Annotated in this window: 219 protein-coding genes, 2 tRNA genes and 1 pseudogene (2 of these 222 running past the window's edge); 90 read left to right on the forward strand and 132 right to left on the reverse strand. The window is 35.1% G+C overall.

Translation table 11 applies throughout. From position 1 onward, the window contains the following. A protein-coding gene (locus K7G76_RS06265; protein ID WP_223033310.1) for a pepsin/retropepsin-like aspartic protease family protein crosses the window boundary here: on the reverse strand, window positions 1–826 show its 5' portion. Its footprint begins 140 nt before the window's first position; 826 of the gene's 966 nt are visible here — the first part of the coding sequence; it begins with the start codon at window positions 824–826; its stop codon lies off the left edge, out of view. 148 nt (window positions 827–974) lie between these two features. Here K7G76_RS06265 and K7G76_RS06270 point away from each other — a divergent pair, with 148 nt between their 5' ends. Then, entirely contained in the window at window positions 975–1,595 is a 621-nt protein-coding gene (locus K7G76_RS06270) for an L-threonylcarbamoyladenylate synthase (RefSeq protein WP_223033311.1), read from the forward strand. A gap of 5 nt (window positions 1,596–1,600) precedes the next feature. On the opposite strand, the gene K7G76_RS06275 is transcribed toward K7G76_RS06270, so the two are convergent. The 4 genes from K7G76_RS06275 to K7G76_RS06290 all read right to left on the reverse strand — a co-directional run bounded on the left by K7G76_RS06275 (window position 1,601) and on the right by K7G76_RS06290 (window position 4,408). Then, complete coding sequence (locus K7G76_RS06275) at window positions 1,601–1,756, reverse strand: hypothetical protein (protein ID WP_223033312.1); 156 nt, start codon at window positions 1,754–1,756, stop codon at window positions 1,601–1,603. A gap of 263 nt (window positions 1,757–2,019) precedes the next feature. After that, entirely contained in the window at window positions 2,020–2,880 is an 861-nt protein-coding gene (locus tag K7G76_RS06280) for an OmpA/MotB family protein (RefSeq protein ID WP_223033313.1), read from the reverse strand. A 104-nt stretch (window positions 2,881–2,984) separates the two neighbouring features. Continuing rightward, window positions 2,985–3,965, reverse strand: coding sequence for a glycosyltransferase family 2 protein (locus K7G76_RS06285; protein ID WP_223033314.1), 981 nt, complete (start codon window positions 3,963–3,965; stop codon window positions 2,985–2,987). Beyond that, window positions 3,962–4,408: a type I restriction enzyme HsdR N-terminal domain-containing protein gene (locus K7G76_RS06290; RefSeq protein ID WP_369412184.1), complete on the reverse strand. Its 447-nt coding sequence runs from the start codon at window positions 4,406–4,408 to the stop codon at window positions 3,962–3,964. The genes K7G76_RS06285 and K7G76_RS06290 overlap by 4 nt, the downstream gene beginning before the upstream one ends. Before the next feature lie 96 nt (window positions 4,409–4,504). Between K7G76_RS06290 and holA the strand changes: the two genes are divergently transcribed. Next, entirely contained in the window at window positions 4,505–5,509 is a 1,005-nt protein-coding gene (gene holA / locus K7G76_RS06295; RefSeq protein ID WP_223033315.1) for a DNA polymerase III subunit delta, read from the forward strand. A gap of 2 nt (window positions 5,510–5,511) precedes the next feature. Here holA and K7G76_RS06300 read toward each other — a convergent pair whose 3' ends face one another. The 9 genes from K7G76_RS06300 to uvrA all read right to left on the reverse strand — a co-directional run bounded on the left by K7G76_RS06300 (window position 5,512) and on the right by uvrA (window position 18,535). After that, complete coding sequence (locus K7G76_RS06300; protein WP_223033316.1) at window positions 5,512–5,841, reverse strand: hypothetical protein; 330 nt, start codon at window positions 5,839–5,841, stop codon at window positions 5,512–5,514. Window positions 5,842–5,851: 10 nt separating this feature from the next. Further along, on the reverse strand, window positions 5,852–6,331 hold the full coding sequence (locus tag K7G76_RS06305; protein ID WP_223033317.1) for a hypothetical protein: 480 nt from the start codon (window positions 6,329–6,331) through the stop codon (window positions 5,852–5,854). Then, window positions 6,332–6,595, reverse strand: coding sequence for a DUF202 domain-containing protein (locus K7G76_RS06310; protein WP_223033318.1), 264 nt, complete (start codon window positions 6,593–6,595; stop codon window positions 6,332–6,334). A gap of 1 nt (window position 6,596) precedes the next feature. Further along, window positions 6,597–8,198: an AprA-related methyltransferase gene (locus K7G76_RS06315; RefSeq protein ID WP_223033319.1), complete on the reverse strand. Its 1,602-nt coding sequence runs from the start codon at window positions 8,196–8,198 to the stop codon at window positions 6,597–6,599. A gap of 80 nt (window positions 8,199–8,278) precedes the next feature. After that, entirely contained in the window at window positions 8,279–10,690 is a 2,412-nt protein-coding gene (locus tag K7G76_RS06320) for an alpha-ketoacid dehydrogenase subunit alpha/beta (RefSeq protein ID WP_223033320.1), read from the reverse strand. 167 nt (window positions 10,691–10,857) lie between these two features. Continuing rightward, window positions 10,858–13,695, reverse strand: coding sequence for a gluzincin family metallopeptidase (locus K7G76_RS06325; protein ID WP_223033321.1), 2,838 nt, complete (start codon window positions 13,693–13,695; stop codon window positions 10,858–10,860). Continuing rightward, complete coding sequence (locus K7G76_RS06330; protein WP_223033322.1) at window positions 13,692–14,963, reverse strand: endonuclease/exonuclease/phosphatase family protein; 1,272 nt, start codon at window positions 14,961–14,963, stop codon at window positions 13,692–13,694. The genes K7G76_RS06325 and K7G76_RS06330 overlap by 4 nt, the downstream gene beginning before the upstream one ends. Window positions 14,964–14,985: 22 nt before the next feature. Then, window positions 14,986–15,675, reverse strand: coding sequence for an LOG family protein (locus tag K7G76_RS06335; RefSeq protein WP_223033323.1), 690 nt, complete (start codon window positions 15,673–15,675; stop codon window positions 14,986–14,988). Window positions 15,676–15,703: 28 nt separating this feature from the next. Further along, window positions 15,704–18,535, reverse strand: a complete 2,832-nt coding sequence (uvrA, locus tag K7G76_RS06340) for an excinuclease ABC subunit UvrA (RefSeq protein ID WP_223033324.1) — start codon at window positions 18,533–18,535, stop codon at window positions 15,704–15,706. Between the two features lie 200 nt (window positions 18,536–18,735). Here uvrA and K7G76_RS06345 point away from each other — a divergent pair, with 200 nt between their 5' ends. Further along, window positions 18,736–19,287 carry a pyridoxamine 5'-phosphate oxidase family protein gene (locus tag K7G76_RS06345; RefSeq protein ID WP_223033325.1) on the forward strand — a complete coding sequence of 184 codons (552 nt, stop codon included), beginning with the start codon at window positions 18,736–18,738 and terminating at the stop codon, window positions 19,285–19,287. Window positions 19,288–19,295: 8 nt separating this feature from the next. Then, complete coding sequence (locus tag K7G76_RS06350) at window positions 19,296–19,823, forward strand: hypothetical protein (protein WP_223033326.1); 528 nt, start codon at window positions 19,296–19,298, stop codon at window positions 19,821–19,823. Between the two features lies 1 nt (window position 19,824). Here K7G76_RS06350 and K7G76_RS06355 read toward each other — a convergent pair whose 3' ends face one another. The 5 genes from K7G76_RS06355 to K7G76_RS06375 are packed head-to-tail and all read right to left on the reverse strand — an operon-like array spanning window position 19,825 to window position 24,417. Further along, window positions 19,825–20,541 (reverse strand): hypothetical protein, encoded by a 717-nt coding sequence (locus tag K7G76_RS06355; RefSeq protein ID WP_223033327.1) that lies wholly within the window; start codon window positions 20,539–20,541, stop codon window positions 19,825–19,827. A gap of 1 nt (window position 20,542) precedes the next feature. Next, on the reverse strand, window positions 20,543–21,439 hold the full coding sequence (locus K7G76_RS06360; protein WP_223033328.1) for an ATP-grasp domain-containing protein: 897 nt from the start codon (window positions 21,437–21,439) through the stop codon (window positions 20,543–20,545). Then, window positions 21,436–22,104, reverse strand: a complete 669-nt coding sequence (locus tag K7G76_RS06365) for a DNA alkylation repair protein (RefSeq protein ID WP_223033329.1) — start codon at window positions 22,102–22,104, stop codon at window positions 21,436–21,438. The genes K7G76_RS06360 and K7G76_RS06365 overlap by 4 nt, the downstream gene beginning before the upstream one ends. Window position 22,105: 1 nt before the next feature. Next, on the reverse strand, window positions 22,106–23,812 hold the full coding sequence (ggt, locus tag K7G76_RS06370) for a gamma-glutamyltransferase (RefSeq protein WP_223033330.1): 1,707 nt from the start codon (window positions 23,810–23,812) through the stop codon (window positions 22,106–22,108). Then, window positions 23,809–24,417 carry an acyl carrier protein phosphodiesterase gene (locus tag K7G76_RS06375; protein WP_223033331.1) on the reverse strand — a complete coding sequence of 203 codons (609 nt, stop codon included), beginning with the start codon at window positions 24,415–24,417 and terminating at the stop codon, window positions 23,809–23,811. The genes ggt and K7G76_RS06375 overlap by 4 nt, the downstream gene beginning before the upstream one ends. Before the next feature lie 73 nt (window positions 24,418–24,490). On the opposite strand from K7G76_RS06375, the gene glmM reads away from it, so the two are divergent. After that, the gene (gene glmM / locus K7G76_RS06380; protein WP_223033332.1) at window positions 24,491–25,879 is read left to right on the forward strand and encodes a phosphoglucosamine mutase; all 1,389 of its coding nucleotides are present in this window, start codon (window positions 24,491–24,493) and stop codon (window positions 25,877–25,879) included. 26 nt (window positions 25,880–25,905) lie between these two features. Continuing rightward, window positions 25,906–27,411 carry an aminotransferase class V-fold PLP-dependent enzyme gene (locus tag K7G76_RS06385; protein ID WP_223033333.1) on the forward strand — a complete coding sequence of 502 codons (1,506 nt, stop codon included), beginning with the start codon at window positions 25,906–25,908 and terminating at the stop codon, window positions 27,409–27,411. Here K7G76_RS06385 and K7G76_RS06390 read toward each other — a convergent pair. Next, the gene (locus K7G76_RS06390; RefSeq protein ID WP_223033334.1) at window positions 27,408–28,289 is read right to left on the reverse strand and encodes a lysophospholipid acyltransferase family protein; all 882 of its coding nucleotides are present in this window, start codon (window positions 28,287–28,289) and stop codon (window positions 27,408–27,410) included. The genes K7G76_RS06385 and K7G76_RS06390 overlap by 4 nt on opposite strands. A 62-nt stretch (window positions 28,290–28,351) precedes the next feature. Here K7G76_RS06390 and K7G76_RS06395 point away from each other — a divergent pair, with 62 nt between their 5' ends. After that, window positions 28,352–29,002 carry a rhomboid family intramembrane serine protease gene (locus K7G76_RS06395; RefSeq protein WP_223033335.1) on the forward strand — a complete coding sequence of 217 codons (651 nt, stop codon included), beginning with the start codon at window positions 28,352–28,354 and terminating at the stop codon, window positions 29,000–29,002. 52 nt (window positions 29,003–29,054) lie between these two features. Here K7G76_RS06395 and K7G76_RS06400 read toward each other — a convergent pair whose 3' ends face one another. Further along, a complete protein-coding gene (locus K7G76_RS06400; RefSeq protein ID WP_223033336.1) occupies window positions 29,055–30,176 on the reverse strand; it encodes a TlpA disulfide reductase family protein in 1,122 nt (373 codons plus the stop codon). A 109-nt stretch (window positions 30,177–30,285) separates the two neighbouring features. On the opposite strand from K7G76_RS06400, the gene mnmE reads away from it, so the two are divergent. From mnmE to K7G76_RS06540, 27 genes and pseudogenes are all read left to right on the forward strand, one after another. Continuing rightward, complete coding sequence (mnmE, locus tag K7G76_RS06405; RefSeq protein WP_223033337.1) at window positions 30,286–31,698, forward strand: tRNA uridine-5-carboxymethylaminomethyl(34) synthesis GTPase MnmE; 1,413 nt, start codon at window positions 30,286–30,288, stop codon at window positions 31,696–31,698. A gap of 163 nt (window positions 31,699–31,861) precedes the next feature. Further along, the gene (locus tag K7G76_RS06410; RefSeq protein WP_255572931.1) at window positions 31,862–32,281 is read left to right on the forward strand and encodes a helix-turn-helix domain-containing protein; all 420 of its coding nucleotides are present in this window, start codon (window positions 31,862–31,864) and stop codon (window positions 32,279–32,281) included. 6 nt (window positions 32,282–32,287) lie between these two features. After that, the gene (locus tag K7G76_RS06415; RefSeq protein ID WP_223033338.1) at window positions 32,288–33,382 is read left to right on the forward strand and encodes a site-specific integrase; all 1,095 of its coding nucleotides are present in this window, start codon (window positions 32,288–32,290) and stop codon (window positions 33,380–33,382) included. After that, window positions 33,382–34,332: pseudogene (locus tag K7G76_RS15480) on the forward strand (DUF6617 family protein). Before K7G76_RS06415 ends, K7G76_RS15480 begins: the two are co-directional and overlap by 1 nt. A 156-nt stretch (window positions 34,333–34,488) precedes the next feature. After that, entirely contained in the window at window positions 34,489–34,788 is a 300-nt protein-coding gene (locus K7G76_RS06430; protein WP_223033341.1) for a helix-turn-helix domain-containing protein, read from the forward strand. After that, window positions 34,785–35,081: a helix-turn-helix domain-containing protein gene (locus K7G76_RS06435; RefSeq protein ID WP_223033342.1), complete on the forward strand. Its 297-nt coding sequence runs from the start codon at window positions 34,785–34,787 to the stop codon at window positions 35,079–35,081. The genes K7G76_RS06430 and K7G76_RS06435 overlap by 4 nt, the downstream gene beginning before the upstream one ends. Next, window positions 35,068–35,976, forward strand: coding sequence for a BT4734/BF3469 family protein (locus K7G76_RS06440; RefSeq protein WP_223033343.1), 909 nt, complete (start codon window positions 35,068–35,070; stop codon window positions 35,974–35,976). The genes K7G76_RS06435 and K7G76_RS06440 overlap by 14 nt, the downstream gene beginning before the upstream one ends. Continuing rightward, a complete protein-coding gene (locus K7G76_RS06445; RefSeq protein ID WP_223033344.1) occupies window positions 35,973–37,727 on the forward strand; it encodes a DUF3987 domain-containing protein in 1,755 nt (584 codons plus the stop codon). Before K7G76_RS06440 ends, K7G76_RS06445 begins: the two co-directional genes overlap by 4 nt. Before the next feature lie 151 nt (window positions 37,728–37,878). Beyond that, a complete protein-coding gene (locus tag K7G76_RS06450) occupies window positions 37,879–38,184 on the forward strand; it encodes a helix-turn-helix domain-containing protein (RefSeq protein ID WP_223033345.1) in 306 nt (101 codons plus the stop codon). Further along, window positions 38,184–38,750: a toll/interleukin-1 receptor domain-containing protein gene (locus K7G76_RS06455; RefSeq protein ID WP_223033346.1), complete on the forward strand. Its 567-nt coding sequence runs from the start codon at window positions 38,184–38,186 to the stop codon at window positions 38,748–38,750. The genes K7G76_RS06450 and K7G76_RS06455 overlap by 1 nt, the downstream gene beginning before the upstream one ends. A gap of 1 nt (window position 38,751) precedes the next feature. Then, window positions 38,752–39,330, forward strand: a complete 579-nt coding sequence (locus K7G76_RS06460) for a toll/interleukin-1 receptor domain-containing protein (protein WP_223033347.1) — start codon at window positions 38,752–38,754, stop codon at window positions 39,328–39,330. Window positions 39,331–39,333: 3 nt separating this feature from the next. Next, on the forward strand, window positions 39,334–39,756 hold the full coding sequence (locus tag K7G76_RS06465; RefSeq protein ID WP_223033348.1) for a hypothetical protein: 423 nt from the start codon (window positions 39,334–39,336) through the stop codon (window positions 39,754–39,756). Further along, window positions 39,734–40,801 (forward strand): hypothetical protein, encoded by a 1,068-nt coding sequence (locus K7G76_RS06470; protein WP_223033349.1) that lies wholly within the window; start codon window positions 39,734–39,736, stop codon window positions 40,799–40,801. The genes K7G76_RS06465 and K7G76_RS06470 overlap by 23 nt, the downstream gene beginning before the upstream one ends. A gap of 39 nt (window positions 40,802–40,840) precedes the next feature. Beyond that, window positions 40,841–42,952, forward strand: a complete 2,112-nt coding sequence (locus tag K7G76_RS06475) for a Piwi domain-containing protein (RefSeq protein WP_223033350.1) — start codon at window positions 40,841–40,843, stop codon at window positions 42,950–42,952. Window positions 42,953–43,001: 49 nt separating this feature from the next. Next, window positions 43,002–43,319, forward strand: coding sequence for a DUF6660 family protein (locus K7G76_RS06480; protein ID WP_132704060.1), 318 nt, complete (start codon window positions 43,002–43,004; stop codon window positions 43,317–43,319). A 49-nt stretch (window positions 43,320–43,368) separates the two neighbouring features. Beyond that, window positions 43,369–45,555: a TonB-dependent receptor gene (locus K7G76_RS06485; protein WP_223033351.1), complete on the forward strand. Its 2,187-nt coding sequence runs from the start codon at window positions 43,369–43,371 to the stop codon at window positions 45,553–45,555. Window positions 45,556–45,557: 2 nt separating this feature from the next. After that, entirely contained in the window at window positions 45,558–45,971 is a 414-nt protein-coding gene (locus K7G76_RS06490) for a Fur family transcriptional regulator (RefSeq protein ID WP_133355505.1), read from the forward strand. 56 nt (window positions 45,972–46,027) lie between these two features. Further along, a complete protein-coding gene (locus tag K7G76_RS06495) occupies window positions 46,028–46,390 on the forward strand; it encodes a DUF3703 domain-containing protein (RefSeq protein WP_120201175.1) in 363 nt (120 codons plus the stop codon). After that, complete coding sequence (gene merTP, locus K7G76_RS06500) at window positions 46,387–46,974, forward strand: mercuric transport protein MerTP (RefSeq protein WP_133355506.1); 588 nt, start codon at window positions 46,387–46,389, stop codon at window positions 46,972–46,974. The genes K7G76_RS06495 and merTP overlap by 4 nt, the downstream gene beginning before the upstream one ends. Window positions 46,975–46,979: 5 nt before the next feature. Then, entirely contained in the window at window positions 46,980–47,186 is a 207-nt protein-coding gene (locus K7G76_RS06505; RefSeq protein ID WP_223033352.1) for a GDCCVxC domain-containing (seleno)protein, read from the forward strand. Between the two features lie 11 nt (window positions 47,187–47,197). Beyond that, window positions 47,198–49,150, forward strand: coding sequence for a heavy metal translocating P-type ATPase (locus K7G76_RS06510; protein ID WP_062618773.1), 1,953 nt, complete (start codon window positions 47,198–47,200; stop codon window positions 49,148–49,150). Between the two features lie 60 nt (window positions 49,151–49,210). Beyond that, complete coding sequence (locus K7G76_RS06515; protein WP_241974209.1) at window positions 49,211–49,624, forward strand: HYC_CC_PP family protein; 414 nt, start codon at window positions 49,211–49,213, stop codon at window positions 49,622–49,624. A gap of 109 nt (window positions 49,625–49,733) precedes the next feature. Then, window positions 49,734–53,435 carry an efflux RND transporter permease subunit gene (locus tag K7G76_RS06520; protein ID WP_134200228.1) on the forward strand — a complete coding sequence of 1,234 codons (3,702 nt, stop codon included), beginning with the start codon at window positions 49,734–49,736 and terminating at the stop codon, window positions 53,433–53,435. Then, window positions 53,432–54,667 carry a TolC family protein gene (locus K7G76_RS06525; RefSeq protein ID WP_223033353.1) on the forward strand — a complete coding sequence of 412 codons (1,236 nt, stop codon included), beginning with the start codon at window positions 53,432–53,434 and terminating at the stop codon, window positions 54,665–54,667. Before K7G76_RS06520 ends, K7G76_RS06525 begins: the two co-directional genes overlap by 4 nt. Window positions 54,668–54,669: 2 nt before the next feature. After that, on the forward strand, window positions 54,670–57,174 hold the full coding sequence (locus K7G76_RS06530) for a heavy metal translocating P-type ATPase (protein WP_223033354.1): 2,505 nt from the start codon (window positions 54,670–54,672) through the stop codon (window positions 57,172–57,174). A gap of 4 nt (window positions 57,175–57,178) precedes the next feature. Continuing rightward, window positions 57,179–58,948, forward strand: coding sequence for an efflux RND transporter periplasmic adaptor subunit (locus tag K7G76_RS06535; RefSeq protein ID WP_223033355.1), 1,770 nt, complete (start codon window positions 57,179–57,181; stop codon window positions 58,946–58,948). Window positions 58,949–59,025: 77 nt separating this feature from the next. Beyond that, window positions 59,026–59,469 carry a heavy-metal-associated domain-containing protein gene (locus K7G76_RS06540; RefSeq protein ID WP_223033356.1) on the forward strand — a complete coding sequence of 148 codons (444 nt, stop codon included), beginning with the start codon at window positions 59,026–59,028 and terminating at the stop codon, window positions 59,467–59,469. Window positions 59,470–60,409: 940 nt separating this feature from the next. On the opposite strand, the gene K7G76_RS06545 is transcribed toward K7G76_RS06540, so the two are convergent. Then, window positions 60,410–60,736, reverse strand: a complete 327-nt coding sequence (locus K7G76_RS06545; protein ID WP_134200220.1) for a YegP family protein — start codon at window positions 60,734–60,736, stop codon at window positions 60,410–60,412. Between the two features lie 424 nt (window positions 60,737–61,160). On the opposite strand from K7G76_RS06545, the gene K7G76_RS06550 reads away from it, so the two are divergent. The 8 genes from K7G76_RS06550 to K7G76_RS06585 all read left to right on the forward strand — a co-directional run bounded on the left by K7G76_RS06550 (window position 61,161) and on the right by K7G76_RS06585 (window position 72,460). Then, window positions 61,161–61,802, forward strand: coding sequence for a DUF6266 family protein (locus tag K7G76_RS06550; RefSeq protein ID WP_103052474.1), 642 nt, complete (start codon window positions 61,161–61,163; stop codon window positions 61,800–61,802). Between the two features lie 408 nt (window positions 61,803–62,210). Further along, on the forward strand, window positions 62,211–62,960 hold the full coding sequence (locus K7G76_RS06555) for a hypothetical protein (protein ID WP_223033357.1): 750 nt from the start codon (window positions 62,211–62,213) through the stop codon (window positions 62,958–62,960). Between the two features lie 295 nt (window positions 62,961–63,255). Next, on the forward strand, window positions 63,256–64,380 hold the full coding sequence (locus tag K7G76_RS06560; RefSeq protein WP_223033358.1) for a helix-turn-helix domain-containing protein: 1,125 nt from the start codon (window positions 63,256–63,258) through the stop codon (window positions 64,378–64,380). A 151-nt stretch (window positions 64,381–64,531) separates the two neighbouring features. Continuing rightward, entirely contained in the window at window positions 64,532–65,356 is an 825-nt protein-coding gene (locus tag K7G76_RS06565; RefSeq protein ID WP_223033359.1) for a CPBP family intramembrane glutamic endopeptidase, read from the forward strand. Between the two features lie 2 nt (window positions 65,357–65,358). After that, a complete protein-coding gene (locus K7G76_RS06570; RefSeq protein ID WP_223033360.1) occupies window positions 65,359–67,710 on the forward strand; it encodes a TonB-dependent receptor in 2,352 nt (783 codons plus the stop codon). 105 nt (window positions 67,711–67,815) lie between these two features. Further along, the gene (locus K7G76_RS06575) at window positions 67,816–68,607 is read left to right on the forward strand and encodes a head GIN domain-containing protein (RefSeq protein ID WP_223033361.1); all 792 of its coding nucleotides are present in this window, start codon (window positions 67,816–67,818) and stop codon (window positions 68,605–68,607) included. A 142-nt stretch (window positions 68,608–68,749) separates the two neighbouring features. Then, entirely contained in the window at window positions 68,750–69,913 is a 1,164-nt protein-coding gene (locus K7G76_RS06580; protein ID WP_223033362.1) for a helix-turn-helix domain-containing protein, read from the forward strand. 126 nt (window positions 69,914–70,039) lie between these two features. Next, complete coding sequence (locus tag K7G76_RS06585) at window positions 70,040–72,460, forward strand: TonB-dependent receptor domain-containing protein (protein WP_223033363.1); 2,421 nt, start codon at window positions 70,040–70,042, stop codon at window positions 72,458–72,460. Between the two features lie 298 nt (window positions 72,461–72,758). Here K7G76_RS06585 and K7G76_RS06590 read toward each other — a convergent pair whose 3' ends face one another. The 3 genes from K7G76_RS06590 to K7G76_RS06600 all read right to left on the reverse strand — a co-directional run bounded on the left by K7G76_RS06590 (window position 72,759) and on the right by K7G76_RS06600 (window position 78,860). Continuing rightward, on the reverse strand, window positions 72,759–76,184 hold the full coding sequence (locus tag K7G76_RS06590; protein ID WP_223033364.1) for a 4Fe-4S binding protein: 3,426 nt from the start codon (window positions 76,182–76,184) through the stop codon (window positions 72,759–72,761). An 85-nt stretch (window positions 76,185–76,269) separates the two neighbouring features. Next, window positions 76,270–76,824 carry an OsmC family protein gene (locus K7G76_RS06595; protein WP_223033365.1) on the reverse strand — a complete coding sequence of 185 codons (555 nt, stop codon included), beginning with the start codon at window positions 76,822–76,824 and terminating at the stop codon, window positions 76,270–76,272. Window positions 76,825–77,009: 185 nt separating this feature from the next. Beyond that, complete coding sequence (locus K7G76_RS06600; RefSeq protein WP_223033366.1) at window positions 77,010–78,860, reverse strand: sigma 54-interacting transcriptional regulator; 1,851 nt, start codon at window positions 78,858–78,860, stop codon at window positions 77,010–77,012. Window positions 78,861–78,983: 123 nt separating this feature from the next. Between K7G76_RS06600 and K7G76_RS06605 the strand changes: the two genes are divergently transcribed. The 7 genes from K7G76_RS06605 to K7G76_RS06635 all read left to right on the forward strand — a co-directional run bounded on the left by K7G76_RS06605 (window position 78,984) and on the right by K7G76_RS06635 (window position 87,802). Further along, window positions 78,984–81,014, forward strand: a complete 2,031-nt coding sequence (locus K7G76_RS06605) for an adenylate/guanylate cyclase domain-containing protein (protein ID WP_223033367.1) — start codon at window positions 78,984–78,986, stop codon at window positions 81,012–81,014. A gap of 73 nt (window positions 81,015–81,087) precedes the next feature. Continuing rightward, window positions 81,088–81,426, forward strand: coding sequence for a DUF4870 domain-containing protein (locus K7G76_RS06610; protein ID WP_223033368.1), 339 nt, complete (start codon window positions 81,088–81,090; stop codon window positions 81,424–81,426). Window positions 81,427–81,560: 134 nt separating this feature from the next. Further along, window positions 81,561–82,871 (forward strand): TolC family protein, encoded by a 1,311-nt coding sequence (locus tag K7G76_RS06615; protein ID WP_223033369.1) that lies wholly within the window; start codon window positions 81,561–81,563, stop codon window positions 82,869–82,871. Window positions 82,872–82,883: 12 nt separating this feature from the next. Further along, entirely contained in the window at window positions 82,884–83,957 is a 1,074-nt protein-coding gene (locus tag K7G76_RS06620) for an efflux RND transporter periplasmic adaptor subunit (RefSeq protein ID WP_223033370.1), read from the forward strand. Window positions 83,958–83,986: 29 nt separating this feature from the next. Next, the gene (locus K7G76_RS06625; protein WP_223033371.1) at window positions 83,987–87,181 is read left to right on the forward strand and encodes an efflux RND transporter permease subunit; all 3,195 of its coding nucleotides are present in this window, start codon (window positions 83,987–83,989) and stop codon (window positions 87,179–87,181) included. 93 nt (window positions 87,182–87,274) lie between these two features. Continuing rightward, window positions 87,275–87,580, forward strand: coding sequence for a hypothetical protein (locus K7G76_RS06630; RefSeq protein ID WP_223033372.1), 306 nt, complete (start codon window positions 87,275–87,277; stop codon window positions 87,578–87,580). A gap of 12 nt (window positions 87,581–87,592) precedes the next feature. Next, on the forward strand, window positions 87,593–87,802 hold the full coding sequence (locus K7G76_RS06635) for a YgaP family membrane protein (protein WP_223033373.1): 210 nt from the start codon (window positions 87,593–87,595) through the stop codon (window positions 87,800–87,802). A gap of 108 nt (window positions 87,803–87,910) precedes the next feature. Here the strand turns inward: K7G76_RS06635 and dnaN are convergent, their stop codons facing one another. The 4 genes from dnaN to K7G76_RS06655 all read right to left on the reverse strand — a co-directional run bounded on the left by dnaN (window position 87,911) and on the right by K7G76_RS06655 (window position 92,749). Next, window positions 87,911–89,029, reverse strand: a complete 1,119-nt coding sequence (gene dnaN / locus K7G76_RS06640) for a DNA polymerase III subunit beta (RefSeq protein ID WP_223033374.1) — start codon at window positions 89,027–89,029, stop codon at window positions 87,911–87,913. A 130-nt stretch (window positions 89,030–89,159) separates the two neighbouring features. Then, a complete protein-coding gene (gldG, locus tag K7G76_RS06645) occupies window positions 89,160–91,541 on the reverse strand; it encodes a gliding motility-associated ABC transporter substrate-binding protein GldG (RefSeq protein ID WP_223033375.1) in 2,382 nt (793 codons plus the stop codon). Between the two features lie 71 nt (window positions 91,542–91,612). Then, on the reverse strand, window positions 91,613–91,909 hold the full coding sequence (locus K7G76_RS06650) for a putative quinol monooxygenase (protein WP_223033376.1): 297 nt from the start codon (window positions 91,907–91,909) through the stop codon (window positions 91,613–91,615). Between the two features lie 3 nt (window positions 91,910–91,912). Then, on the reverse strand, window positions 91,913–92,749 hold the full coding sequence (locus tag K7G76_RS06655; RefSeq protein WP_223033377.1) for an SAM hydrolase/SAM-dependent halogenase family protein: 837 nt from the start codon (window positions 92,747–92,749) through the stop codon (window positions 91,913–91,915). Window positions 92,750–92,860: 111 nt separating this feature from the next. Here K7G76_RS06655 and K7G76_RS06660 point away from each other — a divergent pair, with 111 nt between their 5' ends. Together K7G76_RS06660 and K7G76_RS06665 are read left to right on the forward strand one after the other, a co-directional pair. Beyond that, window positions 92,861–93,814 (forward strand): PhoH family protein, encoded by a 954-nt coding sequence (locus K7G76_RS06660; protein WP_223033378.1) that lies wholly within the window; start codon window positions 92,861–92,863, stop codon window positions 93,812–93,814. 41 nt (window positions 93,815–93,855) lie between these two features. Next, window positions 93,856–94,806 carry a phosphoribosylaminoimidazolesuccinocarboxamide synthase gene (locus K7G76_RS06665; RefSeq protein ID WP_223033379.1) on the forward strand — a complete coding sequence of 317 codons (951 nt, stop codon included), beginning with the start codon at window positions 93,856–93,858 and terminating at the stop codon, window positions 94,804–94,806. A 2-nt stretch (window positions 94,807–94,808) separates the two neighbouring features. On the opposite strand, the gene K7G76_RS06670 is transcribed toward K7G76_RS06665, so the two are convergent. Together K7G76_RS06670 and K7G76_RS06675 are read right to left on the reverse strand one after the other, a co-directional pair. Next, window positions 94,809–95,174, reverse strand: coding sequence for a TfoX/Sxy family protein (locus K7G76_RS06670; RefSeq protein WP_223033380.1), 366 nt, complete (start codon window positions 95,172–95,174; stop codon window positions 94,809–94,811). Window positions 95,175–95,192: 18 nt separating this feature from the next. Continuing rightward, the gene (locus tag K7G76_RS06675; RefSeq protein ID WP_223033381.1) at window positions 95,193–95,564 is read right to left on the reverse strand and encodes a DUF2200 domain-containing protein; all 372 of its coding nucleotides are present in this window, start codon (window positions 95,562–95,564) and stop codon (window positions 95,193–95,195) included. Between the two features lie 139 nt (window positions 95,565–95,703). Between K7G76_RS06675 and K7G76_RS06680 the strand changes: the two genes are divergently transcribed. From K7G76_RS06680 to acs, 11 genes are all read left to right on the forward strand, one after another. Then, complete coding sequence (locus K7G76_RS06680; protein WP_223033382.1) at window positions 95,704–97,074, forward strand: alanine/glycine:cation symporter family protein; 1,371 nt, start codon at window positions 95,704–95,706, stop codon at window positions 97,072–97,074. 57 nt (window positions 97,075–97,131) lie between these two features. Continuing rightward, window positions 97,132–97,551 carry an IS1/IS1595 family N-terminal zinc-binding domain-containing protein gene (locus tag K7G76_RS06685; RefSeq protein WP_223033383.1) on the forward strand — a complete coding sequence of 140 codons (420 nt, stop codon included), beginning with the start codon at window positions 97,132–97,134 and terminating at the stop codon, window positions 97,549–97,551. Window positions 97,552–97,658: 107 nt separating this feature from the next. Next, window positions 97,659–98,876 carry a hypothetical protein gene (locus K7G76_RS06690; protein ID WP_223033384.1) on the forward strand — a complete coding sequence of 406 codons (1,218 nt, stop codon included), beginning with the start codon at window positions 97,659–97,661 and terminating at the stop codon, window positions 98,874–98,876. Window positions 98,877–98,888: 12 nt separating this feature from the next. Next, window positions 98,889–99,149: a DUF4212 domain-containing protein gene (locus K7G76_RS06695; RefSeq protein ID WP_223033385.1), complete on the forward strand. Its 261-nt coding sequence runs from the start codon at window positions 98,889–98,891 to the stop codon at window positions 99,147–99,149. Between the two features lie 25 nt (window positions 99,150–99,174). After that, on the forward strand, window positions 99,175–100,950 hold the full coding sequence (locus K7G76_RS06700; RefSeq protein WP_223033386.1) for a sodium:solute symporter family protein: 1,776 nt from the start codon (window positions 99,175–99,177) through the stop codon (window positions 100,948–100,950). A 105-nt stretch (window positions 100,951–101,055) separates the two neighbouring features. After that, complete coding sequence (locus K7G76_RS06705; RefSeq protein ID WP_223033387.1) at window positions 101,056–101,250, forward strand: hypothetical protein; 195 nt, start codon at window positions 101,056–101,058, stop codon at window positions 101,248–101,250. Next, on the forward strand, window positions 101,243–103,930 hold the full coding sequence (locus K7G76_RS06710) for an ATP-binding protein (protein WP_223033388.1): 2,688 nt from the start codon (window positions 101,243–101,245) through the stop codon (window positions 103,928–103,930). The genes K7G76_RS06705 and K7G76_RS06710 overlap by 8 nt, the downstream gene beginning before the upstream one ends. A gap of 18 nt (window positions 103,931–103,948) precedes the next feature. After that, window positions 103,949–104,311, forward strand: coding sequence for a response regulator transcription factor (locus K7G76_RS06715; RefSeq protein WP_223033389.1), 363 nt, complete (start codon window positions 103,949–103,951; stop codon window positions 104,309–104,311). A gap of 85 nt (window positions 104,312–104,396) precedes the next feature. Next, window positions 104,397–104,621, forward strand: a complete 225-nt coding sequence (locus tag K7G76_RS06720; protein ID WP_223033390.1) for a hypothetical protein — start codon at window positions 104,397–104,399, stop codon at window positions 104,619–104,621. Continuing rightward, window positions 104,618–106,516 (forward strand): acetate--CoA ligase, encoded by a 1,899-nt coding sequence (locus K7G76_RS06725; protein ID WP_223033391.1) that lies wholly within the window; start codon window positions 104,618–104,620, stop codon window positions 106,514–106,516. Before K7G76_RS06720 ends, K7G76_RS06725 begins: the two co-directional genes overlap by 4 nt. A gap of 5 nt (window positions 106,517–106,521) precedes the next feature. Continuing rightward, the gene (gene acs, locus K7G76_RS06730) at window positions 106,522–108,429 is read left to right on the forward strand and encodes an acetate--CoA ligase (RefSeq protein WP_223033392.1); all 1,908 of its coding nucleotides are present in this window, start codon (window positions 106,522–106,524) and stop codon (window positions 108,427–108,429) included. A 46-nt stretch (window positions 108,430–108,475) separates the two neighbouring features. On the opposite strand, the gene K7G76_RS06735 is transcribed toward acs, so the two are convergent. Next, window positions 108,476–109,144 carry a 3'-5' exonuclease gene (locus K7G76_RS06735; RefSeq protein WP_223033393.1) on the reverse strand — a complete coding sequence of 223 codons (669 nt, stop codon included), beginning with the start codon at window positions 109,142–109,144 and terminating at the stop codon, window positions 108,476–108,478. A 1-nt stretch (window position 109,145) separates the two neighbouring features. Then, complete coding sequence (locus K7G76_RS06740) at window positions 109,146–111,041, reverse strand: DUF294 nucleotidyltransferase-like domain-containing protein (RefSeq protein ID WP_223033394.1); 1,896 nt, start codon at window positions 111,039–111,041, stop codon at window positions 109,146–109,148. A 141-nt stretch (window positions 111,042–111,182) separates the two neighbouring features. Between K7G76_RS06740 and K7G76_RS06745 the strand changes: the two genes are divergently transcribed. Next, window positions 111,183–112,901 (forward strand): serine hydrolase, encoded by a 1,719-nt coding sequence (locus tag K7G76_RS06745; protein WP_223033395.1) that lies wholly within the window; start codon window positions 111,183–111,185, stop codon window positions 112,899–112,901. A gap of 42 nt (window positions 112,902–112,943) precedes the next feature. On the opposite strand, the gene K7G76_RS06750 is transcribed toward K7G76_RS06745, so the two are convergent. The 13 genes from K7G76_RS06750 to dcm form a co-directional block, all read right to left on the reverse strand. Then, entirely contained in the window at window positions 112,944–113,591 is a 648-nt protein-coding gene (locus K7G76_RS06750) for a DUF1801 domain-containing protein (protein ID WP_223033396.1), read from the reverse strand. Between the two features lie 2 nt (window positions 113,592–113,593). Further along, window positions 113,594–114,124 (reverse strand): nuclear transport factor 2 family protein, encoded by a 531-nt coding sequence (locus K7G76_RS06755; RefSeq protein ID WP_223033397.1) that lies wholly within the window; start codon window positions 114,122–114,124, stop codon window positions 113,594–113,596. Window positions 114,125–114,184: 60 nt separating this feature from the next. Then, window positions 114,185–114,712, reverse strand: coding sequence for a hypothetical protein (locus tag K7G76_RS06760; RefSeq protein WP_223033398.1), 528 nt, complete (start codon window positions 114,710–114,712; stop codon window positions 114,185–114,187). Window positions 114,713–114,721: 9 nt separating this feature from the next. Beyond that, entirely contained in the window at window positions 114,722–115,531 is an 810-nt protein-coding gene (locus K7G76_RS06765) for an META domain-containing protein (protein ID WP_223033399.1), read from the reverse strand. Between the two features lie 49 nt (window positions 115,532–115,580). Next, window positions 115,581–116,036, reverse strand: coding sequence for a hypothetical protein (locus tag K7G76_RS06770; RefSeq protein ID WP_223033400.1), 456 nt, complete (start codon window positions 116,034–116,036; stop codon window positions 115,581–115,583). A 134-nt stretch (window positions 116,037–116,170) separates the two neighbouring features. Further along, complete coding sequence (locus K7G76_RS06775) at window positions 116,171–117,004, reverse strand: alpha/beta hydrolase (protein WP_223033401.1); 834 nt, start codon at window positions 117,002–117,004, stop codon at window positions 116,171–116,173. 53 nt (window positions 117,005–117,057) lie between these two features. After that, window positions 117,058–117,222, reverse strand: a complete 165-nt coding sequence (locus tag K7G76_RS06780; RefSeq protein ID WP_223033402.1) for a hypothetical protein — start codon at window positions 117,220–117,222, stop codon at window positions 117,058–117,060. A 23-nt stretch (window positions 117,223–117,245) separates the two neighbouring features. Next, window positions 117,246–117,968, reverse strand: a complete 723-nt coding sequence (locus tag K7G76_RS06785) for a DUF6090 family protein (protein WP_223033403.1) — start codon at window positions 117,966–117,968, stop codon at window positions 117,246–117,248. A gap of 77 nt (window positions 117,969–118,045) precedes the next feature. After that, window positions 118,046–119,086: a hypothetical protein gene (locus K7G76_RS06790; RefSeq protein WP_223033404.1), complete on the reverse strand. Its 1,041-nt coding sequence runs from the start codon at window positions 119,084–119,086 to the stop codon at window positions 118,046–118,048. Window positions 119,087–119,215: 129 nt separating this feature from the next. Further along, window positions 119,216–119,440, reverse strand: coding sequence for a hypothetical protein (locus K7G76_RS06795; RefSeq protein ID WP_223033405.1), 225 nt, complete (start codon window positions 119,438–119,440; stop codon window positions 119,216–119,218). Between the two features lie 556 nt (window positions 119,441–119,996). Beyond that, window positions 119,997–120,602 (reverse strand): DUF6630 family protein, encoded by a 606-nt coding sequence (locus K7G76_RS06800; RefSeq protein ID WP_223033406.1) that lies wholly within the window; start codon window positions 120,600–120,602, stop codon window positions 119,997–119,999. Window positions 120,603–120,874: 272 nt separating this feature from the next. Then, window positions 120,875–122,182: an MvaI/BcnI family restriction endonuclease gene (locus K7G76_RS06805; protein WP_223033407.1), complete on the reverse strand. Its 1,308-nt coding sequence runs from the start codon at window positions 122,180–122,182 to the stop codon at window positions 120,875–120,877. Next, window positions 122,145–123,380, reverse strand: a complete 1,236-nt coding sequence (gene dcm / locus K7G76_RS06810; RefSeq protein WP_223033408.1) for a DNA (cytosine-5-)-methyltransferase — start codon at window positions 123,378–123,380, stop codon at window positions 122,145–122,147. Before dcm ends, K7G76_RS06805 begins: the two co-directional genes overlap by 38 nt. A gap of 735 nt (window positions 123,381–124,115) precedes the next feature. Here dcm and K7G76_RS06815 point away from each other — a divergent pair. From K7G76_RS06815 to K7G76_RS06825, 3 genes are read left to right on the forward strand one after another with little or no spacing between them, the layout of a single operon-like run. After that, window positions 124,116–124,877, forward strand: coding sequence for an NYN domain-containing protein (locus K7G76_RS06815; RefSeq protein ID WP_223033409.1), 762 nt, complete (start codon window positions 124,116–124,118; stop codon window positions 124,875–124,877). A gap of 1 nt (window position 124,878) precedes the next feature. After that, window positions 124,879–125,322: a DinB family protein gene (locus tag K7G76_RS06820; protein WP_223033410.1), complete on the forward strand. Its 444-nt coding sequence runs from the start codon at window positions 124,879–124,881 to the stop codon at window positions 125,320–125,322. A gap of 9 nt (window positions 125,323–125,331) precedes the next feature. Further along, on the forward strand, window positions 125,332–126,759 hold the full coding sequence (locus tag K7G76_RS06825; protein WP_223033411.1) for a formylglycine-generating enzyme family protein: 1,428 nt from the start codon (window positions 125,332–125,334) through the stop codon (window positions 126,757–126,759). A gap of 210 nt (window positions 126,760–126,969) precedes the next feature. On the opposite strand, the gene K7G76_RS06830 is transcribed toward K7G76_RS06825, so the two are convergent. Next, on the reverse strand, window positions 126,970–127,269 hold the full coding sequence (locus K7G76_RS06830) for a GIY-YIG nuclease family protein (RefSeq protein ID WP_223033412.1): 300 nt from the start codon (window positions 127,267–127,269) through the stop codon (window positions 126,970–126,972). Window positions 127,270–127,510: 241 nt separating this feature from the next. Between K7G76_RS06830 and K7G76_RS06835 the strand changes: the two genes are divergently transcribed. Both K7G76_RS06835 and K7G76_RS06840 read left to right on the forward strand, forming a co-directional pair. Beyond that, window positions 127,511–128,689, forward strand: a complete 1,179-nt coding sequence (locus K7G76_RS06835; RefSeq protein WP_223033413.1) for a C45 family autoproteolytic acyltransferase/hydolase — start codon at window positions 127,511–127,513, stop codon at window positions 128,687–128,689. Between the two features lie 78 nt (window positions 128,690–128,767). Next, window positions 128,768–129,397: a MarC family protein gene (locus K7G76_RS06840; protein ID WP_223033414.1), complete on the forward strand. Its 630-nt coding sequence runs from the start codon at window positions 128,768–128,770 to the stop codon at window positions 129,395–129,397. A gap of 52 nt (window positions 129,398–129,449) precedes the next feature. Here the strand turns inward: K7G76_RS06840 and K7G76_RS06845 are convergent, their stop codons facing one another. The 7 genes from K7G76_RS06845 to K7G76_RS06875 all read right to left on the reverse strand — a co-directional run bounded on the left by K7G76_RS06845 (window position 129,450) and on the right by K7G76_RS06875 (window position 136,067). Further along, complete coding sequence (locus K7G76_RS06845; RefSeq protein WP_223033415.1) at window positions 129,450–130,013, reverse strand: DUF1579 domain-containing protein; 564 nt, start codon at window positions 130,011–130,013, stop codon at window positions 129,450–129,452. 39 nt (window positions 130,014–130,052) lie between these two features. Further along, complete coding sequence (locus tag K7G76_RS06850) at window positions 130,053–131,594, reverse strand: acyl-CoA carboxylase subunit beta (RefSeq protein ID WP_223033416.1); 1,542 nt, start codon at window positions 131,592–131,594, stop codon at window positions 130,053–130,055. Between the two features lie 41 nt (window positions 131,595–131,635). Further along, on the reverse strand, window positions 131,636–133,078 hold the full coding sequence (accC, locus tag K7G76_RS06855; protein ID WP_223033417.1) for an acetyl-CoA carboxylase biotin carboxylase subunit: 1,443 nt from the start codon (window positions 133,076–133,078) through the stop codon (window positions 131,636–131,638). Window position 133,079: 1 nt separating this feature from the next. Beyond that, window positions 133,080–133,559, reverse strand: a complete 480-nt coding sequence (locus tag K7G76_RS06860) for an acetyl-CoA carboxylase biotin carboxyl carrier protein subunit (RefSeq protein WP_223033418.1) — start codon at window positions 133,557–133,559, stop codon at window positions 133,080–133,082. A gap of 128 nt (window positions 133,560–133,687) precedes the next feature. Beyond that, a complete protein-coding gene (locus K7G76_RS06865; RefSeq protein ID WP_223033419.1) occupies window positions 133,688–134,365 on the reverse strand; it encodes a PrsW family intramembrane metalloprotease in 678 nt (225 codons plus the stop codon). Between the two features lie 25 nt (window positions 134,366–134,390). Beyond that, the gene (locus K7G76_RS06870; protein WP_223033420.1) at window positions 134,391–134,942 is read right to left on the reverse strand and encodes an NUDIX hydrolase; all 552 of its coding nucleotides are present in this window, start codon (window positions 134,940–134,942) and stop codon (window positions 134,391–134,393) included. A gap of 36 nt (window positions 134,943–134,978) precedes the next feature. Next, complete coding sequence (locus tag K7G76_RS06875) at window positions 134,979–136,067, reverse strand: M42 family metallopeptidase (protein WP_223033421.1); 1,089 nt, start codon at window positions 136,065–136,067, stop codon at window positions 134,979–134,981. A 113-nt stretch (window positions 136,068–136,180) separates the two neighbouring features. On the opposite strand from K7G76_RS06875, the gene K7G76_RS06880 reads away from it, so the two are divergent. The 3 genes from K7G76_RS06880 to K7G76_RS06890 all read left to right on the forward strand — a co-directional run bounded on the left by K7G76_RS06880 (window position 136,181) and on the right by K7G76_RS06890 (window position 139,905). Then, on the forward strand, window positions 136,181–136,858 hold the full coding sequence (locus K7G76_RS06880) for a DUF4294 domain-containing protein (RefSeq protein WP_223033422.1): 678 nt from the start codon (window positions 136,181–136,183) through the stop codon (window positions 136,856–136,858). Further along, the gene (gene trhA / locus K7G76_RS06885) at window positions 136,858–137,484 is read left to right on the forward strand and encodes a PAQR family membrane homeostasis protein TrhA (RefSeq protein ID WP_223033423.1); all 627 of its coding nucleotides are present in this window, start codon (window positions 136,858–136,860) and stop codon (window positions 137,482–137,484) included. Before K7G76_RS06880 ends, trhA begins: the two co-directional genes overlap by 1 nt. A 72-nt stretch (window positions 137,485–137,556) precedes the next feature. Next, window positions 137,557–139,905, forward strand: a complete 2,349-nt coding sequence (locus tag K7G76_RS06890; protein WP_255572932.1) for a patatin-like phospholipase family protein — start codon at window positions 137,557–137,559, stop codon at window positions 139,903–139,905. 166 nt (window positions 139,906–140,071) lie between these two features. Here K7G76_RS06890 and K7G76_RS06895 read toward each other — a convergent pair whose 3' ends face one another. The 5 genes from K7G76_RS06895 to K7G76_RS06915 form a co-directional block, all read right to left on the reverse strand. Further along, window positions 140,072–140,371 (reverse strand): hypothetical protein, encoded by a 300-nt coding sequence (locus K7G76_RS06895; RefSeq protein WP_223033424.1) that lies wholly within the window; start codon window positions 140,369–140,371, stop codon window positions 140,072–140,074. A gap of 286 nt (window positions 140,372–140,657) precedes the next feature. Continuing rightward, window positions 140,658–141,533: a sterol desaturase family protein gene (locus K7G76_RS06900; RefSeq protein ID WP_223033425.1), complete on the reverse strand. Its 876-nt coding sequence runs from the start codon at window positions 141,531–141,533 to the stop codon at window positions 140,658–140,660. Window positions 141,534–141,538: 5 nt separating this feature from the next. After that, window positions 141,539–142,462: a sulfurtransferase gene (locus K7G76_RS06905; RefSeq protein ID WP_223033426.1), complete on the reverse strand. Its 924-nt coding sequence runs from the start codon at window positions 142,460–142,462 to the stop codon at window positions 141,539–141,541. After that, entirely contained in the window at window positions 142,446–142,919 is a 474-nt protein-coding gene (locus K7G76_RS06910; protein ID WP_223033427.1) for a monoheme cytochrome C, read from the reverse strand. Before K7G76_RS06910 ends, K7G76_RS06905 begins: the two co-directional genes overlap by 17 nt. Further along, window positions 142,920–144,140 (reverse strand): sulfite oxidase, encoded by a 1,221-nt coding sequence (locus K7G76_RS06915; RefSeq protein ID WP_223033428.1) that lies wholly within the window; start codon window positions 144,138–144,140, stop codon window positions 142,920–142,922. A gap of 133 nt (window positions 144,141–144,273) precedes the next feature. Here K7G76_RS06915 and K7G76_RS06920 point away from each other — a divergent pair, with 133 nt between their 5' ends. Both K7G76_RS06920 and ccsA (K7G76_RS06925) read left to right on the forward strand, forming a co-directional pair. Next, the gene (locus K7G76_RS06920; RefSeq protein ID WP_223033429.1) at window positions 144,274–144,960 is read left to right on the forward strand and encodes a hypothetical protein; all 687 of its coding nucleotides are present in this window, start codon (window positions 144,274–144,276) and stop codon (window positions 144,958–144,960) included. Window positions 144,961–145,141: 181 nt separating this feature from the next. Next, window positions 145,142–148,228, forward strand: a complete 3,087-nt coding sequence (gene ccsA, locus K7G76_RS06925; RefSeq protein ID WP_223033430.1) for a cytochrome c biogenesis protein — start codon at window positions 145,142–145,144, stop codon at window positions 148,226–148,228. Between the two features lies 1 nt (window position 148,229). Here the strand turns inward: ccsA (K7G76_RS06925) and K7G76_RS06930 are convergent, their stop codons facing one another. From K7G76_RS06930 to K7G76_RS06960, 7 genes are all read right to left on the reverse strand, one after another. Next, a complete protein-coding gene (locus tag K7G76_RS06930) occupies window positions 148,230–149,054 on the reverse strand; it encodes a hypothetical protein (protein ID WP_223033431.1) in 825 nt (274 codons plus the stop codon). Beyond that, entirely contained in the window at window positions 149,055–150,650 is a 1,596-nt protein-coding gene (locus K7G76_RS06935; RefSeq protein ID WP_223033432.1) for a hypothetical protein, read from the reverse strand. Window positions 150,651–150,658: 8 nt separating this feature from the next. After that, window positions 150,659–151,888, reverse strand: coding sequence for a hypothetical protein (locus tag K7G76_RS06940; protein WP_223033433.1), 1,230 nt, complete (start codon window positions 151,886–151,888; stop codon window positions 150,659–150,661). Further along, complete coding sequence (locus K7G76_RS06945) at window positions 151,867–153,705, reverse strand: cytochrome c3 family protein (protein WP_223033434.1); 1,839 nt, start codon at window positions 153,703–153,705, stop codon at window positions 151,867–151,869. Before K7G76_RS06945 ends, K7G76_RS06940 begins: the two co-directional genes overlap by 22 nt. A 6-nt stretch (window positions 153,706–153,711) precedes the next feature. Next, window positions 153,712–155,049, reverse strand: coding sequence for an NAD(P)-binding domain-containing protein (locus tag K7G76_RS06950; protein WP_223033435.1), 1,338 nt, complete (start codon window positions 155,047–155,049; stop codon window positions 153,712–153,714). After that, complete coding sequence (locus tag K7G76_RS06955; protein WP_255572933.1) at window positions 155,049–155,861, reverse strand: hypothetical protein; 813 nt, start codon at window positions 155,859–155,861, stop codon at window positions 155,049–155,051. Before K7G76_RS06955 ends, K7G76_RS06950 begins: the two co-directional genes overlap by 1 nt. A gap of 696 nt (window positions 155,862–156,557) precedes the next feature. After that, window positions 156,558–156,631: transfer RNA gene (locus tag K7G76_RS06960), tRNA-Met, on the reverse strand. A 173-nt stretch (window positions 156,632–156,804) separates the two neighbouring features. Here K7G76_RS06960 and K7G76_RS06965 point away from each other — a divergent pair. Together K7G76_RS06965 and K7G76_RS06970 are read left to right on the forward strand one after the other, a co-directional pair. Beyond that, complete coding sequence (locus tag K7G76_RS06965) at window positions 156,805–157,191, forward strand: START-like domain-containing protein (protein ID WP_223033436.1); 387 nt, start codon at window positions 156,805–156,807, stop codon at window positions 157,189–157,191. Between the two features lie 55 nt (window positions 157,192–157,246). Continuing rightward, the gene (locus tag K7G76_RS06970) at window positions 157,247–158,092 is read left to right on the forward strand and encodes an aminotransferase class IV (RefSeq protein ID WP_223033437.1); all 846 of its coding nucleotides are present in this window, start codon (window positions 157,247–157,249) and stop codon (window positions 158,090–158,092) included. Here K7G76_RS06970 and K7G76_RS06975 read toward each other — a convergent pair. From K7G76_RS06975 to K7G76_RS07000, 6 genes are all read right to left on the reverse strand, one after another. Then, a complete protein-coding gene (locus K7G76_RS06975; protein ID WP_223033438.1) occupies window positions 158,085–158,645 on the reverse strand; it encodes a YqgE/AlgH family protein in 561 nt (186 codons plus the stop codon). The genes K7G76_RS06970 and K7G76_RS06975 overlap by 8 nt on opposite strands. A gap of 121 nt (window positions 158,646–158,766) precedes the next feature. Further along, window positions 158,767–159,039: an HU family DNA-binding protein gene (locus K7G76_RS06980; RefSeq protein WP_223033439.1), complete on the reverse strand. Its 273-nt coding sequence runs from the start codon at window positions 159,037–159,039 to the stop codon at window positions 158,767–158,769. Window positions 159,040–159,064: 25 nt separating this feature from the next. Further along, window positions 159,065–159,337, reverse strand: coding sequence for an HU family DNA-binding protein (locus tag K7G76_RS06985; RefSeq protein WP_223033440.1), 273 nt, complete (start codon window positions 159,335–159,337; stop codon window positions 159,065–159,067). Window positions 159,338–159,529: 192 nt separating this feature from the next. Then, a complete protein-coding gene (gene fmt / locus K7G76_RS06990) occupies window positions 159,530–160,480 on the reverse strand; it encodes a methionyl-tRNA formyltransferase (RefSeq protein ID WP_223033441.1) in 951 nt (316 codons plus the stop codon). Window positions 160,481–160,488: 8 nt separating this feature from the next. After that, window positions 160,489–162,393 carry a RecQ family ATP-dependent DNA helicase gene (locus K7G76_RS06995; RefSeq protein WP_223033442.1) on the reverse strand — a complete coding sequence of 635 codons (1,905 nt, stop codon included), beginning with the start codon at window positions 162,391–162,393 and terminating at the stop codon, window positions 160,489–160,491. Then, complete coding sequence (locus K7G76_RS07000; protein WP_223033443.1) at window positions 162,393–162,935, reverse strand: AAA family ATPase; 543 nt, start codon at window positions 162,933–162,935, stop codon at window positions 162,393–162,395. The genes K7G76_RS06995 and K7G76_RS07000 overlap by 1 nt, the downstream gene beginning before the upstream one ends. A 91-nt stretch (window positions 162,936–163,026) precedes the next feature. On the opposite strand from K7G76_RS07000, the gene K7G76_RS07005 reads away from it, so the two are divergent. From K7G76_RS07005 to murA, 3 genes are all read left to right on the forward strand, one after another. Then, window positions 163,027–163,320 (forward strand): DUF493 family protein, encoded by a 294-nt coding sequence (locus K7G76_RS07005; RefSeq protein ID WP_223033444.1) that lies wholly within the window; start codon window positions 163,027–163,029, stop codon window positions 163,318–163,320. 67 nt (window positions 163,321–163,387) lie between these two features. Next, window positions 163,388–164,032: a DUF4290 domain-containing protein gene (locus K7G76_RS07010; protein WP_223033445.1), complete on the forward strand. Its 645-nt coding sequence runs from the start codon at window positions 163,388–163,390 to the stop codon at window positions 164,030–164,032. A 6-nt stretch (window positions 164,033–164,038) separates the two neighbouring features. Then, a complete protein-coding gene (gene murA / locus K7G76_RS07015; protein ID WP_223033446.1) occupies window positions 164,039–165,352 on the forward strand; it encodes a UDP-N-acetylglucosamine 1-carboxyvinyltransferase in 1,314 nt (437 codons plus the stop codon). Between the two features lie 71 nt (window positions 165,353–165,423). Here the strand turns inward: murA and K7G76_RS07020 are convergent, their stop codons facing one another. The 17 genes from K7G76_RS07020 to K7G76_RS07100 form a co-directional block, all read right to left on the reverse strand. Next, window positions 165,424–167,160 (reverse strand): FG-GAP-like repeat-containing protein, encoded by a 1,737-nt coding sequence (locus K7G76_RS07020; RefSeq protein WP_223033447.1) that lies wholly within the window; start codon window positions 167,158–167,160, stop codon window positions 165,424–165,426. 80 nt (window positions 167,161–167,240) lie between these two features. Continuing rightward, window positions 167,241–168,545 (reverse strand): cryptochrome/photolyase family protein, encoded by a 1,305-nt coding sequence (locus tag K7G76_RS07025; RefSeq protein ID WP_223033448.1) that lies wholly within the window; start codon window positions 168,543–168,545, stop codon window positions 167,241–167,243. Window positions 168,546–168,547: 2 nt separating this feature from the next. After that, a complete protein-coding gene (locus tag K7G76_RS07030; RefSeq protein ID WP_223033449.1) occupies window positions 168,548–169,009 on the reverse strand; it encodes an SRPBCC family protein in 462 nt (153 codons plus the stop codon). Next, window positions 169,009–169,473 carry a TspO/MBR family protein gene (locus K7G76_RS07035; RefSeq protein ID WP_223033450.1) on the reverse strand — a complete coding sequence of 155 codons (465 nt, stop codon included), beginning with the start codon at window positions 169,471–169,473 and terminating at the stop codon, window positions 169,009–169,011. Before K7G76_RS07035 ends, K7G76_RS07030 begins: the two co-directional genes overlap by 1 nt. Then, a complete protein-coding gene (locus K7G76_RS07040; protein ID WP_223033451.1) occupies window positions 169,470–169,646 on the reverse strand; it encodes a Lacal_2735 family protein in 177 nt (58 codons plus the stop codon). The genes K7G76_RS07035 and K7G76_RS07040 overlap by 4 nt, the downstream gene beginning before the upstream one ends. Before the next feature lie 3 nt (window positions 169,647–169,649). After that, window positions 169,650–170,168 carry a glutathione peroxidase gene (locus K7G76_RS07045; protein ID WP_223033621.1) on the reverse strand — a complete coding sequence of 173 codons (519 nt, stop codon included), beginning with the start codon at window positions 170,166–170,168 and terminating at the stop codon, window positions 169,650–169,652. Window positions 170,169–170,198: 30 nt separating this feature from the next. After that, complete coding sequence (locus tag K7G76_RS07050) at window positions 170,199–170,882, reverse strand: SDR family NAD(P)-dependent oxidoreductase (protein ID WP_223033452.1); 684 nt, start codon at window positions 170,880–170,882, stop codon at window positions 170,199–170,201. An 8-nt stretch (window positions 170,883–170,890) separates the two neighbouring features. Then, entirely contained in the window at window positions 170,891–171,115 is a 225-nt protein-coding gene (locus tag K7G76_RS07055) for a hypothetical protein (protein WP_223033453.1), read from the reverse strand. A gap of 3 nt (window positions 171,116–171,118) precedes the next feature. Beyond that, window positions 171,119–171,817, reverse strand: coding sequence for a GTP cyclohydrolase I FolE (gene folE / locus K7G76_RS07060; protein ID WP_223033454.1), 699 nt, complete (start codon window positions 171,815–171,817; stop codon window positions 171,119–171,121). Window positions 171,818–171,863: 46 nt separating this feature from the next. Beyond that, a complete protein-coding gene (locus tag K7G76_RS07065) occupies window positions 171,864–172,139 on the reverse strand; it encodes a TIGR03643 family protein (protein ID WP_223033455.1) in 276 nt (91 codons plus the stop codon). Then, a complete protein-coding gene (locus K7G76_RS07070; RefSeq protein ID WP_223033456.1) occupies window positions 172,136–172,564 on the reverse strand; it encodes a hypothetical protein in 429 nt (142 codons plus the stop codon). Before K7G76_RS07070 ends, K7G76_RS07065 begins: the two co-directional genes overlap by 4 nt. Before the next feature lie 101 nt (window positions 172,565–172,665). Then, complete coding sequence (locus K7G76_RS07075; protein WP_223033457.1) at window positions 172,666–174,198, reverse strand: cryptochrome/photolyase family protein; 1,533 nt, start codon at window positions 174,196–174,198, stop codon at window positions 172,666–172,668. Next, window positions 174,195–175,502, reverse strand: coding sequence for a DASH family cryptochrome (locus K7G76_RS07080; RefSeq protein WP_223033458.1), 1,308 nt, complete (start codon window positions 175,500–175,502; stop codon window positions 174,195–174,197). Before K7G76_RS07080 ends, K7G76_RS07075 begins: the two co-directional genes overlap by 4 nt. Continuing rightward, window positions 175,472–175,612, reverse strand: coding sequence for a DUF2256 domain-containing protein (locus tag K7G76_RS07085; RefSeq protein WP_223033459.1), 141 nt, complete (start codon window positions 175,610–175,612; stop codon window positions 175,472–175,474). Before K7G76_RS07085 ends, K7G76_RS07080 begins: the two co-directional genes overlap by 31 nt. After that, on the reverse strand, window positions 175,612–177,033 hold the full coding sequence (locus tag K7G76_RS07090) for an SDR family oxidoreductase (RefSeq protein WP_223033460.1): 1,422 nt from the start codon (window positions 177,031–177,033) through the stop codon (window positions 175,612–175,614). The genes K7G76_RS07085 and K7G76_RS07090 overlap by 1 nt, the downstream gene beginning before the upstream one ends. A 12-nt stretch (window positions 177,034–177,045) precedes the next feature. Beyond that, window positions 177,046–178,362 (reverse strand): ABC1 kinase family protein, encoded by a 1,317-nt coding sequence (locus tag K7G76_RS07095; protein WP_223033461.1) that lies wholly within the window; start codon window positions 178,360–178,362, stop codon window positions 177,046–177,048. 2 nt (window positions 178,363–178,364) lie between these two features. Next, the gene (locus K7G76_RS07100) at window positions 178,365–179,024 is read right to left on the reverse strand and encodes a TetR family transcriptional regulator C-terminal domain-containing protein (protein WP_223033462.1); all 660 of its coding nucleotides are present in this window, start codon (window positions 179,022–179,024) and stop codon (window positions 178,365–178,367) included. A gap of 125 nt (window positions 179,025–179,149) precedes the next feature. On the opposite strand from K7G76_RS07100, the gene K7G76_RS07105 reads away from it, so the two are divergent. Both K7G76_RS07105 and K7G76_RS07110 read left to right on the forward strand, forming a co-directional pair. Continuing rightward, window positions 179,150–179,578 (forward strand): hypothetical protein, encoded by a 429-nt coding sequence (locus K7G76_RS07105; RefSeq protein ID WP_223033463.1) that lies wholly within the window; start codon window positions 179,150–179,152, stop codon window positions 179,576–179,578. Between the two features lie 88 nt (window positions 179,579–179,666). Then, window positions 179,667–180,515, forward strand: coding sequence for a DUF2911 domain-containing protein (locus K7G76_RS07110; protein WP_223033464.1), 849 nt, complete (start codon window positions 179,667–179,669; stop codon window positions 180,513–180,515). 48 nt (window positions 180,516–180,563) lie between these two features. On the opposite strand, the gene K7G76_RS07115 is transcribed toward K7G76_RS07110, so the two are convergent. The 11 genes from K7G76_RS07115 to K7G76_RS07165 all read right to left on the reverse strand — a co-directional run bounded on the left by K7G76_RS07115 (window position 180,564) and on the right by K7G76_RS07165 (window position 190,626). Further along, window positions 180,564–180,764: a helix-turn-helix transcriptional regulator gene (locus K7G76_RS07115; protein ID WP_223033465.1), complete on the reverse strand. Its 201-nt coding sequence runs from the start codon at window positions 180,762–180,764 to the stop codon at window positions 180,564–180,566. Further along, window positions 180,754–181,221 carry a hypothetical protein gene (locus K7G76_RS07120; protein ID WP_223033466.1) on the reverse strand — a complete coding sequence of 156 codons (468 nt, stop codon included), beginning with the start codon at window positions 181,219–181,221 and terminating at the stop codon, window positions 180,754–180,756. Before K7G76_RS07120 ends, K7G76_RS07115 begins: the two co-directional genes overlap by 11 nt. A gap of 136 nt (window positions 181,222–181,357) precedes the next feature. Continuing rightward, entirely contained in the window at window positions 181,358–183,049 is a 1,692-nt protein-coding gene (locus K7G76_RS07125) for a sodium:solute symporter (protein ID WP_223033467.1), read from the reverse strand. 108 nt (window positions 183,050–183,157) lie between these two features. Further along, window positions 183,158–185,692, reverse strand: coding sequence for a PIG-L family deacetylase (locus K7G76_RS07130; protein WP_223033468.1), 2,535 nt, complete (start codon window positions 185,690–185,692; stop codon window positions 183,158–183,160). Window positions 185,693–185,777: 85 nt separating this feature from the next. Then, the gene (gene corA / locus K7G76_RS07135; protein WP_223033469.1) at window positions 185,778–186,845 is read right to left on the reverse strand and encodes a magnesium/cobalt transporter CorA; all 1,068 of its coding nucleotides are present in this window, start codon (window positions 186,843–186,845) and stop codon (window positions 185,778–185,780) included. Window positions 186,846–186,872: 27 nt separating this feature from the next. Further along, a complete protein-coding gene (locus tag K7G76_RS07140) occupies window positions 186,873–187,403 on the reverse strand; it encodes a mechanosensitive ion channel domain-containing protein (protein WP_223033470.1) in 531 nt (176 codons plus the stop codon). Between the two features lie 72 nt (window positions 187,404–187,475). Continuing rightward, window positions 187,476–188,063, reverse strand: coding sequence for a Maf-like protein (locus K7G76_RS07145; RefSeq protein WP_223033471.1), 588 nt, complete (start codon window positions 188,061–188,063; stop codon window positions 187,476–187,478). Between the two features lie 40 nt (window positions 188,064–188,103). Next, window positions 188,104–189,021, reverse strand: coding sequence for a geranylgeranylglycerol-phosphate geranylgeranyltransferase (locus tag K7G76_RS07150; RefSeq protein WP_223033472.1), 918 nt, complete (start codon window positions 189,019–189,021; stop codon window positions 188,104–188,106). A gap of 3 nt (window positions 189,022–189,024) precedes the next feature. After that, complete coding sequence (locus K7G76_RS07155) at window positions 189,025–189,333, reverse strand: hypothetical protein (RefSeq protein WP_223033473.1); 309 nt, start codon at window positions 189,331–189,333, stop codon at window positions 189,025–189,027. Between the two features lie 14 nt (window positions 189,334–189,347). Beyond that, complete coding sequence (locus K7G76_RS07160; RefSeq protein WP_223033474.1) at window positions 189,348–189,878, reverse strand: KdsC family phosphatase; 531 nt, start codon at window positions 189,876–189,878, stop codon at window positions 189,348–189,350. Beyond that, entirely contained in the window at window positions 189,868–190,626 is a 759-nt protein-coding gene (locus tag K7G76_RS07165; protein ID WP_223033475.1) for a Rossmann-like and DUF2520 domain-containing protein, read from the reverse strand. The genes K7G76_RS07160 and K7G76_RS07165 overlap by 11 nt, the downstream gene beginning before the upstream one ends. Window positions 190,627–190,687: 61 nt before the next feature. On the opposite strand from K7G76_RS07165, the gene K7G76_RS07170 reads away from it, so the two are divergent. Both K7G76_RS07170 and ccsA (K7G76_RS07175) read left to right on the forward strand, forming a co-directional pair. Then, entirely contained in the window at window positions 190,688–191,101 is a 414-nt protein-coding gene (locus K7G76_RS07170) for a group III truncated hemoglobin (RefSeq protein WP_223033476.1), read from the forward strand. Between the two features lie 59 nt (window positions 191,102–191,160). Continuing rightward, on the forward strand, window positions 191,161–194,352 hold the full coding sequence (ccsA, locus tag K7G76_RS07175; RefSeq protein ID WP_223033477.1) for a cytochrome c biogenesis protein CcsA: 3,192 nt from the start codon (window positions 191,161–191,163) through the stop codon (window positions 194,350–194,352). 10 nt (window positions 194,353–194,362) lie between these two features. Here ccsA (K7G76_RS07175) and K7G76_RS07180 read toward each other — a convergent pair whose 3' ends face one another. After that, on the reverse strand, window positions 194,363–194,734 hold the full coding sequence (locus tag K7G76_RS07180; protein WP_223033478.1) for a hypothetical protein: 372 nt from the start codon (window positions 194,732–194,734) through the stop codon (window positions 194,363–194,365). A gap of 232 nt (window positions 194,735–194,966) precedes the next feature. Here K7G76_RS07180 and K7G76_RS07185 point away from each other — a divergent pair, with 232 nt between their 5' ends. The 4 genes from K7G76_RS07185 (at window position 194,967) to K7G76_RS07200 (ending at window position 198,454) form a co-directional block, all read left to right on the forward strand. Continuing rightward, window positions 194,967–196,373 (forward strand): MATE family efflux transporter, encoded by a 1,407-nt coding sequence (locus K7G76_RS07185; RefSeq protein WP_223033479.1) that lies wholly within the window; start codon window positions 194,967–194,969, stop codon window positions 196,371–196,373. A gap of 36 nt (window positions 196,374–196,409) precedes the next feature. Continuing rightward, window positions 196,410–197,582, forward strand: coding sequence for a trans-sulfuration enzyme family protein (locus tag K7G76_RS07190; RefSeq protein WP_223033480.1), 1,173 nt, complete (start codon window positions 196,410–196,412; stop codon window positions 197,580–197,582). A 12-nt stretch (window positions 197,583–197,594) separates the two neighbouring features. Further along, on the forward strand, window positions 197,595–198,317 hold the full coding sequence (bshB1, locus tag K7G76_RS07195) for a bacillithiol biosynthesis deacetylase BshB1 (protein ID WP_223033481.1): 723 nt from the start codon (window positions 197,595–197,597) through the stop codon (window positions 198,315–198,317). A gap of 61 nt (window positions 198,318–198,378) precedes the next feature. After that, window positions 198,379–198,454: transfer RNA gene (locus K7G76_RS07200), tRNA-His, on the forward strand. A 40-nt stretch (window positions 198,455–198,494) separates the two neighbouring features. On the opposite strand, the gene K7G76_RS07205 is transcribed toward K7G76_RS07200, so the two are convergent. From K7G76_RS07205 to K7G76_RS07225, 5 genes are all read right to left on the reverse strand, one after another. Next, window positions 198,495–199,196 (reverse strand): class I SAM-dependent methyltransferase, encoded by a 702-nt coding sequence (locus tag K7G76_RS07205; RefSeq protein ID WP_223033482.1) that lies wholly within the window; start codon window positions 199,194–199,196, stop codon window positions 198,495–198,497. 88 nt (window positions 199,197–199,284) lie between these two features. Next, complete coding sequence (locus tag K7G76_RS07210) at window positions 199,285–200,853, reverse strand: M28 family peptidase (protein ID WP_223033483.1); 1,569 nt, start codon at window positions 200,851–200,853, stop codon at window positions 199,285–199,287. 144 nt (window positions 200,854–200,997) lie between these two features. After that, entirely contained in the window at window positions 200,998–202,035 is a 1,038-nt protein-coding gene (locus K7G76_RS07215) for a M28 family peptidase (RefSeq protein ID WP_223033484.1), read from the reverse strand. Window positions 202,036–202,131: 96 nt separating this feature from the next. After that, the gene (locus K7G76_RS07220; protein WP_223033485.1) at window positions 202,132–202,473 is read right to left on the reverse strand and encodes an FUSC family protein; all 342 of its coding nucleotides are present in this window, start codon (window positions 202,471–202,473) and stop codon (window positions 202,132–202,134) included. Window positions 202,474–202,477: 4 nt separating this feature from the next. Next, window positions 202,478–203,254: a DUF3108 domain-containing protein gene (locus tag K7G76_RS07225; RefSeq protein ID WP_223033486.1), complete on the reverse strand. Its 777-nt coding sequence runs from the start codon at window positions 203,252–203,254 to the stop codon at window positions 202,478–202,480. A gap of 159 nt (window positions 203,255–203,413) precedes the next feature. Between K7G76_RS07225 and K7G76_RS07230 the strand changes: the two genes are divergently transcribed. Both K7G76_RS07230 and K7G76_RS07235 read left to right on the forward strand, forming a co-directional pair. Further along, window positions 203,414–204,247, forward strand: coding sequence for a universal stress protein (locus K7G76_RS07230; protein ID WP_223033487.1), 834 nt, complete (start codon window positions 203,414–203,416; stop codon window positions 204,245–204,247). Between the two features lie 67 nt (window positions 204,248–204,314). After that, the gene (locus K7G76_RS07235; RefSeq protein WP_223033488.1) at window positions 204,315–204,857 is read left to right on the forward strand and encodes a hypothetical protein; all 543 of its coding nucleotides are present in this window, start codon (window positions 204,315–204,317) and stop codon (window positions 204,855–204,857) included. Between the two features lie 134 nt (window positions 204,858–204,991). Here K7G76_RS07235 and K7G76_RS07240 read toward each other — a convergent pair whose 3' ends face one another. The 15 genes from K7G76_RS07240 to K7G76_RS07310 all read right to left on the reverse strand — a co-directional run bounded on the left by K7G76_RS07240 (window position 204,992) and on the right by K7G76_RS07310 (window position 217,304). Beyond that, window positions 204,992–205,417 (reverse strand): DoxX family protein, encoded by a 426-nt coding sequence (locus K7G76_RS07240; protein WP_223033489.1) that lies wholly within the window; start codon window positions 205,415–205,417, stop codon window positions 204,992–204,994. A gap of 204 nt (window positions 205,418–205,621) precedes the next feature. Beyond that, window positions 205,622–206,485, reverse strand: a complete 864-nt coding sequence (locus K7G76_RS07245; RefSeq protein ID WP_223033490.1) for a hypothetical protein — start codon at window positions 206,483–206,485, stop codon at window positions 205,622–205,624. A gap of 145 nt (window positions 206,486–206,630) precedes the next feature. Further along, window positions 206,631–207,488, reverse strand: a complete 858-nt coding sequence (locus K7G76_RS07250; RefSeq protein ID WP_223033491.1) for a TolB family protein — start codon at window positions 207,486–207,488, stop codon at window positions 206,631–206,633. Between the two features lie 138 nt (window positions 207,489–207,626). Beyond that, complete coding sequence (locus K7G76_RS07255) at window positions 207,627–208,370, reverse strand: DUF6090 family protein (RefSeq protein WP_223033492.1); 744 nt, start codon at window positions 208,368–208,370, stop codon at window positions 207,627–207,629. Window positions 208,371–208,530: 160 nt separating this feature from the next. Then, a complete protein-coding gene (locus tag K7G76_RS07260; RefSeq protein WP_223033493.1) occupies window positions 208,531–209,370 on the reverse strand; it encodes an NmrA family NAD(P)-binding protein in 840 nt (279 codons plus the stop codon). A 37-nt stretch (window positions 209,371–209,407) separates the two neighbouring features. Then, on the reverse strand, window positions 209,408–209,902 hold the full coding sequence (locus K7G76_RS07265; protein ID WP_223033494.1) for an anthrone oxygenase family protein: 495 nt from the start codon (window positions 209,900–209,902) through the stop codon (window positions 209,408–209,410). Between the two features lie 5 nt (window positions 209,903–209,907). Further along, a complete protein-coding gene (locus tag K7G76_RS07270) occupies window positions 209,908–210,465 on the reverse strand; it encodes an NADPH-dependent FMN reductase (protein ID WP_223033495.1) in 558 nt (185 codons plus the stop codon). After that, window positions 210,462–210,854: a DUF5367 family protein gene (locus K7G76_RS07275; protein ID WP_223033496.1), complete on the reverse strand. Its 393-nt coding sequence runs from the start codon at window positions 210,852–210,854 to the stop codon at window positions 210,462–210,464. Before K7G76_RS07275 ends, K7G76_RS07270 begins: the two co-directional genes overlap by 4 nt. A 91-nt stretch (window positions 210,855–210,945) precedes the next feature. After that, a complete protein-coding gene (locus K7G76_RS07280; RefSeq protein ID WP_223033497.1) occupies window positions 210,946–211,797 on the reverse strand; it encodes a helix-turn-helix domain-containing protein in 852 nt (283 codons plus the stop codon). A gap of 100 nt (window positions 211,798–211,897) precedes the next feature. Further along, a complete protein-coding gene (locus K7G76_RS07285) occupies window positions 211,898–212,431 on the reverse strand; it encodes a hypothetical protein (RefSeq protein WP_223033498.1) in 534 nt (177 codons plus the stop codon). Between the two features lie 233 nt (window positions 212,432–212,664). After that, window positions 212,665–214,065, reverse strand: coding sequence for a S41 family peptidase (locus tag K7G76_RS07290; RefSeq protein WP_223033499.1), 1,401 nt, complete (start codon window positions 214,063–214,065; stop codon window positions 212,665–212,667). 170 nt (window positions 214,066–214,235) lie between these two features. Then, a complete protein-coding gene (locus K7G76_RS07295) occupies window positions 214,236–215,048 on the reverse strand; it encodes a hypothetical protein (protein ID WP_223033500.1) in 813 nt (270 codons plus the stop codon). A 413-nt stretch (window positions 215,049–215,461) separates the two neighbouring features. Beyond that, window positions 215,462–215,890 carry a DUF4268 domain-containing protein gene (locus K7G76_RS07300; protein ID WP_223033501.1) on the reverse strand — a complete coding sequence of 143 codons (429 nt, stop codon included), beginning with the start codon at window positions 215,888–215,890 and terminating at the stop codon, window positions 215,462–215,464. An 8-nt stretch (window positions 215,891–215,898) separates the two neighbouring features. After that, window positions 215,899–216,570, reverse strand: a complete 672-nt coding sequence (locus tag K7G76_RS07305; protein WP_223033502.1) for a ZIP family metal transporter — start codon at window positions 216,568–216,570, stop codon at window positions 215,899–215,901. A gap of 2 nt (window positions 216,571–216,572) precedes the next feature. Further along, window positions 216,573–217,304: a class I SAM-dependent methyltransferase gene (locus K7G76_RS07310; protein ID WP_223033503.1), complete on the reverse strand. Its 732-nt coding sequence runs from the start codon at window positions 217,302–217,304 to the stop codon at window positions 216,573–216,575. 94 nt (window positions 217,305–217,398) lie between these two features. On the opposite strand from K7G76_RS07310, the gene K7G76_RS07315 reads away from it, so the two are divergent. After that, window positions 217,399–218,556, forward strand: coding sequence for a THUMP domain-containing class I SAM-dependent RNA methyltransferase (locus tag K7G76_RS07315; RefSeq protein WP_223033622.1), 1,158 nt, complete (start codon window positions 217,399–217,401; stop codon window positions 218,554–218,556). A gap of 39 nt (window positions 218,557–218,595) precedes the next feature. Here K7G76_RS07315 and K7G76_RS07320 read toward each other — a convergent pair whose 3' ends face one another. The 11 genes from K7G76_RS07320 to rlmD form a co-directional block, all read right to left on the reverse strand. Continuing rightward, on the reverse strand, window positions 218,596–221,229 hold the full coding sequence (locus K7G76_RS07320; protein WP_223033504.1) for an STAND family AAA ATPase: 2,634 nt from the start codon (window positions 221,227–221,229) through the stop codon (window positions 218,596–218,598). A 276-nt stretch (window positions 221,230–221,505) separates the two neighbouring features. Further along, window positions 221,506–222,717 (reverse strand): hypothetical protein, encoded by a 1,212-nt coding sequence (locus K7G76_RS07325; RefSeq protein ID WP_223033505.1) that lies wholly within the window; start codon window positions 222,715–222,717, stop codon window positions 221,506–221,508. Window positions 222,718–222,787: 70 nt separating this feature from the next. Beyond that, on the reverse strand, window positions 222,788–223,498 hold the full coding sequence (locus K7G76_RS07330; RefSeq protein WP_223033506.1) for an SIMPL domain-containing protein: 711 nt from the start codon (window positions 223,496–223,498) through the stop codon (window positions 222,788–222,790). Window positions 223,499–223,876: 378 nt separating this feature from the next. Then, window positions 223,877–224,998: a serine hydrolase domain-containing protein gene (locus K7G76_RS07335; protein ID WP_223033507.1), complete on the reverse strand. Its 1,122-nt coding sequence runs from the start codon at window positions 224,996–224,998 to the stop codon at window positions 223,877–223,879. Window positions 224,999–225,051: 53 nt separating this feature from the next. Further along, complete coding sequence (locus K7G76_RS07340; protein WP_223033508.1) at window positions 225,052–225,630, reverse strand: Crp/Fnr family transcriptional regulator; 579 nt, start codon at window positions 225,628–225,630, stop codon at window positions 225,052–225,054. Between the two features lie 500 nt (window positions 225,631–226,130). Further along, complete coding sequence (locus K7G76_RS07345) at window positions 226,131–226,730, reverse strand: MarR family winged helix-turn-helix transcriptional regulator (protein WP_223033509.1); 600 nt, start codon at window positions 226,728–226,730, stop codon at window positions 226,131–226,133. 84 nt (window positions 226,731–226,814) lie between these two features. Continuing rightward, window positions 226,815–227,048 carry a thioredoxin domain-containing protein gene (locus tag K7G76_RS07350; RefSeq protein WP_223033510.1) on the reverse strand — a complete coding sequence of 78 codons (234 nt, stop codon included), beginning with the start codon at window positions 227,046–227,048 and terminating at the stop codon, window positions 226,815–226,817. 132 nt (window positions 227,049–227,180) lie between these two features. Beyond that, a complete protein-coding gene (locus tag K7G76_RS07355; RefSeq protein WP_223033511.1) occupies window positions 227,181–227,705 on the reverse strand; it encodes a DinB family protein in 525 nt (174 codons plus the stop codon). After that, window positions 227,706–228,437, reverse strand: a complete 732-nt coding sequence (locus tag K7G76_RS07360) for a DUF6048 family protein (protein ID WP_255572936.1) — start codon at window positions 228,435–228,437, stop codon at window positions 227,706–227,708. It lies immediately after the preceding gene. Further along, window positions 228,409–228,942, reverse strand: a complete 534-nt coding sequence (locus K7G76_RS07365) for a DUF6452 family protein (protein WP_223033513.1) — start codon at window positions 228,940–228,942, stop codon at window positions 228,409–228,411. Before K7G76_RS07365 ends, K7G76_RS07360 begins: the two co-directional genes overlap by 29 nt. Window positions 228,943–228,945: 3 nt before the next feature. Next, window positions 228,946–230,358: a 23S rRNA (uracil(1939)-C(5))-methyltransferase RlmD gene (rlmD, locus tag K7G76_RS07370; RefSeq protein WP_223033514.1), complete on the reverse strand. Its 1,413-nt coding sequence runs from the start codon at window positions 230,356–230,358 to the stop codon at window positions 228,946–228,948. A gap of 135 nt (window positions 230,359–230,493) precedes the next feature. Between rlmD and K7G76_RS07375 the strand changes: the two genes are divergently transcribed. Next, a protein-coding gene (locus K7G76_RS07375) for an RNA polymerase sigma factor (RefSeq protein ID WP_223033515.1) crosses the window boundary here: on the forward strand, window positions 230,494–230,686 show its 5' portion. The gene runs 5 nt beyond the window's last position; only the first 193 of its 198 coding nucleotides appear in the window; the start codon lies at window positions 230,494–230,496; its stop codon lies off the right edge, out of view.

The raw sequence follows: 230,686 nt of genomic DNA on the forward strand, positions 1-230,686 counted from the left end.
TAGTTAGAACGGTGTCCATCGGTCCAAAATAGATGGTTTCACTCAATCTTAAACGATGCAGTTTCCCTGCAATAACTTCTGTTTTCTTATTACTAGCATCCATTAAGATTAAGCGTTTTTTAGGAATAAAATATTTAAGTATGTCTTTGTTTAGGTTTTTGCTTATTTGATTGAATTCAGCTGCCGTATCAAGCCCAAACTTTACTTTTTTATTGTTGATGTCTCCATAAAGAATTATCGTATGATTCTTTAAAGCGAAATTTAGACTATCAAAAATTTTTTCCAAATAGACGTTTTTATCAAGCTTGTTTCCTAATCGGTCAACCTTGGATAGCGTAATTTGATTTAGATGCAAGTCAATAAACACTTCGTAATCTTTTAAAATAGAATAACCAATAATGCCTAAAAGCTTTATTTTCTTGCTTTTTTCAATATGGGAGAGGTTTATAACATCGGATTTTAAGGCTTCTAATTTAAAATTTTCCAGCATAAAATCTTTAATATGCTTTTCATAAGGGTTGTCAATTGCTTGCATTACACCAAATGATTGATTGCTTTTTTCTTGATGCTTATAAAGATTTTTGAAATGTACTTTGTTAAGGATCATAGCTTCAGAACCTGTATCTATAATGAAATTTCCTTTTTGGTTATGAACTTGAGCTTCAACTACAATAAGGTGGTCTACCAATTTAAATGGAATTCGTGTTGTGTATTCGTTGACCTTTTCAGATTTTGGAAAAATAATAGTGCCCTTTTCAATAACGTCAGTGGCATTCAAGAGACTTGAATAGCATGCAATTATTAAAAATAATAGTGTTCTTGGCATATTATTATGACTGAAAAAATATAAAAATGTTACAGGATTTAAAAGATAGGTTATAAATTTAAGTTTAATTTTTCAATTGTTTTGATTACGTTCAACAATTCAATGAAAAATATTTAATTTGTAAAACATCATTTAATCTAAACCATAAATGGCGGAATTTATTAGAATTTACGAAGAAAACCCAAACCCAAAGGAAATTAAACGCGTTGTTGATGTTTTAAAAAGAGGAGGACTAATAATCTATCCTACCGATACCGTATATGGTTTGGGTTGCGACATTACCAATACTAAAGCATTGGAAAAAATTGCGAGGATTAAAGGTGTGAAACTAGAGAAATCTAATTTTTCTTTTGTTTGTCATGATTTAAGTAATTTAAGCGATTATGTAAAACAGATAGATACGTCTACTTTTAAGATTCTAAAACGCGCCTTGCCAGGACCATATACCTTTATCCTTCCAGGAGCAAAAACGTTGCCATCGGTTTTTAAGAAGAAAAAAACTGTTGGTATTCGTGTGCCAAACAATCAGATTGCTTTAGAGATAGTTAAAGCGTTGGGTAATCCTATAATATCGTCTTCCATTCGTGATGAAGATGATGTTATTGAATATACAACAGACCCTGAACTTATTCTCGAAAAATGGGATAACCTTGTAGATTTGGTAATTGATGGTGGTTATGGAGATAACGTAGCATCTACTATTATTGATCTATCAGAGGATACTCCAACCATCGTTCGAGAAGGAAAAGGAAGCCTTGAAATATTTTAATAAGCTTAAGCCGACTTATTGAAGTTTCTATTTTTTTGATGTGTTTGGTCTAAAATAATAGAATCTGCTTTAAAATAGCTTTCAGATTTAATGATGTTTAGCATCCAATCAAAATGATTTTTTGAGCGTCTTTCAAAATGGTAAGGTAAAACTTGTATCATAGTCTTAATGTTTTAAAGTAGGGAACTATTTTTAGTTACAAGATTGATAAAATGTAAATTTGGTATATTCAAATTAACATTTAAAAATATATAAACCATTGATTTTCTATGAATTGCAAATTATAATTGATAAACTAACAATTTTTACGTTTTTACCATAGATAAACGTCAAATATGTTGGGTGAATGGAATCGAGGCGTAAAAGAGAATAAAAAAAGCCTAACAACTAATTGCTAGGCTTTTGCGATATTACCCGATTAAAACTAGTTAGAACCAGCTTCAAGGTTTTTCATTTCTTTTTCAATCATATCGTAGAATTCGTCAATTTTTGGTAAAATAACAATTCTTGTACGTCTGTTTGCAGCTCTACCTTCAGCAGTATCATTTGTGTCAATTGGCACATATTGAGAGCGACCAGCAGCGATAAGCTTGCTAGAGTTAACACCTAAATCTTCAAGTACGCGAACAACAGATGTAGCACGTTTAACACTTAAATCCCAGTTATCCAACAATGGCGGTTTATTGTAAGGCACAGGATCTGTATGTGCTTCAACCATACATTCAAAATCAGGCTTGCTTTTTACAACTTTAGCAACTTTGCCTAAAACTTCTTTTGCACGTTCGTTTACAACATAGCTACCGCTCTTAAATAATAATTTGTCAGCAATAGAAATGAATACTACGCCTTTTTCAACATTTACTTCAATATCTGGGTCGTTAATACCAACTTCTTTTTTCAAGCTAGTTACCAATGCTAACATTACGCTGTCTTTTTTGTTAACAGCATCTTGTAAACGAGATATCTTTAAATCTTTTTCTTTCATGCTTTCCAATGTTTTTTCGACATTTGAAGCACCTTTAGAGGTTAGCATGGTAAGATCTTTATTACTTTGTATCAAGTTTTCATTAGAATTTTTTAAGTCAGCAACACGCTCTTCTAAAGATTTAACACGTGCGTCAGCTGATGCTTTATCGGCCAAACAAGAATTTAATTTTACTGTTGCAGAATTTAGTAAATCTTGAGTTTCTTTTTGTTTTGCTTCTAATGCAGCGTATTCTTTTTTAGATACACATGATCCTAGAAGAAACATTGCAGATATACCAAATAAGATTATTTTTTTCATTTTGTAAATGTTTTTAGATGTTATTAATTAACATACCAAAATTATGCAAAAGAATAATGCATAAATGAAATGTTAACAAAAATTTTAACACTATTTATAAACAATTAAAAAGTCTTGGAATTTTTAACGTAATAACGCCACACAATTGACTGTGTTTTGAAGTAATTGCCCTTTTGTAATAGCTGCTTTCTGGAATTTAATAATCTTGAAAGATTGGTGTAGAAACTCATATGGGCTTTTATAATGGCGAGAATGTGACCGAATTTTAATTCAAATAAAAATTTTATACCAGCAATACCGTCTAGAAGCAGGCGAGCAAGGATTAGGATAGGTAGGTTTCCTTTTGCGTTTTTTACTAATGTGAAAAGGCTGTTTCTAAAATTTAAAAAGGTTTTTTTTGGATTGGTGTTTTTTAGTGTGGCACCACCTAAATGATATATAGTAGAGTTTCCAATGTATTTTGTAATATAACCTTTGTTAAAAGCCCTCCAGCATAAATCTATTTCTTCCATATGGGCAAAAAACGATTCATCAAATCCATTTAGGTCATTAAAAACCTTCGTTCTTATAAAAAAACAAGCGCCAGAAGCCCAGAAAATTTCAACATTATCATTGTATTGACCAGAATCTTTTTCAATAGTATTGAATATGCGCCCTCTGCAATATGGGTATCCGTATTGGTCAATAAACCCACCAGCAGCTCCTGCGTACTCAAATAAAGATTTGTTTTTGTAATCTAATATTTTGGGTTGTATAATGGCGGTTTCAGGATTGCTTTCAAATTCTTGAAATATGGGTTGTAACCAATTTTTCGTAACTTCAACATCACTATTTAATAAACAAAAGATATCTGCCTTAACATGTTTAAGGGCATCATTGTAGCCTTTAGCGTAGCCACCGTTTTCCGAGTTTTGAATGATTGATACAGTAGGATAATGATTTTTAATATATTCAACAGAATCATCTGTTGAAGCGTTATCAGCAACATAGATATCAGCTTCATGAGAATGTAACACCACAGATGGTATAAACTTCTCTAGAAGTGTTTTTCCATTCCAATTTAATATAACTACAGCAATTTTCATAATGTGTAAGTTGGAATGTCTTTAAGAAAATTATAGCGCGATTGATTAAAATCCATTTGGCAATAATAATGATTTAATCCATTGGTAACCATTAAATAGTCTGCTTTTAACTGCAAATTATAACGTGCTATTTGGTCAAAAGTACTTTGGTCAATAGTAATTGATGGACTTTTACATTCAACCAATAAGTGAATAGTACCATTGGTATTATACACAACAACATCGTATCGTTTTTTTAAGTTGTTAATTACCAATTCCTTCTCAACATTAATTAAGGATTTTGGGAAATTTTTATGCGAAATTAAATAATGTACACAATTTTGCCGTACCCATTCCTCTGGTTGTAAAACCACAAATTTTTTCCGAATGATATCGAATATAGATACTTTATTTTCGCTATTTTTGAATCGAAACGAAAACTTTGGAAAATTGAGTTTTTGCATGAAACTATTCAGGATTTTTTCAAAGTTAATCTACAATAATCAATTACCAAAGGTTATTTTTTATAATAGCATATTTGAATTAAAGCCATAGCAATTTTGGACGATGTAAAACAGATAGTAAGCGACATAAAATCTGGCAAAATAAAGCCTATTTATTTTTTAATGGGTGAAGAACCTTATTACATTGATAAGATTTCAGATTTTATTGAGGATACCGTTTTAAGCGAAGAGGAAAGAGGGTTTAATCAAATGGTTTTATATGGTCGTGATGTTACCGTAGAAGATATTGTTGGTCACGCCAAGCGTTTTCCAATGATGGCAGAATATCAAGTTGTTATTGTTAAAGAAGCACAAGATTTGTCGCGTAGCATTGAGAAACTGGTTACTTATGCCAAACAACCGCAGACCTCTACAATTTTGGTCTTTAATTATAAGTATAAAACGATCGACAAGCGTAAGGGTTTATACAAAGAATTAAAGAAAACAGGTGTTGTTTTTGAAAGTAAGAAATTATATGATAATCAGGTTCCAGATTGGATTAGACGTGTGTTAGCTGGTCAGAATTATACCATTACCCCTAAAGCTGCTTTAATTTTAGTTGAGTTTTTAGGAACAGATTTAAGTAAAATAACCAATGAACTTAATAAGCTTAAAATAATTTTACCTGAAGGCACACAAATCACACCTGAACATATAGAAAAGAATATTGGAATCAGTAAGGATTACAATAATTTTGAGTTACGAAAAGCGTTAGGAGAACGAAATGCGGTTAAAGCTCATAAGATTATTAATTACTTTTCTGACAATCCCAAAGACAATAATATTATTGTAACCGTTTCGCTGCTATTTAATTTCTATTCTCAACTGTTAAGACTGCATGGTTTGAATGATAAATCGCCACGAAGTGTGGCTTCGGCATTGCGCATTAATCCATATTTTGTAAATGAATATCTTACAGCAGCTAGAAACTATCCCATGAAACGCGTTAGTCAAATAGTTGCAACTCTTCGAGATTTTGATGTAAAAAGTAAAGGTGTTGGTGCAAATGCATTACCGCAACGTGATCTTTTGAAAGAATTAATTGTCAGAATATTAAACTAGTTTTATTTTGGTTTTAATGTCATGACGTAGTTATAGCTTTCTGTAAATAATTCAGTCATTAAAACAGTATTGGTTAATAAACTATCTGGAATTAACACATAATCTTTCATTACAGCACCATAAGATTTGTATTCGGTTGTATTGTGTTTCGCTTTAAAGGCTTCTTGTGATGGTTTTGAAAGCCTAACTCCAATTTCACCAGCTTTATTCAATAAAGCAAACATGTAGCCGTTTGCCGAACAATAAATCATAGACTTGCCCTTGCGTTCAAACTCTGGACAAGTTTCTACAATCGAGTCAAATAGTTGTAATTTATCGTTCCAGTTGGACATTATAGTAATTTTATAAGGTTTTAAGTTCTTCTAAATGTTGATTATAGTCATATTGTAAATCTTCATGAAGCGTTGCAACAGTTTTTTGGATTGTAATAATTTGCCTGTTGTAAATATTGCTTAATGTTACATTTTGTTTTATTGAAGGAGAAAATGATTTTAATCTTTCGCAAAAATGGAGTAGTAGCTCCACTTCGGTTTCTTTTTTAAGTGAATATCTCGCATACTTTTTAATTGTTCTTAAAATCTTTCGGACACTTTTTTTGATATAAAAATAGCTTGCTCTATTAATGTTTTTAAATTGCTCATCAATTTCAGTTTTGATATTGTTTATGTAATCTTCTTCATTGTGTGATTCAAATAGCAGATAGGTAAGGAGTTCTTTGTTTTCTTTTTTAAATCGAGACAATCGCAAGCACAATTGCATCAACTCATCGTGCGAACGATGTTGCAATTCTTTTTTTATGGTGGTTACAGATTCTGCTTTCATTTAGTATTTGTAGTGTTTTCTAATGGTTCTTTTTACTCGAAAGAGTCTGTAAATACCAATGAAAAGTAAAATAGGAGAAATACAAATCAATATAACACCAAAAAATTTTAAGTCACTAAAAAACTCAATTTTTAGTAAGGTAACTCCAGTTCCCAAAATCACGATAAAGGTTCTGAAATACGCTAAAAAAGTACGTTCGTTGGCTAGTTTGGTTCTTTCTATAGCTAACCAATCTCTGGTAATTAATTTGTTTTCTTCATCCATATTACCCTTTCAAAAGATTAATGCTTACTGTTGCTAATTCGTTTTTTGGAAAAGTAGTATAATAGTTTTCATCTGGAGTTAAACCAGCTTCTTTGGCAATTTTGTTAAACACATTGGTTTCTAAAATATATTGATCGCTATAACCATGTGTAGCATCATAAGCTGTTGCCGCTGTTTTTCCTATATTTTGGGCTGTAATTTTAGGGTTTAAGGTGTGCAGTTCAATAATTAACAAACCAAATTGCTCAACATATGGTTTCCATTTATTTAAATGCTCCAACAGTGAATCTTCAACAGCATTGTTGGAAAGGCGTTTACCATTGGAAGCAAAAGCGCCCGATGATGTGCTAATTCTGTTAGATGGTGTTTTTGGAGCTTCCCAAACACGGTTGTGGTCTAAAAATGTGCGTACATTTAGGAGGTCGCGTAATTCAATGTTATAATCTTCTTTTAAATCCTTCGAGAGTAGATCTGGCCTACCAATATCACCCCAAATAACCTTTGCCCAAATATCGGCTTTGATTAAATTGGCTCGAGTGACTTTTAATGCAGCTTGGTTAAAATCGGCCCCAACCAATAACAATGGATGTTCTTCTAGCATTTTGCCACGAATGGTTTGATGTTCAATAACATCAAAAATATGTTGAATAAACGCACCGTTACCACAACCCATATCCAATATACCTTTGGGTTGCTCATCTATAGGTTTGTTGAAGAGTTTTTTGATAACCTCGTCAATCACTTTGAAGTATGTGGCATGAGCACCACCGCTTCCCCAAACGTTCATTTCACGATCAACATGTTTTTCTGTCTCCGAGGGATCAGTGGTCTTTAGTATTAATGGATTGCCAAAAATAAGTTCATCCAATTTTAAAAAAGTTGGTAAATACGAAACAGTAACACCATAAGCTGAAGCTCTTTTGGCAAAAAACAAACCTTTATCGGTAAATTGGTAGGTGTTTTTCTTTTTTGTAAACCACCCCAAGTATGCAAAGAAGTCTAGTATTCTTTTAAAACTCTCAGGATCTTTATGGTATTCTTCGGCTGTAAAAGAAGCTTCCATGAAATATTTATGAAATAAACCATTTACACCTAACAAAACAATTATAGGTCCTACAATGCAGCCCTCAATATGTTTTAGTATTTGATACTCAACCGAATTTTCTTCAACATGTTCTAAATCAAACTGATTTTGATATTTTTTAAATATACGTTCCAGTACTATAAAGGCATCTGGACCAATACGTTCTTCGGGGAATTTTACAGCATAGTTAAGCAACATTACGCCATCTTCATATAATGATGCTAGTTTAAATGCAATTTGACTTTGGTTGGTTGTTTCATAAGAAACCGTACTGGTTTCATTGTTTAAGTGCTGTTCCAGCCAACCCTGTGAGCATAATATCCTTAATGCAACGTTGAGGTAACCTTCGTTTGCTTGAAACTTTGATGTGAGTTCATCCAGAGATGATTTTTTATTTTCTAATAAGTGCTTTAGAACATCTTTCTTATGCAAAGTGAATACTGTAGTAGCGGTTGCAATACCGTCCAAATGCCTAAAAATTATACCTCGAAGTTGCTCTTTATCTGTTTTGGTTAGCATGAACTAAACGTTAGAATATAAATATAAAAAAACCTTTCAACATAAAGATGAAAGGTTTTAAGTATCTATGAAACTTTAAGTTATCTTAACTTTGGAAAGTCCCCTGGGCTAGCTTCGTGCATGACATTGTAAACGGTTTCAAAAACATCTTCAACTGATGGTTTTGAAAAGTAATCCCCATCGGTTCCATATGCAGGACGATGTTGTTGAGCTGTGAGAGTTTGAGGTTTGCTATCCAAATACTCATAGGCATTTTGAGTGTTTAAAATTTCATTTAATATAAATGCCGAGGCACCACCAGGTACGTCTTCATCAATAACCATCAAACGGTTGGTTTTGGCTACACTTTTTACAGTATCATGGTTCAAGTCAAAAGGTAGTAAAGATTGAATGTCTATAATTTCGGCATCAATGCCAACTTCCTGTAATTCTTTAGCTGCTTGTTCTATAACGCGTAGTGTAGAACCGTAAGATACTAATGTAATGTCCTGACCTTCACGAATGGTTTCAACTACACCAAGTGGTGTTTTAAATTCGCCAAGGTTGGTTGGCATTTTTTCTTTTAAACGATAGCCATTCAAGCACTCGACAATCAAGCCAGGTTCATCACTTTCTAATAGTGTGTTGTAAAACCCAGCTGCTTTGGTCATGTTTCTAGGAACTAGCACGTGAATTCCACGGACTAAATTAATAATGCCTCCCATTTGCGAGCCAGAATGCCATATACCTTCCAATCTGTGTCCACGAGTTCTTATAATTAATGGGGCTTTTTGGCGTCCTTTGGTCCTGTATTGCAAGGTTGCCAAATCATCACTCATTATTTGGAGCGCATAGAGAATATAATCTAAATACTGAATTTCTGCAATTGGCCTAAGGCCTCTCATGGCCATTCCTATACCTTGACCAAGAATAGTGGCCTCACGTATACCAACATCCGACACACGTAATTCACCATATTTTTCCTGCATACCTTCCAAACCTTGGTTTACGTCACCAATATGACCGGCATCTTCACCAAAGACTAATGTTTCAGGGTATTTGCTGAAAATGGCATCAAAATTATCACGTATTACCAATCTGGCATCTACTTCTTCAGCATTGTCATTGTAGGTTGGTTTTACTTCTGAAACATTTAAAGCTGAATTTTCAGACTCTGAATATAAATGTGAACTGTATTTAGGTTGAATGGCAGAAATGTAATTGTTAATCCAATTAACCAAATTAGTTTTAGCATCAGATGATTCGCTAACTACATACCTTAAAGCCTTTCGAGCAGTAGATAGTATCTCTTTTCTAATAGGTTCTTTTAATTCAGCTAAATCATTATTAAGCTTTTCTATGAACACCTTGTTTGAGCTTGAATTGGCTACCTCTTTTAATAGAGCAACCAATTCGTTTTGTTCATCTTTTAAGGGCTTTGTAAAGGCAGTCCAAGCCGCTTTTTTACCATCGCGAACTTGTTTTTTAATGTCTTTTTCTATGTCTTTTAACTCTTCATCTGTAGCAATGCTATTGGCAATCATCCAATCGCGTAATTGGGTATTACAGTCGTATTCTGCTTCCCAAGCTAAACGATTTTCATCTTTATAGCGTTCATGCGAACCAGAAGTAGAGTGTCCTTGTGGTTGCGTTAATTCTTGAACATGTATTAAAACAGGAACATGTTCTTCGCGAGCAATTTGAGAAGCTTTTTGATAGGTTTCTATAAGTGAAGCATAATCCCAACCTTTCACGCGAAGTATTTCAAAACCATTGTTGTTTTCGTCGCGTTGAAAACCTTTTAATATTTCAGAAATATTTTCTTTTGTAGTTTGGTGCCTGGCATGGACGGAAATACCATACTCGTCATCCCACACGCTCATAACCATAGGTACTTGTAAAACACCAGCCGCATTTATGGTTTCAAAAAACAAACCTTCGCTAGTACTAGCATTTCCAATAGTTCCCCAAGCTACTTCATTTCCGTTTACAGAAAAATTTGTAGTATCAATACCCTTAACATTTCTGTATATTTTTGAAGCTTGAGCTAACCCTAGTAATCTTGGCATTTGACCAGCAGTGGGTGAAATATCAGCACTAGAATTTTTTTGTTTTGTTAAATTTTTCCAGTTACCGTGTTCATCCAAACTATGAGTTGCAAAATGACCACCCATTTGTCTTCCGGCAGACATAGGTTCTTCCTTTAAATCGGTATTGGCATACAATCCTGCAAAAAACTGCTCGATATTTAATTCGCCTATAGCCATCATAAAGGTTTGATCACGATAATAACCCGAACGGAAATCTCCGTTTTCAAAAGCTTTGGCTAGAGCCAATTGAGGGACTTCCTTACCGTCACCAAAAATACCAAACTTGGCTTTACCTGTAAGAACTTCTCGTCTTCCTAGAAGACTACACTCACGTGATGTGACAGCAATTTTGTAATCGTTTAAAACTTCTGTTTTAAAGTCTTCAAAAGACAAGTCTTTTTTTGTTTCAGGATTTGTTTGCATAAGGTGTAAGGTATTTTTGCAAAGGTAGCTAATATTGGCAAGATTTGCAATGTCAATTTATGTTATAAAATTGATAATATTTTCGAAAAACATTGTTTTTATTGCGATATTTTCAATAAAAATAAAATTCTGGCATTTTCATTAGGAATAATGTATTGGATTTGGGTTTAATACCAGCGTCTTGAAAATAAACCTAATAGTGTTTTAAAGTCTAGGGTTACAATAAACCGAATTCTTTCAGCATAATTGGATTCGGCTATTTCCCAACCTAAATTTGAGTAAACGGGAAAGTAAAGTTCAAAGTAATCTTCAACTAGACTAACTCGTATGCCTGAATCGTAAACAAATTCAGCATTTGTTCCCTTGTTTTTAACAAAGCCAAGATCGCCATAGGCAAAAATATACTTCCAAATGGTAACACTTCCATTAGCTGTTGTTATCCATTGATTGGCAAATGCAGGGTTTAATTGCGATTTAAACCCTCCTTCAGCAATTATTAATTGCTGGCTGAATAATCCTGAACTTTCAGAACGTCCGTAGTAGTTATAATCAAACAGATAATCGGTTGGTCTATCTAGTGCAAAGCTAAAATAGTCAGAATCGGTGCTGGTTTTATTGTTTAAAAATATTCCCGCAAAAAAGCGAATGTTATATTGTCTGTTGCGTTCGGTTAATTTACGGTATTCATAGTTTAAGGCTAGCTTGCTAAATTTATCTGATATTTGAAAATCAGCGAACCACGACGAGTAGTTGATTAAATCTCTATCTACATGGCTATAGCGCGCATTAAAAACGCCATAATTAGGTTCTTCGGTTTCGTTAATATTGGTAGGATTGGGGTTCTCATCTCTATTTATACCCACATAACGTACCGTTAAATAGTCTCTTTTATTAGAGCGTAAATTACTCTTATCCCTAAATTGGAAAACAACACCAGGTGTCAGTTTCAGAACAAAGAGGTCTTCAGCGTAACTAGAGTAACTAAAACCACCACCGTATCGTACTAAAAACATATTGGAATCACTTCTAATGTACTGGTTATATACTATAGAGGCAGATCCAGTTAAAGATTGTGATCGCAATCCGTATTGTGGAGAAATTTGATAATTAAGGGCTTTTTTAAGAACTGTTTTGTTATAGGCTTTAACACCTAGTACAAATCCATCATAAATGTTATTGAATTCAACTAAAGGCATTAAGAATACTTGATTGTATTTTTGATCCTCAATATCTTTAAATAGTCTGAATTGTACAGGCCTGTTAAATAGTGCTTTGGTTAATGTTTTAGTGTTGTTGCGTAAGTTGAATTCCGGAATAGCTTGATCGTGGTTTAAAACCAATTTTGTTAAACCATCGTCATAAATTTTAATTGTGGTTGTATCTATTACATTATCGACCCATAATTTTGATTTTACTAAATCGCCGGTCATCGCAAACAGCGAAATAGGGACTACTGCATTAGTGTTATTTTTTATGGTTACTTCAACAGAATCGCCAATTCGTTCAGCTTTACTTATAGTATAATCTATAATTTTGTTGGTCTTTAAATAATCGTTAAAAAACCAATCCAGGTTTTTTTTAGAATTGGATTCTAACAATGCTTTAAAGTCTTCTGTATGGGTTTCCTTTAATTTTTGAGTTGCTAAATACTCTTTAATCGTGCTTTCAACAACTTGATTTTGTAAGTAAGAATTTAAATAGTTAAGCCCTACACCAGCTTTATACTTATTGGCAATATTTTCATTGAACTTTAATAATGAATCCTTTTGCAAAAGTAAGGGCTGATCTAAATTTCCTCTGGCCATGTGCATATACAAAAAAGGATATTGTGCATTGAATTTCAATTGGGCTGCATGAAATGATTTAAGCCCCCAAATTTTGGAAAGGGTTCCAGCGAGTTTCATGTTAGGGTAGTATTCGTCTACATATTTCATTAGGTAATATGTTTGAATACCATCAAAAATCCATTGGTCTTCTCTTGGATTGATGAGTAAAATATTTTCTAAATAGTTGTGTAAAGCTGTTTTTAATATTTTTAATTCATACTGAAAATCATCAGGAAACGGTCTAATAAAATCGGGTAGTAAATTTAATCCGTAAATAGGACTCTTTTTATAATCAACATTTGTAATCAATAATTTTTCATGTGGATATGACCCCAGATTATGTGACAGAAAAGCAGCTATATTATCTGTTATAAGTGCTTTGTTTAAAGGATTGAGTTCTTCGTCGTCAACATTGGATACAACGGAAAAAAAATCTGTTTTAACATACCTGAAAACAGGTTGTTTACTTAAAACCAATTTTGAATTTATTCGATTTTCACCTCTAAAAACAAAAACTTTAGAGCTATCAATTTGGTTAAAATCAAATTCGTTTAGTTCAGATTCCACATAAAAATAATCAGGGCATTTAACCTCAAGACGAATATCAGATTTAGGGACAAATGAATCATCTAAATCTTTATTGCTACTGTACTGCCATTTCCCATTATAAATTGCTGGAGTTATATACCAATACCGCAAATTGTAATTACCATCAGTAGCAATACCATATCTGGTAAACTTATCATTAGGGATTTGAACAATATAATTTAAGTTAAGGGTATATGAACTATTTGGCAGCAAAGGTTCAGATAAATTCACCTTAACAACGTCAATCTGGTCTTTTAATCTATCAAACTCAACATCCTTATTGTTTTGTTTTAATTCTGTAATTACGGTATAACCACGGTCTTCATTTTTTGCAAAATGGAACTCGGTTTTAAATTCTTCGGCAAATCGTTTTGCCAAAGGTGTACTTTTAGTTGAATAGCTATTGCTCCAATCGTTTAGATAAACCGTGTATAGTGTATCGTTAGTTGTATTGTAATAGGTTATCTCTTGCGAAATTTTAATTTGATTGTTATGAACATTAAAATCGGCCTTAATATCCATAGCATTTTGACTTATTACCCAAAAAGGGCATAAGATTAAAAAGAGTTTTATGGCAGATTTTAAATTCAATTAACTTTTACAAATTTTATGGGGTTACTAATGGATTTGCTAGCACTTAGGTAATAAATACCATTTGACAATCTTTCACAAGGAATGTTTATTAAATTTGAGTTAAAAAGCTTAATGGTTTTTACTTTTTGACCAATGGTATTGTAGATTGACAATTCTTCTATATTAATGATATTATTATCAATTCTTACAATAAGGTTATCGTTAATAATATTGGAGCCAACAATTTCAATTCCGCTAGAATAAACAAACTCATTAACGTTAAGTAAAGCTTGGTCAGTTTGAATTTGAATGGTTACTGGTAAATGGTCGCTAAAGTTGTGTAATGCATCGCGAATGCTAAACGAGAAATCGGAACCGCTACACTCAATATCGTTTATAGCTTGATTAAAACAATTACTGTTACCGTTATTGCCATATACTTTATAAGATCCATTAACATAATTTAGATTGTCATCCGTCATAAGGTTGTTTGATGTCATTATAAAATCAAACCGATCGTCAAAACCACCAGTTGTGCCACCCATTCCTGTTTGTGTGCGAGTTGACTGTGTAAAAACATCGACATAATTTGAATTATTATGCCAACTGCCTATACGGTTTTCAGGATCGTTAAACGGAATGTTGTTCTGTGAATTTATGAACTCTTGAAAAGCGCCTTCAGAATTGGTGTAAACATTAAAATCCCCAGCAAGTATCATATGAATGGCCGAAGGGAGTGTATTTAGGTAAGCAGTTAAATCTTGTGCCATTTGCAATCTTAAGGCTTGATTTTCCGTACCGCTAGATGCTTTTAAATGACAAACAATAGTATGTAACACTACTGGATTCGTGTCTTGGTTTACCGAGTTGAGTTTTAATTCATAATGATTAAAATCTCTAAATATAGTTGTAACAATGGTTTGATTTTCCAATATGAATTTTGAAGCGTCGTAAAACACAAGATTTTGCAAATCGTTTTGATTGCCTATTTCATCGTCAGAAGTGTTTGGTTGAAAAACAGCCATTTCAAAATTAGGATTTACACGATCTTGAATAAGTTGTAAAATAGTGTTTGCTCCTTCTTCATTATTAAGCTCGCAAACCATAAAAATATCTGGTTTGTAATCTGATAAAATAGTCTCTAAATCGTTCAGGCGATTGGGAACAGCGTCTTCAAGGGGGAAATTAAGCAAATTATAAAACATAACATTAAAGGTCTCTTGCGAAAAACCAATAGTTATATTTAGGATATAAACTATCCAGATAATGTGCAATTTCTTTTTCATACTATATGTGTCGAACTTTAATTTAAAAGTTCGGGCTTAATCTGTATTCCTTGTAGAAGTTATCCAGAATAGAAATAACTTCATCTGGAGTATCAACTAAATGGATAAGATCTAAATCTTTAGCACTTATATTTTCAAATTTATTTAGCAAAGTGTTTTTTACCCAATCTAATAGTCCAGACCAAAAATCGGTTCCAACTAAAATAATAGGGAATGTTTCGATTTTATTGGTTTGAATAAGTGTCATGGCTTCAAACAGTTCATCTAAAGTACCAAATCCACCTGGCATGACTACAAACCCTTGCGAATATTTAACAAACATAACCTTTCTAACAAAGAAATAATCGAAATCCAAACTCTTGTCGGAGTCAATATACGGGTTGTCGTGTTGCTCAAAGGGCAATTCTATGTTTAATCCTACCGAAGTTCCTCCAGCAATATGGGCTCCCTTGTTACCAGCTTCCATAATACCAGGTCCACCACCAGTTATAACACCATAACCATGGTCTACTATTTTACAAGCGATGTCTTCTGCTAATTTGTAATATTTATGATCTGGTTTGGTACGTGCCGATCCAAATATGGAAACACAAGGACCAATTCGACTTAATTTTTCATATCCATTTACAAACTCACCCATAATCTTAAATATGGCCCATGAGTCATTTGTTTTTATTTCATTCCAACGTTTATGATGTTGTTCTTTTCTCATTTAAAATGCTTTAAAATTCGTCAACTAGCTAAATTAGTTCTTTTTTTAAGAATTGTGCTGTATAGCTTTTTTTATTTTTTATAATCTCTTCTGGAGAACCTTTAGCAATAACTTCTCCACCATTTTTTCCACCTTCGTAACCAATGTCTATAATATAGTCAACTGTTTTTATAACATCTAAATTATGTTCTATTATTAATACCGTATTGCCTTTGTCTACTAATTTATTTAATACTATCATTAAAACACGAATATCTTCAAAATGTAATCCCGTTGTGGGTTCATCAAGAATATAAAACGTGTTTCCTGTATCGCGCTTGCTTAATTCGGTTGCTAGTTTAATACGTTGGGCTTCACCACCTGAAAGTGTTGTGCTTTGTTGCCCAAGGGTGATGTATCCTAAACCTACATCTTTTATGGTTTTTAGTTTTTTATAAATTTTAGGAATGTGCTCAAAGAAATCGACGGCCTCATTAATAGTCATTTCTAAAACATCACTAATGGATTTTCCTTTATAACGAATTTCTAACGTTTCACGATTAAAACGTTTACCTTGGCACGTTTCACATTCTACATATACATCTGGCAGGAAATTCATTTCAATAACACGTAAACCACCACCTTGACAAGTTTCGCAGCGACCACCCTTTACATTAAAGCTAAATCGTCCAGGTTTATAACCCCTAATCATGGCTTCGGGTATTTTGGCAAATAAGCTACGAATTTCACTAAACACTCCAGTATACGTTGCAGGATTACTACGTGGTGTTCTGCCTATTGGAGACTGGTTAATATCTATTACTTTATCAATGTGTTCTAAACCCTTAATACTTTTATAAGGCATGGGCTTTTTCACACCATTAAAGTAGTGGGCGTTCATAATAGGGTAGAGTGTTTCGTTAATCAAGGTAGATTTACCACTTCCTGAAACTCCAGTTATACCAATCATTTTTCCTAAAGGAATATCGATGGAAACATTTTTTAAGTTGTTGCCTGTGCAGCCTTTTAGAGATAATGTTTTGCCATTCCCTTTTCGACGCTCTCTAGGAACTTCAATTTCTTTATTTCCGTTAAGATAATCTGCTGTTAGTGTATCATGGGTTTTAAGCTCTTTAGGAGGCCCTAAACTTATTATTTCACCACCATGGTTTCCAGCTTTTGGACCAATGTCAATAACATAATCAGCATGCTCAATCATATCCTTGTCATGTTCAACAACAATTACCGAATTACCAATATCACGAAGTGATACTAACGATTTTATGAGTTTTTCATTGTCCCGTTGGTGCAAGCCAATACTGGGTTCATCTAAAATATACAGAACACCAACAAGTTGGGACCCTATTTGAGTAGCCAAGCGGATACGCTGTGCTTCACCACCAGACAAAGATTTGGAACTTCGGTTTAATGATAGGTAATCTAATCCAACATCAAGTAGAAATTGTAATCGGGTACGAATTTCTTTGGTGATTTCTTCAGAAATCTTTTTTTGCATATCAGTTAAATGCTCATCCAAATTCTGAAACCATTGCGCTAAATCAACAATATCCTTTTGCGCAAGCTCGGCAATATTCAGATTATTAACTTTAAAATATAACGATTCTTTACGCAGTCTAGAGCCATTGCATTCGGAGCATTTTACTTTGTCCATATAATCTTTTGCCCATCGTTTTAATGAGCTTGACTCGGCAGATTTGTATTGGTTTTCAATAAAATTGGCTACGCCTTCAAAATCTATTTTATAATCTCGGGTAACACCAAGTGTTTTGCTTTCAACAGAAAACTTCTCGTTGCCACCATACAAAATAACTTGTTTGGCTTCTTCAGGAATGTCTTTATAGGCATCGTTTAATGAAAAACCATAACGTTGCGCAATGGTCTCAAACTGTTTAAAAATCCAACTATTTTTTTGAGGACCATGGGGAGCCAGTGCCCCAGCATTTATTGATAGTTTGGAATTAGGTATGATTTTAGATTCATTTATTTCATATAACGTTCCAATACCATTGCATTTAGGACACGCACCTTTTGGAGAATTGAATGAAAAATTATTGGGTTCAGGATTCGGATAGGATATTCCTGTTGAAGGACACATTAAATTTCTACTGAAGTAGCGAACATCTTGAGTGTCTTGATCTATAACCATTAGTACATCATCACCATGGTACATGGCCGTGTTTATGGTTTCCATCAAGCGTTTGTCGTTATCGGCTGAATCATCAATTTTTAGACGGTCAATTACAATTTCAATATCATGTGTTTTGTACCTATCCAGCTTCATGCCCTTTGTCAAATCACGAATTTCACCATCTGTTCTAACCTTAACAAAACCTTGTTTAGCAATTTGTTCAAACAACTCACGATAATGTCCTTTTCTTGAACGTACTACAGGAGCCAATATATTTATGCGCTTACCAGTAAACGATTCTTTTATAAGATCCTTGATTTGCTCATCGTTGTAACTCACCATTTTTTCGCCAGTGTTGTAACTGTATGCATCACTAGCCCTTGCAAACAATAAGCGCAGGAAATCATAAATCTCGGTTATGGTTCCAACAGTTGAACGTGGAGATTTACTGGTGGTTTTTTGTTCAATGGCAATAACAGGAGAAAGACCATCAATTTTATCAACATCTGGACGCTCTAAACCACCCAAAAACTGTCTGGCATACGCCGAAAAAGTTTCTATATATCGGCGTTGGCCTTCTGCATAAATGGTATCGAAAGCAAGTGACGATTTTCCACTACCTGATAAACCCGTAATTACAACTAGTTTTTCTCTGGGAATGGAAACATCAATATTTTTGAGATTATGAACGCGTGCGCCTTTAACCTCTATAAACTCTTCAAAATCACTCATTTTTCAATACAACCTGTTAATTTGGCAAAGTTGCAAAGGTATTCAATTTGCTTGTAAAAATGAAGTCCGTTATGATTGGCTTAAGAATTTCTTTAACAAAAGAACTATGCGGATAAATAGTTACTTTTATTAACCAAATAGACTTTTAAATTGAATTAAAAGTTTTAGTTTTAGACATCCATTTTTTTGAAAACTTATATATGGGAAAACAGTATAGTGAAATACCTGATAAGCAAATTGAATTTATAAAGCATCAAAAATTATTTTTTGTAGGTACTGCTGCCAATGATGGTCGTGTAAACATTTCTCCTAAAGGGATGGATACGTTTCGCGTAATAAACTCCAAAAAAATTGTGTGGTTAAATTTAACAGGAAGTGGTAACGAAACAGCAGCACATTTACTTAAAAGCAATAGAATGACCATTATGTTTTGTGCTTTTGAGGGTAAACCCAATATTTTAAGGCTGTATGGGCAAGCTAGAATATACCATAATATTGATGCCGAGTATAGTCAATATATAAACCTATTTCCAAATATTGCTGGCTCGCGACAAATAATAGAATTAGATGTTGATTTGGTTCAAACATCCTGTGGTTATGCTGTGCCTTATATGGATTTTAAAGAGGAACGCAATCAGTTAAAAGTTTCCATGGAGAAGAAAGGTGAAGATAGAATTAAAACGTATTGGGAAGAAAAAAACGCACAAAGTATTGATGGTTTTAAAACTGAAATTGAAAAGAATTTAAAATAAAAACAAATATGAAAATATTAGGAATTAGCTCACGAATAAATCATCCTGAATACGGTAAAGGTGTTGTAACCAATGTAACTTCCAAGCATTATTGGGTGACTTTTATAGACAACGGACTGGAAACCATTGATATTGATTCGGAATTTGAAGTCATTGAGGCTGCAGAAGATGATGTTGATACCGTAAGTTTTTTTGATGTGGAGAGTAGTCTTGTCGAGATATTAAAAAAATACAGCGATGTATCTGAAGTTGTACATATAGCAGATAAGTGGAAAGGTGGTAAATTGATTTTAGAGCCTGGTGATACCGCTTTGCAAAGTAAAGAAGTGCCCATTGATAATTTCTTTCATAAAATTACTATGGTGCGTGATAGACTGCGCGTTATGGAACAGAAAATTAATTCCAGTAAAAATTTAGACGAACAAGAGAAAATAGACTTGCAACAATACATTACCAGATGTTATGGTAGTCTAACAACGTTTAATGTGTTGTTTAAATTAAAAGATCAACAGTTTAAGGGGCAGAGTTCAAAATAGACTATTTTGTTCCTTGAATATCGTCAAGTTTAATGCCTAAAAATAGCAATTCATGGAATGTAGGTAATTGCGCACCACTTTCTGTAGTTGTCCAATCGTTCCATGAAGCTTCTAAACCGCCAATAGGTAATATGTCAACCCACATTTTAAATTTTGTGGGTCTATTGTCTTTGTCTAAAAACCATAAATACGAATCGCCTGGCGTTGTGCCTCCAGATGTGTAAGTTACCAATAAGGCTTCTTCGCCAGTTTCGGTTTTTACTAGGCTTCTTTGGGTTCCTGGATCAAAAACCTTGTAAGGAGCTACAAGCCAAAAGGAGTCGTTGTTGAAGTAATTAGTGGCTTCGTCTATTAGTTCTTCTGCTTGTTCGCCTTCTACCTTAAAATTATGCACATAAGCTTTAGATTTAGAAGGATTATCTAAATTTAAATCTACTTTATATTCCTTCCAATATACAACACAAGTGTTTTTGTCTTTTTGCCATTTAAAATGATGACGATTTTTAAAAGTCCACTCTATATAGTTCGTGTTTTTATAGGCTTCGTAATCAAGGGCTTCCAACATATTGTCGGCCAATAATTCCGCCTTTTGATTGGATTCTCCAATGGGTAAATCTTCATTGTATTTAAAATAAACAAATCCAAAAAACAGCAAACTGGGCAAAGTGAAAAATATCACTAATCCTGCGGTTATTTTAAGAGCCTTCTTGAGTTTCATTTTATTGGATTTCTGACTTTAAACTTAGGGCTAAAACATCAGCCGCTTTTGGGTGGTTTCTGAACCATAATTCTGGTTCAATCAGTTCTAATTCTGAAAGTGCGATTTGCCCATCATTATCTGTAAATATATCAACTCTGGCATAAATGGGCAACTCCTTACAGGCTTTTACAGCATTTTCTGCAAATACGATTTCTTCTTTCGAAGGTATATGGCTGTGAACGGTTCCGCCAAAATCATCCTGAACCCTAAAATCGCCAATTTTTGCCTTTTTTAAAACAGCATGTGTAAACTGTCCGTTAAAAACCATTAAAGATAACTCACCTTCCGATACAATATTGTGCTGAAAGGGTTGTAGCATCATAGATTCTTGAACAATTAAATCTGAAAACACCGATTCATAATCCGATAAATTATTCAAGCTTAATTTATATGTGTGTCTTGCTGCACCAGAAATACAAGGTTTTAAAACGGTCTCTTCCCAATTGAGCTGCTTGTGTAATTGAGCCAAAGTTATTTGTGATCCAGTTTCAATAAAATGGGTTTTGGCAATGCGCACACCAGCTTTTTCTAAATCCAATAAATAATGCTTGTCCAAATTCCAACGAATGATGTTTTCAGAATTAAATAAGGTGGTCACTTTTGATACTTGAGTTAGCCATTTTGAAAATTCATTGAATCTATCAAAGTAGTCCCATGTTGTTCTAAATAGAACAGATTTGGTTTTGGTCCAATCAAAATCTGGGTCATCCCATGCTAGCCGCAATGTTTTTAAACCTTGTTTGCTTAAGGCTTCTTGTACCAAGAAATCTTCGTGAAACACATTGTGCTTATAGGTGTCGGTTTTAGAATCTTCTAGGTACCTTTTGTCGGTGAGTATTACTATATCGTATGTCATATTAATCGTCGTATGGCCTCGCGTTTACTTAAAGGCTTTAAAGTGTTTGTGTTTACAAAATCAAGCACAGCTTTTGGGTTTGTTTTGCCATATTCCCTTAGCGCCCAACCAATGGCTTTTTGTATGAAAAACTCATCAGATTCTTTATGAATTAAACTCTGTTTAAACAATAAAGCTTCATTGGTTTTTTCTTTATAGCCTAATTGAAAAATGATACTACTTCGTTGCAACCATAAGTTTTTTGAGTCAGAAAATTTTTGAATGATAGTTGGTGTTTCTTCTTTATAGAGCAGCAAATATTTTCCCAATATTTGTTTGGCAATAAAATCGACAGAATCCCACCATGACTGGGTAGTGATTAGTTTTTCAATAAGTACGATATCCTCTTTTTTATAGGATTTTCGGAGTTGCCTTTCAAATAACTCAATGGCTACCATATGCATTTCGCGTTCAGGTAAATCATATAAATCAAAAGTGAGGGTTCTAACGGTATCTCGAATTTCAAGCTTGTGGTTTTCAATTATGGGTTTGGATAGTGAACGTCGTAAAGGTGTTTTTATACCGTAAAACGGAAATTTATTAAGCATGTAAGCAGACATTTGTTCTGCAAGAACATGATTAGTTTGAGATTTAAATGTATGTTTTAATTCAGTTACAAAACTCATTTTAAAACCCTATTGCTGTATCATCTCCACGCCAGTCGGCACCACCTTCTAGTTTACCGTCATCAGTAACTAATATACCATCAACAATGCCAATAACTGGTGAGCGCTTTTCGTTAATTGTGTATCCTTTTGCTTCTAATTGGCGAATTAGCTTTTTACTAAATTTATTAGGTTCCATGCGAATATAGTCTGGTAGCCATTGATGATGAAATCTTGGTGCGCTAACGGCTTCTTGCATGGTCATATCAAACTCTTCAACATTTAAAATAGTTTGTAAAACAGATGTAATTATAGTTGAGCCTCCGGGAGTTCCAAGGGTCATTAAAAGTTTGCCATCCTTTTCAACAATTGTCGGTGTCATAGAACTTAACATACGCTTTTCTGGTGCAATGCTGTTGGCCTCTGCACCAGTTAAACCAAACATATTGGGTACGCCAGGTTTGCTACTAAAATCGTCCATTTCATTATTTAGAAAAAAGCCTAGTTCTGAACAAAATAACTGGGAGCCAAAGGTGTTGTTTAATGTTGTAGTTACTGATACCGCATTTCCAAATTGATCTACAATAGAGTAGTGGGTAGTTTCCTCGCTTTCAACAAATTCAATATTTCCATGAAACACCTCGCTAGATGGTGTGGCTTTTTCAAACGAAAAATTGCGCATTCGGTTAAAAAGGTAGGTGTCACTCATTAAGGTATCTGTGGGAATCTGAACAAAATCAGGGTCACCTAAAAAATAATTTCTATCGGCATAAGCACGTCTTTCAGCTTCTGAAAGGAGTTGAATAGATTTTATGGAATTATGACCAAATTCTTTGAGATTATAGGGTTCAATCATTTTCATAATTTGCGCTAAACATATTCCTCCACTAGATGGTGGAGACATAGAAATTATATTAATATTTTTATATTTAAATGAAATGGGCTCACGCCATATGGCTTCATATTTAGCTAAATCTTCTAAAGTCATAATACCGCCTCTTTCAGATAAATAATCAACCAATATTTTGGCCGTTTCGCCTTTGTAAAATTCATCTTTACCATTTAAGACTATACGTTGCAGTGTTTTTGCTAGTTGTATGTTTTTTATAGTGTCGCCAGCTTTTTTGTTTTTTGAATATAAAACTTCTTTACCATTAACAGCTCTGAATATGCTATCGTAATCATTAAATCTATTTGCTTGTTTTTTCGTGACCACATAGCCATTTTTTGCAAGTTCTATAACAGGTTGCAAAATTTCGCTTACTGATAATTTACCAAACTTCTGTTGCGCTTCAAAAACTCCAGCGACAGTTCCAGGAACACCAACGGCTAGCTCGCCAAGAATACTTTTCAATGGAATAACATTCTCTAAAGAATCCAAATACATATTTTTTGAAGCTGCTAATGGTGCTTTTTCACGATAATCCAAAGCGCCAACATCACCATTACTCATACGATACACCATAAAACCACCACCGCCTAGATTTCCAGCAGATGGGTAACATACGGCTAAAGCCATTTCTGTAGCCATCATGGCATCAAAAGCGTTGCCTCCTTTTTGTAAAATGGCAGAACCAATTCTGGAAGCTTCAACACGTGCGGAAACAACCATGGCTTTTTCAGTAATGAGGCCAACGGTATTTGTTTTGAGATTGACATTTTTTTCTGAATTGTTTTTACAGTTTAAGAATACAAATACAATACAGAATAGAATCAGTAGTTTTTTCATGGTTCGTTGTTTATTCTTTTAGTAAGCTCAATGAGTTTGGTGTTTGAAAATTGAATTAATTCATCAAAAAACAGTGTAAATTCATTTTCAAATTCCTCATAATAGGTGTTTAATTCAGCAGTAGCCTTGTTCATTTTTGATTTGTTTTTGGTTCGCCTGTTCATACCATCAAGAACACGCTGTATACCATCTATATTAGCATAGTTTAATAGCCAATTGTCTGCAATCATAAACGGCATCATCTTTTTTGTACGTTCGGGTAATATTTCAAAGTTTTTCTCTAGCGACGCATAAAAATCTTCGACATACAAATTCAAGGGTGTCTCGGAATATAGATGCCAATTCTTTGCCAGAAAATGATCGTATAGAATATCCACAATTACACCACTATAATGACTATAATTTTTGTGTAATCGTTTTGTGCTTTGCCTTACAATACGATGGGCATCGGTGAAACTGTCTATTTCACGATGTAATAGAATGCCTATCTGGATGTTATTGGAAAAATTTTTATACTTCTTTCCTCTTATGCCATCAGCAATAAAATTACCAATGGTTATCATTTCATTGTTTCCGGAGAGATAAATATGTGCCAGGAAATTCATTTTCCGAATTTACAAATTCGTAATATAGAAAACACACAGAAAACCTATATTTGTTGAAATTTTAGAAAATAATATGACTTTAATAAAATCTATATCAGGAATACGAGGTACCATTGGTGGGACTGTTGGTGAAAATTTAACACCTATAGATGCCGTTAAATTTGCTTCAGCTTATGGGGTTTGGTTAAAACAACAGCGAAATAAAGACTCACATAAAGTTGTTGTGGGACGTGATGCCCGAATTTCTGGTGAAATGATACAAAACCTAGTTATGAACACTCTGGTAGGTTTAGGCATACATGTGGTAGATTTGGGTTTGTCGACCACACCAACTGTTGAGGTGGCTGTACCAATGGAACATGCTGACGGCGGCATTATTTTAACAGCAAGTCATAACCCTAAACAGTGGAATGCCCTTAAATTATTGAATGAAAAAGGAGAATTTTTAAATGGTGCCGAAGGCGCAAAAATTTTAGAGATAGCTGAATCTGATGATATGATATTTTCGGATGTTGATAGCCTTGGGAAAATCACTAAAAACCAAGCCTATATTGATATGCATATTGATGAGGTTTTAAACTTACCGCTAGTAAACAAAAAAGCTATTGAAGATGCCAAATTTAAAGTAGTTGTTGACGGCGTAAACTCAACTGGAGGTATTGCTATTCCTTTGCTATTGGAACGATTGGGTGTTCATCCTGTTAAATTGTATTGTGAACCTAATGGTCATTTTCCGCATAATCCTGAACCTTTAAAAGAACATTTAACCGACTTATCAGAGGCTGTTGTAAAAGAACATGCCGATTTTGGAATTGTGGTGGATCCTGATGTGGACCGCTTGGCATTTATGGATGAAAAAGGTGAGATGTTTGGTGAAGAATACACCTTGGTGGCCTGTGCCGATTATGTGCTTTCTGAAACACCTGGGAATACTGTTAGCAATATGAGTTCTACCCGAGCATTACGTGATATAACCGAAAGGCATGGAGGGACATATGAGGCTAGTGCTGTTGGAGAAGTTAATGTGGTTGAGCTTATGAAAAAGAACAATGCGGTTATTGGTGGTGAAGGTAATGGCGGTATTATCTATCCTGAATTACATTATGGGCGTGATGCTTTGGTTGGTGTTGCCCTATTTTTAAGTCTTTTAGCGGATAAAAAAATGGCGGTTAGTGATTTGCGTGCTTCTTTTCCAAACTATTTTATGAGTAAGAAGAAAATTCAACTTATTCCTGGATTGGATGTAGATGGTATTTTAAAAGCTATGGAAACCAAATATGCTCATGAAAACCTAACAACCATTGATGGTGTGAAAATAGATTTTTCTGATAGTTGGGTACACCTGCGTAAAAGTAACACTGAACCTATTATCCGAATTTATACTGAAGCACCTTCGCAAGTTGAAGCTGATACATTAGCTGATAAAATTATATCAGAGATAAAAGCTGTCGCTAATATTTAGTACTTTTGTTGCATAATTTAATAGCCATGATTACTTCAATGTCCGATTTAAAAAAACCTACTGATTTGGAATCGTATTTCAATACGTTTAGAAATAACATTATTGGAATAGGCCAAGAATTTGAATCTCCATTCGGGAATAAAAAAATTCTTTATACTGATTGGACAGCATCAGGTCGTTTATATAGACCAATTGAAGAAAAGATGTGTAATGAATTTGGACCTTATGTAGCCAATACCCATACTGAAACAACAGTTTCCGGTACGGCTATGACTAAAGCTTACCATGAAGCTAAACACATCATCAAGAACCACGTAAATAGTAGTGAGGACGATGTGCTCATTGTATCTGGGAATGGTATGACAGGTGTTGTCAATAAATTTCAACGTATTCTCGGCTTAAAAATTCCGGAGAATTTAAGCAAACACACACAGGTACCAGAAGAAATTTGTCCTGTTGTATTTGTGTCACACATGGAGCATCATTCCAATCAAACCACTTGGTTGGAAACCATTGCCAAGGTTGTGGTTATTCCACCAGGTGAAGATGGTTTGTTTAGTTTGGAAAATTTAGAAAAGTTATTGGTAGAACACCAAGATTGTACTATTAAGATAGCTTCAATTATCCACGGCTCAAATGTTACCGGTATTCAAAATCCAGTTCACCAAGTCGCAGAACTTATGCATAAACATGGTGGTGTTTGTTTTGTTGATTATGCGTGTTCGGCTCCTTATGTTCATATTGATATGCACCCTGAAAATGAGAATCAAGCACTCGATGCTATTTTCTTTTCACCACATAAGTTTTTAGGTGGTCCAGGATCGTCTGGTGTATTAATTTTTAATAAGAAGTTATACAAGAACATGATTCCTGATTGCCCAGGTGGCGGAACGGTGAGTTGGACAAATCCATGGGGAGAACATAAGTATATTGATAATATTGAAGACCGTGAAGATGGTGGTACTCCTGGGTTTTTACAAACAATCCGAACGGCTTTGGCTATCAAGTTAAAAGAGCAAATGGGCGTTGATAAAATGCTTGAACGCGAACATCAGATAATTGATTATATTTTTAAAGCTTTAAAACCTATTGAGAATATTAATATTCTTGCAGGGCAACATCAAGATAGGTTAGGTGTTATTTCTTTTTATATTGACGACTTGCATTACAATTTAGGTGTAAAATTATTGAATGACCGATTTGGTATTCAAACACGAGGTGGTTGTAGTTGTGCTGGTACTTATGGGCATTATCTATTGCACGTAGATTATGAAACTTCTCATGAATTAACACAAGAGATTTCGCTAGGCGAATTAACACGAAAGCCAGGTTGGATACGTATGTCTATTCATCCTACAACGACTGATGCCGAAGTAAAGTTGGTTTGCGATAGTATTATTGAACTCGCCAAGCATCACAAAGAATGGGCTTTAGATTATGACTATGATAGAAGTTCAAATGAATTCAACCATAAAGCATTACAAGGTAAATCTGAAGCAGATACAATAATAGAAGATTGGTTTAAGCTTTAAGCGGGCTTTTTATTACGGTGTTTCCAGCGTTTATGCGTCCATAAATAATACTCTGGAGCTTTTCTTATTTGCTGTTCTAGTTCACGCGTAAATTTATCGGTTATTTCAAAATCGGCATAATCATTAGCATTTTCGGCTAGAGTTATAAATTCAGCTTCATAATGCCCTCGCTTTACTTTATCAATCTTTAAATAGGTGACTGTAAGGTTTAAATCTTTGGCTATTCTTTCTGCACCAGTAAAGCACGGGACTTCAATATCCATGAATGTTGTCCAATAGTACTTTTTGAAAGATTTTGGTGATTGGTCACTTAAAAACGCAATTACAGATTTAATATTTTGTTTTTCATATTCTGTTATTTTAGCTACAGCTTTTTTGGTATCTATAAGTTCGGTGTTATATCGTGAGCGTAGTTTTCGAGCTAGATTATCAAAGTATTTGTTAGCTATAGTTTTGTAAATACCAATGCCTTTCATGGTAATATGGTTTTCCACCACAAAGGACCATTCGTAACTGGCATAATGGCCATACATGACTACTATGCTTTTATTAAGGGCTTCCAGTTTTTGTAGGCTTTCAGGATTTTTTATAATAAATCGCTTGTTTAATTGTTTACGGGAAATGGATAATGTTTTTATCATCTCCAAAAACATATCACACATGTGGTGATAAAACTTTTTTGAAATGGTTTTGATTTCATCTTCTGACTTTTCAGGAAAAACCAACATTAAATTTTCCTTTACTGTTTTTCTGCGATAGCCAATAATATAAAATACCAAGAGGTAAACCATATCAGAAAAGAGGTACAAGAGTCTAAATGGAAGTATTGAGATTAACCATAGAAATGGATAAATTATAATGTAAGCAAGAAATTGCATGAATTAATTTTAGATTTGCAGAGACAAATATATATTATATTCTATTTATACGTTTACTATTTATGGGCAATTTAAGTTTGATAACCATCATTATTATAGCAGCAAATGTTATGATATCCTTTAAGGGATTTAACGATTATAGCTTCTTTGAAAAGTATAAGTTTAATGTTGGTGCTGTTAGACGAGGAGAGCAAATTCGTTTGTTTAGTGCTGGGTTTTTACATGTTGACAATGCCCACTTGTTTTTTAATATGTTTACCCTATACTTTTTTGCTGATGTTGTTATTGCATACTTGGGAAGCTTTAAGTTTTTGGTTATTTATATAGGAAGTTTGTTGCTAGGGAATTTATTGTCTCTTGTTTTTCATAAAAATGAATACTATTACAGTGCTGTAGGTGCTAGTGGTGCAGTTACAGGAATAATTTATTCTGCGATTTTATTGCGGCCGGATATGAGCTTGTATATGTTTTTTATTCCGATACCCATTCCAGCTTATGTTTTTGGTATAGGCTATTTGTTATATTCTATTTATGGTATGAAAAGGCAAATTGGTAATATTGGTCATGATGCCCATTTTGGAGGAGCCATTGGCGGTTATGTCATCACTTTAATACTGGCCTCCTGGTTGTTCAAGGAACATTTACTTATGATAGGTTTGTTGTCATTGCCAATTATTTTATTATTTGTATTGAAGAAACTGGGGAAATTGTAACAAAAAAAGCCTTTCAATAGTGAAAGGCTTTTTTTGTTTGTTGTTATTATACTTAATCTAGTAATTCAGATATTTTTTGTTCCAAAGCAGGACCTCTTAAATTTTTGGCTACTATTTTACCGTTTTCATCAAGAATAAATGTAGCGGGTATAGAGTTTATATTATACAATTTAGCGATTGGGTCGTTAAAATATTGTAGGCTAGACACATGATGCCAATTTAGGCTATCAGTTTCTATGGCTTTCATCCAGGCTTCTTTAGGGTTGTTTTGTCTTTTATTGCCGTCTAAAGAAATCCCTATAATTTCTAGACCTTTTTCATGATACTTATTGTAAACCTTAACTACATTAGGATTTTCTTTTCTGCATGGCCCACACCACGACGCCCAAAAATCTACAATAGTAACTTTACCTTTTATGTTGTTTAAAGCAATGGTTTCACCTTCAGGTGTTGTTCCAGAAAATTCAGGAGCCGTACTACCTATTTCAGTGGCCATCGTAACATCAACAATACGTTTTATTTCCTTACCAGCACGTGTGTCTTTTATATTTTGGGTAAACCCGCTGTAAATTTCTTCGGCTTCATTTGCTGTTACAACTTTAGCATTTAAAAAATCTTCCAACATTATGGCACTTATTGCAGCATCATTGTATTTTTTTATGTTTTCAATACTGTTTTGGTTATTAACTTTTACTAGGCTATCATATTTTCTTCTAATTTGTTGCATGGTTTGCATATCGTTATTGGCTTGTGCTTCTCTAAATTGCTGGCCTAGTTTAGCATTTTGATCTCGTAATGGCTTTGCAAAATCTTGATAGATTTTAAAAATGTCATTTTCTTTACTTCCAGTAACAATAGAATGTGCAATGGTGTCTTTATTGAATTCAATATTCATGGTTTCATTCTCAACAATCAAAGGAAACGAACCTTTATAATTGTCTATAAAAATATAATACAAGTCAGGCGATTCCACAGAGCCTTTGAGTTCTAATTTTCCATTGGTTATTATTGTGGAGTCGATAGTTACAGTTTTTACTCTGTCAAGTTTTACTAGCTTAATTTTTCTACCACTGTAAAAAGAATCTATTTTCCCTTTTATAAGAAAACTGTCGTTTTCTTTTACGCAAGACATTGTAAGGAGTACTAAAGCTGCAACTAAAATTTGTTTAATCATGTTTTTTGTTTTAGAAGTGCAAATATAACAGATAAAACAGATACTTGCTGTTAAGAATTACCTAATATCGGTTTAACCTAAAGTGCGTTCTATTTACTATTTTTGTGATATGATTCAAAACGATACTATTATTGCATTGGCTACTCCGTCTGGTGCTGGTGCTATTGCTGTTTTACGATTATCTGGTAAAGATGCTATCAGTAGGGTTTCGGACTGTTTTAAGTCAGTTACCGATGGTAAACAATTACGTGACCAGAAGACCCATACCATACACTTGGGGCATATAGAGGATGCGAATCGGGTAATTGATGAGGTTTTGGTATCAGTGTTTAAGAATCCCAATTCGTATACTGGTGAGAATGTCGTAGAAATTAGCTGCCACGGTTCACCATATATTCAGCAAGAGATTATTCAACTGTTCCTGCGTAAAGGTTGCAGAATGGCAGATGCTGGTGAGTTTACCTTACGAGCCTTTTTAAATGGAAAATTGGATTTAAGTCAAGCTGAAGCAGTTGCTGATCTCATTGCCAGTGATAATGAAGCTTCCCATCAAATAGCCATGCAACAGATGCGTGGTGGTTTTTCTTCTGAAATAGCCAAACTTCGCGAGGAACTCTTAAATTTTGCCTCCTTGATTGAATTGGAATTGGATTTTGCTGAAGAGGATGTGGAGTTTGCTGATAGAACACAATTTAAAACCTTAATTGACCGGATTACGTTTGTATTGAAGCGTTTAATAGACTCGTTTGCGGTTGGTAATGTGATAAAAAATGGTATTCCAGTGGCTATTGTTGGTGAGCCTAATGTAGGGAAATCAACACTTTTGAATGCGCTGCTGAATGAAGAGCGCGCCATTGTTTCGGAAATAGCAGGAACTACACGTGATACCATAGAGGATGAGATTTCCATAGGCGGTATAGGTTTTCGGTTTATAGATACTGCTGGCATTCGGGAAACCCAGGATGTTGTAGAAAGCATTGGTATTAAAAAGACTTTTGAGAAAATAGAGCAATCGCAAGTCACCATTTATTTGTTTGATGCCCCTTCAGTCCTTCGGACAGCTTCCCCAAAAGGGAAGCAATTTGAAGCTTTAAAAAATGAAATCTGGCAAATAAAAAATAAATATCCGCAAAAACCTTTACTCATAATAGCTAATAAGATAGATAAACTGGATGACGCGCAATTAGCATCCTTACAAGCGGCCATTCCAGAGGTAAAACCATTATCGGCTAAAACAGGGTTTGGTGTGGAGCAATTAACCAATGCGCTATTGAATTTGATTAATACGGGTGCGCTTCGTAATAATGAAACTATTGTTACCAATACCAGACACTATGATGCTTTGCTTAAAGCTTTTGAAGAGATACAAAAAGTGAAGCATGGTTTGGATTCTGGACTATCAAGTGACTTAATGGCTATAGATGTCCGTGAGGCCTTGTATTACTTTGGGCTTATAACAGGCGAAGTTACCAATGACGATCTTTTGGGTAATATTTTTGCCAACTTTTGTATCGGGAAGTAACTTACTTTCTTTTATTTGCTAATGTATTGATTTTATTGATTTTACGAGTTTTTTATCTTCTCTTTTTGTTGCTTTTTTGCTCTTTTTTAACTAAATTTGTTGTATATCTGTTGCCTTAAATACGGATTTGTTGCCCAAATCTGTTGGCTAAAAGATTGGCGAAATGATGCACCATATTGCCCCACGTTGCACCATAACGCTACATAAAGCACCATTTATGAGCAGTAATTTATACATCCCAAAAACCTGTAAACATTGCGGTAATGCTTTTACAGCACGTACAACAGTAACTAAATACTGTGGTGATACTTGTGCTAAAAAAGCCTATAAGGCACGTAAGCGTAAAGAAAAAGTACAAGCTACTCTTACAAAGGATATGCAGCAGCAAAAAGAAGCTGTTCAAGTTCCAAACCTCAACACGGTAAATAATAAAGATTTTTTAAGCGTTACTGAAGCCTCACAATTAATTGGTGTTAGTAGATGGACCATTCAAAGAATGATTCAACAAGGACGTTTAAAAGCAGTCCCTTTTGGAAGAAAACGTATTGTAGCCAGATGGCAAATAGAAAACCTCTTTAATTAGCATCCTATGAAAGTAACATTAAGACAACGCAAAAAGAATGATAAAATAAGTCTGTATTTAGATTACTATCATAAAGGAAAACGCAAAACCGAGTATTTGCGCTTATACCTTACACCTAATCCTAAAACTAAAACCGAAAGAGAGGTAAACAAGAAAACCAAGCAATTAGCAGAAACCATTTGTGCACAACGCCAAATAGAAATACAAAATGGTATTTATGGCTTTCAGGATATAGAGAAATTAAAAGGAAGCTTTATTACTTATGTTACGGCTTTAGCTGAAAAGAAAAACACCAGCTCTGGCAACTACGGGAATTGGAACAGTATGCTAAAACATTTGAAAACCTTTTGTCCTACAGATGTAAGCTTTCAAGATTTGGATAAATCATTTGTTGAGCGTTTCAAAGAGTATTTAGATAAGGATGCTATGGCAAGAGCAGGTAAAAAATTGTCTCAAAATTCTAAATATTCGTACTATGGTAAATTTTGTGCAGCTTTAAAGCAAGCGGTTAAGGATGGTATTTTAAAAGTCAATCCTGCTAATGGTGTAGATTATTTCAAACAAGGAGAACCTCAACGAGAATTTTTAACGCTTGATGAATTACAAAAAGCAGTTAACACAGAATGTGAATTACCATTATTAAAAAATGCTTTTATATTTTCAGCCCTTACCGGATTGCGTTGGTCAGATATTGAAAAATTGGTATGGTCAGAAATCCAACACTCTAAAGAAATGGGTTATTACATACGTTTCAGACAAAAGAAAACCAAAGGTGCTGAAACATTACCAATTTCAGAACAGGCAAGAGAATTATTAGGTGAAGCAGGAAAACCCGAAGCAAAAGTTTTTGAAGGTTTACATTATAGTGCCTGGTCAAACCTTAAATTACAACAATGGATGATGAAAGCAGGTATTATAAAAGATATAACATTTCATTGTGCGCGTCATACGTATGCTACTTTACAGTTAACTTTGGGTACAGATATTTACACAGTATCAAAATTATTAGGACATAAAGAATTGAGAACAACACAGATTTATGCAAAGGTAATTGATGATAAAAAGAAAGAAGCTGCTAACCGTATTCAATTAGATTTATAATGAAAGGAAATGTATTTGCAAGTTTGGTATCGATTACCAACGGTTTACATAGAGACAATAGATCAGAAAGAGAGTTTAATGTTCTGAACTCTGAATTAAAGGAAACACCAAAAGCTTATAATACGGTTTTTAAAGTAAACTTTAAAAGACCTCTAAACAGTAAAAAAGAATATTACTTATAGCTGATTTCAAATGATACTGAAACCGAATTAGCAACATTAAAATCCCAATTCCCAAAAGATGCTACGGAACCCGAAAACAAGTATAACTATACCGTACAATTTAATAAGTTCAATAAGTATTTAAAGGATATTGCCACCTACATTAAAAAGCAGTCTATAAGTAACAATTTAGGCAATGACACCGATTATATCATCAATTACTTAAAAGTATCTGCAATTCGCTTATACATTGAACTACAAGAGCAATACGGACAATTTTCAGAATCTGCATTATTCTCAATTCAAGAAATAGCAGAAAAGTACTTTAACGATATTGATTTTGATACTTCAGTATTTCTAAAATTAGAAACTGATAAAAAAGAGGTGGTTAAAAAGCTATCTAAAACAACGAGTAAGCCTAAAACCTCATTTGGTTATAAAAATAGAGATACTTCAAAATTACTTCCAGTTATAAAGCAATTACATTTTAGGATTGAACTATTAGACAATAGAACTACCCCTGAACAATTGGAAAAACTGTTATTAGCAGAAAACTTCAATAATATAGATTACAAGATTTACCTGCAATGTGAAACAACACAATTTAGCTATGTAGTTAAAGAATTGAAATCTTATTTCCATAATTTGAAACCAACAACTATAGAGCGTTCAGGAAAATTTATAACTAAAACTGGAGCAGCTTTAAGAGCAGGAAATTTATACAAAAACAAGATTGATAGCCCGAAAGAAAAGGAAGAAATCGATAAAACAATCCAACAACTGCAATAAAAAACAGTAAGATTAGTAAGAAATCTTACTGTTGTCTTACCCTCATTTTACACTCTTACTAAAATCCGATAGCCAATTTTAAACCTTTGTCCTGTTCTTGAAAACCAAGAATGACATTTGGCCAGATGTCCATTTCTATTTTAAAATTAATTAGTTATGGACGAAATATTAGAACGTCTTAAAATTATCGAAGCACACGTTTTAGACAGAAACATTATTGTTAAAAACGTATTGAGCTTTAACGAAGCCTGTAAATTTTTGGAATTGTCACAATCCCATTTATACAAGCTTACGAGTACCGGAACCATTCCACATTACAAACCGAATGGTAAGAAGATTTATTTCAACAGAGCAGAATTAGAACAATGGTTATTGAGTAACCGTGTTGATTCACAAGATGAAATCGAACAACGAGCTGCCGATTACTTAATTAAGAAAGGAGCGGTGAAGTTATGACTGAAATAATCGATTTACTCTTGGCGCTCTCACAAGAAATAAAGGACTTAAAAGCACGTATCGAGTTGTTACGACATTCGAGAGCAGAAGTGTTGAAAGATTCGTGGATAGACAATCAAGACGTATTGCAGACCTTACACATAAGTAAGCGAACCTTACAGACCTTTAGAGATAACGGTACACTGCCTTATAGCAAAGTAAAGGGTAAGTTTTATTATAAGGTGTCCGATGTAGAGCAGTTGCTTCAAGATAACTACTACAACCATAATTTCAAAAGAGATGGAAGTAAGTAGAGAGGCAATTTTAGACAAAACACATTACGGCTTAAAAATTTATGCCTACGTGTTAAGACAGTATTATCCTGAAACAACAGTCCTTTCTGTAAAAGGAAGGGACTGCGGGATAACCCGAAACCCTTTTAATGGTGGTAAAGAAACCTTACGGATTCATATTGATGGTGTAATAGCAACACATCGAGACACAGAGCTAAAGACCTTTAGCGGTGATGTGTTCGATTTTGCGCAATACCATTTTAGAATAACCGATGAAGAAGAATTGTTGCTCAAGATTAACCAAGAGTTGCATCTCAATTTAGAAGTAAAGGAAAAAGATGAATTAGATTGGTTGAATGGTCCAGACGATACCTGGTATGCTTACTGTAGCTTTTTCAAATCCCCAGTCCGCAATGTGTTTCCTTCGGAAACCTTGCGATTACATCAAGTATTTGCATTAATCACAAGTGATAAATACAAAAAGATTACTGAAGATTTAAGGGTAATAACCGATGTAAAAGAAGCACGTAAATTCAAAGCTAATCGCTTTGATTACGTCACTTTTTCAGGAGCATTTGAAAAGCGTAATGATAGCAATTTGTTACAGCATTCCAATCTATTAACTATTGATTTTGACCATTTAGAAAACTTACAAGAGTTAAAAGCACAATTACTAAACGATGAATATTTTGAAACCGAAATGCTATTTACATCACCATCTGGTGATGGCCTAAAATGGATTATCAGAATAGATGTTTCAGAAGTAACACATTCAGAGTATTTCACGGCAGTAGCCAATTATATTAAGCATACCTATAACATTGAGGTTGACCAGTCAGGTAAAGACGTTTCCAGAGCGTGTTTTTTACCATACGACCCAACAGCCTTTTTACATAAAAGACACCAAGCATTATGACTAAAATATTTAATCCAAAAGAATGGTTGGAAGTTCCAGAAGAACAACCGCAACCAATAAGCAACAACGCAACAACTAATGTTGTTGCTGTTGCTGATAACGACATTGGAACCTATATTTCTACAATTGAGCAATCAGGTATAGACATCACGGGAAATTATACCAATTGGAGAGATTTAGGCTTTGCTTTAGCTGAAGAATATGGAGAAACAGGAAGAGACTATTTCCACCGTATAAGCAAAAACTATGTAGGTTATGATTCAAAAGAATGTGATGAGCAATTCAATAATTGTCTAAATGCTAAAGGGCACGGTATTACCATTGCTACTTTTTACCATTATGCGCATCAGGCAGGTATAAAACCAATGAAGCAACAACACAACAACGAGGTTGCAACAAATGTTGCAACTGTTGTTGATGTTCCAGAACAAGCAATGCCAACAATACCGGATAAGGTATTTAATACCTTACCGCAGTTTTTACAACAAGTTGTAAATCCTGCAAGTAGTAAAGAGGAAAAGGACATTTTGTTGTTAGGAGCTTTAACCGCCTTTAGTGCCTGTTTTCCTAAACTTTTTGGTATCTACGACCAACGTAAAGTGTTTGCCAATTTATATCTTTTTGTAACTGCACCTGCATCTGCAGGTAAAGGCAGACTCAACCAAATTAAAAATTTGGTAGATCGTGTTCATAAATTAAAACGTGAGCAAGCCAAAGTATTAAAGCAACAATTTAATACAGAAATGGCAACCTATAATATGAACAAGGGTAAAGATGAAAACTTGGAGAAACCCGGTAAACCACCTGAAAGAATGTTGTTTATACCTGCCAACAATAGTGTTACTGGTGTCTATCAATTAATTTCTGATAATGAAGGCAAGGGACTAATCTTTGAAACCGAAGGCGATACATTAGCACAAGCATTTAAAAGCGATTACGGTAATTATAGCGATGGTTTTCGGAAAGCGTTTCATCACGAAACCATTAGCTATTATCGCAGAACCGACAGAGAATATGTAGATATTGAAAAACCGTGTTTATCTACAGTGTTGTCAGGAACACCCAAGCAAGTAGCTACCTTAATCCCGAATGCCGAAAATGGTTTGTTCAGTCGTTTTATGTTCTACTATATGAATATAAAACCCACTTGGAAAAACGTATTTTCAAGCAATAACAATGTGGGTTTAGATGATTACTATTCGCAATTAGGAAACGAGTTTTTAGGCTTATATAAAACATTAAAGAATAATCCAGAAATTGAAGTAAGGCTATCAATACCTCAACAACAGCAATTCAATACATTTTTTGAATCCTTACAAACCAAATACATCAACTTACAGCCAGAAGAATACATTGCAACAATAAGACGTTTAGGTTTAATTGCGTTTCGTGTTATTATGCTATTCACAGCATTTCGTATTATGGAGGATGGTGATGTGAATCAAGTAAAAGAATGTGAGGATGTCGATTTCCAAAATGCGCTAACTATTATTTCTATTTTAGTAAAGCATAGTAGTAAAGTGTTTAATGATTTACCTATTGAGCAAAAAACGGTAAAACGCCTGAATCGTAAAGAACGCTTTTTAGAGAGTTTACCAAAACAGTTTGATAGACAAGATTATTTAGATTTAGCAACCAAACAAAACATTCCACATAAAACAGCAGAAGGTTACATTACAAAGTTTGTTGATGCAGGGTTAATACATAGAGAAGCTCATAATAACTATTCAAATCCTGCAAAATCATTATAAGGAAATTGAGGAAATAAAGGAATTAACGTATGTGTTCCCTTAAATCCTTAACTTCTTCACTTTCTGTTAATAACTGTTTATATCTTTTTGGTTTCCTTTAGCTTCCTTTTCTTAAATTAGACAAAATCTGACAAGTCTAATAAATGCTATTATGGAGTTTGGCGAATACATACGCTCATTGCGCGAAAAGCGCAATTTGCTATTAAGGGAAATGGCTGCAAATATCAATATGGATGTGGCTTATTTAAGCAAGATTGAACGAGGAAACCGTATGGCAAGACGAGAGCAGGTAATAGCATTTGCAAAAGAATTAAAAGAAGATGAGAACAAATTAATTAAGCTTTGGATGTCCGAACAGATTGTACAAATGATAAAAAACGAAAAGGACAGTACGGAAATCCTCAAAATAGCTGAAGAAAAAATTAGTAAGATTGGAAAAGGAAAAGAAATCGAATAATGGCAGATTTTATTACTAAAGATCAGTTGAAATCTACTGTTGGTAAAGATGTCTATGGTTTAAAAGGAAGTATGGCTGTTCTTTTGGCTATGTCATCTAAACTTGGAAAAAAAAGAATTGACTTTGATTCAAGTGTATTCATTAGTCACAGTCATAAAAATTCAGATTTAGTAGAATATTTGGTGGCTATTTTAACAAAACTGAAAATAACAGTATACGTTGATTGGATGGATGATGAGTTAACATATCCGCCAGCAGGTAAAACAGCTATGAAAATTAAAAATATGATTTATGCTAATAAGAAGTTTATTCTTTTAGCCACAAATGAGGGTATTGAGTCAAAGTGGTGTAATTGGGAATTGGGTATAGGAGATGTTCACAAATACCTTGAACATATTGCTTTATTGCCTGTTGCTGATAACACTGGTGAATGGATTGGAAATGAGTATTTACAAATATACCCACATATAGAAAAAAAGTATAAATCTTTAGAATGGGATGATGAGTATAATGTTATATATCCCAATGGAAGGAAAGTAAATCTAATAGAGTGGCTAAAAAAGTAATATGAGTTTAATTACTAAAGATTTATTAAGTAGAGTTACAAGTTATCGGAAAGTGAATTTAAGTAAAGGTTTGGGTGCGCCTCAAATCTTAAACGAATCATTTAGTGTTGATAAGGAGTATGATATATTTTTATCACACAGTTATTTAGATAAAGAGGAAATAGCAAGTTTAAAAATTTATTTGGAAGATTTTGGTTTTACTGTTTACATAGATTGGATTGAAGATAATCAGCTTAATCGTAATTCTGTTACTAAAGAAACAGCTGAAAGAATAAGGTATAGAATGCAAAACTGTAAGTCGTTAGTATACGCTTTTTCAAGAAATAGCAGTTTGTCAAAATGGATGCCTTGGGAATTGGGGTATTTTGACGGCATCAAAGGTAGAGTTGCTGTATTGCCTATTTCAGATTATGAATCTGATAGTTTCAATGGAACAGAATATTTGGGTATTTATCCTTACATAACGCAAAATAAAATTGCTAATACTGATAACCTAAAACTGTGGGTTAGAGAAAGTGTAAATAAGTATATAATTATGGATAGTTGGATAAAAGGATATAACCCTTCAGAAAGAAATTAAAATATGAAAGAAATAAGAGTTAAACATTTAGAATTGATTCATAATGTAATTGATAGATTATCTCACAAATCATTTTTGGTTAAAAGTTGGAGTATTACAGCTATAACCGCTTTAATGGCGTTTGGTATTGATAAAGAAGATTATAAAATATTCATTATTGGGTTTCCTGTGGCACTTCTATTTTGGTATTTAGATACTCACTATTTATGGCTTGAAAAAATCTTTAGAGAATTATACAACGCTGTAATTAAAAAAGAAGCTAAATCAATGTCAATGGATATTTCTAATTATAAAAGTAAAATAAATCCTTGGAAAATAGCTTTTAGGCCAACAATATGGCCGATTTATTTATCAGAAATAATTTTACTGATTTTATGTGTAATTTATTTTAAAGCTAAATGTAATGGAATCATTGTCTCGATATAAAAGAATAATCAAGTGGGTGTTTTGGCTAACATTAGCATTAATTGTGTTCCTTACGTTTCAGGCGATATACGAAACTGAAGATTGGAAGTTTTTCGATGTTGATTTTAATACAAGAGATCATATAATTTCTGCTTATGGTTCTCTAATCGGAGGAATATTAGCTTTCCTATCCATTCTTTTTGTTCTTTATCAAGTTTATGAACAAAGAGAACAAATAATTATTGAAAGGGAAGAAGCCGCAAATGATAAGCTTCAAGATTTAAAAGACCGTCTTTTGTTGTTAACCAATTACTTACAAACATTAGAAAAAGATATAGTTAGACACGGAGAAAGAATGGATACATTTTTTAAGGCTGAAAAGGAAAATCCATCTACAATGAATACTATGTATTTTAATACAAATAAAAATTTTGAAAGAGTTATTGAAATGGATATCCTTTCGAACTTTAAGGCGTTTCAAGCATTTTTTAAAGAGGATGAAGAAGATTGGCAAAAGCAATTTGTTAACCTATACGAAATATCAGATTTTTATAATGAGGCATTTAAAGATTTAAAGAAAAAATACGCTTTACACATTGAAGATAAAGTAACAAAACAAAAGCAAATAGCAGCTGATATGATGGAACTATTAAACGCAAATGCAAGATTGGTAGATGATTATAGGATAAAGTTTGGTGTAGCTGACTATTTAACAAAACCTTGGTCAAATTTAATTAATGATTACAACCCAGCCCATTATGAGTATTTGCAAGAGGTTCAAGATGCTGGCGATGTACCTGATTTTAGGCATATATCTGATAACCTGTTATTACCATTTATAGCAGAAGCAATGGATATTAGAAGAGATGAAGGATATGATGATTTAGGTAGTCGTAATATTATAGAGTTAGCTTCTACAATTAGAAAGAAAATATGGGATGTTGAGGTTTACAGCATTCAATATGCGGGTGATATTGAGAAGCAATTCAACAATTATTTCAGTCCAGAAAATGAAAATATAAATGAACTTAAAACTATTAAATCTAAAATTGATGCTAAACTTTAATTAATCACTATATGTAAATACAAAAACACCTCATTATCTATGCAAGAACACTTAAAAACCAACATACTCAATTTTAAATGGCCAAGTAGTACACCTGTCATATATTTATCGTTAGAAGATATAGAAGGTAGCCACCCAATCCATAAATCAAAGTTTTCAAAGCAGATAAAAGAGGCGTTTCCAGATACAGATTTATCAAGTTTAGAGCATATTTTCACCACATTTACTCAAGAAATACCCAATGCCCCAAGTATCAAAATAAATTTAATAAAGGATAAAGAACTACGCATTTACAAGCAATTCCTTAAACACCAATTAAAAACTTATTTTTTAGAAAAGGGTTACATCGTGGTCAAAAACTTTGTACGTGATGTACAAGTATGGATGCCTTCAAAAAAAGGGAATACAGCAGACTATAATTTATACTATAAATTCTCATTCAAAATACAGTTTGCAACACTCACTGACTTACCAGAACTTGTAGTATCGTATGATGGTACGTCAAAAGTCCTCACAAAATCAGTTAAGGATATTGAGGAAACAGAGTATATTAAGCGTTGTGTGTATGGTCAAAAAACCTTCAATTACCAAATGAACCTCGACACAGAGGATAAGGAAGAATTTTACAACAGTATAGAATTTGCTCAAGCCTTTCCAATATTCAATTTACAATTGGCAAGAGCCTTAAACATCCCTATTGAAGAACCAGACAGAACAAAGAACAGATACCAAAAGTATGTAGCACTCATCACTACATTTGCTAAAAACTATTTGTTTACAGAAGAATTTAAAACCTTGTTTCCTTTTAAACAAGATGCCTTTATAGATGTTCCTGGCAATCGCATCAATCACATTAACCCCAACTTGGGTTTATTAGAGTTTGGTAAAGACCAATATGGTAACAAAAGAACCCATTTAGTGCCTAAAAAGGCAATGAACATTCTAAACCCTTACAGACGTCCAAGCAATCAAAATATCAAGATATTTTTTATTTGCCATACCTCACATAAAGATTCGGTGCTGTCTTTCTATCAAAATTTAAAAGAAGGTGTAAATACTGAAAAGAACTATTACAAAGGATTGGAGGCTTATGTAAATATAAAGGCTACAGCATCAAAAGACCACTTTATTGAATTTACCAACGAAAACGACCCAATTCCAGAAATAGTTGAACAGCTTGAAAGTTTAACTTTTGACCACGAAAACGTAAAGTATGCAGCCTTTTACATCAGTCCTTTTGATAAGTTTACACCAGATCCTGACGATAGGGAAATTTACATCCGAATTAAAGAACTGTTTTTAAATGAAGGCATTGTAACCCAAGTGGTCGATTACGAAAAAATGATTGTAAACATCCAAGACCAATACAATTTTCAGTTTTCATTGCAAAATATGGCATTAGCTATCCACGCTAAATTAGGAGGCGCACCTTGGAAACTGGCAGTAACCGATAAAAAAGAATTGGTAATTGGTGTAGGAGCATTTACCAATCAAGGGGAAAATAGAAGGTATATAGCAAGTGCATTTAGTTTTCAAAACAATGGTTTGTTCAGAAATTTTGAATATTTCAACCAAAACGAAACAGAACTATTAGCAGGTAGCATATTAAAGGCCATTAGAGATTTCACATCAGTAGCTCAAGCAGATAAAGTAGTGATTCATTTTTATAAAGAAATGAGCTATGAAGAACTGCAACCAATTATTGATGGGATGAACAAACTAAAATTAGGAGTGCCTTTATATATTCTGAACATTAATAAAACCGAAGCAGAAGACATCATTGCCTACGACTTAAATTGGGATAACAAACTAATGCCGGTTAGTGGTACATACATTCGTATTGCCGAAAATCAGTTTTTATTGTTTAACAATGCACGTTATCCAAGCGACCGTTTTTATTCAGATACCGATGGTTATCCATTCCCAATTAAAATAAAAATAAGCAGTCCAGATGAAGATGCTTTTGAAGATGTAGAGGTGATTGAAGAATTGTTAACCCAAGTATATCAGTTCAGCAGGTTGTATTGGAAATCTTTACGCCAACAAAATGTACCAATTACAATAAAATATCCCGAAATGGTAGCCCAAATAGCACCTCGTTTCGAAAACGGTGTTCCAGAGGATGCAAAAGACACACTATGGTTTTTGTAATTTCTTTTTTGCACAACCATTGCATCACTAAATTTTTATCTTTGTAACTGTGAAGTTTATAACAATCATATTATCCTTAATAATACTATTGCTTTCGGCAAAACCTTGTTCTGATGGTCAAAACATAGAAGACCAACATCAAGACGCAATAAGTGTTAATCACAACCATCAAGAAGATAGTGACGATACTTGTTCTGTAACTTGTATTTGCAATTGTTGTGGTATGTCTATTACTTACGAACCAATCAAGACATTTAATTTAAAACTCAATATTGAAATTTCATCGGAGTTAATTTCTACATATCAACCTATCTATAGGTTCAATTTCCTTTCCAACATTTGGCAACCGCCACAAGTAATAAGCTAAAGTAACACGATTTCAAATCAATTATTTAGTTAATTACAAATATAATTCAATGAATAAATACATATTGAGCATAAAGCTCATATTAATACTTTGCTTATCATTACAGGCACAAACATCAGACATACAAATTAAAGTCATCACAGAGGCAGAAAATGAGCCGTTAATGGGTGCTACCGTTTACTTTGAAGCATTAGAAAAAGGTGCGGTTACCAATTTTGATGGGATTGCAGAATTTACAGAAATACCAGATGGCGAACATCAAATAGTAATTTCCTTTTTAGGTTTTGAAACATTAGAAACCACAATTCAAATTCCAAGTAATATAGAATTAGTGTTTAAGCTAAAAGAAGGTGGTAACGAATTGGATGCTGTTGTACTTCAATCTACAAGAAGTACAAGAACTGTACGAAAAATACCAACTCGTATCGAGTTTATAGGTGCAGAGGAATTAGGAGAAAAAGCAATAATGAACCCTACTAATATTTCTATGGTGCTTCGTGAAAGTACAGGAATACAAATGCAACAAACATCATTAAGTAGTGGGAGCACCAACATTCGTATTCAAGGATTAGATGGTAGATACACACAACTTTTAAGAGATGGGTTTCCATTATATGGTGGTTTCTCAAGTGGATTAAGTATTCTACAAATACCACCTTTAGACTTACAACAATTTGAAATTATAAAAGGAAGTTCATCAACCCTTTATGGTGGTGGTGCTATTGCAGGATTGGTAAATATGGTATCTAAAACACCAGACTTTGAACCTGCTTTAGATATAATGCTTACACAAACACAAGCATTAGGAAGTACTGCCAATGTATTTTATAGTAAAAGAAATGAAAAATTCGGTGTATCACTTTATGGTTCTGGTCATTATCAAAAAGCATACGACCCAGAAGATGATGGCTTTAGCAACCTACCAAAAACAACATCAATTTCTTTTAATCCTAAACTGTTTTATTATCCATCAGATAAAACAACACTTTGGTTTGGATTAAACGGAACGTATGATGATAGAATTGGTGGAGATATTACCAAAATTGAAAGTGGTGCGGATGGTATTCATCAATATACAGAAGAAAACAACTCAAAACGATTAAGCAGTCAATTGGTATATCAAACACAATTAGATTCTATAAGTTCATTAGAATTTAAAAATAGTATCTCTTTTTTCGATAGGAATTTAACAGTTCCTGATTTTAATTTTGATGGCAAACAAACAAATACGTTTACTGAAATCACATATAATACAGCATCAGAAAAAACGGATTGGATAGTTGGAGCTAATCTATATACCTCAAATTTTGATGAAAATGATAACGCACCATTACAAAGAGACCAAAAAGATGTGACCTTTGGAGCATTTGCAAATAATATTTATGACTTATCAGATAATTGGATATTGGAAACTGGATTAAGAGCAGATTATAATACGGATTTCGGTTTCTTTCCACTTCCAAGAATTTCATTACTCTATAAAAATAATAGTGGATTTTCAAGTAGAATTGGTGGAGGTTTAGGGTATAAGATTCCAGATATTTTTACAGAAGAAGCAGAGTATATTAACTTTGAAAATGTGCTTGCAATAGATAAATCTACAGTAGATGCAGAACGTTCTTATGGTGTTAATTTTGATTTGAATTATCAAACTCGTCTATCTGATGAGATTGGTTTTTCGATAAATCAATTATTCTATGTTACCGCTATTAATGATGGATTGCTTTTAAATTCAACAGATAACGGATTATTTCAGTTTGAAAATGCACCAGATGAAATCTTTAGTAAAGGAGCAGAAACCAATATAAAATTTACATACAAAGACTTTAGATGGTTTTTAAACTATGCACTTATTGATACCAAACTAAATTATTTACCTGGTAATCCACAGAAGCCATTAACCGCAAAGCATAATGCAGGTAGTGTTTTAATGTACGAATCTGAAAAATGGCGTATTGGTTATGAAACTTATTATACAGGAAAACAGTTTTTATCTAATGGTACTGAAACTACTGACTTTGTAACTATGGGTTTATTGGTGATGCGTAACTTTAAATTGGGAAGTGTATTTGTAAATTTCGAAAACTTTACAGATAGAAGACAAAGCAGGTTTTCACCTTTGGTTTTACCACCGCACGAAAATCCTGTTTTCCCAGAAATATATGCGCCTACAGATGGTTTTATATTTAGTGTAGGACTTATTATTAAACCATTTGGTAACGAAGACGACGATTAATTATGGAAACAATAGAACAAGTATTAGAATCAAAAAACATACGAGTTACTGCAATGCGTATGTTAATTTATAAGTTCCTAGTTGAGAAGGAGGTTGCAGTAACATTGAGTGATATTGAAAACGCATTTGAAAAAGCAGATAGAACAACACTTTACAGGACTATTAAAACCTTTGAAGAGAAAGTCATTGTTCATCAAATAGACGATGGTACAGGAATTACGAAATATGCGTTATGCGAAGAGGGATGTAATTGTGATATAAAAAACGATTTGCATTTACATTTCCATTGTAATAATTGCAATGAAACCATTTGCCTAACAGAACATAAAATACCACAAATTAAAGTACCTGATGGCTTTGTTTCGGAAAATGTAAACTTGGTTGTAAAAGGTATATGTGATAAGTGTAGTGGATAACAAATGCACTTCCATTGCACTTACTATTAAATTACTTTTATCCAAAATTAGTGGATATGAAGTTTAATACTAAAATACCTAAACATATCAAACAGGCTTATATCGAAGAATTAAAACAATACAGTTTCTGTTTAGAAAATAAGCGGTTTGGTAATGCTTGGTTTCATTTAGAACGCAGTCATATAATAGGACAGTCTTATCCTATAGAACATACCTATTCACATTGGCTAATGCTAAAGTTTGGATTTAGACAAAAAGATACTAAAGAAGTATTCGGTCAAATTATTAGATTGCTTGTTGGTGGTTGGAAATCATTTATAAATCACGTTCCTCTTGGTAATACAGGTGGCGCAAACGTACCACCATTAAAACGTATGCCTATTCCAAATGACATTGAAAAAGTATTAGATATAGAATGAAAAATAAATTAGCGGTTACAAGTATCCTAACAGCAATCACAGCTTCATTGTGTTGCATCACACCAGTTTTGGCATTAATTGCAGGAACAAGTGGTGTAGCTTCAACTTTTTCTTGGATAGAACCCTTTAGACCTTACTTAATAGGGCTAACTATATTAGTTCTTCTCTTTGCTTGGTATCAAAAATTAAAACCAGAAAAAGAAATCGACTGTGAATGTGAAACGGATAAAAAACCAAAATTTATTCAGTCAAAAACCTTTTTAGGAGTTGTAACAGTATTCGCAATAGTGATGTTGGCATTTCCATACTACTCAAGTATGTTTTATCCAAATTCAGAGAAACAAATTGTTGTCGTTGATAAATCAAATATCAAAACAACAGAGTATAAAATAAGTGGAATGACTTGTCCCAGTTGTGAAGCTCACGTAAACCACGAAGTAAATAAACTTAACGGAATTGTGAACTCAAAAACATCATACAAGAATGGTAACGCAATCATTGAGTATGACCAAACTAAAACTAATGAATTAGAAATTGAGAAAGCAATTAATTCTACAGGTTATAAAGTAACTGATAAAAATTAAAATTGATGCAAACTATATTAAAATCTGAAATCACTTGCCCAACCTGTGGTCATAAAAAGGAAGAAGATATGCCAACAAATGCCTGTCAATTCTTTTATGAATGTGAGCATTGTAAAACAATTCTCAAACCAAGAGAAGGTGATTGCTGCGTGTATTGTTCTTATGGTACAGTTCCTTGTCCACCAATTCAACAAAACAAAAGTTGTTGCTAAAACAAAACTAAATGAAAAAAAAGAAAGTCAATTTAAGAGATTTAAAACCAAATTCAGAAGAACAACATTCTCACGATGATGGTCACGACCACGGAGATGGAAGTGCATTCAAGACATACATTCCTGCTATTATAAGTTTTGTTATGTTAATGGTAGGTATCGCTGTAGATTATTTTGATGCGATTCCTCAATTTGAAGGATTGATTCGAGTAGTTTGGTACACTTTAGCATATATTCCAGTTGGATTTCCTGTAATTAAAGAAGGATGGAAAAGTCTTATAAAAGGCGATGTTTTTACCGAGTTCTTTTTAATGTCTATTGCCACCATTGGTGCGTTTATCATTGGCGAATATCCCGAAGGTGTTGCAGTAATGCTATTTTATGCAGTAGGAGAATTATTTCAAAACGCAGCAGTTAATAGAGCAAAAGGAAATATTAAAGCCTTATTAGATGTTCGACCAAAAGAAGCTAATGTATTTCGTGATGGTGATTATATAAGTGTGTCGCCAGAAGCTGTAAATATTGGCGAGAAAATACAAATTCGAGTAGGTGAAAAAATTCCATTGGATGGTATTTTATTATCCGAAAAAGCATCTCTAAACACCGCAGCATTAACAGGCGAAAGCAAACCAGATTCTATTCAGAAAGATGCAAAGGTTTACGCAGGTAGTATCAATTTAGAAAGTGTTGTTGAAGTTGAGGTAACCAACACCTTTGAAGATAGTTCTATTGCGAGAATATTAGACTTGGTTCAAAATGCTACAGCTCGTAAGTCTAAAACAGAATTATTCATCAGACAGTTTGCTCGTATCTACACACCAATTGTAGTGTTTTTAGCTATTGGTGTAACTTTTATACCATACTTTTTTGTAGATGATTATGTGTTTAGAGATTGGTTATACAGAGCATTAATTTTCCTGGTAATATCTTGTCCTTGTGCGTTAGTGATTTCAATTCCATTAGGATATTTCGGTGGATTGGGAGCAGCTTCAAAAAATGGAATATTATTTAAAGGTGCTTCATTTTTAGATGCAATGACCAAGATAAATACTTTGGTAATGGACAAAACAGGAACGGTAACCAAAGGAGTTTTCAAAATCAAAAGCATTAAGACCTTTGATTGGGATGAAGAAGAATTTATGAACTATCTAATGGCAATGGAAGAGCAATCTACACATCCTATTGCTAAAGCTATTATGGAATACCAGAAAGGAACCAACAATTTTGAAGCAAATAAGGTTTCTGAAGTTGCAGGAAAAGGGTTAAAAGGTATGGTAAAAGGTAAAGAAGTTTTGGTTGGAAATAAGGCTTTAATGGTATCCAATAATATAGAAGTGCCTAATGAAACTGAATCTATCGTGGAATCTATTGTCTTGGTAGCTATTGATAATGTTTTTGCAGGTTATGTGGTAATTGCGGACGAATTAAAGGAGGATGCTAAAGAAACCATATCAAGTTTACATAGGGTAGGGATTAAAAAAATAATGATGCTTTCAGGAGATAAAGATTCCATAACTCAACAAGTGGCAAAGGATTTAAAAATAGAAAATGCCAAGGGAGGTTTATTGCCAGAGGATAAATTAAATGAAGTTGAAGCATTAAAGAAAAATCCACAAAATAAAGTAGCCTTCATTGGTGATGGTATTAATGATGCACCTGTTTTAGCAGCAAGTGATGTAGGTATAGCAATGGGCGGATTAGGTAGCGATGTAGCCATAGAAACAGCCGATGTTATCATTCAAACCGACCAACCTTCAAAAGTAGTGAGAGCTATTAAAATAGGCAGTTCCACTCGAAAAATTGTATGGCAGAATATCATTTTGGCTTTTGGTATTAAAGTAATTGTACTGATTTTGGGAGCAGGAGGTTTGGCAACAATGTGGGAAGCTGTATTTGCAGACGTAGGCGTGGCTTTATTAGCAATTCTAAATGCGGTAAGGTTACAGAAAATGAAATGGAGTTGAGCATTAAACTTCTGTTAATTAAATAAGTATTTGTTAAAATTTCGTAACTTTGCAATTACAATGAAAAAAGTATTGCATAAAATAATGGCTTTCGCAATGGCTTTTGTAGTGTTATTCTCTACAATGTCATTTACTGTGAATATGCATTATTGCGGAGATACGTTAGTAGAAACTGCTATTTTTCATAAAGCCAAAGGGTGCGGAATGGAAATGGAAAAGCCTTCAACCGAAGGATGTTCTATTACCAAGAAAAATTGTTGTGATGATAAACAATTAGCAATTGAAGGTCAAGACGAATTACAATTGCAAGTTGACAAAATCACATTTGAACAACAAGTATTTTTAGCTTCATTTGTTTACACTTACATTAACCTTTTTGAAGGTTTAGAAAATAACGTTTCTACTTACGAAGAATATAAACCGCCACTCGTCATAAGGCAACTCTACAAGATTGACGAAACATACTTAATTTGATTTTTAAACAATAGACTTTTTTATCCTATGACTGCAATGTCGTAAGGATAATTTGCTGTATTCGGTGTTTTTCTTACACCAATGTCTAACTGTTTAATAATCAAAGCCAATGCTCAATAAAAGCATCAAATTTTTAATAGAAAATAAACTCGTTGCAGTTCTGCTACTCGTCCTTTTTGTAGGATGGGGAACGGTTAATGCACCTTTCAATAGGGATACTGGTTTCTTACCAAGTAATCCAGTTGCTGTAGATGCCATACCAGATATAGGCGAAAACCAACAAATCGTTTTTACCAAATGGGATGGTCGCTCACCACAAGATATAGAAGACCAAATTACCTATCCATTAACCACATCATTATTGGGTATTCCTGGAGTAAAAACCATTCGTAGCTCGTCTATGTTTGGCTTTTCCAGTATCTACATCATTTTTGAAGAAGATATAGAGTTTTACTGGAGTCGAAGTCGCATTCTCGAAAAACTAAATTCCTTACCAAGTGGTTTATTACCTGATGGTGTTAATCCTGCTTTGGGACCAGATGCTACAGGATTAGGTCAAATATTTTGGTACACACTCGAAGGTCGTGATGAAAATGGAAATGTAACGGGTGGTTGGGATTTGCACGAATTACGTAGTATTCAAGATTACTATGTAAAATATGCATTGTCATCTGCAAGTGGTGTATCTGAAGTTGCATCTATTGGTGGTTACGTGCAAGAATATCAAGTTGATGTAAACCCAGAGTTAATGCGTCAATATAATATTGGCTTGCACCATATTGTAAAAGCAGTTAAAGAAAGTAACCGAGATATTGGAGCACAGACTTTAGAAATCAATCAAGCCGAATATCTGGTACGTGGTTTGGGTTATGTGAAATCCATAGCAGACATCGAAAATGCAGTTGTAACTTCAGAAGATTACACAGCTATCAAAATTAAAGATGTGGCAAAAGTGTCTTTAGGTCCTGCAACAAGACGTGGAATTTTAGACAAAGAAGGTGCAGAAGTGGTTGGTGGTGTTGTAGTAGCACGTTATGGCGCTAACCCAATGGAAGTGATTAATAATGTAAAAGCCAAAATAAACGAATTAAGCGCAGGACTACCTACAAAAACGTTGGCAGATGGTAGAACATCACAAGTAACTATAGTACCATTTTACGACCGTACAGAATTGATTCAAGAAACATTGGGTACACTCAATGAAGCCTTAACTTTAGAAATACTCATTACCATTTTGGTCATTATCATAATGGTATTTAATCTTCGTGCTTCCGTATTGATTTCAGGGCTATTACCTGTTGCGGTGTTAATGGTATTTATAGCAATGAAGCTCTTTGGTGTCGATGCCAATATTGTAGCACTATCAGGCATTGCTATTGCTATTGGTACAATGGTAGATGTTGGTGTCATACTTTCAGAAAACATCGTAAGGCATTTAGACGAAAACGAAAACAAATTACCAATAAACACAGTCGTTTACAACGCAACAGCAGAAGTATCTGGTGCAATCGTAACCGCAGTAATGACAACCATTATCAGTTTTATTCCTGTATTTACAATGATTGGTGCAGAAGGAAAACTATTTAGACCATTAGCATTTACTAAAACCTTTGCTTTAACAGCGTCCATAATTGTAGCCTTATTTCTAATACCACCGTTTGCGGCCTTTTTATTCCGAAAAAAGAGCATTCAAAAACATTTTAAATATGCTTTAAACGGTGTTTTAATAGTATTAGGAATAGCAGCAATAATTTATGGATATTGGTTAGGTGTCATACTCATCGCTTTTGGTGTCACAGCTTTATTAAATCTTCAAAACAAGATTTCAGATAAACAAGCAAACTTTGCCAACATCATCATTTCTGCTTCGGCAATTGTATTCTTATTAGCAGAATATTGGCGACCGTTAGGAGTAAACGAAAGCATCTTCTTAAACCTCATTTTTGTAGCTATTATTTGTTTTGGCTTGTTAGGTGTATTTGGATTATTCATTAAATACTACACACGTATTTTAAGATGGTGTTTAGACAATAAATTATTATTTCTTTCCATACCTACAGCAATTGTCATAGCAGGCTTTTTCATAATGAAAAACACAGGTAAAGAGTTTATGCCATCCTTAAACGAAGGTTCTTTTCTATTAATGCCAACTTCAATGCCACACTCTGGAGTAGAAGAAAATAAGCGCGTTTTACAGCAATTGGATATGGCAGTAGCCAGTATTCCAGAGATTGAAACCGTTGTGGGTAAAGCAGGAAGAACAGAATCAGCTTTAGATCCTGCACCATTATCAATGTATGAAAACATCATTCAATACAAACCTGAATATATGCTGAATGATAAAGGAGGGCGTCAACGCTATAAGGTCAACAATGATGGTGAGTATGTATTAAAAAACGGAATGTCATTGCGAGCGGAACAACGTGAAGCGTGGCAATCTCTAAATGTAAAAGAACAATTAATCCCAGACGATGATGGCGAGTTTTACCGAAACTGGCGACCAGAAATACAATCACCAGACGATATTTGGAACGAAATTGTAAAAGTCACCAAATTACCAGGCGTCACATCAGCACCAAAACTACAACCTATTGAAACCCGATTGGTAATGCTACAAACAGGAATGCGTGCACCAATGGGAATCAAAATAAAAGGGCAAGATTTAAAAGAAATTGAAGCTTTTGGAATGCAGTTAGAAACCATTTTAAAAGAAGCTGAAGGTGTAAAGGATGAAGCCGTTTTTGCAGACCGTATTGTGGGTAAACCGTATTTGCTAATTGATATTGATAGAGAAAAAATTGCACGTTATGGTGTAAGTATTGAAGAGGTGCAAAACGTATTAAAAGTAGCTGTTGGTGGTATGTCCTTAACCCAAACCGTGGAAGGTCGTGAGCGTTATGGCGTTCGTGTGCGCTACCCAAGAGAATTAAGAGCCAACCCAACCGATTTACAGCAAATTTACGTGCCTGTTGAAAAAGGTAGTCCTGTACCTTTAAGCGAATTGGCAACCATTCGTTACGAGCAAGGGCCACAAGTCATTAAAAGTGAAGACACCTTTTTAGTAGGCTATGTGTTGTTTGATAAAATGGATGGCTATGCAGAAGTAAATGTAGTAGAAAATGCACAAGCCATGATACAAAGTAAGATTGATGCAGGCGAATTAATAGTTCCAAAAGGCATTAACTATCAATTTACAGGAACTTACGAAAACCAATTACGTGCCGAAAAAACCTTATCGGTAGTTGTACCATTAGCATTGGCTATCATCTTCTTAATTCTGTATTTCCAATTCCGTTCGGTGGGTACATCCTTAATGGTTTTTACAGGGATTGCAGTAGCTTTTGCAGGTGGCTTTTTAATGATATGGTTATACGGACAATCGTGGTTTTTAAACTTCAGTGTCTTTGGTGAAAACCTACGTGATTTATTCCAAATGCACACCATTAATTTAAGTGTAGCTGTTTGGGTAGGCTTCATTGCTCTATTTGGTATAGCAACCGATGACGGAGTAGTAATGGCAACCTACTTAACACAAACATTCGATAGAAATTCACCAGAAACAAAAAAAGAAATTAGGGCATCTATTGTAGAAGCAGGTGAAAAACGTATTAGACCGTGTTTAATGACTACAGCAACAACCATTTTAGCACTCTTGCCCGTACTCACATCAACAGGGCGAGGTAGTGATATTATGATTCCTATGGCAATACCAAGTTTTGGCGGAATGTTAATCGCTTTAATCACCTTATTTGTTGTGCCAGTTTTATATAGCTTGAAAGCCGAAGTTCAACTTAAAAGAGCATCAAAATGAAATATAAATCAATACACATAAAAATCGTCTTGGCTCTTGGCTCTTGTTTCTTGAGTCTTTTTGTAAACGCTCAACAATTAGAAACATTAATTGATGAAGCGTTGGAAAACAATCCCGAAATTCAAAAATTCGAGTTACAATACAAAAGAGTTTCAGAAAAAGTAAACGAAGTCAATACCATTCCAAACACCGAATTTGGCGTCGGTTACTTTGTTAGTGAACCAGAAACACGCACAGGCGCTCAAAGGTTTAAAGTATCAGCAAAACAAATGTTACCTTGGTTTGGTACAATTACCTCTCGTGAAGATTATATAACCGCATTAGCAGATGCGAAATATGAAGACATCGTTATTACCAAACGTAAACTAATGGCTTCAGTATCGCAATCCTATTACAAACTGTATGCAAACCAAGCAAAACAGCAAATATTGAGTGATAATATTAAATTGTTGGAAACCTATGAAACTATGGCATTGACTTCTGTTGAGGTAGGTAAAGCGTCAGCAGTAGATGTATTGCGTTTGCAAATGCGACAAAACGATTTACAGCAATTAAAAGATGTGTTGCAACAACAGTTTTTAGCAGAACAAACTAATTTTAATAACCTTTTGAATAGGAAAAATGATGTTGTAGTTACTGTGGTAGATAGCTTAACAATTCCGATAGAAGATTTTGAAATCAATACTGAAAATTTATCAATACATCCTGAATTAGTAAAGTTTGATAAACTCTACCAGTCTGTAGAAAAGTCAGAATTACTAAATCAAAAAGAAAGCAGTCCAATGATTGGTTTTGGATTAGATTATATAAATGTTTCCGAAAGACCAGATATGAATTTCTCGGATAACGGGAAAGATATTGTAATGCCAATGGTATCGGTGTCAATTCCAATATTCAATAAAAAGTACAAATCTATTTCCAAACAAAACGAACTGGAACAGCAAGAAATCAATTATCAAAAACAAGAGCGTTTAAACAATTTAAAAACGGTATTAGATAAAGCTATTAACGACCGAATTTCAGCAAGAATAAGCAATAATACAGCAACAAAAAACCTAAAACAAGCTAAAGATGCAGAGCAAATCCTTATCAAAAGCTATGAAACTGGAACCATTGATTTTAACGATGTTTTGGATATTCAGGAATTACAATTAAAGTTTCAAATCAATCAAATAGAATCGGTTAAAAATTTCTATGTGCAAAGTTCAATTATTAATTATCTAACCAATTAACAATGAAACACACGTATCACATACACGGAATGACTTGCAACGGTTGTCGCAGTCACGTAGAGGAAACACTTTCAAAAGTACAAGGTGTTTCAAAGGCATCGGTTAATTTAGAAAAAGCTGAAGCTACTATAGAAATGGAACAGCATATTCCTTTAGAAACATTTCAAAAGGTATTAAAAGATGATGGCGGTAGATATAGCATCCATAATCAAGGGGAACATCATCATCATCATTCAAAACAGAAAACAGAGAAAACCCAAAAAGGCAAAGGTACAGGTACTTTTTACTGCCCAATGCATTGCGAAGGTGATAAAACCTACGATAAACCAGGCGATTGCCCTGTGTGCGGAATGGATTTGGTTGAAGAACAAAATTTATCAACCACAAATGCAGAACAATGGACGTGTCCAATGCACCCCGAAATTGTAAAAGATGAAGCAGGTTCCTGTCCTATTTGCGGTATGGATTTAGTACCAATGAAACCAGACCTTTCAGCCGAAGAAAAGACCTATAAAAAACTATTGAAAAAGTTTTGGATAGCAACAGCATTTACTTTGCCTATTTTCTTAATAGCTATGAGTGAAATGCTACATAACAATCCGTTATACGATATGATGGAACAGAAATATTGGAATTGGATTCAATTTGTTTTATCCATTCCAGTGGTATTTTATGCCACGTGGATGTTCTTTGAACGTGCCTACAAAAGCATCAAAACGTGGAATCTCAATATGTTTACACTTATCGGTATAGGTGCAGGTGTGGCGTGGTTATTTAGTGTGGTTGGTATGGTTTTTCCTGATGTGTTTCCCAATGAGTTTAAAACCGAATCGGGTGCAGTTCACGTGTATTTTGAGGCGGCAACGGTTATTTTAACATTAGTGCTTTTAGGTCAATTATTGGAAGCTCGTGCTCACAGTAAAACCAATTCCGCAGTAAAAGAATTATTAAAGTTAGCACCTAATAAAGCCATTAAAATGGTAGATGGTGAAGAAGTTGAAGTCAGTATAGATAAGATAGAATTAAATGATATTCTAAAAGTAAAACCAGGCGATAAAATCCCTGTTGATGGTGTGATAACAGAAGGCGAAACAACTATTGACGAATCAATGATTACAGGTGAACCTATTCCAGTTAATAAGGTTAAAGATGATAATGTCAGCAGTGGAACAATAAATGGCAACCAATCCTTTTTGATGAAAGCTGAAAAAGTCGGTAGCGACACACTATTATCTCAAATTATCCACATGGTAAACGATGCGAGCCGAAGTCGTGCACCAATTCAAAATCTTGCCGATAAAGTATCGGGTTACTTCGTACCTGTAGTAGTCATTATTTCTGTTATCACTTTTATTGTTTGGGCTATTTGGGGTCCAGAACCAGTCTATGTATATGCGTTTGTTAATGCCATCGCAGTATTAATTATTGCGTGTCCTTGTGCTTTAGGTTTGGCAACACCAATGTCAGTTATGGTTGGTGTGGGTAAAGGTGCTCAAAATGGTGTATTGATTAAAAATGCAGAAGCATTAGAAAAAATGAATAAGGTAAATACCCTTATTGTAGATAAAACAGGTACGATTACCGAAGGCAAACCAACAGTTGAAAAAGTAGGTGCTTTTGGAAATGGTTTTAGTGAAAATGAGGTGTTAAATTTTATAGTTTCCTTAAATACTAATAGCGAACACCCATTAGCAGAAGCAACCGTTAAATACGGTAAAGAACATAATGCCGAAATTCTAAAATCAACCAATTTTAGTGCAGTTACAGGAAAAGGTGTTGAAGCTGAAATTGATAGTAAAAAAATAGCTTTAGGTAATCCAAAAATGATGGAATATGCCAAAGCAGATATTACTTCTAAAATGAAAGACGAAGCTAAATCTTACCAAAAACAAGGTAAGACAGTTTCTTATTTATCATTAGATGAAACCGTTGTAGGATATGTTGTTATAGGAGATAAAATAAAAGATACCAGTGCAAAAGCTATACAAGAATTGCAAAGCAAAGGGGTTGATGTAATAATGCTTACAGGCGATAATCACGATACTGCACAAGCAGTAGCATCAGAATTAAATCTAGCAGATTTTAAAGCGAGTATGTTACCCGAAGACAAATTAAAAGAAGTTGAGAAACTTCAAAATGAAGGTAAAGTGGTTGCTATGGCAGGTGATGGCATTAATGATGCACCTGCATTGGCAAAAAGTGATGTAGGTATTGCAATGGGAACAGGAACAGATGTCGCTATTGAAAGTGCTATGATTACATTGGTAAAAGGCGATTTACACGGCATTGTAAAAGCCCGTCATTTAAGTAGTGGAGTAATGAAGAATATCAAACAAAATCTATTCTTCGCATTAGTTTATAATGCGTTGGGTGTACCTATTGCAGCAGGTGTGTTATTTCCATTCTTTGGAATATTATTATCACCTATGATTGCAGCTTTGGCAATGAGTTTTAGCTCTGTTTCAGTAATAGTGAACGCATTAAGATTAAGAAATATTAAAATATAACACTATGAAAAAATATATAATTTACTTTGGAATATTGGTAGTTGGGTTGTTGTTAGGATGGTTGCTTTTCGGTGGTTCATCACAAGAAGAAGCAGACCATAATCACAATGAAGTTGCACAAACTAATCAAATGTGGACTTGCTCTATGCATCCACAAATTATGCAACCAGAACCAGGCGATTGTCCTATTTGTGGAATGGACTTAATTCCTGCTGAAGCTGGTGCAGATGGATTAACAGCAGACCAGTTTAAATTAACCACTAATGCTATGGCTTTGGCAGACATTCAAACTACCGTTGTAGGTAATGGTTCAGCAGAAAATGGAATCATCAAACTATCAGGAAAAATTGCCGAAAACGAAGAAGCAAATGCAGTACAAGTCAGTTATTTTTCTGGTAGAATTGAACGATTGAATATCAGTTTTACAGGTGAAGAAGTACGTAAAGGTCAATTGTTGGCAACAATCTATTCACCAGAATTATATGCGGCTCAACAAGAATTGATTACAGCAACTTCTTTAAAAGCATCGCAACCTGCTCTATACAAAGCGGTACGTAATAAATTAAAGCTTTGGAAATTGTCTGAAACTCAAATCAACCAAATTGAATCATCTGGCAAAGTCATTGAAAATTTCCCCGTGTATGCTACGGTTTCTGGTACTGTTACCGAAAAATTGGTAGAACAAGGCGATTACATCAAACAAGGGCAACCGTTGCTTAAAATTGCAAATCTAAATACGGTTTGGGCAAATTTTGATGTGTATGAAAATCAGATTGAACAATTCAAAAAAGGGCAAGAAGTTAAAATAATCACCAATGCCTATCCTAATAAACAATTTAAAGGAAAAGTAGATTTTATAGATCCAATTTTAAATACCAAAACTCGTACTGTAGATTTACGTGTGGTTTTAAATAATAAAGAAGCCATTTTTAAACCAGGAATGTTTGTAACCGCAGCAATTGAAAGCTCTAAAACCAATGCAAATGAAGTAATAATGATACCATCTTCGGCAGTACTTTGGACAGGCGAACGCTCTGTAGTCTATCTCAAAGCAAATCCAAACGAACCTGTTTTTGAATTGAAAGAAGTGGCTTTAGGTAATAAAATCGGTGATAATTATGAGGTATTAGAGGGATTATTTACAGGAAATGAAATTGTTACCAACGGAACGTTTACGGTGGATGCTGCTGCACAACTACAGGGCAAAAAGTCAATGATGAACAAGCAAGGTGGTAAAACAATGACAGGTCACGAAGGTCATTTAGGTATGGATAATAATACATCAAAAAATGAAAGTGACCATACTAATATGAATGAACGCTTAAAAGTATCAGAGAAATTTCAAGAGCAATTAAAAGAGGTATACAATGATTACATCAATTTAAAAGATGCATTAGTAAAAGAAGACTCAAAAGGTAGTTCACAAAATGCATCATCTTTACTATCAAATTTGAGTAGGGTAGATATGAAATTGCTTAAAGATGAAGCGCACAATCATTGGATGCCATTAGTAGATGAAATAAAATCTTCTGCAACTTCAATTTCTGAAACGTCCGATATAAAATCACAAAGAGACCATTTTAAACATTTATCATCACATTTAATAAAAGCGGTTCAAATATTTGGTGTAAATGAAAAGGTATATGTAGAATTTTGCCCTATGGCAGATAACAATAACGGAGCCTATTGGTTAAGTAAAGAAGAACAAATCTTGAATCCATATTTTGGTGATGCAATGCTTAAATGTGGTGAGGTTAAACAAACAATAGAATAAATAAACACAGATAATAATTAAATTTTTAAACAATGAAATCGAAGATTCACGAAAACAAATTAAAAAAAATGGAAATTATGAGTAAAAAAGTAATTTTAAGTGTAGCTGTAATAGTAGCTATGGGATTAACAAGTTGTAAAAACGAAACTAAAAAAGTTGAAGAAACTACAACAACGGAAGTATCAAAAGAAATCGCAATGACAGATTTATCTTTTGGCGTAAGAGGTAATTGTGGGATGTGTAAAACTACCATTGAAAAAGCAGCCAATAGTGTAGAAGGTGTGGCAAGTGCCAATTGGGATGTTGATAAAAAGAAAATTGATGTTTCTTTTGATGATACCAAAACAGATGTAATGGCAATTCATAATGCAATCGCAGCTTCAGGGTATGATACTGAAAAAGTAGCAGGAAATGAAGAAGCCTATAAAAATTTACCTGGTTGTTGCCAATACGATCACGAAATGATGATGAATCAATCTGGTGAAATGAAAAGTGATGTCCATTCAAATCACGATCATTAAGCAAATAATTTAAGAGTCTTTTTCGGAAGGCTCTTTTTTTACATTTTAATTTTAAAAGGGCAGGTAATAAGGTGTTCGTCAGTTGTTCCATTTTGTTTCATAAAGCATAATCACAAATGCGTTGCATTGGTGCTTACCATACATAGCACTACTGCGGTGGCACATCCTCGTTAGCACTATGCATTTGCTTTATTTCACACACTACACAACTTCCTCACCCGCAGCTACTCTTGCACCCCAAACCCCAATAAGGTGTGTGCTCGTGGCACACAAAACATAAATTGGGGTACAACCGCTGCTTAATAATTTGGCTCGCCTGCTGTTCGCTGCGGGCTAATCAGGGTGTCACAGTTTTTGAAGGCAGCCATTTTGCATATACAATAACCGCTTCAAGAAATTTGAAGTATGCGCATACTTTTAAAACCGCTTTAATAGCTGATTAAATAGATTTTAAAACCCAAAAGCGGATTATTCTATATTGCAAACGCACAGCAAGAGTAACGCATTCAGTCAGCTATTTCAGCCACGACACAACCCATTTTTAAATTGGCAATTGCTCGTTAGTAAATTTTATAATCCTCAATTTCCTTAATCTACTTAAATCCTTATAATTAAATAGCGTTAAGCACTCACAATTGCTAAAATTTAAAAAAGGTAGCCACCCTTCAATAGCTTCATTCAATTGTTACACTTGCTTTCCCACGCTACACCCACGCTAAAGCCACCGGCATCAAAAACCTGCGCCACCCTTGCGTTTTCAACGTAGGTGTGGTAGCCCTATCGGGCTATTTTCCCACACCACCCTTGCTCAACTCGCTGGCGGCTCGCTATTATGGCTATCGCCATACGCTACGCGATTACCTGCTAAAGAAACATTGTCGAAAAAAGAAAACCCTCGAAAAGAGGGCTTTACTATTATGGTGTTGATTTTAGTTTAAACTTAAACTTCCACAACAGAAGCATTTGGAGCATTAGTTTTAACAGAAGCTATACCATTTTCCATTCCAGAGGAAGACTCATACATTTCACTGGTCCCAATCACTTGTCCATTACTGGCTTTTAAATTGAAATAATGTTTACCATTACTTGATATTTTTCTATCGAATTTACTATCATCTTGCGAATTTTTCCGAACAGATTCAATACCATTCATACAACCAGCTTTTGCTGAATAACCTTCACTTGCTAAAATAGTTTGACCATTGTTAGCTTTTAACCTAAAACGATACTCATTTCGAGCATCTTGGTATACTTCAAATTTTGCCATAATACTTTTATTTTTAATTACCCATAAATATACGGAAAAGGAAAAAAAAGGTTGCAAAGATAGATGGCTTCTTTCACCCCACGCTCTTCATACTATAAAGTTCAAGCCCTACGGGTTTTGAAAAAAATCTTGCCCCTTTGGTCAGGCGCAAATTTCAAAACCCTTTCCATCAGCAATATTTTTTCCAAAAAACTTGACAGTATGTCAACGCCATCAAAGAAACGGCTTTCTTTTTTCTCTTTTTCTTTGTAAAAAAAATATTCATTTTTTTATTTCTGATGCAAAAGGAAGCAATCTAAAGCAACAAAATCCATATCCAACGAATAGCATAAAAGTTGCCATATATTTCAACGGAAGGTACAACTTCGTGTCAAGTCCGTACCAAGTCCGAAGAAAAGTAAGTTTCATTTAAATTATTTATGTTATGGGTAAAATTGCTCAAGGAATTTTAGGAGGGCTTTCCGGTAAGGTTGGAAACATTATCGGTGGAAGCTGGAAAGGAATTGACTACATCAGAATTAAACCTTCAAGTGTAGCCAATCCAAGAACTGTAGGTCAGGTAAACCAAAGAAACAAGTTTACTGTGACTTTAGAATTTATTCAAGCTGTTAAACCATTTATTCAAAAAGGGTATAAGTTTTTAGCAGTGAAGAAAACAGCATTTAATGCTGCGATGTCTTATGTGTTAAATAATGCCATCACAGGAGTCGAACCAGACTTTGAGGTGGATTATGCAACCGCATTAGTAAGTAGGGGAGGTTTATCAGCTGCCTTGAACCCTTCTACAGATCTTGCAACAGCTGGAGAGGTAACTTTTAACTGGGATGATAACTCTGCTGAAGGTAACGCCAATGCTACCGATAAAGCAATGTTATTGGTTTACAATCCATCAAAGAAAGAATCTATTTCTTTAACAGATGGAGCAGACAGAACAGTAGGAACTCAAATTGTTGCAATACCAACAACCTACGCAGGAGATACTGTAGAGCTATTTATGGCATTTATAACTGCCGATGGTAGCCAAGTATCAAACAGTACTTATTTAGGCTCTGGGATAGCCAATTAATAGCTTGGTGCTTTTATTTGAAAACCGCTCAAATCGAGCGGTTTTTTTATGCTATATTCGTAAATGAATTTATTAATGATTGCTCTTGTTTTACTCTTTTTATGAGTTTTTTGTATCCTATTTGTTGCCCAAACACGAGAAACCCTTTAATTTAAAGAAAAGTTAAATATTGTATCGGGAAGTAATGATTTGTATTTGTGATAGTATCATACGATACTATCAAATATGAAACCGCCTTATCCCTTATCTTATTAGTTTTTCATTAATTAGATTTGTATTAGACATTTATCTCTTACGCTATAACCACACCATAAGCATGATATAATTACGCTATAACCACGCTATAACCCTTATTTTAAATTTTTGTATATTGCTATACATGAGGTGTTTAACTTAAATACAGGAGTTATGGCAAAACAGAAAGGTATTTTACCATTTGTAGGTACATTGGGCGGCTTAAATTTTTACTATTTGCACGGCAAACCTGTTGTTAGACAAGCTGGTGGAGGTTTTAACGCGAAAGACATCAAGAATAAGCCTAGTATGCGTCGTGTACGAGAAAACAGTAGTGAGTTTGGGCATTGTTCTGCTGTTAATAAAGCTTTTAGAATGGCGTTGCGACCTTTTTACAAAGGCTATAAGTTTACACATTTTCATAGTAGGTTGATGAGTTTGTTCACACAGTTGAAGGATTTGGATACCGTAAGTAAGCGTGGTGAACGCCGGGTTGGGCAGGGTGTTGCCCATAGCAACGGACTTACACTGTTTAAACAGTTTCATTATACATCTGAATGTGATGTGAAGCGTGTTCTGCCTTTTACTTATGCTGTTGATGCTACTACTTTTGAATTGACTATTTCTGAATTTCATATTAAGCAAGTTGGTTTTATAAAGGGTGCTACACATATTGAATTAACCTATGGTGTTTTGGATATGGATTTTAATACGCTGGATTTTGATTTGCATCTTGCAGATACTCTAGTGTTGGATAAGCATTTTGCTGGAAGTATTGTGTCTTTAATACCCAATAGCATGCCTATTTCTTCTGGGACTTTACTTGCAGTGCTGGGTGTACGGTTTTATCAAGAGGTTGATGGCGAATTGTATGTTTTGAATGCGGAGAATGGAGTAGGGATTATGGTTTTGAAGTGTTTTTAGAAAACTTTTTTGATAGATTTGCTCCATAATTAATGAGTAAGTGATAAAAAGTAGAAATTTAAAAACAATCCAAAAAAACAGGGTTAGAATTTAGGGTAAAATTATTGTTCTAGAAATGGTTGCCCAATTAGTACCACGATTCCAAAACGATATTAAAGATGAATCAAAGAGTAAGTTGTGGTTTTTGTGATCGTAATTGTGATTGGTAACAATTTAATAAGAAAACAGTCTTTAGTATAAAATAGGCTAATATTAATATGTTTAACTTTAAACAAAATAGATAAATTGCTTTTTGATGGAATTTGTACTAAACATCGGCATTGTATTAGCCTTTTTTTTAGGAATCCTTTTATTTTCTAAAAAAGATAAGGTGCTTCCGGATAACCTTATGGCTATTTGGTTATTTTTTATTGGCATTCATCTAACAGGCTATTTCTTATTCCATAAAGGGTATTGGGAAACGTATCCGCATCTTATTGGTGTTACAGCGCCATTACCATTTTTATATGGGCCTTTTTTGTATTTATATGTGCTATACTCAATTAAAAATGAATCACATTTAAAAAAAGTTGATTATCTACATTTTTTACCAGCCTTAATATCTTATTTACTAATGTTTCATTTCTTTTTCTTCTACTCGACAGAGGAAAAAATTCAAGTTTATAAAGGAATAATTGATGACTATAATGGTACATTAGCATCCATTATGTTGGTAGGGTTTATAGTTTCAGGAATAACCTATACTATTTTAGCTTACAGAAAACTTGTAAAAAGAGAAATAGTAGTAAAAGAGAATTTTTCAGAAATAAATCAAATTAATTTAAAATGGTTGCAAAATGCCATTATTGGAATGGGTTCATTCTTTGTCGTTGCAACTATTGTTTCTGTTTTTAGAGAGATTATTGGGTTTCAATTTCCTTTTAATGCAGATATTTTATTTTATTCCATTATAGTTGCTTTTGTAGTTTATATTGGCTATTCAGGCATTAAGCAAAAGGGGCTGTTCGCAAACCAACCCATACAAGAAGAAGAACTTGTAAAAACCGAAAGTGAATACAAAAACTCTAGCTTAAAGAGCGATGATGCCACCAAAATCCACAATGAATTATTGGTTTTAATGAAAGAAGATAAACCTTATTTAAACCCTAAATTAACAATTAGCGAATTAGCACAAGATTTATCAACTTCCACTAATCATTTATCTCAAGTGATAAACCAATACGAAAAAGTCAATTTTTATGATTTTATAAATAAGTATCGTGTTGAAGAGTTTATAGAAAATGCCCAAAACAATCCTGAATTTAGCCTTTTAGCAAATGCTTTTGATTCAGGTTTTAATTCAAAATCCACTTTTAATACAGCTTTTAAGAAAATAAAATCTGTTACACCTTCACAATATTTATCTGGCTTAAAAAGCTAGATGTATAGTGCATAATTTCTAATTTAATTAAGCTATAAGACGTCCTGTCTTATAAGTTCGTACAACTAAAAAGTTCAGACTTTCACGTTAAGGCGATGCGCCTTTGTTTTTGATAAATATTTGCATCAGAATAATTTTAAAAACAGAGGTTATGAACTTCAAAATATACAATCAGGCAACTTTATTTTATGTACTATCAACAGCAATTCCTTGGCTGTTGTGGTTTACAGCAGGTTATATAAGTCATATAGAATCTAATAGTAATTTATGGCAACTATCTGCTAGTATTATAGCTTTTATAGGTTTATTGGCACCTGTTGGCATTGCATTGCTTCTTGCAAAAGGCAATCAAGAATTGCTTTCTGATTTTAAGCAAAGAATCTTCAATTTCAAAAGAATCAAACCCACTTACATTGTGATTACGTTTCTGCTTATGCCTTTAAGCATTTTATTAGCTCAAGGTGTTTCACTTTTGTTTGGTTACAGTATTGAGCAATTTCAATTGGCCAAATCATTTTCATTTACATCAGGCGTATTTCCTGTTTGGTTTATGTTGGTTATTGCACCGCTTTTAGAAGAATTGGCGTGGCATTCTTACGGAACAGATTGTTTACGAGCTAGATTCAATCTTTTTAAAACGTCCTTATTGTTTGCATTGTTTTGGGGTATTTGGCATTTTCCTTTAGCCAGTATAAAAGATTATTACCATAGCAATTTGGTAGAAGATGGATGGTTGTATTCGTTAAACTTTCTAGTAAGCTTGTTTCCTTTCGTAATTATTATGAATTGGATTTACTACAAGGCAAATCGCAACATCATTCTACCTATAATATTTCATATAGCAGCAGGCTATTTCAATGAGGTTTTCGCTACCCATCCAATGAGCAAAGTGTTTCAGACTTGTTTACTGTCTGCTTTCGCAATCTATATAATCTATAACGACAAGAGTTTTTTCTTTAATCATAAAACCATTTAATCATGAAAAAAATAATAATAATAACACTAATCGGTATCATAGGTTTTTGTGGGCTTTCGTTTTCACAAAGTATTACACAAACCGTTAAAGGAACAGTTCTAGAAAAAGGAACAGGAACACCAGCAGTTGGAGCAAACGTTGTATTGCTGAATTCACAACCATTAATAGGTGCAATGGTAGATTTTGATGGCAATTTTATTTTGGAGAACGTACCAGTTGGCAGACAAAGTTTTCAAGTATCAATGCTTGGATATGAAACAATGCTCATCAGTAATATTTTGGTGAGTTCAGGAAAGCAAACGGTGCTAAACATAGAACTTCAAGAGGAAGCTACACAGTTAAATGAAATAGTATTAGCACCTAGAAGACAAAAAGAAAAGCCTATTAATGGGTTAGCATCAGTAAGTAGTCGTCAATTTTCAGTTGAAGAAAATCAACGTTTTGCAGGAGGTATTGATGACCCTGCGCGTTTAGTGTCGTCGTTTGCAGGTGTTGTAAGTCCTTCCACAAAAAGTAATGGTATTTCTATTAGAGGGAATGCACCTTCTGGTTTATTATGGCGTATTGAAGGTGTTGAAATACCTAGTCCTAATCATTTTGCTGATTTAGATATTGCAGGTGCTGGAGCCTTAACAGCATTAAGCAACAATGTTTTGGGTAATAGCGATTTTTATACAGGAGCTTTCCCTGCCGAATATGGTAATGCTATTTCTGGAGTTTTTGATATTAATTTGCGGTCTGGCAATTCAACCGAAAGGGAGTATTCCATTCAGGCAGGAATATTAGGCCTTGATTTTGCATCAGAAGGTCCTTTCAGTAAAAACAACGATGCAACTTACTTATTTAACTATCGCTATTCTACATTGGCTTTAATAGGTTCTTTTCTTCCTGATGATGCTGGAATTCTTAAGTATCAGGATTTGTCTTATAAAATCAAGTTACCAACAGAAAAATCTGGAACATTTTCTTTATGGGGATTGGGTGCTTATGATAGTATTGATGCCGAAGCTGTTCCTATTGAAGAAAGAGTCTCTGAAGATGATGGTTGGGAATCAAAATTATCTCAATACCTGTTTGCTTCTGGGCTTAATCATAAAATTAGAGTTAATGATGTATCAAATCTTAATTCAACGCTATCGGTTTCTGGAAATGGCATGTCGTTTAAAGAACAATATATTGATGATAGTAACACACTAAACTATTTACCATCCACTACAAAAAAGAATGGTTATAAAGTAACATTACAATCCCATATTAATTCTTATTTCAGCGAAAAACATTACAACCGAACAGGGTTTTACGTAAACTATTTAGGTTACGATTTAAATGTAAACAGTGCTTCAGATGAGCAAAATACAACGCCTGTAAATATTGTAAATGAAAAGGGGAATTCTATGTTGTATCAATTATTTAGTCAATCAAGATTTCAATTGTCTAATAAGTTTCAGTTGAATGCTGGTTTTCATATGCAGTATTTCAATTTGAATAAAGATGTGTCAATAGAACCACGTATTTCTCTAAAATATGAGATTAATGAAAGGCAAAACCTTGCTTTAGCTTATGGATTGCATAGTCGAATAGAATCGCTTCCAATTTATTTTGTGAATGACAATGGCAACCAACCTAATAAAGATTTGAAATTCATGAAATCAAATCATTTCGTTTTGTCTTATAATACGATGCTTACTGACAACTTGAAATTAAGCATAGAACCATATTATCAGTATTTAACCAATGTTCCTGTAGAAGAAGATGGGTTTAAATCGACACTCAACATTCAGAACAATTTATACTTTGAAGAGACATTAGTTAGTACTGGTACGGGTAGAAATTTTGGTATTGACCTGTCTTTAGAGCAATACTTAAATAAAGGATTTTACTATTTACTTTCTGCTTCTGTTTTTGATTCAAAATATACAGGAAATGATGGTGTTGAAAGAAATACCAGGTTAAACAAAAACTATGGTTTTAATGCGCTTGTAGGGAAAGAATGGCAAGTAGGTAAATCAAAAAACAATCTATTGAGTGCCAATATCAGACTCAATTATTTAGGTGGTAATCGATTGGTAGCTATTGATGAGCAAGAATCTATAGCAATGCAAGAAGTGGTATATGGTGAAACAAATGGCAACCTTTCATTTTCAGAAAAACTTCCAGATACCCCAATTACATCATTTACGGTTTCTTTCAGGAAAAATAAACCGAAACATGCTTCGGTATGGTCTTTACAAGTTATCAATTCATCACAAACAGAAGAATTTGATAGTCATATTTTCAATTTAAATACCAATAGAGTTGAAAAAGAATTTAGTACTACTGTAGTTCCAAGCTTGTCTTATAAAATTGAGTTTTAGGTTGGGGCAGTTAATAGTTCAATAAAAAGAGTACGACTTTACAAAGTCGGTCGATTTTAAATGATTTCTAATAGACATTTGTATAATAAATTAAAATTTTAAAAAATGAAAACAAGAGAAGTTAAAACAATAAGTATGAATAATAAAAATCAATCAAAGAACGAATGGAACCCTTTAAACTTTCAATGGATGCCATTGGTTAAATTAAATCAAGAGTTAAACTTAAAAACAAAAACAATGAAAAGTTTATTAATGTTACCAATACTAATATTATTGGTATGTACTACATCGTGTTCAAACGATGATGACACACTTTTTGGTTCAGGAAATTTAACAACAGAAACAAGAGCTGTTGATACCTTTACAAAAATAGATAGTGAAGGCGTTTTTGAAGTAACAGTTAGCCAAGGCACAACGCAATCTGTAGAAATCACCGCTGACGACAACATTATTGGTCAGGTAAGAACAAGTACAAGCAACAATGAATTAAGGTTACGTTTAAATGAAAATTATGATTACAGAAATATTACGGTTCGTGTGAATATTACTGTAAATAATTTAAACGGGTTAACAAATTCTGGAGTTGGAGATATGTATATTCATAATATTGATAATAATGGTGCTTTTTCAATAGATAATGAAGGTACTGGAAATATTGAAATTGATGGAGTATCAACAGGTTTAACTATTAGAAATCAAGGATCTGGCGATATTTCTGGTTTTGATTTTCTAGTAAATGATTGCACTATAGATATTGAAGGTTCTGGGGACGTAAAAATTAACTGTTCAGATAATTTAGATGTTGATATTGAAGGAAGTGGTAACGTGTATTTTAAAGGAACACCAACCATAAATACAAATATTACTGGATCTGGAAGTGTAATTAATGCTAATTAATAATAAAAGAGAGTTTTCAACTTTTTGATTAAAAGCCTGATTCATTTCAGGCTTTTTTGTATTTCTGTTTTGTCTTTAATAAAAAAATCTAATCATTTAAATCCCTACTTTTGTGAATAAGACATAATATTTTATTCTGTTCATGAAAGATTTAACATTTGATAATTTAATCAGTGTAATTATTGTTTTTATTTCTTGGATATTAATTTTGTTTTTACTTACAATAAAAACAAAAAAGAGATTAAGCAACTTCCTTCTCATTGCTTTTTTGTTGGTTAATGCGCAAGATTCAAGTGGATTGTTTGCTTCATTTTTTGTATACCCCAAATACCCTGGTTTGGGTATGTTAATAAACAATACCGTTTTTTTTAAGTTACCACTACTTTATTTGTATTTACTCTCTGTAATATACTCTGATTTTAAGCTTAAACCGAAACATTTACTACATCTATGGGGGTTTGTGATTAACTTCATCATTCTGTGGCCTGATTATTTTTCGGTAGATTCAGAAGGCAAGCGGAACTTTTTACAAGCCAATGCTGAAGGGCACGAATTACTTGCCATAAAGCTATCTTATATATTGGTGCACATACAAATAGCATTATACGGTGTTTTATGCTTTTTACTCATTAGAAAATATAAAAGACTGCTTCTTGAAAATTTTTCAAACGCAAGTCTTTTCAATTACAAGTGGCTATTTCAATTGGTTGGTTTACTGATGTTAGATGCTTTAATAGCTACCTTTAAAAATATTTTTATGTTCATGCATATTCAAGAAGCTTATGATTATACCTATTTTGTTACCTCTATGCTAACCTTGGGGTTAATTTCTTGGATGGTCTTAAAAGCGCTCCACAATCCTGAATTGTTTAGAGGTGTAAAATCGGATTTACAGCTCATCAAAAATATCGCTTCAGAGCAGGTTATTAGTGCTTCTGAAAATAAAGCTGTAGAAGAGACGAAAGAGATCATACGATTAAAAACTTACATGAAGACTAATGAGCCTTTTCTCAACCCATCTTTAAGTGTGGAAGAGTTAGCTTCCCAAATTAATGTGCCTACTAAAGAGCTTTCTATTCTTATAAATCATGATCTAAACCAACATTTTTTTGATTTTGTGAATTCTTATAGAATAGAAAAAGCCAAAGAGCTATTAATAAGTCCAGAAAAAAAAGACTTCACTATTTTGGAAATATTGTATGAAGTTGGCTTTAATTCTAAATCTTCGTTTAACACAGCATTTAAAAAGTATACGGGTAAAACACCAACAGAGTATCGCAAAACACGCTTAAAATCAGGCGCTTAAAAAAAGCCGAACGTGTGACCTTATAAAGTCGAACGAATTTGTTTTTAAAAAAGCGTTCGACTTTTCATAGTCGGTCGATTTTCAATGATTTCTAAAAGACATTTGTCTCATAAAATCATAGAAATCATGAAAGCTACAATCAAAATTCTTTTAGCCGTCTGTATTTATTTAACAACAATACAAGGCTATTCTACAGAAACAAAATGGACAATATCTGGGTCTGTTGTTGAACAACAAACCAACTATGCAATACCTTATGCAACGGTTGCATTGTATTCCAAAAATGATGAATCATTAATAACTGGTGTTATTTCTGATGACAATGGAATTTTTACAATTGATAGAATAAGTCAAGGAAGTTATTTTTTAAAGATAAGTTTTATGGGCTATAAAGACTATGTTATAGATCCATTAGAGTTAAATACTTCCGAAACAACTATTAATTTAGGAGTTATAGCACTTGAGCAAAACTACGAAGCACTTGAAGAAGTAGTTGTAAAATCTAAAACAAAAGCCATAAGAAATAGAATTGACAAACAAGTGTTAAGTGTATCTTCAAATTTAACAGCTACAGGCGGTACTGCTGTTGATGCATTAAAACTTTCGCCATCTATTCAAATAGATTCTGATAACAATGTAAAATTAAGAGGAAGCACAAAATTTATTGTTCTTATTAATGGTAAACCAACCACATTAAGCGCACAAGATGTATTAAAACAAACACCTGCAAATAGTATAAAAGATATTGAGGTAATAACCAACCCATCTGTTAAATACAATGCCGAAGGTGGTGCAGGTATTATCAATATTATTCTAAAAAAAGGATATGCTAGTGGCTTTAATGGAATGGTAAACGCATCCGTAGGAACAAAAGATAAATACTCTGGAGATGTAACTGTTAATTTAAACAAAGAAAAAGTGAGTTATTCATTTGCGGCCGACTGGAGAGACTACACCAAAACTGCAAATAATAATTATTACAGAACATTATATAATGAAGACAACACGCATTATGCATCAATGCTACAGGATAGAAGTATTAATGACTCTAACCTTGGATTTAGATTTGGAGTAGATTATAACCCGAATGAAACAAATAATTTTTCTTATTCCTTTCATACAGGTTATAATGAAACTAGCGGCTCTATTCTTAATACAAATTCAGGATATACTATACCAGAAAGTACAGAGGAGCATAAATACAATCCTTTCAGAATAAAGTTAAAACCAACATTCTTTACCAATAATTTAGGGTATAATAAAACACTCAATGAAACGGGTGATAATCTTTCGTTTAACCTTTACTATTCGTATATAGATTATGATCTTAACAATGAACAAGAATCTTATATTACTGATGAAAATCAAAATATAGTAGATACTGAACCTTATAGATTAACCATATCGAATAAGAATAACAGTAACGATGTAAGATTTGATACAGATTACACAAAAGTGTTTTCTGAAAAAACAAGTCTTGAGACAGGAGTTTCTTACCACTTATACAACCGTTTTTTAAACGTTGCATATTCTGAATTTGATTACGATATAAATGATTGGGTAGATAATCCTGATTATACAAATAAGTACAATTTTGATGAAACCGTTTATGCTGCTTATGCCAATTTAAATACTACTTTTTTTAATGATATAGTGGCTTCCATTGGGTTAAGATTAGAATATACAGATAGACTCTTGAAGCGTAAAAGCTCCAATGAGCAGTACAAATATCATAAAGCTAATTTCTTCCCAGGATTGTCACTATCAAAAGATATAAATGAAAATAGCAACTTAAAACTGGCATTAACCAATAGAATAAATAGACCTGATGAGTACATGATGAATCCATTTCCTGAATTTATAGATGACTATTTCTATTCAGAAGGAAATCCATACTTAACCCCTGAAATAGTTCGAAATCTTGAATTAGGTTACAGCTATAGCAAGGAAAAAACATCTATTTCATCTAATTTATATTACAGAATTACGAAAGATAAAATAGACCAAAAACTTACACTAGAAGACGATGACAAGATTCATACCATGTTCCATAACGATGCAGGTGATAAAACTATTGGTCTTGAGACTATGTACAGTTTTAATGTAAAAGACTGGTGGAGTATTAATGCAAATGTTAACCTGTTTTATTATGATGTATGGGCAAACATTGAAGGTGTTAAAAATCAAAACGACGACTTTTCTTGGACAAGTCAATTAGTCAATTCATTTAACATTAACGAAACGACTTCCATTCAACTTATAGGTTATTATGCAAGTAAAACAGCACGATCCCAAGGCGAGTTGAGTAATTACTATTTTTTAGATATTGCTGCAAAAAAACAATTCCTTAATGGAAGACTATCAGTAAATCTTCAATTAAAAGACGTGTTACAATCTTTAAACTATGAACTTAAAACCAATACAAGTAATATGAATTTGCTAGGAGATTTTAATAATGAATCACCAATTGCATTGTTAAACATTAGCTATAAGTTAAGTAACTATAAAAAGAAAACTAAAGATGTTCAAACAGAGTTTGATATGTAATATTGAAGATATTTCCAATAGATAAAGCCTGAAATTTTTCAGGCTTTTCCTTTTTAAATCTTTTTTAATATTTGAAGCAGGTAATAAGTTGTTCGTCAGCTGTTCCATTTTGTTCCATAAAGCATAATCACAAATGCGATGCATTGGAGTTTTTTGTTATAAAAAGCTTAATCCGAGCGTTTTTTGTGTTATATTTTTCATGAACAATTTTAGTTTAATCTATGTGTTTTTTGTGCCTTATTTGTTGGTTAATAACGTAATATATTAAGTAGTTAATATTGCATTGGTGTAGTGTTTTTCAGCTATTAAAACACGTATTTTTCGTAGGTTTTGGTATATCTAAAGTGGCATACTTTTGAAAACGTGCATTGACGGATTTTTGAAGTTGTTGAACATGTTGTTTGTTGTCTGCTATTTTAGTAAACCTACTTTCCAGTTTTAAATAATCTTCAATAGGTAGTGTTGGAAATTGAGAATCCAATTGTAAGGTGTTTAAGTCTTGCTCTTTTCGTCTTGGGTCATTTCTATATAATAACCATTGTCCTGATGCTACAGCAGCTTTATGATATTTGCTTGGGCTTTTCATGTCGATACCATGATTGCTACTATGACAATAGGCTATTATTATGGATGGTCCGTTAAAGCTTTCGGCTTCATTAAATGCTTTTAAGGTTTGCTCCTGATTGGCACCTATGGCCACGGACGCGACATATACGTTTTCGTAATTCATGGCTAGCCAGCCTAAATCCTTTTTTTGTTTGTGTTTGCACCCAAAAGCAAATTTGGCTTGTGCTCCTAGTGGCGTGGCTTTCGAGGCTTGGCCTCCTGTATTATCATACACCTCGTTGTCCAGAATTAGGATGTTGACGTTTTCGCCTGAAGCCATAACATGGTCTAATCCACCAAAACCAATATCGTAAGCCCAACCATCGCCACCTACAATCCATACGCTCTTTTTGACTAGGTTATCGGCTATGTTCAACAGTTTTTTTGTGTTAGGTGAATTAATTTCGTGTAGCTTTTCTTTTAGAATTTCTACACGTTCACGTTGTTCAATAATTTCCTTTTCATTGTTTTGAGTTGCTTTTAATATATCATAAGCCAGATCGAAATCCAAAACGGGCAATAAGGATTCCAATAGTATTTTGGCTTGTTTTTCTAATTGGTTAATAGACATTCTGTAGCCTAAACCGAATTCGGCATTATCTTCAAAGAGTGAGTTTGACCAAGCAGGTCCTTGACCCTTACTATTAGTTGACCATGGCGTAGTGGGTAAGGCGCCACCAAATATGGAGCTGGAACCTGTAGCGTTGGCAATAAGCATACGGTCACCAAATAATTGGGACATCACTTTTAGGTAGGCCATTTCACCACAACCTTTATCGCCATTAGCATACTTAAATAAGGGTTCTTGTAGTTGTTGCTGGCTTACTTTTTCTACGTTGATTTTGGATCTGTCAAATTCTGGAATGGTTTTAAAATGCTTCCAATTTGCTAATTCCTCTTGATGTGTTTTTGTTTTGCTTAGTGCGTTAGATGGACAAATATCCATGCAGTTGTTACAACCATTACATTGTTCTGGATTTACTTGAACGGTGTAATTTAATACATCAAAATCATGGGATGTGGTCTGCTTAAACATATTGGGTTTCCCTTCCAGATATTTATCATCATACACTTTAATACGTAAAGCCGATAATGGGCAAGCCATGCTACAAGCACCGCATTGTGTGCAAGTGTCAGGATTCCATGAAATGGTTTCGGTATTATTGATTGTTGAATTGGATAGCGCTGTGTTTGTTGGATAAGTACCATCAATTGGGAGTAGGCTTACCGGAACATCGTTACCTTTATTAAGTAATAACTGACCTAAAAGTGTTTGATTAAAATTTGAGTCGAAATCTGCTATAACATCGTTTGCATTGTAATCTATTGTTTTATCGACTTGATAGATGAATTCCTTATATTTAGAAAACTCGTTTTTAAACGCATAATCTAACTTTAATGCTAGAAAGCAAGCGTGTATTGCAGAAATATCATTGTTTTGCTGTTTGCTGGAGGCTTTTATTTCTGTGGTATTTACCGTTAAAAGGCTAATATTTTTTTCAATAATTTGATACTGCTGGTTAGCGGAAAGCTTTTGCCATAGTGCTTTTGTTGAAAGCTGCGTATTGACCAAAATGGTTCCACTTGTTTTGGCTTTAGTCATAATGGTATCGTTCTGAATTAATTGTAAATCTGAACAACTTATGAAGTCAGCTTGCGTTATAAGATATGGTAAGTTTATAGGGTTATTATCAATTCTTAAATGGGCTTCGCAACAGGTATCTGATTTTTTATAACTTCTAGTAATGTAGTTCTGAACAAAAACATCTTTTTGATAGCCTAAAAGCTTGGTTATGGTATTAAAACTGTTGATGTCCACTTTTGTTTTTTCCTGATAAAAAATAGCTTCGTAGTTATCATTATCTAGTTTAAAAGATTTTGGATAATTCAGACTTAAATGCGTTACATCGTCATGAATCCCAATGGTGAAATTATTTTTGGGTTGATCTTGTTTTAAATTTTGAAAAATAGTTGTGACCATAGATGGCGTGAATTCTTTTGAGGATAGTCCATAACGTCCTCCAACTACTTTTGGCATTACAGTAATTTCATTATTTTGGAAAGCTTGATTTACGGCTTGTACGATATCTAAATACAGTGGTTCTCCTGTTGAGCCTGGCTCTTTGGTTCTATCAAGTACAGCGATTGATTTTACAGTGCTAGGTAAGGCTTTTAAGAGGTGTTTTGCGCTAAATGGTCTAAATAAGCGTACTTTTATCAGACCTAATTTTTTGCCATTTTTGTTTAATTGATTGATTGTTGTTTGTATGGTATTGCATGACGAAGCCATAGCAACGATTATTTGCTCGGCTTTGGGATGACCTGCATAGTCAAAAAGCTTGTATTGTCTGCCGGTTAAAGTGGCGAATGCGTCCATTTTTTCTTGAACTATTTCAGGACACGCATTATAATGCGTATTGACTCCTTCTCGGCTTTGAAAGAACACATCTGGACCTTGCGATGTGCCTCTAATGACGGGGTTATTAGGATTTAAGGCTCTGTTTCTATGCTCTTTTATGTGTTTGCTGTCCATCATGTTTTGGATAACACTGTCTGGGATTACTGCTATTTTATTCATTTCATGTGACGTTCTGAAACCATCAAAAAAATGCACAAAAGGTATTCTGGATTCCAATGTTGCCGCTTGAGCTATCAATGCAAAATCTTGAGCTTCCTGAACCGAAGAACTACCTAATAGAGCATAACCTGATTGGCGCACGGCCATAATATCGCTATGATCGCCAAAAACAGAAAGGGCATGGGTTGCGATGCTTCTTGTGGCTACATGAATAACATTTGGTGTTAATTCACCAGCTATTTTATACATATTGGGAAGCATTAACAATAAGCCTTGTGAGGCTGTAAAAGTAGTTGCCAACGAGCCTGTTTGTATTGCACCGTGCATGGCTCCAGCAACTCCGGCTTCGCTTTGCATTTGAAATGCTGAAGGTGTATTGTTAAATATGTTTGTCTTGTTTTCTGCACACCATTGTTCTACCATTTCACTCATCTCTGATGCTGGTGTGATAGGGTATATAGGGAATATATCGTTTGTTTTAAAGGCTATTTGAGCTACTGCTAGATTGGCATTTAATATGGTGTGGGATGCAGTTTTCATTTTTTAGTGGATGGGAGGGTGATTTAATTTTGAAACAAAAAATGGCTGATCACGTTTTATGATTCAGCCATTTTTTAGGGATTTACTACTCCTTTACAATTTCAATTGAAACTGGAGTTGGGTTGGTAATCATGTCGAAAACTGGAGAGAATTTTGCTAAATTTTCCAATTGTTCAGCTGAAGCGTCAGACTTAACTTTTAATTTAAAAGTAATACCGTTGAATCCTGTGCGTACTTCTGGATCTAATCCTAAAAATCCGTGTAAGTCAGCATTACCTTCTAAAGAAGAAGAAGCGCTTTCGATGTCAATTCCGTTTGCAGCCGCATGGTAAACCATGGCACCAGTTAAACAAGATCCTAAAGCATGTAATACTACTTCTGGAGGTGTTGCTGCCTCATCTTGGCCTAAAAGGACTTGTGGGTGACTGCATTCCATAGTGAAGGTTTCTTCACGTGATGAGTCTTCTGCACCTGCACCATAAAAACTTTTGATACTTGATACACAATGTCCGCCATCGATCCAGTTATTTTTAGCTCTAAATTGAAATTTTGCTAATTCTGGTTGTTCTTGAATGTGACTAATTGTTTCTACTAATTGGTCTACGTTTACTCCGTTTTTAACATTTGCTGTTGTAATCATTTTTTTAAAATTTAAATTGTTAAACATTTTGTTGTTAATATATATGCAGTTGCTGTGCCAAGCTTCGTAAATATCAGTAAATCAAATAGTTAAACAATAATTAACGATGTTTTTATGTAACGATATTTCGTTAATTAATGAAATGTCGTTAGTTTATTTCCGAGATATCGTGAATTTCAGGAGGTTTAGATAGGTCTTTCTATACCTAAAGCTTTTATTCTTGAAGCGAGAGTAGTAGGTGGTAGTTTTAAAAGCTTGGCAGCACCATTTTCACCAGATATTTTCCATTTGGTACGTTTTAGTGCACGTTCAATATTGGCTTTTTCAATTTCTATAAGCTCTGGCGCTGTATAGATTGTGTTGGGTGTTTGTATGCTGGTGGCTTCTTGTTCTGTTTGTTCTAGTGGAATAATGGATTGCCAAGAAACGGTATTGTTTTGCGAAATAATTATGGCACGTTCTATTAAATTTTGGAGTTCACGAACATTTCCTGGCCAATTGTAGTTTATAAAGGCAGTTTTATCGTCTTCTGACGGAAGATTTATAGGTCTGTTCAATTCACGCGAAAATTCTGTAATCATGTGTTCAGCTATCAAACAAATATCATTACCTCGATTACGAAGCGGTGGAACTGTAATGGGAAACACATTTAATCTATAGAATAAATCTTCCCTAAATTTTGTATCCTTAACATGTTGCATTAAATCGCGATGTGTAGCCGCAATGATACGTACATCAACTTTAATGGTTTCGGAGCTGCCTACTGGATCAAATTCACCTTCTTGAATAACCCGTAACAGTTTGGGTTGCAGTTCCAAAGGTAATTCGCCAATTTCATCTAAAAAAATGGTTCCTTTATCAGCTAGAAGAAAGCGGCCTTTTCTAGTTGTGGTTGCTCCCGTAAATGCCCCTTTTTCATGACCAAAGAGTTCGCTTTCAATTAAATTGGTTGGAATAGCACCGCAATTAATGCGTATTAAAGGTTTGTCCTTTCTATCACTTAATTGATGTATGGCTCGGGCTACAAGTTCTTTTCCTGTACCTGTTTCGCCATTAATGAGAACGGTAGCATTGGTAGAGGCAACTTTATTGATTAGCTGTAGTACCTTTTTCATACTTTTATCTTCAGCGATAATTCCATGATCGCTAGTAAGCTCTTTTATTTCTTCTTTAAGGTACTCGGTTTGCGAGGTTAAAAATTCGATTTTATCTTCAGCTTGAAGCCTATCTTGTATATTTCTTAATATTAAGGTGTAGAAAGCGGTTGTGCTATCTCCCCATTTGCTTATGGTTCCTTCGTTTAAGGTTTCTGTTTCGTTGGAGCCTATTACCTTAATAACATCAGGTAAGTAATTACTGCTTAAGGGTTGGTCAGTATTCAAATTGTTTTTTATAAGATTTTGAATACTATTGGCGCTGCTTTCATCTAAAAAGAATAATAGATTGCGTTGAATAACGTCTTCGTTTTCAAACAATACATTGGCTGAAGGATTGGTTAGCAGGATTCTAAATTTTTCATCAAACATGATAATGGCATCCATGGCACCATCAATCAGCCCACTTAACTTGGAGTTGGCTATTTCCAAAGCTTTTTTTGATGAGGCTAGATTTTCCTGTATGATATCAATATTGCGATGTCTTTTAATAAGTACAGATAAAATACCTTGTGAAAACCCAATATCATTAGAGATAAGTTGAAAAAAATGCTCTCTATAAATTTTTAAAACATGGGTTTCTTCTAAAGTAGTTATTGAAGCCGAGCGTTTGTTACTGTCAATTAAGGCATATTCACCAAAACACTCGCCTGCAATCATGTGACCAAATACGTGATTTTTTTCATGTACTTTAACACTGCCTGATAAAATAATGTACATGTATTCACCTACATTACCTTTTTCAAATACTAATTTATTTTTTCTAAATGTCTCTTGTTCCAGTACTGTGGTTAAATGTTTAAGGGAACTTTTGTTGACTTCAGAAAAGAAAGGAATGTTTGATAAAAACTCAATTAGATTTTCAGTAGCTAGTTTAGGCATGTTCTAAAAATTGTACTATAAATATATTAATATTTATCGTAGTTATCCTATCAACTTTTAAATTGAGAATTAAGTTTAAGAATATTTACTTAAATTTAATCTGTTAATTAATTCTTCATATAGATGTCACAACAAAGGTTGCTTGCTGCTATCATGTTTACGGATATTGAGGGTTATACCTCGTTAATGCAGCGTGATGAGGCCGAAACAATATTAATTAGAAATAGGCATCGCGAAGCTTTTAAAGCGATTACAGAAAAGCACAATGGTAATATTATACAGTATTTTGGAGATGGTACATTGAGCACATTTAAAAGTACTGTTGAAGCTGTAGATTGCGCCATTGAATTACAGATGGAATTTTTAAAAGAGCCTAAAATTCCCGTAAGAATTGGTATTCATGTTGGTGATATTGTCTATTCTAAAGATGATATTATTGGAGATGCCGTAAATGTGGCATCTCGAATTGAAGCCTGTGCGTTACCTGGTAGCATATTGATTTCTGATAGGGTTCATGACCAAATACGGAACCATAGTCATATTCAATCTAAATTTCTTGATGCTTTTGAATTAAAGAATGTTAATGATACCATGCCCATATTTGCGATATCAAATAAGGGTTTGGTTATTCCCAAAAAAGAAATAATAAAAGAGAAGTTAAAAAGTTCTGTTCCGCAAAAAAAGAAATATTTAGGCTTAAAAGCTTTAGTGGCTGTATTACTCTTATTGGCTCTTGTATTTACTTTTTACAAGTTGGATGTTTTTAAGGGCACAGGTTCGGTTATTGATAAGTCTATTGCTGTACTGCCGTTTGATAACTTGAGTGATGATCATGATGCCGAAATTTTTCGAGATGGGATGACAGAGGATATACTCACCAATTTATCTAAAATAAAGGATTTGCATGTTATATCCAGAAACTCCGTTATGGGCTATAAAGACACAGATAAAAGTCTAGATAAAATAGCTAAAGAGTTAAATGTTTCTTATGTTTTGGTGGGTAGTATTTTAAAATATGATAATGATGTGCGAATTAATACCCAGTTGATTGAAGTTAGTACGGATAAAATTATAAGTGGTAATAAGTACGATGTTGTTTTAACCGATATTTTTAAAGTACAATCTGAAGTCTCGCAAAAAATTGTTGAAGCATTGGATATGAGTATTTCTTTTGAAGAACAAAAAGAATTATCCACAATCCCGATACGTGATATTGAAGCCTATAAGCTCTTTTTAACGGGAAGAAAGGAAGCCGATAAACGAAATAGTGAAAGTTTGGCGAGAAGTATTGAGTTATATAAAAAAGCCATAGAGATTGATTCCAGTTATGCTGAAGCCTATGCAGAAATTGCTAATTCTATCTATTTAGAAACCTATTATTCTTCTCGCGATCCAGAAGAAGCATCGCAATTGGCTAATGCCTATTTGGATAAAGCGGAACAAATAAACAATAAGGTATCGCGAATATATTCAGTAAAGGGATTGATTTATAATATTGAAGGTAAAAAAGAGGAGGCCCAAGCGGCATTTGAAAAAGCTATTGCTTTATCTCCTAACGATTTAACAGCAAGACACCAATACTCCACATTTTTTTATTACAATCAAGAATACGAAAAACAATTGGAACAAGCCGAAATCGCTTATAGGTTAGACCCTTTGTCATTTGCAACTGCTAACGGCTATTTTACCGCTTTAATGGCGAATTATAAGTATGATGAGGCTGAACAACTTATGAAGAAAGTTCAAAAAGAAGATTCAGGAAATAACGAATTTGTTATTAATAGAAATTTTTTCAGACTTTATGCGGATCAGGATAAATATCAAGAGGCCATAGTTCCTTTAACTAAAATGGTTAATAAACAAAATGTATTTAACCGATTTTTAGGCTATTACTATACGAAAGTTGGAGACACGGTAAGTGCCTATAGAATTATTGACTCCATTAGGAAAAATGCACACCCCAACGAAAAAAACCACCAATTGGCGATGGTATATTCAAGTTTAAAGATGACAGATAGCGTTTTGTATTATTTGGATACTGTTCGTCACAAGCAAACTAGAACTTTAAAACGAGAACGTAATGACTTTTTTAATTATTTAAAAGACGATCCGCGTTTTATTCAGATTCTTAAGAATCATGGTATTCAAGAATAAATATCATTTTACTTGTAACGTTTTAATCTAATCTACGTCACATAGGTACATCAATCAATAAATCAAAGCCATCATGAGAGAAGACAATCAACTTTTAGTTATAACGCATTTATGCCAGTTACTTACCTGTTTTACGGGGTTTGGTGGACTAATAGTGCCGTTACTTATTTGGGTTACGCAAAAAGATAAAGTATATAAAATGGATGAGCATGGAAAGAATATTCTTAACTTTCAATTAAGTATTATTATCTATTCTATTCTATGTGTTCCGGCCATATTGCTATTAGGTTTAGGATTCATAGGACTTATTGTAATAGGACTAATAGCCTTTATATTTCCAATCGTAAATGCCATAAAAACTAGTAATGGAGAAATACCAAAATATCCCTTGTCTATTAATTTTGTTAGTTAGTTAAAAGTATTCAAGGCTAGAGAAGCGCTCACCATTTGGTGAGCGCTTTTTATTTTACACTAATATGGGTCGGTAACCTTTGTTACTGACAATGCCTGAAAACACGACTACTTTTGCTTCATAAAAATTACATTATGAAGTATAAAACTTATGTATGGCTATTGGTTTTTTTTAATTGGAGTAGTTTATTGATCGCTCAAAGTATTACGCCTATTACAAAAGCTGAAGTTCTAAATGCTGTTTTAGAAGATAATTATACTATTAAAATAACTCAAGAGAGCTATAATGAAGCTAAAGCAGATTATAAACAAACGCAGGCTGTTTTTTTTCCTAATATAGCTGTTTCACATACAGGGTTGTCAACAACCAATCCTTTAATGGCTTTTGGTTCAAAATTAAACCAAGGTATTATTACCGTTGATGATTTTAATCCTCAAACATTAAATAATCCAGATCAGACTCAAAACTTTGCTACCAAGTTTGAAATTCAACAGCCCTTAATTAATGTTGATGGATTTTACCAACGTAAGGCGGCAAAAGATAAAATGCAAGCCATGAGCTTGCAGGTTGAAAGAACAAATGATTATCTAAAACTTGAAGCCGAAAAAGCCTACATGCAGCTACAATTGGCGTATAAGGCTATTGCCGTGTTGCAACAGTCTTTAGATGCGGCTTTAGCCAATAAAAAAATGGCAGAAGACAAGTTTGATCAGGGGTATTTGCAGCGTGCCGATGTGTTGGCTGTCGAAGTTCGAGTAACCGAAGTTAAGAATCAACTGCAACAGGCCAAAACACAGTTGGAAAATGTGTCCAACTATTTGTCTTATATCATGAATACAGAATCTGATGTTGTATTTAGACCAACAGATAGTTTGCAAATTGATTCCAACGTATCATTTGGTAAACTGGAGTTATCAAAAGACCGATCTGACATTAAGGCTATGGAGTTTGTCACAGATGCTTACGAGACCATGTACAAGGCTGATAAGATGAATTTTTTACCACGCTTAAATGCATTTGGGAGCTATGAACTCTATGATGATAAAATATTTCAAGGAAATGCCAATGGATATATAATTGGTGCTCAATTAAGCTGGACAGTATTGGATGGGACAAAACGTTTTGGTAAAGTAAAAAAGAGCAAGGCCATTTTAGAAAAATCTAAGTGGGAGTTTGAACAGTACAAGTCTGAAAGTCAATTGGAACTGAATAAGGCCAAGCGTATGTTGGTAGACGCTGAACAAAAATTGCAGTTGTCTGAACTGGCTTTAGAGCAATCTAAAGAAGCCTTGAGAATACGTACCGACCGTTTTCAAGAAGGTCTTGAGAAAACGACCGATTTATTACTGACTGAAACCCAATACGCCCAAAAGCAATTAATCTACTATCAAACCATTTTCGAATATAATTATGCACAAGCCTATGTGCGATTTTTAACTCAATAACAGAACATGAACATGAAAAAAATAACATCAATATTTTTAACGGCTACAGTGCTTTTTGCCAGCTGCGGAAATGATAAAGAGGAATCAATATCGAGTTCTAATGCTCCAATTCAAGTAGCCGTAAGTTCTATAAGTGATAATAGCAACAGTCCATTTTTGAGCGTAAGCGGTAAAATTCAAGCCGTAAATAGTGCCGATTTAAGTACACGCCATATGGGATATATTGAACGTGTAAAAGTGAAAGTAGGCGATGCTGTAAAAAAAGGAGAGTTATTGCTTATGGTCAATAATACCGATCTTGAAGCAAAACGTGCTCAAGTTAATGCAGTAATTGCACAAGCCAATGTAGCATATAAAAATGCAGAAAAGGATTATAACCGATTTAAAAGTTTGTTTGCAAAGAATAGTGCCACCCAAAAGGAATTTGATGATGTTACGACGCAATATAATATGGCAGCGGCACAATTGGAAGCCGCTAAACAGCAGCAAAATGAAATTAATGCCCAGTTTGCTTATGTTAATATAGCTGCTCCTTTTAATGGTGTTGTTACTCAAGTAAATGTAAAATCAGGTGACATGGCGAATCCAGGTATGCCTTTGGTATCTGTTGAAGGGCCAAATGATTTTGAGGTTATTGCTATGGTTCCAGAATCTAATATAACACAAGTACAACAAGGAACAGAAGTGCAGGTTTTGGTGAAATCCTTAAACAAAACATTACAAGGAAAAGTAAGTGAAGTAAGTACATCAGCTAAACATTCTGGCGGTCAGTATTTAGTGAAAATTGCGTTACAGGAACCTGTAATGGATGTGCGTTCAGGAATGTTTGCTACTGTGCAATTTCCTATTGATAGAAAATCAACTACTGAATTGGTTCTTATACCTAAATCGGCTTTAGTAACCAATGGTCAGCTTTCAGGTGTTTATACCGTTAGTCAAACTAATACAGCTCTGTTGCGTTGGTTGCGCTTGGGGCGTGATTATGGCGAGCTGATAGAGGTCCTTTCAGGTTTAAATGCTAGCGAACAATACATCATATCAGCTGAAGGTAAACTTTATAATGGTGTAAAAGTTACCGCAGAATAACAGTCGAAATTATTTCAAATTAAAAGATTATGAAAGAAGGATTAGCTGGTAAAATTGCCAAAAACTTTATAGGTTCGAAACTTACTATTCTCCTCATGATTGTATTCATGGTAATAGGTGTTTATAGTTCGTTTTTAATTCCACGTGAAGAAGAGCCACAGATTGATGTGCCTATGGCCGATATTTTTGTTGGTTATCCAGGTGCTAGCCCAAAAGAAGTTGAATCTCGGGTTATCCAACCGTTAGAAAAGATAATATCGAATATTAAAGGTGTTGAATATGTGTATTCAACATCTATGAAAGAACAGGGCATGGTGATTGTTCAGTTTTATGTTGGGGAAGATATTGAGCGCTCCTATGTGAAACTCTACAACGAAATTAATAAGCATATGGATCAAATGCCACAAGGGGTAACAATGCCTTTGGTAAAAACACGAGCTATTGATGATGTGCCTATGCTAGGTTTAACCTTATGGAGTGAAAGTTATGATAGCTATCAATTGGGGCAAATAGCAGAAGAGCTCTCAACCGAAATTGAAAAAGTAAATGATGTTGCCATTACACAACAAATAGGAGGCCATAGCCGCCAAGTTCGTGTGGTTTTAGATAAAGATAAGCTTGCGGCTAGCGGACTGGATTTTTTGAGTGTAGCTCAAATGATTCAGGCCAATAACATACAATTGGGAGCTGGTAGCTTTGACAAGAATGACGAAGAATTTTTGGTTTCATCAGGAAACTTTTTAAAGACAGTTTCAGACGTTGAAAATCTTGTGGTAGGTGTTTTGCAGAACCAACCTATTTATCTTAAACAACTTGCAAAAGTTATAGATGGTCCAGAAGTACCAGTTGATTATGTGAGTTTAGGTTTTGGTAAGGCTAGTAAAAAGTCACAAAAATTTCCATCAGAGTATCCTGCTGTAACTATTTCAGTAGCTAAACGCAAAGGAGCCGATGCCATGAAAATAGCAGATGTAATCATCAATAAGGTTGACCATTTAGAGAAAACTTTAATACCCGATGATGTGCATGTAGAAGTTACCAGAAATTATGGCGAAACGGCTTCTCATAAAGTATCGGAGTTGTTGTTGCACCTTATTGGTTCCATTATAGCTGTAACATTGGTGGTTATGCTAGCTATGGGATGGCGTGGCGGATTGGTTGTGTTTTTATCAGTACCAATAACCTTTGCGCTAACATTGTTAAGCTACTACATGTTGGATTATACCTTAAACCGAATCACTCTATTTGCCTTAGTTTTTGTTACGGGTATTGTGGTTGATGATTCTATTATTATTGCTGAAAATATGCATAGGCATTTTAAAATGAAGCGCCTACCATTTAAACAAGCAGCCTTATATGCCATTAACGAAGTTGGAAACCCAACTATTTTGGCCACTTTTACGGTAATTGCTTCGGTTTTACCAATGGCTTTTGTATCTGGTTTAATGGGCCCATATATGGCACCCATGCCAATAGGGGCCTCGATAGCTATGATTTTATCATTATTCGTAGCCCTAACTATAACACCATATCTCGGGTTTATTTTTTTGAGAGAAAAAGATAAAAAGACCAAAAAGGATAAGCCGGAAAAAGCTTTAGAAGAAACTCTTATCTATAAGGTATATAACAAGTTGGAACGTCCTTTAATTGAAAGCAAAGCAAAGCGATGGTTGTTTTTGGGACTGACATTTCTATTGCTAATAGCTTCTATGGGACTATTTTTCACCAACTCTGTAGCGGTAAAAATGCTACCATTTGATAATAAGAATGAATTTCAAGTGGTTATCGATATGCCAGAAGGGACAACATTGGAACGTACAGCCCTAGTGACACAAGAGATCTCACAATATTTGTCGTTTAGGCCAGAAGTTGTAAGCTATCAAAATTATATCGGTACTTCGGCGCCTATAACCTTTAACGGATTGGTAAGACATTACGATTTGCGTGGCGGAAGCAATATGGCAGATATACAGGTGAACCTTATTGATAAAAGTAAACGTAGTGCACAGAGTCATGATATTGCTAAGTTATTGCGCCCAGATATACAGAAAATAGCCGAAACGTTTAATGCTAACGTAAAATTGGTTGAGGTGCCACCAGGACCGCCAGTGCTTTCAACTATTGTAGCAGAGGTTTATGGGCCAGATTATAATAAACAAATTGAAGTAGCCAATAATATTCAAAATATTCTAAAACAAACGGATGATGTAGTAGATGTGGATTGGATGGTTGAATCTGATCAAATTGAATATGAATTCATTATTGATAAAGAAAAAGCCATGCTTTATGGTGTTACACCACAACAGATCTCTTATACGTTAAATAGAACGCTTTCCAATAAAGCTATTTCCCATTTATATGATGAGCATGCGGCGAATCAAGTAGGTATTGTTATGGCTCTTGATGAAAAGGAAAAATCCACGGTTCAAGATATAGCGCAATTGCAATTACAATCGCAACAAGGTCACATGGTTTCCATAAGTGATTTGGTAGCGATAGAACCTATTACAAGAGCAAAAAGTATTTACAGAAAAAACCAGAAGCGTGTTGTGTATGTTTTAGCAGACATGGCAGGAGAACTGGAAAGTCCCGCTTACGCCATTTTGGGTATGGAAGACAAGTTGAAAACTATTGATTTGCCTGAAGGTTATGAGATGAATGAATTGTATATGAACCAACCGGAGTTTGAAGATGACTATACCGTGAAATGGGATGGTGAATGGCAAATTACGCTTGAAGTCTTTCGAGATTTAGGAATCGCCTTTTTAGGAGCTATAATTTTGATTTATATTTTAATCGTAGGTTGGTTCCAAAACTTTAAGGCACCAGTGGTTATGATGGTCGCTATTCCATTGTCCCTAATAGGTATCGTATTAGGACATTGGTTAATGGGAGCCTTCTTTACGGCAACCTCATTTATTGGTATGATTGCCTTGGCAGGTATCATGGTGCGGAATTCGGTATTGTTAATTGATTTTATCAACCTGCGTTTAAATGAAGGTATACCGTTAAAACAAGCGGCTATTGAGGCTGGAGCTGTAAGAACAACGCCAATATTGCTGACTGCAGGAACTGTGGTTATTGGAGCCTTTGTTATCCTGTTTGACCCTATTTTTCAAGGCTTAGCCATTTCATTAATGGGAGGCACTATTGTAAGTACGGTATTAACTCTTTTGGTTGTGCCATTAGTGTATTATATGATTGAACGCAAAAAACATAACTAATTATGAAATGTTTATTTGCAACTATTTTCAAACTACTAAAAATTACAATTGGGGCATTCTATTTGACCTATGAAAACAAATAAATATTAACAGATGAAACTAGTAATTGTAACAACAGTTGAAGCATTTCACAATGATGTGATAAAACTGTTTAAAAAATCAGGCATAGAGAATTTTAGCGAGTCTGAAATTGACGGCTACAAAAGTGCGCCTACGCTACTGACAACCAACAGTTGGTTTGCCCATGAAAAAGGGGGCAACGAATCGAGTCTGTTCTTTTCGTTTACCACTGATGACAAGATTGACAATCTTTTCAAATTAATAGAAGGTTATAATAACAATTTAGAAACTAACAACCCAATAAGAGCTGTTGTATTACCTATAGAGCGAAACATTTAAATATTTTATATTATGATAAATAGATATATTAGAGCTATTGCAGGCACATTTGTGATTATTAGCGTACTGCTTGGTATGTATGTAAACCAGAACTGGTTGTGGTTTACCATTTTTGTGGGCGCTAACTTGTTGCAATCGGCTTTTACAAAATGGTGCTTAATGGAAACCTTTTTGGTGAAATTGGGTGTTAAACGCGAAGAAAATAATTGTGAGGCATCATAACAATATTTTCTCTTTTAATAGTTAATAGCGTGGCATAGTATGCCAAAACTCTTGATGCAAAAAACGCCCACAATTTGTGGGCGTTTAAAGTTATAGTTAAATGCTTTTTTAGTTGTTAAGCATCACGGGCATCACCAACATGGTTACCTGTTCGCCTTCATCCAGTCCATCAACAGGGGTTAAAATACCTGCGCGGTTTGGCAAACTCATTTCCAATTGCACATCATCAGAGGTTAGGTTGTTTAACATTTCGGTTAAAAAACGAGAGTTAAAACCTATTTGCATGTCGTCACCTTGATAATCACAGGTTAATCGCTCTTCGGCTTTGTTGCTATAATCAATATCTTCTGCTGAAATATTCAATTCTGCTCCAGCTATTTTTAAGCGAATCTGATGGGTGGTTTTATTCGAGAATATGCTTACACGACGCACCGAGTTTAAAAACTGTGTTCTACTGATGGTAAGCTTATTTGGATTTTCCTTTGGAATTACAGCTTCATAATTCGGGTATTTACCATCTATTAATCTGCAAATCAACTCAACATTTTCAAAAGTGAATTTAGCATTCGAATCGTTGTATTCTATGGTAACATTTTCATCGCTTGCAGCTAATATGCCTTTTAAAAGATTTAAAGGTTTTTTAGGCATAATAAATTCTGTTACTTCATTAGCGCTAACATCCTCACGAGCATACTTTACCAATTTATGAGCATCGGTAGCTACAAAGGTTAAGCCTTCTGTTGAAAACTGAAAGAATACACCACTCATTACCGGACGTAAATCGTCGTTTCCAGCTGCGAAAATAGTTTTGTTAATAGCCGTCGCTAAAATGTCGCCATTTAAAACAGTTGAACTTGCATTTTCTAAACTTACAGCTTTAGGAAACTCATTACCATCAGCATAAGCTAGGGCATATTTTCCGTGATTTGAACTAATTTCAACAGTATTGTTATCTTCAACAACAAAGGTTAAAGGTTGCTCTGGAAATGTTTTTAAGGTATCAAGCAACAAACGCGCAGGAACAGCAACACTACCACTGTTATCACTTTCTACATCTAATTTAGCAGACATAGTGGTTTCTAAATCACTGGCAGAGATAGTTAACTCGGTATTATTTAATTCAAAAAGGAAATTATCTAAAATAGGTAGTGTGTTTGAATTATTGATTACACCACCCAGAACTTGCAATTGTTTTAGTAAATAGGTACTCGATACTATAAATTTCATCTATTTAAAATACTTTATTTGTTCAAATGAATACTACTACAAATATATCTTAAAGCTATTAATATTGGAAACAAACTTATTAACAAATAAAAGGGAAAAACAAGCCCTCAACAGACTTTAAATCGCGGTTTTATTTTGCATATTTTTTTCGGCGTACAAAATTGAAGATAAGCCCAAATGTCACTAAAACCGCTATAGGGACTAAAATATTTAGCATGCGCCATTTTGTTTTTTCTTTACTTGTTTTCTGAACATCCAAAAAGGCTATGGCAACTTCTTTAGTGCGAATGTTTATAAGTCCGTTTTCGTCGAGCAGATAATTTACTGCGTTGACTAAAAATTCTTTATTACCATAAGTTTGACCAGTCCATCTATCAAAACCTAATTCTTGAGGCCCGTTTTTACCAAGATCATTTTTTATGACATCACCATCAGCTATTACCAACAGTTTTGTTGGAGCACTTGTGGTTTTGTCATCACTATAGTTTATAGGCTTAATTCTGTTATTATAAACAGATGTAAAATTGCCTTCCAATAATACCGCCAAATTTTGATTGCCATTGGTGTATAAATCGGGCTGTGGTTCTTTAGTTGTCATATCCAAACTTATTTCCCGAGGTGTACCATCTAATTTACTCAAAATAGAACTTTCCAAGAGTACAGTCTTTGCAATATTGTTTTCTAATGTATCAATCTGATTGGCAAAATCAAACCGAATTAAATTAAGGTTATTTACTACAGGATGATTTACTGTGGCATTTACCAAAGGTGAATAAAACCAAGGTAATTGCTGAAACTGTGATTGGCTACCTTCGCCAGTGGCCAATGTGATTTTTGCCGAATACAAATCGTTTACTAAAACCGGATTAACGCGCACACCATACTTAAAAAAGAAATCGGTTAAATTTAAATCTCTTCGTGTTGCTATGGCTGTACCCGTTTCGTTATATAAGCTGTCTTTTTCCATGGCGACAGCATCCATTAACCAAAGGCTTTTTCCTCCAGACATAGTGTATTGGTCGAGTACGTATTTTTCTTCTTCGGTAAATGGTTTGGTTGGCTTTGCAGAGATTATTAAATCGTATTCCTGTATACCCTTCAAAGTTTTTAGAGGGCTATTGGAGACGCTATCTAATGTAAAAGGTGCAATAAAATAATAGTCTTTAATGCTTTTTACAAAGTCGAAAATATAAGCATCCTGTAATTGACCATTGCCTTTTAAAATGGCTATTTTTTTACGTTTAGGGTTGATTAACTTGCTAAAGCCATCAGCAAACGTGTATTCCAAATGCTGAATGGAATTGGTAGCTAGTTCTTGAATAGCGGCACCAATTTTATTTTTTACTAAAGGAATTTTAACTGTTACACCATTGTAACTGGCCAATGCCCAAGGGAAAATGACTTCTTGACTAGACTTTCCAGATTCTTGAACCGTAACTTGCATAGGCGTTAAACCACGATTCATTAATTGTTGGATATTTTGGTCGCGAGAAGTTTCGTCTTCTAATGGATTAATAAATTGAAAGTTAATCTGATTGTTTTTAGCAGCAAATTCCTCTAATATTTGCTTGGTTTCCGTTTGTAAACGCCTGAATTCTGATGGCAAATTATCTGATTGTAAAAAAACATCAACAATTAAAGGAGACTCTGCTGATTGTACTATATCTATGGCTGCATCACTTAAAGTATAGCGTTTATCTGAAGTTAAATCAAAACGCTTGTAAATCGATTTTGTAAAGGTTAATGTCCCAAACGCCAAAACCAAAACAATAGACGGAAGGTAGGTTTTTTTATTGAATGTCTTTTGACTTATACTAATTTGAGATAGTATTAAAAATAGTAGGGTTATGCTTAAAAAATAAGCGACATCACGCGTAGCTATGACGCCACGACTCATACTCTTGTAATGGGCGTTCATACCCAGTTGTTCAATGAAGTTGCTCGACAAAAAATCGGCTAGACCTTCAAAACCTATATAGAATAAAAGGCTTATAAATACACTGGCAATAAAAGCAACTATTTGATTATCGGTTAGGCTAGAACAAAATAGCCCAATTGACGTAAAAGCAGCAGCCAAAAATAATAGCCCTAAATACGAACCAAAGGTGCTGGCTAAATCTAGATTGCCAACAGGATTCCCTAATTGATAGACCGTGTAGACGTAAAGAAGCGTAGGTATTAAAGCTAAAAGGATTAATGCTAAAGCACCAAAATATTTGCCCAATACAATTTTAAAAAGACTAATGGGCTTGGTAAGCAGCAATTCTAATGTGCCCTGTTTTTTTTCATCTGCAAAACTGCGCATGGTTATGGCAGAAATTAAAAAGATGAATATCCACGGTGCCAACAGAAAAAAGCTGTTCAAATCAGCAAATCCATTATCTAAAATATTAAACTCCCCATGAAACAGCCATAAAAAGAGGCCGTTAACCGTTAAGAATAAGGCAATGACCAAATACCCAATAATGGAAGTGAAAAACGTATTTATTTCTTTTCTTAAAATGGCAAACATCTACAGTTCGGTTATTATAGTTTTAAGTTTTTTAATACTCTTGAAAACACAAAGCTATTCATTATTTTAAATTATTGAAGCGAAGCAACTTTGTCAACACTCCAAGCTTCAGGTTTAGCATTAAATAAAGGTTTGGTTTTGGACCAAACCAATTTAAACAATTCAGAATGCCTATATTGCTCTAAATCAGCTTCAGAATTCCAATAACTATACGTGAAAAATACATTGGTATTGTGTTTGTCTCTGTACAATTCCAAAAATTGGCAGCCTTTAAAACCGCGTATAGCTTCTTTGTTCGCATGAAAATTATTTAAAAAACTATCAATATGCTTATCTTCAAAACTCATTTTTACTATACGTACTAACATGCCTTATTGTTTTGTAAAGTTAACCGTTATAGTATCCATTAATTTTAAACCCATTAAAGTTGAAGCACTACCTACGGTTTGCGGATTACTTTTGTAAACGGCTATTTCTATATAATCGGCAGAATTATAAACCACCAAACCACGACCTTCATCATGTCTTTTATCTGCGGGAATTTTAAAATCTACAATATCGCTATATTTGGTGTAGATGGTTTTAAATTTATTGTTGCGTGCCGATATAACATAGTCGCGCCCTTTTTGGATGGTTTCAAAAAATGACCGCTTAATATTGGTTATAACATTTCCATAATTGTCAATATAAATAATACTCCCAATAATTTGTGTTTGGTCTTCGTTTACAAACGGAATTAAGTTTTTAATAGGCTTAATTTTATCTATAATTTTACCAACAACCTCAAGTGTTCCACCGCGAGCTATATGACAGGCTACTTTTACAAAGACATCTAAAACTGGAAAGCTGGTTTGAATTTTATCGTGAATATTAATTTCAACAATCTTTTCAGGCGCAATTTCAGAACAAATCATGCTCATAATTCCATTATTGGCACATATAAAATAATGACCATCTAACAATACCGCTATGTGCTTATTTTCCTCATTAATTTCAGAATCAATACCAATAATATGAATGGTCCCTTTTGGAAAACTGCTATAGGCATTTAAAATGATGTAAGCCGCCTCGGGAATACTAAATGGCGAAACAGAATGTGAGATATCAACAATTCTGACATCGGGTAACTCATTGTAAATGGCTCCCTTTGTCGCACCAGCAAAGTAATCTTTCTCTCCAAAGTCGGTTGTCAAAGTTATTATCGCCATATAAGAATTGTTGATATTTTTTTAACCTAACACACCGTAAAAATGTGTAGTTTTGTTTAGACACAAATCTAATAAAAGTAAATAGATAATTTTAATTAAATCACCTAGCTTTTGAACGAAATCATTATCGAACTTGAAGAGGTATCTCCAAAAGATTTTTTTGGAGCACAGAACTCAAATATTACACTTCTTAAAAAATATTTTCCAAAACTTAAAATTGTTGCTAGAGGGACAAAAATAAAGGCCTATGGCGATGAAGATATGTTGGAAGAATTTGACCGCAGATTTAACATGTTAATGGAGCATTATATTAAATATAATAAGCTTGATGAGAATGTTATTGAACGCGTGTTAACCAGTCAAAGTAAGGACGATTATGCAACTAGTGAGTCGAGCGGTGAGGTTATTGTTCATGGTGTTAGCGGAAGGATTATTAAAGCACAAACAGCCAATCAAAGAAAACTGGTTGAAAGTATGCGAAAAAATGATATGGTTTTCGCTATAGGTCCAGCAGGTACAGGTAAAACCTATACAGGAGTGGCTCTAGCTGTACAAGCTTTAAAAAACAAAGAGGTGAAGCGCATTATTTTAACACGTCCTGCGGTTGAAGCGGGTGAGAATCTTGGGTTTCTACCAGGTGATTTAAAAGAAAAGCTAGATCCTTACATGCAGCCTTTGTATGATGCGCTGCGTGATATGATTGCACCAGAAAAACTAGCACATTATATTGAGAATGGTACCATACAAATTGCACCATTGGCTTTTATGCGTGGTCGTACATTGGATAATGCGTTTGTGATTTTAGATGAGGGTCAGAATACAACCCATGCTCAAATGAAAATGTTCTTGACCAGGATGGGGAAGAATGCCAAATTTTTATTGACAGGCGATCCAGGACAGATCGATTTGCCTAGGCGTACTATATCTGGTTTAAAAGAAGCGTTGCTGATTTTAAAAAATGTTGAAGGCGTAGGTATTATCTTTTTAGATGATAAAGATGTTATTCGCCATAAATTAGTTAAGAAGGTTATAGAAGCTTATAAAAGTATTGAAAATAGAGAGTAAATGTCATTACCGCACAAATGGTAATCCATCAAAGCAACATCATGAGTAATACCATAATAGATACCAATTTTAGTTTTCCGGGCCAGAAAAGTGTTTATAAAGGAAAGGTTAGGGAAGTTTATAATATTAACGACGAGCAATTAGTTATGATAGCTACCGATAGGTTGAGTGCTTTTGATGTCGTTATGCCCAAGGGTATTCCGTTTAAGGGACAAATACTAAATCAAATAGCAACCAAAATGATGGAAGCAACTGAAGATTTAGTGCCTAATTGGCTAACAGCTACTCCAGACCCCAATGTTGCCGTAGGTCATTTATGCGAGCCATTTAAAGTTGAAATGGTTATTCGCGGTTATATGTCAGGGCATGCAGCACGCGAATATAAGGCAGGAAAACGTATGCTTTGTGGTGTTGCCATGCCAGAAGGCATGAAAGAGAATGATAAATTTCCGCAGCCTATTATTACTCCTGCTACAAAAGCAGAAATGGGCGATCATGATGAAGATATTTCGCGTGAAGATATTTTAAAACGCGGTATTGTATCTGAAGCCGATTACGAAATTCTAGAAGATTATACCAGAAAACTTTTTCAGCGTGGTACTGAAATTGCAGCATCACGTGGTTTAATTTTAGTGGATACTAAATATGAATTTGGAAAAACCAAAGACGGTAAAATTGTTTTAATTGATGAAATCCACACGCCAGATTCCTCGCGCTATTTTTATGCTGATGGATATCAAGACCGGCAGGATAGAGGAGAGGCACAAAAACAATTATCCAAAGAATTTGTTAGACAATGGTTGATTTCAAAAGGCTTTCAAGGATTGGAAGGTCAAAAAGTTCCTGAAATGTCTGACGACTATATTACATCTGTGAGTGAACGATACATTGAACTATACGAAAATATAACGGGTGAAACCTTTGTGAAAGCTAACGTGTCAAATATACAAGATCGTATAGCTGATAATGTAAACAGATATCTAAATTCTTAAAGCTATTTCTTTTTTCGCTTACTAGCTTTTGCGAGTGGGTTGAAAGCTAAACACAAATCCAAATAGTAGGATAGATCTTTATCGGTATCAAAGCCATCAGGTGTTACAAAAATATAGCCACGCATAGGTCTTCCAGTAAAATCCATAGGAAGGCAGTGTTTTTTATTTAATTCTAGCTCATAAGTATGTTCTCCTATTCTAGCCATCAATAAATTGTCACCATATTTTTTGTCTAGATGAATACCGCATAGCATTTTGTCATCTACTTTAAAGCACAATCCACCCATCATTTTTAATTCGGTAAATGGTTGATGTTTGACTTTTAGTTGTTGTCTAATTCTATCGGCGAGAAATTTGTCGTATGCCATGATAAACTATGTTTGTTTTCAAGCGGTTCTCTTAATTTTCTCCATTTTACGGCCTTTGGCCAATTCATCAATCAGTTTTTCCATTTGCCTACACTGTTTGTACAATTCAAATTCATCCTCTATTTCTTCAATTCTGTAACCACAAACAACGCCTTTAATCATATGGGCATTAGGATGCATGTTTGCTTTTTCAAAAAATGTTCTAAAAGTAGCTTTTTCGTCAATAAAGGCTTGTATTTTGGTTTCATCAAAACCAGTTAGCCATTCAATAACCTCGTTGAGTTCATCTTTTGTCCTACCGTTTTTTTCCAATCTATTTAGGTAAAGTGGATAAATAGATCCAAAAATCATGTTTGCAACTTTTTCATTTTTTTCAGTCGTAACCTTCATTATAATTAGTATTGTATTAATATATTTATGTGAATTTAATGAAAGAAAATTGAAAAGAAAAAATAGATTTGGTTTTTAATGGTATAAGAAATTACTCTATTGTACTTAAAAGTGTTTGCACTTCACTATTTTTATAACCATGCAACAACTTGATCAATTACTATCGGATTTTTCATCTTTGGCTTGGGGTTTGCCCTTACTTATATTGCTTATTGGTGGTGGGCTCTATTTGTTAATTCTCTCACGTTTTTTACCTTTTAGATACTTTGGTCATGCCATACAGGTTTTACGAGGTAAATTTGATGACCCAAATGACCCAGGTCAGATTTCCCATTTTCAAGCCTTATCAACCGCATTATCGGCAACGGTAGGTATGGGGAATATTGCAGGTGTGGCTGTTGCTATATCCATTGGTGGTCCAGGCGCTGTGTTTTGGATGTGGGTTAGTGCTATAATAGGTATGTCAACCAAGTTTTTTACGTCTACATTGGCTATTATGTATCGAGGAAAAGATAGTGCTGGAAATATTCAAGGTGGTCCCATGTACTTTATTGTAGAAGGTTTAGGAAAAGCATGGAAACCTTTGGCTATTTTTTTTAGTGTTTGTGGATTGATAGGTGCTTTACCGGTTTTTAATGTTAACCAACTTACTCAAGCCATTAATGATATCTTGTTGCAACCCAATGGTATTGAAACGGGATTGTATTCTAACCTAATTATAGGAGTTGTTTTGGTTATAATTACTTCAGTGGTAATATTAGGCGGTTTAAATAGAATAAGTAAAACAGCAGCACGTTTGGTGCCTAGTATGGTGTTATTGTATTTTGTTTTGGTCATGATTATTTTATTTACACACATCGAAGAAATACCTAAATATTTTTCCTTAATAATTGAAGATGCGTTTGATGGTAGTCTGTTTAAAGCTGATTGTTTTCTAGGAGGATCTTTGGGCGGATTAATTTTATTGGGAATTAGGCGCGGAGCATTTTCTAATGAAGCAGGAATAGGAACGGCACCAATGGCCCATGGAGCGGCAAAAACTGATGAGCCTATTCGTGAGGGTTTAGTCGCAATGCTTGGTCCAGCAATTGACACATTGGTAGTGTGTACGCTTACTGCTTTGGCTATTCTGGTAACAGGTGTTTGGCAAACAACCGACGCCAATGGCGTGAGTCTAACAGCTTCTGCATTTGGGAATGCCATGCCTCAAATGGGTAAATACCTTTTGCTGTTGTGTATTGCAGTTTTTAGTGTATCATCATTGTTTTCCTATTCGTATTATGGTTCTAAATGCATGTCATTCTTGTTTGGGGCAGATAAAAAACACTATTATAACTATTTTTATATCATTAGTATTATTCTCGGTGCGACCACATCTTTGAGCATGATGATTAACCTTATTGATGGTGTATTTGCCCTTATGGCCATACCAACTATGACCGCTACACTTATAATGGCGCCACGTGTGGTTAAGGAGATTAAAGTTTATAAACAACGCAGTAAGCTTTAATGAAACCATTATGACTAATTGTTGCTAAATTAATATATTTATGCTAAATTAGTATATATGAAAATTAATCTTTGTCCAAACTGCAATTCAGATCAATACATTAAGAGTGGTGTTGTTAACGATAGGCAACGCTATAAATGCAAATCTTGCGGGTATTTCTTTACCGTAAACAAACTAGGAAAACGTATTGATGATTACTACGTAAATAAAGCTCTTCAATTGTATTTAGAGGGGTTAACCTATCGAGAGATTGAACGAATATTAGGTATTTCCCATGTGAGCATCATGAACTGGGTGAAGAAATATAACATTAAACGACCCTACAAAACTGATTATCACCCCACATACAAAATACTGAACGCAAACGAGTTGTCTAAATACTTCCAAAACACTGAAAACTTATCTGGTGCTGGTGTTTTGGTTACCGAATTGGGTGATAAGTTTATGCTCATAAAATGGGAGCGTTTTCGCGATTAGATATTGCAAATTAACAATTACCTATAACAATTTTTATTTAACTCACACATTTTAAGAGATTAGTGCTGCACACAAAACCAATTAATTAACTAATTAATCTTAAAATTATGAGAAACAAACTAACGCTATTGTTTGCCTTTTTTATGGTCATGCAATATGCCTTCTCACAAGGATCACCAGATTATAATGGTGGTCTCAAAGTGAAATTTGATGAAGAGGGCAAAAAGTATCTCCGTATTTTGTCTTGGGCACAAGTCCAGGGTATCTATACGGATGAGGTCCCTGATGAATCCAGTCATTTTAATTTCAATTTAAGGCGTGCACGTGTTCTAATGTTCGCCCAGATTAACGAAAAGTTCTTAATCTTAACACATTTTGGTTTAAACAGCTTAAACAGCAACTCATTAAGTCCTACTGGTAAAGGAGAGGGCTCACAGGTTTTTTTCCATGATGTATGGGCCCAGTACAATTTAAGTAAAAACCATTCTGTTGGTGGTGGTTTGCATTACTTTAACGGTATTTCCAGATTAAATAACCAAAGTACCTTAAACATGATGACTCTTGATAACAACAGACAGTCATGGGCCACTATTGGTTTATCGGATCAGTTTGCTAGACACGTTGGTGTTTTTGGTAAGGGAAGCTTTGGTAAGCTACAATACCGCCTAGCTATTAATGATGCGATCACAAACGGACTGGATACAAGAGAGCCAGTTGAGGGTGGTTCAGCTGTTTACGGTGGTAAACGTGTTTTGGGTTCTAAAGACGCTGGCATGGCTTATGCTGGTTATTTTGATTTTAACATACTTGATCAGGAATCCAATTTCCTACCGTATAAGGTGGGCTCTTATCTTGGAGGTAAACGCGTGTTTAATATAGGAGCTGGATTTTTCTATCACCCAAGCGGATCGGTTATAATGGACAATATGGAGCTGAAAGGGGAGGATGTCAGTATCTTCGCTGTTGATGCTTTTTACGATTCGCCTCTTGGAGATAAAGGTGCCGCTATTACGGCTTATGCGACATTTCAAACTAATAATTATGGTAAAGACTATTTGTTCAGTGCTTATGGAACAGGTAGTATGGTGTATGGTCATGTTGGCTATGTGTTTAATGGTGATAAAACCAAAACGCGTTTTCAACCTTATGTGTCTTTTGCATCCAATAGCTATGATGCTGTAGATGATAATAGAAATATCTTCGGAATTGGAGCCAATGCCTATTTCAGTGGCCATAACTCCAAATTAACTTTAGAATATCAAAATCAAAAATTTGGTGATTCAAAGCAAGGAACGGTGACGCTCCAGGCCATGATTTACCTATAAACCAAGCATATTATGTCAGATAAACAAAAACACGCATCGGCCTATTGGAAGGAAAACCTTAAGTATTTGGTTATTCTATTAACTATTTGGTTTTTAGTCTCCTATGGCTGTGGGATTTTATTTAAAGATGCTTTAAATGAAATTCGTCTGGGCGGATTCAAATTAGGATTTTGGTTCGCACAACAAGGTTCCATTTACGTATTCGTTATTCTCATTTTCGTATACGTCAGATTGATGAATAAATTAGATAAAAAATACGGTTTCGACGAGTAAGCCTTAACTATTAAAACAAATTATTATGAGTGTACAAACATGGACATGGATTTTAGTAGGGCTTACATTCGCTCTATATTTTGGAATCGCTATTTGGGCCCGAGCAGGCTCAACAAAAGACTTTTATGTCGCCGGTGGTGGCGTATCACCATTGGCAAATGGTATGGCTACTGCAGCCGATTGGATGAGTGCCGCGTCCTTTATTTCTATGGCAGGATTGATTTCCTTCATGGGATATGATGGGTCCGTATTCCTGATGGGATGGACCGGAGGCTATGTATTGTTGGCCTTACTATTAGCGCCTTATTTACGGAAGTTTGGTAAGTTCACGGTACCTGATTTTATTGGTGATCGCTACTATTCCAACACAGCTAGAACCGTAGCGGTTATTTGCGCCCTAATTGTATCCTTTACTTATGTAGCAGGGCAAATGCGTGGCGTGGGTATAGTCTTTTCGCAATTCCTTCAGGTTGATATTAACCTAGGGGTTATAATTGGTATGACGGTCGTTTTAGTATTCGCCTTTTTGGGTGGTATGAAGGGAATTACCTATACGCAAGTAGCTCAATATTGTGTCTTGATATTTGCCTTTATGGTACCTGCATTCTTTATCTCTATGCAGATGACTGGAAACCCAATTCCTCAAATAGGTATGGGTGGCAAATTGGAAGGTGGTGCCTACCTTTTGGATAAACTGGATACCCTACATACACAATTAGGATTTAATGAATATACCGATGGTACTAAATCTACTTGGGATGTGTTTGCCATCACATTGGCGTTGATGGTTGGAACCGCAGGTTTACCACACGTAATTGTGCGTTTCTTCACGGTACCTAAAGTAAAAGATGCTCGTAAATCAGCTGGTTTAGCCTTGTTGTTTATTGCTATTCTATATACTACGGCTCCAGCTATTGCGGTGTTTGCGAGAACCAACTTAATTGAAACAGTAAGTGAGCAACAATATAATGAGATTCCAGAGTGGTTTAAGAACTGGGAGAACACAGGGTTGATAGCTTGGTCAGATAAGAATAATGACGGCAAAATTCAATATGTAGCAGGTAGCGCCATTGATGGTAAAAAACCTGTCTATACAAATGAACGAGGTGCTCATGGTGAACGTATGATTTCTAATGCTAATGCAGAAGTTAACGAGTTATATGTTGATAGAGATATTATGGTATTGGCAAATCCCGAAATAGCCAAGTTGCCTAATTGGGTGATTGCTTTAGTGGCTGCCGGTGGATTAGCAGCAGCACTGTCAACAGCAGCTGGTTTGTTATTGGTGATTTCAACATCGATTTCTCACGATTTAATTAAAAAGCAATTAAAGCCTAACATTTCAGAAAAAGGAGAATTAATGGCAGCACGTATAGCTATTTTAGTGGCTATCATCATTGCTGGACTATTCGGTATTTATCCTCCAGGTTTCGTTGCCGCGGTTGTAGCTCTGGCCTTTGGTTTAGCAGCGGCATCCTTTTTTCCAGCGATTATTTTAGGAATTTTTGACAAGCGTATGAACAAGCAAGGTGCCATAGCGGGTATGATTGTGGGTATTACCTTAATGTTGTTCTACATGATACGTTATAAAACCGGATTGATTGGTGTGATGGATCCAAGACCTGCCAGTGAATGGTGGTTTGGTACTTCACCAGAAGGTTTTGGTACGGTGGCTATGATAGTTAATGTTATTGTATCGGTTGTAGTTTCCAGAATGACAGCAGCACCTCCTGCTGATGTTCAAGAGATTGTTGAGAATATCAGAATACCTTCGGGAGCAGGTGAAGCTTCCAGTCATTAATTATTTCAGATTTATATAAAATTTGAAAGTTTGTTTAGTTAGTTAAAACAGTATGGTTCTTTTGACCATACTGTTTTTTTCTTACATTTAACTGCATTTGTAATTATGAAAAAAAGACACGAACAAAAATTAGTAGTTTTGGCTTTGGCGCTCTTGCTGTTGTTCAATGTGCCTTTTCTATTTATCTTTAATATGGAAGGACAGGTCTTCGGAATTCCGATTATCTATTTTTCCATATTCGCTATTTGGTGTTTGGCTATTATTATTTCCTATGTTATTCTAAAACGGCATTATGAGTAATTATAGTTTGTTCATAATTATCATCATCTACTTGGCAATATTGTTCTACATCGCTTTTATTGCTGAAAAGAATGCCAAAAGCAAATGGGTAAACAACCCATACATTTACACCTTATCATTAGCTGTGTATTGTTCGGCTTGGACCTATTACGGCAGTATTGGCATTGCGGCTAATTCTGGAATGCAGTTTTTACCAATTTATTTAGGACCTGTTATTGCCGCGCCTTTATGGATTATCGTTTTGCGAAAGATTATACGAATTTCCAAACAGCATAAAATTTCGTCCATTGCCGATTTTATTTCTTTGCGTTATGGGAACAATCGGTTTATTGGCGCCTTGGTAACGGTGGTGTGCTTGGTAGGGATTGTACCCTATATTTCTTTGCAACTAAAAGCCGTTTCAGAAACCTTTGAAATTATGGTAGATGAAAGCAGTTATATATCAAAGACTATTTGGGATGATTCCACATTTTACATTGCGGTTCTCCTGGCTGTTTTCGCCACCTTTTTTGGAACGCAAGCTACCGATGCTTCTGAAAAGCATCGTGGTATCGTGGCATCTGTTGCTTTTGAGTCAGTTTTAAAATTAGTATTCTTTTTGGTTATTGGGTTGTATGTCACTTTTTACCTCTTTGATGGTACGACAGATATTTATGATAGAATTTCATCTGTGGAGTCTTTTAAAAGCTTGTCCACTTTTGGAGATATCGGAAACGGATTCAATTGGTTCTTTATGATTATGTTATCCTTTTTGGCCATTTTCCTATTGCCCAGACAATTTCAAGTATCGGTTTTGGAAAACAATCGGGAAAAATATTTAAAACAAGCCATTTGGTTATTTCCGTTATATCTATTGCTGTTTAATGTATTTGTGATTTTTATTGCTTGGGCAGGAAAGCTATCATTCAGTAATGAGGTTAATGCCGAATATTATACCTTGTTACTGCCACTGCAACAAGACAATACAGTATTGGCCTTATTGGTTTTTTTGGGAGGCTTTTCTGCAGTCATATCCATGGTCGTTGTGTCCACATTGGCATTATCAACTATGGTAAGTAACAACCTGATCATTCCGTATGGATTTTTAGATAAGTTTAGTAAAAGTCAGCCAGAAAAAAATGCCAAATACATTAAGGTTATCAGACGGGTTTCCATTTTTAGTATCATTATTCTAGCCTATTTCTTTTACGTGTCCTTTTCAAAGGCCTTGTCCTTATATTCCATAGGCTTGATTTCTTTTGTAATCATTGCCCAGTTGGCTCCCTCATTTTTTATTGGAATATTTTGGAATAGGGGATCATCACGAGCGACTAAAGTCGGTATTATTGCCGGGTTTTTGATAACCCTATACACATTGGTTTTACCATTTGTCATGCAGGTGCTTACTGGAACTTCTGAATTTTCTGATTATGGTTTGTTTCATATTGAGGCATTGCGGCCAAGCGCCTTGTTTGGTATTGACTTTTTAAGTCCACCGGCTCATGCTTTTTTCTGGAGTTTGAGTATCAATACCTTATTATACCTTACGGTGTCTCTCATGTTTAAAGGAAATTACAGAGAGCGGAATTATGCCGAAATGTTTGTAGATAGCAAAAATTATGCGTCGCTTCAGGACAGTGCTTTGGTTTGGAAAGGGGAAGCCTATGTGTCTGATATCAAAAATGTTCTCAACCGATTTTTAGGAGAACAACGAGCGCAACGTGCTTTGAGTATCTTTTTTACAAAATATAAATTACCACAGGATACGCAACTCGCAGATGCACGACTCATTAATTTTTCCGAAAAACTTTTGACTGGTAGTATCGGCAGTTCTTCGGCTAAAATTTTGATTTCGAGTGTGGTGAAGGAAGAGCAGATTAGTTTGGTTGAGGTATTGAAAATTTTAGAGGAATCTAAAGAAACCATTGCCAGTAATAAGCTGCTAAAAGAGAAGTCTGATGAGCTTCAGCATTTGACCAACAGACTTAAAAACGCCAATGACGAATTGATTTTGAAAGACAAGCAAAAAGATGAGTTTTTGGATACCGTGGCCCATGAATTAAAAACACCTATAACGGGTATTCGCGCAGCAACCGAGTTGATTATGGAAGATACTGATATGCCTGCTGAAATAAAGATTCAATTTTTAAGCAATATTCTTCAGGATTCCGATCGCTTATCACGGTTGATTCATAATATCTTGGATTTTGAGAAATTGGAAACAGGCAGACAGGAACTGGATATCCAACAGTACGACATCAAGGAAACCATTGAAAAAGCTATAAATGGCGTGAGTCAAATTGCTGCAAAAAAACAAATTGACATAATCACTAAAAACCCACATAAATGTAAATTAAATTACGATGAAGACCGGATCATTCAGGTTTTGACCAATTTGCTTTCCAATGCCATTAAGTTTTCTGAATCAAAAACCGGTAGGATTGTGGTTGATTATAAGCTTGGAAATGCCTCCGTTGAGGTGCTGGTTAGTGATAACGGCAGAGGTATTTCAGATAAGGATATGGACTTTATTTTTGACAAATTTTATCAAACTAGTGACCAAAATACCATTAAACCACAGGGGAGTGGTTTAGGGCTGGCCATTAGTAGGCAAATCATTAAAAAACACCATGGAAAAATATGGGTTAAAAACAATCAAAAAAGTGGTGTAACCTTTGGTTTTAAGCTACCTTTTGACTAAATTGTACTGCTGTAAAATATGAAGAAGATTTTAATTGTAGATGATGAGCCCAATATTGTGATGACGTTGGAATACGCTTTTAAAAAACAAGACTTTGAAGTGTATATTGCAAGAGATGGAAGTGAGGCACTTCAGATATTAAAAAAGGATGTACCAGATGTTGTTTTGCTGGACATTATGATGCCAAATGTAGATGGCTATCAGACCTTAAATTTTATAAAAGAACAAGACAGTTTAAAGCATACTAAAGTGGTATTCTTGACTGCTAAAAATAAAGCTTCAGACATTGAAAAAGGCTTAAAACTTGGAGCAGACAAATATTTATTAAAGCCGTTTTCAGTAAAAAAAATAGTTTCAGAAATTCTTGAACTACTCAATTAACCATTGGTTTTGTGTGCAAACAAACAATGTTTAATAGAATAAGTCACAGTTTTTATACGTGCTTATTTGAAAAGTAGTATTGATTATGAAATTTCGTATCAACCCCTTGGCGTCAGATATTATTATTAGTATCTACGTTTTAATTACCCTATATCTTCGTTTTAAATTTGAAAATGACACACGTATAAGCATGGTCAACTCCATGGTTATAGGTGCTTGCTTTGTTGTGATTGTTTGGGCTTTAATAAAACTTAAGGTTTTAAATCCAAATTGGTTTGGCTTGTTTAATTCTAAAAAAGTAAAACCATGACCTACCAAAAAAATTATAATAGCAGTATCCAAGATCCTAAAGATTTTTGGAAAGACCAAAGTGAAGTATTAGAGTGGTTTAGTAAGCCACAAACCATATTATCCAAAGATCAATATGATTATTATCAATGGTTTCAAGATGGTGAATTGAATTTAAGTTACCTCTGTATTGATAAACATATTAAAGATGGTTTTGGAAACCAAACAGCCATTATCTATGATTCACCAGTTACGCAAACCAAACAGCATATTACATTTAATAAATTGCATAATGAAGTTTCAAAATTAGCTGGTGGACTACAATCGTTAGGTTTACAGAAAGGTGATACCGCCATTATTTATATGCCTATGATTCCGCAGGCCATATATGCCATGTTAGCCTGCGTGCGAATTGGTGTCATTCACTCTGTGGTATTTGGTGGATTTGCACCTCACGAATTGGCTATACGTATTGACGACTGTCAACCAAAAGCGGTAATCACCGCATCTAGTGGTATTGAAATTCAGCGCATCATACCTTATAAGCCTTACGTGGATGAAGCTATAAAATTGGCTAATCACAAGCCTCAAAATGTCATAGTTTTTAATAGAAATCTCAATGCTGAAATCCCTAAAAAGGAATATGATGTGGATTATAACACACTAGTTGAGAACGCTGTCCCAGTTGAAGCAGTTTCAGTTCCTTCAACGCATCCCTCATATATATTGTACACTTCTGGAACGACTGGAAAACCTAAAGGGATTATTCGTGATACAGGTGGCTATGCCACAGCATTAAAGTTCTCTATGAAATATGTCTATGGTGTAGAGCCAGGTGATGTATTTTGGGCTGCTAGTGATGTGGGTTGGGTTGTTGGACATAGTTATATTGTTTACGCACCGTTAATCAACCGCAATACCACGGTTCTTTTTGAGGGCAAACCTATCAAAACACCGGATGCATCAACATTTTGGCGGGTCATTAGCGAACATCGTGTCAAGGTAATGTTTACAGCTCCTACAGCCATCCGTGCCATTAAAAAAGAAGATCCAAACGGTAAGTTCTTAAAACAGTTTGATATGTCTTGCCTAAAATACCAGTTTTTGGCTGGTGAACGCTGTGATGTTGCTACCTTAAAATGGACAGAAGAAAAACTACAAGTTCCCGTTATCGACCATTGGTGGCAAACCGAAAGTGGCTGGCCCATGTTAGCGAATATGGCTGGTTTAGAATTACAGGATGTACAACCAGGATCAGCTGGGTTTCCAGTTTGTGGTTATGATATTCAAATATTAAATGAAGAAGGCCAAGAAGTCCCATCCAGTAGCGAAGGCTATGTGGCAGTAAAACTCCCTTTGCCACCTGGAACACTCATGAATCTCTGGGGAAATCCTGAACGTTTTAAATCAGGTTATTTGGAAAAATTCCCAGGCTATTATTTTTCGGGAGATGGAGGCTACAAGGATGAAGATGGCTATGTATTCATCACAGGCCGTGTAGATGATATTATTAATGTTGCTGGGCATCGCCTGTCAACGGCTGAAATGGAAGAAATTGTGGCCTCTCATAAAGCGGTTGCAGAGTGTGCTGTTTTTGGTGTTCACTGTGACTTAAAGGGACAAAAACCATTGGGATTAGTGGTGTTGAAAGCTGAAAACAACAACAGTGATGAAGACATTCAAAAGCAAATTATTCAGGATGTTCGCCAAGAAATTGGTGCAGTAGCATCGTTCCGTGATGTATTGGTAGTGGATAGGTTGCCAAAGACACGTTCTGGAAAAATTCTTCGTAAATTGTTACGCAATATAGCCGATGAGATGAATTATAATATTCCTTCGACTATAGACGATCCAGAAATCATAAACGAAATAACTGCAGTATATAAAATCAATCAAATAGGAATACATAAAAATTAATAATCATGAGTAATTATCATATAAAACATTTAGAAGAATATTATCAAGTCTATAGAAAATCGGTTAGAGAACCTGAAAATTTTTGGGAAGAAGTAGCCGAAGAGCACTTTTTGTGGCGAAAAAAATGGGATAAGGTATTAAGTTGGGACTTTTCAAAACCTGAAATAAAGTGGTTTGAAGGAGCCGAGCTAAACATCACCGAAAACTGTATTGATAGACACTTGGCTACACGAGGCGATAAAACAGCTATTCTTTTTGAACCAAACGATCCAAATAGTAAAGCCGAACACATTACTTACTGGCAATTATACCATCGTGTCAATAAAATGGCCAATGTGCTGAAATCCAAAGGTGTTCAAAAAGGTGATCGCGTTTGTATTTATGTACCTATGATTCCGGAATTGGCCATAGCGGTTTTAGCTTGTGCAAGAATAGGAGCAGTACATTCTGTAGTTTTTGCTGGCTTTTCATCAACAGCTTTGGCGACACGTATTAATGATTGTGATTGCAAGATGGTAGTTACTGCTGATGGATCCTATCGTGGAGCTAAAACAATCGATTTAAAAGGCATTGTAGATGATGCTTTAGAGTCTTGCCCTGGAGTAGAAACGGTTTTAGTGGCTAAACGTATTAACAGCGATGTGTCTATGAAAGATGGTCGTGATGAATGGTTGCAACCTTTATTGGATGAAGCTTCAGACCAATGTAAAGCTGAAGTGATGAGAGCTGAAGATCCGTTATTTATTTTATATACATCAGGATCAACTGGCCAACCAAAAGGTATGGTACACAGCACTGCTGGTTATATGGTTTATACAGCTTATACATTTAAAAATGTATTCCAATATCGTGAGCATGATGTGTATTGGTGTACAGCTGATATAGGTTGGATTACTGGGCATAGTTATATTGTTTATGGACCATTGTGTAACGGAGCTACTACGGTTATGTTTGAAGGCGTACCTAGTTATCCAGATTTTGGACGTTTTTGGGAGATTGTTGAAAAGCATAAAGTCAATCAGTTTTATACAGCACCAACTGCTATTCGCGCTTTGGCGAAGCAAGGGTCTGAATTGGTTGAAAAATATGATTTATCCTCATTAAAAGTATTGGGTTCTGTAGGTGAACCAATAAATGAAGAAGCTTGGCATTGGTACAACGATAATGTTGGAAAGAAAAATAGCCCTATAGTGGATACTTGGTGGCAAACAGAAACAGGAGGTATTATGATTACACCAATTCCGTATGTCACGCCTACAAAACCAACCTATGCAACCTTGCCATTTATTGGTATCCAACCCGCATTGATGGATGAAAATGGAGACGAGTTAAAAGGTAACCAAGTTGAAGGCCGCTTGTGTATCAAATTCCCATGGCCTAGTATGGCGCGAACCATTTGGGGCAATCATCAACGATACAAGGACACCTATTTTTCAGCTTTTGAAAATAAATACTTTACTGGTGATGGTGCCTTAAGGGATGAAGTAGGGTATTATAGAATTACTGGTCGTGTAGATGATGTTATAATCGTTTCTGGACATAATTTAGGAACTGCGCCAATAGAAGATGCCATTAATGAGCATCCAGCGGTTTCAGAGTCAGCTATTGTTGGTTTCCCACATGATGTCAAAGGAAATGCTCTTTATGGTTATGTGATACTAAAAGATACTGGAGAAGCTAGAAACCACGATAATTTACGTAAGGAGATAAATCAGATAATTACCGAGCATATTGGACCTATAGCTAAATTGGATAAGATCCAGTTTACACAGGGCTTACCTAAAACCCGTTCTGGAAAAATTATGCGACGTATTTTACGTAAAATAGCCCATAAGGATACCAGTAATTTAGGTGACATAAGTACTTTACTGAACCCAGAAGTAGTTCAGGATATCATGGACAATGCTTTATAAAAGCAAAATTAATAGCAAAGAAGGCGCTTCGTTTGAAGCGCTTTTTTTATAGGAGACCAATGCGGTTTTTGGGCAGAGTGATATCCGAAAGTTGTAAACCACTTTTTTGTTGTTTTAAAAAAGAAACCAATTTGAGAAATAAAATGGCTGTTATATAAGCATCTCCTGAAGCAGTATGCCTATCATGCAAAGGAATGTTAAACTTTTCACACAACTCGTCTAAACTATAATGAGAATTTTGGTTTACAGAGGTTAAAGTTTTTCTATAAAGAAATCCTGTGTCAATAATGTTATTTTTAAGTTTAGGCAAAGCCATACGTTTGAGGCATGCATTAATCATAGCAATGTCGAAGGCAACATGGTGTGCAACCAAAACGGCATTATTAATATGGTTTAAGAATTGTGTAATAGCAGTTTCTTCTGTGACTTTTTCTGACGTTCCTGTTTTGAGTAGCCCGTGAATTTTAACCGTTTCTGTATTGAAAATATCTTGTTCTAAATAAATTTCCAATTGGTCGGAAACAGTTATAGCGTAGTTATTAATGGCAATGGTACCAATAGATAAAATCCTATCGGTTTTAGGGTTTAAACCGGTGGTTTCAGTGTCAAAAACTACAAACCTGGTGTTGTCTAAATTCTGTTCTTGATTTCTTTTGAAACAATCAGCATATGTATTCCAAAAGTCTGGATAAGTATGTTTTTTAAACCATCCCATATTACATGAGTTGTGATAATTTAAATCGGGTTTGAATCAGTTCCTGAACCGATTTTATGGCTTTGAAACTGCTTTTAAGCTCTAATCGATCTGCTTTGCTCAATTGTTGTAAATCTATAAAACGACCAGAATCATTATGTTTTAAACCTTGCAAGGTTCTAAATCGTAATAAATCTTCAAAACCCAACAAGCAGGCTTCATATATGTCTTTGTTTTGAGGCTCTAATTCCATTAGTTTTTTGTAACGAGCAACAGTATTGTTTATAGATGCTGTTTTACTAGAAAGCATAAGTAAGCGAGCTGCATCTACCAATGGCATCATGGCACGAGCTTTAATATCAAATTGATCTTTATGTTCCCCAGACGACTCTACTAAAAAGTTTCTAAAGAAACTCAATGGAGGCGGATTCTTTAAGGCGTTTAATCCCAAATAGTTTAAAAATATATCATGGGATTCAATGGCTTCAAATATGTTTTCAGATAAGTTGTCAGCCAAGGCTTTGTTGCCATAAACAAAATCAAAATCAAAAAAAATAGTAGATAGTAATAGATTATCCTGATCGGGTTGTGCAATCCATTTTTTAAATTGTGATTGCCATTGAGATAGAGATAAACACCATTTTGGATTACTGCCCATCATGTTAGCAGGACAATACTCAAACCCAACTGTATTTAGGTTAGTGGTGATTTTTTTCGCAAGGTTTAAAAAATATTTTTGTGTGTTGTTGTATTCAGATTCAGAAACATTTTCAAAAACCAAAAAATTATCTTGATCGGTTAATAGTAATTGTTCTTGTCTGCCTTGGCTACCCATGGACATCCAAGCAAATGAAGTTGGAGGGTTGCTTGATGTTTCTTTTACTGCTAAATCTATTGCATGTTTAATGATGTTATTATTAATGGCAGAAATTATTTTGGCAACATAATTAATGGGGAGATTTTGATTTAAATATCTTTTTAGTAAATCCTCACAACGCATTCTAATGTGCTTTAATTCAAGAGGTGTTTGACTACGTTTAATTTCTTTTACTAAAACCGAAGCATTGTTTTCGCGGATTACTAATATGTCGTGTTCGGATAAGATGCCTGTTAAGTCTCCATTTGTGGTACCATCGGTTGTAATACACAGATGTGTTATTTTATGTTGAAGCATCGCAATTTGTGCTTCGGCCACAGAAATATTTTTGGCGTAAGTAATTACTGGTGAGGACATAATATCTGTCACTGGAGCATCAATACTCACTTGTCCTGTGGCAATTTTTACACGTAAATCCTTGTCAGTTATTATGCCAATTGGTTTTTTGCTTTCTGTAATAATAATGCTACCAACCCGATTGTTTGTCATGATTTTAGCTGCTTCTTTGATACTTGTTTTAGGATTACAATAGATAGGGTTTTTACTATAGTTTGCAGTTTCAGCATCATTAAAATCAGTTAATGTTGTTTTAGCGAAAATAGGTTTTGGTAAAGACTCATCTTGCCCTAATAATGTATTGGAGGCAAACGATTGCATTAGGAATTTGTTGGCCTCAATATTTGTAGTGATATATGCCTCTAGTAATTCGGAAGAAACGCTATAAACAATACTTTCTTCTAAAGCTTTGGCAGTCAACTTATAGTTGCCTTGTCTAATTAAAGCACGTAAACCAAAAATATCACCTTCATCACACTTGTCAACCAAACTGTTTGTTTCCTCGCGATAAAGACCAATAGCCCCTTCTTTTACAACATAAAAAGCGTTTTTTATAGGCTCGGTGGTTTTAAAAACATACGCTTCTGTCTCAATATGTATAATATTGACAGCCCCAGAAATAGCCAATAATTGCTCTTGTGTGAGCATGCTAAACGGAGGAAACTGTTTTAGGAAATCCGAAATACGAAGCGCAATGGTGTTCATGTTAGAAAGTTATGCATAATTGTTAGTTTTAAGTATGAGATTTATCATAAAATTGGTAAATAGATATAGCTAAAAGTTCAAGTTATTTTAAAAATATTTGCTTGTTTTTTTGGTATCTTGTAGTACATAAAATCAATCGACATGAAATATCTATTTATTTACCTAGTTCTTTTTTTAAGTTACAACAGCTTTTCTCAAGTAGAAGTAACCGAAGCTGTTAAAAAAAATATTCAAGCTAAAGTAAAATCTGGTGAAAATGTTGGGATATCAATAGCCTATATTGAAGGTGATAAAGTCGATTTTTATAGTTACGGTACAACCGATTTAAAACATAATATTCCTGTAAATGAACATACGGTTTATGAAATAGGTTCTATTTCTAAAGTCTTTACCTGTATTATGCTAGCTGATGAAGTTTTGAATGGCAGCATGAAACTATCGGATCCCATAGCAAAGTATTTACCAAAAGAGGTAACAGTACCTACAAGAAACGATAGAGAAATAACCCTTTTAGATTTAGCAACTCATACGTCAGCATTGCCCAGAATGCCTGATAACTTTAACCCTAAAGATCCTAGAAACCCCTATGTAGATTATACTCCTGAATTAATATATAAATTTTTGTCATCCTATGAATTAACAAGAGATATTGGTTCGCAATATGAGTATTCAAACTATGCCATGGGCTTATTGGGGCATATTTTGGAATTGCATACTGGTAAAAGCTATGAAGAACTCTTAATTGAAAAAATAGCGCATCCTTGCGGTATGAACAGTACAAGATTGAAGCTAACTGATAGTATGATAAACCATTTAGCAAAACCACATTCACAAGGTATTGAGGTTTCCAATTGGGATATAACAGGACTTGCTGGTGCAGGAGGTATTCGTTCAACTACCGAAGATATGGTTAAATTTTTAATGGCCAATATGGGTGTTACCAAGCCCAATATTTATGAAGCTATGAAATTAAGCCAACAAGTGGCTTATGAAAATGAATCAGAAAAATTTAAAATTGGCTTAGGTTGGCATTATGCCCAAAATGGTGACGATACGATTATTTGGCATAATGGTGCTACTGGCGGTTATAAATCGTTTACAGGTTTTATTAAAGGTACCCAAAAAGGGGTAGTGGTATTAGGTAATGCGGATACCGATATAGGACGTTTGGGCATGAAACTATTGGGAGATTCAAGGCCTTTGGAAACACCAAAACCTTCAATAGCTACAGTCGTAAACAAAGAAATTGAAGCAAATGGAGTTGAATCTGCGATTAAATTGTATCAACAATTAAGGGTTGAGCAATCAGATACCTATAAGTTTGATGAAGCCCAATTGAACACCTTGGCTTATAAATATCTGGCAGAAGATAAAAATGCTATAGCATTGGAGCTTTTTAAATTGAATGTGGTATCGTTTCCTAAAGCTTCCAATCCTTATGATTCATTGGGTGAAGGATATTTAAAAGTTGGGGATACGACACAAGCTATTACCAATTACAAGAAATCATTGGAATTAAATCCAGCGAATGACAATGCCAAAACAGTTTTATTACAGTTGGGCGTAGATAAATCTAAATTGGTTACAGATGTTGAGGTACCTATTGATGTGTTGGACTCTTATTGTGGCCAATATGAATTACAACCCGGATTTATAATAACAGTTACCCGTCAAGAGAAACAATTATTGGCTCAAGCTACAGGTCAACCACAATTTGAGTTGTTTGCTTCTGCTTACAACAAATTTTATTTAAAAGTTGTGGATGCGCAGGTTACGTTTAATGCAAATGACAAAGGTAAAATAGATAGTTTGACTTTGCATCAAAATGGACAGAATATGCCAGCAAAGCGGATAGAGTAGGCGTCAAACACATTCCTATTGTATAATTTAAATTATACTGATCTATAAAACTTTGTCTAATTGTTTATGCGAGCCATCACAATTTGGTTTTCGCTTTGAAAGCCCACAAACACAATCGTTAAAGCCATAGCCATCCATAATGCGGCTAACGTTTTTATCAATTCGAGATATTCTTGTTTTAGATTGCTTTGGTTTGTTAAAATACAAAAGATAGCCACGTTGGCGTCCCGGAGTCAAATTTTCAAACGCTTGTTTAAAGTTGTTGTCTTCAGAAAATTTCTGTTTCAATTCTTCAGGCATTTCATAATCAGAAGTACTTTTCTTTTCAACTTGCAGTCCTGACTTTTCAATTTGTATAGCTTCTTTTATGTAAGCCTTTATGGTTGGTTCAAGTTCCTCAATTTCTGGCAAGTCCGTAAATCGTATCTGCCTAGCCGATTGTACGTTTTTAGTTTGTTGTACTAACAACTTTTCTGAATCTTTGAGTAAGGCACCTTTATGAAATAAAACGGCACAATAATTTTTAAATTCGTGAATTAATACAATGTTTTTTCCATTATAGGTATAACAAGGGTGCATCCATTTAAATTCTTCCTTTAAGTCACAATCATTTATAATCTCACGAAGCTTGATCAATTCTGGCTTCCATTTCTTAAGTGCGTTTAGGTATCTATTAACGTTTTCGTTCATTGCTATTTTATAGAATCGTTTTGCATTGATAGTGTTTTAATTACATCTAAAAGTCCACCCTCGAACCCAGATACTTGTTTTATAAAAGGTAAATGGGCACCAATCGACCTGCCTTTATAAATCTTTCCCTCTTTAACCCAAAAAATAAAGGTTTCATTAAAATTGGTTTTTGTGGCTTTTGTAAATGAACTTGACATTTTAGGGAGGTCAGATTCCATACGAATCAAGAACATGACCTTTTCCTCATCAGGAACAGCTTCAACTATTTGCAACTTTAAATTTGGCAGGAGCGATTCAATTCTCTTAACGGCAGATTTCAATTCTTCACGACTATTAAATTTTCTACCCTCTGTTGATGTATGCTCATAATCTTCAACAAATAACGAGTCAATAAGGTCAATTCTATTTTCATTGTAAACTTCATTAAAATAACGGGACGTTAACTGAAGGTTGGATTGCCGTAAATCCTTTTCGGGTTTAGCTTTAGAACAAGAAACTGTCATAATCAATAATAGTAAAGTTAGTAATCTCATATACTTGTCTGTTATTTGTTAGCAGTGTATTTGTTTATAGCCTATTATTGGATTTTATTTTTAATCAAAATAGTTGTCAGGTACGATAAGGTCTTTTTTTTCCGATTGCCATATCATTGAAAGAATCTTCCAGTTATTATTAATCTTAACCAGTTGAAAATTGATGATGCCTTTTTCGGCAAGACTATCTGTAGTGTTAAAATGTACTCCATATAGACTAGTGTGTTGAGCAATGTCTCCAAAAAATTTCGTTTCACCTTTTATTTCCCATTCTCTTAAATAATCTATACTGTTATTAGATAACATATTTTTCATTCCATCAAAGTATACAACTGGACTTTTAAGAATGAGGGAGTCTTTTGCGAAATAACCTAGTCTGGCTGATTCTACAAATTGGTCTTTAATAATCCTAAAGTTGGGTTTATTTACTGAATCAACTTTTATATTGCCGTAAACGTTGTTAATTGTGTTGAGAATTTCAATTTTATCACTATCGGTTGCTTCCAGGTTTATCTCTTCATTCTTTGTCTTTTTTTCACAGGAAAAAAAGATTAGAACTATAAGAAAGATTGATAAAAGATTTTTCATAGATATTGATTAATCAACTTTTTTAAAAACTAACAATTCTTTTGATGGGTTGGATAACCATAACCTATTGTTTTCCAATTTATATTTGGTAACAGCTTTTAAGGCGTTCAGAAATTCTGTTTCCGTATTATTTGGGCACATTTTTTTTGTGCTAGCAATATCTGTAAATCGTAAAATACCGTGCTCAAAAAATAGTTTTCCGTTCATATTGTTACATCCTGCGTATCCTGTAAATGAGTTGTTTGATGAATTAATTTCAATTGAAGGTAGTTTGTTTGCAAATTGTGCATTGGAAACGGGATGGCCATTTAATGTTTCCAACACCCAAATGTCATGCAAGCGATAATCGGTATTATACTTTCCGCAACCTTCCAATTTTGTAAATTCAGTTGCTCTGCCTTTCATGTAGTCAACAGTTACCGAGTAGGGCATAGTCATGCCAGATGATACCTGTACGCATTCGGAATGATTGATTTGAATGTTCAATTTTGCCATTTCGGTATGTAGCCTGTATAGTTTTATATTAGCATCTTGTGCCCGATCAGGAATGGTATGAGGTGTTAAAATGGAATCACCAATGGTTTTTAGTTTAATCATCCTTTCAGATATAGTCAAGCTCCAAAAAGGTTCTGTGCCATTGGCTTTAAAATAAACATCGGTTACCTCTTTTTTATCTTTTGCAGGTTTTGTTTGTATTGGTGTTGTTGAATCCAAATTGGTTTTTTGGATTGTGGAGTCCTTGTTCTTGTCTGCTTTTTTATCAGCACAAGATGAAATTATTAAACAAAGGCTTATCAGTAGTATTGCAAATTTTTTCATGGTTAGTGTTTTTATAGAAATCCACCAAATACTAAAGATAGTGAATATGTTAAAAATAATGGTGGTAATACAAAATCAAAACAGCAATTATTGCCCCTTGTAAGAATTGCATTCCAAGCCCAAATGTAAATAAATCCGTGAGTTCAATATCGCCATTTCCAGTTAAATAATCGCGATGAAAGCGTGTTGTAATAATTACAAAACGTTCAAAATACACCCCAGCTTTCATAATAAATGCAACAAAGAGAACAAACCAAAATCTTGAAGCTAGTTTTTGGATGAGTAGGGTTAATGGAAAAATTAAGGCAGATAAAAAAAGTAACCAATAAGCCCATGCATATGGACCAGTTGCTCGATGAATAAAGGCATATTCGTCAGGATTTAGTATCATTCCAATTAGGTAAAAAGGATAGGTGGCAAGAGTATAAAGAATAATAGTCCAACGTATTACATTTAATGCTTTTTTTGTTTCAAATTTGTTTTTAAAGAAAAATTCTGTTAGCATTAAAGTCAGAATTATTGGAACTAGGCAGTAAATTAAATTTATATCTATGAGTTCAATAATCCTGTTGTATAATTCCATTTTCTAATCGTAATAAGTGGCTTATTTTATTATACGAGCCAATTTGCAGAGGCTACTTATTGTAATAGCCTAGTTATGGTTTCAATAAATTCAGTGTTCCAATATACATCACTATGGCCACCATTAAATTCTTTTACCTCAATTAAAGCATGTGATTCGGCATATTGTGATTGTAAAAAATTGGCATCCTCTTTTAGAAAAAAGGGTTCTTCGCTTCCGTATCTTAAATATAAGTCTGGATATTTTGTTTCTGCATACCAGTGGTTGGATTGAATATCACCGCCAAAGATAGAAAAGCAAAGATAAGTGCCTATTAAGTCAGGTTTGTTGTTTAATAAGCTTAATCCAAATCCTGCACCATTGGACACACCATAAAAAAGTCTGTTCTCTTTTTCGTTGGGTTGGTTGTATTTGCTTTCAATTGCTGGTATTAACTCGGTAGTAAAGTAGGACATATGATCTTGAAATCTATTGACTAACAAAGAATCTTCTTTTCTTTTAGGTTTTCTATCTACATACTCAAAATTCCGGTAGGTTAAATACACTCTTTTTTCTCCAAGTTTAGTACTTGTGCTATCGGCAATCTTGTTGTTAGAGAAACTAGCGACAAATATTACGGGCTTTATAATTTGGTTATTAATTAAAGAGTCTAACAATTCTTTTTTGTTGGTTAAATTGCTGTTGCCATCAGTTGCGTAAATAATAGGATATTTTTCTTCTTTACTAAATCCTTTAGGGAGATAAACATTATGCTTACGATATTCAGCCAGACTTTCACTGTAAATAGAGTCGGTTAAAAATTCAGATTTTAAGGACTTTATAGATTTTTGTGATTCACAAGACGTATTGATAACGACTAAAATCCCAACAAAAAGTAGTTTTAATCTCATATATGATTTTTGGTTTTTTACAAATGACAGTCACGCATTATCAGGGTTAGTTTTTATTTCCCTTTGTTTTTTTTATATTCAATAAAAGCAAGTATTAGTGCTGTAAAACCTAAAATTAAAGCTATTCCGTTGTACCAGATAACAAAATTGGCATCTTTTAGTCCGAAATATGTTAGGAATATTCCAGAAATCAAATACATATTCAATTTACTTTTCATATTGCGTTTTATTCAATTTTTAACTAATCCCACCGTTTACGTATTTCCACATCAATTATAGTAATCAATTCTTCTATAAGACCTCGTGCGACATTAATTTCGTTGTGAATTCTATTAAATGAACCTATTTGCGTGCTGATTAAAGAGTTTAAGCGTCGTTCCTCCAATTTTTCTTTTAAAAAATCTATATCATCAACCAATTCTTGAGGATTGATTGGCAATTCGTTATACATATAAGGTTCTAAAGTATTAATTACAAAATTTTTGTGCCATTCAGACCAATCCTTTAAATGTAAATATTCTTTCTCGTAATAGTATATAATTCTGTCTCGGAGTGAATCATTTTTAATTAGTGAAAGATTTCCGCCAGATTTTAGTCCTTGATAGGCAGAATTAAAGGGCTGATAATTAAAATATGCTGTACCGGTTAAGCCTATTGAGTCAAGACTAATTGTATTCCATTCCTTATTATAAACAGCCAGTAAATATTCAACACATGGGTTAATTCTGTAACTAATAAATCTTTGAAAATCTGTATCTTCTTGCTGAAGATTGGTTTTAATTAATTCTAGGGTCTTTTTCTCGTTGTTAAACGTTTTTTGGTCTTCATTAAGGTTGTTTAACTGTAGCGCAATTAAAATTCCAATAATTATAAGAAGAACCTCGCCCAAAGCATATAACAGGTATTTTTTAACTTTATTGGACTGTACCGAATTCATCCTAATTTTCCGAAATATTTTGAACATTACAGAATTCTTTAAATGATATAATAGACTCGCGTATAACTAGCATATTCCTACTACCCAATTTTTAGTTTAGCATTTTATGCTTTCATTTTCTGACTTAAATCATATAGGGTATTGTACTTTTTTTCAAACGGTCCTATTTTATCTAGGTTTATTAATAGTGTTTTGTATTTTCTTTTAATTCCATAAATAAACTCACAATCAATTTGATCTTTCAAATGGATAACGGTATTGAACGATTCCAAATCACCTAATGGTGTAAACTGACAAGCGTGGCTCTTTAAAGTGTCATCTATTGTTTGTACAAATTCTATTTTTTCAATTTTCTGAAATGGGATGTTTGTGGTGCCCAATAATCCTAATTTAAGTTCCAATGAATCTGAATGTAACATATGAGGCCTTTTGGTAATGGCTTTTAAATGGGCACAAAGCATTATAAACGAATAGACACTCAATAAGGTAAGCACCCAAGCTGCAATAGAGCTCCATTTGGTTAAAAGAAAATGTACGCCAACGGTTTCTATTATAAGAATCATTAAAATCCCTATTAATAACGAAATAGTACCGCTCTTTTCATGATAACTGAATTCATTTTCAGAAAGAGGTTTTGATTTCCAATTAAAAAAAGCATAATGAAACATTGCCAATTCAGATCCAAATATTTTACCCAAAAAATTGTTGTTAAAAGCTTTTGTGCCACTGTTTTGAAAAGCTATTAGGTAATCGGTTCTTTCGTTGGTTTTTTTGTTCGTACCATTAACTGTTTTAAAGGTGTAGTAAACAATAGAGCCAATTATAACTACTTCAACTGTTGGTAATAAAATGTATCTGATAAGGTTGAAATGGAATTTTTCGGTTTCAGGAATAACAAAATAGGCTGTAATGATGCCAATTGAAACAAACGAACTTATTATAAACTTGGATATTTTTCGCTTAGACAAAAAATAAACCAGTAATGGAATAGTGAGAATCAAATCATACGTAATGCCTGTGTAAAGTTCAGGATATTTAACTGCATAGCTCGACAGACCTAAAGCCACAGTAAAAAATAATACAAGTAAGGGGATACCTAAAGCTAAAAATTTTCTATTAACTGTTAATTTTTGATTGATCTCCATATTGTACTTTAGTTGTGCAAAACAGCTGCGTGTAATTTTCTTGCGTGTTTAGGTACTAATTTAATAAAAAATAACGGGTAATAATTCAGCGTTAGTATTTTTAGAAGTAGGACAGAACAAACACTTACTTTAGCTATTATCGTGAGAAGTTGTTTTAATAATCCTATAATTGGGTTTCGTAGTTTCGCAGGCACTTTCTTTCCTTTTTTCATGAGTTCCAAGACCAGCACCTAAAGCAAGCCCAACACCAATCCCTATTGATAACCATGTTGCAACATCTTCTGTTGCCACTCCTATACTAATCCCTATTCCTACTCCAAAAATTAATCCTAATGCTATGTAGTTATTTTTCATAATGTACGTTAATTAATAGGTTTTGTTTTATTAGTTATAACAATTTCAATATTGTTACAATTTGTTTAGCTATTTTTTTCATTTTGAAAAAAATTAGCTTGAATGGGAGTTTCAATGGCATATTTAATAACCTCAAGTATTTTTGCCAACGGTGGCGTTATGCGTAGTCTTGTTTTGGATTTTAAAAATAGCGAATTTATTCGGTGTTATTTAAAATACAGAGTAAACGTAAACAAATTGCGTATAATGGCAGTTGGCTCACGTTTTCCCTAGATGGGCAGCTGGAGCTGTTAGTAATACAATCCCCAAGATTCCCGCGCCTGGCGCAATTTGGCATAACGCTGTCGTTGAATCACATATCTTGTGTAATGGGATTTTGCTTGCAAAATATAGAGGCACAAGTCAGCTTTAGCTGAATGTGATTCAACGGTCTTGGCTATGGTTTCGTTACGGAATGGTACGTGAGTATCATTCCGAAGTAACCATAAATTTAGCAAAAAAGCTTGAAATTCCGATTAGGAATTTCAGCCGTAATGAACTATAGCCGTTGTTGGCTTTAGTATTTTTTATATTCTGTTATTTTATTTCCAGATTCCGACGCTTTTGCAATAATTTTTTCCAGATTTTTTTTATCAATCAATGCAGTTACATAAGAGTCACTATCAATGTAAAGGTTGATTAAAGTCAAACCGTTTTTATTCAACGTCTCGTTTATAATTCCGAGTAATGCTCCAGCATCTTTTTCATTCTCGTTTTGAATTTCAGGTAATTTTGGTAACGCATATTTTTTTCGTTCAGCCATTTGGTCAAGTGACCATTTAATGTCATCCATTCTTTGTTTCCAATCAAATTCCCAAATATATTTTCCATCACTTAAGTTATCAATTAGTAAAAACCATTCAGGATTCTTTTTTATGTCCTCACTTGGTCCTCGAAAAGCTTGATTTTTAATATTTTCAGTGTCATAATAGTAACTTCCATCTTTAAAAACTGATTCGGGATTTAGTTTGAATTTCTGAAGTTTGTTAGAAAAGGATTCCAATTGCTCACTGTCATTAACCTCAATTATTAATTCAGCTAAACTTTCGGATTGGGATAAGTCCTTTGTAGATTTACAACTGAAACAAAGTAGAACTAAAGTTAAATTCAGAAGGTTTCTCATTCGGATTTGGTTTTTCAATATTAAAGCCAACGGTCTTGTATATGAAAAGTAGCGGGTTTTACTCACGGACTTTTCGGTTTGGTACTGACCTTAAATTTATAAAATTCATTTTCGATCAAGTACTTAAACCGCTATTTTTTATATACGTTGTTGTGTTTTCGTACTTTTTTCCGTTCTGTTTGTAGCGTTGGCAAAGACATACTCTTTTGCAATTTTTGGCTTATGTGTCGGCTTTAGCGAATTGCAAATGTGTATGGCTTTTAGCGTTGGCATTATTCAGTTAGATTTATTATTTCATTCTTTTTGTACAAGTTTGGTAGAAACCTTGATTTAATTCTAAACTGACTTCTTTTCTTAATTTTGGGTTTCGTTGACATATTCTCCAATTTAATTCCTGGGTCATAATAAATATTTCCATTTGCCATTTGTCCAAGAAAAAGTTGAAAATCCGTTCCAGTTCCCAAAATCACGTTGTTACCATATTTGTATTTTCTATCTCCTTTTGTGTCTGAAAGAGATGGAACATAACAAGCTTTATCGTGTTTCCTGTTCCAGTGTAAGAGCATTGATGAAAAACTCCAAGAAGCTGCTTCATTTCCTTTTTGGTCAATTAATGAAATACTTCCGTTTGAATTTCTGATTTTTCCGCTTTCTTGGTCAAAACCAATTAACTTCATTTCCAGTTTGGTCGTTGGATGTAATTCTCCCGCTTTATGAACACCTCCAAAATTCATTCGGTCAGGTCTTCCAAGTTTATCGGGATAACCATAGGTTTTTATAAAGTATTCTGTTCCTTCAGATTTATAAAGTCCATCTGTAGGTTCTGGTGTCATTAATGTTATTACAGAAGAGTTTATGTTTTCAAATTTTTTAACGCCAAATTGTTTGATTTCCCAACCCATAAAGTCAGGTTCAGAATATCCATTTGGTGTAACGCCAAGTTCAGCTTCAAGCGTATAACCTCCACAATTTGATGCTCGACAAGGCAAAATATTACCATCAGAATCTAAACGTTTTGAATCTATCCAACCTTGATTATGAATTCGTACAAGTTCTTGTAATAAGATAGAGCGATTATTTGCTGTTCGTGGTAATTCTATTATTGAGAATACACCGTGTTCTCCCAAATTTTTTTCTAAAGCAAACTCCTTTGCAATTTCAGATTCTGGATGAGCAACGTAGCCTAAAACAGTTCCACTTTTACTAACTCCAATAAACAACAATCTGTCAGCGAGTCTTTGAGTCATTAATTCTGAAGGTGCATTTTTTGAGCCTAAAAGAAACCCTGAAAATCTAACTTCTGGATATTTAGGGTAAAGAATTAATTGAGAATGCTTTGCAGGTGATAAGTTGCCTTCATCTGTTATCCAAGAAAAATTCAATGAAGCTTTAAAACGTTCTCTTCTCCAATCTCCAGCTTCAACTGTTTCTATACTTGAAATGGGAAGAACATTAAGTATTTCAAAGTTACCTCCGAAATAAACTTGGTTTTTTGAATTGTCGTTTGGTGCAAGTTTTTTTACATAGATTTCATCACAACCATTATTGATGAACAGCGACTTTAGATTTTTTAGGTTCATTGATTTTCAAAAGTTCTTTTACAATGTTCTTTCCAACCGCTTGTATTAATGGCATAGCTACAGAATTACCAAATTGTTTGTATGCTTGATTGTTAGAAACAGGAATAATAAATTTATCTGGGAAACCCTGAATTCTAGCACATTCTCTTGGCGTTAGTCTTCTTGGATTTTTTCCTCTTTGGGGTATTAGTATTTCAGCTCCATCTTTATAATATCTTGCACTTAAAGTACGAGAAACTCCATTTAAATCCGTCAGTCCAAAACCAAAGCCGTTTCCTTTAGCTTGATGTTTTTTCTTATATGCTTGAAGATAACTCCAAAGTTTATCAGACAAAGTATATTTTGGGTCAACTCGTCTTTGTAAAATTTCTTTAATTGCTAATTCAGTATTTGGTGGTTCAGGAAATTCAAAAGTTTCTTTTTCTTTAAAAATGGATTTTTTAAACCCAACAATTATGATTCTTTCTCTGTGTTGAGGAACATAATATTTTGCATCTAAAACTTTATAATGAATTGAATAGCCTAATTCAGTTAATGTTTCAGTAATTACTTTAAAAGTTTTCTTTTTGTCGTGAGAAACAAGGTTTTTTACATTTTCCAACATAAAAACCTTTGGTTTTTTATGCTCAATTATTCTCGCAATATCAAAAAATAATGTTCCTTGGGTTTTGTCTAAAAATCCGTGTTGTCTACCTAAAGAATTTTTCTTTGAAACACCTGCAATTGAAAAAGGTTGGCAAGGAAAACCGCCTAATAAAATATCGTGGTCTGGAATTTCTTTTTCTGAAACTTGGGTTATGTCTCCAAAAGGAACTTCTCCAAAATTAGCTTCGTATGTTTTTTTTGCAAAAGAATCCCATTCACTTGTAAAAACGCATTTTCCACCATTATTTTGAAACGCAAGTCGAATTCCTCCAATTCCTGCAAAAAGGTCAATGAATTTGAAAGTTGGGTTTTCTGGTGGTGGAAATGGAACATCCCATTTTATTGGTAAATAATATTGAAAATCTGGTTCTTGAGCTATCTCTAAATTTTCGTGTAATTCCGCTAAATATTCTTTTGCTGTTGGTCTGTAATATTGAGAAACTCCGTTTTTGTGATTTTGAAAATAATGAGTTAAATGAGCCATTTCGTTAGTAGTTTTCTTGTCTACAACGATTTTTAATTTTTCTCTAATGTCCGAATATTTTTTACTCATTTTCATTTTCCAAATATGCGAAGAATATAACTTTTTTTAGGCAATTATTTGCTTGTTTTCTTAACAATTTTTTCAACGATTATTAATTTCAGCGTTGGCTAAAAACAGCTCTTTTGGTTTTTTTAGCGTGGGATTTTTGGTGTTGGGAAAAACCAAATGTGCTGTTGGTGCGGCTGGCTTTCAGTATGAAACACAACGTGTTATATAAACACAAATATAGCCGTTTAACCGGTTTCTGATCCGGATATGAACACTTTTTGTCTCCATTAACAGTTCAGTTTTTATACATAATTGATAATTTAAAACCAAAACTTATGCTTGTATTAGCCAAAACAATAAAGATCATCTATAAACTAAATCTTAGGTTTCCTTATTACTGCCTTATAGCTTAAGTATGGCTTAAGTATGGCTAGTGTATGCAAAGGGCATATAAACAAAAACTATCTAATTTGGTAACTACCGTCAAAAACAGTAGAAAACGGCAAAAACAGTATAATAGGGCTAAATCATCAAAACCCACATTTTATTACACGCAAAAACCCCTAATAGCTCCTTAAGGTCTGCGTCAGGTCTACTTAAGGTCTCCTTAAGGTTTCCTTCAGGTCAACCCGTGAAAATTCCTACAAGTTAGTGATGCTAAAGTAGTACCTTGCCCAAATCATATGCTGCAAAAACAAATGGTTTAATTACAGTTCATTAACTTTACCAAAACCAACACACTAAAAAACACCCTTTATGGATATTAAACTGGCCGTCCTTATCGATGGCGACAACATACCATCAGCTTACGTAAAAGAAATGATGGAAGAAATAGCCAAATACGGCAACCCAACCATTAAACGTATTTATGGCGATTGGACCAAACCACACCTTACCAAATGGAAAAACGTCCTGTTGGAAAACGCCATAACACCCATACAACAATACGGCTACACCCAAGGTAAAAACGCCACAGACTCCGCCATGATCATCGATGCCATGGATATACTCTACAGCCAAAAGGTAAACGGCTTTTGCCTCGTATCCTCCGATTCCGATTTTACCCGCCTGGCAACTAGACTGCGTGAAGCGGGTATGCAAGTGTATGGCATAGGCGAGAAAAAAACACCAGACCCTTTTATTGTGGCCTGCGATAAGTTTATTTACATCGAAATATTAAAACAACAGGCCGATGATGATACTGCAGGCTCCAGTGGTTCTAAAAAAACAACAAAACCGAATTACGATACCATAACCCCAAAGGACATCCGCTTTATAGCCCATACCATTCAAGACCTCGCAGACGATGACGGTTGGGCATTTCTGGGCGATGTGGGTAGCCTCCTGCAAAAAAAACAACCCAATTTCGATTCCCGTAACTACGGCTTTCAAAAGCTTACACCACTAATCGAATCCATAAAAGACTTCGAAATAGATAAACGCGAAAGTGGTAACGGACGCTTTAAACTCGTATACGTACGCAACAAACAACGTAAAACCCGAAGACGCAAAAAGTAATATGCTAACACAAACCCTTACCAAGCTATTTGTGCGCGACCTTTCCAAACTACAAGAGGAAATCAATCTGTACGCCACCGAAAGCCAAATGTGGCAAGTTACGCATGGTATTTCAAATTCTGCAGGCAACTTGGCCTTGCATATAGTAGGCAATCTCAACCATTTTATTGGAGCTGTGTTGGGAAACACCGACTATGTAAGGCAACGCGATTTGGAGTTTTCTAGTAAAAACGTATCCAGAAGCACCATTATAACCCAAATAGAAGACACCAAAACCATGTTAGAACAGGTATTGCCAACCCTAACTGAAGCAGACCTGCAACAGGAGTACAAACGCCGGCCGTTTGAAGATTATATGACTACCGAATATTTTTTGGTACATTTAAGCATGCATTTAGCCTACCATTTGGGACAAATAAATTACCATAGGCGTTTAATACCATAAAGCATAACCATGAAAAAGCACCTATTATTATTCATCGTTTTGGCCAGTATTTGTGGGCAAACCATACAGGCCACCGACCTAAAAATTACAAATGTGCGTGCCCTAAATAGGGCTGAAGTATTAAACACGCCCATAAGTGTTATGTTTGATATACAATGGAATAATGCTTGGCATAACCAAAAAAACCATGATGCGGTTTGGGTATTTATGAAATACAATGGGTATTACAACAACCACGTAAAGGTATTACCTAAAGATTATAAGGTTTTGGTAAACCGTTCCGGAGAGGATTCGCAACCAACCATTGAGTTTTCTAAAGATGGTTTGGGCTTTTTTATTTACCCACAAAAAAACTATCGTGGCAGTATGAATTTTAAACTGCAAATACTAATTGATACCGAAGACAAAGATATTGACCGTAATAAATTAACTGGGTTGTCGGTTTATGGATTGGAAATGGTGTATATCCCACAAGGGCCATTTACATTGGGAAGCCCTGACCCAGCTGCTAAAGAAAGAGCAGCATTCTATAAAAGCGATAGCAACGGAGAGCCTAACGGATTAATTACTATAACTTCAGAACAAGCGATTACAGTAGCACCAACAGAAGGGAATTTATATTATTGGAGCAGAAACCCACTGTATAATGGAGACCAACAAGGAACCGTTCCAGAAAACTTCCCAAAAGGTTATAAGGCATTTTATATTATGAAATACGAACTAACCCAAGGGCAGTACGTAGCGTTTCTCAATAACCTCTCAGATACAGATACCTTTAAACGGGCAGCTATAAGTGGTAGAACCTATTTGGATAATAGGGGTGCAATAACCATAATAGACGGTATTTATAAAACCAGCTCGCCAAACCGCCCCATGAATTATATAAGTTTTACCGATGGCTTGGCATTTTCAGACTGGGCAGCCATAAGACCCATAACTGAACTGGAATACGAAAAAGCAGCACGTGGTCCCAATAAACCTATTCCTGCCGAGTTTGTTTGGGGAACCAATACGTATAACTCTCTAGAGCGTTATGTTGACAATTCCGGAGAGCTTATTTTAGCTAACAATTGGGATGAAAGTCAATTAAATGATGATAATAGAGCCGTTTTTGGAGCATCGTATTATTGGGTTATGGACTTGAGTGGTAGCCTTTGGGAAAAGGTAATTACTATTGGTAACCCAATAGGTCGCGAGTTTAAAGGTAGTCATGGCGATGGTAGTTTACGTTTTGGCAGTGCTACCAATCCCGATTGGCCAACCAGTGATAACGAGGTTGGAGGCTTTGGATATCGTGGTGGTGGATATTATGCCATTGGCACACCATACTCCGATTTTAATCCACATTCACCAATAGGGTATCGGTTTTATGGCGCTTGGTCTGGCGGACCTCATTCCATAGCGTACGGATATAGAGGCGGCCGTTCATCTCGTTAAAAATTACTGTTCCGTCATTGCGAGGGAGGCACAACCGAAGCAATCTGTTGGTTCAATCTATCGTTAAAAATTAATCCACCGTCATTGCGAGGGAGGCACGACCGAAGTAATCTGTACAACAAACCTATCAATTTAGAGATTGCTTCACTTTAGTCTGTCTTGAGCGACAGTCGAAAGGTTCGCAATGACGTATAAGTATCAAAGGAGTGATTATTCAAAATAAAACAACCAGCCATCAGAAAGATCATTCCATTCTGGATTATCAATTTCTATTAAGTTTATTTTACGCGATCTGCTCCCTGCTTTTATTTGCTTTTCTCTGGTAATGGCTTGGTTAATACCACTAAAGGCTTCATAGTAAACAAGTTTGTCGCAATTATATTTTGAAGTAAAACTTTTGAAGGTTTTTGTTTTATGTTGATAGATACGTTTTAACAAGTTACTGGTCACTCCAACATAAATAACAGTGTTGTTCTTGTTTGTTAAAAAATACACATATGACATTTTCATGAAAAAAAGATACAATTTTTTGAAATGGATTTTACCTTATTGTTTTAGAAGTTCCTTCACTACATACATATTACCGTCATTGCGAGGAAGGCACGACCGAAGTAATCTGTTTAATGAACCTACCAAATAAAAGATTACTTCAGCTCGCTGTAAGTGTCAGCATCGCAATGACATGTAATTAATACATTTTATAGTAAACCTTTAATTGTACTATAAACCAATATGTTGTATATTTAAAATCATGAAACAGCATTATATATACTATCTCGTTTTTTTTATTATCCTAAACAATCCATTACAAGCCCAACAGTCAAAAAGGGTACTTAAAGAAATCACCCTAACAGGCACAGGCTACAACTTGGGTTTACAACATGGTAAACAACTTAAAACGGAAATAGCAGAAATTGTTACCAAATGGAAAGCCAACACCACTAAATATTTTAAAAAGGATGCCGAGAAGACCCTAGATGACTTTTATAAGCAAGCCAATTATGAAGCGGCCATAAAACAATACACACCTGATTTATATGAAGAGGTTAGGGGCATAGCCGATGGTTCTGGTCAGGCATTCAGGGATATCTTGGTGTTAAATTTATTGGATGAGTTTTGGGTGTATATTGATGAGTTGTACAATCACCATTGTAGCGATGTTGGTGTACCAAGCATAAATGGCAGTACCAGTTACATTGCCCAAAATATGGATATTGAAGACTATACCGATGGCTATCAAACCTTAATACGATTAGAACGAACCGCAAACAGACCCGAGCAATTAATACTAACACACCCAGGATTAATAGCCCTTAACGGCATGAACGAAACAGGTGTAGGTGTTGTAGTTAATACCATTATGCAATTACAGGCATCAAACAGTGGTTTACCTGTGGCCTTTGTGGTAAGACGGATTATCAATTCAACCGATAAAGCAGACTTATTGCAATTTATTCAGGAGGTGCATCATGCTTCTGGGCAAAATTATATTATAGGCATTCGGGGTGACGTGTACGACTTTGAGGCATCAGCTAATCAAGTCGTAAGGTTCAATCCTAAAAATACCAATGGTACCGTATACCATACCAATCATCCTATAGTCAATACCGATACAAAAGCTTGGTATGAAAAACATAAACCAACCGATGACAATGTTGAAAAATTGCAGAACACTAATAGTTATTTGCGGTTAGCAGCATTGGAAACACGTATGGTGGCAAACCCTATAGTCTCACAAGACATTATTATGGATGCTTTGCGCTCAAAAGACAACCCAGAAAATCCTGTTTGCAGAAATAATAAAGGCGATGGCAGTGGGTTTACCTTTGCTTCGGTTATAATGACCTTAACAGGCAATCTCAATTTTCAGATTACGGCAGGACCACCAGATGAATCGGAATACAAATCGGTAACATTCAGCAGTAAATAATTGATTGTTTCCTTACCGTAGTTTAAATATTTGGTAACGTTTATTTGTGCAAAAAACACGGAATTTGCAGCAAAAACTATGGACTTATTTTTAATTAGTTTTGGTGCCTTATTCTCCATTATGAATCCTTTGGGAACCGTTCCCGTATTTGTAGGACTCACTCAAGAAAACACTAAAAAAGAACGTGCTGTAACCGCTTTTTGGACCGCTATAGATGTGTTAGTTATCCTATTGTTATCCTTCTTTGCCGGGAAATATATTTTGTCCTTTTTTGGTATTAGTTTAACCGCTTTAAAAATAGCAGGCGGAATGATTATTGCCTCTTCCGGTTTTGCGCTATTAACAGGAAAGTTTAGGGAGCACAAAGGTATGAAGCGTGAGCGGGTTCAAAAGGATATTGAATCTCGGGATGCCATTTCGTTAACGCCTTTGGCGATACCTATGCTGGCAGGACCAGGAACCATTTCGTTATTAATTACCTATAACCAGGAGTATCAATCGGCTACACAAATAGGCACCATTTTAGGCGCTATGGTATTGGTAACGGTTGCCATTTATCTTATTTTAAAATCGGCACATTTTATTGTGAAGTTTTTAGGCGCATCAGGTATAAATGCCTTGTCGCGTATTATCGGTTTTATCGTTATAGCAATAGGTGTGGAGTATATATTATCGTCAGTTATAGCAGTTATTGGTACAATACTATAAAAAACCTTCTTTACAGTACATAAAGAAGGTTTTTTATATTTATAAATAGTTTTTATTGATCTCTACTATAGGTGATTTCCATGGTTTTAAATTCATTGCCATCCGTAACCATATACATTTCAAAAACATGTTTATCTTCAGATTGTTTAGTTAAAACATATTTTACATGCATGTCTTTTCCTGTGGCAGGATCCATCATTTTACCTTCTAGGGTTAAGACATCAGCTTTAGGATTGTACTGACCTTCCATAAACATGATACTACTACCAAAGTTGTCAATCCATGTGCTTAAAAACTGTTTTTTGGCATTGTCATAAGCCGTAATGCTCTCACCAAAAAAAGGTTGTCCCATCATTTCACCAGAATGCTGTGAGCGTTGGTACAAGCCATTCATAATCATTTCGTTTTTAGTTGTAGCTTTTGAAACCGTAGGTGGTTGGTCTGGTGCCATCCAGAATTTTACTGTAGCGTCCCAATTACCATTCATTGAGGCTAGCCATTTGTGATGTTCCCCTGGTGTCATGTTTTCTTGCCAGGCTTTCATTTCTTCGGGAGTTTGAGAAAAAGCGGTCATACCCATTACTAGGCAAACGCTTAAGAGGATTAATTTTTTCATGATGTTACAAGATTAATTAGTAAAAATAAAGATACTAAATTACAACGGAATATTACCATGTTTGCGTTTAGGTCTATTCACGTCTTTATCTTCCAACATGGCAAAGGCTTTAATCAATTTTCGTCGCGTGTCTTTTGGTAAAATCACTTCATCTATAAAGCCACGCTCGGCAGCGCTATACGGATTGGCAAATAAATCGGCATACTCGGCTTCTTTCTCTTTCCATTTGGCCTCCTTATCCTCGGCAGCTTGAATATCGCGTTTAAATATAATTTCGGCAGCGCCTTTGGCACCCATAACGGCAATTTCGGCACTAGGCCATGCAAAATTCATATCGGCACCAATGTGTTTAGAGTTCATCACATCATAGGCACCGCCATAAGCTTTTCGCGTAATAACAGTTACCCTAGGTACAGTTGCTTCGCTAAAGGCATATAGTAATTTCGCACCATGTACAATAATACCGTTCCACTCTTGGTCTGTTCCCGGTAAAAAGCCTGGTACATCTTCTAACACCAATAAGGGAATATTAAAGGCATCGCAAAAACGGACAAAACGCGCCCCTTTTTTAGAGCTGTTTACATCTAAAACGCCTGCAAGAAACATAGGCTGATTAGCTACTATACCTATACTTTTTCCACCCAGTCTGGCAAAGCCCACAATAATGTTTTCGGCATAATCTTTATGGATTTCATAAAAGGAATCAGGGTCTATAATGCCTGAAATCACATCATGCATATCGTAAGGTTTGTTGGCATTATCTGGAACGATATTAGACAAGACGTCTCGAATTTCATCTTGCAATTCAAAAGGAATATCCAAGGCTTTTTCGATATTACTCTGTGGCATATAGCTTAAAAGTTGTTTTACCGATTCTAGACACTCAATATCATTGGAAGCTGTTTTGTGTGCGACTCCAGATTTAACGGAATGGGTACTTGCCCCACCTAATTCTTCTGATGAAACCTCTTCGTTAGTAACGGTTTTCACCACATTAGGACCCGTAACAAACATATAACTGGTATCTTGAACCATAATGGTAAAATCGGTCATGGCAGGTGAATAGACCGCTCCACCTGCACAAGGGCCCATAATAGCTGATATTTGTGGAATAACCCCAGAGGCTTGCACGTTTCTATAAAATATGTCGGCATAACCACCCAACGAGCGTACCCCTTCTTGAATACGTGCTCCACCAGAATCATTAAGTCCAATTAAAGGCGCACCAACCTTTATGGCCAAGTCCATTATTTTACATATTTTTTCGGCATGTGTTTCAGAAAGCGATCCACCAAAAACGGTAAAATCTTGAGCGAATACATAAACTAAACGGCCATCAACAGTGCCATAGCCTGTAATAACACCATCGCCATAGAACTTTTGGTTTTCCATGCCAAAGTCTTTGGTACGGTGTGTTACCAAAGCACCAATTTCTTCAAAGGAACCTTCGTCCATTAAATAGTCTACGCGTTCACGAGCAGTTAGTTTTTTCTTTTCGTGTTGTTTGCCAATTCTGGCCTGTCCGCCACCTAAATAGGCTTGGGTTAGTTTATCGTTAAGTGTTTTTATTTTGTCTTGCATAATAGTATAAAGTCTATTGCTGTTTGAAATATCTTAAGGATTTAATGCTTTGGTAAGCGTAATAGTTTTTTGTCTTCTAAATATTGCTTAAGGGCAATATGGGCAGCTATTTCAGCTTCTTGTTTTTGGTCATCCAGTAAAGCTTCAGGCGAATAGTATTTTTTTACAAAGTGTGTATCAAAATGTCCAGACCTAAACGCTTCATGTTCGCAAACATACCTGCCAAATGGCAAGGTGGTTTCTACACCTTTTACCATATAATTATCTATGGCTTGAATCATAAGTTGAATGGCTTCTTCTCGTGTTTTGCCATGGGTGATGAGTTTTGAAAGCATAGGATCGTAATAAATAGGAACCTCCATACCTTCCTCAAAACCATTATCCACGCGAATACCTTTTCCAACAGGAAGCTTATAGATTTCCAGAGTGCCCACGCTAGGTAAAAAATTGTTTAAAGGGTCTTCGGCATATACACGTAGTTCTAAAGCATGTCCGTGAATTTTCAGGTCTTCTTGTTGTATCTGTAGTGCTTCACCACGAGCCACACGTATTTGAAGCTCAACTAAGTCAACGCCAGCTATAATCTCAGAAACAGGATGCTCAACCTGTAAGCGAGTATTCATTTCCAGAAAATAGAAATTATACTGATCATCCAATAAAAACTCAACCGTTCCAGCACCAATGTAATCACAAGAGCGTGCTACATTAATGGCTGCTTCTCCCATTTTCTCGCGTAATTCAGGTGTTAATACCGAAGAAGGTGCTTCTTCAACTACTTTTTGGTGACGCCGTTGAATACTACACTCGCGTTCAAAAAAATGAAGGACATTACCATGGTCGTCTGCCATAACCTGAATTTCAATATGGCGAGGCGAGCTTACATATTTTTCGATAAATACGGAACCATCACCAAAAGCCGAAGTCGCTTCGCTAATGGCACGTTCCATTTGCGATTCTAAATCGCTTTCCTTTTCAACAACGCGCATGCCTTTTCCGCCACCACCAGCTGATGCTTTTATTAAAATGGGAAAACCAATTTCTAAAGCAATTTGTTTGGCTTTAGCAACATCGGTAATGGCTTCATCAATACCAGGTACCATAGGAATATTGTATGCTTTTACGGTTTCTTTAGCTGCCAATTTACTACCCATAACACGAATAGCTTTAGAGCGTGGACCAATAAAAACAATGTTGTTTTTTTCACATAACTCGGCAAACTCGGCATTTTCACTTAAAAACCCATAACCCGGATGTATGGCATCCACATCTAAATCTTTACAAGCTTCAATAATTTTATCGGCTCTTAAATACGATTGGCTTGAAGGGGCTTCTCCCAACAATACCGCTTCATCGGCATACTTAACATGCGGTGCATGTCTATCGGCTGTAGAATACACGGCAACCGTTTTAATGCCCATTTTCTTGGCTGTTCGCATAACACGAATAGCAATTTCACCTCGGTTGGCGACAAGTATCTTTTTCATTCTATTCTAATTCTATTAAGAGTTGGTTTTTATCTACGGCATGTCCATTCTTTACTGCAATATGTTTTATAACGGCATCTCTTGGTGCTGTTATTACATTTTCCATTTTCATGGCTTCAAGAATGATTATCGGATCGTCTTCTTTTACTTCTTGTCCTTCTTTTACACTTATTTCAAGTATTAAACCAGGCATAGGTGCTTTTACATCGTTTACACGTTTGGCTGCACCAACCTCGAAGCCCATATCTTTAATCAAGATATCCAGATCGCTCATTATAGCAACATCATAGGTGTTGTTATTAACAGTAACGGTATAGGTTTTCTTGTTAAAATTACTTTTGGCTATTTTGGCATTAAAGGTTTCGTTATGATTTAAAACATGAAACTGGGAATCTGAAATTTTAATGGCGTCGAATTGATTGAGCGCGTCTTGATTAATATCAAATGTCAAATCGCCATTAACAATAGTTTTATAGGTCATGAATAAAAATTTAATTATTGTAATACGAAACGAATACTAGATTCGTTTTTTTTTGATGGTTTAAAAATACGGGTAAAATTACAACTCTCCTAATTAAGATTATATGAAGAAAATCAGGTTTTGTTAAACTATAATTTTTGGCGCAAATGCGAATTGATTTGGTGGGCCTTAATGGCATTTCTAGATAGAATAATCCCTACAATTAAAGACACAAATGCACCGACCCAAACCCCTGGTACAAAATCGATAAACAAAAAGAAATCGTAAGCACCATGGAAGACAATGGCCAACAAAAGTCCTGTTAAGTTCAGTTGTACTCGATTTTTGGAAAACTTGGCTTGCCCCATATAATATCCCATAAGAATGGCAAAAGTGGCATGGGCTGGTATGGCGGTAAAAGCACGTAAAATGGCAATCTCGTAACCGCCTTCTAATACATAAAATATATTCTCTGTTGCTGCAAAACCCATGGATACCATAACCGCATAGATAATGCCGTCAAAAGGTTCGTTAAAGGCCTCCTTGGTTTGCGCATAATACCGAACTATAATGTATTTACTGAACTCCTCGGTAAAACCAACTACAAAGAAGGCTCTTATAAATTGCTGGATAATGTCTTGCTTATCTAGAGTAAATACATAATCAAACATCATATACAAAATGGTGGTGATAATTATACTTACAAAACCGCCAAACATAAAGCAGTAAAAGAGTAGGAGCTTGGGCTCTTTATCATACTTATCATTCAGATAAATATATAATATAATAACACAAATAGGGGCTATGGCAAGAAGGAGTAAATTCATAATTAGGCTGTAAATATTGAAAAAATCATGAGGTTAATTGCAATATGGTATGAAACACAAACTCATAATAAGGCCTATTACTGGAAATAAAATGGTTATTGTAATCACTCGTTTCCATGGCTTTCAAGCATTCTGAAATACGTAATAGTTTTATGGCTTCAACTTCACCTTGTTGGGGTTTTAGCTGACTAATAGGTGTTTGCAGTTGAGCTATAAAAGTATGGTGAAACTCATTATCGACAATACTATTATCATAAGATTGAAAACAGGGAAAAACACCAATTTTATGTAATTCAGATTCATTAAGGGTTAAGCCAATTTCTTCTTGGGTTTCGCGAATGGCCGCTTCTATTATAGTTTCTCCAGCATCAACATGTCCAGCAACCGATACATCCCAAAGTAATGGGCAAATAGCTTTACTTGCAGCACGTTGTGCCAATAGTATGTCTCCAGTTGCTGTATATAACCACACATGGGCTGTATTGTGGTAAAACCCCTTGGAATGGATTTCAGATTTTAAGGCTGTCTGTCCAGTAGGTTCCCCATTTTTGTCAACAATGTCAATACGTTCGTCCATAGTCAAAAAAAGAATCCCGCATAAGCGGGAATTCCATTATTTAAAATATGAGAATGTTTCCCCATCTTTAATTTTGAGTAAGGTTTCATAAATTAAACGGATAACGTTTTCTACATCATCCTTGTGTACCATTTCTACAGTTGTATGCATATAGCGTAATGGCAATGAAATTAATGCCGAGGCTACACCACCATTACTATAGGCAAAAGCATCGGTATCGGTTCCGGTAGCTCGTGATAATGCCGAACGCTGAAATGGTATCTTTTTTTCTTCAGCTGTATCGGTAATTAGATCGCGAAGTTTTTGTTGCACTGCAGGTGCATAGGCCACAACAGGACCAAGACCCAATTCCAAATGCCCTTCTTTTTTCTTTTCAATCATAGGCGTCGTAGTATCGTGAGTTACATCGGTAACTATCGCCACGTTGGGTTTAATGGTTTGGGTTATCATTTCGGCACCACGTAAGCCAATTTCTTCCTGCACAGAATTTGTTATGTATAATCCAAATGGTAATTTCTTTTTGTTTTCATGAAGCAAACGCGCTACTTCAGCAATCATAAAGCCACCCATTCGGTTATCTAAAGCCCGACAAACAAATTTGTCTTTATTGAGAATATGAAATTCGTCTGGATAGGTAATTACACAGCCTACATGTACCCCCATTTTTTCGACTTCATCTTTGTCTTTTGCACCTATGTCTATAGTAATATTATCAGGTTTAGGTGCTTCTTCTTTGGCCCTATTTCGGGTATGGATAGCAGGCCAACCAAATACCCCCTTAACAAGGCCCTTTTTGGTATGGATGTTAACCACTTTACTCGGTGCGATTTGATGGTCGCTACCACCATTTCTAATCACATAAATTAAACCGTTGTCAGAAATGTAATTTACATACCACGAAATTTCGTCGGCATGACCTTCTATTACAACTTTGTATTTCGCATTAGGGTTTATAACACCAACAGCGGTTCCGTAAGTGTCCGTAATAAATTCATCTACATAAGGTTTTAAATAGTCCATCCAAATTTTCTGACCTTCCCATTCGTAACCTGTTGGAGATGCATTATTTAAATATTTTTCTAAAAAGTCTATCGATTTTTTATTAAGTACACTCTTATTTGCCATGTTTCAATATTTTGGACTAAAATAATAATATTAATACGATTTTAAGGTTTATGCTCATGTAAATTATTAATTTTACAATCACTTTTGGAACAATTTTAGTTGCCCATTGTTACATGAATAAAATTGCATTTATATTTCTGTTGTTTCCGTGCTTTTTGTTTGCTCAAGTTAATGAGCAGGAACAAGATTCAACAGATACATATTATATAATAATAGAAGGCGACTCCATACCGCAGTCGGCTATTAATTTAGATGAGGTTACGTTACTTCACAAACTAAAATTTGATAGTAAGGAAGACCGAAGACGCTACTTAATTATTAGAAGAAAAACCATTAAGGTGTATCCTTATGCTAAACTGGCAGCAGAGCGTTTAGAATCGTTAAATGAGCGTTTAAAGACTTTGGAAAAGCAAAGTGAAAAGCGCAAGTATATGAAAATGATTCAAAAGTATATTGAAGAGGAGTTTTCCGAAGAGTTAAAAAAACTCACGCGAACCGAAGGACAGATATTGGTTAAACTCATTCATAGACAAACCGGGCAAACAGCTTTTGAGCTAATAAAAGAATTGCGAAGTGGTTGGCGTGCTTTTTGGTTTAACAGTACGGCCAATTTGTTTGATATCTCTCTTAAAGAGGAGTTTGACCCTTATAACAACAAGGAAGATTATTTAATTGAAGATGTTTTGCAACGCAACTTTATTGGCGGAACACTAGAGCCTCAAAAATCAGCTTTAGATTTTGACTTTTTAGAACTTACACAAAAATGGATATACGATAATAAAAAGCCCTAATGCGCCAACAAACTCCATTAGAGGAACAACTTAATGCAGGAACCCATGGTATTGCTGCATTTCTTGGGATTGTAGCACTAATTCTATTAATTGTTTTTAATACCAATAAAACGGCTTACAGTCTGTTTAGTGTTGTAGTTTATGGTATTTCTATTATAGTTTTATTTTCGGCTTCTACCTTATATCATGCCATTAAGCGTGAGAAGCATAAGCATTATTTTAGGGTTTTAGACCACATAAGTATTTACCTGTTAATTGCAGGAACCTATTCTCCGGTGTGTTTAATTCTATTGGAGCAAAGTAAAGGCTGGTTGTTGTTCTGGATTGTTTGGGGCATTGCCGCATTGGGGCTTATCTTAAAACTGTTTTTTACGGGAAAATATGAGGCTCTATCTCTAGTGTTGTATCTAGCAATGGGTTGGTTGGTGGTCTTCGATTTTACGTACTTATCTGAAGTTTTGGGTCCTAAAGGGGTGTTGTGGTTATTTGCTGGCGGACTATTTTATACTTTGGGTATTGTATTTTATGCCATAGAGCGCATTCCGTATAACCACGTTATTTGGCATGTATTTGTTTTAGCGGGAGCCATCTGTCATTTTTTTATGGTGTTTTGGTATGTTATTTAAATATTATAGATTTAAGTTTCCTATTTGATTACAGAAGTTTAAATGAATTGTTATTTTTACTAGCATATTGATATGCAACCTATGTTAACATCATATTTTACAGCCAAAACAAGTTTAACTCTTGTAATTTTTCTTACCTTATTTACGACATCGTTTAGCGTGTTTTCTCAAGAGAAAAAACCAAAGGTAGCCTTGGTGTTAAGTGGTGGAGGTGCTAAAGGTATTGCGCATATTCCCGTATTGCAAAAACTGGATAGTTTAGGCATTGTACCCGATTTAATTGTAGGTACGAGTATGGGCAGTGTTATAGGCGGATTGTATGCAGCGGGTTACTCTGGTGATAGTATCGCCCAACTGACCCAAAATGTAGATTGGGATAAATTATTGGGAGGTGAGGTCTCCTTAACCGATGTGAGTGTTGAAGAGAAAAGCGAATTTGGGAGATATTTAGTAAATTTTGATGTTATTAACGGCAGGCCTAAAATAAAGGCCGCTTTATTAAAGGATCAAAATTTGAGGGAGTTTTTATCGGCTCTTTTATATCCAGTTTATGATGTTACTAATTTTGATGATTTATCCATACCATTTCGTGCTGTAACCACTGATTTGGTCAATGGAAAAGAAGTGATTATGTCTAAGGGTTCTCTATTGTTGGCTATAAGGGCAAGTATGTCTATACCCAGTGTGTTTGAACCGGTTAGGTATACCGATGTTTTATTGGTAGATGGTGGTGTTTTAAATAATTTCCCTACAGATATTGCCAAGAAAATGGGTGCCGATATTATTATTGGTAGCGATGTAGGTGGTGGGCTGGAACCCATAGAGAAACTGGACAATATAGCGACTATTTTATTTCAAACCTCTATGCTAACCAGTAATTTAAGGGTGCCAGAAAACAGAGCGCTGTGTGATGTTTTAATAAATCATTACCCCAATTTAACCTATTCAACTCAAGACTTTAATAGTGGTGTTGATATATACAAACAAGGCTTAATTGCTACCCATAACAGTTTACCAGAACTGGAAAAGCTAGCGCAACAAATTGTGCCTTTCCCCCAACGCGACCATAAACTACCCGATACGAAGGACGATATGGTGTTTACGGAAATTGCATACGAAAACATAAGTCCTGAAAATTTAAGCTTGGTTAAAGCTAGAATGGCACTTGAACCTCAAGCAGCTTATAATTCAAAAGCCTTACGTAAAGCCATTGATCGTGCTATGGGAACCGAGCTTTTTTATCAATTAACCTATAGGGTTCGGGTTGTAAATGGTAAAAACATATTAATTTTAACAGGGTACGAAAAGTCACCCAATCAAATAAGTGGTGCCTTGCATTACGATACCAATCAAGGTGTGGGCTTGGTAGTAAACTATACAGGGCGCAATATTTTAGGGCATTCCTCAAGATTGTTATTGGGATTGGATATAGCTGAGCTCCCCAAGTTTAGGGCACAATACCAACAGAATATTGGCGATACTAAAAACTGGTGGTGGCGCGCCCAGCTGTTTGGCGAAAAAGCCAGACAGAGTTTTTATTCATTTGGTAATAAAGGCGATGAGCTTAAGCGTAATTTCTTTAAATCGAATTTACAGTTTAATAGAGACGTACACACACTGTATAATTATGTGGGGTTGGATTTTAATTACGAATACACCAAAATAAAACCTAAACTTGACCCTTCTATAAACAATAATGTATACGATTTAAGACGGTATAGTTATAAAAATTTAGAGGTCAGTGCCTATTTTCAACATAATAGTTTAGACCGTGTTTTCTTTCCAACCCGAGGGACTTTTATAATGGCACGGCTTTCTAGATCGGTATACAATCATGCAGATGTAGAGTACGACCAATTTTATGAGTACAATACCAATGGTAGTACCAATGGGTTCACCAAAACTACGCTTAAGTTTGAAAAACGGTTGCCAGTAAATAAATCTATTAGCCTTGTAGGTGGTGTTAATTCTGGATTGACTTTTATGGATCATATGGATTCTGATGAGCTGTCTTTTATGGAGTTGGGTGTTGGAGCACAATATTATTTAGGTGGGTTTTTATCGCAAAACAGGCGCGATTCCCATAGGTTTAATGGATTGCGTGATTCCGAACTTATAGTCACGCAATTTATAACGGCTCGTGTAGCAGCTCAAATTCAGTTGCTACGCAATATTTATGCTACACCATACCTAAATTTGGGATCTGTAGGCTTTGGAGATGCTGATGATTATCTAAAGGAACTCTTTTCACCCGATGGCGATTGGATAGATACCAGTACAACAAGTTTTCTTTTTTCTGGCGGAACTACCCTGTCTTACGATTCGCTTTTGGGGCCCGTAAATTTTGATATCGCTTATTTGAATAACGAGAACATGTTAAACTTGTTCTTTAGTGTGGGCTTAAAATTAAGTATTCCTTAAAATTACTTTCACATACAGTATCAATGACATGCCATGTCATAAAACTTCAGCACCTTTATTTTTAGCTTTGTACTGTAAAGATCAATGAAGAAGAAAGATTTGATTGATAGTGTTAGTTTTTTGGTTAGTAATAAAAGCCTTGCCATTGCAGTAAGGCTTTTTCTATTTAGTCTTCTGTTATTGTAAGTACCAAAAGATATTCTGGGCCACCATCAACGGGATAGCCTGAAATGCTTTGGCCTTCAACGGTAACCGATTTGCCCACGTAGTCATTCAAATTGATGCTATCACTTTTTAGGGCATAAAAGGTATCGCCTTCCAAAGTGTGAGTGCCATATTGGTAACTGGTTATGCCGCTTTCTTGAATAACGCCACTGGCCTTGATGTCATAATTTTTATGGGTTTTACAATACACTAGTGTTAATGCAAAAACACATAGGATAAGGCTTCTTTTTAAGCGTTTCAAAGTGTTTCAAGTTTTAGAGTTAACAACTTAAATGTAGTAAATATTTATTTAAAACAGTTATTTGTAAATAGGGGCAAGATACGACATCGGGTGTCATAGGACATGGCGTGTCATAACATAACAGGTAAAGGCCTTGTAAATTTGTAGTGTTATAAAGAGTCAAAGGTTTTATAGTGTAATAGCAAACCAATAGATTGATTAATAGCAAATAGTTTTTTGGTTGATTGAAAAGAGCCTCACATTTGTGAGGCTCTTTGTTTTATTGCGGTAAATAGATTTTGAATTATTAATCCTGACCCTTTTTAAAGCCATAAGTATTTTGCCCAATAAAATCATGAGGGAATACATCATCACCTTCAAAACCTATTTCTATGGTGCCACTATCTTCAGGAATGTAATTGGTTTTAAAAATATAATCCCAAAGGCTTAAGCTAATCCCATAGTTAACACCATGCTTGCCTTCAGGTAAATGGTAGGCATGGTGGTATAAATGCATGACAGGGTTATTAAAAAGGTATTTTAAAGGTCCCCAGGTAATTTTAATGTTGGCATGGTTAAGGTGCCCTATGGCGATAGTTATGAAATGGACCACATAGGCATGCTCGGGTTCAAACCCACCAATAATCATAACGCCAAAAGTTTTTAAGGGTTTGTATAGTACATTTTCCATCCAATGGTAGCGTAAATGAGCCGCAAATCCCATTTCCTTTACGCTATGGTGCACTTTATGAAACTTCCATAAAAAACGATAGCGGTGTAATAACACATGTGTAAACCATTGTACAAAATCCAATATGATAAAAAATACCAATAGTTGTGTCCAGAGTGGCCAACTGGACATATCTATAAGCGCTAAACTTTTTGCGGTTATATTAATGTCTCCAAAAAACAACCCTAATATTTCATAAAAACCACTAATTACAATGGAAAAAATAAAGAAGTTAAAAAACATGTAAAAGGCATCCAACCAAAAATCGCGTCTAAAAATAGACTGTTCCTTGCGCCAAGGGAAAGCTATTTCCAATAGCCAAACGACTAGTGATATTGCTACAAGCCCCCAAAAATAATTGGTGTACCAAGGGACTTCAAAAATAATGGACTTCCAGGTCCAATCTACGGTTCCCATAAAGGCGTTTACAAAAGCATCTAAATATTTTTCCATGGCTATTAATTTATTTCTGTTGTACTATCTGTTTCAAAAGGTAAATGGTCAAAATAACTCCATTCTGTCCACGACCCATCATAATTTTTTACATTTTCGTAGCCTAACAACTGTGTTAATACAAATGTGGTATGGGCTGAACGCACGCCACTATGGCAATACACAATTATAGGATGATCTTTAGTTACGTTTAAGGTTTTATAAGCTAATTCCAATTCTTTATAAGGCTTAAAGCGCCCATCACCATTATAGTTAATGGCATTAGCCCAATCTATATGTATGCTACTTGGTATACGCCCAGCTTTAAAGGCACCTACTTTTTGCTCAAACCCAGTAAATTCATTTGCTGTTCGGGTATCTAAAACCAATGTGTTTTTAGTTAGGCTATGCAATACCTCATCTTTTGTTGCATAATATGCCATACTCGGGTTTTCGCCTAACTTAAAAGTGGCTTTCTCAACTTTGGGTATTTTGGTTGTAACGGCACCACCTTGTAATTTCCAACTACTAATACCACCATGTAATAGTTTAACATTAACAAAATCATAGTTTTGGAGTAGCCACCAGAGTCTAGACGCATCACATAATCCAATATCATCATAAACTATTAGGGTGTCGTTATGGCTAATCCCCATGTTGCCAAACAGCTTTTCAATATGCGCTTTACTGGCCATCATGCCTTTATAATCATACGATGCATCTTCAATATCGTTTCGCCATAAATTCAGGGCTCCTGCTATATGCTCCTCTTTATACACCTCACTCTTTCTAAAATCGATAATTTTAATATGGGGCTGATTTATTACAAGCTGCAACTCATCAGCTTCAATTAAATAAGGAGACCTTTCATCAGCTGAAGTTTGAGGCTCGTTTTTTAAACAGCTCACCAAAATAAATGCAAAAAGCATACTGCTAATTCTCCAATTCATACCAATCTATATCTGTTAATGCCATCCGTCTTCCTTTTGAAACGGGTGGATAATTGGTAACCAAATAGTTAACAATCACCTCTTGATTACGTCCTAAATCCCAAAGGTTTTGGGTCTCCTGCATCCATTGTATTGTAGCATTCCACCGTTCTTTGGTCATTCTATTTTGCGTTACCAGTTTGGCAGAATGGCAATTGGTGCAATTATTCACCACAAGCATCAAGCCTTCGGCATCAATTAAACCCGTTCGCACATGAATACCATTTTCAATTCTATCCTCATCCGCCTCAATAGGTTCAGTGTAAACCGTTCGTGGCTCTGGCTTCAATTCAAAGAAACTTGGGTTTATGGTGTAATACACCAAAACACCAGCTGTAGCAACAAACAAGGCAAAGAGTAAAACCATAAGGTGGTAAACTTTCTTTATATACTTTTTAAAGGCCTCGTCTTTTGTCATTTACTTTACTTTTACAGCTATTCTATGGCAGGCATTATTTAAGTAGCCTTTAGGGTTCCAACCCGGTAAAACCATAGGTTGCGATACGCCATTTGAATCGGTTGCCCTTGCCCAAACTTCATAATAACCGTTTTTCGGAAAAGTAATGGCTGCAGCGAAATGCTGCCAAGCTAAACGGTTTGCAGGCTTTTCAACTGTACAGGAATGCCAAGTAGACCCAAAGTCTATGGAATAATCCATTTTAGCCACTTCCAGTTCACCTGCCCAAGCATGACCTCGTATATTTAAGGTGTTTCCTGTTTTGATTATGGCACCGCTTTTTGGATAGGTTATTAACGATTTCACAGGCATCGATTCAATAATGCACATATCCTCATCGCTTACTTTTTCACCTGGAGCAACGCTTTCACAAGGGACGCGGTATGCAGAACCGGTCATTTTAGGGCCATCGTGTACCTGATTTCGAATACTAATTCTATTAATCCACTTTCCGGAAACCGAAGCTGGCCAACCACCGGCAACCAAGCGTAACGGATAGCCGTGTACCATAGGAATAGCTTCACCATTCATTTTAAAAGCCAAAAGCGTTTCGTTTTGTAGGGCTTTATGCATAGGGCAACCTCGCGAAATGGGTTCTTTATTGGGGTCTAGGCTTAAATGTTTATCTACAGCATGATAGCCAATATAAACGGCATTGTTTTTAATTCCAGCATCTTTCAGTACATCGCGTAACCTAACCCCAGTCCACGACGCACAATGTACTGCACCTACTGTCCATTGGTTGCCTTTGGCAGGTGGATCAAACTCTGCACGACCATTACCGCCACACTCAATAACCAATTGGTAGGTATAGTGTTTAAACTTCGATTTCAAATCTTGTAAAGTATATGTTTTTTCTTGGGCAACAGACTCGCCATCAATAGTAAGCGTCCAGCTTTCGGCATCTAAATTATCGGGTAATAGGCCATTATTTCTAATAAACATACTGGAATTGGGTGTGATGGCATCATCTAACAGATGCGCTTTGGCCTCAATATTCCATGGCTTGTCGTTTAAGACCACCATATTGGGGTTTTTCTTAAATAATTTGTATGGGTCGGTATCCTGTAATGCAAGGGGCTTATAACCTTCAAGCATTTTAGAACCAAAAACAAGTTCGGCACCTATTAGGGCAGCAAACGAACTTAAGGTAGATTTTTTAACGAAATCCCTTCTTTTCAAAATAACAGGAATAAATTACATATACTTTCAATTGAACAAGTTACAATATATTAAGTTTTGTCTGTGTAACTTTTGTTACATAATAAGGCAGCATATAAACATAACTTGCTTTTCTACTAAAGTATAAACTATTATGAATGTTTTAAAAAAAGATTTTGAAACCCGTGTAACGGGTTGGTCATTTATTGTTGCAGCAGTGTTGTTATGGGGCGGATGGATGTTATTACCTCACCATTTGGGTGAATACATCGTGGCAACAGACTTTGATGCCATTGGCAAAAATGTGTGGTATTGGATTTGGATGTATCGTATACATATTTTTGGTTGGGTAACTATGGGTGTAGCCTTATTTGCATTAGTTTCCGTTACCGCAAGAAAACCCTATAGGGTGCTTATACTACCTGGTGCAGGAATGGTAATAATAGGAACGTTTACCCTAGCTATTGCAGCAGCGTACTTTTATAATTTTGGAGCTTGGGGTGTAGGTAAAACCATGGATAAGTCGCCAGAAGATATTCAGGCTTTTATGGATGGTATCTTGTACACCAACCAGTATGTAACCTGTTTTATTAGGTTTGGGCGTATATTTTCTGGAGTTGGTTTGGTGCTTTTAGGCTTTGCGTTTCTACGCTGGAAAATAGTTAGTTCTTGGCTAGGTTGGTTTACACTGGTATTGGGGTTGGCAGCCATGCTTATTATTTTATTGATACCCGATAATTTTGAAATTTACAAACCTGTATTTCATGTTAAGGTGGTTTGGTTGTTGGCTATGGGGTTGGTACTATTAAAACACGGGGTTAACCTTTCAAAAGTAGAATGATTTATGGAATAGATTAATAGCGTGTTTATAAAACACTTTTACTTTAATAAAGCCTTGTAAATGCTTGCAAGGCTTTTGTTTTTATCATAGTACATTGCAGGTTTTTTATTTGCTGCCTTGGGATATAATTTATAAAAAATAGTATATTACCTAGAATTAAACACAGATAAAAAAATAAGTATTGAAACAGCTAGTTAAGAAATATATTTCCTATTTATTTTCTACCCGCGCAGCTGGCATATATTTTTTAGTGTTTGCTGCGTCTATTGGTATAGCCACTTTTATTGAGAATGATTTTGGTACCAGTTCCGCTCAAAAATTAATATTTAAGGCTTGGTGGTTTGAGTCGCTCTTGCTTTTGTTTGGAGGGACAATCTTGGTAAACATATTTAAGTTCCGTATGGTACAGCAAAAAAAATGGGCTGTATTAACGTTTCATATAGCCATTATTGTAATCATTATTGGGGCAGGTGTTACCAGGTATTTTGGGTACGAAGGGGTTATGCATATTCGGGAGCAAGGTACTAGCAATTATTTTTTGTCAGCAGAAACCTATTTGAAATTTCATGTAGAGAAGAACGGCAAGACCTATGTCTTTGATGAACCCGTTTTATTTGCGTCTTTAGGAAACAATCATTTTTCTGAAGATTATTTGATAGATAGCCAAGCAATTCATGTTGCGCTCCAAGAGTTTATTCCCAATCCGGAGTTTACTGTCGTAACCGATTTGGAAGATGGAAAACCGACCTTAAAAATTGTTATTGCAGGTATGAATGGCAGGGAGGAATATTACCTCTCCCAAGGAGAAACCAAACGCTTGGGTGGACGTGTTTATAATTTTTCAGACCCATACATTTCTGGGGCCTTCAATATTCAATATCAAAATGGGGAGCTTACATTCAATACAGATAGAGCCCTTTTTGAAACGGTTATGGCCACCCAGCAAAAAGATACTATACCAGCTAATAATATGTCGACCTTAAAGTTAAGGGCTTTGTATTCTGATGGTACTAACAATACTGTATTTCCTGAATTCTATACGAATGCCAAAACCGAATTGCAATCAGGTGATCCAAAAGTTAAAAATGAAAGTACGGTAGCTCTGGTTCTCAATATCACGGCCAAAGGATTGACTAAAGAGGCTATAATTTATGGCAATAAAGGGATGCTAGGTGATCCAGCTGTTTTGGGTTTTGATGGGCTCACTTTTAAAATGGCCTATGGCTCCAAGGAGGTTAAAGTGCCCTTTCAAGTGCAGTTAAATGATTTTATTATGGAACGTTACCCGGGAACTAACAGTGCATCTTCTTATGCTAGTGAGGTAACGGTAATAGATATGAACAAAGGCGTCAATATGGATTATAGAATCTATATGAACAACATTCTGGATTATGGTGGCTTTCGGTTTTTTCAATCCTCGTTTGACAAGGATGAGAAAGGCACCTATTTAAGTGTGAATCACGATTGGTGGGGAACCATTATATCCTACATTGGTTATGCGCTATTGACCATTGGTATGTTGTTGACTTTTTTCAGTAAGAATACGCGGTTTTATAGTGTGCTTCAAAAAATAAAAAACTTACGGGCAAAGAGTGGCACATTCCAATTGCTGATAATAGCCTTAATGCTGTTTGGTTCCCAAACATTTGCACAAAAGCAGGTGGTGTCCAAAGACCATGCGGAAAGTTTCAGCACGGTTGTTGTACAAGATTTTAAAGGACGTATGAAACCCATGCATACCTTGTCTCGCGAGATTATGCGTAAAGTGTCCAGAACAGAAAGTTGGAACGATTTCACAGCTGACCAAGTGGTATTGAGTATGTTCATCAACAAACAACAGTGGTATGATGAGCCTCTCATTTATTTGGGGAAAAGCGACAAAATAAAGGGTATGTTGGGAGTCGATTCAAACTTTGCTTCCTACAAAGATTTTTTTGGAACCGACGGTAAATACAAGCTACAATTGGAGGTAAGGCGCGTATATGGTTTAGACCCTATAGATCGGGATGTCCATGCCAAGGATCTCATGAAAGTAGATGAACGCTTGAACATTGTTAATATGGTTTTTTCAGGCAGTATTTTTAAAATCGTACCAAGGCCCAACGACCCTAACCACCAATGGGATGGTTACACAGGGCATAACCATGATCACAATCATCCCACAGTAGCCCAAAACTTTTTTAATAGTTACGGCAATACGCTTCTAGAAGCAACCAAAACGGGCGATTTTAAACATGCTGGCCATCTCTTGCAAGAGTTGAAGGAGTTTCAGGTTCGTGAAGCTTCAAGTATTATACCAACACCGCTAAAAGTCAAGTTGGAGATTATGTTAAACAACATGAACGTATTTACACGGTTGGCTGGCTTCTATATGCTATTGGCACTCGTGTTATTAGTTATGCTCTTTATTTCTGTATTTAAGCCTTCCTGGCATCTTAAAAAAGTGTACTACATCCTTTTCGGATTAATTGTATTGGGTTTTGCCTTGCATACAGTGGGATTGGGTATTCGCTGGTATGTTTCAGGCAGGGCACCTTGGAGTAATGGTTATGAATCCATGATTTATATCGCTTGGACGTCTACATTGGCAGGGTTGATATTTACTAGAAAATCATTCGGCGGCTTGGCCGCAACTATGGTTTTAGCGGGAACCGTTCTGTTTGTATCTACCTTAAGTTTTCTCGATCCCGAAATTACACCATTGGTACCCGTACTAAAATCCTACTGGCTTACTATTCATGTGTCTATGGAAGCAGGCAGTTATGGGTTTTTGATGCTAGGTGCCATTATAGGTTTAATTAATTTGGTGCTTATGATTTGCTTAACTGAAACAAACAAGCCTAGACTAAAAGGCATGATTCAGGAAATGAGTTATATCAGTGAGTTAACACTTATGGGAGGTTTGGTCATGGTTAGTATCGGTACCTATTTGGGTGGTGTTTGGGCCAATGAGTCTTGGGGCCGCTATTGGGGTTGGGATGCCAAGGAAACATGGGCATTGGTAACCATTTTGGTTTATGCCTTTATTCTACATATGCGCTTAATACCCAAGCTACGTGGCTTGTTTGCCTATAATTTGGCTACAATTTTTGGCTTGGCTTCGGTATTAATGACCTATTATGGTGTGAATTATTATTTATCAGGATTACACTCTTATGCCACTGGCGATCCGGTTCCCATACCAACATGGGTGTATGTAGCAGTAGCATGTATCATAGTTATCAGTATTTTAGCGTTTTTTAGAAAGCGAAAGTTTAGCATCAATTAATTCAATGTTTTATTAGTTCGCCGTTTTCTAAAATAAGGTCATACTTATAACCTGCGCCAAAATCTACATTACGATGCACTACAGCTTTAACCGTTACCGTATGGCCTTCGGGAATATAGGTATTTGAGGTTACAACAAAATCATAATCATCTTTGGTGCCGTCTTGTAAATGATACCAATTCCGATCCATAATATTGGGATTAACTTTTACAATCTTCCCACTAATTTGAACAACTTGGTTTTCATACCCTTCAGCATTATTGACCACATCGGCAATGGTTACACTTCCCTTTTTAGAAACTACTGGCGCATTTTCAGAAGTAGTAGATGAAAGCGTATGGTTATGATCTGTTTCTGTTTTGAAGTTATCGGTAGTATGCATAGCGCTATTCCCTCCATGAACTTTGGGTACAATATTAGAAACCAGATAAATGGTGTCAAACATTTTTTGGTATTCCTTGCTTTCAAAATTGGTTTTTAACAAAGCATCCTTATAAAAGTAGGTCTCTCCAACGGTAACGTCTTGATGTCGGGTAGCTATCCAAAACGTGCGACCGTTTTCAGTTACGTTTACATATATATATTTGTCGGCCGGAAGTGTTTTGTTCACCACAACAGCGTGTAGGTTATCCATAAAGCCTGTATTGGCAGAAGAGTTTTCCTGTGTATTACCAGTATTGTTGTTTTTTGTAGTGTCAAAAATACCGCTGGAAGGCTGCTCTTTAGAATCTTCGGTAGCTGTAATAACTTTGGGTCCCTGTTTACAGGAATTGTTTAATAGGATTGAAAAAATAAAAAGTAAGGTTAAGAATTTTTGTATCATCATTTAGTTATTCTTTTTGCTCCTAAACCGTTTCGTTAATTGGGCATAGACGCGTATATTGTTTTCTTCTTCAAATTGGGAGTATTCGCCTGATAAGGCAAACTGCCAAGTCCTAGCAAAATTAAAGTTTAAATTGGTACCATAATAATCCTGCTTATAAGGTGTGCGTTGGTTGTCATAATCATATTTAGCATTTCGGTAATAGAACTCTGCATAAAGCAAGTCCTTAAACAAGGATCGGGAATACCTTACGGCTATAATATTACTGGTTAGGTAATTGTTTTGGTTCAAATTATACGAACCGTTTAAACGACCACCCACTTTGGGAATATTAGCAAAGGTTAGATACCCAAAATAGTTATCCGATTTGTTTTGTTGGTCACTGGCAAAACGTTTGCTATAGCTGCCACCTAACCAAATATATTTAATGGGCTTCAAGTTCAATCGTGCTCTAAAACCTTGTCTGGCCAAATCATCATCCAGTATTTGGTCTATTTGCGATTGAAAGGTTTCATAATAAATAATACGTTTTCTAGAATCATAGGATACCATGATGTTGGCATAACGACTAAAACGATAGCGTAAGGACGTATACAGATTAGTTAAGCGGGCGCCACCATCAGGATTGAATAAATCCAATTCAGACGATACAAACAAGCCCAGATCCTTGGCTATGGTACTAGAATGTTGAAAGAAAAGATAACGCCTGTCGGTCGCACCTTGGTTAGTTTGCTCCATAGCACCAACGGTGGTGGTACTTCTAAAATCACTATTGGTAGTTTCTACACCCACATAACCACCGTATTGAAACAGGTCTGAATTAAAACCATAATCAAATACGTCGGGTCTAAACCCAACAATACCGCCCACATACAATTTACCAAAATACTTCTCTAGCTGTAAACCGTCATTAGCTCCAAACACCGAGGCTTTCGGATTAATTTTACGTCCTATGGCTGCCCAAAGGGTAGGTGTCACATCGTATGTTACATTCAAATTGTATATGTTGAAAATATCTGTCCGACCAGAGTAGTTATCAGCAACGGTAATCAGGTTTTGATAAGATAAAAACGCTTCAACCGAAAACTTCCCATCACCAATATGGTTGGCATTCATGGAAACCCGACCCAAAATACGTTGGTTATCATCCCTAACATCAGAAAACAAATTATAACTAGCAAGGCTAACCCTTCCGGTTATGTATTCTTTGTATAGGGATTCTTTTTTGGGCGCCAATGTTTCCGTTACGGCAACTTCAGCAGGTATACTTTCATCTACATTATCTTCTATTACTTCCGCAACGGGAGCAACTGCAGGCAAGGCGTACACCACGGTGTCGCCTGTTTGCAGTTCACAATCATTAATAGGAACACAAACAACCGATGAGGACGATTTTACGGTCACCTTTAAACAGTCGGTTTCGTTAACTTGCAGTACATCATCAACCGCTATAGCATCAGTTGAAGAGAACTTTACGTAGATGTTTGATGAGGTTACAAAGGAAACCGTTCCTTGAATGGTATTAGCTTGCTGTTCTTGGCAAAACAGTGGTGCCGAACTCAGTAAGACCATATGTATACCTAAAAGGAATCGTTTCATATCGTGTATTAATCGGAGCCATCAGGATGGCATTGTAAACAGGCACTACTTTGATAGACATAATCATTCACGTCTTCATGCTGATCAGCGGTGTTTCCTTGAGTATGACAGGTGATACAGGTGTACACCGAATAGTCGTTGGGGTTGGTATGGCAATCTGTACAAGAGCTCCATTCGTTATCATGCCTGCCACTGTAAATAGGGAAGTATTGTCCGTCATGATCAAATGTTGCAGGGGTCCAACCTGGGTTAGTAGTATGGCATGAGGCACAATCAGTTGGGAAATTAGCAGCTTGATGGTTGGGATTTGTAGAGGTATTATAATCGTCTAAATGACAAGCCACACATTCGGTTGGGGTATCAGAAAAATTACCATCGGTATGGCAGGCCATACAATCGTTAATATTATGACCGCTTGTTAGTGGAAAAAAATCATGGTTAACTGTTGCAGGTGTCCATCCGGGTCCTGTACTATGGCACTGGGCACAATCATTGGAAAAGCCTGCACTGGTATGATTCGGATTGGTTGTGGCTACATAATCATCTTCATGGCAAAACACACAATCAGGCGAAATATCTGAAAAATTAGTCACATCATGGCATCGGCTACAATCTTGAATATGGTGCCCTCCAGTTAGTGGAAAAAAATCATGTATAAAGCCATCCGAACTCCATCCGGTTCCCGTAGGCGAGTGGCATTCGGTGCAGTCAGTTGAAAAGCCAGAAGCGGTATGGTTAGGGCTGGTGGTAGCGATATAATCGGTTTGGTGACATTCAATACATTCATTGCCTCTTGGTGTGAATATCAAACCCGATTCACCTTGGTGACATTCAATACAATTCACACTGAAATGAGCACCTATCAATGGGAAACCATTAGATTCATGAATTTCAGGAACATTAAACACCAGCCAGTTTTGGGAGGTGTGACAACGCACACAATCATTACCTACAGATTGCTCATGAACATCCGTGTGGCAAGATAAACAATCGTTAGGGGTGTTATCAAAAACCAATGTGCTATGGCAAGACTTACAATCGGTGTTTTTATGGGCGCCTTCCAATGTGAAATTGGTAGTGCTGTGGTCAAAGGTGGTAGATTGATAATTCACGGTCCAACCATCAGGATTGTGACACTGCGAACAGTCAATCTTCAGGCCATTACCATGTGGCGATTGTGCCCATAAGGAGGTGCAAGAGAGGCAAATTAATACAATTATGAATGGCAGTCTATACATTCCAATGTGTTTAACTTATAGATAATGGTTTGTTCTCCATTTTTAATTTGTGTCTTATGGCAGGCCTTGCAGTCCAACGCTTCATGCTTTCCGGTTAAAGGAAATCGTGTCTCATTATGGTTGAACTTTTCAGGCAACCAACTACTGGTTACATGGCATCGGGAACATTCGGTTACCCCATTAACAGCAAAACTATTATCATGAATATTTTCGTGGCACGATGCGCAATCTGTGTTTAAATTAGTAAAATTCTGTGAAATAACCACCTCATTTTCAGAAATTTCGAAGTGACACTGGCTACAGGCGGTTTCTACATGCTTTCCGGTTAGTGGCCAATTGGTTTGGTTATGGTCAAAATTAACGGCATCCCAAGTTTCAGGACCATGACAGGACGCACAGGTATTCTCTGGGTAATAGTTTTTAGGAATGGCATCGTTATGAATGTTATCATGGCAATCTATACACGTTGTACCAATATCCCGAAATTCCCAACGCTTGGAAGCCTCGTCAACATGGCAAGCAAAACAGGGTGTAGCAGCATGGGCACCTTCTAACGGAAAGGCCGTGTCTTGATGTTTGTCAATAGAAAAGGAAGTAAACGTAAAGGGTTCCTCTAACGAGTGGCAGGCATCGCAGTCGGGTGAGGTACCGCCTTCAGCAAATTGCCCATTGTGATAATCTTCATGGCAATTCTTACAGGCTGTAAAATCAATAGGTGTGGAGAACCGCTTTTCATGGCAGGCTCTACAATCAACCGTTTGGTGCTGACCTTCTAATGGGAAATCGGTGACACTATGATCAAAAAAGTCCATGGACTTTAAAGCAATAAAACTTTGTTCTTGGTGGCACTTGGCACAATCCTGATCGTATTTGTTCTCATGCGGATCTTGATGACAGGCCACACAATTGCTTTCGGCTACAGCGGCTTTATCTTGGAATACAGTTGTGGGACTGCTGGTCTTAGCATGGCATTCAAAACAGTTGATGCTTTTATGCTGACCATTTAAAGTAAATTCCGTAACCGTATGGTTAAAACGCCCAGTACCGTTAAACGCACTAAACGAACTCTCGGTATGGCATTGGGCACAGGCTCCGGGTAAGTTTCCTTGATGCGGATCACTGTGGCAGGCTTTACAATCATTAAATGCCAAGCCTTTAAATTGTTGAAATTGCTTGCCATCCTTGATGGTTATTTTGTGACATTCCTTACAATCTACTGTAGCATGACTACCATTAAGTGGGAAGGCCGTGTCGTTATGATCAAAATTGGCAACTGGTGAAAAAGCCTCCATGCTATGACATTTTAAACAGTCGTTGGGCATACTGCCCTGATGAAAGTCATCATGGCAGGACAAACAATCGGTTTGCAGCCCCAAATACGTATCAGATCGTTTTCTAATGTCGGCATTAGCTATGTTGGAAGCTTGATGGCATTGTTTACAGTCCACGGCTTTATGGGCACCCTCTAGGGTATAGCTCGTTTTATTATGGTCAAACGAGTTGGAGTCAAACCGTACCATATCAAAGTTACGGCCATGGTGCTCACTATGGCATTTGGTACAGGATTGTGTTTTAACATCTCTACTGGCATGGAACCCACGATTTTGGGTCATCAGGTTGCTAATCTCATCATGGCAATCCAAGCATTTGGCATTGGTTACCTTATCACCCAATTCGTGACATTGGGTACAATTCCCCATACCTTCCAACTTGGCATGTGCCGTGGTCAGGTCACCAGGTGATATTTGAGCCATAGAGTAGAATCCTATTAAAAGGAAACCTAGAATAAAGCTATATGTCAAAAACGGTTTGCTCAAAATCAGTTATTTATACTTTTTTACAATATAACCAAAGCGTTTGGTAATTTCAATACCGGCACGTTCCAAGAACTTGGTGGGTAATTCGCCACCGGCAAAAATATAGACCAGGTCGTTTTCCAATGCAGTTGTAGAGCCATCGCTTAATTTTAAAAGGACATTATTTTTATTGATTTCCACCACATTAGACTCATAAATTATAGATAGGGAACCCTCCCGTTTCGCTTGTAATACGTTATCCTTGTTAGCAGGCTTCAACCGTGAAAATTTATCCTTACGGTAGGAGAGTGTCACGTTGTTACGGTCTTTAAGCAATAGGGCAGATTCAATAGCGGAGTCACCACCACCAACAACCAATACCTGTTTGTTTTCAATGGTTTCGGAGTCCAATAGGCGGTAAGCCACCTTTTCCGAAACTTCACCAGGCACATCCAGTTTTCGGGGCGTACCACGTCTGCCAATAGCTAACAGGACATTCTTGGCAACATATTCTGTATTCTGGTTAGTAATTATCTTAAAACTTTGATCGGGTTGTGGTACAATATCCTCAACCTTGGTCTGCTCTACAATATCCAAATCGTGTTTGTCAATAACCTCATTCCAAATAGTTAACAGTTCATCTTTGGAGGTGTTGAACAACTTTACCTTACCATGCAAAGGGAGTTCCATAGGCGAAGTCATCACAACCTTGGCTCTCGGGAACGTATAAACGGTGCCACCTAGAGAATCCTGCTCTAGGGTTATCGCTTTTAAACCATGTTTTTTGGCAGCCAGGGAAGCCGAAATTCCAGCTGGACCGGCACCTACAATGGCCACATCATATTCGGTTTTAGTGGCTTTGCTTTTACTTTTGGCAATACTGTCCATAGCCTGCTGGCCTTGTTCCACACTGTTTTTTATGAGGCCCATGCCGCCCAATTCTCCAGCGATAAATATCCCAGGCATATTGGTTTCAAAGTTTTGATTAACGTGGGGTAGGTCTACACCACGGGTTTCGGTACCGATTCGTAACGAAATGGCTTCTACTGGACAAGCGTGAAAACAGGCTCCATGCCCCACACAATTAGAGGCATTAATAACAGTGGCTTTATCGTTTACAATACCCAAAATATCCTTTTCAGGGCAAGCACGTACACAGGCACCACTGCCAATACAAATATCCGGATTGATATAGGGGTGTAGCGACACTGGTTCAAACAGACCTTCTTCCTTGGCCTTGGAAACCTTTTGTGCCACCACCTTTGATGATTTGCTTTTTTTAAATAGGTAGCCACCAATAATTAGGGCGCAGATTATAAAAACAGCCCCATAGATAAGCAATTGTTCTAAAAGTAAATCATCCATCAGAAAATCCATTTATATCCAAAGGTAAAGGCCACCACAATATGGATGATGACAATTACCAACATAATCAATGCAAAGGGCATGTGCGCCACATGCCAGTATTTAAAGTATTGCTTCATGGTCTCTAGGCGGGTAATCTTTTTAGATAAGGACCGTTCGCCTTGTAGCATCTTCAACAGGGTTTTGCTATCGGTTTTAGACAGGTTGTTGTTTTTAATAACCTGTTTGATAATGGAGCGCTTTATAGTTTTGTCGGTAGTATAATTTACAAACAAATTAATATCAGCCTCGTCAACCTGATAGTCTTCCCGTAACACGTGGGCAATATCGGTTTTCATGTTCTGTACTTCACTCAAGCTTAGGGCGCGCCCTTCAATGGTACGTGGAATCTGTATGTAGATAAACCGCCCAATCACACCACTGGCAACCACAGCCACCATACTCCAAAAGGCTATGGATACAATACCGCCAAACTTAAAAGCTGTATGGAATAGTATTAAGATGGGCCCCAAGGTGCATAAAAAGATATGGAATTCCAACAAATACTTTAACCGTACATGTCGGCCTAAAATGTTATACCGCTTATGTAGGATATATACCGAAACCCCAATAAGCATCATTAAGGTGCCAAACACACCAAGCCCTTGACCAAAAAGTCCACTGGGCTTAAACCAATTATGTTTAGGGTGGTAAAAACGCTCTTCTAAAGCAGTGGAATAATACGAATAACCGTTGTAGGCTAAATAGATAGTGGTAAATACCACAATAGAAACTAAAGTACCAACATATATTTGGTGGGCCGTTTTGTTCAAATCGTTAAGGTTATGGTTGCATGTTCTAATTTAACAAATTTTCCATTTCTTTTTCTAGCCTTTTTTAATATAACAACTAAAATGGTAAAACTCCTGATTTAGTTGTTATATTAAAATAGTCTAGTTATTACGAGAGAGTTACGACTGAAGGGTCAAGTGATGTGGTAATGTGTTTAATGTTAAGAGATTCTTCGTTTCGCTTTGCTCACTCTGAATGACAGATCTCTTTTAAGATTTACCTGTCGGTGAATCTACGTTTGTGAAGCTTTAAATGACTAAGAGTTATAATATCACTGTTTTCTTTCTTTCTTTCTTTCTTTCTTTCTTTTTTGCATTGCCCAAAAAAGAAACAAAAAATGCTAGACTTACTAATTCTTGCCTAAATAGCCCAACGCCTCCTAAACCTTCTGACCTTTTCAGCTGGATCTGAATTCGAACAAGCAGAAGCTTTTTAACGGATTCTTTTGAGCGATTTTTAACGGCTAGAATTAGAAGGTCGTTGTGTTCCTGCTACGCAGGGAATGTTTTGTTGTCCTTTACTGGGTTGGGAGTCTACTTTTGGTAGCGGATATGGCTTCTCGATATATTCCGACGCTAAAGGTCGGAACACTCGAAGTGACGTTGGTCTATTTAAAGCAAGCTTTACACTTCAGGGTATAAAAAAACCCAGTAGAATCTACTGGGCTTTTACTGCTGTAGCGAGATCGAGATTTGAACTCGAGACCTCCGGGTTATGAATCCGACGCTCTAACCAACTGAGCTACCTCGCCATATTTCCTGTGGAGACAGGAATCTCTTATTCACGACGCTTACCGTTTTTAAGGCTGCAAATATAACAACAAATTTATTGCATACAAATAAAAAAACACAGAAAATATTTATAAAAAATAGTTTTAAAACTTATTAATTAATGTATATATTGAGCGCACAAATACAAGTTACTATGGATGACAAAATAAAATTTGAAATGGAGTTTCCTATTCATGCTTCACCTCAATTATTATATCAATATATCTCAACACCTTCCGGATTATCAGAATGGTTTGCCGAAAACGTGAACTCCCGTGGCGAACTGTTTAAGTTTATTTGGGACGGCTCTGAAGAGCAGGCCAAACTGGTAAGCAAAAAAAGTGGCGAGCGTATTAAGTTCAAATGGCTGGCCGATGAGGACGAGCCGTATTATTTTGAAATTCGTATTCAGGTTGATGAGATTACCAAAGACGTTTCAATAATTGTGGTCGACTTTGCCGAGGAAGATGAAATGGAAGAGGCCAAAATGTTGTGGGAGAACCAAATGTCCGATTTAAAGCAAGTATTGGGTTCAACCTAATAGTCAATACAATATAAAGTCTATCTTTGTCCCAAAATTATTTGGGACTTTTTTTATGATTAATTTTAACGGCACCCTTACTGATAACACCCGTATTTTAACCCCTAATAACCGTGGCTTTGCCTATGGCGATGCCCTTTTTGAAACTCTAAAGGCCTCGCACGGCAGGATTTTGTTTTGGGAGGACCATTACTTTAGGCTTATGGCTTCTATGCGGATTATGCGTATGGATATACCCATGACATTTACTATGGAGTTTTTGGAGGCTGAAATACTAAAAGTTCTAGAGGCCAATAGTCTGCGTACCCAAACAGCCCGTATAAAACTTACCGTGTATCGGGATGCCGAAGGCTTGTATTTACCACAAGGCCACGATGTAGGTTACATCATTACCGCACAGGCATTGGATTCTGATTTCTATTTGTTGGACGAGGCGCCTTATGTGGTGGATTTGTTTAAGGATTATTTTGTGGCACCGGGATTGTTGTCTACCATTAAGAGCAACAACAAGTTGATACACGTTTTGGGCAGTATTTACGCCCAGGAAAACGATTTACAAAATTGTTTGTTACTCAATACCGATAAGCAGGTTATTGAAGCCCTAAACGGGAACGTGTTTATGGTTAAGGGGCAGGTTATAAAAACAACACCTCTGGAACAGGGTTGCTTAAAAGGCGTGATGCGTAAGCAGCTTATAGATGTGATACAAAAGCTACCCGATTACCAATTGGAGGAAGCCGCTATTTCGCCATTTGAACTGCAAAAGGCTGACGAGTTGTTTATAACCAATGTGATTAGGGGTATACAGCCTGTTACACAATATCGTAAAAAAACATACGGTTTTACTGTGGCTAAAGATTTACTGGGGAAACTGAATGCAAAGATTAGACTGACTAGTTAAAGCTGGGATCTTCTGGAGCATTGGACCAAATGGTGTACTCGCCACCAAACTCCAGCATTTTTTCTTTCCAAAACGATTCGTAGTCCTTTTCAATAATCTCTTTTTTATAGATGTTTTCGGTTACCACCCAAGAGTTGGATTTTAATTCTTCCTGTAGTTGTTCGGCATCCCAACCCGAGTACCCCAAGAAAAACCTGATATGCTTTTCGTTTAGCTGATTGTTGGCAATAAGTTCTGCCACTTTATTGAAGTCGCCACCCCAATAAATACCAAATGAGATTTCTATGCTATTGGGTATTAAGTCGGGTACCTTATGGATAAAGTAGAGGTTGTCCTGCTCTACAGGGCCACCGTTGTAGACTTTGAAATTGGCATCTATTTCTGGAATTAAATCGCTTATGGTGTACTCTAGCGGTTTATTTAAAATAAACCCAATAGAGCCTTCGCTATTGTGGTCTGCCAAGAGGATAATAGATCGGTTAAACGAAATGTCGCCTATTATTGCGGGTTCGGCAATTAGCAGATTGCCTTTTTTTGGTTGCGTTGTAATCATATGTTTCAAAGATTAGCTTATTAAAGCTAACAAATTTTTGTGTAATATCAAACCCCTTTTGCATAAATAAAAAAGGCCTTCAAACCTGAAGACCTTTTAAATTTGTATTAAACTTAAAAATTTAGTTAATGGCCTTCGATAAATCTGAACCTGCTTTAAACTTAACTACATTTTTAGCTTTAATTTTGATGGTCTTTCCCGTTTGCGGGTTTCTACCGTCTCTTGCCGCTCTTCTAGAAACTGACCAAGATCCGAAACCTACTAGAGATACGCGTTTTCCTTTTTGTAAAGCGCCTTCAATATCAATTAAGAAAGAGTCTAATGCTTTTTTAGCAGCCGCTTTAGTAATTCCAGCGTTTTCTGCCATTCCGTCGATTAAATCTGATTTGTTCATATTACAATATAATTTATTAAGGTTATTAGTTTACAGCGCTAGATAAATCTGAACCTGCTTTAAACTTTACTACGTTTTTAGCTTTTATTTTGATAGTCGCTCCAGTTTGAGGATTTCTACCGTCTCTTGCCGCTCTTCTAGAAACTGACCAAGAACCGAAACCTACTAAAGATACTCTGTTTCCTTTTTGTAAAGCACCTTCGATGTCAATTAATAAAGAATCTAATGCTTTTTTAGCAGCCGCTTTTGAAATTCCAGCATTTTCTGCCATTCCTTCGATTAAATCTGTTTTGTTCATAAGTTTAATTTTAAATAATTAATAGATTGTTGATTAAACATTTATGTTAAATCGTCTACAAATTTATACGGATTATCCACTCATGCAAGTAATAGCAAGGGAAATGCGACTATTTGTTAATAACTTAACAGATTTGTTAATAAAGCCTATGCATTTCGTCGATATTTTTGAAATATCAATAACAGTAAGGGATTAGAGCATTTTGGCTTCGGGTAAAAATTGATATCCATTTAGTAGTGCCTGGCTATCCATTTTTCGTTTTCCGGGTAACTTAAGTTCTTCAATTATGATGTAACCATTTGTTACTGCGACCGCTAGTGTTTTTTTTGTGGAAACCAATGTGCCAACACTTAAATTATGGTCTTCTTTTTTAACGGACGCTTTATATATTTTAACTTCTAGAGTATCGTCTCCATTTATTAAGGTACTCCAAGCCGCAGGATAGGGACTTAAGCCACGTATGGTATTGTAAATATCTTCCGGCGAAGCATTCCAGTCTATCTTGCAATTGTCCCTGTTGAGTTTAGGTGCTTCCTTTACGGTATCCAAATCTTTTTGGGGAGTTGTGGTAACCTTGCCCTTTTCAATTTGTTTTACGGTTTTTAAAACCAACTCACTCCCTATATGCATAAGTTTATCGTGTAAGTCGCCAGCCGTATCGGTTTTGGCGATGTCAACTTCTTCCTGTAGAATCATATCGCCTGTATCAATTTTTTCATCTATAAAGAAAGTGGATACACCCGAAACTGTTTCACCGTTAATAATGGCCCAATTAATAGGTGCGGCGCCACGATAGTCGGGAAGTAGGGAAGCATGTAGGTTAAACGTACCCAATTCGGGCATTTGCCAAACTACTTTGGGCAACATTCTAAAGGCGACCACAATTTGCAAATTGGCCTTTAAAGTTTTTAGTTCCTCTAAAAACGACTTGCTTTTAAGATTGGTAGGTTGCAGGATGTTAAGCTTATTTTCTAGGGCATAGGCCTTAACTGCTGATTCCTGTAGTTTACGACCACGACCTGCAGGTTTATCGGGTGCGGTAATAACTCCTACAATATTATAGTTGTTGTTGACTAGAGTTTTTAAGGTGGAAACTGCAAAATCTGGCGTTCCCATAAATACAATGCGTAAATCGTGTTTCATAATGTATTTTAAATATGTGCTAATTTATAGGTATTGGTATGCGTTATGGTTATGATGTTATACTCTAACAGTACTTTTAGGGTTTCTGAAATATCTTCAATGGCATAGGGTAACTGTTCAGTTAATTCTCGTGACGAGCAATCGCCTTCCTCCAATGTCCTAATAATGGCGTTTTTAATAGTTTTTGAATCGGGTTTGGAATTTGAGGGTTTCCTTTGAATGCACACCGAGCATATTCCGCAATCCTTGGTGTGGGTCTCACCAAAATAGGTGAGCAGTTGTTTGCTTTTGCATACCGTATCGTTTTCAATGTATTGTAAAACCGATTCTATTTGGCTGTGCTTTAATTGATTTTGTTGTTTGATAATTTGGGCTATTCTGTTGATGGTTTTATCATCCTCACGTGGTTCTATAAAGGTGATGCTTGCATCGGTTGTGGCATAGTGCAACTCGATTAAGGCATCCTTATGGAGTTGGTTAAGGATGTTAAGCATAACCGTCTCGGTTGATGCGGTTTTTTCAGCCATTTTAACCAGGTTGATGGTGGTTTGATGTTCAAATATACCACCGTAGGTTCGTAGTAATGCTTTAATGATACTATTGGTTTCCGGATGCTTTTCGATATATTGAAACACCTGTGAATCGCTAACCAAGAACTGTAAAGACGTTTGTTTGTTGAATTGTTTTGTTAAAGCGATAACGCTAGTTCTATCTAGTATTTGAAGCGCGTTATAGGCCAATAGCGTATTGAACTTATAGGTGTTGCAAAATGCGTTGAAATTAAAATCATGATTGGTGTTGGCTCCTTCACCGTATGAGATTTGAAAATAGTTGCACAGTTTTCGATAGACTGTTTTAATAAAAGCCACATCGGGAAGCACGTTTAAAAACTGATTCTTTAGTAGGGTTTTATCGCTAGCATTTTTTAAGAGTACGGCAAAGGCTTTGTTGCCATCGCGCCCAGCACGGCCGGCTTCCTGAAAATAGCTTTCCAGGCTTTCGGGTAAATTAAAATGAATTACGGTTTTTACATCGGGTTTGTCTATACCCATACCAAAGGCATTGGTGGCTACCATAATGTCTTTGTTATTGTGCATCCATAGGTTTAGCTTTTCTTCCTTTTCTTTATTGGACAAACCACCATGAAAAAAGGTAGCGCTAAAGCCTTTACCCTCTAAAAATCGGGACAAGTCTACTGTAGCTTTTCTGTTTCTAACATAAACTATAGCTGAAGCATCCTGCTTTTTTAAAATTTGTTCGAGCTTATAATGCTTGTCTTCGGTTTCGAAGGTCATGTACGCTAAATTCTTACGTTCAAAAGACTGCTTAAAGACTTTAACATCGATACCATCGAGTTCCTGAATTATGTCCTGTAATACGGTTGGGGTTGCAGAGGCCGTTAAGGCTATACAGTTAACACGCGGTTGTAACTCTCTTAAAAGGGTAATATTTTTATAGGCAGGTCTAAAGTCGTTTCCCCATTGTGAGATGCAATGTGCCTCGTCTACTGCTATGAGATTCACGTTCATTTGCCTAATGCGGTCTTGCACCAACTCCTGTTGCAAGCGTTCAGGTGATAGATATAAGAACTTGTAATTACCATAGATGCAATTATCCAGCAGGGTGTCGAGTTCGGTATATGCTATACCACTTGTAATAGCCATAGCTTTAATGCCTTTGCTCTGTAGCGATTGAACTTGGTCTTTCATTAAGGCTATTAATGGTGAAATTACGATACAAATACCCTCACGAATTAATGCTGGGATTTGAAAGCATAAGGATTTTCCACCACCTGTTGGCATTAGGGCAAAAACATCTTCATTATCCAGAACAGCTTGAATAATGTCTTCCTGCATGGGCTTAAAACTGTTGTAGTTCCAATACCGTTCCAGTATGTTAATGGGTTGCTGCATTATAACGTTTTGACAACATTTAATATAAAATCGGCACGCTCTTCAACCTTTGCAAACGGGACATCTCTTAATTTATAGCTAAACCGCTCGTAAGTGTTCAACAAGTGGTGGTGAATTTTTACCGCCTGATCAAAGTTTTCATAGCGTTCACTATCGCTCGTGAAGATTTCCTGCCAAGGTTCTAGAATAAAAACCATATCATATTGATTGGTTGTACAACTCTCTACAAAAGTTTCAGGATAGGTGTCACCTATATAATCCATGTAAGCCAAAACGTCAGGTAAACCTCTGTCCAGAAACACAATTTCGGTATTAGCGCTATTGGCTTCGTGATATTGCTTTTCACGCCCCTTAAGTAATAACTCGCTAAACAGCAAGGGTTGTGTTAAAAACAGTTGCTCTATACCATCTTCGCGCGCTTTTAGCGTCACTTCCCTAGAGATTTCATCCAGGCATATATGATTACGTGCTTTAAGTTCGTTTATTATGGATGTTTTTCCGGTTCCTGGTCCACCGGTTATGACAATTTTTTTAATATTCAACTTGGCAAGGTTTTGGTTGTAAAAATCGTAATTAAATAGCAAAGTAAAAAATACAAAGTATAAGCTTATCTTTGTAGTATATAAAAACGATATGAATACAGATAAAAATCAAAAGGAATTTTACGATAAATTACGAAAGCAACTTTACGACACCAGTTTATGGCCTTCGGAATATTTATATAAATTTATTGTATTGACAGACTCGTCGGGCATTCAGGATGTAGAAGACCTGTTTGATAATTTAGGGGCGGTTATTACCACTAATGCCTCTAAAAATGGTAAATACACGAGTATTTCCATTAATGTGAAAATGAAAAACCCTGATGCTGTTATTGAAAAATATATTGAAGTTACAGAAAAGGTAGAAGGTATTATTAGTCTATAGATTTTTTTTGTACTTTGCGCATGCATACAACTACGTGCACATTTTTTAACAACTACACAATTTAATTTTGATAGATCATTTAGAATATAATTCAGAGCGTGAGCATTTAATTATTCCAGAATACGGCAGGCATTTGCAAAAAATGGTTAATTATGCCAAGACACGTGAAACCAAGGAAGAGCGCAATAAACTGGCCAAGGCTATAATTTCTGTAATGGGGAATTTACAACCTCATTTACGTGATGTTCCCGATTTTCAGCACAAGCTGTGGGATCAGCTATTTATTATGTCTAATTTTGAATTAGACGCTGATTCTCCTTATGAAAAGCCATCGCGTGAAGTTCTGGCTGAACGCCCAGAGCCTTTAAAGTACCCGCAAAACCACCCGAAATACCGCTTCTACGGCAATAATATTAAAACCATGATTGACGTTGCCAATACGTGGGAGGATGGTGAAATGAAGGAAGCTTTGGTATATACCATTGCCAATCACATGAAGAAATGCTTTTTAAACTGGAACAAAGACACAGTTGAGGATGAGGTGATTTTTGAACATTTGCGTGAATTGTCAGGAGGTAAAATTAACCTGTTGAATGCAGACGAAGATTTAACGGATGCTTCCAGTTTATTGCGTAGTAAGAAAAAATACGGCTCCAATAAAAAAGGGCACCACAAGAAAAATAACTCCAATAGAAACAGAAAAAGATATTAAGGCTTCATGGGAATATTCAAAATTGAAGGAGGACATCAATTAAAAGGAAACATTCAGCCTCAAGGAGCAAAAAATGAAGCATTACAAATACTTTGTGCTGTTCTATTAACTCCGGAAGTTGTTACCATACATAACATTCCAGATATAGTTGATGTAAATAAACTTATTGAATTACTTAAGAAACTAGGTGTTATAGTTGAAAAGCTTGGACCTAATTCGTATACCTTTCAGGCAGATGAAGTTAATCTGAAATATTTAGAGTCTGAAGCATTTAAAGTAGACGGTAGAGGATTACGTGGTTCGATTATGATTGTAGGACCACTTTTAGCCCGTTTTGGAAAGGGGTATATCCCAAAACCCGGAGGTGATAAAATTGGTCGTAGACGATTGGATACCCATTTTGAAGGTTTTATTAACTTGGGCGCTAAATTCCGTTACAACCGTGAAGATTATTTTTATGGTGTTGAGGCCGACAAACTGGTTGGTACTTATATGTTGTTGGATGAAGCCTCGGTTACTGGTACAGCCAATATTGTAATGGCTGCTGTAATGGCAGAAGGCACAACCACTATTTATAATGCTGCTTGTGAACCTTATTTGCAACAGCTTTGTAAAATGCTTAATAGAATGGGAGCCCAAATTTCTGGTATTGGTTCTAATATGTTGATTATTGAAGGTGTAGATAGTTTAGGTGGAACTGAGCATACTATGTTACCCGACATGATTGAGATAGGTAGTTGGATAGGTTTGGCTGCCATGACCAAAAGTGAACTGACCATTACCAATGTGAGTTGGGATGATTTGGGGCAAATTCCCAATGTGTTTAGAAAGCTCGGTATTACGGTGGAACGTCAAGGTGATAATATTCATATTCCAGCACATACTGATGGCTACGAAATACAAAGTTACATTGATGGTTCTATTTTAACCATTTCTGACGCGCCTTGGCCTGGGTTTACTCCAGATTTATTGAGTATTATTTTGGTTGTTGCTACGCAAGCCAGAGGCAGTGTTTTAGTGCATCAAAAAATGTTTGAAAGCCGCTTGTTCTTTGTGGATAAATTGATAGATATGGGAGCGAAAATAATTCTTTGTGACCCACATAGAGCTACTGTAATCGGTCATGATTTTCAATCGACTTTAAAGGCTACTACCATGACATCGCCAGATATTAGAGCAGGTGTCTCGCTTTTAATTGCTGCACTATCTGCCAAGGGTACCTCTACTATTCATAATATTGAACAGATTGATAGAGGATATGAAAATATAGATGAGCGTTTACGCGCTATAGGTGCCAAGATTGAACGCATAAAAGAATAAAGTCCCTACTGTATAAAATAAAAAAGCCACTGTATTACAGTGGCTTTTTTATTTACGTTTAGTGATTTGAATTACGATTTCACAATTCTCTGAATTTGTGTTTTACCATCTTCTTCAAGATGTATAAAATATATTCCAGAAGTTAAACTCTTTAAATCTATTTGTTTTGATGTGTTTAGGTCTTGTTGAGTAATAACAGCTTTCCCACTAATGTCATATACTGAATAAGCTATACTTGAATTGTTATTTGGTGTACTAACAGTAACATAATTGCTCGTTGGGTTCGGATAGATTGAAATGCTTAAGTCTGTATACTCGTCAGCGGTAAGCGTTGACCCTTCAATAATTTCGATAGATGTGTTAATGGCTGGATTGAGAATTTCGTCTTCCTCACCAGACGGCCAAAGCACTTTTATTTTTGTGATGCTTGTTGCCGAACCTAGCCCGAAATGGGTTAGTAAAGAGTTCATGGTACCATAACTTTCACCAGAGCGAACCTCACGAATTTGTTTTCCCCAAGACCCGTATAATTCAATACGTGCTCCAATGCCATTAATATTACTGGTGTTGCCACGCAACCTGATTTCACTCCAGTTATTGGAATTCCCATCATTAAAATACAATACATCAGGATAATTACTTGGGCCGTTGTAGCCGTTGGCAAAGCCAGCAACAACATCCATAAAACCGTCGTTGTTTAAATCGCCAACAGCTGCACTTTGTATACGCGACGGTCCAGTTGGTAACGTGAATGGCGATGGCATTTCGGTAAAGGTTTTATTGCCATTATTTTTGAACATGTGGTGAGAACCACTGCGTGCTGTAACAAACAAGTCGATAAAGGTATCGTTATCAAAATCTTCCATGATAATTTGGATACCGCCACTTCCCATGCCACTTAAAATAGATGAGATACCAGAACTGGCTGTAATATCTGAAAAGGTTCCATTACCGTTATTTTCATAAATCACACTATTTATATCGTGATTTATTACAATACAGTCTAAATCGCCATCGTTATCAATGTCTTCAAAATTAGCAGACCACGACTGGCCGTAAGGTACTAGTCCAGCTGCAACAGCAACATCGGTATAGTTACCATTACCATCGTTTTGGAATAACAAGTTTATGCGTCTACCATCGTTAGCATTAGTTACGCCCAAACGGCATTTTGAGATGTAAAGATCTTGGTCACCATCATTATCATAATCGGTCCAAATACTTCCATAATTTCCCGAGTTATCTGAAGGGACTGTTGAAACTGCATTTATTAATCCTGCATTATCAATTGTGTAATTTCCAGAGCCATCATTATTATAGGCCAAAGAAGTACCATTATCATGACAGGCAAAAATATCTATGGTACCATTATTGTCCATGTCAGCAAAATTAACATTCTGAAGAAAAATAGTTCCGTTTAGTGTTGTACTGGAATAGGTGGCACCATTACTACTGGCTTTTAGTACTCGAACACCATTGTTGTAACCACCTATTACGACATCGTTAAAACCATTTTTGTCAACATCTGCTATAGCAAGCCCCCAATGTGAGCTACCTGTACTCCCATAATTGTACTGGGTGAAATTTCCACCACCAGCAGTTTGATATTCAATTTGTAGGCTAGAAGCATCGTGTAATCTCACAATGTCATCTAAACCATCTCCATTCATGTCGCTAACACCAATGGCAACACCACTTGTTAGTGAGGAATTAACTAACAAACTATTTGAGTTTGTGAAGGTTACTTGTGAAAAAGCTATTACGGGCAATACCATAATTGCAGTTAAGAGTAGTTTTTTAAGATTCATTGGTTTGTATGTTTAAGAGTTTAAATATAAAACTTTTAGAACTAGCAGGTTACCAAAATTTAAAAAATCGATAAAGCGTATTAGTCAAGAGCAGCCTTATAAACCTTTAAACAACGTTCTCTAGCTTCTTTATGATCTACAATGGGGTGAGGATAGGTGAGTTCCTGATATTCAGGCACCCATTTTTTGATGTATTGATGATTCTTGTCAAATTTTTGTATTTGAGTAGTCGGGTTAAAGATTCTAAAGTAGGGAGCGGCATCCACACCACAACCTGCAACCCATTGCCAGTTTCCTATATTGCTTGCCATTTCATAATCGTGTAATTTTTCAGCAAAATAGGCTTCGCCCCAGCGCCAATCGATTAATAAGTGTTTACACAAAAAAGACCCTACCAACATTCTCACTCGATTATGCATAAAACCTGTATGGTTAAGTTCGCGCATACCTGCATCAACTAAAGGGTAACCCGTTTTTCCTTCGCACCAGGCCTTAAACTCTGTTTCGTTGTTACGCCATTCTATTCTATCGTATTTGGGTTTGAAGCTTTCAGTTACCGTACGTGGATAATGCCAAAGAATTTGCATAAAAAATTCACGCCAAATAAGTTCTTGCCAGAATATTTCGTTTTGTTCGGCAATGGCTTTTTTTACCATTTTACGGATACTGACTGTACCGAAACGTAAATGAGGCCCAAGTCTGGATGTTGCTTTTTTTGATGGAAAGTTGCGCTTGTTTTCATATTCTTGAATCAAGGTAGGTGTGACATCATAATCTGCTATCTCTTGATTTGATTTTTTAAAACCTATATCTGATAATGTTAGGTTAGGTAACCTGGAATGCTTTACTAAATTGTCTAAATAAGTATTGGTGTAAAATATTTCTAAATCATCAGCATTAAAAGTGGATTTCCAGGTTTTCATATATGGTGTATATACCATGTAAGGATTACCATTGGTTTTGACTATTTCATTTTTTTCAAAAATGACTTGATCTTTGTAGGTCTTGAATTCTATATTTTGTGAAGCTAAAAAGTTTGCTATGTCTTGGTCTCGTTTAATAGCATACGGTTCGTAATCATGATTGGTGTAAACGGTTTCAACTTCATATTCTTTTACTAAATCTTTAAATATGTCAATAGGTTTTCCTTTTAAAATGGCAATGCTACTATTCTGTTCTATCTTGAGTATAGTACGCAAGTCTTGAAGCTTTTCATAAATAAATGTTACACGCGCATCATCTTCAGGGAGGTTTTGCAAGATTTCAGTATCGAAAATAAAAATGGGAAGTACAGGATTATTACCTTTCAGAGCTTGGTAAAATCCATGGTTGTCGTCTAATCTAAGGTCTCTTCTAAACCAAAAAACAGTTAAGGGTTCGTTCATGTTTATAGGGTTCCAAATAGTTCGATGAGCTTATTTTTACGGTACTCAAAAATCTCTTCCAATTTTGGTTTTACTAAAATAGGTTGTACCAATTGCCCTAAAAAACCTAAAGGAAGCTTATAATCTATTATATCTTCCATTTCCACACCGCCTTCAATTTCTTTTATAAAATGTTTGTGGTGCCATAGTGCATAGGGTCCAAACCGTTGCTCATCAACAAAATAATGTTTGTCGATTACATGTGTGATTTCTGTTACCCATTTTGTTTTTATCCCGAGAACTGGTGTTACGATATATTGAATAATTTGACCTGCATACATGGGTCTGTCTGCTCCTGATAGGATGTTGAAACCCATATAATCTGGTGTGATGACTTTTAAGTTTTTTGGGTTTGATAGAAAGCTCCAAGCTTGCTCAACAGAAATTGGAAGGTTCTGTTTTTTGTGTAAAGTATAAATCTTCATTAGTTATTGTAATAGATGTAAGCATTTAATGACGTGGCTATGAGCAACCAAACTATGTAGGGTAATAATAGATAGGAGTAGGTTTTAATGTCATCCATTCTAAACTTAAAAAAGAAATACAATATGAGTACAGTTAATAGTGATATGTTGAGTAAACCCAGTCCAACCAAATGCTGATTGAAAAACAGATAGTTCCAAACCACATTTAGAAAAACCTGAACCGAAAATAGAATTCTTAAAAATTTAGAATCTTGCTCTTTAAAGAGTTTTGCTAAATACACTGAAAAACAGATCATGATGGTTGTCCAAGCCACTCCAAACACCCATCCTGGAGGTGTCCATGGTGCTTGATTTAAATTGGTATACCATTCTGATTGTGGACCATTATTCATCAACCAACTACCAAGTGCTAAACCACCAAAGTTAATTAATAGAAATAGGACTAATCGTTTAATAAAACTCATTTTGTTTTGTTTTGCAATGCCTCAATTTTATCGGAAATGGATTGTGCTTCGGCATATGCATTATCACTTGCTTTTCTATCGGTAACAGACAGTTTGTGCCAATCTTTCATTGCTTTGGCATATTTTTTCTGTAAAACTTTAAGTTCTGATTGTTTTTTGAATAATCCAAACATATTTTATTGATTTAAATGCTTCGTTATTTTAGCACTTGTTGGGTTAGTCATGGAAAAATAATAATCTACTAGTTCGCCATTTTCATTTACAAGATATTTTTGAAAATTCCATTTTACACTTGAACTCGAATTACCATTTAATGATTTGTCTGTCAACCACTTGTATAAGGGATGTTGATTGTTGCCTTTAACATCAACTTTTTCGGTCATTAAAAAGCTAACGCCATAATTTTTTTCGCAAAAGGTTTGAATTTCATCGGCCGTACCTGGTTCCTGACCGCCAAATTGGTTACAGGGCACGCCAATAATCATGAGCTTGTCTTGGTAATCATCATATAATTTTTGTAAATCGGCATATTGTCCTGTGAAGCCACATTTGGATGCAACGTTTACGAACAATATATTTTTGCCTTTATAATCAGAAAGGTCAATAGGATTCCCTTCCAAACTATTTATTTGGATATCATAGATAGATTTAGTGGGTGAGTTTTGAGCTGTTGATTTATTAAGAAAGTTTAGCATAAGGCATATTAGGATTAGTTTTTTCATGTTTTATATTTTAAAGGACACTATACCGCAATCCATTTCGAATATTTGGCCAGAGAGGGAAGCAGATTTGTCTGATAATAAAAAGGCTGCCATATCTGCAACCTCTTCTGGTTTTAGAAATTTTTTTAGAGGGTGTCTTTCGGTTATATTTTCAATCATTTTGTCATTTCGCAATAATTTTGATGCCAGTTGGGTGTCGGTAACTGTAGGCGCAATAGCATTTACACGTATAGTAGGCGCCAATTCTGCGCCCAGTGATTTTGTTAAACCTTCTACCCCTGCTTTTGCTGCAGCTACGCTGGCGTGAAAAGGCATTCCTAATTTAACTGCAACAGTGCTAAAAAGTACAATTGCTGGGTTAGTACCTGTTTTTAATTGAGGTAAATATTTCTGAATTGCTCTTACCGCACCAATTACGTTAATCTCATAATCATCTCTAAACTCATCGAGTTTTAATCTGGACACTGGCTTTAAGTTAATGCTTCCTGGGCAGTAAACCAAGCCATCACATTTTTCAATTTCAGGTAAATCATCCTTTAGAACATCTATACTGTAATGTATAAGATTATCGTGGGTTAGATTTGGTGCACTACGACTTATGTTTATGACTTTGTTATGTTTCAGCAATACGTTAAGAAGTGATAGCCCAATTCCCAGGCTACCACCAATAATAATATATGTTTTCATATTATTTATTAAGCCATTAGTGGTTTTCCTTTGAGGCGTTTTTCAACTTTTCGTTTTATTACGGTAAGTCGTTTCATGATATCCATAAGACGCTCATCTTTTTTTTGCTTGTAAATTTGATTTAAATCTAAAATCAATTGTTTTGCCTCTCTAGAAATTTTTATTCTGTCGCTAGTTGATAACGATTTCATCTTTCTTTGCTCGAATTCAAGTGCTCTGTTTATTAGTTCCATAGCTTAATGATTTATGTAGTTATGTAATTCTGTGATTTTTTGTGGATCGTTAAAAGCACCACCATAATAGGTTGTAACTGTTGCCGATGTATCATCTTTTATGCCTCTAGAAGACACACAAAGGTGTTTGGCATCAATAATAACAGCTATATCTTGGGTTTGAAGAACAGCCTTTAGTTCGTTGGCAATTTGATTTGTTAGTCGTTCTTGAACCTGTGGACGTTTGGCGTAGTACTGAACAATTCTATTAAGTTTTGATAGCCCTATAACTTTACCTGATGAGATATAAGCCACATGGGCTTTACCAATAATAGGCACGAAATGGTGCTCACAGTTGGAGTAGAAGGTAATATTTTTCTCAACAAGCATTTGATTGTATTGATATTTGTTGTCGAATAAGGCGATTTTGGGTTTATTAGCTGGGTTTAACCCAGAAAATATTTCTTCTATATACATTTTCGCTACACGATCAGGAGTGCCTTTAAGGGAGTCGTCTGTCAAATCTAATCCCATAACGTCCATAATTTCTTCAAATAAGATAGCTATGCGTTTTTTCTTTTCAGCATCACTAATTTTAAAAGCATCCTTTTTCAACGGCGTATCGAGTCCTGAATATAAGTGGTCGTCGCCAATTTCAGATGCGCTTAAGCCATTTAATTTGTAACTGTTTGTTTGCTGTTTTTCAAATGTTTTAATTTTCATAGCTCTTTTTTTTACTGCTGTACTCAATTATTGAGTCAAAGCAAGATTATCGTTTTGATATTTTGTTTTGTGTTATTTGTTTTTGTCTGGAGCACTTAAATCGTCCATTTATAAAGTTTCGTAATTTTTCATGCTTTGTTTCCCGTCCTTGTACCCGTTTTCTCCAAAGCTTAAAACTATTTGCTTTGAGTTCTTTCCTCATGAGGGCAATAACATCTTTTTCTTTCAATCCAAACTGAAATTGTATAGCTTCAAACGTGGTTCTGTCTTCCCAAGCCATTTCTATTACTCTATCTATTTCGTTAGACTTTAAGTGAATCATATTGGATAGAGATTATGTTGAACATCATATGCCACTTTTAAATCCAGTAGCTTCGAAAAAAAATGTTTATTCTCCTTAAATGTTTTATTATTTTTAAAATGAATGAATTTACCTTGTGCATGGATACTCATACCATTAGTACGATATATAACTAACTGATAGAAAGGAATGATCCAAGAGAAATTTTGAAGCCCTTTGTTAATATATACTATAATTCCACCACGTCTTAATTCAATATTGGCATAATTTACATCAGTTACTTTATTCATTAGCACACGAAGGTTTGGGCTGACCTCTGAAACAATCATTCGTTTTGAGCCGATACCTTTTAATTTAATAGCTTCAAAAAAACTGTATGGCTTGCCTACTAAATCGGCAATTATTTGTTTGTGATTTTTTTCTGTATATGTGCTGTTGAGAATCAATATATATAAATTTGATACTCAAATCTACAAAATGTTTAATAAATAATAAAAAAAGTTAAACAAAAATTAACAAAAGAATATGATTTAAGATATATTCTTGATTAAAAGTCATTTGGTGTGGCTATAATTTGTTTCGCTCGCTGTTTTATAGCTTTTAAGTCGTCCTCTTTGATGTTGTCTAAAACATGATACATCATCCGCATACGACTGTTATTTTTAAGATGATTTCGTTTTTCATCTAGAAAATGCCAGTATAGACTATTGAACGGGCAGGCTTTGTCGTCAGCCTTATTTTTATAGTTGTAATAACAAGCCTGACAATAATTACTCATTTTTTGAATGTATGAACCAGAAGACACGTACGGTTTTGTTGCTACTTTTCCACCATCAGCAAACTGACTCATACCTCTAGTATTGGGTAGTTGCACCCATTGTATGGCATCTAGATAAATACCCAAGTACCAGTTGTCTACATCGTCTGGATTTGTTTGTGTTAAAAGCGCATAATTACCGGTAACCATTAATCGTTGAATATGATGGGCATATGCATTATCTAGACTGTTTTGAATAGCGTGTTTCATGCAATTCATTTTGGTATTTGCAGTCCAATAGAAATCTGGTAGGGGATTGCTATTTTCTAAATAGTTTTCTTTTGAAAGTTTAGGCATGCGCATCCAATACATTCCTCTCATATATTCACGCCAACCTATAATTTGTCTAATAAATCCTTCAACTTGAGAAATATCTATTTCTGTGGTATGCTTGCTGTAATAATTAAGTATGGTAGTTGTTACATTTTTAGCAGAAATAAGTTTTAAGTTTAATGCAAAAGATAATCTAGAATGAAATAAATTTGATTCCGTTGTGTACATAGCATCTTGATAATCTCCAAAGTATTTCAATAAATTTTCACAAAAATATTTTAGTTGATTCAGTGCTTGTTCACGTGTTATGGGATATTCAAACAATGTATTATTACATTGGCCAATAGTTTTTATATTGGCTTTTTTTATATCAGCAATTACATTTTCAACATTGTTTGTAAAAGCAACGTAATGAGGAATCTTTGGATCTCCTTTCCATTTTTTTTGATTGGATTTGTCATAGTTCCATTTACCGCCTTCAGGTTCATTATTGTTAACTAAAATGTTATGCTTTTTTCGCATATCACGGTAAAAATATTCCATAATATATTGCTTTTTACCTTTAAAGAATTTCTTTAAATCAAATCGATTTGTGTAAAAATGTTCACTGTCATAGACTTGAGATTTTATGGAAATAGTTTTGGAGAAATCTTTTAGTTGTTTATCTAATCTATACTCATCGGGTTCAATATATTCAAATGTTGTAATTTGGTATTGCTCAATTAATTTTTCAAGATTTTTATGAAGTTTTTGGGTATTGGTTTTATCTGTTATTTTAAAATATGTAATGTTATGGCCTTTTTTGTCTAGTTGTTTGGCAAATGTTCGCATAGCTGCAAAAAAACCAATAACTTTTTGAATATGATGTACAACATAATCTGTTTCTTGGCGCATTTCAAACATACAGTATAAGACGTCCTTATTTTGTTTTTTAAACCATGAATGTTTGATGTTTAATTGATCTCCTAAAATTAATCGTAATGTTGTCATGTGAATAATTCCGTTTGTAGCCATTGCTTTTGAAACTTGCCATGTGGATCATAACGATCTGCTTGTAATTTTGTATTAAAAACTCGATCTCTAGGGTCGTTACCAATACCAGCGACGTACATCCAATTATCATAATTACTATGAACATCATAATCTATTAACAACGATTCAAAATATACTGCACCAATTCGCCAATCTAATTGTAAAGTTTTTACAAAAAATGACGCTACATTTTGCCGGCCTCTATTGCTCATCCATCCGGTTTTATTGAGTTCTAGCATATTGGCGTTAACAAAATTATCTGTAGTTTTTCCGTTTTGCCATGCTTCAATTGCATCCTTATCTTGACTCCATTTGTAAATTTTATTCGAGATTCCTTCTAATTTGAAAATAGAATTACCGTGCTGGAGTGCTATATATTTGAAAAAGTCGCGCCAAATTAATTCGAATATCAACCAGTACGTCGACTGATTTTTAAAATGTGTTTTTTCAAATTCCTTTACTGCCCAATATATAGTTCTGGAACTAATACTACCATTTGCTAACCAAGCCGATAATTTTGAGCTGTAATCTGGTCCTACAAGACCATTTCGTGTTTTTTTATAAACTCCGATTTTCTGTGATTCAAAAACGTAATAATTTAAGCGTTTATTCGCTTCGGTTTCGCCACCCTTAAATGGAAAAGCAGTTTTAGGATGCCGAGTGAACTCCGTGAAACCGAGCTCATTTAAGGTTGGGATTTTAGTTAGATTTTTTATTGCAAATTTTTCTTGTGGTTTAGTTTCAGTTGAAGGCAGTATGGTAAGTTTTTTTTCTACGTGTTTTCTAAATACTGTAAAAACTTTAGGAATTTGATTTAATTCGCTAAACACATCGCTTGGCTCATATAAAAACTGATCAAAAATTTGAGTAATATTAGTCGTTTCTAGTTTATTTTGAACCCATTTGAAAGTCGTGGTTTCTTCACTAGTAAATTCTTTTTGCACAAACACATTGTCAATACAGTATTCGTTTACTAAACTTGGAATAATGACTTCTGGGTAATCTGTAAATGTGAATAGTGGGATGTTTAATTTGCTTAAGTTGTTCTTTAAATCTTTTACACTTTCTATTAAAAATTTAGCACGATACTGTCCAGTTTTTTTAAACCCATGTTCTGTTTCCTTAAAATGTCGAGGATCAAAACAATAACAAGCAATAATGGGTTTGTTACATGTTATGGCCTCATGTAATACATGATTATCTTGCGTTCTTAAGTTGGTTGTAAACCATATTAAATTGAATGTTTCTTTTGTCTCCGACATTTTTCACTACAATATTTTACTTGATCCCAATTTAGCCTCCACTTTTTACGCCAGTTAAATGAAAGTCCACAGCAGGCACAAGTTTTTTGAGGTAAATGTGTTTTTTTCATCACGCGGCTAATTTTCTTATCATACCATTAAAAATGAAACCATGAAACGGCAAGACGCCAAACCAATATAATCTTCCGGCAAGTCCTCTTGGTCTGAATGTTGCAGTTTGTTTGAGTATATTATTTTCAATCTTGAATTCTAACCAAGCTTCTCCTGGTAATTTCATTTCGGCGTATAGTAGAAGCCGTTTTTTATTTTTATCTGCAAATATTACACGCCAAAAGTCTAGAGCATCTCCTACACTTAAATCTATTGGGCTTGTACGTCCTCTTCTTAAACCAATTCCACCAAAAAGCTTATCTATATAGCCTCGAATCTTCCATAGTACTGTGCCGTAATACCAGCCGTTTTCTCCGCCAATTGACCAAATTTTATGTAACGTTTTTTCGGAATTGATAACCTGTATTACTTTATGATCTTTAAAACAACCATATTTAGGGACATTGATGTATCTATCAAAATTGTCTTTAAGCCTTCCGCTGCTGACCATAGAATCTTTCCAACTGGAAATAATGCTGTTTTGTTCAATTTTTTCAAAAGCTAATTTAACAGCATCCCTGTAACTTAACGGGTTAATAGATAACACCTGATTTATGTTACTTGGTTTGCCAATTATTTCTACATTCATACTATCTACCAATGAAGTAGCTAGTTTGTAAGATGTAGACGTTACAAGATATAACCAATATGAAGATAATTTAGGCGTCATTACTGGAACGGTAAGTATATATCGTTTTAGTCCTCGAACTTGAGCGAATTGTAACAGCATGTCTTTGTAGGTAAGTACTTCGGGTCCAAATACGTCATATGATTTATTGTATAACGATGTTTTGCCCAGACTTTTTGATAAATAGGATAAGACATCCCTAACAGCAAGAGGTTGTGTTTTGGTATTAAGCCATTTTGGCGCAATCATAAATGGTAGTTTCTCTACAAGATCCCTAATGATTTCAAATGAAGAACTACCGGAGCCAACAATAATTCCTGCTTTAAAAATAGTTGTAGCATACTGCCCCGTTTTTAAAACATCTTCAACTCGCTTTCTAGATTCAAGATGTTTAGATAGTTTACTATCGTTAGTAATACCACTTAAGTAAATAACCTGTTTTGTATTGGTATCATTAATTCTATTCTTAAAATTTATGGCGCACTTTTCTTCTAACGATTCAAACTTTTTAGAGGAGTTAGACATGGAATGAATAAGATAATAAGCTGCCTCTATATCCTTAGGAACACTTTTTAAGGATTCTGGTTTTAGAAAATCGCCTTCTATGAATTCGATGTTGGGATCTTCAAGGTAATCTTTATCAGCACGGTGTATATCCCGAACAATACAAATTACATGATGGCCATCTTGTACCAAAAGCGGAATAAGGCGTTTGCCTATATAGCCTGTTGCTCCGGTTACAAGAACTTTCATGGTGCTGGAATTTTATTGATTAATATTTATAAAGTTTTTGATGTTTATTTGTTGGGCTTTTAAATCGAACATTAAATTATATAGTCCAAAAAAAGTTCTGTTTATATAAATAAAATGTTTAGATCCTCTATTACCGTTCATTTTACGCAGTTCTGTATTTTTAGAGTACTTTTCACCTAATTCAGCAATTTTCCTAAAAAAAGTGGGGTCTGAAAAGTCAAAAACTTCATTGTGGAAAGGTTTCGTAAAAATGCTTAACATCTCATGGAACATATTGGTAAAAAAATCCAGTTCATCAGGAGAGTCATCCGGACGGAGAATTTCCAATTCAAAAAGCTTTTCTCTAAAACGCTCTGGGTTGTTGATACTTTCTTTTTCGGCAAGTTCAAAGTAGGGCTTGTAAAAATCATTTGGTATGGTTTTCATACAGCCAAAATCTAAAGCAATGAGCTTACCATCTTCTGAAATTAAAAAGTTTCCAGGATGCGGGTCTGCATGAACTTTTTTGAGTATATGAATTTGAAACATATAAAAATCCCATAGTGCTTGGCCTAATTCATTAGCCATTGTTTGATTTGTATTATGCGATGTAAATTCAGATAGATGTTCACCTATCATATAGTCCATGGTTATAATGCGCTCTGAAGACAATTCATCATAATATTTTGGAAAGCGTATATTGGGTATATTTTTACAGGCTTCAGCTATGGCTTTACTTTGTTTAATTTCGAGAGTGTAGTTGGTTTCCTCAATGAGTTTGCTTTCTACTTCTTTAAAATATTTATCAGAATCTTTACCTTTAATATTGAACATGCTCATGGCAATTGGTTTAACCAATGCCAAATCTGAAGTGATACTCTCTGCAACTCCAGGGTATTGTATTTTTACAGCAAATTTTCTTCCATCTTTTTCCGCAAGGTGTACTTGACCAATGCTTGCAGCATTTACAGACGTTGCATTGAAAGTATCGAATAATTCATTTGGATCTTTACCAAAATATTTTTTAAAGGTTTTAATAACTAACGGTGGCGATAATGGAGGAACCGAAAATTGGGCTAAAGAGAATTTTTCGACGTAAGCTTGTGGTAATATGTTTTTCTCCATGCTCAACATTTGAGCCACTTTTAACGCACTTCCTTTTAATTGTTTAAGGCTATTATAAATATCATCAGCATTATTGACATTTAATTTGTTTTTAGCTTCTTCTTTAGAGCTAACCAATTGGTCTCCATAGTATTTTAAATAATTAACACCAACTTTAGCACCCGTAGTAACCAATTTGGATGCTCGTTGTATTTTAGATGTTGGAATATGGTCTATTGTTTTCATAATTAAACAGTCATATTCATTTTTTCCTTTAAAAGAAATTTTCCTAAATCCATTACACTTTTAAAAGGTTTAATATTGAGTACATCGAAACTTGTATTTACTGCTTTTTCAATAAAAATGTCCGTTTTTTCAAATGCTGCAGAACTGTCCTCCAACCAAAATTTTATGGAAAGTAAAAGTTGTATCCAAGCAGCTTCAGCAATAGCTTTCATTTGTATAGTTTCAATTTTATCATTTTTAATATCGACTATTTCAATATCTAAATTCTTGACGTAATCTGTAAAATGTTTACGTAAACCCTGCAATTGCTTTAAAGATTTTAATCCGTTGCTATGGTCTTTTAATGCAAAGGAAACGTAACTTCTGTTGGCTGTTAAACTTTCGAAGAATGTGAAGTAAAAACTTAAGAGTTGATTTCTGGAATTAAATGTTTTGTAATCTTCACTTGTGTTCAGCATATCAACCGTATTCTGAAAGAACAGTGTGAAGACATGGTTTTCGACTGCTTGAATATTTCCAAAGAAATTGTAAAACTTTGACTCTTCAAAATTGAATGCTTTAGACAATTCAAAAACAGTTGTAGGTTTTTTATTGTGCTCTAGAACAAAATTCATGTAAAACGAAACAAGGTCGTTTTTATTTATATTTTTTTTGCGTGCCATATGTTTGTTTTTGCCAAAAATACAAAATGTTTAACAATATTTAGTTAAAGTTAAACAAAATTAATTTTGATCATGATATAATAATGCAACACAGAAATTGTATATTTGAGTATAAAATAATTAACATGAAAAAAATCCGAGTTCTATTAGTTTTTGTTTTTATGTGTATGATTTCATCATATGGGCAGAACACCATGTCTCAGCAGCAAATAAGACGTCAAGCCGCAAAAGTTGATACGGTTTATACGGTGAAGGAGCGTTCCAATATGGCTGGTTGGTTTAATGAACGTGTAAACGAGATGAAATTGACGGATGACGTTAGGGAAGAGTATGATGCCATAATTTTTTCAAGAATTTACGATATGACTCGTATAAATGATAAGGATAAAAATTATACAGATGCAGAGATGCAAGATAAGTTTGATGAAATTGTGGATAGAATGAACATGGAAGTCAAGAGGATTTTAACTACTGAACAGTATATTAATCATTTAGAAAATTTTGCTGAAATAGAGCGAAGTGTTTACAAAAAGTTTAATTGGGATGAGAAGTAGTTTACCTTATTTTTACAATACTATTAACAGGATAATATTCATTTAAAACAGATATTTATAATCAATACCTAATTTAATACTAATCCATATGAAAAAACTAATAACTCTTACACTGGCATTGGCATTTGTGTTTTCAATGAACGCTCAAGTCGCTACACCACAGCCAAGCCCTTTTAGCAAAGTAGAACAAAAGGTTGGTTTAACCGATGTTACAATTGAATACTCCCGTCCTGGAGTCAAGGACAGAACAATATTTGGTGGTTTGGAACCTTATGGCAAAATGTGGCGAACAGGAGCCAATAAGAATACTATAATTACATTTAGTGATCCTGTAGTTATTGGAGATTATAAGATTAAACCAGGCTCATATTCAATTTTTATTGAGTTGAATGAATCTATTTGGGTAGTTTATTTTTATAATGATACCGAAAACTGGGGAGTACCTAAAAAGTGGGATGAGAGCAAAGTTGTTGCCATTGCTAAAGTACAGGTTCATGAAATTCCATTTACTGTTGAAACCTTTACAATTGACGTAAACAACATTAGAAACGGGAGTGCCACTTTAGATTTTATTTGGGAAAAAGCTTACGTGTCGGTGCCTTTTGAAGTGCCTACCGATGATAAGGTTTTAGAATCTATAAATAAAACGTTAGCCGGTGAGCCTTCAGCTGAAGATTATTTTGCTGCTGCCGTTTACTATTTACAGGAAAATAAAGATATTAAACAAGCTAAGGAATGGATGGACAAATCGATGTCAATGACTGAAAAACCTGAATTCTGGCAATTAAGACAACAGTCCTTAATTTATGCTAAAGTGGGAGATAAAGCTGGTGCTATTGCCTTGGCAAAAAAATCTTTAGCTGGAGCTAAAGAAGCTGGAAATGATCAGTACGTTAAATTTAATGAGCAATCTATAAAAGAGTGGAGTTCCAATTAATGAATTCATTTAATAATAAAAAAAGCGACCAATTGGTCGCTTTTTTATTTAATCGTTTTCATCTAGAAAAAAAATATCTTCTACGGATTTATTAAATAGCTTGGCTATTTTTAATGCCAATACTGTGGATGGTACATACTTATTTTTTTCCATGGCATTTATGGATTGTCTGCTTACTCCAATACGCTCTGCTAAATCGGCTTGAGTTAAATTGTGAATCGCTCGCTCAACTTTTAAATTATTCTTCATAACTCACGGATTTAAGTTTTAAAAAGTTAAAACGGATAATGAAAAAGAGTAGTGGTGTAAACATATTAAAAATTAATACATTAAAAAAAGCCATATCGTAAACAAATAATATGGTAAATAAAAGCACGACGTAATTAAAAATTATGGACCAAACCAATGATTCTGTTCGAAGTTTATAGATAAACTCGTCTTCTATTTTTTCTTTAGAAAACCCAACTAGAAGTCCACCCACAATTATGGCAATAGCCGTAAGTTCGTCTGCAATACCATTTTCAATGATTTTAAAAAAGCCTGCTTGGCCTATAAAAGGGTCGCTGTAAATAGAGAATACTTTAGTGGTTAACAGTTGGTCTTCAAAACCCAAACTGTACATTAATATACCAGCAATTAAACCAGGAATTAATAAAACCCAGCCTAAAAGCTTGTATTTGTTTGGTAATAAATAATTTGTTTTCATAATGCTCGATTTTAAATTGATAATTCAAATGTAAAACAAACTTTACATATAGACAAAATAAATTTACAAAATGTAACATTTATTTAACAAAAAAAGTGGCTTTAAGCCACTTTTTAAATTATTGTTTATACTAGTTTTAAGCTTTCTGTTTTATTAATCCTTGGATAATATGGGCTATTACAATAACAATAACGCAACCCACAAAATTAAGCCATAAGAACGGTAAATTAATGAATTCAAATTCATTCAATAGAAACAAGCCAATAACCAATACTTGTGTTATTAATGCGGCTATAAATACCGCATGGCCTTTAATGGCCTTAAAGAAAAATGCTAATAGAAAAATACCGAGCACATTACCATAGAATATGGAACCTATGATATTCACTAATTGTATGAGGTTTTCAGCAAGATTTGCCACACAAGCAACCAAAATGGCCAGTATACCCCAAGCCAATGTAAACCATCTTGACACTTTAACCATTTCGGTTTCGCTTTTCTCTGGAGTATTACGTTTGTATAAATCTATTGTTGTTGTTGAGGCCAATGCATTTAGCTCGCTAGAGGTACTGGACATAGCCGCGCTTAAAATTACAGCTAAAAGTAATCCAATTAAACCACGAGGTAAATTATTTAAGATAAAATGAATAAACACATAGTCTTTGTCATTGCTCTCCACTTTAACTTGCTTGGTTTCTCCAGCTTTATCAATTAATACTTTTGCACGATTTCTAATGCTATCATTTTGCGCGTTTGCCTGAGCTACCCCTTGAATGGAAGCTTCGTTTTTATTTAGAATAAAATCGGCTATAAGGGTTTGTTTGGTTTCAAAAATAGCATCTTGTTCGGATTGTAATTTTTGGAATTCGTTTCCGTACTCTGAATCCAAGACAATTTCGGTAGCCACAGGGTTGAAGTTAACAGGAGCTTTGTTGAATTGGTAAAACACAAATACCATAACACCGACCAACAGAATAAAGAATTGCATAGGGACTTTAAAAATACCATTAAACAAGAGGCCTAATTGCATTTCTTTTACCGATTTGCCTGAAAGATAGCGCTGTACTTGACTTTGATCGGTTCCAAAATAAGACAGCATTAAAAACGTTCCCCCAATAATTCCACTCCAAAAGGTGTAGCGATTATTCAAATCGAATGAGAAGTCAAGAATATCCATTTTGCCACTTGCCCCAGCAATTTCCAGAGCATTACTGAAGGTAATATTTTCCGGAAGCTTATTGACTATTAGAATAAAAGCAATTACCATTCCCGTAAAAATCACTACCATTTGATGTTTTTGGGTAACATTAACGGCCCGTGTACCACCCGAAACCGTATAGATAATAACTAGAATCCCAATGATTACATTTAAGAGCAACAGGTTCCATCCTAATACAACCGATAGGATTATAGCAGGTGCAAATATGGTAATACCAGCGGCCAAACCACGTTGAATTAAAAAGAGAATAGCTGTTAAGGTTCGTGTTTTTAGATCAAAACGATTTTCTAAAAACTCATAAGCCGTATACACTTTTAAACGATGGTATAACGGAATGAATACCATACAAATCACTACCATGGCAATAGGTAACCCAAAATAGAATTGAACAAATCCCATACCATCATTAAAGGCTTGTCCGGGAGTCGATAAAAAGGTAATGGCACTGGCTTGGGTGGCCATAACAGATAAGCCAATAGTCCACCATTTTGAAGTATTACCACCTTTTAGGTAATCTTGAACATTTTTACTGCCTCTTGTTTGATACGTGCCATAACCAACGATGGCCAACAATGTTATCGAGAGTATAATCCAATCTAATGTCTGCATAGTTAAAAGGCTTGCATGATTAAATAGAATGCAATCCAATACACTACATTAGCTACCAATACCAAGGTATACATTCTTTCCCATTTGTAATTCGATTCATTCATTGGACTAGTTTTTTAATTGCTGCTCTTTTGGTAATTCCCCTTTTCCTAAAGACAGCATGTTGGCAAACAAACGGTAAGCACCTGGTACTCCTGCTGGAAACTCCCTAAAAAAACTTAATCCGGTATAGATATAGTAGCCTTTGCCATATTGCGCCACCAACAGACTTCCTTTTTTTGATGATTCACCTTTATCGTTCATGGCAAATAGTGGTGTGAATTCTTTTCCCCAAGAGTCAGGGAAGTATAAGCCACGTTCTTGTGTCCAACCTTCAAAATCTTGTTTGGTAATGGCATTGGGATAGTTTAAAAGCGGATGATTGGGTTTTAAAAACTTGACTTCGGCAAACTCATCAGTCACACGATCGCGTGACAATTCCAATTTATATGGTGCCAACTGATCAACTTTTAAACGATGGCTTGTGTTATACTGCACTATCATATTGCCACCATTTTTAATAAAATCAAACAAAATATCTTGTTTAAATTTCAAGGTTTCAACCGTATTGTAAGCTCTAATCCCAAGAACAACAGCATCAAAACGGCTTAAGGATTCTGCAGTAATATCTTCGGGTGATAGGGTTAAAACGTTATAACCAATTTGGCGTAAGCTTTCTGGAACAGCATCACCTGCGCCAGTAATATATGCTATATTATCGCCTTTCTTTTTAATGTCTAATCGTACAATTTTACTTTCGCTTGGTAATAAAACCATTTGGTAGGGAATATGATCGTAGGCTATTTCAATGAGTTCATCTGTATATTGTTTGTCACCAACTGTAACGATTGGGCTTATAAAACCTTCATCTTGATTTTTTGGTGGAATAACTTTAAAGACAACACGTTGTTCACCTCCTTTATTGGAAATATTAACGGACAGTTTTTCAGGGTAAACATTCCAGTTTTCAGGATGGCACAATTCTACCTCACCTTCCAGATTATCACGTCCAGCCCTAATAGTCAATGCAATTTCCTTTTCAGCGTCGGTATCAAAAATTATGACTTTCTCGGCTAATTTTGCAGTAGCTTCAGGAATAACCTCAAACGGTTTATATACCTCACCTTTAACAGGATCGTTGGTTTTAAACACTACAGGTCTGGTAAATGGTATGGTGATGCCCTCAATAGTAATGTTGAAAGTAACATTAAAATAATCTGGTGTTTCCGGTTTTCCAATTAATGCTTTATCGCTAACCTTATACATACCCAGTGTACCTTTTTCGGTTAACCAATAGGGTGTGGTTATTATATTATCTTGGTTTGGTAGAGATACCGTAAATGATTCCTCGATAATAACGCGATCGTTATTGTTAAGGTTAATCCCTTTATTGACATGTAAACCGTTGGGATTGATATATGATGCTAGAGAAAGTTTAGTGTTACTGCGGTTGACCAGTTCAAAATACAAACTCATGGTTTCATTTTGTGTAGCCTGGTTAGAAGTGGTAACGGCTTCTATATATAAGCCTGAACATGCTGTAATAATGGCTTTTATCTCTTTTGTTTTTTGTGTTTTCCAATGGGTGTTTTCTAATCTTTGAATAAGGGTGTACGCCTGAACCAATTTTGGAATAGAGGCTGAAGGGTTTTTAAAATCATAATGTTCTTCAACATCATTAAGGATTTCACCAATTTCTTGGCCACCTTTTACACGATTCCATGATGTATCGATACCTTCAAAAATATGGGCTGTATTGCTTGATAAATTGCCTTTAATTAATTCAATGTATTCCATTTCGGTACCGCGTGTACCTGTATTTCCAAAACCTTGCGATTTGTGCTGACTTCGACTTAAGGCAGCAATTTCGGTATTGCTTAAACCGTTAGAAGGGAAATACGTACCCGTATCAAAACTTATAAAGTTTGTTTTATCAACTTTTTCAAAATTTTCGCGACTTCCGTATCGCCACCAACTCGTATTGTAGAATAAATATTTTGGTTGCCATGGGTCAACATATTGCAACTGCTCCGGATATACCGTAGTATCGTTTGCCAAATCAAAAGCTTCCACGCTCAGCATAGCCGAACTAGTGTGGTGCCCATGGGTACTACCCGGTGTTCTATGGTCAAAGCGGTTGATAATAATATCGGGCTGAAATTGCCTAATTGCCAAAACCACATCACTTAATACTTCGTTTTTATTCCATATTTCAAGGGTTTCGTCAGGATGCTTAGAGTACCCAAAATCATTGGCGCGTGTAAAGCGTTGCTCACCACCGTCAATAGCTCTTGCTGTTAAAAGTTCCTGTGTTCTGATAACCCCTAAAAGTTCTCGTATTTCAGGCCCTATAAGGTTTTGGCCACCATCGCCACGAGTGAGTGACAGATAAGCTGTTCTAGCTTTAACCTCATTAGCCATATACGAAATGAGTCGTGTATTTTCGTCATCGGGATGCGCTGCCACATATAAAACAGATCCTAAAAAATTTAATTTTTTGATGGACTCGTAAATTTCTGAAGCATTAGGCTTTTGGGGTTGCTGCGCAAAAGCGCTTAAGGAAATTAAAAAACAAATAAATGTAACTTGTATTCTTTTAAGCATGTTTGATTCAGTTAGTGAAACCAAATATAACAAAGTAAACTAGGGAAGGGTTGGGTTTTAATGTTTCTTTAACGTAACATCTTTTTTAAAGCCACTTCTTACGTTTAAAGTAAAAGACCATACCTAAAAAGACCACAACCATAACGGCCCAAAGGATATAGTAACTATACTTGTAGTGTAATTCGGGCATGTGGTCGAAATTCATACCATAGATACCTGCTATGAATGTGAGTGGAATGAAGATGGTTGCCATAATGGTTAATACTTTCATGACCTCGTTCATTTTATTGCTAATGGAGGTCATGTACATGTCCATTAAGCTAAAAATCATTTCGCGGTAAATATCAATGGTATCCGATAGTTGTATGGTATGGTCATAAATATCCCTATAGAATTGAAGGGTTCTTTCTTTTATAAGTTTATGGTCGCCTTTTTCAATTCTGCCTATAATTTCCCGCAGCGGAAATATAACACGACGGACTTTTAAGAGTTCTTTTTTAAGTTCTAGAACCTGCTTGTTTAAATCGTCTTTAACAATGCCACTAAACAATAAGTCTTCTAAATCTTCTATTTTATTGCCCATGGTTTCGTTAACAATAAAATAATGGTCAACTACCGCATCAATAAGCGCATAGAGTAGATGGTCTGATCCTAGGCCACGAATACGACCTTTTGCAAAACGCAGTCTGTCCCGAACCGAGTCGAACACATCGCCTTCGGCCTCTTGGAAAGTGAGTACGTAATTATCGCCCAAAACAAAGCTTACTTGTTCTGAAACAATATTTTCATCGGTATCATAATAGAGCATTTTTAACACCACAAAAATATAGTCGTCATACTCATCAATTTTAGGTCTTTGTGAGGTGTTTACAATATCTTCAAGGATGAGGTTGTGCAGGTTGTAAAACTCGCCTATACGCTGAATTTCATTTACATAATTTAAGCCGTTGATGTTAATCCAGGTAATGGTATCGGTAGTTTTGAATTTTAATATTTCGTCTATATCAAAGTGTTCCTGTTCCTGAATAAATTCGCTATTGTAATCAAACGATTCTATAAAGAGTTTTTGAGACGTTTTATCACCGGTATACACCATAGTACCGGGTACTTGACCGACATGCTTTTTGTATTTGGTGGTTCTTTTTTTGCCCATAGAGTAGAAAATTACAACAAAAATTAATTATATGGCATCTGAACCTTCATCTATAGCATCTTTTTCAACCAATGTAACCGCTTTTTGTAAGATGAGGTTGTTAGGATAGGTTACTAAATCACCATTATCCAGTCTTAAGTGTAGTTGAAAGGCACGAATGTCTTCAATTATGGCTTCAACAGGAAAATCCTTATCATGAATTTGAATTTTGTCGCCTACTTTATATGGGAACGAAAAAAACATTATGATTCCTGATGTTACATTGCTTAAAATGGACCAAATGGCAAACAGAGCTATACCCATAACCGCAAAAACAGACGAAAATACTAGTGCCAAATCTTTTGCTTCTGTTCCGAAAATAAAGGCTTCCATTAACAGCCAAATCAAAAATAAAGTTACTGTGGAATAGCGACAAATTAATTGGATACGTGCATCATTAATTCCTGTTTTACGACCAAGTTTTTTTATTAAGGTGTTGGCTATTACCCTAATTAAATAGAACAGAATGATTAAAAATCCGGATATGATTAATTCTGATTTGTAAGTTTCAAAAAACATAATGCAACAAAATTGATGTTAATGTAAAGATAATATAGAATAAAAAACAAAACGGTGTTTCCTAACTATAATTTAAGAAATAAACGAGCCCAGGGTTTTATATACTAAATGCGTAGGGAGGCCTACTACATTAAAGTACGAACCTTCAATTTTAGTGATCCCAATTTGTCCTATCCATTCTTGAATACCGTATGATCCCGCTTTATCAAAAGGCTTACAGGTATCTATGTAGTATTGTATTTCAGAATCGGTTAAATTTTTAAAAGTAACTTTAGTAACGGCATTTACCGTTTTTTGTAGTTGTGTAGTTGTAAAACATACCGATGTAATAACCTCGTGCGTAGAATTGCTTAAGGACTGAATCATGTTAAAGGCATCTTGACTGGATTTTGGTTTTCCAAGTGCTTGGTTATTATGCCAGACAATGGTATCGCTCGTAATTAAAATATCATTCGGATTTAAGTCCGCTTTAAACGGTAAGGCTTTAAGTTGTGCTAAATAGTCGCTTATCTCAAAATGTTTTAAGCGTTTGGGATATTCCTCTTTTACCGGTTTTAGTCGAATTTCAAAATCAATACCTAGGTCTCTAAAAAATTGTTGCCTTCTTGGTGAACCAGAAGCTAGGATGATATGATAGCTTTTTAGTTTACTTTCTAACATAGAAAATGGTCAATTTTAAAAGCGTATGATTTTAGTGGCTTCAAGAATCTAAAAGTACAAATTTATACAGTATTAACGATAACATGCCGAACAGCATTATGAGCTTTACCAATGCACTTAAAAATGTGAAATCCTTTTTGGTTTTTGCCATATATAGTTTTATAATCAAGAAAATTAACGGTGCAATAACAAGAGCCAAAAAATAAATTACAACATATAATTGTGAATACATATAGGTTATAACATAATGAACTACAATTAATAATGGGACAATGGCAAAAACAAAGGTTATTTTTGAAGCTCTATCGCGACCTAGCGCAATGGGTAATGTATTCATACCCGATTTATAATCACCATCAATATCTTCAATATCTTTGATCATTTCACGTAAGAGGTTTAAAAGGAAGGCGAAAACTGCATAGTCGAAAATTATTTTAAAGAAAGTGAGTTGGGTTTCTTGATTTTGAGCCGTTACAGCAGGCAGTAACTCAAATAAACCCACTAATAATAAGCTCATGGCTACTAAAATTGAAACCACTATGTTTCCAACCAACAAAAGCCGCTTTAAATAGCTGGCATAAATGTACAGTAGCCCAGAAATAATGACAAAAAGTGCAAAAAAGCCACTTCTTCCCACTAAATGCGAAAGGTAAAACCCAACTAATACGCCAATTACATTAAAAACAATAAATAGGGTGTAAGCTGTTTTTTCTGAAACTGTTTTTCCAACGATTACCTTATCGGGTTTATTAACTAAATCGGTTTCTACATCATAAATATCGTTAATAATATATCCGGCAGCCGCAATACACAATGTTGCTGTTGTTAATAAGGTAAACCCAAACCCGTTTAAAGTTATCTCTACACCAAACGGTACCAATAAGGCATATTTAATAAGGTATTGCATAAGCGCAATCATGCCCAAGTTTTTCCAACGAATAAGGTTCAGTATATTCAAGTGTTATATTTTAAAGTTTAGTTTTTTAATAATATATATAATTAAAAGCAGCATAAGAACAGTTGTAATTAAACTAGCCACAATGTTTTTGCGCTTTTGTTTTTTGCGAATTCTGTTTTTGATTAACAAGCGTTCCTTGTCACTTAATGTATGATGTAAATAGTGAGTATTAAAGACTCTATGGCTTTCTGTATTAAGCTTATTTTTAACACCAGAAAACGGCTTTGAAGCTTTTCTGTTGAATACATTTTGACTATTCCCAAAGCCAATATATCCAAAACCCGTGCTATGTCTTCTTCTAGGTCTTGTCAAACTATTTTCGTGAATTAATCATATTGAGCATTAAAGCTGTCAAACCATTTGTCCTGTACTTTTAAAACCTGTTCAATAACATCCCGAACAGCGCCTTTGCCACCATTTTTGTGCGATACATATTTTGAAATAGCTTTTATTTCAGGAGCAGCATCTTGTGGGCAAGTTGGTAGACCGACCAATTTCATAACGGGATAGTCTGGTAGATCGTCACCCATATAAAGTACATGCTTTAAATGGACATGTTTAGAAGCTAAATAGGTGTTTAGTTGTTCTATTTTATTGTGTGCCCCTAAAAACACATCTGTAACGCCCAATCCATTTAAACGGACTCGAACCCCTTCATTAGATCCACCTGATATGATACAGATATTAAAACCTTTGTCAATAGCTGTTTTAAGGGCATAACCGTCTTTTATGTTCATACTACGAAGCATTTCTCCAGATGTGGTTACCATTACGCTGCCATCTGTTAATACACCATCAATATCTAAAATAAAGGTGGTTATGTGCTTTAAGTATTCTTTGTAACTTTTATCTTCCATGCGTATTTTTTATGGATTGGGTCAAGAGTTCATAAATGGCTTTATGCTGCTCATTTTCCAATAATTTTAAGTGTCGTTTTATGGTCTTTTTATCATTGCGTTTTGCAGGGCCTGTTTGTGCCATATAAGGCGATGTTTCCTGAACTTTTCGAGCTGTTTCTAGGATAAGCGGTTTCAAAATATCAAAATTGATACTTTTTGCATCACTAATTTCATGGGCAATTCTGTACAATTGGTTTGTGAAATTATTAACAAACACAGCTGATAGATGTAGGGTTTGTCTTTGTTCAGTATTTATTTTATACCATGAGCAACCTAAATTTTCTGCTAAATGTTTTAGAATATTTAAATCGCTTTTGTCCAAAGCTTCAATACAGATGGGGACTTCTTTAAATGTTACCGGAATATCTTTTGAAAATGTTTGTAAGGGGTAAAATACACCACGTCGGTTTTTCTTGTCCATATCATAAACATTAACACTACCAGAGGTATGCACAACAAATCTATTTTCAAATGGCAACTGGGAAGAAAAATCAGCAATGGCATCATCGCTTACCGCTAAAACATAAACATCAGCATGTTTTAGTGTATCAATATTATTTGTGATAAGCACGTCATTTTTATAAGTTGACAATTTTTTTAAATCTCTATTAAACCACTGTAGAACACTAACATGTTCTGCATTGTTAAAGGCTTTAAATAAATGGGTAGCTACATTGCCGGCTCCTAAAAGACATACTGTAATCATAATGCTAAAATAAGTAAGTAAAGCATGATATAAAAGTAACAAGCTTTATCTTTGTGACATTATGACAAAAAAAGATATTGAAACCAGAGCAGATGTAAATTTGCTAGTTTCCACATTCTACGATAAAGTAAAAGCCGATGCGTTTTTGGGCCCTTTTTTTCTGCCCATTATAAAAGATTGGAATGCACATATTGAGCGGTTAACCACATTTTGGGAGTCTAATTTATTTATAACAAGAAAGCTTGAACAAAAATATTATGGTAATCCGTTAGAAGTTCATGTTAAAGTAGACCAAGAAAACAACCAAAGTATTACAGAGCATCACTTTGGTGTATGGTTGAACTTGTGGTTTGAAACCATAGATGAGCTATTTGAGGGTGAAGTGGCCGATAATGCCAAACGAAGGGCTAGAAAAATGAGTACGTTTTTGTATTTAAATATATTTCAATCACGAAAGGAATTAGGTGAATTTTAACAGAGCTAAATGAACAAAAACCCTTAAATTTGCACGACCCAATTTTAGAGTCTCACATTATGCTACATAAACTCTCCAAAATTCTCTTTTCTACACGTCTTACAGCCTTTTTATTTATTGCTTTTGCAGCAGCCATGGCAATAGGTACTTTTATGGATGCAGGTCAAGAAACATCTCCAACACCATATACCAGAAATTTAATTTATAACACCTGGTGGTTTGAAGCTATTATGCTCATGTTTGTTGTTAACTTTATTGGGAACATTAAGCGTTACCGATTGTGGTGTAAGGAGCAATGGGCTACCCTTACGTTACACTTATCATTTATACTCATTATTATAGGCGCTGGTATCACCAGATATATTGGCTTTGAAGGTATGATGGCTATTCGCGAAGGCGATACAGAACATGTTTTTTTATCTCAAAAAACGTATATATCTGCTTATATAGATGGTGATTATGAAATTAATGGTGTTCCTCAACGCCGAATAGTAGAGCAGGAGGTTGATTTTTCTCCACGATTGGAAAATGATTTTAAGCACATAGCGGACTATAATGGTCAGGAAGTTGTTTTTGAATTGGAAAAGTTCATCGCTGGCGCAGAAAAGGATATCGTGCCAGACGACCAAGGCGAAGAATATCTTAAACTTGTTGAAGCGGGTGGTGGTGCTCCACATAACCATTTTTTAAAATCAGGTGAAGTTCAAAGTATTCATAATATTTTATTCTCGTTAAATAATGAGACATCTGGTGCAGTAAATATTACTTACAAAAATGGAGAGCTTAATATAAACTCACCCTTTGAAGGCGAGTATATGACTATGGCTACTGGCAATACAGGTAAATTGGTTAAAGATAGTATTCAGCCATTAGTATTGCGTTCACGATATATTATTGGGAACATGCAAATGGTATTTCCTAAACCTGTAATTAAAGGGAAATTTGATATTGTAAAAAAATCGCAATTATTACGAGGTGATGAAGATGGCGTTGTCTTAAAAGTTTCGTCTAATGGAGAAACCAAAAGCGTAAAGCTTTTAGGAGGTCAAGGCTATAGCAAACCTTTTGAGCAAGTAACAGTTGGTGGATTGGATATAGCTGTCAAGTATGGTTCAAAAATATTAGAGCTTCCATTCAGTATTAAATTAAACGATTTTATTGCAGACAAATATCCTGGAACTGAAAACAGTTATTCGGCCTTTGCCAGTGAGGTAACGGTTATTGATAAAGAAAAAGGCGATTTCAACTATCGTATTTTTATGAACAATATTTTAGATCACAGAGGGTATCGCTTTTTTCAATCGGGTTTTGATCCTGATGAAAAAGGAACAAAGTTATCTGTAAATCATGATATGCTAGGGACCTGGACAACTTATATTGGTTACTTTTTATTGTATTTGGGTTTAATGGCCATCCTGTTTGATAAAAATACACGTTTCGGTAATCTAAAACGTTTACTGGAAAAGGTAAAAGCCAATAAAGTTAAGGCTGCTGCTGTTGTATTATTCTTGTTAAGCTTTCAAGGTATTGCGCAAACACATGCCGTAGACGACGGTCATGACCATAGCTCACCTTCTAAAGCGCAGATAGATTCTATTTTGCGAGCCAATATAACACCAAAAGCACATGCCGATAAATTTGGACATTTGGTTATTCAAGATGTTGGTGGCCGTATGATGCCTGTCAACACTTTTGCATCAGAAATGTTGCGCAAGTTAAGTAAGCATGATGCTTATGAGGATTTTGATGCCAATCAAGTATTCTTATCCATACAAGAAAGTCCAATGCTTTGGTACAATGTGCCCATTATATATCTAAAACCTAAAAAAGGGGATTCCATTAGAAAGATAATTGGAGTTGAAACTGATCAAAAATATATAGCTCTAGTTGACTTTTTTACACCTGAAGGAAATTATAAACTAGCACCTTATTTAGAAGAAGCCTATAAAGCTCAAATACCTAACGGATTTCAAAAAGAATTTAAAGAAACCGATCAACGAGTTAATTTGTTGTACAATACAATAGACGGCTATGCGCTGCGTATATTTCCCATTCCTGATGATGAAAACAACAAATGGATTTCTTCTATTGAATTTAGACGCGAAGGCTATCGCGAAAAAATTCAGGATTCACTATATGCCAATTTCATAAATAATGGTTTTAGCGCGTATTTGTTTTCTTTGAATACGGCCAAGCAATCTGGGGACTTTAATCAGGCCGATGAAATTTTAGAATCGTTTACTAAAACGCAACGTAAGTATGGTAGCAAGGTTATGCTTTCTGAAAAGAAGATACAAACAGAAATAGCCTATAATAAATACGACATTTTCAAGAAGTTGTTTAGTTGGTATATGTATGCCGGATCACTGATGTTTGTATTTCTAATTATTCAAATATTTAACCATAGAAACAAAGCATTGAATCTTGCAGTTAAATTTTTTAAATGGATAATTGTAGGGCTGTTTTTATTACATACATTAGGGTTAATAGCACGTTGGTACATATCGGGTCATGCACCTTGGAGTGATGCTTACGAATCTATGATTTACGTGGCTTGGGCAACTATGTTTTTTGGTTTGGCCTTTGGAAGAAAAAGTGATTTAACCATTGCTTCTACAGCATTTGTAACGTCTATGATTTTAATGGTTGCCCATTGGAATTGGATGGATCCTGCCATTGCCAATCTTCAACCAGTTTTAGATAGTTATTGGCTAATGATACACGTAGCCGTAATTGTAGCGAGTTATGGACCATTTACATTGGGAATGATATTAGGGCTTGTGGCACTTTTACTTATGATTTTCACCAATAAAGATAATAAAGAACGTTTGTTGCTTAATATAAAAGAGTTAACCATTATTAATGAAATGGCATTAACCGTTGGTTTGGTTATGCTTACCATTGGTAACTTTTTAGGCGGTATGTGGGCCAACGAAAGTTGGGGACGTTATTGGGGTTGGGATCCTAAAGAAACTTGGGCATTAATTAGTATCATGATTTACGCCTTTGTAATACATATGCGTTTGGTGCCTGGATTGAGAGGTAGATTCGGATTCAACTTGGCATCCATTATTGCGTTTTCAAGTATTATGATGACATACTTTGGCGTGAATTTCTATTTAGCTGGATTACATAGTTATGCCAGTGGAGACCAGATTGTTAGTGTAAAGTTTATAGCCATAGCATTTGGAATAGTAGGCATAATAGGATTGTTAGCCTATAGAAAATACGCGAAATACTACAAGAAATAAATTTAGAAACTTAAAGCTTTATAGGCTGCTTATCTAAGTTAAGGTCATCCAACATGTCTTGGGTGAACTTATAATGGCCACGACGTGTAATGATTCTAAACTTGTGGTCTTTCATTCGGGTTAAAACATCTAGAAAACGCCATTTAGACTTCAAAAGAATAGGCTCTTCTGATTTTAAACTCAATTCAAAATAATGCTTTCTTCCAGCTTTTTCAGCAACAATGTCTGGAGTTATAACAATATCACTGCCTTTCTTGTGGTAAGATTTAGGTGTTTCGTAACCTTCAATATCGGCTTTAATATTGTCGTAACCTAAATTCTCTAAATAGCTTAAAGATTCTTGAATAAAATCTGAATTTTCGTTTTTGTCTAGTGTAGTCATGTTGTAAAGTTAATTAAATTTTCTTGAAATTCAAAAGACACAAACGTAAAACATTGATTTGTAATTCATTAAATTAGTTGATTCGTACTTTTTGAAATTTAAGTTTAATTCTCCATATTTGTAACGCCTATGATTGTTTAATATAAATTATCGTTTTCAGTCATTTTATCAATGACACACTTATGATGGATATCTTCATGTCCTGGTTTGTTTATATTAAATAATTTCAAAAATGTCACAGAATACAATATCACTTAAACAATTTTTTAAATATTTTAAAATTGCGGTTTCAGGTAAAGAACAGGATTTTACTTCAGGAAGCATACGGCGTGCTGTTTTTATGCTCTCTATTCCTATGATTCTTGAAATGCTTATGGAGTCTATTTTTGCATTGGTAGACATCATGTATGTTTCCCAAGTTAGCGTAAATGCCGTTGCTACAATAGGTTTAACAGAGTCAGTTATTACCTTGGTTTATGCCGTTGCGATTGGCTTGAGTATGGCAGCAACAGCAGTAGTGGCTAGACGAATTGGGGAAAAAGATGTTAAGGGCGCTTCCCAGGCTACAGTTCAAGTTATCATATTAGGTGTTGCCGTTGCAGCAATTATTAGCGCAATAGGGATAATTTATCCAAAGGAATTATTGTCTCTTATGGGCGCCGAAACCGATTTGATTGAGGAAGGGTATGGCTATACAAAGGTTTTACTTGGCGGTAATGTTACCATCATGCTACTTTTTTTAATAAATGCGGTTTTTCGAGGTGCAGGAAATGCTTCAATAGCTATGTGGACCTTAATCTTATCAAACGGATTGAATATTATTTTAGATCCTATTTTTATTTTTGGTTTTGGGCCGGTTCCTGCTTTTGGAGTAGAAGGAGCTGCTATAGCGACTACAATTGGCAGGGGGACGGCTGTATTATTTCAGTTAATTATTCTTTTTTACGGTTACGGAAAAATTAAAATAGGCATTCGCGATTTGATTATCAGAACACAGGTTATGTTCAATTTAATTCGGGTTTCATTGGGCGGAATCGGACAGTTTTTAATAGGAACATCAAGTTGGGTATTTCTTATGCGTATTATGAGTGAATTTGGCAGCGAGGTTTTGGCTGGATATACTATTGCTATTCGCGTTATGATGTTCACGTTAATGCCGGCTTGGGGAATGAGCAATGCGGCAGCAACACTTGTTGGTCAAAATTTAGGTGCAGAAAAGCCAGAGCGGGCATCACAATCGGTTTGGAAAACAGGCAAATACAATGCCTATTTTATGGCTTTGGTGTCTGTGGTATATTTAGTCTTTGCTCCTCAAATTATATTGTTGTTTAATGATACACCAGATGTTGTAAAGTATGGAAGTCTTTGCTTACGTGTTATTGCAGCCGGTTATATTTTCTATGGCTATGGTATGGTGGTTATTAATGCCTTTAATGGTGCAGGCGATACCAAAACACCTACCTATATAAATTTTGTGTGCTTTTGGTTAATACAACTGCCCTTTGCCTATATAGTAGCTGTTACTTTAGATTTTGGACCAATTGGAGTTTTTGGAGCCATTACCTTGGTAGAAATTCTGATTGCCATTATTGGGATTATTTGGTTTAAAAAAGGGTATTGGAAGTCTGTAAAAGTATAGGCATAATTTGTAAATTAGTAGCATAATTTAAAAGTTATGGCAAAGAAAGCTTATGGGCTGAATACGATCTGTACGCATATTGGAGAAATTCAAGACGAACAGTTTAAAGGCTCGGTTTCACCAATATATATGTCTACATCATATCAATTTGAAGATGTTGATATCAAACGCTACCCCAGATACTTTAACACACCCAACCAAGAGTTTTTAGCAAAAAAAATGGCAGCTTTAGAACATGCTGAAGCAGCATTAATATTTGGATCGGGTATGGCTGCTTTAAGCGCGATGTTTTTGACCTTTTTAAAAAAGGGGGATCATTTGGTTGTTCAAAACACATTATACGGTGGAGCAAGTAATTTTATTAAAGAAGAATTTCCGAAGTATGGTATTGAATTTACCTTTACAGATGGCTACCAAATTTCAGATTTTGAACGAGCCATTCAACCCAATACCAAAGTTATACATATTGAAACACCATCAAACCCATTACTGACCATTACAGACATTAAAGGCGTGGCCGAATTGGCAAAATCTAAAGGCATATTGTCAACCATAGATAATACCTTTGCGAGTCCGGTAAACCAAAACCCAATAGATTTTGGTATTGATGTTGTTATGCACTCAGCAACCAAATATATAGGTGGTCATAGTGATATTTTAGCAGGAGTTTTAATGGCATCTGAAGATATAATAAATCGTGTTTGGCATGTTGCCAGAAACTATGGAGGTAGCTTAAGCGATATGACCGTTTGGTTATTGGAACGCAGTATAAAAACATTAGGTTTACGGGTTAAAGCCCAAAATAGAAACGCTAAAAAAATGGCCCGTTTTTTAGAAAACCATGATGATGTAAAGAGCGTTAATTATCCTGGACTAAAATCACATCCCGATTATGCATTGGCTAAAAGCCAAATGAAAGGTTTTGGAGGTATGATGTCCTTTGAGTTACGTGAGGGTTTAGATGCTAGTATTTTTCAAAAACAATTGCAGCTTATTAAATCATCAATGAGTTTGGCAGGAGTAGAGAGCACCATGCTTTCGCCTCACCTAACATCTCATGCTTTATTGACTCAAGAAGAACGTGATAAAGTTGGAATTAGCAATCAGCTTATCAGATTTTCAGTTGGTATTGAATCAAAGAATGATTTAATACACGATATTGAACAAGCGATACAACGTACTAAAGAATTGGTACAAGTTTATATGTAATATAGTAATGACATGAAGTTAGATATTTTAGCCTTTGGCGCTCACCCTGACGATGTAGAACTCGGTTGTGGAGCTGTGTTAGCAAAAGAAGTGGCTCTAGGTAAGAAAGTAGGTATTATTGATTTAACACGTGGAGAACTCGGTACACGAGGTACTGCAGATACACGGGATGAAGAATCTCAACACGCGGCAAAAATATTGGGTGTTACCATGCGAACCAATATGGAATTTGCTGATGGTTTTTTTGTCAATGATAAAGAGCACCAAATTGAGCTTATTAAAATGATTCGCAAGTATAAACCTGAAATCGTTATCTGTAATGCTATTGATGATCGCCACATAGATCATGGAAAGGGTAGTAGTTTGGTGAGTGATGCCTGTTTTTTAAGCGGATTGTTAAAAATTGACACCAAGTGTGATGATTATGATGGTTATCAAGACCCTTGGAGACCTAAAGCCATTTATCATTACATTCAATGGAAAAATTTAGAGCCCGATGTCGTAGTTGATGTTACTGGATATTTAGATACAAAAATGGAAGCCGTTTTAGCCTATAAAACACAATTCTACGATCCTAAAAGTAATGAACCTGAAACACCCATTTCGAGTAAGAATTTTACCGATAGTGTCAAATATAGGGCACGAGATCTAGGGCGTTTAATAGGTGTAGAGCATGCCGAAGGATTTACTGTTGAACGGTATCCTGCAGTGAATAGTTTATTTGATTTAAAATAATATTATAAAAACGCTTTGTAGAAAAAAGGAAATAATTTACATTTGCAGTCCAATTTAAAATGGTGGTTGTAGCTCAGTTGGTTAGAGCGCCTGATTGTGGTTCAGGAGGTCGTCGGTTCGAGACCGATCTTCCACCCAAAATAAAAGCCTTTCAGTTTCTTGAAAGGCTTCTTTTGTTTATACCCTTTCCAATTCGTAAAAGATTTGAGAATTTAAAATTCCATATAAATACTTAAATGGGGAATACTGTTTCTTTATAATTTTTAAACCACTAGCTTTAAATAATTTCTCTAAATCTTTGTGATTAAAACCGACGTGAGAGTGTATGTATCCCGATTGTGTTCTCGTGTCCTTAAAACCTAGGATCGCTTTTGTAACAGACTTTAAACTAGAATTACTGTGTTTTTGACCTACAATGATACGAATACTATTTTTCAAGAGTGCTGTGAGCCCTATTTCTAACGGTACAGAAATAATAATTTTGCTTCTGGAGTCAGTCAACCGTTTTATATCTTCCAAATGTTGTAATTGTTCTGTTTCAGAAAAATGCTCAAGAACTTCAAAACACGTAACATAGTTAAATGTTGTTTGTGCTACATCATTTAAATTGTTTATCACTTTGATGTTAGTGGCTTGATGCGACTCAATATTTCTTTTGAGTTCATCGTACATTTTAGGAAGTGGATCATAACCTACAAGCTCTTTGACGGCTTTTGTTTCTGATACAAGTTGTAGTAGATAGCCATCACCAGTTCCAAAATCCAATAAGGTATCGGTGCTCTTTAAATTTAAAAAGGATAAGGCAACATTAAATCGTATTTTGTGCGAAAAGCGTTTTATAAAAGATTTGTTGTTAACGGTTTGGTTAGCGTATGACATAAGTTAGGTGCAAAAAACAAGCAAATTTAATAAAATAAAAGCCTTTCAGTTTGCTGAAAGGCTTTTATTATGTAATGAAGCAATATTGCTATTCCGTAGCTTTATCTACAACAATACGGTTGTCTCGATTAGCTAATTCCCAAGCAGTGTAAAAAATAAGTTTTGATCGGGTTTCCAATAAATCGTAACGAATTTTATCAGGAGTATCACTTGGTTTGTGATAATCAGCATGGGTACCGTTAAAATAGAATATTACAGGAATGTTGTTTTTTGCAAAATTATAATGATCAGAACGGTAGTAAAAACGGTTAGGATCGTTATCATCGTTATAGGTATAATCAAAATTCATATTGATATACTTCTTATTGATGTCTTCTGAAATATTATGCAGTTCAGTACTTAATTTATCACTTCCAATTAAATATAAATAATTATCGTCTCCAGCCTCCTCATGTTTAGGATCTACACGGCCAATCATATCAATGTTTAAATTGGCTACAGTATTGGCTAAAGGAAAAATAGGTTCAGTATCGGTATAATAAGCAGAACCCAATAAGCCTTTTTCCTCACCAGTTACATGTAAAAATACAACAGAGCGTTTTGGTCCGTGACCATTTTTGGCAGCTTCCTTAAAAGCCTCTGCTATTTCTATAATTGATATGGTACCAGAGCCATCATCATCAGCACCATTGTAAACTTCACCATCTTTAACTCCTTCATGGTCTAAATGGGCAGAAATCACGATATATTCATCAGGTTTTTCTGAACCTTTAATATATGCTGCTACGTTTTCTGATGTAAAATCGTTTGAAGCATTCGTGTATATTAGGTTCATTGAAGCCAAAATAGTTTTAACACTATCATTAGTATCAATATCACTTAAAAGCGCTTTAGCTAAATTTTCATTTATTAAGAAGTAGTACATATCATTAGCTTTGCCTTTTAGAGACATTCTTCCGCTTGAACCACCAAAGCGTCTTGCAGCCATGTCGTAAATAGAAGGGTAATAAAATAAAACAGCAGCAGCGCCTCTATCTTTAGCTGCATCGCGTTTAGCTGCATACTCTTGTCTGAAATTCGACCATTTAGAAGCTTCACTAGTACCACTAATTACATAATTGCCATCCTCGGTTCTTGGTTCACCAGATTTTATAAGTACAACTTTACCCTTAACATTTAAATTTGAATAATTAGAGTATTTATCGTCATCAATACCGTAACTGGCAAATACAATTTCATTGGTATTAATATTGCCATCTTTTGAAGCTAAAACAGACACATAATCATCAATAGCTTTAAACTCCTTATCATTAACGGTTAATGATACTTTAGGGGCTTCCATTATTTGTAAGGGTACCGTTTGAAAATAATCACCATTAGATTGAGCCGCTGGTATACCCATATCGATATAATGCTGCTTTAAGTAATTAACGGCTTTTTTCTGCCCAGGTTGTCCTGTTTCTCTACCTTCAAAATCATCTGATGCATATGTAAACAACATGTCCTTAAGCTCATCAGACGTAATAGTAGATGCATAATCTGATGGATTGACAGGTGTTGAAGCTTGCGTTGATTCTGACTTTGTTGCGTTTTCTTTACCTGATCCACAACCGAGAGTGAGTAAAGCAATACCTAATAGTAATGAAATACGTTTCATAAAAGTATGTATAAAAGAGTTGGTTAACATCACCAGTTTAAGGTGAAAATAATTGTAATGCGATATTACGAAAAAGTACAGAATTTCAATGAATTAGCAATTTCATTTTAACAAACTTTAACAAGGCTAAATCCAACTTGATTATTAAAAATCTTCGTTAAGCAATAAAGCGTCTTCATTGTAAGCTAAATGCCAGGCAGTTGCAAAGATAAGTTGTGTTCTGCGTGCCAGTAAATCGTAATCTATTTTATCTGGTGTATCAGAAGGTTGATGGTAATCGCTATGTTCACCATTAAAGTAAAAAATAACCGGAATATTATGCTTGGCAAAGTTATAATGGTCAGATCTATCGTAATATCTATTTCTGTCGTTTTCGTCGTTATAGGTATAATCCAATTCCATATTAAAGTATTGGTTATTTACTTTTTCAGAGATATAATGAAGCTCCTTACTAATTCTATCGGCACCTATTAAATAGATGTAGTCTTTATTATTGATGTGCTTATTGTCAACACGACCAATCATATCAATATTTAAGTTGGCAAGTGTTTTATTTAATTCAAAAATAGGGTGATTGGTATAATATTGAGAGCCTTGTAGTCCTATTTCTTCGGCTGTTAAATGTAAAAACAGAATACTTCGCTTGGGTTTATGCCCAGCTTGAGCTGCTAGTTTAAAAGCTTGAGCCATTTCCATAACTGCAGAAGTGCCAGAGCCATTATCATCAGCACCTTGGTAGACTAATTCGTTTTCCACGCCCAAATGGTCGTAATGTGCAGATATAATTAGAACTTCTTCGGGTTTTTCAGTGCCTTCAATAAAAGCTAGAACATTTTCACTATTTCCAACATTTTCTGGTAATTTATATGCAGGTATATGTTGAAAATAAAGGGTGTCGCCCAAGGGCGATTTCATGTTTAGATCGACATAATAATTTTTTAAAAATTCTGCGGCTAACTTTTGGCCTTTGCTACCGGCTTCTCTGCCCTCAAAGGCTTCTGAAGTAAAACCGTATAGGTTGGTTTTTAAATCATTGGTAGTGATGGTATTGGCATAATGCATCACCAAACTACTGTCCTGTAAATGGATATCGTTTTTAAGGTTCTCAATTTTTGTACTATACTTTGTGGTAGCACAAGAACCAACAATACAGAACGAAGCTGCAATAATAAATACCTTCATTTTGATGTTATAGCTTAATTGTCAGTCAAATAAAATAAAAAAATAGATAACACCGAAGGAACTATCTATTTTTTGGCTAATATTTAATATTTAAAGCTATTCTATATCAATATCATCTAAATCAAGTTCTTCGAGTTCTTCAATGGCTTCTTCTTCAGATTTTTGTTCTGTTTTTTCCAATTCTTCAGTGTTGCCAACTTCAGATTCATTAAAAATTGATTTGTAGGTAGCCAATGATAGAGCAATGATTGTTAAGATAAAAATAAGCTGAATACTTTTTCTGGGCTCTTGTTGCTGCTTGGCCATTAAAAAAGCAATTAAGCCAAAAACAAGTGCTGCTATGGCAGGAATAAAAGCTAGGTTTGACAAGGGGAGTACCGATAATACAACGGCTAAAACGGCAGCTATGAGTCCTAAAATTCTAAATAATACTTTCATAGGTTTAGTTTAATAGGCCAGAGGCCGATTTAATTTTTAATTCACCATTACCAACAGGGATTTTAAATTTGGCATACACCGGTATTTTGTTGGCATCAGCCGTTAGCCACAATAAATTGTTGTTAGATCCTTGAATAACTTCAGTTTGGGCAGCTATAGCTAGTTTATGACAGCTTTTTCGCCCTACGGCTGTACTTATGGTTTCTTTTCCTTTGTAAATCAAGGAAACTTTATGCTCTTCATTATCAAATATAACAGTAAAATTAAAGACCTTTCCTGCAGAAGCGCCATCTAGATTTAGGGTTCTTATTTGGTAGATGGTTGTAATAATGTCTATGGTTGAAGGCCCAATGGATATGTTTTTATTCTCATCCCATGTTTTACCATCTTTTCGCCTTTTACGCTTTAGGCTTTCAACAGTATTGCTTTTGTGCTTAAATTTATATTGCATAAATTTATAATAGCCCCCTTCATTAATATCCCTTTTGTACATATACGGTTTTAAAGTCGTAGGGCTTACGTAACTTTCGTAAAGATCGCGAATTTTAAAAAAGTTATCCCATTTACTATATGTTGTTGCCTTACATTTTAAATGTAATAATGTTGCTTTTGATGTTTTTACCGATTGGGTTTCCATGGTAACTTCAGCCAAATCAGTCATTATCCCAGACATGTTGTAGGCAGCTGTAAAAACAAGTTTTTCGTTTGACGACACAGCCGTGTTTTGAGCGGTTAGTAGGTTTGTTGAACAAACCAAAAGAGCAACGATTAAATTACGCATAGTTAGTTTTTTTATATAACGAAATACATATCATTTATTGTGCCGAAAATACAAATCAAAAATGGCAACTCATTAAAAATTATGAAATATATGCGAAGCTGATAATTGTCATTTCAATATTATAAACTAATTAGTATCTTATTATAAATATTTAAATCCATGAAAAAGATTCTTATAACAACCGATTTTTCTGATAATGCCAACCATGCTTTGGAGTATGCTATGCAATTATTTAAATATGAAGATTGTCAATTTTATATTCTACATGTTTTAAAGGCATCTACATTTGTTTCAGACGATTTAATGAGTATGTCGCCAACAACTAGTTTATATGACCAACTTATTGCTAGTGCTAAACTAAAATTGGATAAATATATAGATACAGTTAAATCAAAACACAATAATATTCTGCACGAGTTTATACCGGTAATAGATTATGATAATTTAGTGGCAGCTGTAAATCAATTGGTTGACAAAAATAACATTCAATTGGCTATTATGGGTACAAAAGGAGCGTCCAATGTTGCCAAAAAAATACTCGGAAGCAATACCATGCATGTTATTCAAGGTTGCCAAGTCTCGGTTTTAGCTATACCTCATAATTACAATTACAAGCCCATTCACCGTGTAGCCTTTACAAGCCATTATGAAAACAAATATTGTAAAGCCGATTTGAGTACATTAATTAATTTAGTGGAACAAAAAGATTACCAAGTTAGTATTTTACATGTTTCAGACACTAAAGTGTTGACCAAGGAGCAGGAGCAGGTTAAGGCATCTTTAGATGATTGTTTTGAAAATGCTACACACCAATTTACTGAAATAAAAGATGGCACGTTTTTAAGTACTATTAGCCATTATGTAGAATCCCACAGCATAGATATGTTGGCTATGGTGCATAGAAAACATGGATTTTGGGAGAGCCTGTTTACCGAAAATAAAATTCAAAAGATTGCTTACAACATCAATATTCCACTTTTGGTGATGTCCTAACCATTTATTTGTACTTGTCGCTGGATGTTTTGGTATAAAGTTTGTGATTTAGTTTGAAAGCCAACTCATGAAAAAAATACTGCTCCTTTTAGGTTTCATTATTATTTCAAGCTGTATTCCAACACAAATTGCACCTAATATAGAAACTGATAAAGTACAAATAGCAAAAAAGTTTAAACGTGATTTGCCTAAAAATTACGCTTTTATTTTTCAGGACACCAAAAGAGCCAACGAATTTTATAATTTCATAAATATGAAATATAATCGAAAGCATATTGATGTAGAATATAATGTACCCTTTATGGTGAACAAGAAAACGTACTATATGTCTTTTCATGAGCGCGAAAAATCAACCCAAACCATAAATTTGATACCTATTTTTGTTGATGCCGCTAGGGAATCCAGTGATAAATCGCCACTCATGCAAGATTATCATGTTTCAAGAACGGGTAATTGGTATATAGTGTTAACGGTAAGTGATGATGATTTTCAAGACTGTTTAAAACCCGAATACGCAAATCGGGATTTGGTAATACACCATCTTCGTGAATTACAAAAGGAATATTTTAGAACCCATAATTATCTTGAAGCTTATTTAAACAATAATTGAATTATGATGATAATTTATGGAATGGAGCCATCCAGTTTTAAAATATGTGGGTTTTTATAGCTTTATACTTTAATAACTATTCTAAAGGATAGTATGCTTGTGTTTACGTATAACGGGTTAATTATTATAATCTATTAGGGTTTATTAATTAAGCTATCTACCTCCAGATACTTGTTGGTCATCAAGGATAACGCAAAGGCACCAGCAGAAGCCGCAAAAACCGAGTAATCAAAAGCTGATTTAATACCTATTGAAAATGTCATCGAAAGTGCAAACATCAAAAGGAGCCAGCCACTTAACTTGGCAAATAGTTCCGTTTTAAATCCTATAAGTAAAAATAGGGCAAAAATAATTTCTGCAGCGGTAGCCACAGCTCCCAAAGCAGGAATCATGGATTCTGGAAACCAAGGATTGATTAATTGGGTAAATTCTAAAAAGCTGTCCCAATTGCCCCAAGAGGAAATATCTGGACTATACAATCCAAATCGGTCTGCAACAGCCGATAGAAAACCAAAGGCTAGCGCTAGACGTAAAAAGAGTTTAATGATATTTTGAGTCATAATTATAATGTTGGTTTTATGAGTAAATATAATGTTTAGTAATCACTGTTTTGCTCTATAAATCGGTTTCATTAACAATCCTGTCATTAATCCTACCAATAGATTTGTGGGAATCATTGAAAACGTAAAGCTTTCAGAAGCCCAATTTAAGGAAGTTTTTTGGCTCCTCGAATTAAGGATGAAGTTATCAGGCTAACACAACAATCATGACACCTTTTTTGCTACAACACGCACATCTGGATCTGTTAACGTAAGTGATTCTACCACACCATTTTGAATGTCAAACGAAATCTGTACCGAAGGCGCTCCATTATAAGTAAACCGATTGTCACCCAATTTATACAATGCACCACCAAAGCCTCCAATGGGCCCTAAAGATAACAGTTTACGCATGTTAATGGCAATGGTAAACCCATCCGTGTCGCCAGTACCGTATTTATAATTACCTAAATATTTCTGTTGGTCTTCAAGGGATAAGTCTATATAATCTGGACCACTAGCGTTTCCTAAATTGGTTAAATAATCAATGGTACGTTCCAGATTATCATTTTCGGATGCAGTCATACTATCGGTCATACGTCTTCCGTTTAGGGCATGGTCTAACAGACTAATGCCATGCGGACCAGTTATTTGCTGAATACCAGGCGAAGCGGCTATTGTAGCCTTCACCACATCGTAATATCCTAGCATAGCAAAAGTAAATAGGGTAGGGCGCGCGCCTTGACTGATGAGGTATTGTGCAATATCACGCCTACCTACATGCGAAGCAGCACCAATGGCCGACTCAAAATCTCCAAACCGCCATTCCCATACCGATCTTGCCAATTCGGGGCGTTTGTTCACCAAGGTTTTAACGCCATCCAAATCAAAATGTGACTTCCCAACCACCTCGCTAATAACCTCGGGTGGAATATTCGGGAAATGTTCAGGTACAGTACCATTGGAATAGTGGATAAATGAGTTTTGTGTGTTATCACTTAATCCAATATTGGGAACAATTAAACCTAATACGGCCAATGTTCCTAGTTTTAATGTGCTACGCCTATCGAGAAGATTGTTGGTTGCCATAGTGTTGTATTTTAAGAAAGCGTCTTCTTAAATATACAAACGCTTGGTGTAAAAACGGGTATTAAAAAACTGTTTTAACAGGAAATTAGTATTGTTATAAATTTAAGATTTAATAATAATAACTTATAGCCTTTGCCGTAAGTAGTTATTTGTTTTTTAGAATTCTGGGATCACCATCAAATTTGTTATTATGAGTTAGTCTAATTTTGTTTTCTGTTTCCAAATCATAGGAATAAATTTCCCAATTTCCATCTTTATTTGTTCCAAAATAGAGGTTTTTCCCATCTTTTGAAAATCGAGCAATTAGCTCCATGCCTGAACTTTTCGAAATGTTTTTTAGTTCTCCGTTTTCTAAATTCTTAATGACTATTTCTTGGTTTCCTTTTTCAAAATAGTCGGAACTATAAGCCAATAATTTTTTGTTTGATGACAGATCTCCTCTTTCATTGTTTGAATTAGAATTAGTTAACTGACGAATGCTTTTTGAGTCAACTTCATATTCAAAAATTTGATTTTTTCCTAAATGATTACTTGTGAAAATGACATATTTTCCATCATTACTTAAACTTGGATAATTTGCAGAACCACCTATTTCATGTGTTATATTTAAAGTTTCATTTGTTGTCAATCTATACAAGAAAATATCACCTTCACACGTGTATATTTCTAGTCCATCTGAATAGAGAACATTTTTATCATCTAATAAGCAATTGGTTGGATGTTTAAGTCTTGACTCTTTCATTGTTTTTAGATTAAGTTTAACTCTAAAAATAGAATCATTGTTCTGTCTTAAAAAACTAATTTCATTTTTATTAATCCAAGTTGGACTCCATTCTTCAAATGCTGTTTGAGTTAGAGGCATTTGATTTTTTCCATCAAAATCCATTATGTAAATATCGGAATTTCCATTTCTATTTGATGAGAACAGTATGTTACCCTTGTCTTTTGCGCAACTTATAAAAAGTGAAATTGAGATTAATAAAAATGTATATTGTTTTCTCATTGTTTATGTTTTTGTAAGGTGTAACCTTTTCTGCAATTGCCAATTATAGATTTATAATATACTATTTTCGGTTTATAAATTGCAAACCAATTTTCAGCTGTAACCAAAAAACCAATTATCAATTAAGGAATAAGTTTGTTAGTATGCCTTTTGGTGTAATTTCAAAAGTTCTAGTAGTTCTTCGGTTTTTATAATAACATTTTGCGTAGCCTCTATATACCTACTTATGGCGTGTCCTTGTATTCGTAAGGTATTAATGTAAATCGGAGCATGGGCTTCGGCACTCTTGTTGATCCATAGGTTTTTTATGACAGTACTGTTTGATCGATTGTTGGGAATGTACTGTTTCAAATAGCTATTATACATTTCAAAATATGAGGCTCTATTTCCATTTGAAATACCTATTTCAGTTTGTTGTAAGCTATTCAGTTCCATAATGCGTTCAATAAGTTCATCTTCAAACAAACCAATATCACCGGTAGCTATAAGAATATTGAAGGTGTTATTGTTGTATACGTTCATGGTTCTTAAACCCGTTATGGGTTTGTTTTGGGCCAACACTTGTATGTCCTCGAGTGTGGTGTTCGGGTTTTCAAGAATAGCAATTACCGAATCAACGCGTTGTAGAAAAAAGGGACCTTGATTTTGTTTTATCCGTGTATGTAACTGTAGCGTATCTTGGGTGAGGTCGTTTATTAGGTTTTGGGTATAATTGGCCTTTAACTTATTTTCTTTTACAGAAGTATGCCAGGCATTTATTTGAACGGCAATCAATATCCCAATGACCACTAGTACAATTTCACCAATGGCATATTTTAAGTACTTACTGGTGATACCTTCTGAAAGTAGACTTTGCCTAATTTTTCTAAAGAATTTTATCATTGTTTTTTAGTTGGTCAAAATGGACACATCGTGTTCGTGTATGATGAGTAACAACTTTATCTGCGTTACCATTCGGAAAGCAAATTACAAAATAAAAAAACGAATAGCGACTTGAATTGAAATTCAAATCGCTATTACTTATAAACGTTGTTGACAATAGTTATGTAACACTTACCTGGTTCCAAATTCCAGTTTCACTGGTTTCTTGAGCATATTCCGAAAATGTTTTTGCTTTTCTGCCTAAAACGCGTTCAATATCATTAACTACTAGTTGATTTTTTGGATTGGTTAAAACATGACTAAATAAATACTCAATTAGCCACACAACATCATGAGGTATTTGCATTTGCTTCATGCCCTCAATATACTGCTCTAATGTAATATCATAGAAGTTTAATCTTCTTTTGCTAGCCTTTGAAATGATATTCACAATATCCTTAAACGTGATTAATTCTGGGCCAGTTACCTCTATAATTTCACCATTATAAGAATCATCCAGTAGTACAGTTGCTGCTACTTCTGCAATATCATTAACATCTACAAATGGAATTAAAACATCTGACATTGGTAGTGCTACTTCTCCAGAAAGAATAGGATCTAAAAAGAAACTTTCGCTCCAATTTTGGTTGAACCAGGATGCTCTTACGATAGTGTAACCTATACCCGAATCCATAACAATGTTTTCACAAGCTTCTGCTTCGGTTTCACCTTTTCCAGAAAGTAAAACCATTTTTTTTACTCCTAATTCTTTAGCTAAATAAGTTAAACTTTCTATGGCTTCTTTAGCTCCTGGAACCGCTAGGTCAGGATAATACGTAACATACATTCTTTCGATGCCGTTTAAAGCATCCACCCAAGTATCTTTATTATCCCAATCAAAGCTTGGTGATGCACTTCTTGACCCAATTCTTGGTTCAATACCCTTGTTTTGTAATTGTTCTACTACTCGGCGACCAGTTTTTCCAGTCCCTCCGATAACTAAAATGTCTTCTGATTTCATGTTTTAAAATTTTTAAAGTTTATAATTATTGTGTTTTTTATTTTGAATAGATCAATCCAATTAACAAGAGTGAAAAGGATGTGAAAGATGCTACAGTGCGCTGAATGTGCCAACGATTCCAAGGATGCTCAAATTTGGTTCTTAATTCTTTAAGCTCAAATGTTGAAAGATGTTCTAATACCGTTTTATCAAGTAGTTCATTGAGTGGAACGTTTTTAAATACCGTAATAAGACCAATACCTAAAAAAAAGAAAACTGCCGCTATGGTAAATGACCAGAATGTTGTTGGGTATGCATTACGATGTAAATAGGCGTTAATAAACAAGAGAATCACAGGACCAAAAAATATAATGAGAAAACTTGGATTGATGATGGTACGATTCATTGCCTGAAAAGATTGCAAGAACCTTAAATCATCCAACCTGCCAATGCCTGGTGTTATGGCGTTTGACCAAGTAAAGCATAATCCTGCTGTTAGTCCTGTAAATAAGATGCTCAACATCAATACGATAATTTTAAATTTTATTTCCATTTTGATTATTGTTTGTGGATGAAATCCTGTTTAATGTATTGCTGTTCAAAAAGAAGTGCCTTTTGATTAAGTTCTTGGTTTAGGCTTTCATTGGTTATCCCATCTTCTGAAAAATTATCATAAAAAGAGGGCAATGAAAATGTATCTGTGATGTTGGCTCCCATAAAGGGGAAGTAGTTAGCTGCAGCCTGCAATACGGTAGAGCCACCGCGACCACCAGGTGAAGTAGCCATTAAAAGCATAGGTTTTTCTCTCCATGTTTTCATATTAACGCGAGATAGCCAGTCGATTGTGTTTTTAAATACTGCTGTATAAGACCCATTATGTTCTGCAAGAGAAATTATAAAACCATCTGCTGTATCAAATAACTGGTCTAGTCTTTTAACTGCAGTTGGGATACCATTTTTAGCTTCAAAATCAACTCCATAAATGGGTAGAACAAAATCGTTTAAGTCAATAGAAATAATTTCTACATTTTCCAGTAAACCAGATGCATAGGACAACAACCTTTTGTTGATAGATTTTTGACTGTTGCTACCTGCTATTGTAATTATTGTTTTCATTTTTTGTTGTTTTGAGTTAGATGTTTTCCGAAATAAAATACGATTAAGTAAAACTCAACTACAATGGTATAAAACATCGGATCCCCGAAGAATTCTGAATAGCTTCCACCATTTGGAATTATAAATACTGGAACTGTAATTATTACATCTAGAAGCGTAGCCACCATAACGAATGTAAGTCCTAATAGAGATGGTTTTATGTGACTTTTTGTATAGAACACATATGTTCCTATACCTGCGCTAGGTATGATACCTAAAGCCAATGCGATATTAGATTGAAGTTCCGGATTTTCTAAAATGGGAACATAAAATGATAAGAGGTAAAAGCTAACACCCAAAATCCAAACGAGTATACCACATAAAATGCTAAATAAATTTTTACTGATCATAATCTTTAGTTTTTAAATTATGATACAAATCTATAGCAGCTGTCTTCCAGCGACTTATTCAGAAAGAATTATGATTTATTCGAAAAGAATTTTACACTTGGCTAGGTCTGTAGCCAAACTTTTTTTCAAAAGCGTTAGAGAACGACCCCAAACTATCGTAACCTACAGCCCAAGCGGCTTCTTGAATTGTTTTTTGCTCGTTTTTAATTAAACTATAGGCCTTTTTTAAACGTTCGTTTTGTAAGTATTTAAAAACTGGAACACCAAACTGTGCTTTAAATTCTATTTTAAGTGTATTGGTATTGGTTCCAATTCTATGGGCAAGCTCTGTTAAGGAAGGTGGATTTTCTAAATCGGATACTAAAATTTCTTGAGCTAGATGAATTTTTTCAAGTTGAGAAGAGTTAAAAGTTGTTTTTTCTTGTTTTGCCAGTTGGCCAAAGTAATGCGAAAGTAAAGCTGTAATATGACTTTTATAGAATAGCATTTTAATTTCGCCTTCGTAAGCATTACTAAAGAATTGTTCAACCAGTTGAAACATTTCTGGGCTCATATTATATACCGGACCTTCAACATAATGATCTTTTGGATGTACTAATTGATGTAAAAATTGTTCCAAAAACTGACTTTCTCCATTAGGTAGTTTGTCTAAATTCCTAATAGTAGTTGCTATTACTAGACATTGCAAAGATTTTAGTTTAGAAACATGATGCTCAAATGCTACTTTACTATCTGCATAAAATGAGAGTACCATACCTTTGGTATGATGGAACTCTTTAATTCGCCCATCAAATTTTACCTTAAGACCAACATCGCCTGCACCATAAAATGCGATAGCTATTACAGGTTCATCAAAAAAGCATGAATCAACTAAACTATTATCGGTAGAAGCTTCTTCCAATAAAATGGTATAATCATTTATATCTATTATTTCACGATTCATCCTTACTACTTATCTCAATCAGCTTTAATTATTACGAATGTTCCATACAGGGTGCATATCACGAAGGGTATCTTCTATACACAATTGTTGGAGGTGGTTTTTAATTAATTTTTTTAGGTCTTTCTGCCGGGAAACTCAGATCTCTGTGACCACCTACACATAGCCATTTGCCATTTTCATAAACAAGCATCTCTGACCATCTCAAAATAGCGTCATCAAAAATATCACCAGTTTGCCATCCAGAATCAGTATCAGAACCAATCCATTCAAACTTTTCATTAGAAGTAAAGTGAACAATTGCAGCATCTCCTAATGGGGAAATCTTAATTTCTCCAAGTTCAAGCTCCATCTTCATAACGGTTTCATTGCCTTTTGCCTCCTCCCAAAAAATTTTATGAGATTCATTGTCAATTAATTCATTGGAAGATGTGGACCATTTTTTCCAATCTAGGTGCTGGGTCTGCATGTAGGCTTCCAAGTCATTATCCCGCCATGCATAAAATCGCTTTTCAATAACGGCCCAAACCTCTTTCTTCAGTTCATCCTGATTTATTTCTTGAGTATTCTTTTCTGTAGACATGTCGCAGGAAAAAGTAATAATTACGACTATAAATAATGTGAATACTTTCCTCATTTTATCTGTTTTTAATTGTTACTAACAGGCATATAACATTACTAGTAGTGTTATACAATTATCTAAATCTAATCATTTTAAACCACTTACCATACGTATAAGCATTTAGTTTTTGGATAAAACCTCCTTGAGGCTTACATCGGGTCAGCCTATAAAATCACTATAAAGCGCCATGTCAAATATGTTGGTATTCCACAACAGACAATGAATCCATTAAAATCATACCTGTTAGGCTAGTTTTTGGTATTCATAGCCTTTTTAGCAGTTTGTAAATTATCTTTAAACAAATCCAAATTAGGGTGTGCTTGCGAAGTAGCCAGATCCACAGCTTTTTGGTAATTGCTTACAGAAGCTTCTTTGTCACCATTGGCCATGAGGCTTTCGGCATAACTGTCGTACACATTGGGCGAGTCGGGATACAAAAGCGTATTGGCTTTAAAAATACAGGTGGCTATTTGGGGCTTGCCTTTTTCCATTAAATAGGTATAGCCTAAATTGTTAATACCGCCTTCATCCATTAGGTTGGCTTCTTGGCAAACTTGTAACTGCTTGTAAATAGCAGTTTCCGAGCTGCCGGCTGTGTACTGTTCCAACTGGCTGTTCAGGTCTTGTAGGAGTTGGGTAAAATGGGCATTGCGTTTCGCACGGTAAGCTTTGGCGGCTTCTACAGCGAGGTCCAGCGTAGTTTGGTAGGTGTCTTCTGGAGTGGTTTTTACTTCGGGCACCACACCAACGCCTTCCCAATTGGTTTGGGTAATGGGGTTTATGGCGCGACCACTGGGAATAAACACATTTAGGTTCTCATTAATAGGCATGGTGCCACCAGGGTTAGCACCACCACCAGTAGTTTGCCCTACCAAAGTAGCGCGCTTTTGGGTTTGCATATTATAGGAGAATTCTTCGGCACCAGAAAAAGTACGGTTACTGGTCATCACAAATAAAGGCACATCAGGTAACTTGGTGCCGTTTACCTGCTCTAGAGTCCAGAATTCTTCGGTCACGTCACCATCGCGCCAGTAAAGGCTGTTTAGGTGTCTGTGGTCGTCAAAAAAATAACTGCAGAGGTATTGTACCATTCTAGGGCTACCACCACCGTTTTGGGTAAGGTCTATAATAATGGCATCGGCACGGGAAATGAACTGCATGGCTGCATCGGCATGGGCTTGGCCATTTTCCAGGCCAGAAAACCCGCGCAAATCCAAATAGCCCACATTGCCTGGTATTACCTTCACATCCACAAATCCGGCATTGTACCAGCGGGTACGGTTCATGCGGTCCAGTTGTTCTTCTATGGCACGTTCTGGCGAATTATCGGGTGCTACATAAGGCGGATTCGTCCTGATGCGCATGTGCTTGTCTTTATTAATGCTTTGCACACTTTCGGTTAGGGCAGCCGCAAAGGCTTCGTCTGTGGTATAGGTATCAAAATGTCCGGCCGATAACTGGTTTTTTAAGTGGGTCTCGGTGGCTTGGGCAACATCGGGAAACACATAATAGTCGTTCATGAGTTCCGAGAGCTTGGCAATCACGTCTTGCTTATAGCTGTTGCTTAATGCGCTATCTTGCGCAAAGCTTAAACGGACTTGTAATAAAAAGGCTAAAAGCAGAACGGAAATGGAGTAATATAATCTCATAAGTTTAAGTTTGATTGATGAATTGTAAAAATCCTAAATATTTTTGGTTTAAGCAAATAAGGAATTTTAGATCCTGAAACAAGTTCAGGATGACAAGATAATTTAAACCCAATTCCTGCGCAGCAGGAAGCCGCTGTAGTCAGTATATATAACCAAATATCATAGCGACTTTAATAATCGTAAAACTCCTTTACTATAAAATTTAATTCATCCTGCTTGGGTTTAATTAATGAGTTCAAATAGTATCGGTGAAAATAACCGTTTAACACAACTATTTTCTTGTAATCGGATTCTTTGATAAAATGTAAAATATTTTTAGCCATGGTTTGGTTTCTTAAATCCCAAAATTCAGATGCTCGTTTATAACCCTCAAAATAACTGATACTATCACCATCTTGCTTCACAAAATAGGTTTCAGAGAAAACGGGATATTGAGCCATGATGTTTAAAAACTCTTGATACTGATAGGTTTGCCTAGCTTCCGCAATGTTATCTGTTTCTATACTGTTAAATGCTCGGGTACCTTGGTAGGCCAATGCATTAAGGGAATTATTTATTTTAAGAAAGTGTTCATAGGTTTTAGAATCCCCAGCCTCCAATAAATTATTTTTATAAAGGCTGTCTAGCAATTGTGAGGCTTTGCCGTCTGTTGGTCTTGATCCTATTTTTATGCGATATTCGTTTCTTCCTGTAAATTCATAGGGTCTAACATCGACATCAAAGGTGTTCATATACTTTACGGTAGCAATATTCTCATTGCTATCCCAGGTTTTTTTAAATTCAAACGCTGATGTAAAAAATGAAGAATCCACTTCAAAAAGTATCAAATCGGGCTTAATCTTGACCAGAATATTATAAAGACTATCTGGCGAAAAATTTTCAACTGGCTGATGAACGGTACCAAGAAGCACCAGTTCCTTTTTTTTAGGAGCACAACAGCAAAGTAGTACACTCATTACAATCAATCCTAAAAATCTGCGCATGGGTATCGGTTTTTAATCGTAGTTCTTAATCTAAAATAGCCTTAAAAATAGTAATTTAACAATACATCCATTGTCATTGACTTCGTCGAATCTTCCATTTCCTACATTTTAGATTCCACATCAAGTGTGGTCAAGTAAATTAAAACCCCATTCCTGCGCAGCAGGAACCCGCTGTAGTTAGTATAGATAACCAAATACCGTGAAGAATTTTTGAAGCCTTGGAAAAAATTCAGGTATTTGGTTATGGTTTTTATGGTTAGTATAGAACCATAAAAAATACCTACCTACAGCAAAGGTGTTTTTTTGGTCCTTTTTTGCACATCCAAAAAAGGGCACAAGTGCAAAGAGAACCATCAATATGTCTAGCGTTTTTAGTTTAATTCGTATCTCAGCAGACAGGCGTCAAGAAAAGTCTAACTCTTTATCACATCTTTATACTCCTCAAAAAACGCTTCAAACCGACTCATCGTGTCATTAAAAAATACCATAACCTCTTGCCAACTATTCTTATTATGAATACTCACTTTACCTTCCAACGGCACATAAATACGCGATATTTCTTTACCATTATCTAAATAGAAGGTTTCTTCATATATAGCATCAGGAAGATAATCGTCTTGAAGAATACTTTTAAGCGCCACTAACTTTTCCCAATAGTTGATGCGGTTTTCCAAGTCGCTTTCCACATCCAAGGACACCAGAGCCTGTTTGGTATCAAAATCAAACTTAAAGCTAAAGCCTTTTATCTTGGTATTGTACAAAATCCATTTTCTGGGAAACGATTTTCCAAAACTCGTCCAAAATGTTTCTCGTAGTATACGCGATTCTTCTTTGCTAAACATAATAACACTTAAATAAAATAGGCCAGAACAATAGCTGCAATTATAGTGAGTAGCTTGGTGAGGTTAAATTTATGGCCTTCGTTGCTCTCAAATAAAATGGTGGTGGATATATGTAGAAAGATACCGATTACAATGGCCGAAATCTCATTGTAATAGCTTTTAATAAATCCAAGCGTATCCGATAAATATACACCCAGCGGTGTCATTAAAGCAAACAAAATCAAGAATAAGGCAATCTTCAGTTTCGATAACTGCGACTGCATAAAAAAGGTGGCTAAAATAATAGCTACCGGTAGTTTGTGTACTATAACACCGTAAACCAAATTGTGGTGGGCATCCAGCGGAATACCTTCCAACACGGCATGAACACTTAAGCTAATAAACAATACCCACGGAAAAATGGTTTTGGTCTTATCTAAATGCATATGGCCGTGTTCAGCCCCTTTAGAGAAAAACTCCAGTACAATTTGCAGCATGATACCTACCATAATGTAAACACCAATATGCTTATGGCCATGGGCATACACTTCAGGTAAAAAATTAAATACGGTAATAGACAGTAAAAAGGCACCACTAAACGCCAGTAACAGCTTTAGGTGTTTAAGTTTTTGTGGCTTTAAAATCAATACCACAGCAAAGCCCAACAACACCGAAAAAATAGGTAGAAAGTAATTCAGCATGTTTATTTAAAAATCAGGATTAAGCGTTCAGATGTTTTGTTGTCAAACTTACGCAATTTATAATCACCAAATACATCCAGTAAATATACATTAGCTTGTTCAAAAAGGGCTTCAAAATCGTTAAGGGTAAATGCCCTTACACGCTCTTCATAATTGTAGGTTTCCCCATTATGGGTAAAGGTAATGTGCTTTATAATATAACCGTCTTTATAGGTGCGTTTTAAATGAAAGTCTATACCATCAACGGTTTTGGTTTCTTCGGGCACTAAATTATCAATCACGTAATCGGTATTCATAAAGTCAATCACCCCAAAACCAAACGGATTCAAGTTATCGCGTATAGCTTCAATGGTTTTTAGGTTGTCGGCTTCCTCTTCAAAATACCCAAAGCTGGTGAACAAATTAAATACGGCATCAAAGCGTTTGCCAAACGGTTGGCACATATCATGAACCTGAAAGCGTAACGTGTCATTCTCATACTGCTTGGCATGGGCAATACTGTTTTCCGACAAATCGGCTCCCGTAACCGTGTAACCCAAAGAATTTAAATACACAGAATGCCGCCCTTTGCCACAAGCCAGATCCAGAATGGTTCCCCCTTCAGGAATGTTGAGGTACTGCGTCAGGTTGTCCATAAATAACTGGGCTTCGCCATAGTCCCTGTCCTTGTACAAAATATGATAAAATGGGGTGTCAAACCACGATGCAAACCAAGCTGTTGTGTCTTTTGTCATAATTAGTTCCATGAAAACGGCAATCTTTTTAAGTTACGATTCCCCATTCATACCACAAAAATACTGTATTTTTGCAATCTATTTAATAGGAGTGATGGAGAATAATTTTAAAATGGTTGCCAAAACCTTATATGGTTTTGAGGAATTACTGGAAAAGGAATTACGGCAAATGGGTGCTATGGATATCCAAAAGGGTGTGCGTAACGTCAGTTTTGTAGGCGATAAGGGCTTTATGTATAAAGCCAATCTCGGTTTGCGAACCGCCATTAAAATCCTCAAGCCCATTGAATCCTTTTGGGTAAAAAGCGAGGAAGACCTCTATAAAAAAGTCTATAACATGGACTGGACACCATACCTCAAACCCACAGGCTCTTTGGCTATTGATGCCACCGTACATTCCAAACTGTTTACCCACTCCAAATACATTGCCCTAAAAACCAAGGATGCCATTGTCGATAAGTTTCGCGATACCACCAAGGAACGTCCTAATATCGACCTGCGTTTCCCCGATTTAAAAATCAATGTGCATATAGACCGCCAACAGTGTACCGTTTCCCTGGATACCTCTGGCGAGTCCCTGCACAAGCGTGGCTATAAAACCGCCACCAATATCGCACCCATTAACGAAGTCCTGGCAGCCGGTATGGTCATGCTTTCCGGTTGGGATGGCCAGTGCGATTTCATGGACCCCATGTGTGGTAGTGGCACCATATTGGCCGAAGCCGCTATGATAGCCTGTAACATTCCACCCAACCTCATGCGTAAGGAGTTTGCCTTTGAACGCTGGCAGGATTGGGATGTCGATTTGTTTGAAACCATTGAAGAATCCCTGTTAAAGAAAACACGCGATTTCCATCATAAAATGATTGGCTACGATAAATCACCGTCTGCGGTGGCCAAAGCTAAAGCCAATATCAAGAATGCCCATTTAGACGAGTTTATCACCATCCAGCACGAAGACTTCTTTAAAACCCAAAAAGCAGGCGAGGGGAAGCTCCACATGCTGTTTAACCCACCTTATGGGGAGCGCTTGAATATTGATATGGAACAATTTTATGCCAACATTGGCGATACCCTTAAACAAGGCTACCCAGGTACCGATGCCTGGTTTATTACCTCCAATCTGGATGCCCTAAAACATGTGGGTTTACGACCCTCCCGAAAAATCCATTTGTTTAATGCCAAACTGGAATCCCGCTTGGTTAAATACGTCATGTACGAAGGCAGTAAAAAGGCGAAGTTTAAGGAGTAATATTTTGTAGATTTTTAAATACTAAAAAAAGCTACTTAATTACATTTTATTTATTAATCCTAAATCAGGATTTTTCTTCTGAAAAAGATGTTTTGCTCTACATTTCTTTGCTAATAAAGTCAAAATTCTTTTGTCACCTAATTCAGTTGCAATAAAATCAATATTATAATTTAAAGTGATTAACACATCAGATAAGAAGAAAGAATTTTTGTCAAGATTAATTATGTAATTATCAATTACCTTGTTCCAATTCTTAGGCCTTTCAGCAATAATAAGTAACATTAATTCGTGCTTTATTAAACTATTTGATTCGTTTTCGGCTTTTTTAATAAGTAATGGACCCATTTTTACCGAAAATAAATCATCTTTAAAAATTCTTACAACGTTTGTTGGGACAGCTAATAATACTGCTTTTCGTTTTTCTTCTGGATCATCTATCATAAAATTATCATCGGCTAACTCAAATTTTGCCCCTTCGAAAGTAGCGTTTCCCCTATCAGCGAGTATAGGTGATAGAGCTATTAAAAGCTTATTGATTTCAAGCCAGGCATTTGTAATACTATTCAAGAGATCAGATTTAATTTTTGGGTCGACAAAATCACTGTTTCTGAGTGCACGAGAGGAAGCCGAAACTTGTTGCATCAGAACTAAAAATGAATAATCCCTTAATACAGAATTAATCACTTGATTGTATGGTTTAATTTGATTGTAATATTTGTCACTATGTTTGTCTTTTACTTCATCTGGCAAACCCGATAAAACAACATCTTGACTTATTTTTTCTTCTTCTCTTTTTAGGCTTTCAACTTCTGGCGTCCAAGAAAATGATTTGTATGGATTAATTGTATCAGGAATATTAACTTTTGATTTTACAGTTTGTAAAGTTTCTGTTAAATCATCATTTAATGTTAATAAAGCATCATCCCGATTTCTATCAATGCCAGTATAAAATTCGATTATTTCAGGATAATCGACGTATTTTTTTTGTGAATATACTATGTCTAAAAACTCTTTGTTTAATTTCATTCTTTGGGCAATAAAATAAAAGACCCAATATGAGTTTCTAAAGTATATTTTTTCAGTAAATTTATTTTTGTTTAGGATAGAATTGTCAATTAACAGGTTTAAAAGATATGACAAATCAAGTTCAATGAAATTTTGATCACAAAATTCTTTAAGGACAGATTTAAATGTTGATTCTGTAAATTCAAAGTCATTCTTTAAAACTAAACACTGGCAAAAGTATCCAAGCACATAATTACAATCCTTTATATCAGGTTTTTTATCATGATATGTTGGTATTTCATAGTCTTCAAAAATTGATGATAATATAGTCTCAAGAAGTTTTGTTCTATTAATTGGTGAATATTCTGAACCTATCCTTGAAGAGGCCCGTAAAACACTCAAACAATTTTTTACTGTACGATGAAGATTTAAAACTTCTAAATCTTTTGTGACTTTATCTAAAATAGTATCATTATCTTCTTGGATAGATTTATTTTTCGCATAGGAATTTACAACTGACCTTAATTCATTTTTAGGAAGGGGTAACAAATAATAATTTGTAAAAGATCTTTTAATTTCAACTTTATCATCTTCATCCGATTTCAGAAAAAAGTTGTTATCGAGTGTATTTAATATTATAATAGGTATATCTGTAAATTCAGTACAGACATTTTTGATTAAAGGCATAATACCTAATTCCTCAAAGCAAACAGAATCAAGAATGATACAGTTAATTTCGGTTATGTTCTTTTTAAAATACTCTTGTGATTCTTTAGTTAAATCTTTTATTACCTTATGTTTTTTTGTGTTTTTAGTATCTAAATACAAGAATGTCTTTCCTTTATTCCATGCTTCCAATTTTAAATAATGAGCTAAAGAAGTAAGACCAAATTCAGTTGGTGCCTTTATTATTATATCTTGAGGGTCATTAATTATTGAGCTAACCTCTATTTTATTTTCTAAATTTTTATTAGGGTTATTTGGAACTGCTCTTTTTGAACTTATTATTGGTTCAATCCAAACTGGGCTTTTTTCATTGTATGTTTTGAGTGAAATTTCTAAATCCTTTTTTAACTTATCAAGAATTAAATCCACTTCTTGAACCTTTTCGACTGGATTTGATAAAGGGGAATTTTCTTTGATGAATAATTCCAATTTTTGTTTTAGTAACCTTTTGAAATCCTCTTCATTTTCAAAATCAACATACAAGCCATTGTCTTGAATTCGGTTCTTAAAATCTTTTACTTTTTTTCTTTGTTTAACAATTTCTTCAATTTCTGGGTTATCTATGTCAACTTCGTCCTTTCCAAAAAAGAAAATAATTTTAGGCTCAATATTTTGGGAATTTTTCTTTCTTTCTAATGCATCATTGAACTCGTGCTCTGTTCCACTACCTGCTTTTTTAGTTGGATGTCCAAATCTGTTTTTCATTAATCCAATAAAAATATCATAGTTTGATTTTTCAATATGCTCATCTATAATTTCTTGACCGTTCGCACCCATATCAGGCAATACATCATTTTCCCACATAAATGGTTTGAAGTTTAAACCTAAATGTTGTGCTAGCCCATTATTAATTTCCTGAATAATTTCCTCGCAAATTTCTCTTTCTAATTTACAATCACCAGGCGAAGAAATAAAGCACTTAAATATTTTCAATAATTCCATAAACGTATTTTAATTTGTTTTTTTGATGTTAAAAAAGGGGAAATTGTTCAATTTTATTTAATTAATCAAACATTGTTATAATAACATTAAGACAAGTGAGCAAGATAACTTTTTAAAACTATAAATAAAATACGTACATATACGTAGTTTTTGTCTCATAGTTGGGTAAGGTCTGCGCCAGGTATTATTAAGGTTTCCTTAAGGTCAACCCGTGAATTCCTATAAAATTAAAACAGATAAATCAGTAGTATCGGTATGTTAAACGCTATCATTAGATTATAAATCTACGGTAATATTAAAATATAGATCTTTATATCCCATAAAATTCTCATAGGCTATTCCGAAATAAATTCTATAAAGAGGGAATTCATAATTAAAATTAATTGACTTGCTTATGTCAGCCGTGTAATTAATTTGACTGCCAATTATTGAAGTTGAAACGGCCGTACTTATTTTGGCTTTAGAAAACCTTTTGGATGCAAAAAAATGGCCTCCAATTTTATCGTAATTTCTGCCTATGTAGTCTAATCCAATGCCGAGACCTATATTTTTTTTTAGATTCAAACCATACTTAATTTGATGGTTTTCAAATTTCTTTTTTGTGTTATTTATATTTACAAGTCTATTCTGATAGTTATAGGCTATATAATCTGAAAGTTCTGAATTTATGTGAAAGATATTCCATTTGGCTATTTGAAAATTCAAATGATGAAATCCGTCATTGTTAAAATTGTATTGTATTGATGCGCTTCCGTTTATTTTCGTGTTTCCGATATATGTTGCAGAATAAGAAGAGAAAAAGCCTAAGGGTAATTTTGTAGCACCACTATACCCCAATTCTAAAGCATTAGATATATAGCACATATTTAATAGTCCTCCGGAGTTATAACAGCCTTTCTTTGGTAATGTATTTTCAAAAGATGTATAAACCTCTCTTAACTTTAAGGTATCAGATAGTTGTTTGATTAAATCTACAACAATTAATGCTTCTGGAATTGATTTTTGGGTAGAAGGCGTCCAATAGTTTTTTATCCAATAGTTTAGTTTATCAGAGTGTTCTATGATGTAAGTGGTTCCATCTAGACCGTGTCTCCAATTTTCTATATCATCATCAGATGGGAGAACTAAAATTTTAGAGTTTTGAACTATGTCATAAATATCTGCAGATTGTATTGGTGTTAGAGATATTTTATTTATTAATGTATCAGTTGGACTGCCATGGGCATTTTTAGTGTGAAAAGTATAATTGGTAATTGAGCCATTGATTTCGGAACTGTTTTTTGAAATTTCAATTACTTGGCCATGATTCCAAAATCTAAAATTAAAGTCGTCAGCAGATTTTTCAAAATCCTTTAAGTCTAATGTTTTTTGAAATCCATTAATTCTGTTATAAGCATAAGTGGTGTCTCCTTGTATTTCTTTCGATTGCGAAAACAAAGCCTGAAATAATAGTAAAGTCGGAACCATGATTATTTGTAGTTTTTTCATATGCATTTAATGAAGGATTTCATGATTATAAGAGTAAAAAAGTAACCATAGAAAGTATTTAACAACTTTTTTACTCGATTATAAACTTCACATTCACTTTTGTTGAAAATGTCATTTTATCAAAATCAATAATCATGTTTCCATTTGCACGATTACCATAAATACCTGAAGCACTTCTTATATGAAATCCAGCTATTTCACCTTTCCATGGGTTTTCACTTGATTCAGTTTCAATATCAGAAATATAAATTGCTTTCCCAATTTTTTGATTTAGTGGCGCAACCATATTTTCCGCATTTAGCTTCGCCTTTGCGATGGCTTTCGCTCGTAAGTCAAGCAATAATAGTTTAGATTTTGAGTATTCTGTTTTAGAAATTGATACGTTGGAAATCTCTACGCGCTCTAAATCTGCCATTACGTGTCCAACGGTTTCAGCATCTTTTAAAACCAGAGCATACATTTTCGTTTTTAATACTTTTTGACCAGAAAGAAAATATTTTTTGAATTCGCTACTATAATCTAATACAGATAATGAGTTTTCCATATTAATATTTAATGACTTTAGAACCCTAAACATCGCAGCCTCTAATTCTTCTGTTGATTTTCTGTTACGGTTATCTTCTTCATTTAAGATTATCATTAAATGAATTTTATCTGGCGTAACTAAAGTGTCAACTTCTACAATGGTTTCTAGAAAAGGTTGGTCGATAAAATTTTTGGTTTGCGATTGACTTTGTAAAGTCAAAAACACGATGATGAGTAAAAGTCCTAATTTTTTCATTTGTTTAATTAATTTAATTCAATATTCGTTTTCTTTCGCCGAAACTATAATACCATCTGGGTTACTAAAAGTTAGAATGAGTGAATGGACCTTTCCATTTAGGGAGTTCGTAATTAGGTCTTTTTTTCTAAATGCTCTATAGGTATTTATGTAGTTTTTTTACCTCATAGTTCGGTAAGGTCTACGTCAGGTCTTATTAAGGTCTCCTTAAGGTCTCCTTCAGGTCAACCCGTTGCATTCCTGCCTTTCGACAAACGCTCAAGATAAACTCCGGCAGGAAATCGAAGATTCAGCGAAGCTAATCCATTTTAGATCCTGAAACAAGTTCAGGATGACAAGATAATATAATATAAACCTAATTCCTGCAAAGCAAATCCACTATTTAACAAGCTGATAAATCCCATTTACAAACTCATAATGCTTATACGGCAAATTACTTTGATTCACAGAAACCACCATCGTAATACCCGTTTCCGGATTATAAAATACATCACTGCCCCAAAATCCTGAATGCCCATAAAAACGAACACCATCAAAATTGTAAAGAAACATACCAAAACCATAGCGATCTCTGGAATCCGTAATCATAGCCTGAAATAAGCTATCCGTTTTAATCAATTGCTTATCAAAAAGCGCTTTCATAAACAGGTTGAGGTCGTAGGTGGTAGACACCAGCCCACCACCAGCCCAATCAAAGGAGGTATTAATGTCGGCATTAACTTCTATATCACCCAGATACAAACTTGGGAAAGCCAACGTATTGGTAGCGGCTTCATGATACTCCAAATACGTATGGCTCATACCCACAGGCACTAAAATGTAGGTTCTAAAGGCTTCAGCCAGTGGCATAGCGCGATATTTCTCAATGATAAGCCCGAGTAGAAAGTAATTCATGTCAGAGTAGTAGAAACCGTCTCCAGGCTTAAAATGCGCACGATTATGCAAATCAAACTGATAATAGGTGTCAAATAGGTCTTGAACCGTCCACAGTTTTTGAGGGTTTTCAAAGAAGAGTCCCATAAACTCATCTTGGGTATCAGTAAAAATATCGGCTAATCCCGACGTGTGATTGAGCAATTGACGCACGGTAATATCATGACCGTAACTTTGGCCATCAAGTAGTAGCAGTTTATCAAACCCCACAAATGTTTTGTCACCAATCAACTTGACAACAGGGTCATCCAATCGGAGTTTGCCATCTTCAACCAATTGTAGAATAAGCGTAGCCGTAAACAGTTTCGTGATGCTAGCAATTTTAAAGGGACTATTGGGACTTACAGCCGTATCATCTGAAACCGACAGTTGTCCAAAGCCTTTATGGTAAACAAAATCCTGCTTCTCATTTTCCAGATAGACCAGAATATTGGCAACAGGCTGATCGGGATTTTCCGATAAATGGGTCTTAAAATACGTGTCCAGCTTTTGGCTTAAGTTTTGGGCAGGCACCATAGCAACGATGGCAAGGGTAAAAAGGACTAATAATAGTGTTGTTTTTTTCATCAGATTATATATTTCTGGCAAAACTAAACAGACCGATTCTAATGTGAGTTGACCTAGGTCAATTCGTGCTTTTTTCGTATTCGGCTTAAGCGTTCTTTTGATATCCCCAGAAAAGAGGCAATATCTTTTAGTGGTATTTTGTTCACCAGTTTGGGTTGCTTTAGCAACAGATTGATATAGTTCTCTTCGGCAGTATAGGCTTTGGATTCCATATGCCGTTTAATCAGCACATCAATATATTCTAACAGAATAGATTGCATGATTCGCTCTGAAAACTTCTGATTCTCGATTTGCTTATAAAAGGCCTCACGCGAAATTTTCAGGCAAGTGGTATTGCAAATGGCATCAATGGTTTCTTTACTAGGTACAGATGCAATAAAAGAAATGGGTGACGCTTCCAAGTCACCTGGAAAGGTAAAACCAAGCACCACTTCCTTATCATTCACAAGTCGCCACGTTCTTAAAATACCATCTTCCACCAAGAGTATAAAATCGGCTTTACCACCTTCTGTAAAGACCACCTCATCCTTCTTGTAAGAGACCTGGGTGCCAATAGCACGTAAAGCATTCAGAAACTGCTGATAGTTATCGGAGTCTCTAATGGTATTGGCCGTATTGTGGTTGAGATTCATTGGTTTTAAATTGGTGTATGATTTTTAAATCAGGAGTAGCTATAAAACATAGCACAACTTTTGAATAAACGAAGTTACCTTTTTTAACCCATAAATTCAATACATAGGGATACGTAGTTTTTTGATCATTGCTTGGTAAGGTCTCCGTCAGGTCAACTCGTTGTCATTCCATACTTGATACGGAAATCGAAGATTCAGCGAAGCTAATCTATTTTAGATCCTGAATTACGTTTCGAGAGCATTTCGACAGGCTCAATGTGACACCTCAACGCTCGTTCAGGATGACAAGTTAGTTTAAACCCCATTCCTGCCTTTCGACAAAAGCTCAAGATAAACTCCAGCAGGAAAAAAAGTGACCTACTCAATCTAGTCGTTAAGAATAGTCCATAGCCATAATTTAAGGTGGGTTCACCCGTGTTTACGCCATACACTAGCCATACTTAAGCTATGCACTAGCCGTACTTGATACCTCTCCTAAAGTACAAGGTATAATCTATAGCCTAAACCTTGTTTTCAAATTCTGGGCAATCTAAACGTATTTCTGTGTCCAATAAGGGCTTGTTTAATAGGTTGCAAAAGTGGTTGTCGTCTGGTTTACTGTAGTATTTACAACCAAAGCACATACGTTGTACACTTAATATACCCGTTCGGTTTAGGGTATAAATAACAGTGCTTAAGGCCTTAAACAAATGGTCCTGTGCAAGCGGGTCTATACTGCTTAATGCCGTTTGAATAGGGTTGGCAAATTCTTCGGTTTCTTTTACAATGCGTTTACCAGCATCGGTTAATTGAACGGTATAGCTTCTGCTATCTGTAGTGGAGTATCCTTTTTCAATAAACCCTTTATGGTTTAAAACCTTAATGGCATCGCTAATGGTTGGTTTGGTTACGTTAAACTCACTGGCCAAATGGCTGACGTTGCAGAGGTCGTCGTTATGGTTATCAACAAATAACACGATTTGAATTTGAATAGGACTTAAACCCAACTGCTTGGCTTTATCCCAAAGCAAAACTTTAAAGGCTTCAGAAATCCGCTGCAAGGCCACAACAATTTTACTGTTAGTGTCTTGGTTTTCTAAATTAAAGGGTGTGTTGTTCATAATACAAAAAGATGCCTATTAACGTTAAGCAGTCAATAGGCAAATCTAATAAATTTAGGAATCCTAACAAATAAGAACAAAAAATTATCCTCTTACATCGGCCATAGAAGCCCCAAAGTTAATGTGAAGCACATTGCCATTTGGTGTGACCATGGCTGGCACGGATTGTACACCTGCTTTTTCAGCTTCCTCAATGCGGTCTCTTGTTTCTCCAATGTTAACAATTTCAACATTGTTTTTGCCTACGAGTTCTACAATGTCATGCTCCGCACTAACACAAACGGGGCATCCTGCGTGATAAAAAATGGACTTGCTCATAATAGTTGTTTTTTTAAGTTATTAATTCTTTGATACAAAGATAGTAAGGAATCCTAACTAAATAAAATATTTCTAAAAGTTTAACATTTTGAAGCAGTAGAATTTTTCATATTGCGGGTATAAACTTAAGTCTTAATACAGGTTTTTCAAGGTGTTTGTATGATGCTCCACATGGTAAGCAGACCACATAACGATTTCACGTACCGGCATTTTACCCATTAAAGGGTGGGGAAGTATTACAGTGTTTAAGCTGTTGTCTTTCCAGCGTAGTGTTTTAGCCTGTAACTTTTTTTGTTCAATTTGTAAGCGGTTTAGCAAGTAGTCTTTATCCTTTATTGAAGGGATTTTCATATTTTGGGAACCTTTAAAGGTTTTGCCTTGGGCATCAACCAGCCGCTCATCATAACGTTTGCAAACTGTTTCATAATTGCGAACGTCTCGGTTTACTTTCCCAAATTTATATTTTAAAACAAACTTGGGCATGCTCATGGCTTTGTTAAGCGGTGTAATGCTTTGTAAAAGGTGTAAGGTGTGTTGCCCTGTGGTCCATTTGCCTTCAGGACCAACTTCCCACTTACTATCGTCCTGTTGTTTAAGCCAATTAATAAGGTTGCTGTATTTTTCTTCTAACAGTGCAGCAATAACTTCTTTATCCATTTATTTATCCTTTTTATACAAAGGAATAAGATAGGAAATATTATAACCGAAGCCAAAGCCAAAGTTGCTACTTTCATAAACCTTGTTAAAACCGGGTATGTATAAATTGTCAAATTGGTCAGGATGGCTTTGGGAAACCATGTACTTAAACTGTAAGTTGGCACCCAAGAACAAGTTGTTAAGGACTTCGGCTTTAATACCTGCTATAAACTCTACCCAAAGGGCATTAAGTCCTGAACTTTCTATGGGACTATCTGATGTGAATTGAGGCGTCCAATATTGGTCTTGATTATAAACCGTATAACTATTTAGGGTTTGACTAAATGTACTACCTGCAATACGAAAACCACCATAAATCATATTATCCATACCATACCAATTGTCGTAGGCATTATAATCAGCACCAGCTTTAAAATAGGTACCCTTGGCTGTGACGTTTAAAAAGTCTTCAACACTGGTTTGTTCCTGCACACCAAACTCACCAGCAATAAACCATTTACGTGTAATACGGTAATCACCCATAATTTCAAATCCGGTAAAATCATCGTCAATAAATGAAGCCACTATTCTACCCAAATCTGCACCAACACGTAAACCGTATTTAAGTTGTGTTTTTAGGGTATCGGTTTCTTTGTTGGTTTTAGGAATGCTATCGTTTTGTGCAAATGTTGGCGCACCAAACAAAACACAAAACACAAGGGTTTTAATGATATATATTGAAATTGGTCGCATTTTCATCTGCTATTATTTGGTTATCGTTTACGGTTTGAATGACTTGTATCCATCTATTGCCATCATCAGCCACACTCATGGTTATATTTTCAAAAATAGATTTAAACCCACACCCTCTGGAAACATATTCATTACGCGTTGTATAGGTAATGGTTATGACATCTGGGTTTCCTGTTACAGTTCCATTTCCATCTACTTGATAGTTTCTCCAGATGGTATATTCCGTTGTGAAGGATTCACCATTAGGATCTTCAGTAGTTGTTTTTAAGGGTAGGAGAATTTTTTGTTTACGTGAGGTGCCGTCTAAATCTGGTACAGGATTGTCGTTGTCGACACCTTGTGCTCGTAACCGAGTCACATTTTTTGGGTTTTGATCCTCAATGGTTTCAATATCAAAGAATTCAATGGTCAGTCGCGGTGTGGTTACGGTGTCGTCAGGACAGATGTCGTCTTTTTCACATCCTAATGCCATAAGTAACACCAAAAAGAGGGCAATTTTTTTCATAAACTATTTTCTTCTTTCCAAAAGTACAACATTTTCAACGTGATGCGTTTGTGGGAACATATCAACGGCTTGTGTTTTTGCAACTTTATATAGTGCATCCATTAACGCTAAATCGCGTGCTTGTGTTGCACTATTGCAACTTACGTAAACTATTTTTTCTGGACTAATATTTAAAATTTGATTAACAACATCTTTGTGCATACCATCGCGAGGCGGATCTGTAATGATGATATCGGGTTGCCCATGCGTGTTTATAAATTCAGTATTAAACACCGTCTTCATGTCACCAACATAAAAATCGACATTATTAATGCCGTTTAATTGGGCATTTTCTTTAGCGGCTGTTATGGCATCTGGAACCGCTTCGACACCAACGACTTTTTTGGCTTGTTTTGCCACAAATTGCGCAATGGTTCCCGTGCCTGTATATAAATCGTATACCAATTCGTTTCCAGTTAAACCAGCAAAGGCTCTAGTGATTTTATACAATTCATAAGCTTGTTCTGAATTGGTTTGGTAAAACGACTTGGCGTTTATTTTAAAACGCAGGCCTTCCATCTCTTCAAATATGTGGTCATTGCCTTTATAACAAATGACCTCTTGATCATAAATGGTATCGTTGGCCTTTTCGTTAATAACGTATTGTAATGATGTTATCTCTGGAAATGATTCTGCTATATAATCCAATAGTAACTCGCGCTTAACCTTATCATCTTTAAAAAACTGGATAAGCAACATAACATCTCCAGTGGTTGAGGTACGAATCATCATGGTTCGCAAGAGTCCTGTTTGATTTCTAGTATTGAAGAATTCCAAGCCCTTATCAATGGCAAACTGTTTGACAGCATTCCGGATAGCGTTTGAAGGGTCTGCTTGCAAATGACACTTTTTGATGTCTAAAATTTTATCCCACATACCTGGTATGTGAAAGCCCAAGGCATTTTTATCGCCTAAATCCCTATCCGATTGAATTTCCTCTAATGTCAACCAACGGCTGTCACTAAATGAAAACTCCATTTTATTGCGATAGAAATACGGTTCTTTACAACCTAGAATTGGTGTGACTTCAGGTAGCTCAACATGACCAATGCGTGTTAGGTTGTTGGTTACTTCTTTTTGCTTGAAGTATAATTGGTGTTCGTAACCCATATGTTGCCATTTGCAACCACCACAAGTTCCAAAGTGTTCGCAAACCGGTACGGTACGTTTGTCAGATAGCTTATGAAATACAGTAGCTTTACCTTCGTAGTAAGCTTTTCGCTTTTTAAAGGTTTGCACATCAACTACATCTCCAGGAACAGCGTTAGGTAAAAAAATGACTTTTCCGTCCGGTGCTTTAGCAACCACTTTGCCTTTAGCACCAGCATCAATAACTTCTACGTTAGTAAAAACTTGTTTTCTATTTCTTCTAGACATGCTGCAAAAATAATAATAGCTTTAAATAAAGTGTATGTAAATAGAATTATCTTTAATAAGATTTTTACTTTTTGCAGAAATAAAATGAACCTTTTTACATTTTTTGTGTCATTATTATAAAAGCGTCTACATGCTATGCAACAAAACAAAGCCACATCTGATGGTGATTTAATTAGGAATTATCTTGACGGTAATCCTGATAGTTTAAAGTTGCTGATTGAAAAATGGCATGTACATTTTTGTAACAAAGCCTTTTGGATTGTTAAAAATACAGATGTATCAAAAGACATAGCCCAAGATACCTGGCAAGTTATATTGGCTAAATTAC

The organism is Hanstruepera marina (assembly GCF_019880635.1).
Taxonomy (GTDB): domain Bacteria; phylum Bacteroidota; class Bacteroidia; order Flavobacteriales; family Flavobacteriaceae; genus Hanstruepera; species Hanstruepera marina.

What these genes read in the sequence shown, in the direction of transcription:
- K7G76_RS06270 (WP_223033311.1), top strand. Translation starts at nt 975, where the DNA reads ATGGCGGAATTTATTAGAATTTACGAAGAAAACCCAAACCCAAAGGAA.
- K7G76_RS06275 (WP_223033312.1), bottom strand. Translation starts at nt 1,756, where the DNA reads ATGATACAAGTTTTACCTTACCATTTTGAAAGACGCTCAAAAAATCAT.
- K7G76_RS06280 (WP_223033313.1), bottom strand. Translation starts at nt 2,880, where the DNA reads ATGAAAAAAATAATCTTATTTGGTATATCTGCAATGTTTCTTCTAGGA.
- K7G76_RS06285 (WP_223033314.1), bottom strand. Translation starts at nt 3,965, where the DNA reads ATGAAAATTGCTGTAGTTATATTAAATTGGAATGGAAAAACACTTCTA.
- K7G76_RS06290 (WP_369412184.1), bottom strand. Translation starts at nt 4,408, where the DNA reads ATGCAAAAACTCAATTTTCCAAAGTTTTCGTTTCGATTCAAAAATAGC.
- K7G76_RS06300 (WP_223033316.1), bottom strand. Translation starts at nt 5,841, where the DNA reads ATGTCCAACTGGAACGATAAATTACAACTATTTGACTCGATTGTAGAA.
- K7G76_RS06305 (WP_223033317.1), bottom strand. Translation starts at nt 6,331, where the DNA reads ATGAAAGCAGAATCTGTAACCACCATAAAAAAAGAATTGCAACATCGT.
- K7G76_RS06310 (WP_223033318.1), bottom strand. Translation starts at nt 6,595, where the DNA reads ATGGATGAAGAAAACAAATTAATTACCAGAGATTGGTTAGCTATAGAA.
- K7G76_RS06315 (WP_223033319.1), bottom strand. Translation starts at nt 8,198, where the DNA reads ATGCTAACCAAAACAGATAAAGAGCAACTTCGAGGTATAATTTTTAGG.
- K7G76_RS06320 (WP_223033320.1), bottom strand. Translation starts at nt 10,690, where the DNA reads ATGCAAACAAATCCTGAAACAAAAAAAGACTTGTCTTTTGAAGACTTT.
- K7G76_RS06330 (WP_223033322.1), bottom strand. Translation starts at nt 14,963, where the DNA reads ATGAAAAAGAAATTGCACATTATCTGGATAGTTTATATCCTAAATATA.
- K7G76_RS06335 (WP_223033323.1), bottom strand. Translation starts at nt 15,675, where the DNA reads ATGAGAAAAGAACAACATCATAAACGTTGGAATGAAATAAAAACAAAT.
- uvrA (WP_223033324.1), bottom strand. Translation starts at nt 18,535, where the DNA reads ATGAGTGATTTTGAAGAGTTTATAGAGGTTAAAGGCGCACGCGTTCAT.
- K7G76_RS06345 (WP_223033325.1), top strand. Translation starts at nt 18,736, where the DNA reads ATGGGAAAACAGTATAGTGAAATACCTGATAAGCAAATTGAATTTATA.
- K7G76_RS06350 (WP_223033326.1), top strand. Translation starts at nt 19,296, where the DNA reads ATGAAAATATTAGGAATTAGCTCACGAATAAATCATCCTGAATACGGT.
- K7G76_RS06355 (WP_223033327.1), bottom strand. Translation starts at nt 20,541, where the DNA reads ATGAAACTCAAGAAGGCTCTTAAAATAACCGCAGGATTAGTGATATTT.
- K7G76_RS06360 (WP_223033328.1), bottom strand. Translation starts at nt 21,439, where the DNA reads ATGACATACGATATAGTAATACTCACCGACAAAAGGTACCTAGAAGAT.
- K7G76_RS06365 (WP_223033329.1), bottom strand. Translation starts at nt 22,104, where the DNA reads ATGAGTTTTGTAACTGAATTAAAACATACATTTAAATCTCAAACTAAT.
- ggt (WP_223033330.1), bottom strand. Translation starts at nt 23,812, where the DNA reads ATGAAAAAACTACTGATTCTATTCTGTATTGTATTTGTATTCTTAAAC.
- K7G76_RS06375 (WP_223033331.1), bottom strand. Translation starts at nt 24,417, where the DNA reads ATGAATTTCCTGGCACATATTTATCTCTCCGGAAACAATGAAATGATA.
- glmM (WP_223033332.1), top strand. Translation starts at nt 24,491, where the DNA reads ATGACTTTAATAAAATCTATATCAGGAATACGAGGTACCATTGGTGGG.
- K7G76_RS06385 (WP_223033333.1), top strand. Translation starts at nt 25,906, where the DNA reads ATGATTACTTCAATGTCCGATTTAAAAAAACCTACTGATTTGGAATCG.
- K7G76_RS06390 (WP_223033334.1), bottom strand. Translation starts at nt 28,289, where the DNA reads ATGCAATTTCTTGCTTACATTATAATTTATCCATTTCTATGGTTAATC.
- K7G76_RS06395 (WP_223033335.1), top strand. Translation starts at nt 28,352, where the DNA reads ATGGGCAATTTAAGTTTGATAACCATCATTATTATAGCAGCAAATGTT.
- K7G76_RS06400 (WP_223033336.1), bottom strand. Translation starts at nt 30,176, where the DNA reads ATGATTAAACAAATTTTAGTTGCAGCTTTAGTACTCCTTACAATGTCT.
- mnmE (WP_223033337.1), top strand. Translation starts at nt 30,286, where the DNA reads ATGATTCAAAACGATACTATTATTGCATTGGCTACTCCGTCTGGTGCT.
- K7G76_RS06410 (WP_255572931.1), top strand. Translation starts at nt 31,862, where the DNA reads ATGATGCACCATATTGCCCCACGTTGCACCATAACGCTACATAAAGCA.
- K7G76_RS06415 (WP_223033338.1), top strand. Translation starts at nt 32,288, where the DNA reads ATGAAAGTAACATTAAGACAACGCAAAAAGAATGATAAAATAAGTCTG.
- K7G76_RS06430 (WP_223033341.1), top strand. Translation starts at nt 34,489, where the DNA reads ATGGACGAAATATTAGAACGTCTTAAAATTATCGAAGCACACGTTTTA.
- K7G76_RS06435 (WP_223033342.1), top strand. Translation starts at nt 34,785, where the DNA reads ATGACTGAAATAATCGATTTACTCTTGGCGCTCTCACAAGAAATAAAG.
- K7G76_RS06440 (WP_223033343.1), top strand. Translation starts at nt 35,068, where the DNA reads ATGGAAGTAAGTAGAGAGGCAATTTTAGACAAAACACATTACGGCTTA.
- K7G76_RS06445 (WP_223033344.1), top strand. Translation starts at nt 35,973, where the DNA reads ATGACTAAAATATTTAATCCAAAAGAATGGTTGGAAGTTCCAGAAGAA.
- K7G76_RS06450 (WP_223033345.1), top strand. Translation starts at nt 37,879, where the DNA reads ATGGAGTTTGGCGAATACATACGCTCATTGCGCGAAAAGCGCAATTTG.
- K7G76_RS06455 (WP_223033346.1), top strand. Translation starts at nt 38,184, where the DNA reads ATGGCAGATTTTATTACTAAAGATCAGTTGAAATCTACTGTTGGTAAA.
- K7G76_RS06460 (WP_223033347.1), top strand. Translation starts at nt 38,752, where the DNA reads ATGAGTTTAATTACTAAAGATTTATTAAGTAGAGTTACAAGTTATCGG.
- K7G76_RS06465 (WP_223033348.1), top strand. Translation starts at nt 39,334, where the DNA reads ATGAAAGAAATAAGAGTTAAACATTTAGAATTGATTCATAATGTAATT.
- K7G76_RS06470 (WP_223033349.1), top strand. Translation starts at nt 39,734, where the DNA reads ATGGAATCATTGTCTCGATATAAAAGAATAATCAAGTGGGTGTTTTGG.
- K7G76_RS06475 (WP_223033350.1), top strand. Translation starts at nt 40,841, where the DNA reads ATGCAAGAACACTTAAAAACCAACATACTCAATTTTAAATGGCCAAGT.
- K7G76_RS06485 (WP_223033351.1), top strand. Translation starts at nt 43,369, where the DNA reads ATGAATAAATACATATTGAGCATAAAGCTCATATTAATACTTTGCTTA.
- K7G76_RS06490 (WP_133355505.1), top strand. Translation starts at nt 45,558, where the DNA reads ATGGAAACAATAGAACAAGTATTAGAATCAAAAAACATACGAGTTACT.
- K7G76_RS06495 (WP_120201175.1), top strand. Translation starts at nt 46,028, where the DNA reads ATGAAGTTTAATACTAAAATACCTAAACATATCAAACAGGCTTATATC.
- merTP (WP_133355506.1), top strand. Translation starts at nt 46,387, where the DNA reads ATGAAAAATAAATTAGCGGTTACAAGTATCCTAACAGCAATCACAGCT.
- K7G76_RS06505 (WP_223033352.1), top strand. Translation starts at nt 46,980, where the DNA reads ATGCAAACTATATTAAAATCTGAAATCACTTGCCCAACCTGTGGTCAT.
- K7G76_RS06510 (WP_062618773.1), top strand. Translation starts at nt 47,198, where the DNA reads ATGAAAAAAAAGAAAGTCAATTTAAGAGATTTAAAACCAAATTCAGAA.
- K7G76_RS06515 (WP_241974209.1), top strand. Translation starts at nt 49,211, where the DNA reads ATGAAAAAAGTATTGCATAAAATAATGGCTTTCGCAATGGCTTTTGTA.
- K7G76_RS06520 (WP_134200228.1), top strand. Translation starts at nt 49,734, where the DNA reads ATGCTCAATAAAAGCATCAAATTTTTAATAGAAAATAAACTCGTTGCA.
- K7G76_RS06525 (WP_223033353.1), top strand. Translation starts at nt 53,432, where the DNA reads ATGAAATATAAATCAATACACATAAAAATCGTCTTGGCTCTTGGCTCT.
- K7G76_RS06530 (WP_223033354.1), top strand. Translation starts at nt 54,670, where the DNA reads ATGAAACACACGTATCACATACACGGAATGACTTGCAACGGTTGTCGC.
- K7G76_RS06535 (WP_223033355.1), top strand. Translation starts at nt 57,179, where the DNA reads ATGAAAAAATATATAATTTACTTTGGAATATTGGTAGTTGGGTTGTTG.
- K7G76_RS06540 (WP_223033356.1), top strand. Translation starts at nt 59,026, where the DNA reads ATGAGTAAAAAAGTAATTTTAAGTGTAGCTGTAATAGTAGCTATGGGA.
- K7G76_RS06545 (WP_134200220.1), bottom strand. Translation starts at nt 60,736, where the DNA reads ATGGCAAAATTTGAAGTATACCAAGATGCTCGAAATGAGTATCGTTTT.
- K7G76_RS06550 (WP_103052474.1), top strand. Translation starts at nt 61,161, where the DNA reads ATGGGTAAAATTGCTCAAGGAATTTTAGGAGGGCTTTCCGGTAAGGTT.
- K7G76_RS06555 (WP_223033357.1), top strand. Translation starts at nt 62,211, where the DNA reads ATGGCAAAACAGAAAGGTATTTTACCATTTGTAGGTACATTGGGCGGC.
- K7G76_RS06560 (WP_223033358.1), top strand. Translation starts at nt 63,256, where the DNA reads ATGGAATTTGTACTAAACATCGGCATTGTATTAGCCTTTTTTTTAGGA.
- K7G76_RS06565 (WP_223033359.1), top strand. Translation starts at nt 64,532, where the DNA reads ATGAACTTCAAAATATACAATCAGGCAACTTTATTTTATGTACTATCA.
- K7G76_RS06570 (WP_223033360.1), top strand. Translation starts at nt 65,359, where the DNA reads ATGAAAAAAATAATAATAATAACACTAATCGGTATCATAGGTTTTTGT.
- K7G76_RS06575 (WP_223033361.1), top strand. Translation starts at nt 67,816, where the DNA reads ATGAAAACAAGAGAAGTTAAAACAATAAGTATGAATAATAAAAATCAA.
- K7G76_RS06580 (WP_223033362.1), top strand. Translation starts at nt 68,750, where the DNA reads ATGAAAGATTTAACATTTGATAATTTAATCAGTGTAATTATTGTTTTT.
- K7G76_RS06585 (WP_223033363.1), top strand. Translation starts at nt 70,040, where the DNA reads ATGAAAGCTACAATCAAAATTCTTTTAGCCGTCTGTATTTATTTAACA.
- K7G76_RS06590 (WP_223033364.1), bottom strand. Translation starts at nt 76,184, where the DNA reads ATGAAAACTGCATCCCACACCATATTAAATGCCAATCTAGCAGTAGCT.
- K7G76_RS06595 (WP_223033365.1), bottom strand. Translation starts at nt 76,824, where the DNA reads ATGATTACAACAGCAAATGTTAAAAACGGAGTAAACGTAGACCAATTA.
- K7G76_RS06600 (WP_223033366.1), bottom strand. Translation starts at nt 78,860, where the DNA reads ATGCCTAAACTAGCTACTGAAAATCTAATTGAGTTTTTATCAAACATT.
- K7G76_RS06605 (WP_223033367.1), top strand. Translation starts at nt 78,984, where the DNA reads ATGTCACAACAAAGGTTGCTTGCTGCTATCATGTTTACGGATATTGAG.
- K7G76_RS06610 (WP_223033368.1), top strand. Translation starts at nt 81,088, where the DNA reads ATGAGAGAAGACAATCAACTTTTAGTTATAACGCATTTATGCCAGTTA.
- K7G76_RS06615 (WP_223033369.1), top strand. Translation starts at nt 81,561, where the DNA reads ATGAAGTATAAAACTTATGTATGGCTATTGGTTTTTTTTAATTGGAGT.
- K7G76_RS06620 (WP_223033370.1), top strand. Translation starts at nt 82,884, where the DNA reads ATGAAAAAAATAACATCAATATTTTTAACGGCTACAGTGCTTTTTGCC.
- K7G76_RS06625 (WP_223033371.1), top strand. Translation starts at nt 83,987, where the DNA reads ATGAAAGAAGGATTAGCTGGTAAAATTGCCAAAAACTTTATAGGTTCG.
- K7G76_RS06630 (WP_223033372.1), top strand. Translation starts at nt 87,275, where the DNA reads ATGAAACTAGTAATTGTAACAACAGTTGAAGCATTTCACAATGATGTG.
- K7G76_RS06635 (WP_223033373.1), top strand. Translation starts at nt 87,593, where the DNA reads ATGATAAATAGATATATTAGAGCTATTGCAGGCACATTTGTGATTATT.
- dnaN (WP_223033374.1), bottom strand. Translation starts at nt 89,029, where the DNA reads ATGAAATTTATAGTATCGAGTACCTATTTACTAAAACAATTGCAAGTT.
- gldG (WP_223033375.1), bottom strand. Translation starts at nt 91,541, where the DNA reads ATGTTTGCCATTTTAAGAAAAGAAATAAATACGTTTTTCACTTCCATT.
- K7G76_RS06650 (WP_223033376.1), bottom strand. Translation starts at nt 91,909, where the DNA reads ATGTTAGTACGTATAGTAAAAATGAGTTTTGAAGATAAGCATATTGAT.
- K7G76_RS06655 (WP_223033377.1), bottom strand. Translation starts at nt 92,749, where the DNA reads ATGGCGATAATAACTTTGACAACCGACTTTGGAGAGAAAGATTACTTT.
- K7G76_RS06665 (WP_223033379.1), top strand. Translation starts at nt 93,856, where the DNA reads ATGAGTAATACCATAATAGATACCAATTTTAGTTTTCCGGGCCAGAAA.
- K7G76_RS06670 (WP_223033380.1), bottom strand. Translation starts at nt 95,174, where the DNA reads ATGGCATACGACAAATTTCTCGCCGATAGAATTAGACAACAACTAAAA.
- K7G76_RS06675 (WP_223033381.1), bottom strand. Translation starts at nt 95,564, where the DNA reads ATGAAGGTTACGACTGAAAAAAATGAAAAAGTTGCAAACATGATTTTT.
- K7G76_RS06680 (WP_223033382.1), top strand. Translation starts at nt 95,704, where the DNA reads ATGCAACAACTTGATCAATTACTATCGGATTTTTCATCTTTGGCTTGG.
- K7G76_RS06685 (WP_223033383.1), top strand. Translation starts at nt 97,132, where the DNA reads ATGAAAATTAATCTTTGTCCAAACTGCAATTCAGATCAATACATTAAG.
- K7G76_RS06690 (WP_223033384.1), top strand. Translation starts at nt 97,659, where the DNA reads ATGAGAAACAAACTAACGCTATTGTTTGCCTTTTTTATGGTCATGCAA.
- K7G76_RS06695 (WP_223033385.1), top strand. Translation starts at nt 98,889, where the DNA reads ATGTCAGATAAACAAAAACACGCATCGGCCTATTGGAAGGAAAACCTT.
- K7G76_RS06700 (WP_223033386.1), top strand. Translation starts at nt 99,175, where the DNA reads ATGAGTGTACAAACATGGACATGGATTTTAGTAGGGCTTACATTCGCT.
- K7G76_RS06705 (WP_223033387.1), top strand. Translation starts at nt 101,056, where the DNA reads ATGAAAAAAAGACACGAACAAAAATTAGTAGTTTTGGCTTTGGCGCTC.
- K7G76_RS06710 (WP_223033388.1), top strand. Translation starts at nt 101,243, where the DNA reads ATGAGTAATTATAGTTTGTTCATAATTATCATCATCTACTTGGCAATA.
- K7G76_RS06715 (WP_223033389.1), top strand. Translation starts at nt 103,949, where the DNA reads ATGAAGAAGATTTTAATTGTAGATGATGAGCCCAATATTGTGATGACG.
- K7G76_RS06720 (WP_223033390.1), top strand. Translation starts at nt 104,397, where the DNA reads ATGAAATTTCGTATCAACCCCTTGGCGTCAGATATTATTATTAGTATC.
- K7G76_RS06725 (WP_223033391.1), top strand. Translation starts at nt 104,618, where the DNA reads ATGACCTACCAAAAAAATTATAATAGCAGTATCCAAGATCCTAAAGAT.
- acs (WP_223033392.1), top strand. Translation starts at nt 106,522, where the DNA reads ATGAGTAATTATCATATAAAACATTTAGAAGAATATTATCAAGTCTAT.
- K7G76_RS06735 (WP_223033393.1), bottom strand. Translation starts at nt 109,144, where the DNA reads ATGGGATGGTTTAAAAAACATACTTATCCAGACTTTTGGAATACATAT.
- K7G76_RS06740 (WP_223033394.1), bottom strand. Translation starts at nt 111,041, where the DNA reads ATGAACACCATTGCGCTTCGTATTTCGGATTTCCTAAAACAGTTTCCT.
- K7G76_RS06745 (WP_223033395.1), top strand. Translation starts at nt 111,183, where the DNA reads ATGAAATATCTATTTATTTACCTAGTTCTTTTTTTAAGTTACAACAGC.
- K7G76_RS06750 (WP_223033396.1), bottom strand. Translation starts at nt 113,591, where the DNA reads ATGAACGAAAACGTTAATAGATACCTAAACGCACTTAAGAAATGGAAG.
- K7G76_RS06755 (WP_223033397.1), bottom strand. Translation starts at nt 114,124, where the DNA reads ATGAGATTACTAACTTTACTATTATTGATTATGACAGTTTCTTGTTCT.
- K7G76_RS06760 (WP_223033398.1), bottom strand. Translation starts at nt 114,712, where the DNA reads ATGAAAAATCTTTTATCAATCTTTCTTATAGTTCTAATCTTTTTTTCC.
- K7G76_RS06765 (WP_223033399.1), bottom strand. Translation starts at nt 115,531, where the DNA reads ATGAAAAAATTTGCAATACTACTGATAAGCCTTTGTTTAATAATTTCA.
- K7G76_RS06770 (WP_223033400.1), bottom strand. Translation starts at nt 116,036, where the DNA reads ATGCTAACAGAATTTTTCTTTAAAAACAAATTTGAAACAAAAAAAGCA.
- K7G76_RS06775 (WP_223033401.1), bottom strand. Translation starts at nt 117,004, where the DNA reads ATGAGATTAAAACTACTTTTTGTTGGGATTTTAGTCGTTATCAATACG.
- K7G76_RS06780 (WP_223033402.1), bottom strand. Translation starts at nt 117,222, where the DNA reads ATGAAAAGTAAATTGAATATGTATTTGATTTCTGGAATATTCCTAACA.
- K7G76_RS06785 (WP_223033403.1), bottom strand. Translation starts at nt 117,968, where the DNA reads ATGTTCAAAATATTTCGGAAAATTAGGATGAATTCGGTACAGTCCAAT.
- K7G76_RS06790 (WP_223033404.1), bottom strand. Translation starts at nt 119,086, where the DNA reads ATGGAGATCAATCAAAAATTAACAGTTAATAGAAAATTTTTAGCTTTA.
- K7G76_RS06795 (WP_223033405.1), bottom strand. Translation starts at nt 119,440, where the DNA reads ATGAAAAATAACTACATAGCATTAGGATTAATTTTTGGAGTAGGAATA.
- K7G76_RS06800 (WP_223033406.1), bottom strand. Translation starts at nt 120,602, where the DNA reads ATGAGAAACCTTCTGAATTTAACTTTAGTTCTACTTTGTTTCAGTTGT.
- K7G76_RS06805 (WP_223033407.1), bottom strand. Translation starts at nt 122,182, where the DNA reads ATGAACCTAAAAAATCTAAAGTCGCTGTTCATCAATAATGGTTGTGAT.
- dcm (WP_223033408.1), bottom strand. Translation starts at nt 123,380, where the DNA reads ATGAGTAAAAAATATTCGGACATTAGAGAAAAATTAAAAATCGTTGTA.
- K7G76_RS06815 (WP_223033409.1), top strand. Translation starts at nt 124,116, where the DNA reads ATGGATATTAAACTGGCCGTCCTTATCGATGGCGACAACATACCATCA.
- K7G76_RS06820 (WP_223033410.1), top strand. Translation starts at nt 124,879, where the DNA reads ATGCTAACACAAACCCTTACCAAGCTATTTGTGCGCGACCTTTCCAAA.
- K7G76_RS06825 (WP_223033411.1), top strand. Translation starts at nt 125,332, where the DNA reads ATGAAAAAGCACCTATTATTATTCATCGTTTTGGCCAGTATTTGTGGG.
- K7G76_RS06830 (WP_223033412.1), bottom strand. Translation starts at nt 127,269, where the DNA reads ATGAAAATGTCATATGTGTATTTTTTAACAAACAAGAACAACACTGTT.
- K7G76_RS06835 (WP_223033413.1), top strand. Translation starts at nt 127,511, where the DNA reads ATGAAACAGCATTATATATACTATCTCGTTTTTTTTATTATCCTAAAC.
- K7G76_RS06840 (WP_223033414.1), top strand. Translation starts at nt 128,768, where the DNA reads ATGGACTTATTTTTAATTAGTTTTGGTGCCTTATTCTCCATTATGAAT.
- K7G76_RS06845 (WP_223033415.1), bottom strand. Translation starts at nt 130,013, where the DNA reads ATGAAAAAATTAATCCTCTTAAGCGTTTGCCTAGTAATGGGTATGACC.
- K7G76_RS06850 (WP_223033416.1), bottom strand. Translation starts at nt 131,594, where the DNA reads ATGCAAGACAAAATAAAAACACTTAACGATAAACTAACCCAAGCCTAT.
- accC (WP_223033417.1), bottom strand. Translation starts at nt 133,078, where the DNA reads ATGAAAAAGATACTTGTCGCCAACCGAGGTGAAATTGCTATTCGTGTT.
- K7G76_RS06860 (WP_223033418.1), bottom strand. Translation starts at nt 133,559, where the DNA reads ATGACCTATAAAACTATTGTTAATGGCGATTTGACATTTGATATTAAT.
- K7G76_RS06865 (WP_223033419.1), bottom strand. Translation starts at nt 134,365, where the DNA reads ATGAATTTACTCCTTCTTGCCATAGCCCCTATTTGTGTTATTATATTA.
- K7G76_RS06870 (WP_223033420.1), bottom strand. Translation starts at nt 134,942, where the DNA reads ATGGACGAACGTATTGACATTGTTGACAAAAATGGGGAACCTACTGGA.
- K7G76_RS06875 (WP_223033421.1), bottom strand. Translation starts at nt 136,067, where the DNA reads ATGGCAAATAAGAGTGTACTTAATAAAAAATCGATAGACTTTTTAGAA.
- K7G76_RS06880 (WP_223033422.1), top strand. Translation starts at nt 136,181, where the DNA reads ATGAATAAAATTGCATTTATATTTCTGTTGTTTCCGTGCTTTTTGTTT.
- trhA (WP_223033423.1), top strand. Translation starts at nt 136,858, where the DNA reads ATGCGCCAACAAACTCCATTAGAGGAACAACTTAATGCAGGAACCCAT.
- K7G76_RS06890 (WP_255572932.1), top strand. Translation starts at nt 137,557, where the DNA reads ATGCAACCTATGTTAACATCATATTTTACAGCCAAAACAAGTTTAACT.
- K7G76_RS06900 (WP_223033425.1), bottom strand. Translation starts at nt 141,533, where the DNA reads ATGGAAAAATATTTAGATGCTTTTGTAAACGCCTTTATGGGAACCGTA.
- K7G76_RS06905 (WP_223033426.1), bottom strand. Translation starts at nt 142,462, where the DNA reads ATGAATTGGAGAATTAGCAGTATGCTTTTTGCATTTATTTTGGTGAGC.
- K7G76_RS06910 (WP_223033427.1), bottom strand. Translation starts at nt 142,919, where the DNA reads ATGACAAAAGACGAGGCCTTTAAAAAGTATATAAAGAAAGTTTACCAC.
- K7G76_RS06920 (WP_223033429.1), top strand. Translation starts at nt 144,274, where the DNA reads ATGAATGTTTTAAAAAAAGATTTTGAAACCCGTGTAACGGGTTGGTCA.
- K7G76_RS06930 (WP_223033431.1), bottom strand. Translation starts at nt 149,054, where the DNA reads ATGATGATACAAAAATTCTTAACCTTACTTTTTATTTTTTCAATCCTA.
- K7G76_RS06935 (WP_223033432.1), bottom strand. Translation starts at nt 150,650, where the DNA reads ATGAAACGATTCCTTTTAGGTATACATATGGTCTTACTGAGTTCGGCA.
- K7G76_RS06940 (WP_223033433.1), bottom strand. Translation starts at nt 151,888, where the DNA reads ATGTATAGACTGCCATTCATAATTGTATTAATTTGCCTCTCTTGCACC.
- K7G76_RS06950 (WP_223033435.1), bottom strand. Translation starts at nt 155,049, where the DNA reads ATGGATGATTTACTTTTAGAACAATTGCTTATCTATGGGGCTGTTTTT.
- K7G76_RS06965 (WP_223033436.1), top strand. Translation starts at nt 156,805, where the DNA reads ATGGATGACAAAATAAAATTTGAAATGGAGTTTCCTATTCATGCTTCA.
- K7G76_RS06970 (WP_223033437.1), top strand. Translation starts at nt 157,247, where the DNA reads ATGATTAATTTTAACGGCACCCTTACTGATAACACCCGTATTTTAACC.
- K7G76_RS06975 (WP_223033438.1), bottom strand. Translation starts at nt 158,645, where the DNA reads ATGATTACAACGCAACCAAAAAAAGGCAATCTGCTAATTGCCGAACCC.
- K7G76_RS06980 (WP_223033439.1), bottom strand. Translation starts at nt 159,039, where the DNA reads ATGAACAAATCAGATTTAATCGACGGAATGGCAGAAAACGCTGGAATT.
- K7G76_RS06985 (WP_223033440.1), bottom strand. Translation starts at nt 159,337, where the DNA reads ATGAACAAAACAGATTTAATCGAAGGAATGGCAGAAAATGCTGGAATT.
- fmt (WP_223033441.1), bottom strand. Translation starts at nt 160,480, where the DNA reads ATGAAACACGATTTACGCATTGTATTTATGGGAACGCCAGATTTTGCA.
- K7G76_RS06995 (WP_223033442.1), bottom strand. Translation starts at nt 162,393, where the DNA reads ATGCAGCAACCCATTAACATACTGGAACGGTATTGGAACTACAACAGT.
- K7G76_RS07005 (WP_223033444.1), top strand. Translation starts at nt 163,027, where the DNA reads ATGAATACAGATAAAAATCAAAAGGAATTTTACGATAAATTACGAAAG.
- murA (WP_223033446.1), top strand. Translation starts at nt 164,039, where the DNA reads ATGGGAATATTCAAAATTGAAGGAGGACATCAATTAAAAGGAAACATT.
- K7G76_RS07020 (WP_223033447.1), bottom strand. Translation starts at nt 167,160, where the DNA reads ATGAATCTTAAAAAACTACTCTTAACTGCAATTATGGTATTGCCCGTA.
- K7G76_RS07025 (WP_223033448.1), bottom strand. Translation starts at nt 168,545, where the DNA reads ATGAACGAACCCTTAACTGTTTTTTGGTTTAGAAGAGACCTTAGATTA.
- K7G76_RS07030 (WP_223033449.1), bottom strand. Translation starts at nt 169,009, where the DNA reads ATGAAGATTTATACTTTACACAAAAAACAGAACCTTCCAATTTCTGTT.
- K7G76_RS07035 (WP_223033450.1), bottom strand. Translation starts at nt 169,473, where the DNA reads ATGAGTTTTATTAAACGATTAGTCCTATTTCTATTAATTAACTTTGGT.
- K7G76_RS07040 (WP_223033451.1), bottom strand. Translation starts at nt 169,646, where the DNA reads ATGTTTGGATTATTCAAAAAACAATCAGAACTTAAAGTTTTACAGAAA.
- K7G76_RS07045 (WP_223033621.1), bottom strand. Translation starts at nt 170,168, where the DNA reads ATGCTAAACTTTCTTAATAAATCAACAGCTCAAAACTCACCCACTAAA.
- K7G76_RS07050 (WP_223033452.1), bottom strand. Translation starts at nt 170,882, where the DNA reads ATGAAAACATATATTATTATTGGTGGTAGCCTGGGAATTGGGCTATCA.
- K7G76_RS07055 (WP_223033453.1), bottom strand. Translation starts at nt 171,115, where the DNA reads ATGGAACTAATAAACAGAGCACTTGAATTCGAGCAAAGAAAGATGAAA.
- folE (WP_223033454.1), bottom strand. Translation starts at nt 171,817, where the DNA reads ATGAAAATTAAAACATTTGAAAAACAGCAAACAAACAGTTACAAATTA.
- K7G76_RS07065 (WP_223033455.1), bottom strand. Translation starts at nt 172,139, where the DNA reads ATGATTCACTTAAAGTCTAACGAAATAGATAGAGTAATAGAAATGGCT.
- K7G76_RS07075 (WP_223033457.1), bottom strand. Translation starts at nt 174,198, where the DNA reads ATGACAACATTACGATTAATTTTAGGAGATCAATTAAACATCAAACAT.
- K7G76_RS07080 (WP_223033458.1), bottom strand. Translation starts at nt 175,502, where the DNA reads ATGTCGGAGACAAAAGAAACATTCAATTTAATATGGTTTACAACCAAC.
- K7G76_RS07085 (WP_223033459.1), bottom strand. Translation starts at nt 175,612, where the DNA reads ATGAAAAAAACACATTTACCTCAAAAAACTTGTGCCTGCTGTGGACTT.
- K7G76_RS07090 (WP_223033460.1), bottom strand. Translation starts at nt 177,033, where the DNA reads ATGAAAGTTCTTGTAACCGGAGCAACAGGCTATATAGGCAAACGCCTT.
- K7G76_RS07095 (WP_223033461.1), bottom strand. Translation starts at nt 178,362, where the DNA reads ATGAAAACAATAGACCATATTCCAACATCTAAAATACAACGAGCATCC.
- K7G76_RS07100 (WP_223033462.1), bottom strand. Translation starts at nt 179,024, where the DNA reads ATGGCACGCAAAAAAAATATAAATAAAAACGACCTTGTTTCGTTTTAC.
- K7G76_RS07105 (WP_223033463.1), top strand. Translation starts at nt 179,150, where the DNA reads ATGAAAAAAATCCGAGTTCTATTAGTTTTTGTTTTTATGTGTATGATT.
- K7G76_RS07110 (WP_223033464.1), top strand. Translation starts at nt 179,667, where the DNA reads ATGAAAAAACTAATAACTCTTACACTGGCATTGGCATTTGTGTTTTCA.
- K7G76_RS07115 (WP_223033465.1), bottom strand. Translation starts at nt 180,764, where the DNA reads ATGAAGAATAATTTAAAAGTTGAGCGAGCGATTCACAATTTAACTCAA.
- K7G76_RS07120 (WP_223033466.1), bottom strand. Translation starts at nt 181,221, where the DNA reads ATGAAAACAAATTATTTATTACCAAACAAATACAAGCTTTTAGGCTGG.
- K7G76_RS07125 (WP_223033467.1), bottom strand. Translation starts at nt 183,049, where the DNA reads ATGCAGACATTAGATTGGATTATACTCTCGATAACATTGTTGGCCATC.
- K7G76_RS07130 (WP_223033468.1), bottom strand. Translation starts at nt 185,692, where the DNA reads ATGCTTAAAAGAATACAAGTTACATTTATTTGTTTTTTAATTTCCTTA.
- corA (WP_223033469.1), bottom strand. Translation starts at nt 186,845, where the DNA reads ATGGGCAAAAAAAGAACCACCAAATACAAAAAGCATGTCGGTCAAGTA.
- K7G76_RS07140 (WP_223033470.1), bottom strand. Translation starts at nt 187,403, where the DNA reads ATGTTTTTTGAAACTTACAAATCAGAATTAATCATATCCGGATTTTTA.
- K7G76_RS07145 (WP_223033471.1), bottom strand. Translation starts at nt 188,063, where the DNA reads ATGTTAGAAAGTAAACTAAAAAGCTATCATATCATCCTAGCTTCTGGT.
- K7G76_RS07160 (WP_223033474.1), bottom strand. Translation starts at nt 189,878, where the DNA reads ATGGAAGATAAAAGTTACAAAGAATACTTAAAGCACATAACCACCTTT.
- K7G76_RS07165 (WP_223033475.1), bottom strand. Translation starts at nt 190,626, where the DNA reads ATGATTACAGTATGTCTTTTAGGAGCCGGCAATGTAGCTACCCATTTA.
- K7G76_RS07170 (WP_223033476.1), top strand. Translation starts at nt 190,688, where the DNA reads ATGACAAAAAAAGATATTGAAACCAGAGCAGATGTAAATTTGCTAGTT.
- ccsA (WP_223033477.1), top strand. Translation starts at nt 191,161, where the DNA reads ATGCTACATAAACTCTCCAAAATTCTCTTTTCTACACGTCTTACAGCC.
- K7G76_RS07180 (WP_223033478.1), bottom strand. Translation starts at nt 194,734, where the DNA reads ATGACTACACTAGACAAAAACGAAAATTCAGATTTTATTCAAGAATCT.
- K7G76_RS07185 (WP_223033479.1), top strand. Translation starts at nt 194,967, where the DNA reads ATGTCACAGAATACAATATCACTTAAACAATTTTTTAAATATTTTAAA.
- K7G76_RS07190 (WP_223033480.1), top strand. Translation starts at nt 196,410, where the DNA reads ATGGCAAAGAAAGCTTATGGGCTGAATACGATCTGTACGCATATTGGA.
- bshB1 (WP_223033481.1), top strand. Translation starts at nt 197,595, where the DNA reads ATGAAGTTAGATATTTTAGCCTTTGGCGCTCACCCTGACGATGTAGAA.
- K7G76_RS07205 (WP_223033482.1), bottom strand. Translation starts at nt 199,196, where the DNA reads ATGTCATACGCTAACCAAACCGTTAACAACAAATCTTTTATAAAACGC.
- K7G76_RS07210 (WP_223033483.1), bottom strand. Translation starts at nt 200,853, where the DNA reads ATGAAACGTATTTCATTACTATTAGGTATTGCTTTACTCACTCTCGGT.
- K7G76_RS07215 (WP_223033484.1), bottom strand. Translation starts at nt 202,035, where the DNA reads ATGAAGGTATTTATTATTGCAGCTTCGTTCTGTATTGTTGGTTCTTGT.
- K7G76_RS07220 (WP_223033485.1), bottom strand. Translation starts at nt 202,473, where the DNA reads ATGAAAGTATTATTTAGAATTTTAGGACTCATAGCTGCCGTTTTAGCC.
- K7G76_RS07225 (WP_223033486.1), bottom strand. Translation starts at nt 203,254, where the DNA reads ATGCGTAATTTAATCGTTGCTCTTTTGGTTTGTTCAACAAACCTACTA.
- K7G76_RS07230 (WP_223033487.1), top strand. Translation starts at nt 203,414, where the DNA reads ATGAAAAAGATTCTTATAACAACCGATTTTTCTGATAATGCCAACCAT.
- K7G76_RS07235 (WP_223033488.1), top strand. Translation starts at nt 204,315, where the DNA reads ATGAAAAAAATACTGCTCCTTTTAGGTTTCATTATTATTTCAAGCTGT.
- K7G76_RS07240 (WP_223033489.1), bottom strand. Translation starts at nt 205,417, where the DNA reads ATGACTCAAAATATCATTAAACTCTTTTTACGTCTAGCGCTAGCCTTT.
- K7G76_RS07245 (WP_223033490.1), bottom strand. Translation starts at nt 206,485, where the DNA reads ATGGCAACCAACAATCTTCTCGATAGGCGTAGCACATTAAAACTAGGA.
- K7G76_RS07250 (WP_223033491.1), bottom strand. Translation starts at nt 207,488, where the DNA reads ATGAGAAAACAATATACATTTTTATTAATCTCAATTTCACTTTTTATA.
- K7G76_RS07255 (WP_223033492.1), bottom strand. Translation starts at nt 208,370, where the DNA reads ATGATAAAATTCTTTAGAAAAATTAGGCAAAGTCTACTTTCAGAAGGT.
- K7G76_RS07260 (WP_223033493.1), bottom strand. Translation starts at nt 209,370, where the DNA reads ATGAAATCAGAAGACATTTTAGTTATCGGAGGGACTGGAAAAACTGGT.
- K7G76_RS07265 (WP_223033494.1), bottom strand. Translation starts at nt 209,902, where the DNA reads ATGGAAATAAAATTTAAAATTATCGTATTGATGTTGAGCATCTTATTT.
- K7G76_RS07270 (WP_223033495.1), bottom strand. Translation starts at nt 210,465, where the DNA reads ATGAAAACAATAATTACAATAGCAGGTAGCAACAGTCAAAAATCTATC.
- K7G76_RS07275 (WP_223033496.1), bottom strand. Translation starts at nt 210,854, where the DNA reads ATGATCAGTAAAAATTTATTTAGCATTTTATGTGGTATACTCGTTTGG.
- K7G76_RS07280 (WP_223033497.1), bottom strand. Translation starts at nt 211,797, where the DNA reads ATGAATCGTGAAATAATAGATATAAATGATTATACCATTTTATTGGAA.
- K7G76_RS07285 (WP_223033498.1), bottom strand. Translation starts at nt 212,431, where the DNA reads ATGAGGAAAGTATTCACATTATTTATAGTCGTAATTATTACTTTTTCC.
- K7G76_RS07290 (WP_223033499.1), bottom strand. Translation starts at nt 214,065, where the DNA reads ATGAGATTATATTACTCCATTTCCGTTCTGCTTTTAGCCTTTTTATTA.
- K7G76_RS07295 (WP_223033500.1), bottom strand. Translation starts at nt 215,048, where the DNA reads ATGCGCAGATTTTTAGGATTGATTGTAATGAGTGTACTACTTTGCTGT.
- K7G76_RS07300 (WP_223033501.1), bottom strand. Translation starts at nt 215,890, where the DNA reads ATGTTTAGCAAAGAAGAATCGCGTATACTACGAGAAACATTTTGGACG.
- K7G76_RS07305 (WP_223033502.1), bottom strand. Translation starts at nt 216,570, where the DNA reads ATGCTGAATTACTTTCTACCTATTTTTTCGGTGTTGTTGGGCTTTGCT.
- K7G76_RS07310 (WP_223033503.1), bottom strand. Translation starts at nt 217,304, where the DNA reads ATGACAAAAGACACAACAGCTTGGTTTGCATCGTGGTTTGACACCCCA.
- K7G76_RS07315 (WP_223033622.1), top strand. Translation starts at nt 217,399, where the DNA reads ATGGAGAATAATTTTAAAATGGTTGCCAAAACCTTATATGGTTTTGAG.
- K7G76_RS07320 (WP_223033504.1), bottom strand. Translation starts at nt 221,229, where the DNA reads ATGGAATTATTGAAAATATTTAAGTGCTTTATTTCTTCGCCTGGTGAT.
- K7G76_RS07325 (WP_223033505.1), bottom strand. Translation starts at nt 222,717, where the DNA reads ATGAAAAAACTACAAATAATCATGGTTCCGACTTTACTATTATTTCAG.
- K7G76_RS07330 (WP_223033506.1), bottom strand. Translation starts at nt 223,498, where the DNA reads ATGAAAAAATTAGGACTTTTACTCATCATCGTGTTTTTGACTTTACAA.
- K7G76_RS07335 (WP_223033507.1), bottom strand. Translation starts at nt 224,998, where the DNA reads ATGAAAAAAACAACACTATTATTAGTCCTTTTTACCCTTGCCATCGTT.
- K7G76_RS07340 (WP_223033508.1), bottom strand. Translation starts at nt 225,630, where the DNA reads ATGAATCTCAACCACAATACGGCCAATACCATTAGAGACTCCGATAAC.
- K7G76_RS07345 (WP_223033509.1), bottom strand. Translation starts at nt 226,730, where the DNA reads ATGAACAACACACCCTTTAATTTAGAAAACCAAGACACTAACAGTAAA.
- K7G76_RS07350 (WP_223033510.1), bottom strand. Translation starts at nt 227,048, where the DNA reads ATGAGCAAGTCCATTTTTTATCACGCAGGATGCCCCGTTTGTGTTAGT.
- K7G76_RS07355 (WP_223033511.1), bottom strand. Translation starts at nt 227,705, where the DNA reads ATGGATAAAGAAGTTATTGCTGCACTGTTAGAAGAAAAATACAGCAAC.
- K7G76_RS07360 (WP_255572936.1), bottom strand. Translation starts at nt 228,437, where the DNA reads ATGCGACCAATTTCAATATATATCATTAAAACCCTTGTGTTTTGTGTT.
- K7G76_RS07365 (WP_223033513.1), bottom strand. Translation starts at nt 228,942, where the DNA reads ATGAAAAAAATTGCCCTCTTTTTGGTGTTACTTATGGCATTAGGATGT.
- rlmD (WP_223033514.1), bottom strand. Translation starts at nt 230,358, where the DNA reads ATGTCTAGAAGAAATAGAAAACAAGTTTTTACTAACGTAGAAGTTATT.